216 protein-coding genes, 1 other RNA gene, 1 pseudogene and 2 riboswitches (2 of these 220 cut by a window edge) are annotated in these 223857 nt (G+C 67.3%); of the genes and pseudogenes, 119 read left to right on the top strand and 99 right to left on the bottom strand.

Translation table 11 applies throughout. The features are described 5' to 3' along the window. Positions 1 to 1476, top strand: partial view of an efflux RND transporter permease subunit gene (locus FIV34_RS19155; protein WP_139985090.1) — the 3' end only. The gene continues 1647 nt to the left of window position 1, outside the view; only the last 1476 of its 3123 coding nucleotides appear in the window; the start codon falls outside the window, past its left edge; its stop codon occupies positions 1474 to 1476. Between the two features lie 119 nt (positions 1477 to 1595). Then, positions 1596 to 3827 carry an NADP-dependent isocitrate dehydrogenase gene (locus FIV34_RS19150; RefSeq protein ID WP_139985089.1) on the top strand — a complete coding sequence of 744 codons (2232 nt, stop codon included), beginning with the start codon at positions 1596 to 1598 and terminating at the stop codon, positions 3825 to 3827. 81 nt (positions 3828 to 3908) lie between these two features. Here the strand turns inward: FIV34_RS19150 and FIV34_RS19145 are convergent, their stop codons facing one another. Further along, the gene (locus FIV34_RS19145) at positions 3909 to 5159 is read right to left on the bottom strand and encodes an SGNH/GDSL hydrolase family protein (RefSeq protein WP_139985088.1); all 1251 of its coding nucleotides are present in this window, start codon (positions 5157 to 5159) and stop codon (positions 3909 to 3911) included. 116 nt (positions 5160 to 5275) lie between these two features. Then, positions 5276 to 6223 carry an aldo/keto reductase gene (locus FIV34_RS19140; protein ID WP_139985087.1) on the bottom strand — a complete coding sequence of 316 codons (948 nt, stop codon included), beginning with the start codon at positions 6221 to 6223 and terminating at the stop codon, positions 5276 to 5278. A gap of 286 nt (positions 6224 to 6509) precedes the next feature. Between FIV34_RS19140 and FIV34_RS19135 the strand changes: the two genes are divergently transcribed. The 5 genes from FIV34_RS19135 (at position 6510) to FIV34_RS19120 (ending at position 12073) form a co-directional block, all read left to right on the top strand. Beyond that, a complete protein-coding gene (locus tag FIV34_RS19135; protein ID WP_139985086.1) occupies positions 6510 to 7418 on the top strand; it encodes a LysR substrate-binding domain-containing protein in 909 nt (302 codons plus the stop codon). A 256-nt stretch (positions 7419 to 7674) separates the two neighbouring features. Continuing rightward, a complete protein-coding gene (locus FIV34_RS21060; RefSeq protein ID WP_170207662.1) occupies positions 7675 to 7848 on the top strand; it encodes a hypothetical protein in 174 nt (57 codons plus the stop codon). A 160-nt stretch (positions 7849 to 8008) separates the two neighbouring features. Beyond that, entirely contained in the window at positions 8009 to 10633 is a 2625-nt protein-coding gene (gene mgtA / locus FIV34_RS19130) for a magnesium-translocating P-type ATPase (RefSeq protein WP_139985085.1), read from the top strand. Positions 10634 to 10755: 122 nt separating this feature from the next. Continuing rightward, positions 10756 to 11235 (top strand): hypothetical protein, encoded by a 480-nt coding sequence (locus FIV34_RS19125; RefSeq protein ID WP_139985084.1) that lies wholly within the window; start codon positions 10756 to 10758, stop codon positions 11233 to 11235. Positions 11236 to 11350: 115 nt separating this feature from the next. Then, on the top strand, positions 11351 to 12073 hold the full coding sequence (locus FIV34_RS19120) for a LytR/AlgR family response regulator transcription factor (protein WP_246058685.1): 723 nt from the start codon (positions 11351 to 11353) through the stop codon (positions 12071 to 12073). On the opposite strand, the gene FIV34_RS19115 is transcribed toward FIV34_RS19120, so the two are convergent. After that, on the bottom strand, positions 12070 to 13812 hold the full coding sequence (locus FIV34_RS19115) for a GGDEF domain-containing protein (RefSeq protein ID WP_139985083.1): 1743 nt from the start codon (positions 13810 to 13812) through the stop codon (positions 12070 to 12072). The two genes, FIV34_RS19120 and FIV34_RS19115, sit on opposite strands and share 4 nt — an antisense overlap. A 158-nt stretch (positions 13813 to 13970) precedes the next feature. Here FIV34_RS19115 and FIV34_RS19110 point away from each other — a divergent pair. The 12 genes and pseudogenes from FIV34_RS19110 to FIV34_RS19055 form a co-directional block, all read left to right on the top strand. Further along, positions 13971 to 15065, top strand: a pseudogene (locus tag FIV34_RS19110) (acyltransferase family protein); the annotation flags it as partial. After that, positions 15062 to 15294, top strand: a riboswitch (cobalamin riboswitch). (Overlaps the previous pseudogene by 4 nt.) 120 nt (positions 15295 to 15414) lie before the next feature. Next, complete coding sequence (gene btuB, locus FIV34_RS19105) at positions 15415 to 17295, top strand: TonB-dependent vitamin B12 receptor (RefSeq protein WP_246058684.1); 1881 nt, start codon at positions 15415 to 15417, stop codon at positions 17293 to 17295. A gap of 23 nt (positions 17296 to 17318) precedes the next feature. Beyond that, entirely contained in the window at positions 17319 to 17900 is a 582-nt protein-coding gene (locus tag FIV34_RS19100) for a hypothetical protein (protein ID WP_139985081.1), read from the top strand. A gap of 23 nt (positions 17901 to 17923) precedes the next feature. Further along, a complete protein-coding gene (gene cobO / locus FIV34_RS19095; protein WP_139986101.1) occupies positions 17924 to 18526 on the top strand; it encodes a cob(I)yrinic acid a,c-diamide adenosyltransferase in 603 nt (200 codons plus the stop codon). Then, entirely contained in the window at positions 18523 to 19812 is a 1290-nt protein-coding gene (locus FIV34_RS19090) for a cobyrinic acid a,c-diamide synthase CobB (RefSeq protein WP_246058683.1), read from the top strand. The genes cobO and FIV34_RS19090 overlap by 4 nt, the downstream gene beginning before the upstream one ends. Before the next feature lie 14 nt (positions 19813 to 19826). Next, a complete protein-coding gene (gene cbiB / locus FIV34_RS19085) occupies positions 19827 to 20717 on the top strand; it encodes an adenosylcobinamide-phosphate synthase CbiB (protein WP_246058846.1) in 891 nt (296 codons plus the stop codon). Next, positions 20710 to 21666, top strand: a complete 957-nt coding sequence (cobD, locus tag FIV34_RS19080) for a threonine-phosphate decarboxylase CobD (protein ID WP_139985080.1) — start codon at positions 20710 to 20712, stop codon at positions 21664 to 21666. The genes cbiB and cobD overlap by 8 nt, the downstream gene beginning before the upstream one ends. Then, complete coding sequence (locus FIV34_RS19075; RefSeq protein WP_139985079.1) at positions 21663 to 23129, top strand: cobyric acid synthase; 1467 nt, start codon at positions 21663 to 21665, stop codon at positions 23127 to 23129. Before cobD ends, FIV34_RS19075 begins: the two co-directional genes overlap by 4 nt. Continuing rightward, complete coding sequence (cobU, locus tag FIV34_RS19070; protein WP_139985078.1) at positions 23126 to 23647, top strand: bifunctional adenosylcobinamide kinase/adenosylcobinamide-phosphate guanylyltransferase; 522 nt, start codon at positions 23126 to 23128, stop codon at positions 23645 to 23647. The genes FIV34_RS19075 and cobU overlap by 4 nt, the downstream gene beginning before the upstream one ends. Then, complete coding sequence (cobT, locus tag FIV34_RS19065; protein ID WP_139985077.1) at positions 23644 to 24687, top strand: nicotinate-nucleotide--dimethylbenzimidazole phosphoribosyltransferase; 1044 nt, start codon at positions 23644 to 23646, stop codon at positions 24685 to 24687. The genes cobU and cobT overlap by 4 nt, the downstream gene beginning before the upstream one ends. After that, positions 24684 to 25223: a histidine phosphatase family protein gene (locus FIV34_RS19060; protein WP_139985076.1), complete on the top strand. Its 540-nt coding sequence runs from the start codon at positions 24684 to 24686 to the stop codon at positions 25221 to 25223. The genes cobT and FIV34_RS19060 overlap by 4 nt, the downstream gene beginning before the upstream one ends. Next, complete coding sequence (locus FIV34_RS19055) at positions 25220 to 25939, top strand: adenosylcobinamide-GDP ribazoletransferase (protein ID WP_139985075.1); 720 nt, start codon at positions 25220 to 25222, stop codon at positions 25937 to 25939. The genes FIV34_RS19060 and FIV34_RS19055 overlap by 4 nt, the downstream gene beginning before the upstream one ends. A gap of 50 nt (positions 25940 to 25989) precedes the next feature. Here FIV34_RS19055 and grxD read toward each other — a convergent pair whose 3' ends face one another. From grxD to FIV34_RS19035, 4 genes are all read right to left on the bottom strand, one after another. Next, positions 25990 to 26913, bottom strand: a complete 924-nt coding sequence (gene grxD / locus FIV34_RS19050) for a Grx4 family monothiol glutaredoxin (protein WP_139985074.1) — start codon at positions 26911 to 26913, stop codon at positions 25990 to 25992. A 72-nt stretch (positions 26914 to 26985) separates the two neighbouring features. Further along, a complete protein-coding gene (locus FIV34_RS19045) occupies positions 26986 to 27849 on the bottom strand; it encodes a UDP-2,3-diacylglucosamine diphosphatase (protein WP_139985073.1) in 864 nt (287 codons plus the stop codon). A 73-nt stretch (positions 27850 to 27922) separates the two neighbouring features. Then, positions 27923 to 28540, bottom strand: a complete 618-nt coding sequence (locus FIV34_RS19040) for an SGNH/GDSL hydrolase family protein (protein WP_139985072.1) — start codon at positions 28538 to 28540, stop codon at positions 27923 to 27925. After that, positions 28540 to 29784 (bottom strand): aminotransferase class I/II-fold pyridoxal phosphate-dependent enzyme, encoded by a 1245-nt coding sequence (locus FIV34_RS19035; RefSeq protein ID WP_139985071.1) that lies wholly within the window; start codon positions 29782 to 29784, stop codon positions 28540 to 28542. The genes FIV34_RS19040 and FIV34_RS19035 overlap by 1 nt, the downstream gene beginning before the upstream one ends. A gap of 119 nt (positions 29785 to 29903) precedes the next feature. Here FIV34_RS19035 and rsgA point away from each other — a divergent pair, with 119 nt between their 5' ends. Then, positions 29904 to 30959 carry a ribosome small subunit-dependent GTPase A gene (gene rsgA, locus FIV34_RS19030; RefSeq protein ID WP_139985070.1) on the top strand — a complete coding sequence of 352 codons (1056 nt, stop codon included), beginning with the start codon at positions 29904 to 29906 and terminating at the stop codon, positions 30957 to 30959. Here the strand turns inward: rsgA and FIV34_RS19025 are convergent. From FIV34_RS19025 to FIV34_RS19010, 4 genes are read right to left on the bottom strand one after another with little or no spacing between them, the layout of a single operon-like run. Further along, positions 30956 to 31972, bottom strand: coding sequence for a Csu type fimbrial protein (locus FIV34_RS19025; protein ID WP_170207660.1), 1017 nt, complete (start codon positions 31970 to 31972; stop codon positions 30956 to 30958). The genes rsgA and FIV34_RS19025 overlap by 4 nt on opposite strands. Beyond that, a complete protein-coding gene (locus tag FIV34_RS19020) occupies positions 31969 to 34320 on the bottom strand; it encodes a fimbria/pilus outer membrane usher protein (protein ID WP_170207659.1) in 2352 nt (783 codons plus the stop codon). Before FIV34_RS19020 ends, FIV34_RS19025 begins: the two co-directional genes overlap by 4 nt. Continuing rightward, positions 34274 to 34996 (bottom strand): fimbrial biogenesis chaperone, encoded by a 723-nt coding sequence (locus FIV34_RS19015; protein WP_139985067.1) that lies wholly within the window; start codon positions 34994 to 34996, stop codon positions 34274 to 34276. Before FIV34_RS19015 ends, FIV34_RS19020 begins: the two co-directional genes overlap by 47 nt. A gap of 18 nt (positions 34997 to 35014) precedes the next feature. After that, positions 35015 to 35521 (bottom strand): Csu type fimbrial protein, encoded by a 507-nt coding sequence (locus FIV34_RS19010; protein ID WP_246058682.1) that lies wholly within the window; start codon positions 35519 to 35521, stop codon positions 35015 to 35017. 380 nt (positions 35522 to 35901) lie between these two features. Between FIV34_RS19010 and FIV34_RS19005 the strand changes: the two genes are divergently transcribed. The 6 genes from FIV34_RS19005 to FIV34_RS18980 are packed head-to-tail and all read left to right on the top strand — an operon-like array spanning position 35902 to position 40960. After that, complete coding sequence (locus FIV34_RS19005; protein ID WP_246058681.1) at positions 35902 to 36885, top strand: alpha/beta fold hydrolase; 984 nt, start codon at positions 35902 to 35904, stop codon at positions 36883 to 36885. A 1-nt stretch (position 36886) separates the two neighbouring features. Next, on the top strand, positions 36887 to 37297 hold the full coding sequence (locus FIV34_RS19000; protein WP_246058680.1) for a hypothetical protein: 411 nt from the start codon (positions 36887 to 36889) through the stop codon (positions 37295 to 37297). Then, positions 37290 to 37484 (top strand): helix-turn-helix transcriptional regulator, encoded by a 195-nt coding sequence (locus FIV34_RS18995; protein WP_139985066.1) that lies wholly within the window; start codon positions 37290 to 37292, stop codon positions 37482 to 37484. Before FIV34_RS19000 ends, FIV34_RS18995 begins: the two co-directional genes overlap by 8 nt. Before the next feature lie 4 nt (positions 37485 to 37488). Further along, entirely contained in the window at positions 37489 to 39057 is a 1569-nt protein-coding gene (locus tag FIV34_RS18990) for an alpha/beta hydrolase (protein ID WP_139985065.1), read from the top strand. Continuing rightward, positions 39054 to 39788, top strand: coding sequence for an ABC transporter ATP-binding protein (locus FIV34_RS18985; RefSeq protein WP_139985064.1), 735 nt, complete (start codon positions 39054 to 39056; stop codon positions 39786 to 39788). The genes FIV34_RS18990 and FIV34_RS18985 overlap by 4 nt, the downstream gene beginning before the upstream one ends. After that, positions 39785 to 40960 carry an ABC transporter permease gene (locus tag FIV34_RS18980; protein ID WP_139985063.1) on the top strand — a complete coding sequence of 392 codons (1176 nt, stop codon included), beginning with the start codon at positions 39785 to 39787 and terminating at the stop codon, positions 40958 to 40960. Before FIV34_RS18985 ends, FIV34_RS18980 begins: the two co-directional genes overlap by 4 nt. 3 nt (positions 40961 to 40963) lie before the next feature. On the opposite strand, the gene FIV34_RS18975 is transcribed toward FIV34_RS18980, so the two are convergent. Beyond that, positions 40964 to 43078, bottom strand: a complete 2115-nt coding sequence (locus FIV34_RS18975; protein WP_139985062.1) for a TonB-dependent receptor family protein — start codon at positions 43076 to 43078, stop codon at positions 40964 to 40966. Between the two features lie 124 nt (positions 43079 to 43202). Between FIV34_RS18975 and FIV34_RS18970 the strand changes: the two genes are divergently transcribed. Together FIV34_RS18970 and FIV34_RS18965 are read left to right on the top strand one after the other, a co-directional pair. Further along, positions 43203 to 44045, top strand: coding sequence for a class I SAM-dependent methyltransferase (locus FIV34_RS18970; protein ID WP_139985061.1), 843 nt, complete (start codon positions 43203 to 43205; stop codon positions 44043 to 44045). A 4-nt stretch (positions 44046 to 44049) separates the two neighbouring features. Further along, positions 44050 to 44589 (top strand): pseudouridine synthase, encoded by a 540-nt coding sequence (locus FIV34_RS18965; RefSeq protein WP_139985060.1) that lies wholly within the window; start codon positions 44050 to 44052, stop codon positions 44587 to 44589. 82 nt (positions 44590 to 44671) lie between these two features. On the opposite strand, the gene dgoD is transcribed toward FIV34_RS18965, so the two are convergent. Genes dgoD through FIV34_RS18925 form a run of 8 tightly spaced genes read right to left on the bottom strand, consistent with a single transcriptional unit; the run spans position 44672 to position 52699 of the window. After that, positions 44672 to 45823, bottom strand: coding sequence for a galactonate dehydratase (gene dgoD / locus FIV34_RS18960; RefSeq protein WP_139985059.1), 1152 nt, complete (start codon positions 45821 to 45823; stop codon positions 44672 to 44674). Positions 45824 to 45825: 2 nt separating this feature from the next. Continuing rightward, positions 45826 to 46437, bottom strand: a complete 612-nt coding sequence (locus tag FIV34_RS18955; RefSeq protein ID WP_139985058.1) for a 2-dehydro-3-deoxy-6-phosphogalactonate aldolase — start codon at positions 46435 to 46437, stop codon at positions 45826 to 45828. Between the two features lie 4 nt (positions 46438 to 46441). Then, positions 46442 to 47251, bottom strand: a complete 810-nt coding sequence (locus FIV34_RS18950) for an SDR family oxidoreductase (protein WP_139985057.1) — start codon at positions 47249 to 47251, stop codon at positions 46442 to 46444. Then, positions 47248 to 48141, bottom strand: a complete 894-nt coding sequence (locus FIV34_RS18945; protein WP_139985056.1) for an SMP-30/gluconolactonase/LRE family protein — start codon at positions 48139 to 48141, stop codon at positions 47248 to 47250. Before FIV34_RS18945 ends, FIV34_RS18950 begins: the two co-directional genes overlap by 4 nt. Then, on the bottom strand, positions 48141 to 49142 hold the full coding sequence (gene araH, locus FIV34_RS18940) for an L-arabinose ABC transporter permease AraH (RefSeq protein ID WP_139985055.1): 1002 nt from the start codon (positions 49140 to 49142) through the stop codon (positions 48141 to 48143). Before araH ends, FIV34_RS18945 begins: the two co-directional genes overlap by 1 nt. Positions 49143 to 49146: 4 nt before the next feature. After that, the gene (gene araG, locus FIV34_RS18935; protein WP_139985054.1) at positions 49147 to 50682 is read right to left on the bottom strand and encodes an L-arabinose ABC transporter ATP-binding protein AraG; all 1536 of its coding nucleotides are present in this window, start codon (positions 50680 to 50682) and stop codon (positions 49147 to 49149) included. Next, positions 50682 to 51674 (bottom strand): arabinose ABC transporter substrate-binding protein, encoded by a 993-nt coding sequence (locus FIV34_RS18930; RefSeq protein ID WP_139985053.1) that lies wholly within the window; start codon positions 51672 to 51674, stop codon positions 50682 to 50684. Before FIV34_RS18930 ends, araG begins: the two co-directional genes overlap by 1 nt. 26 nt (positions 51675 to 51700) lie before the next feature. Next, the gene (locus FIV34_RS18925) at positions 51701 to 52699 is read right to left on the bottom strand and encodes a 2-dehydro-3-deoxygalactonokinase (protein ID WP_139985052.1); all 999 of its coding nucleotides are present in this window, start codon (positions 52697 to 52699) and stop codon (positions 51701 to 51703) included. Positions 52700 to 52804: 105 nt separating this feature from the next. Between FIV34_RS18925 and FIV34_RS18920 the strand changes: the two genes are divergently transcribed. Continuing rightward, positions 52805 to 53671 (top strand): LysR substrate-binding domain-containing protein, encoded by an 867-nt coding sequence (locus tag FIV34_RS18920; RefSeq protein ID WP_139985051.1) that lies wholly within the window; start codon positions 52805 to 52807, stop codon positions 53669 to 53671. 1 nt (position 53672) lies between these two features. On the opposite strand, the gene FIV34_RS18915 is transcribed toward FIV34_RS18920, so the two are convergent. The 5 genes from FIV34_RS18915 to rpsU all read right to left on the bottom strand — a co-directional run bounded on the left by FIV34_RS18915 (position 53673) and on the right by rpsU (position 57286). Further along, complete coding sequence (locus FIV34_RS18915) at positions 53673 to 54347, bottom strand: DedA family protein (protein WP_139985050.1); 675 nt, start codon at positions 54345 to 54347, stop codon at positions 53673 to 53675. Between the two features lie 91 nt (positions 54348 to 54438). Beyond that, the gene (dnaG, locus tag FIV34_RS18910; protein WP_139985049.1) at positions 54439 to 56175 is read right to left on the bottom strand and encodes a DNA primase; all 1737 of its coding nucleotides are present in this window, start codon (positions 56173 to 56175) and stop codon (positions 54439 to 54441) included. A gap of 51 nt (positions 56176 to 56226) precedes the next feature. After that, the gene (locus FIV34_RS18905) at positions 56227 to 56400 is read right to left on the bottom strand and encodes a DUF1328 domain-containing protein (protein WP_139985048.1); all 174 of its coding nucleotides are present in this window, start codon (positions 56398 to 56400) and stop codon (positions 56227 to 56229) included. A gap of 87 nt (positions 56401 to 56487) precedes the next feature. Then, the gene (locus FIV34_RS18900; protein WP_139985047.1) at positions 56488 to 56931 is read right to left on the bottom strand and encodes a GatB/YqeY domain-containing protein; all 444 of its coding nucleotides are present in this window, start codon (positions 56929 to 56931) and stop codon (positions 56488 to 56490) included. A gap of 139 nt (positions 56932 to 57070) precedes the next feature. Continuing rightward, the gene (gene rpsU / locus FIV34_RS18895; protein ID WP_029213735.1) at positions 57071 to 57286 is read right to left on the bottom strand and encodes a 30S ribosomal protein S21; all 216 of its coding nucleotides are present in this window, start codon (positions 57284 to 57286) and stop codon (positions 57071 to 57073) included. Between the two features lie 65 nt (positions 57287 to 57351). Here rpsU and tsaD point away from each other — a divergent pair, with 65 nt between their 5' ends. From tsaD to FIV34_RS18870, 5 genes are all read left to right on the top strand, one after another. Then, positions 57352 to 58395: a tRNA (adenosine(37)-N6)-threonylcarbamoyltransferase complex transferase subunit TsaD gene (gene tsaD, locus FIV34_RS18890; RefSeq protein WP_139986093.1), complete on the top strand. Its 1044-nt coding sequence runs from the start codon at positions 57352 to 57354 to the stop codon at positions 58393 to 58395. A gap of 49 nt (positions 58396 to 58444) precedes the next feature. After that, the gene (gene folB, locus FIV34_RS18885) at positions 58445 to 58804 is read left to right on the top strand and encodes a dihydroneopterin aldolase (protein ID WP_139985046.1); all 360 of its coding nucleotides are present in this window, start codon (positions 58445 to 58447) and stop codon (positions 58802 to 58804) included. A gap of 25 nt (positions 58805 to 58829) precedes the next feature. Further along, positions 58830 to 60071: a mechanosensitive ion channel family protein gene (locus FIV34_RS18880; RefSeq protein ID WP_139985045.1), complete on the top strand. Its 1242-nt coding sequence runs from the start codon at positions 58830 to 58832 to the stop codon at positions 60069 to 60071. Then, positions 60072 to 60560 carry a 2-amino-4-hydroxy-6-hydroxymethyldihydropteridine diphosphokinase gene (gene folK, locus FIV34_RS18875; protein WP_139985044.1) on the top strand — a complete coding sequence of 163 codons (489 nt, stop codon included), beginning with the start codon at positions 60072 to 60074 and terminating at the stop codon, positions 60558 to 60560. It abuts the gene before it with no gap. A gap of 110 nt (positions 60561 to 60670) precedes the next feature. Next, on the top strand, positions 60671 to 61525 hold the full coding sequence (locus FIV34_RS18870) for a DUF6159 family protein (protein ID WP_139985043.1): 855 nt from the start codon (positions 60671 to 60673) through the stop codon (positions 61523 to 61525). A 43-nt stretch (positions 61526 to 61568) separates the two neighbouring features. Here the strand turns inward: FIV34_RS18870 and FIV34_RS18865 are convergent, their stop codons facing one another. After that, entirely contained in the window at positions 61569 to 62306 is a 738-nt protein-coding gene (locus FIV34_RS18865; protein ID WP_139985042.1) for a pteridine reductase, read from the bottom strand. A gap of 52 nt (positions 62307 to 62358) precedes the next feature. Next, positions 62359 to 63297, bottom strand: a complete 939-nt coding sequence (locus tag FIV34_RS21310; protein WP_246058679.1) for a hypothetical protein — start codon at positions 63295 to 63297, stop codon at positions 62359 to 62361. 157 nt (positions 63298 to 63454) lie between these two features. Here FIV34_RS21310 and FIV34_RS18855 point away from each other — a divergent pair, with 157 nt between their 5' ends. After that, complete coding sequence (locus FIV34_RS18855) at positions 63455 to 65569, top strand: TonB-dependent receptor (RefSeq protein WP_139985041.1); 2115 nt, start codon at positions 63455 to 63457, stop codon at positions 65567 to 65569. Positions 65570 to 65593: 24 nt separating this feature from the next. Then, positions 65594 to 66787: a class I SAM-dependent methyltransferase gene (locus FIV34_RS18850; RefSeq protein WP_139985040.1), complete on the top strand. Its 1194-nt coding sequence runs from the start codon at positions 65594 to 65596 to the stop codon at positions 66785 to 66787. Here FIV34_RS18850 and FIV34_RS18845 read toward each other — a convergent pair. The 3 genes from FIV34_RS18845 to FIV34_RS18835 are packed head-to-tail and all read right to left on the bottom strand — an operon-like array spanning position 66756 to position 71063. Continuing rightward, positions 66756 to 68006 carry a multifunctional CCA addition/repair protein gene (locus FIV34_RS18845; RefSeq protein WP_139985039.1) on the bottom strand — a complete coding sequence of 417 codons (1251 nt, stop codon included), beginning with the start codon at positions 68004 to 68006 and terminating at the stop codon, positions 66756 to 66758. The two genes, FIV34_RS18850 and FIV34_RS18845, sit on opposite strands and share 32 nt — an antisense overlap. A 20-nt stretch (positions 68007 to 68026) precedes the next feature. After that, complete coding sequence (locus FIV34_RS18840; RefSeq protein ID WP_139985038.1) at positions 68027 to 68968, bottom strand: complex I NDUFA9 subunit family protein; 942 nt, start codon at positions 68966 to 68968, stop codon at positions 68027 to 68029. Between the two features lie 16 nt (positions 68969 to 68984). After that, the gene (locus FIV34_RS18835; RefSeq protein WP_139985037.1) at positions 68985 to 71063 is read right to left on the bottom strand and encodes a transglycosylase SLT domain-containing protein; all 2079 of its coding nucleotides are present in this window, start codon (positions 71061 to 71063) and stop codon (positions 68985 to 68987) included. Positions 71064 to 71208: 145 nt separating this feature from the next. Between FIV34_RS18835 and FIV34_RS18830 the strand changes: the two genes are divergently transcribed. Continuing rightward, entirely contained in the window at positions 71209 to 72846 is a 1638-nt protein-coding gene (locus FIV34_RS18830) for a glycoside hydrolase family 17 protein (RefSeq protein WP_139985036.1), read from the top strand. Here the strand turns inward: FIV34_RS18830 and FIV34_RS18825 are convergent. The 5 genes from FIV34_RS18825 to FIV34_RS18805 all read right to left on the bottom strand — a co-directional run bounded on the left by FIV34_RS18825 (position 72832) and on the right by FIV34_RS18805 (position 76566). Further along, positions 72832 to 73209 (bottom strand): hypothetical protein, encoded by a 378-nt coding sequence (locus FIV34_RS18825; protein WP_139985035.1) that lies wholly within the window; start codon positions 73207 to 73209, stop codon positions 72832 to 72834. The genes FIV34_RS18830 and FIV34_RS18825 overlap by 15 nt on opposite strands. 8 nt (positions 73210 to 73217) lie before the next feature. Further along, positions 73218 to 74027, bottom strand: coding sequence for an endonuclease/exonuclease/phosphatase family protein (locus FIV34_RS18820; RefSeq protein ID WP_139985034.1), 810 nt, complete (start codon positions 74025 to 74027; stop codon positions 73218 to 73220). Positions 74028 to 74109: 82 nt separating this feature from the next. Continuing rightward, positions 74110 to 74778: a thiol:disulfide interchange protein DsbA/DsbL gene (locus FIV34_RS18815; RefSeq protein WP_139985033.1), complete on the bottom strand. Its 669-nt coding sequence runs from the start codon at positions 74776 to 74778 to the stop codon at positions 74110 to 74112. Positions 74779 to 74803: 25 nt separating this feature from the next. Next, positions 74804 to 75679, bottom strand: coding sequence for a thiol:disulfide interchange protein DsbA/DsbL (locus tag FIV34_RS18810; protein ID WP_139985032.1), 876 nt, complete (start codon positions 75677 to 75679; stop codon positions 74804 to 74806). A 77-nt stretch (positions 75680 to 75756) separates the two neighbouring features. Beyond that, positions 75757 to 76566, bottom strand: coding sequence for a c-type cytochrome (locus tag FIV34_RS18805; RefSeq protein ID WP_246058678.1), 810 nt, complete (start codon positions 76564 to 76566; stop codon positions 75757 to 75759). A 178-nt stretch (positions 76567 to 76744) separates the two neighbouring features. Here FIV34_RS18805 and yihA point away from each other — a divergent pair, with 178 nt between their 5' ends. Then, a complete protein-coding gene (yihA, locus tag FIV34_RS18800; protein WP_139985031.1) occupies positions 76745 to 77389 on the top strand; it encodes a ribosome biogenesis GTP-binding protein YihA/YsxC in 645 nt (214 codons plus the stop codon). A 14-nt stretch (positions 77390 to 77403) separates the two neighbouring features. Here yihA and FIV34_RS18795 read toward each other — a convergent pair whose 3' ends face one another. Beyond that, a complete protein-coding gene (locus FIV34_RS18795; RefSeq protein WP_139985030.1) occupies positions 77404 to 77892 on the bottom strand; it encodes a GAF domain-containing protein in 489 nt (162 codons plus the stop codon). Positions 77893 to 77968: 76 nt separating this feature from the next. On the opposite strand from FIV34_RS18795, the gene bioD reads away from it, so the two are divergent. From bioD to dcp, 3 genes are all read left to right on the top strand, one after another. Next, complete coding sequence (gene bioD, locus FIV34_RS18790) at positions 77969 to 78640, top strand: dethiobiotin synthase (protein ID WP_139985029.1); 672 nt, start codon at positions 77969 to 77971, stop codon at positions 78638 to 78640. Positions 78641 to 78677: 37 nt separating this feature from the next. Further along, the gene (locus FIV34_RS18785; protein ID WP_139985028.1) at positions 78678 to 79016 is read left to right on the top strand and encodes a hypothetical protein; all 339 of its coding nucleotides are present in this window, start codon (positions 78678 to 78680) and stop codon (positions 79014 to 79016) included. A gap of 103 nt (positions 79017 to 79119) precedes the next feature. After that, complete coding sequence (gene dcp, locus FIV34_RS18780; RefSeq protein ID WP_139985027.1) at positions 79120 to 81303, top strand: peptidyl-dipeptidase Dcp; 2184 nt, start codon at positions 79120 to 79122, stop codon at positions 81301 to 81303. 46 nt (positions 81304 to 81349) lie between these two features. Here dcp and FIV34_RS18775 read toward each other — a convergent pair whose 3' ends face one another. From FIV34_RS18775 to putA, 3 genes are all read right to left on the bottom strand, one after another. Beyond that, entirely contained in the window at positions 81350 to 81958 is a 609-nt protein-coding gene (locus FIV34_RS18775) for a hypothetical protein (RefSeq protein WP_139985026.1), read from the bottom strand. A gap of 138 nt (positions 81959 to 82096) precedes the next feature. Further along, entirely contained in the window at positions 82097 to 82645 is a 549-nt protein-coding gene (locus FIV34_RS18770) for a hypothetical protein (protein WP_139985025.1), read from the bottom strand. 256 nt (positions 82646 to 82901) lie between these two features. Next, positions 82902 to 86087: a bifunctional proline dehydrogenase/L-glutamate gamma-semialdehyde dehydrogenase PutA gene (gene putA, locus FIV34_RS18765; RefSeq protein WP_425462900.1), complete on the bottom strand. Its 3186-nt coding sequence runs from the start codon at positions 86085 to 86087 to the stop codon at positions 82902 to 82904. A gap of 111 nt (positions 86088 to 86198) precedes the next feature. On the opposite strand from putA, the gene FIV34_RS18760 reads away from it, so the two are divergent. The 7 genes from FIV34_RS18760 to nadS all read left to right on the top strand — a co-directional run bounded on the left by FIV34_RS18760 (position 86199) and on the right by nadS (position 91149). Further along, positions 86199 to 86681: a DUF2244 domain-containing protein gene (locus tag FIV34_RS18760; RefSeq protein ID WP_211352662.1), complete on the top strand. Its 483-nt coding sequence runs from the start codon at positions 86199 to 86201 to the stop codon at positions 86679 to 86681. A 19-nt stretch (positions 86682 to 86700) separates the two neighbouring features. Then, on the top strand, positions 86701 to 87603 hold the full coding sequence (gene coxB, locus FIV34_RS18755) for a cytochrome c oxidase subunit II (protein ID WP_139985023.1): 903 nt from the start codon (positions 86701 to 86703) through the stop codon (positions 87601 to 87603). Positions 87604 to 87654: 51 nt separating this feature from the next. Then, positions 87655 to 89268 (top strand): cytochrome c oxidase subunit I, encoded by a 1614-nt coding sequence (ctaD, locus tag FIV34_RS18750; RefSeq protein ID WP_139985022.1) that lies wholly within the window; start codon positions 87655 to 87657, stop codon positions 89266 to 89268. A gap of 3 nt (positions 89269 to 89271) precedes the next feature. Continuing rightward, positions 89272 to 89397 carry a hypothetical protein gene (locus tag FIV34_RS21385; protein WP_281286820.1) on the top strand — a complete coding sequence of 42 codons (126 nt, stop codon included), beginning with the start codon at positions 89272 to 89274 and terminating at the stop codon, positions 89395 to 89397. 32 nt (positions 89398 to 89429) lie between these two features. Further along, positions 89430 to 90320 (top strand): cytochrome c oxidase subunit 3, encoded by an 891-nt coding sequence (locus FIV34_RS18745; RefSeq protein WP_139985021.1) that lies wholly within the window; start codon positions 89430 to 89432, stop codon positions 90318 to 90320. Between the two features lie 221 nt (positions 90321 to 90541). Further along, a complete protein-coding gene (locus FIV34_RS18740) occupies positions 90542 to 90865 on the top strand; it encodes a type II toxin-antitoxin system RelE/ParE family toxin (protein ID WP_139985020.1) in 324 nt (107 codons plus the stop codon). Then, complete coding sequence (gene nadS, locus FIV34_RS18735) at positions 90862 to 91149, top strand: NadS family protein (RefSeq protein WP_139985019.1); 288 nt, start codon at positions 90862 to 90864, stop codon at positions 91147 to 91149. The genes FIV34_RS18740 and nadS overlap by 4 nt, the downstream gene beginning before the upstream one ends. 67 nt (positions 91150 to 91216) lie before the next feature. Here the strand turns inward: nadS and FIV34_RS18730 are convergent, their stop codons facing one another. Continuing rightward, positions 91217 to 91453 carry a twin transmembrane helix small protein gene (locus FIV34_RS18730; protein ID WP_211352661.1) on the bottom strand — a complete coding sequence of 79 codons (237 nt, stop codon included), beginning with the start codon at positions 91451 to 91453 and terminating at the stop codon, positions 91217 to 91219. Positions 91454 to 91494: 41 nt separating this feature from the next. On the opposite strand from FIV34_RS18730, the gene FIV34_RS18725 reads away from it, so the two are divergent. From FIV34_RS18725 to cyoE, 4 genes are read left to right on the top strand one after another with little or no spacing between them, the layout of a single operon-like run. Next, the gene (locus tag FIV34_RS18725; protein ID WP_139985018.1) at positions 91495 to 92229 is read left to right on the top strand and encodes an SURF1 family protein; all 735 of its coding nucleotides are present in this window, start codon (positions 91495 to 91497) and stop codon (positions 92227 to 92229) included. Further along, complete coding sequence (locus tag FIV34_RS18720; protein ID WP_139985017.1) at positions 92226 to 92786, top strand: hypothetical protein; 561 nt, start codon at positions 92226 to 92228, stop codon at positions 92784 to 92786. Before FIV34_RS18725 ends, FIV34_RS18720 begins: the two co-directional genes overlap by 4 nt. Continuing rightward, positions 92786 to 93931: a COX15/CtaA family protein gene (locus tag FIV34_RS18715; protein WP_139985016.1), complete on the top strand. Its 1146-nt coding sequence runs from the start codon at positions 92786 to 92788 to the stop codon at positions 93929 to 93931. The genes FIV34_RS18720 and FIV34_RS18715 overlap by 1 nt, the downstream gene beginning before the upstream one ends. Then, entirely contained in the window at positions 93928 to 94845 is a 918-nt protein-coding gene (gene cyoE, locus FIV34_RS18710; protein ID WP_139985015.1) for a heme o synthase, read from the top strand. Before FIV34_RS18715 ends, cyoE begins: the two co-directional genes overlap by 4 nt. Here cyoE and FIV34_RS18705 read toward each other — a convergent pair whose 3' ends face one another. Together FIV34_RS18705 and hemH are read right to left on the bottom strand one after the other, a co-directional pair. Next, positions 94846 to 95682, bottom strand: coding sequence for an alpha/beta fold hydrolase (locus FIV34_RS18705; RefSeq protein ID WP_246058676.1), 837 nt, complete (start codon positions 95680 to 95682; stop codon positions 94846 to 94848). Next, complete coding sequence (gene hemH, locus FIV34_RS18700; protein ID WP_139985014.1) at positions 95675 to 96796, bottom strand: ferrochelatase; 1122 nt, start codon at positions 96794 to 96796, stop codon at positions 95675 to 95677. Before hemH ends, FIV34_RS18705 begins: the two co-directional genes overlap by 8 nt. 106 nt (positions 96797 to 96902) lie before the next feature. Between hemH and FIV34_RS18695 the strand changes: the two genes are divergently transcribed. From FIV34_RS18695 to FIV34_RS18675, 5 genes are all read left to right on the top strand, one after another. Further along, on the top strand, positions 96903 to 97592 hold the full coding sequence (locus FIV34_RS18695; protein WP_139985013.1) for a lipid-binding SYLF domain-containing protein: 690 nt from the start codon (positions 96903 to 96905) through the stop codon (positions 97590 to 97592). 77 nt (positions 97593 to 97669) lie between these two features. Beyond that, positions 97670 to 97909, top strand: a complete 240-nt coding sequence (tatA, locus tag FIV34_RS18690) for a Sec-independent protein translocase subunit TatA (RefSeq protein ID WP_139985012.1) — start codon at positions 97670 to 97672, stop codon at positions 97907 to 97909. Between the two features lie 15 nt (positions 97910 to 97924). Further along, complete coding sequence (tatB, locus tag FIV34_RS18685; protein ID WP_139985011.1) at positions 97925 to 98350, top strand: Sec-independent protein translocase protein TatB; 426 nt, start codon at positions 97925 to 97927, stop codon at positions 98348 to 98350. After that, positions 98337 to 99089, top strand: a complete 753-nt coding sequence (gene tatC, locus FIV34_RS18680; RefSeq protein WP_139985010.1) for a twin-arginine translocase subunit TatC — start codon at positions 98337 to 98339, stop codon at positions 99087 to 99089. The genes tatB and tatC overlap by 14 nt, the downstream gene beginning before the upstream one ends. Before the next feature lie 5 nt (positions 99090 to 99094). Beyond that, entirely contained in the window at positions 99095 to 99703 is a 609-nt protein-coding gene (locus tag FIV34_RS18675) for a hypothetical protein (protein WP_139985009.1), read from the top strand. On the opposite strand, the gene FIV34_RS18670 is transcribed toward FIV34_RS18675, so the two are convergent. Both FIV34_RS18670 and FIV34_RS18665 read right to left on the bottom strand, forming a co-directional pair. Next, positions 99704 to 101050, bottom strand: a complete 1347-nt coding sequence (locus tag FIV34_RS18670) for a S41 family peptidase (protein WP_139985008.1) — start codon at positions 101048 to 101050, stop codon at positions 99704 to 99706. A gap of 14 nt (positions 101051 to 101064) precedes the next feature. Next, entirely contained in the window at positions 101065 to 102240 is a 1176-nt protein-coding gene (locus FIV34_RS18665) for a murein hydrolase activator EnvC family protein (RefSeq protein ID WP_246058675.1), read from the bottom strand. A 233-nt stretch (positions 102241 to 102473) separates the two neighbouring features. On the opposite strand from FIV34_RS18665, the gene gltB reads away from it, so the two are divergent. The 3 genes from gltB to FIV34_RS18650 are packed head-to-tail and all read left to right on the top strand — an operon-like array spanning position 102474 to position 109164. Beyond that, positions 102474 to 106922: a glutamate synthase large subunit gene (gene gltB, locus FIV34_RS18660; RefSeq protein WP_139985006.1), complete on the top strand. Its 4449-nt coding sequence runs from the start codon at positions 102474 to 102476 to the stop codon at positions 106920 to 106922. Next, complete coding sequence (locus tag FIV34_RS18655) at positions 106919 to 108358, top strand: FAD-dependent oxidoreductase (RefSeq protein ID WP_139985005.1); 1440 nt, start codon at positions 106919 to 106921, stop codon at positions 108356 to 108358. Before gltB ends, FIV34_RS18655 begins: the two co-directional genes overlap by 4 nt. A gap of 44 nt (positions 108359 to 108402) precedes the next feature. Then, the gene (locus tag FIV34_RS18650; protein ID WP_139985004.1) at positions 108403 to 109164 is read left to right on the top strand and encodes an NRDE family protein; all 762 of its coding nucleotides are present in this window, start codon (positions 108403 to 108405) and stop codon (positions 109162 to 109164) included. A gap of 6 nt (positions 109165 to 109170) precedes the next feature. Here the strand turns inward: FIV34_RS18650 and FIV34_RS18645 are convergent, their stop codons facing one another. Further along, entirely contained in the window at positions 109171 to 109704 is a 534-nt protein-coding gene (locus tag FIV34_RS18645) for a hypothetical protein (protein ID WP_139985003.1), read from the bottom strand. A gap of 241 nt (positions 109705 to 109945) precedes the next feature. Between FIV34_RS18645 and FIV34_RS18640 the strand changes: the two genes are divergently transcribed. Together FIV34_RS18640 and FIV34_RS18635 are read left to right on the top strand one after the other, a co-directional pair. Continuing rightward, entirely contained in the window at positions 109946 to 110740 is a 795-nt protein-coding gene (locus FIV34_RS18640; RefSeq protein WP_139985002.1) for an SDR family NAD(P)-dependent oxidoreductase, read from the top strand. Positions 110741 to 110870: 130 nt separating this feature from the next. After that, positions 110871 to 111449: a hypothetical protein gene (locus tag FIV34_RS18635; RefSeq protein ID WP_139985001.1), complete on the top strand. Its 579-nt coding sequence runs from the start codon at positions 110871 to 110873 to the stop codon at positions 111447 to 111449. Positions 111450 to 111464: 15 nt separating this feature from the next. On the opposite strand, the gene FIV34_RS18630 is transcribed toward FIV34_RS18635, so the two are convergent. The 4 genes from FIV34_RS18630 to FIV34_RS18620 are packed head-to-tail and all read right to left on the bottom strand — an operon-like array spanning position 111465 to position 112995. Then, the gene (locus tag FIV34_RS18630; RefSeq protein ID WP_139985000.1) at positions 111465 to 111860 is read right to left on the bottom strand and encodes a YchJ family protein; all 396 of its coding nucleotides are present in this window, start codon (positions 111858 to 111860) and stop codon (positions 111465 to 111467) included. 35 nt (positions 111861 to 111895) lie between these two features. Then, the gene (locus FIV34_RS21055) at positions 111896 to 112051 is read right to left on the bottom strand and encodes a hypothetical protein (protein WP_170207657.1); all 156 of its coding nucleotides are present in this window, start codon (positions 112049 to 112051) and stop codon (positions 111896 to 111898) included. A 28-nt stretch (positions 112052 to 112079) separates the two neighbouring features. Beyond that, a complete protein-coding gene (locus tag FIV34_RS18625; protein ID WP_139984999.1) occupies positions 112080 to 112439 on the bottom strand; it encodes a hypothetical protein in 360 nt (119 codons plus the stop codon). A gap of 16 nt (positions 112440 to 112455) precedes the next feature. Continuing rightward, on the bottom strand, positions 112456 to 112995 hold the full coding sequence (locus FIV34_RS18620; protein ID WP_139984998.1) for a lipocalin family protein: 540 nt from the start codon (positions 112993 to 112995) through the stop codon (positions 112456 to 112458). A gap of 80 nt (positions 112996 to 113075) precedes the next feature. Between FIV34_RS18620 and FIV34_RS18615 the strand changes: the two genes are divergently transcribed. Further along, positions 113076 to 113510 carry a hypothetical protein gene (locus tag FIV34_RS18615; RefSeq protein WP_139984997.1) on the top strand — a complete coding sequence of 145 codons (435 nt, stop codon included), beginning with the start codon at positions 113076 to 113078 and terminating at the stop codon, positions 113508 to 113510. On the opposite strand, the gene FIV34_RS18610 is transcribed toward FIV34_RS18615, so the two are convergent. The 5 genes from FIV34_RS18610 to FIV34_RS18590 all read right to left on the bottom strand — a co-directional run bounded on the left by FIV34_RS18610 (position 113469) and on the right by FIV34_RS18590 (position 117546). Continuing rightward, positions 113469 to 113999, bottom strand: a complete 531-nt coding sequence (locus FIV34_RS18610) for a HutD/Ves family protein (RefSeq protein WP_139984996.1) — start codon at positions 113997 to 113999, stop codon at positions 113469 to 113471. The two genes, FIV34_RS18615 and FIV34_RS18610, sit on opposite strands and share 42 nt — an antisense overlap. Beyond that, complete coding sequence (gene dinG, locus FIV34_RS18605; protein WP_139984995.1) at positions 113996 to 116092, bottom strand: ATP-dependent DNA helicase DinG; 2097 nt, start codon at positions 116090 to 116092, stop codon at positions 113996 to 113998. The genes FIV34_RS18610 and dinG overlap by 4 nt, the downstream gene beginning before the upstream one ends. A 28-nt stretch (positions 116093 to 116120) precedes the next feature. Beyond that, on the bottom strand, positions 116121 to 116408 hold the full coding sequence (locus FIV34_RS18600; protein ID WP_139984994.1) for a DUF2188 domain-containing protein: 288 nt from the start codon (positions 116406 to 116408) through the stop codon (positions 116121 to 116123). A 65-nt stretch (positions 116409 to 116473) separates the two neighbouring features. Beyond that, positions 116474 to 117058, bottom strand: coding sequence for a DNA-3-methyladenine glycosylase I (locus FIV34_RS18595; RefSeq protein WP_139984993.1), 585 nt, complete (start codon positions 117056 to 117058; stop codon positions 116474 to 116476). After that, on the bottom strand, positions 117055 to 117546 hold the full coding sequence (locus tag FIV34_RS18590; RefSeq protein ID WP_139984992.1) for a DUF1993 domain-containing protein: 492 nt from the start codon (positions 117544 to 117546) through the stop codon (positions 117055 to 117057). The genes FIV34_RS18595 and FIV34_RS18590 overlap by 4 nt, the downstream gene beginning before the upstream one ends. 120 nt (positions 117547 to 117666) lie before the next feature. On the opposite strand from FIV34_RS18590, the gene FIV34_RS18585 reads away from it, so the two are divergent. After that, on the top strand, positions 117667 to 118614 hold the full coding sequence (locus FIV34_RS18585) for an ABC transporter ATP-binding protein (RefSeq protein WP_139984991.1): 948 nt from the start codon (positions 117667 to 117669) through the stop codon (positions 118612 to 118614). Further along, positions 118611 to 119372 (top strand): ABC transporter permease, encoded by a 762-nt coding sequence (locus FIV34_RS18580; RefSeq protein ID WP_139984990.1) that lies wholly within the window; start codon positions 118611 to 118613, stop codon positions 119370 to 119372. Before FIV34_RS18585 ends, FIV34_RS18580 begins: the two co-directional genes overlap by 4 nt. Before the next feature lie 28 nt (positions 119373 to 119400). Here FIV34_RS18580 and FIV34_RS18575 read toward each other — a convergent pair whose 3' ends face one another. Continuing rightward, positions 119401 to 119910 carry a DUF1993 domain-containing protein gene (locus tag FIV34_RS18575; RefSeq protein ID WP_139984989.1) on the bottom strand — a complete coding sequence of 170 codons (510 nt, stop codon included), beginning with the start codon at positions 119908 to 119910 and terminating at the stop codon, positions 119401 to 119403. Between the two features lie 102 nt (positions 119911 to 120012). On the opposite strand from FIV34_RS18575, the gene FIV34_RS18570 reads away from it, so the two are divergent. Continuing rightward, entirely contained in the window at positions 120013 to 120630 is a 618-nt protein-coding gene (locus tag FIV34_RS18570; protein WP_139984988.1) for an FUSC family protein, read from the top strand. Then, positions 120611 to 121306, top strand: a complete 696-nt coding sequence (locus tag FIV34_RS18565) for a VIT1/CCC1 transporter family protein (protein WP_139984987.1) — start codon at positions 120611 to 120613, stop codon at positions 121304 to 121306. The genes FIV34_RS18570 and FIV34_RS18565 overlap by 20 nt, the downstream gene beginning before the upstream one ends. Before the next feature lie 3 nt (positions 121307 to 121309). On the opposite strand, the gene FIV34_RS18560 is transcribed toward FIV34_RS18565, so the two are convergent. From FIV34_RS18560 to FIV34_RS18545, 4 genes are all read right to left on the bottom strand, one after another. Continuing rightward, complete coding sequence (locus FIV34_RS18560) at positions 121310 to 122677, bottom strand: GGDEF domain-containing protein (protein WP_139984986.1); 1368 nt, start codon at positions 122675 to 122677, stop codon at positions 121310 to 121312. A 73-nt stretch (positions 122678 to 122750) separates the two neighbouring features. Next, positions 122751 to 124010: a TCR/Tet family MFS transporter gene (locus FIV34_RS18555; RefSeq protein WP_139984985.1), complete on the bottom strand. Its 1260-nt coding sequence runs from the start codon at positions 124008 to 124010 to the stop codon at positions 122751 to 122753. Next, positions 124003 to 125190, bottom strand: coding sequence for a cation:proton antiporter (locus tag FIV34_RS18550; RefSeq protein ID WP_139984984.1), 1188 nt, complete (start codon positions 125188 to 125190; stop codon positions 124003 to 124005). Before FIV34_RS18550 ends, FIV34_RS18555 begins: the two co-directional genes overlap by 8 nt. A 44-nt stretch (positions 125191 to 125234) precedes the next feature. Next, the gene (locus FIV34_RS18545) at positions 125235 to 125582 is read right to left on the bottom strand and encodes an EF-hand domain-containing protein (RefSeq protein WP_139984983.1); all 348 of its coding nucleotides are present in this window, start codon (positions 125580 to 125582) and stop codon (positions 125235 to 125237) included. Positions 125583 to 125664: 82 nt separating this feature from the next. On the opposite strand from FIV34_RS18545, the gene cysK reads away from it, so the two are divergent. Together cysK and FIV34_RS18535 are read left to right on the top strand one after the other, a co-directional pair. Next, a complete protein-coding gene (gene cysK, locus FIV34_RS18540) occupies positions 125665 to 126621 on the top strand; it encodes a cysteine synthase A (protein WP_139984982.1) in 957 nt (318 codons plus the stop codon). Positions 126622 to 126712: 91 nt separating this feature from the next. Further along, complete coding sequence (locus FIV34_RS18535) at positions 126713 to 127090, top strand: NAD(P)/FAD-dependent oxidoreductase (RefSeq protein WP_139984981.1); 378 nt, start codon at positions 126713 to 126715, stop codon at positions 127088 to 127090. Between the two features lie 7 nt (positions 127091 to 127097). On the opposite strand, the gene FIV34_RS18530 is transcribed toward FIV34_RS18535, so the two are convergent. The 11 genes from FIV34_RS18530 to FIV34_RS18480 all read right to left on the bottom strand — a co-directional run bounded on the left by FIV34_RS18530 (position 127098) and on the right by FIV34_RS18480 (position 136610). Continuing rightward, entirely contained in the window at positions 127098 to 129896 is a 2799-nt protein-coding gene (locus FIV34_RS18530) for an AAA family ATPase (protein ID WP_139984980.1), read from the bottom strand. Further along, positions 129889 to 130623, bottom strand: coding sequence for a hypothetical protein (locus FIV34_RS18525; protein ID WP_139984979.1), 735 nt, complete (start codon positions 130621 to 130623; stop codon positions 129889 to 129891). The genes FIV34_RS18530 and FIV34_RS18525 overlap by 8 nt, the downstream gene beginning before the upstream one ends. Next, a complete protein-coding gene (locus FIV34_RS18520) occupies positions 130616 to 131926 on the bottom strand; it encodes a hypothetical protein (RefSeq protein WP_139984978.1) in 1311 nt (436 codons plus the stop codon). The genes FIV34_RS18525 and FIV34_RS18520 overlap by 8 nt, the downstream gene beginning before the upstream one ends. A 2-nt stretch (positions 131927 to 131928) precedes the next feature. Continuing rightward, positions 131929 to 132525 carry a GTP cyclohydrolase I FolE gene (folE, locus tag FIV34_RS18515; protein WP_139984977.1) on the bottom strand — a complete coding sequence of 199 codons (597 nt, stop codon included), beginning with the start codon at positions 132523 to 132525 and terminating at the stop codon, positions 131929 to 131931. A gap of 46 nt (positions 132526 to 132571) precedes the next feature. After that, positions 132572 to 134029, bottom strand: a complete 1458-nt coding sequence (locus tag FIV34_RS18510) for a DNA recombination protein RmuC (protein ID WP_139984976.1) — start codon at positions 134027 to 134029, stop codon at positions 132572 to 132574. A 24-nt stretch (positions 134030 to 134053) separates the two neighbouring features. Next, on the bottom strand, positions 134054 to 134707 hold the full coding sequence (gene rpiA, locus FIV34_RS18505; protein WP_139984975.1) for a ribose-5-phosphate isomerase RpiA: 654 nt from the start codon (positions 134705 to 134707) through the stop codon (positions 134054 to 134056). Beyond that, positions 134704 to 135162 carry an EVE domain-containing protein gene (locus tag FIV34_RS18500; protein ID WP_139984974.1) on the bottom strand — a complete coding sequence of 153 codons (459 nt, stop codon included), beginning with the start codon at positions 135160 to 135162 and terminating at the stop codon, positions 134704 to 134706. Before FIV34_RS18500 ends, rpiA begins: the two co-directional genes overlap by 4 nt. Continuing rightward, entirely contained in the window at positions 135159 to 135770 is a 612-nt protein-coding gene (locus FIV34_RS18495; protein WP_139984973.1) for a 5-formyltetrahydrofolate cyclo-ligase, read from the bottom strand. Before FIV34_RS18495 ends, FIV34_RS18500 begins: the two co-directional genes overlap by 4 nt. Before the next feature lie 107 nt (positions 135771 to 135877). Next, positions 135878 to 136061, bottom strand: a non-coding RNA gene (gene ssrS, locus FIV34_RS18490) — 6S RNA. An 8-nt stretch (positions 136062 to 136069) separates the two neighbouring features. Beyond that, positions 136070 to 136378, bottom strand: coding sequence for a cell division protein ZapA (locus FIV34_RS18485; protein WP_139984972.1), 309 nt, complete (start codon positions 136376 to 136378; stop codon positions 136070 to 136072). A 7-nt stretch (positions 136379 to 136385) separates the two neighbouring features. Next, positions 136386 to 136610: a TIGR02449 family protein gene (locus tag FIV34_RS18480; protein ID WP_139984971.1), complete on the bottom strand. Its 225-nt coding sequence runs from the start codon at positions 136608 to 136610 to the stop codon at positions 136386 to 136388. Between the two features lie 115 nt (positions 136611 to 136725). Between FIV34_RS18480 and FIV34_RS18475 the strand changes: the two genes are divergently transcribed. Both FIV34_RS18475 and FIV34_RS18470 read left to right on the top strand, forming a co-directional pair. Next, a complete protein-coding gene (locus FIV34_RS18475) occupies positions 136726 to 137292 on the top strand; it encodes a UPF0149 family protein (RefSeq protein WP_139984970.1) in 567 nt (188 codons plus the stop codon). Positions 137293 to 137344: 52 nt separating this feature from the next. Next, entirely contained in the window at positions 137345 to 138583 is a 1239-nt protein-coding gene (locus FIV34_RS18470) for an aminopeptidase P N-terminal domain-containing protein (RefSeq protein WP_425462899.1), read from the top strand. Between the two features lie 22 nt (positions 138584 to 138605). Here the strand turns inward: FIV34_RS18470 and pepQ are convergent, their stop codons facing one another. The 8 genes from pepQ to rph all read right to left on the bottom strand — a co-directional run bounded on the left by pepQ (position 138606) and on the right by rph (position 146327). Then, positions 138606 to 139931: a Xaa-Pro dipeptidase gene (gene pepQ / locus FIV34_RS18465; protein WP_139984968.1), complete on the bottom strand. Its 1326-nt coding sequence runs from the start codon at positions 139929 to 139931 to the stop codon at positions 138606 to 138608. Positions 139932 to 139978: 47 nt separating this feature from the next. Further along, positions 139979 to 140587, bottom strand: a complete 609-nt coding sequence (locus FIV34_RS18460) for a hypothetical protein (protein ID WP_139984967.1) — start codon at positions 140585 to 140587, stop codon at positions 139979 to 139981. A gap of 57 nt (positions 140588 to 140644) precedes the next feature. Beyond that, positions 140645 to 140992: a PilZ domain-containing protein gene (locus tag FIV34_RS18455; RefSeq protein WP_139984966.1), complete on the bottom strand. Its 348-nt coding sequence runs from the start codon at positions 140990 to 140992 to the stop codon at positions 140645 to 140647. Further along, entirely contained in the window at positions 140989 to 143241 is a 2253-nt protein-coding gene (locus tag FIV34_RS18450; protein ID WP_139984965.1) for a DUF1631 family protein, read from the bottom strand. Before FIV34_RS18450 ends, FIV34_RS18455 begins: the two co-directional genes overlap by 4 nt. A 101-nt stretch (positions 143242 to 143342) precedes the next feature. Then, positions 143343 to 144500 carry a radical SAM family heme chaperone HemW gene (gene hemW, locus FIV34_RS18445; protein ID WP_139984964.1) on the bottom strand — a complete coding sequence of 386 codons (1158 nt, stop codon included), beginning with the start codon at positions 144498 to 144500 and terminating at the stop codon, positions 143343 to 143345. Continuing rightward, entirely contained in the window at positions 144497 to 145090 is a 594-nt protein-coding gene (gene rdgB / locus FIV34_RS18440; RefSeq protein ID WP_139984963.1) for an RdgB/HAM1 family non-canonical purine NTP pyrophosphatase, read from the bottom strand. The genes hemW and rdgB overlap by 4 nt, the downstream gene beginning before the upstream one ends. Then, a complete protein-coding gene (locus FIV34_RS18435) occupies positions 145090 to 145599 on the bottom strand; it encodes a GNAT family N-acetyltransferase (protein ID WP_139984962.1) in 510 nt (169 codons plus the stop codon). Before FIV34_RS18435 ends, rdgB begins: the two co-directional genes overlap by 1 nt. Beyond that, the gene (gene rph, locus FIV34_RS18430) at positions 145596 to 146327 is read right to left on the bottom strand and encodes a ribonuclease PH (RefSeq protein WP_139984961.1); all 732 of its coding nucleotides are present in this window, start codon (positions 146325 to 146327) and stop codon (positions 145596 to 145598) included. Before rph ends, FIV34_RS18435 begins: the two co-directional genes overlap by 4 nt. Before the next feature lie 76 nt (positions 146328 to 146403). Here rph and FIV34_RS18425 point away from each other — a divergent pair, with 76 nt between their 5' ends. The 5 genes from FIV34_RS18425 (at position 146404) to FIV34_RS18405 (ending at position 151324) form a co-directional block, all read left to right on the top strand. Further along, positions 146404 to 147267 (top strand): YicC/YloC family endoribonuclease, encoded by an 864-nt coding sequence (locus FIV34_RS18425; protein WP_139984960.1) that lies wholly within the window; start codon positions 146404 to 146406, stop codon positions 147265 to 147267. A gap of 58 nt (positions 147268 to 147325) precedes the next feature. Then, entirely contained in the window at positions 147326 to 148654 is a 1329-nt protein-coding gene (locus FIV34_RS18420) for an ABC transporter permease (RefSeq protein WP_139984959.1), read from the top strand. 9 nt (positions 148655 to 148663) lie between these two features. Beyond that, positions 148664 to 149911, top strand: a complete 1248-nt coding sequence (locus FIV34_RS18415; RefSeq protein ID WP_139984958.1) for an ABC transporter permease — start codon at positions 148664 to 148666, stop codon at positions 149909 to 149911. A 119-nt stretch (positions 149912 to 150030) separates the two neighbouring features. After that, positions 150031 to 150609, top strand: a complete 579-nt coding sequence (locus FIV34_RS18410) for a DUF6932 family protein (protein WP_211352660.1) — start codon at positions 150031 to 150033, stop codon at positions 150607 to 150609. 1 nt (position 150610) lies between these two features. Further along, positions 150611 to 151324 carry a hypothetical protein gene (locus tag FIV34_RS18405; RefSeq protein WP_139984956.1) on the top strand — a complete coding sequence of 238 codons (714 nt, stop codon included), beginning with the start codon at positions 150611 to 150613 and terminating at the stop codon, positions 151322 to 151324. Here FIV34_RS18405 and cysC read toward each other — a convergent pair. Both cysC and cysD read right to left on the bottom strand, forming a co-directional pair. Then, positions 151248 to 153089: an adenylyl-sulfate kinase gene (gene cysC / locus FIV34_RS18400; protein ID WP_139984955.1), complete on the bottom strand. Its 1842-nt coding sequence runs from the start codon at positions 153087 to 153089 to the stop codon at positions 151248 to 151250. The genes FIV34_RS18405 and cysC overlap by 77 nt on opposite strands. Continuing rightward, positions 153089 to 154006, bottom strand: a complete 918-nt coding sequence (gene cysD, locus FIV34_RS18395) for a sulfate adenylyltransferase subunit CysD (protein ID WP_139986083.1) — start codon at positions 154004 to 154006, stop codon at positions 153089 to 153091. Before cysD ends, cysC begins: the two co-directional genes overlap by 1 nt. Before the next feature lie 176 nt (positions 154007 to 154182). Here cysD and FIV34_RS18390 point away from each other — a divergent pair, with 176 nt between their 5' ends. From FIV34_RS18390 to FIV34_RS18340, 6 genes are all read left to right on the top strand, one after another. Further along, entirely contained in the window at positions 154183 to 155463 is a 1281-nt protein-coding gene (locus FIV34_RS18390; RefSeq protein WP_139984954.1) for an MFS transporter, read from the top strand. Continuing rightward, positions 155460 to 156458, top strand: coding sequence for a helix-turn-helix domain-containing protein (locus FIV34_RS18385; protein ID WP_170207656.1), 999 nt, complete (start codon positions 155460 to 155462; stop codon positions 156456 to 156458). Before FIV34_RS18390 ends, FIV34_RS18385 begins: the two co-directional genes overlap by 4 nt. Before the next feature lie 178 nt (positions 156459 to 156636). Continuing rightward, positions 156637 to 157452, top strand: coding sequence for a sulfotransferase family protein (locus FIV34_RS18380; RefSeq protein WP_139984952.1), 816 nt, complete (start codon positions 156637 to 156639; stop codon positions 157450 to 157452). A 103-nt stretch (positions 157453 to 157555) separates the two neighbouring features. Beyond that, a complete protein-coding gene (locus tag FIV34_RS21380) occupies positions 157556 to 162190 on the top strand; it encodes an autotransporter outer membrane beta-barrel domain-containing protein (RefSeq protein ID WP_281286819.1) in 4635 nt (1544 codons plus the stop codon). Between the two features lie 77 nt (positions 162191 to 162267). Next, positions 162268 to 162756 carry a GNAT family N-acetyltransferase gene (locus FIV34_RS18345; protein ID WP_139984951.1) on the top strand — a complete coding sequence of 163 codons (489 nt, stop codon included), beginning with the start codon at positions 162268 to 162270 and terminating at the stop codon, positions 162754 to 162756. Positions 162757 to 162786: 30 nt separating this feature from the next. Continuing rightward, complete coding sequence (locus FIV34_RS18340; protein ID WP_246058674.1) at positions 162787 to 163815, top strand: phospholipase C/P1 nuclease family protein; 1029 nt, start codon at positions 162787 to 162789, stop codon at positions 163813 to 163815. A gap of 1 nt (position 163816) precedes the next feature. Here the strand turns inward: FIV34_RS18340 and FIV34_RS18335 are convergent, their stop codons facing one another. Next, positions 163817 to 166129 (bottom strand): arylsulfatase, encoded by a 2313-nt coding sequence (locus FIV34_RS18335; RefSeq protein ID WP_139984950.1) that lies wholly within the window; start codon positions 166127 to 166129, stop codon positions 163817 to 163819. A 179-nt stretch (positions 166130 to 166308) separates the two neighbouring features. Between FIV34_RS18335 and FIV34_RS18330 the strand changes: the two genes are divergently transcribed. After that, complete coding sequence (locus FIV34_RS18330; RefSeq protein ID WP_139984949.1) at positions 166309 to 167412, top strand: pilin; 1104 nt, start codon at positions 166309 to 166311, stop codon at positions 167410 to 167412. Here FIV34_RS18330 and FIV34_RS18325 read toward each other — a convergent pair. Continuing rightward, a complete protein-coding gene (locus FIV34_RS18325; protein WP_139984948.1) occupies positions 167357 to 168523 on the bottom strand; it encodes an MFS transporter in 1167 nt (388 codons plus the stop codon). The two genes, FIV34_RS18330 and FIV34_RS18325, sit on opposite strands and share 56 nt — an antisense overlap. 148 nt (positions 168524 to 168671) lie before the next feature. Here FIV34_RS18325 and FIV34_RS18320 point away from each other — a divergent pair, with 148 nt between their 5' ends. From FIV34_RS18320 to FIV34_RS18310, 3 genes are read left to right on the top strand one after another with little or no spacing between them, the layout of a single operon-like run. After that, positions 168672 to 169601 (top strand): LysR family transcriptional regulator, encoded by a 930-nt coding sequence (locus FIV34_RS18320; RefSeq protein WP_246058673.1) that lies wholly within the window; start codon positions 168672 to 168674, stop codon positions 169599 to 169601. Between the two features lie 30 nt (positions 169602 to 169631). Further along, a complete protein-coding gene (locus FIV34_RS18315) occupies positions 169632 to 171821 on the top strand; it encodes a penicillin acylase family protein (protein ID WP_139984947.1) in 2190 nt (729 codons plus the stop codon). Beyond that, on the top strand, positions 171818 to 173116 hold the full coding sequence (locus FIV34_RS18310; protein ID WP_139984946.1) for an amidohydrolase family protein: 1299 nt from the start codon (positions 171818 to 171820) through the stop codon (positions 173114 to 173116). The genes FIV34_RS18315 and FIV34_RS18310 overlap by 4 nt, the downstream gene beginning before the upstream one ends. 2 nt (positions 173117 to 173118) lie before the next feature. Here FIV34_RS18310 and FIV34_RS18305 read toward each other — a convergent pair whose 3' ends face one another. After that, complete coding sequence (locus FIV34_RS18305; protein WP_139984945.1) at positions 173119 to 174099, bottom strand: oxidoreductase; 981 nt, start codon at positions 174097 to 174099, stop codon at positions 173119 to 173121. A gap of 94 nt (positions 174100 to 174193) precedes the next feature. On the opposite strand from FIV34_RS18305, the gene FIV34_RS18300 reads away from it, so the two are divergent. The 8 genes from FIV34_RS18300 (at position 174194) to FIV34_RS18265 (ending at position 180213) form a co-directional block, all read left to right on the top strand. Then, positions 174194 to 175123 (top strand): AraC family transcriptional regulator, encoded by a 930-nt coding sequence (locus tag FIV34_RS18300; RefSeq protein ID WP_139984944.1) that lies wholly within the window; start codon positions 174194 to 174196, stop codon positions 175121 to 175123. 59 nt (positions 175124 to 175182) lie between these two features. After that, positions 175183 to 175968 carry a DUF4339 domain-containing protein gene (locus FIV34_RS18295; protein ID WP_139984943.1) on the top strand — a complete coding sequence of 262 codons (786 nt, stop codon included), beginning with the start codon at positions 175183 to 175185 and terminating at the stop codon, positions 175966 to 175968. A gap of 111 nt (positions 175969 to 176079) precedes the next feature. Further along, positions 176080 to 176697: a guanylate kinase gene (gmk, locus tag FIV34_RS18290; RefSeq protein ID WP_139984942.1), complete on the top strand. Its 618-nt coding sequence runs from the start codon at positions 176080 to 176082 to the stop codon at positions 176695 to 176697. Further along, positions 176694 to 177506 (top strand): ABC transporter ATP-binding protein, encoded by an 813-nt coding sequence (locus tag FIV34_RS18285; protein ID WP_139984941.1) that lies wholly within the window; start codon positions 176694 to 176696, stop codon positions 177504 to 177506. Before gmk ends, FIV34_RS18285 begins: the two co-directional genes overlap by 4 nt. Continuing rightward, the gene (gene mlaE / locus FIV34_RS18280; RefSeq protein ID WP_139984940.1) at positions 177503 to 178270 is read left to right on the top strand and encodes a lipid asymmetry maintenance ABC transporter permease subunit MlaE; all 768 of its coding nucleotides are present in this window, start codon (positions 177503 to 177505) and stop codon (positions 178268 to 178270) included. Before FIV34_RS18285 ends, mlaE begins: the two co-directional genes overlap by 4 nt. A 58-nt stretch (positions 178271 to 178328) precedes the next feature. Continuing rightward, positions 178329 to 179204, top strand: coding sequence for an outer membrane lipid asymmetry maintenance protein MlaD (gene mlaD / locus FIV34_RS18275; RefSeq protein WP_139984939.1), 876 nt, complete (start codon positions 178329 to 178331; stop codon positions 179202 to 179204). Positions 179205 to 179227: 23 nt separating this feature from the next. Then, positions 179228 to 179920, top strand: a complete 693-nt coding sequence (locus tag FIV34_RS18270) for an MlaC/ttg2D family ABC transporter substrate-binding protein (protein ID WP_139984938.1) — start codon at positions 179228 to 179230, stop codon at positions 179918 to 179920. Further along, complete coding sequence (locus tag FIV34_RS18265; RefSeq protein ID WP_139984937.1) at positions 179917 to 180213, top strand: STAS domain-containing protein; 297 nt, start codon at positions 179917 to 179919, stop codon at positions 180211 to 180213. The genes FIV34_RS18270 and FIV34_RS18265 overlap by 4 nt, the downstream gene beginning before the upstream one ends. Positions 180214 to 180278: 65 nt before the next feature. Here the strand turns inward: FIV34_RS18265 and FIV34_RS18260 are convergent, their stop codons facing one another. Continuing rightward, on the bottom strand, positions 180279 to 181109 hold the full coding sequence (locus FIV34_RS18260) for an MlaA family lipoprotein (RefSeq protein ID WP_139984936.1): 831 nt from the start codon (positions 181107 to 181109) through the stop codon (positions 180279 to 180281). A 176-nt stretch (positions 181110 to 181285) separates the two neighbouring features. On the opposite strand from FIV34_RS18260, the gene rpoZ reads away from it, so the two are divergent. The 4 genes from rpoZ to recG all read left to right on the top strand — a co-directional run bounded on the left by rpoZ (position 181286) and on the right by recG (position 186444). Further along, the gene (gene rpoZ / locus FIV34_RS18255) at positions 181286 to 181576 is read left to right on the top strand and encodes a DNA-directed RNA polymerase subunit omega (RefSeq protein ID WP_139984935.1); all 291 of its coding nucleotides are present in this window, start codon (positions 181286 to 181288) and stop codon (positions 181574 to 181576) included. A 143-nt stretch (positions 181577 to 181719) separates the two neighbouring features. Then, positions 181720 to 183876, top strand: a complete 2157-nt coding sequence (locus FIV34_RS18250; RefSeq protein ID WP_139984934.1) for a RelA/SpoT family protein — start codon at positions 181720 to 181722, stop codon at positions 183874 to 183876. A 50-nt stretch (positions 183877 to 183926) separates the two neighbouring features. Then, positions 183927 to 184310 carry a RidA family protein gene (locus FIV34_RS18245; RefSeq protein WP_139984933.1) on the top strand — a complete coding sequence of 128 codons (384 nt, stop codon included), beginning with the start codon at positions 183927 to 183929 and terminating at the stop codon, positions 184308 to 184310. A gap of 16 nt (positions 184311 to 184326) precedes the next feature. Then, complete coding sequence (recG, locus tag FIV34_RS18240; RefSeq protein ID WP_139984932.1) at positions 184327 to 186444, top strand: ATP-dependent DNA helicase RecG; 2118 nt, start codon at positions 184327 to 184329, stop codon at positions 186442 to 186444. Between the two features lie 6 nt (positions 186445 to 186450). On the opposite strand, the gene FIV34_RS18235 is transcribed toward recG, so the two are convergent. Next, positions 186451 to 187422, bottom strand: a complete 972-nt coding sequence (locus tag FIV34_RS18235; protein ID WP_246058672.1) for a mitochondrial fission ELM1 family protein — start codon at positions 187420 to 187422, stop codon at positions 186451 to 186453. Between the two features lie 135 nt (positions 187423 to 187557). Between FIV34_RS18235 and FIV34_RS18230 the strand changes: the two genes are divergently transcribed. The 6 genes from FIV34_RS18230 to FIV34_RS18205 all read left to right on the top strand — a co-directional run bounded on the left by FIV34_RS18230 (position 187558) and on the right by FIV34_RS18205 (position 192352). Continuing rightward, positions 187558 to 188151 carry a malonic semialdehyde reductase gene (locus FIV34_RS18230; protein ID WP_139984931.1) on the top strand — a complete coding sequence of 198 codons (594 nt, stop codon included), beginning with the start codon at positions 187558 to 187560 and terminating at the stop codon, positions 188149 to 188151. Positions 188152 to 188196: 45 nt separating this feature from the next. Beyond that, positions 188197 to 188781, top strand: a complete 585-nt coding sequence (locus FIV34_RS18225; protein ID WP_139984930.1) for a YceI family protein — start codon at positions 188197 to 188199, stop codon at positions 188779 to 188781. A 103-nt stretch (positions 188782 to 188884) separates the two neighbouring features. After that, on the top strand, positions 188885 to 189091 hold the full coding sequence (locus tag FIV34_RS18220) for a zinc-finger domain-containing protein (protein WP_139984929.1): 207 nt from the start codon (positions 188885 to 188887) through the stop codon (positions 189089 to 189091). A 60-nt stretch (positions 189092 to 189151) separates the two neighbouring features. Beyond that, positions 189152 to 190291, top strand: coding sequence for a glycosyltransferase (locus FIV34_RS18215; RefSeq protein ID WP_139984928.1), 1140 nt, complete (start codon positions 189152 to 189154; stop codon positions 190289 to 190291). Beyond that, positions 190288 to 191568, top strand: a complete 1281-nt coding sequence (locus tag FIV34_RS18210) for an O-antigen ligase family protein (RefSeq protein ID WP_139984927.1) — start codon at positions 190288 to 190290, stop codon at positions 191566 to 191568. Before FIV34_RS18215 ends, FIV34_RS18210 begins: the two co-directional genes overlap by 4 nt. Beyond that, positions 191558 to 192352, top strand: a complete 795-nt coding sequence (locus tag FIV34_RS18205; RefSeq protein ID WP_139984926.1) for a glycosyltransferase family 2 protein — start codon at positions 191558 to 191560, stop codon at positions 192350 to 192352. The genes FIV34_RS18210 and FIV34_RS18205 overlap by 11 nt, the downstream gene beginning before the upstream one ends. On the opposite strand, the gene FIV34_RS18200 is transcribed toward FIV34_RS18205, so the two are convergent. Continuing rightward, entirely contained in the window at positions 192299 to 193213 is a 915-nt protein-coding gene (locus FIV34_RS18200; protein ID WP_139984925.1) for a DUF535 family protein, read from the bottom strand. The genes FIV34_RS18205 and FIV34_RS18200 overlap by 54 nt on opposite strands. A gap of 140 nt (positions 193214 to 193353) precedes the next feature. Beyond that, the gene (gene lpxL / locus FIV34_RS18195; RefSeq protein WP_139984924.1) at positions 193354 to 194271 is read right to left on the bottom strand and encodes an LpxL/LpxP family Kdo(2)-lipid IV(A) lauroyl/palmitoleoyl acyltransferase; all 918 of its coding nucleotides are present in this window, start codon (positions 194269 to 194271) and stop codon (positions 193354 to 193356) included. A gap of 79 nt (positions 194272 to 194350) precedes the next feature. On the opposite strand from lpxL, the gene waaA reads away from it, so the two are divergent. After that, positions 194351 to 195616, top strand: a complete 1266-nt coding sequence (waaA, locus tag FIV34_RS18190; protein ID WP_139986075.1) for a lipid IV(A) 3-deoxy-D-manno-octulosonic acid transferase — start codon at positions 194351 to 194353, stop codon at positions 195614 to 195616. A gap of 7 nt (positions 195617 to 195623) precedes the next feature. Here the strand turns inward: waaA and FIV34_RS18185 are convergent, their stop codons facing one another. The 3 genes from FIV34_RS18185 to FIV34_RS18175 form a co-directional block, all read right to left on the bottom strand. Beyond that, positions 195624 to 196214, bottom strand: coding sequence for a hypothetical protein (locus FIV34_RS18185; RefSeq protein ID WP_139984923.1), 591 nt, complete (start codon positions 196212 to 196214; stop codon positions 195624 to 195626). Positions 196215 to 196408: 194 nt separating this feature from the next. Then, positions 196409 to 197785, bottom strand: coding sequence for a TolC family outer membrane protein (locus FIV34_RS18180; protein ID WP_139984922.1), 1377 nt, complete (start codon positions 197783 to 197785; stop codon positions 196409 to 196411). Between the two features lie 37 nt (positions 197786 to 197822). Further along, positions 197823 to 198482 carry a protein-L-isoaspartate O-methyltransferase family protein gene (locus tag FIV34_RS18175; RefSeq protein ID WP_139984921.1) on the bottom strand — a complete coding sequence of 220 codons (660 nt, stop codon included), beginning with the start codon at positions 198480 to 198482 and terminating at the stop codon, positions 197823 to 197825. A gap of 361 nt (positions 198483 to 198843) precedes the next feature. Between FIV34_RS18175 and FIV34_RS18170 the strand changes: the two genes are divergently transcribed. The 4 genes from FIV34_RS18170 to FIV34_RS18155 all read left to right on the top strand — a co-directional run bounded on the left by FIV34_RS18170 (position 198844) and on the right by FIV34_RS18155 (position 203214). Further along, entirely contained in the window at positions 198844 to 199500 is a 657-nt protein-coding gene (locus FIV34_RS18170) for a TetR/AcrR family transcriptional regulator (protein ID WP_139984920.1), read from the top strand. 34 nt (positions 199501 to 199534) lie between these two features. Beyond that, positions 199535 to 199632: riboswitch (TPP riboswitch) on the top strand. Positions 199633 to 199703: 71 nt separating this feature from the next. Then, the gene (gene thiC, locus FIV34_RS18165; protein WP_139984919.1) at positions 199704 to 201464 is read left to right on the top strand and encodes a phosphomethylpyrimidine synthase ThiC; all 1761 of its coding nucleotides are present in this window, start codon (positions 199704 to 199706) and stop codon (positions 201462 to 201464) included. A 114-nt stretch (positions 201465 to 201578) separates the two neighbouring features. Beyond that, positions 201579 to 202151: a ferritin-like domain-containing protein gene (locus tag FIV34_RS18160; RefSeq protein ID WP_139984918.1), complete on the top strand. Its 573-nt coding sequence runs from the start codon at positions 201579 to 201581 to the stop codon at positions 202149 to 202151. A 46-nt stretch (positions 202152 to 202197) separates the two neighbouring features. Further along, positions 202198 to 203214 carry a DUF2333 family protein gene (locus FIV34_RS18155; RefSeq protein WP_139984917.1) on the top strand — a complete coding sequence of 339 codons (1017 nt, stop codon included), beginning with the start codon at positions 202198 to 202200 and terminating at the stop codon, positions 203212 to 203214. A 45-nt stretch (positions 203215 to 203259) separates the two neighbouring features. Here the strand turns inward: FIV34_RS18155 and ppa are convergent, their stop codons facing one another. The 6 genes from ppa to FIV34_RS18125 form a co-directional block, all read right to left on the bottom strand. Further along, positions 203260 to 203796: an inorganic diphosphatase gene (ppa, locus tag FIV34_RS18150; protein ID WP_139984916.1), complete on the bottom strand. Its 537-nt coding sequence runs from the start codon at positions 203794 to 203796 to the stop codon at positions 203260 to 203262. A gap of 134 nt (positions 203797 to 203930) precedes the next feature. After that, positions 203931 to 206057, bottom strand: coding sequence for a prolyl oligopeptidase family serine peptidase (locus FIV34_RS18145; RefSeq protein ID WP_139984915.1), 2127 nt, complete (start codon positions 206055 to 206057; stop codon positions 203931 to 203933). A gap of 84 nt (positions 206058 to 206141) precedes the next feature. Continuing rightward, on the bottom strand, positions 206142 to 208190 hold the full coding sequence (locus FIV34_RS18140; RefSeq protein WP_139984914.1) for a sodium-translocating pyrophosphatase: 2049 nt from the start codon (positions 208188 to 208190) through the stop codon (positions 206142 to 206144). A gap of 120 nt (positions 208191 to 208310) precedes the next feature. Further along, positions 208311 to 208706, bottom strand: coding sequence for an RcnB family protein (locus FIV34_RS18135; protein ID WP_139984913.1), 396 nt, complete (start codon positions 208704 to 208706; stop codon positions 208311 to 208313). Positions 208707 to 208721: 15 nt separating this feature from the next. After that, entirely contained in the window at positions 208722 to 209150 is a 429-nt protein-coding gene (locus FIV34_RS18130; protein ID WP_139984912.1) for an RcnB family protein, read from the bottom strand. Between the two features lie 138 nt (positions 209151 to 209288). Next, positions 209289 to 210575 (bottom strand): amidohydrolase family protein, encoded by a 1287-nt coding sequence (locus FIV34_RS18125; RefSeq protein ID WP_139984911.1) that lies wholly within the window; start codon positions 210573 to 210575, stop codon positions 209289 to 209291. Between the two features lie 80 nt (positions 210576 to 210655). Between FIV34_RS18125 and FIV34_RS18120 the strand changes: the two genes are divergently transcribed. Then, entirely contained in the window at positions 210656 to 211870 is a 1215-nt protein-coding gene (locus tag FIV34_RS18120; protein ID WP_139984910.1) for a putative DNA modification/repair radical SAM protein, read from the top strand. Then, the gene (locus FIV34_RS18115) at positions 211870 to 213279 is read left to right on the top strand and encodes a UdgX family uracil-DNA binding protein (protein WP_139984909.1); all 1410 of its coding nucleotides are present in this window, start codon (positions 211870 to 211872) and stop codon (positions 213277 to 213279) included. The genes FIV34_RS18120 and FIV34_RS18115 overlap by 1 nt, the downstream gene beginning before the upstream one ends. Here the strand turns inward: FIV34_RS18115 and FIV34_RS18110 are convergent. Next, positions 213276 to 214532 carry a 6-phosphofructokinase gene (locus FIV34_RS18110; protein WP_139984908.1) on the bottom strand — a complete coding sequence of 419 codons (1257 nt, stop codon included), beginning with the start codon at positions 214530 to 214532 and terminating at the stop codon, positions 213276 to 213278. The genes FIV34_RS18115 and FIV34_RS18110 overlap by 4 nt on opposite strands. Before the next feature lie 201 nt (positions 214533 to 214733). Here FIV34_RS18110 and FIV34_RS18105 point away from each other — a divergent pair, with 201 nt between their 5' ends. The 6 genes from FIV34_RS18105 (at position 214734) to FIV34_RS18080 (ending at position 221342) form a co-directional block, all read left to right on the top strand. Beyond that, a complete protein-coding gene (locus tag FIV34_RS18105) occupies positions 214734 to 215318 on the top strand; it encodes an adenylate kinase (protein WP_139984907.1) in 585 nt (194 codons plus the stop codon). A gap of 8 nt (positions 215319 to 215326) precedes the next feature. Next, on the top strand, positions 215327 to 216685 hold the full coding sequence (gene mpl / locus FIV34_RS18100) for a UDP-N-acetylmuramate:L-alanyl-gamma-D-glutamyl-meso-diaminopimelate ligase (protein WP_139984906.1): 1359 nt from the start codon (positions 215327 to 215329) through the stop codon (positions 216683 to 216685). A gap of 10 nt (positions 216686 to 216695) precedes the next feature. Continuing rightward, positions 216696 to 217301, top strand: coding sequence for an LON peptidase substrate-binding domain-containing protein (locus tag FIV34_RS18095; protein ID WP_139984905.1), 606 nt, complete (start codon positions 216696 to 216698; stop codon positions 217299 to 217301). Between the two features lie 10 nt (positions 217302 to 217311). Beyond that, a complete protein-coding gene (locus tag FIV34_RS18090; RefSeq protein ID WP_139984904.1) occupies positions 217312 to 218127 on the top strand; it encodes an SDR family oxidoreductase in 816 nt (271 codons plus the stop codon). A 215-nt stretch (positions 218128 to 218342) separates the two neighbouring features. Beyond that, entirely contained in the window at positions 218343 to 219680 is a 1338-nt protein-coding gene (locus FIV34_RS18085) for a sigma-54 interaction domain-containing protein (protein ID WP_139984903.1), read from the top strand. 411 nt (positions 219681 to 220091) lie between these two features. Next, entirely contained in the window at positions 220092 to 221342 is a 1251-nt protein-coding gene (locus FIV34_RS18080; protein ID WP_139984902.1) for an acetylornithine/succinylornithine family transaminase, read from the top strand. Positions 221343 to 221419: 77 nt separating this feature from the next. Here FIV34_RS18080 and hemL read toward each other — a convergent pair whose 3' ends face one another. Next, complete coding sequence (gene hemL / locus FIV34_RS18075) at positions 221420 to 222700, bottom strand: glutamate-1-semialdehyde 2,1-aminomutase (protein ID WP_139984901.1); 1281 nt, start codon at positions 222698 to 222700, stop codon at positions 221420 to 221422. After that, positions 222697 to 223347: a thiamine phosphate synthase gene (thiE, locus tag FIV34_RS18070; RefSeq protein WP_139984900.1), complete on the bottom strand. Its 651-nt coding sequence runs from the start codon at positions 223345 to 223347 to the stop codon at positions 222697 to 222699. The genes hemL and thiE overlap by 4 nt, the downstream gene beginning before the upstream one ends. 94 nt (positions 223348 to 223441) lie before the next feature. Between thiE and FIV34_RS18065 the strand changes: the two genes are divergently transcribed. Both FIV34_RS18065 and FIV34_RS21045 read left to right on the top strand, forming a co-directional pair. Continuing rightward, the gene (locus FIV34_RS18065; RefSeq protein WP_139984899.1) at positions 223442 to 223633 is read left to right on the top strand and encodes a rubredoxin; all 192 of its coding nucleotides are present in this window, start codon (positions 223442 to 223444) and stop codon (positions 223631 to 223633) included. Positions 223634 to 223764: 131 nt separating this feature from the next. Further along, positions 223765 to 223857: the 5' portion of a hypothetical protein gene (locus tag FIV34_RS21045; protein WP_170207654.1), read on the top strand. The gene runs 78 nt beyond the window's last position; the window shows 93 of its 171 coding nt (coding positions 1–93); its start codon is at positions 223765 to 223767; its stop codon lies off the right edge, out of view.

Raw genomic sequence — 223857 nt, 5'->3', positions numbered from 1 at the left:
AAGGGCGGCTTCTTCCCACCGCAGGACACCGGCCTGCTGGCTGCCCGCGCCACCTCGAGCTCCACGGTATCGTTCGGCGAAATGAAGGTGCGCCAGGCGCGCCTCACTGAAATGCTGCTGGCCGACCCGGACGTGAAGTCCGTCGGCTCGCGCCTCGGCACCAGTCGTACCGGTTCCACCGGCAGCTTCAACATCGAGCTGAAGACCACGGCCGAAGGTCGCAAGGACACCACGTTCGACGTGGTCGATCGCCTTTCCGCCGCGGCCAACAAGTATCCGGACCTCAACCTGCGCCTGCGCCCCATCCAGGACCTGCCCACCGGCGGCGGTGGCGGCAGCTCGCAGGGCGGCCAGTACTCGGTGTCGCTGAAGGGCAACGACCTGGGTGAGCTGGAGGAGTGGCTGCCCAAGCTGGTCGAGGCGCTGAAGAAGAACCCGATCCTGAAGGACGTGGGCAGCGATATCGACGCCCAGGGCCTGCGCCAGAACATGGTGATCGACCGCGATACCGCCGCGCGGCTGGGTGTGTCCATCGGCAATATCGATGGCGCGCTGTATAACGCCTTCGGCCAGCGCGCGGTGTCCACCATCTATTCGGACATCAATCAGTACCGCGTCATCGTCAATGCGCTGCCGAACCTCGCGGCGACGCCCGAGGCGCTGAACCAGCTCTACGTGCGCGCCAACAGCGGCGCCATGGTACCGATCTCGGCCGTCACGAAGCAGGAGCCGGGCCTCGCACCCTCGCAGATCGTGCACGAAGACCAGTACACGAGCATGGGCGTCAGCTTCAACCTCGCGCCGGGCGCGAGCATGGGCGAGGCGATGGAAGCGATCCAGCGGACGATCAGCGGCATGCGCATGCCGGGTGACATCCGCCTCGACGCGGGCAGCGACTTCCGCCGCTTCCAGCAGTCGCAGAGCGACATGCCGCTGCTGATCCTTGCCGCGATCATCGTGGTGTACCTGCTGATGGGCATGCTGTACGAGAGCCTGATCCATCCGGTGACGATTCTTTCGACGCTGCCGGCCGCGGGCGTGGGTGCGCTGGCGGCGCTGGTCATTACCGACACCGAGCTGTCGGTGGTGGCGATGATCGCGCTGGTGCTGCTCATCGGTATCGTCAAGAAGAACGCGATCATGATGATCGACTTCGCCCTGGTGGCGCAGCGCGACCATGCGTCGACGCCGACGGAGGCCATCCGCGAGGCCTGCCTGATCCGCTTCCGCCCGATCATGATGACCACCATGGTGGCGATCCTCGCGGCCCTGCCGCTGGCCATCGGCCTGGGTGAAGGCTCGGAGCTGCGCCGCCCGCTGGGTATCGCGATGATCGGCGGCCTGATCATCTCGCAGAGCCTGACGCTGCTCTCCACGCCGGCCCTGTACGTCATCTTTGCCTGCCTGTCGGACCGCTGGAAGGCGCGCAAGGCGCGGCGCAAGGAGCGTAAGGCCCTGCGCGCCGCGCGGGCCTGATGTTGCATCCGCAGCAAAGGTGTCATGCGGCGGGGTCGCTTTCCCCCGCCGCCTGATCCGGGCCACAATGGAGAGGTTTCCCGCTCGCGTCGGGTCCCCTCCAGGCCAAAGGCTAGCCCATGACCAACTCGCCCAAGATCATCTACACGCTCACCGACGAAGCGCCGTTCCTGGCCACCGCGTCGTTCCTGCCGATCATCGAAGCGTTCGCCGGCTCGGCGGGCGTCGCGGTTGAAACCCGCGACATCTCCCTCGCGGGCCGCATCCTCGCCCAGTTCCCGGAGCGCCTCACCGACGCACAGCGCGTGGGCGACCATCTCACCGAACTCGGCAACCTGGCGACCACGCCAGAAGCCAACATCATCAAGCTGCCCAACATCAGCGCCTCCGTGCCGCAGATGAAGGCCGCGATCAAGGAACTGCAGGGCCAGGGTTACCCGCTGCCCGACTTCGTCGATGCACCGTCCACCGACGAGGAAAAAGAGATCAACGCCCGCTACGGCAAGGCCATGGGCAGCGCCGTGAACCCGGTGCTGCGCGAAGGCAACTCCGACCGTCGCGCGCCGCTCTCGGTGAAGAACTACGCCCGCAAGCATCCGCACCGCATGGGCAAGTGGTCGGCCGAATCGAAGTCGCACGTCGCGCACATGGACGGTGGCGATTTCTACGGCAGCGAGAAGTCCACGACGATCGCCGCCGCCAGCAGCCTGCGTATCGAGTTCGTCGGCAAGGACGGCGCCACGAAGGTGCTCAAGGACAAGGTGGCCGTGAAGGCGGGCGAGATCGTCGACGCCGCCGTCATGAGCAAGAACAAGCTCGCTGCCTTCATCGGCGCGCAGATCGAAGACGCGAAGGCGAAGGGCGTGCTGTTCTCGCTGCACCTGAAGGCCACGATGATGAAGGTCTCCGACCCCATCATGTTCGGCATCGCCGTGCGCGAGTTCTACAAGGACGTGCTGGCGAAGCACGCCGATGCGTTGAAGCAGGTCGGTTTCGATGCGAACAACGGCATCGGCGACCTCTACGCCCGCCTCGACAAGCTCGACGCCACCACGCGCGCCGCCATCGAAGCCGATCTCAAGGCCGAGTACGCCCAGCGTCCGGCGCTGGCCATGGTGAACTCCGACAAGGGCATCACCAACCTGCACGTGCCCAGCGACGTCATCATCGACGCTTCCATGCCGGCGATGATCCGCGACAGCGGCGGCATGTGGAACGCCGAAGGCAAGCTGCAGGATGCCAAGGCGGTGATCCCGGATCGCAGCTACGCCGGCGTCTACGCCGTCGTGATCGAGGATTGCATCGCGAACGGCGCGTTCGACCCGGCCACCATGGGCAGCGTGCCCAACGTCGGCCTGATGGCACAGAAGGCCGAGGAGTACGGTTCGCACGACAAGACCTTCCAGATCCCGGCTGACGGCAGCGTCCGCGTCGTCGCCGAGGACGGCAGCGTGGTGTTCGAGCACGCGGTGGAGCAGGGTGATATCTGGCGCATGTGCCAGACCAAGGATGCACCGATCCAGGATTGGGTGAAGCTGGCCGTGCAGCGCGCCCGCCTGTCGAACACCCCGGCGGTGTTCTGGCTGGATAAGCACCGCGCGCACGACGCGCAGGTGATCGCCAAGGTCGAGCGTTACCTGAAGGATCACGACACCTCGGGCCTCGACCTGCGCATCCTCGCGCCGGAGGAGGCCACGAAGTTCTCGCTCGAGCGCATCCGCAAGGGCCAGGACACCATCTCGGTCACCGGCAACGTCCTGCGCGATTACCTCACCGACCTGTTCCCGATCATGGAACTGGGCACCTCGGCCAAGATGCTCTCGATCGTGCCGCTCATGGCCGGTGGTGGTCTGTTCGAGACCGGCGCGGGTGGTTCGGCACCGAAGCACGTGCAGCAGTTTGTCGAAGAGGATTACCTGCGCTGGGATTCGCTGGGCGAGTTCCTCGCCCTCGCCGCATCGCTGGAGCACCTTGGCGAGCGCTACGACAACAAGCACGCCCGCGTACTGGCGAAGACCCTGGACCAGGCCAACGGCCGCTTCCTCGACAGCAACAAGTCGCCGGCGCGCAAGGTCGGTGAGATCGACAACCGCGGCAGCCATTTCTACCTGGCCATGTATTGGGCGGAAGCCCTGGCGGCGCAGGACGACGATGCCGAGCTGAAGGCGACCTTCGCGCCGGTGGCCAAGGCCCTCACCGAGAATGAAGGCAAGATCGTGGGTGAGCTCAACGGCGCCCAGGGCAAGCCGGTTGAGATCAAGGGTTACTACCACCCGGACATGGCGCTGGTCAGCGCGGCGATGCGCCCGAGTGCGACGTTTAATGGCGTAATTGACGGGCTGCGTCGCTAAGGCCAGCTGCCCCGTCGCGCGCAAGCGCGCTCCTGCATGGCTGCCTTGCCCCTGTAGGAACACGCTTGCGCGCGATGCCCGTTACTTCAGGCCCCAGGTGGCCGGCGCGCTCTCCGCCGCCCAGCCCGACATCAGCTCATGCATGCGCGTCGTCGGGTGCAACGTATCCCAGAAGACAAAGCGGCCGGCCTCGCAGTGCTTGCGCGGGACCTGTTCCCGCAGGTAGGAGAACGCGCTCTCCGCATCGATCTTCAGGCACGAATCGGTAGCATTGCTGAACTTGTACTGCTCCGGATGCGCGAGCACTTCGTCGAAGCGTGAACGTGCATCGACGATACGAATCACCAGTTCGCTCCCCTTCGTGAGTCCTTCGTCGCCGGCTTGGCGGATCACGCCACTAATGACGCTGGATAGGGCGGAGTTGTACACGTTGACGCGGGAGAGGACATCCGCCGCGTCCTTTCGCCCCATGCGGAATACCGGCGCCCTCGTGACATCCGGCAGGTTCACCACCAGCACCTTGCGCGCGCCATGGCGTACAAGCTGCATTAGCGAATCGCGCTGCTCCTGTACGATCCGTGTGGCGTACCTGCTGTCGTTGACGAAGTCGTTGCCCGCGACCATGAAGGTGAACAGGGTGCGCGAGGGGTCGTAATCCTTCTCGCTATCCATGTGCTCGAAAAAGCTCTTGATCTGCGTGCCGATACCGTGGATCAGGCCGAACTTAGCATCGCGGGTCTGGGCACCACCCACGGCCCAGTTGGTGAGCGTGAGGCCGTTGCGCGACGCGAGGTATTCGACCCAGGTGGGGCCGTTACTGAAGCGGCCGGCGAACCAGGAGGCGGACGGCAGGGTCTTGCCCTTGGGCACGAACTCCAGCACCTGTCGTGATGCCGTGTGCATGTTGCCGGTATCGGTAAGGCTATCGCCGAATGACACGATGCGTTCCACGGGCTGGCCCGGGCGAAGGTCACCTTCATACCAGATCGGGTAAGGGTAGTCGCTTGCGCCTCGCGCACCGGCGGCGCCTATGCCGATCAGGCGGTGGAAGTCAGCCGTGCCCCTGAGGTGCTTCTCACAGAGCGCATGTAGCCTGGCCGGTGCGGCAGGTGTACGGAACAGATTGCTCCAGCTGGCGAGGCGATCGTGCTGCCAGTTGCCTGGCAGCACGTTTCCCGTATCTACCGTGCCGGTGGCGGCGCCGGTGGGGTCACCGAGTTTCTTGTAATGGCACAGCAGGGTCGCATCGCTGCCCGCCTGGGCGGCAGCCGCCACCAGGGCCAGCGTGCCGCCGAGTAGTGCGCGTCGGTAGAACGTGTTGATGGATCGCATGAGCTCTTCCTTGAGGTGAGGGACCGGATGCCTTCCGGCCCACGCATCATGCGGGTACGTCGCGTGCCGTTCTGTAGGCGCCGGCAGCGATCGGCCTCAGCATTCACCTGATCCCATCAGGCGTCGCTTGCCGTTCGGAGTGCATCCAGCTGCTCGCCGGTGAGTTGCAGCGAGGCCGAGCGCGCCAGTTCGTCCAGTTGCTCGACCGTCGTGGCGCTGGCGATCGCCGCGGCGATCGAAGGCTGCGCCATCACCCAGGCCAGCGACACCTGTGCGGGCGTGGCACCGTGCGCTTCAGCCACCTTGTCCAGTGCGGCGAGCACGCGCATGCCGCGGTCATTGAGATAGGCCTTGACCTTGGGCGCACGGGCGGCGCTCTTGGTGAGGTCGGCCTCGCTGCGGTACTTGCCGCTGAGGAAGCCGCTCGCCAGCGAGTAGTAGCTGATGACGCCAACGCCTTCTTCCACGCATACCGGCTGCAGGCCCTCTTCGAAACCGCTGCGGTCCATGAGGTTGTACGCCGGTTGCATGGATTCATAGCGCGCCAGACCCTTGCTGGCACTGGTGTGCAGTGCATCGGCGAAGCGCGTTGCTTCGTAGTTCGATGCCCCGATCACACGCACCTTGCCGGCCTTCACCAGATCGTCGAACGCCCGCAGGGTTTCTTCCAGCGGTACCTTCGGATCGTCTTCGTGCGACTGGTACAGGTCGATGTAGTCCACCTGCAGCCTGCGCAGCGAATCCTCCACGGCCTCGTGGATGTTCGTGGGCGACAGGCCAGGGTAGCGTGCCCACTTGGCCACCTTCGTGGCGATCAGCACCTTGTCGCGCTTGCCGCTCTTCTTCAGCCAGCGACCGATGATGGTCTCGGACTCGCCACCCTCATTGCCGGGTACCCACGCGGAATACACGTCGGCGGTGTCGATGAGGTTGAAGCCGTGGTCGACGAAGGCATCGAGCAGTTCGAACGAGCGCGCTTCGTCAGCGCTCCAGCCGAAGACGTTACCGCCGAACGCAAGCGGTGCCACACGAAGAGGGGAGCGGCCGAGCGGGCGAAGCGTCATGCGTGAGTCTCCAGGAGCCAAAGCGCCATGATGACTTACCGCGGGTGGCTGGGGCGTCAACAGTACCCGCCGGCGGGCGCCGCTCGGGCGCGCCCAGGGCCAGCACGAGTTCCTTGTTGACGATGTGGCCGTGCATGAAGGCAAGGCCGGTGAAGATCGACGCCATGACACCCTCCTGGTCCAGTGAAGCCGCAGGTTGCTGCGACTTGTCGTGGGCTAAAGGTTGGACTTTCCGCGACCCCTGAAAAAGCGATATGTTTGCAACCCGGACTTGAGGGAAATTCACGTGTCCCGTCTTCCGCTCGGCTTGCTCCAGGGGTTCGTGCTCGTCGCCAGGACGGGCAAGCTCGCGCGCGCCGCCGAGCAGCTAAACCTCACCGTCAGTGCCCTCAGCCACCAGATCCGCAACCTCGAGGAACGACTCGGCCGTTCGCTGTTCGACCGGGGCCCGCGTGGCGTCACCCTGACCGCCGACGGCGCGAACCTGCTGGAGGCCATCGGCCATCACTTCGAGGGGATCGAGCATGCGCTCGGTCGCTTCGAGGCGCGCCACCAGGATTCGGTCACGCTCAGCGTGCTGCCCTCGGTGGCCTCGAGCTGGCTGGTGCCGCGGTTGCCACGCCTGGTCGCCGCGCACCCGGAGCTGGAGCTCAGCCTGCACTCATCGGTGGGGGTCGTGGATTTCGATCGCGAGCCGGCCATCGACTGTGCCTTCCGCTACGGGTTGGGCGCCTGGCCGCGGACCCGGGCCGAGCGCCTGTTCGGCGAATTCATCGTGCCCATCGCCAGCCCGTCTCTGGTCCGCAAGATGGGTGGGCTGCCGGATACCTCATTGAAGGGCTGGCCGCTGCTGGGTGATCCGTCGGGGCGCTGGAACGACTGGGCCGAGCAGTTCGGCATGCCGCTGCCTTCGCGCTACGTGGCCCGCTTCGACAATACCGAGCACCTGCAGCGCGCCGTGCTGGAGGGGCTGGGCGTGGCGCTGGGCCGTCTGGTGATGGCGCGTTCCCTGATCGAATGCGGCGCGCTCACCGTGCTGTGCAAGGAGCGCATGCGCGTGGCCGAGGCGTATTACCTCGTCCATCCGAAGCGTTCGGAGCCCCACGCGGGCTTCAGCCGGCTGCGTGAATGGCTGCTGGCCGAAGCCGCCGATTACGAGTCAGGGATTGCCGAAAACCGGGCACTTCCAGCTTGACCGATTTGCGTTGCGGCGCGACAATTGTCCGGCTCCCCGGGCTAGCTCCGCCGGGCGGCACCCCTCTTAGCTTATCCAGGCATATGGACGTTCACCCTAGTACACGCGTCGGCATCCGCTCGCATCGGGTTCCGGCGTTTGAAAACCAAATCGCCCTCGGCGACCGCACCCGGTCGGCCGGCGCTTTCTCCTACTAGGGAAGGTCCGGCTCTCCTCGTCTGGTAGCCGTGCGCTACCGTTATTCGAGGATTGAGCCATGAATCTCCAGCTCGACAAGACCACCCCGCGCATGTTCGGGCGCCGTCTCGCCTTCGCACTTGCCCGCCGCCGCACCGCCCAGCCGGTGAAGCGCAGCATCACCGTGCCGCGTTCGCTCGATAGCGCTGAAAGCTCTTTGAAACCGGCTGACGGCAAACTGCCGCAGTCATGAATAGCGATATAGACACTACGGCGCCGCATTCGCGGTCCGTCGTCACGTCCATCCCATTTGCCACCCGTCGGTCCCACGCCGGCGCGCCTGCTTTCGGCTAACTGCGGCCGCAAGCCGCTCGCGTCCGCCCGGCCCGCCGTGCCGGTACAGGTAGCGAGCCATGAAGATCCACACCTCGCCGGCGTCCGTCGCCGCAAAGACTTTCACCAACGCCACGGCCGACGCCTACCGTCCGGCTGACGAACTGCTGCGCTCGCTGGATTCCCGCATCGACGGCCTCGACGAGGAAGCGATCGCCGAGCGCCTGGACCGTGATGGCGTGAACGAAGTGGGCCACGAGAAGCCGCCGCACTGGGCGATCCAGCTGCTGCATGCCTTCAAGAACCCGTTCATCATCGTGCTGCTGGTGCTGGCTGTCGTCCAGTTGGTGACCGACCCGGACGACCTGACCGGCCCGGTCATCATCGCGGTGATGGTGGGCATCAGCGTCCTGCTGTCGTTCACCCAGGAATACCGTTCCTCGCAGGCCGCCGAGAAGCTCAAGGCGATGGTGCGCAATACCGCGACGGTGACCCGCCGCGCCGAAGACGGCCACGCCGAGCGCATCGAAGTGCCGGTGGAAGAACTGGTGGTGGGCGACATCGTCCACCTCGGCGCCGGTGACATGATCCCGGCCGACCTGCGCCTGATCGCAGCAAAGGACCTGTTCATCAGCCAGGCCATCCTCACCGGTGAATCGCTGCCGGTGGAGAAGGCCGCGCCGCACGGCGCCGCCACGGGCGAGTCCGGTGGCCCGCTCGACCTGCCCACGGTCTGCTACATGGGTACCAACGTGGTTTCCGGCACGGCCACCGCCGTGGTGCTGGCCACGGGCGCGCGTACCTACCTCGGTTCCCTGGCGCGCACGCTCTCCGGCGAGCGCGTGCAGACCAGCTTCGACAAGGGCATTTCGTCCGTCAGCTGGCTGCTGATCCGCTTCATGGCGGTGATGGTGCCGATCGTTTTCTTCATCAACGGCTTCGACAAACACGACTGGCTGGAAGCTTTCATGTTTGGCCTGTCCGTCGCCGTGGGCCTCACCCCGGAGATGCTGCCGCTGATCGTCACCGCCAACCTCGGCAAGGGCGCCATCGCCATGTCGAAGCGCAAGGTGGTGGTGAAGCGCCTGAACGCGATCCAGAACTTCGGCGCGATGGACGTGCTGTGCACGGACAAGACCGGCACGCTCACCCTCGACAAGATCGTGCTCGAGCGCCACGTGGACCTGGACGGCGACGACTCGGACGAAGCGCTGGAGTGGGGCTACCTCAACAGCCGCTTCCAGACGGGCCTGCGCAACCTGATGGACAAGGCGGTGCTCACCCACCGCGACCTGGAGACCATCGCCCACCGTTTCCGCATCGTCGACGAGATTCCGTTCGACTTCCAGCGCCGGCGCATGTCGGTGGTGGTGACGGACGGCGAGTACGAGCAGCTCGTAATCTGCAAGGGCGCGGTGGAAGAGATGCTGGCGATCTGCACGGAAGCGCGGATCGGCGGCGACGTCGAGCCCATGACGGAAGAAAAGCGCGCGGAGATCCGCGCGATGACCCGCCGCCTGAACGAGGACGGCCTGCGTGTCCTCGTCGTGGCCGTGCGCCGCGACCCCATCGGTGACCGCGCGTATGGCGTGGCTGATGAAGCCGGCCTCACGGCGGTGGGCTGCCTGGCCTTCCTGGATCCGCCGAAGGACTCCGCCGCCACGGCGATCCGTGCGCTGAACCACCATGGCGTGGCGGTGAAGGTGATCACCGGTGACAACGAGGCGGTGACCAAGAAGATCTGCGCGGAAGTGGGCCTGGATGTCGCCGGGACGGCACTGGGCCGCGACATCGAGCAGCTCGATGACGATGCGCTGGATGCGATGGTTGAGAGCACCACCATCTTCGCCAAGATGTCGCCGGTGCAGAAGGCGCGCGTGGTGAAGGCCCTGCAGCGCCGTGGCCACACCGTGGGCTTCCTCGGCGACGGCATCAACGACGCGCCGGCCCTGCGCGATGCCGACGTGGGTATCTCGGTGGATACCGCCACGGATATCGCCAAGGAGTCGGCGGACATCATCCTGCTGGAAAAGAACCTGATGGTGCTGGAAGAAGGCGTGCTCGAAGGGCGCGTCACCTTTGGCAACATCATGAAGTACATCAAGATGACCGCCAGCTCGAACTTCGGCAACGTGTTCAGCGTGCTGGTGGCGAGTGCGTTCCTGCCGTTCCTGCCGATGCTGCCGCTGCAGATCCTGGTGCAGAACCTGCTGTACGACCTGTCGCAGTTGTCCATCCCGTTCGACCGCATGGACGACGAGTACCTGCGCACGCCGCGCAAGTGGGATGCCGGTGATATCGGCCGCTTCATGGTCTGGATCGGCCCGGTGAGTTCGGTGTTCGATATCACGACGTTCTGGGTGATGTGGCATGTGTTCGGCGCGCACGACGTGGCCCACCAGTCGCTGTTCCAGTCCGGCTGGTTCATCGAAGGCCTGCTCTCACAGACCCTGGTGGTGCACATGATCCGCACGCGGCGCATTCCGTTCCTGCGCAGCATGGCGTCCGCGCCGGTGCTGGCCCTGACGGGTGCGATCATGCTCATCGGCATGTACATCCCGTTCTCGGCGCTGGGCGCACGGATCGGCATGGTGCCGCTGCCCGGCGCGTACTTCGGCTGGCTGGCGCTCACCCTGGTCTCGTACTGCGTGCTCACGCAGATCGTGAAGACGCTCTACATCCGCCGCTACAACCGCTGGCTTTAAACACGGGGCGTGCCCCTACGTGACGTCGCACCGACGGGCTACGTGCCTGTCGGTGCGGCGCGGACATACGTGGCGCGAGGGAATCGCTGAAATAGCGGCTCCTCAACCACGGAGCCATCACCATGGTCCGCACCACCCTCGCTGTACTGCTCCTCACCGCCTCGGCCTCCGCGTTCGCTGCGGATACCCCGGCCAACCGTTACGTCGACGCCACCGACTGGCCCGCCTCCGAAGCCGGCATGGATCGCTTCTTCGAAGCCGAAGCCCGCCTCAACGTCGGTTTCGACAAGGTCTGTGGCGACACCTTCTGTGAAGGTGACTACAGCAACCTCCGCCCGATGCAGCTGCGCTGCTCTGTCGACTCGACCAAGGGCACGCTGAAGCAGTGCCTGTGGACGTTCGCCGGCAGCCACGCCAGCGTGAACCCGAAGTCTGGCGCCGTGCAGGTCACCGCCAAGACCTTCAAGTGCAAGCTGCTGCTGGCCAAGGACACGCCGATCGAGAAGTTCTATGAACTGACCTCGGGCGAGGATCCGCTGCACGCCAAGCTGCCCATGGCCAACGTCTCCGTCTACGACGGCCTGCCGGGCTGCCTCAACTAACCGTCCTGCCGACGTAACCGCACGACTCGCCGCCAGTCCTCTGGCGGCGATCTCGCGTGGGTGGTCTCCTCAGCGCTCCGGAAGAGGGCCGCTGGACGGTGCGCATCGCCCTGCCATGGGCCGTCGCATGATCCGCGTGGCCGTCGTCGATGACGAGCCGCTGGCCCGCAGTGGCGTGCTGGCGCGCCTTCGCGGGGAGGCCGACATCACCGTGGTGGAGGAGTGCCGCAATGGCCTTGAGCTGGCCTCGCTGCGCCGCGATCGCGTGGATCTCGCCATCGTCGACGTGGAGATGCCGGGGATGAGTGGGCTCGATGGCCTCGCGGTGATTCCGCGGGCGGAACGCCCGCTAGCGGTCCTGCTGACGGCACACGACAGCTTTGCCGTGCGCGCCTTCGAACTGGAAGCGGTGGACTACCTGCTCAAGCCCCTCGATGACGAGCGCTTTGGCGAGGCACTGGAACGGGTGCGCCGAAAGCTCGGCCGCGATCTTCGCCCGCCCGTGGCCGAGCGCTTTACCATTCGCGTTGGTTCGCGGCTGTCGTTCATCGAGGTGGATGCCGTGACCTGGATCGAGGCCGACGGCGACTATGCCGCGCTGCATGCGAACGGGCAGCGGCATCTCCTGCGCGAGTCACTGCACGACCTCTCGCGGAAGCTCGACCCCGCACGCTTCCTGCGCGTGCACCGCTCGGCCATCGTCCGCGTGGACCAGGTGGCCGAGATGCTGCCTCGCCCGAACCGCGATGCCGTGCTCCGCCTGCGCGACGGCACCACGCTCAGGGCCAGCCGCACCTACATGGATGCGCTCATGGCGGCGTTGCATCGCGTGGCTTAGGTGGCGACGGTCACGCGGTCGCGGCCGGCAGCCTTCGCGGCGTACATCGCTTCGTCCGCCTTCATCAGCAGGCGGTCCAGGTCGTAGCCGAAGGCACCCGTGCACGCGATGCCGAAGCTCGCGGTGGCCCGGGCAATCGTCTGGTGTTCGCCCGAGGGCGTGCCGATGGCCACGCGCATGCGCTCGGCGCGTTCGATGGCCTGGGCCTGTGTCGCCGCGCGCAGGAGCACGGCGAACTCCTCGCCGCCCAGCCGCCCGAACACGTCGGCCTCCGTCAGGTGATCCCGGCATTCCGCGACCACGCGCAACAGCACCCAGTCGCCTTCGGCATGGCCATAGGTATCGTTCACCTGCTTGAAGTGATCGAGGTCGAACAGCACCAGGGCGATCGGCTCGGCGGCGCGCGAGCCTTCCACCAATGCCGCCGTGCACTCGTCCACGAAGTGCTGGCGGTTGCTGATGCCGGTGAGGCTGTCGTGGCGTGCCATGCGCATGAAGCGCTGTTGCGAGCGGCGCGTGCGGATCAGCCACAGCACGATGGTGCCGATGAAAGTGAGCAATAGGAGGATATACAGGCGGCTGGTCTGCGCGTCGTGCAGGTCCGCGTCGCGCTGCAGGTGCAGGATCTGGTTCTGCCGGTCCAGCGCGTCCGTTTCCATGCGGCTGGCGACTACCTGCTGCTTGACGATCTGGTAGGCGAGGGCACGCGCGCCCACGTCGTCGACGTAGCCCTTGTCGGCTTCCGCGTGGCGCGCCAGCCACATCGTCGCTGCGCGCCAGTCGCCGCGCTTGCGTGCCACGAAGTAGGCCGTCTCCGTCGCGGACACCAGCGGCTCGGAGTACTCGCCCGGCACCGACGAACGGATGGCGGCCGCGGCGAAGCGGTCGGCCAGGGCAACGTTACCGGCCTGCCACTGCGCGCGTGCCAGCAGGGCATCAAACTGCGAGGTCTGCATCGGCTGTTCGTCGCGCAGGACGGACCCGTAGTAGCGCTCCAGCACTGCGATCGCCTCGTTCGGCCGCCCGTGGCGAATGGCGCTGTCCGCCACATCAGCCCGTAACTCGTTGGCCGAGAGCATTTCCCCGGCCTTCTGGCACTCGGCCACCCACTGGACGAAGCGCGGGTCGTCGCCTTCGACGCGGCCACCGCGATAGAGCGCGTGCAGCGCGACCACGTTGCTCTTGCAGGTGATCGAGGGTGTGTCGGCGATATCCACGGCGCGCGCCGCGTAGTCGGCAGCCAGGTCGTACTGCCCCGCGGTGGTCAGCATCTGCGCCGCCTCGGCCAGGGCCTGGTAGCGCGCGTGGGGGTCACTGACGCCGGGCAGGTCGGCGACCATCAGGTTGAGGCGGTTGAAGGCGTCCTCGTAATGGCGTCCTGCGCCGAGGATGTTCACCAGGGTAGCGGTGGCGCGCAGGCGCATCACCTTGTCCGTGGATTTGTCGGCGATGCGTTCGAGGAGCGGAATGGCCTGCGCGTGGTCGCCACCGTAGGCCAGCTGCCAGGCCTGCAGGTAATCCAGGTGCATGCGCGCAGCCGCGCTCATCTGCTCGCGCGACGGCGCCAGGCGGGCGAGGGTGGCCACGAACGCCGGGTGGTCCGAGGTCTTGCTGGCGTCGGCGACGTCGAGCGTGGCCTCCGCGTTTTCGCCTGCGCGCAGGTGAGCGCCGGCGTCGCCGGCATGCAGGGCCAGCGTGGCAAGGAGTAACGCCGGCAGGCACCGGCGGAAAGCTGGCATGGCATCCCCAACGTTGCGCCGGCAAGCCCCCCGGTTTGCCCGGCGCGTTCGATCTTAACGTGGCGCCATCGCGCCACGCCCCCAAAACGCCATGAAGCCGCCCGCTGGCGGCCGCACGCGCCCCACAACCTGCCTCGACCCCTACGACGGAACCACCGATGACCCGCTTGCCCGGACTGGACACCCTGCGCGCCATCGCCATCGTGTGGGTGATGCTGTTCCACAGCTACCTTATCGGCGGCCTGGGTGAAAACTTTGGGTGGGTCGAGCACGCCGGGTGGATGGGCGTGGACCTGTTTTTCGTCCTTAGCGGGTTCCTGATCGGCTCGCAGGTGTTCGCCTCGCTGCGCGATACCGGCCGGCTCGACCTGAAAACGTTTTACCTGCGCCGGGCGTTCCGCATCCTGCCCGCGTTCTTCGTCGTGCTCGGGCTTTACCTCGCGTGGCCTGCGTGGCGCGAGACGCCGCTGATGCAGCCGGCGTGGCAGTTCCTCACCTTCACCTTCAACCTGTTGTTCGACGCGCCGCAGCGCTATGCCTTCTCCCACGCGTGGTCGCTGTGCGTGGAAGAGCATTTCTACCTGGTGTTCCCGCTGCTGGCGGTGGCCCTTGCGGGGCGGATGACGCCCCGGCGGTTTGGTGTGCTCTGCGTTGCGGTGGTCGCGGGGGGCATCGCCTTGCGCGCCGCCCTGTGGCAGCTGTACATCGGGCCCTGGGCCGGCACCGACGTGCCGGTGGGACCGGCTTATCTGGAATACCTTTACTACCCGACGTACTCGCGCCTGGATGGCCTGCTCGCCGGCGTCGCCCTGGCGGCGTGCTCGGTGTTCCGTCCGGGCTGGATGGCGCGCGTACAGGGGCGCGGCGGCGTCCTGCTCGGCGCCTCCGCGCTGCTGCTGGCCGGCTGCATCCTGTTGTTTGACGGCCATCGGCTGGACTTCTGGCCCAACGTGGCCGGCTATCCGCTGGTGGCGCTGGCGATGGCGGCCTTTGTCGCCGCCGGCGCGGGTGGCACGTGGCTGGCACGCCTGCGGATACCCGGCGCGGGCTGGATCGCCCGCACCTCGTACAGCCTCTACCTCAGCCACAAGGGCGCCTTCATGCTGACCGAGGCCGCGCTGGATGGCCGTCTTGATGGCTACCCGTGGCTGCGCTTCCTCGCCCACGCCGCGGTGGTGCTGGCCGTGGGTGCCGCGCTGCACTACACGGTGGAGCGCCCCGTCCTGCGCTGGTATGCGCGCCGTTCCGCTACACTACGGCCACCCAAGGTGATCCACGGCGTTCGCGCCACGGATTGAAACGGGAATCCGGTGACCCGCAGGCACTTCGCCTGCGCCATTCCGGAGCTGCCCCCGCAACGGTAGGTGAGTTGACGGGGCTGGCCAATGCCACTGTGCCGCGCGCGGCATGGGAAGGCGCCAGCCCTTGCAGGTGAACCCTGCGCTCACAAGCCCGGAGACCGGCCATGAGGTATCACCGGACAGGCGGAGGGCCCTGGTCGCGGGTGGCCCGACTCCGTTCGCCGTCGCTTGCACCTTGCTTTTCGCGTGTCCCTCGCCGTCATAGCCGCGCGGGTAGGCGCGGTCAGCAGGGAGTTCCATCGTGTCTTTTCGTCCGTCTCGCCTTGCGTGCGCCGTCGCGCTCGTTCTGTTCGCCCCCATCGCCGCCCACGCCGACGATGCCGCGTCCACTGACCTGGACAAGGTCGTCGTCACCGCCAGCCGCACCGAGCAGACGCTCAACCAGGTGCTCTCGGCCTCCACCGTGATTGACCGCGCCGACATCGAGCGCCTGCAGCCCTCGTCGCTGGCCGACCTGCTGCGCGCCACGCCGGGCGTGTCCATTGCCAACAACGGCGGCCCGGGCAAGGCCACCTCGGTCTTCATGCGCGGCACAGAGTCGGACCACGTGCTGGTGCTGGTCGACGGCGTGAAGATCGGCTCGGTCACCTCGGGCACCGCGGCGTTCCAGGACATCCCGGTGGACCAGATCGAGCGCATCGAAATCGTGCGCGGCCCGTACTCCAGCCTCTATGGCTCCGACGCGCTGGGCGGTGTCATCCAGATTTTCACCCGCCACCCGCAGGGCGCCTTCGTGCCCAACCTCTCGGTGGGTGTCGGCAGCTGGTCCACCCTGCGTGGTTCGGCCGGTTTCTCCGGCCGTGGCAGCAACGGCTGGTACTCGGTGGAAGCCAGCCATGACCAGACCCATGGCATCAATGCCTGCCGCGGCAAGCCCAGCCCGGGTGGTGGTGGCTGCTACACGTACGAGCCAGACGCCGATGGCTACCGCAACAACGCGCTGTCGCTGAAGGGCGGCTGGCGCTTCGACGAACAGTGGGATGCCGACGCCAGCGCCACGCGCACCGAAGGCCGCAACCACTACGACGGCACCAGCAGCAACTTCGCCGAATCGGCCACCCAGGCCCTCGGCGGCCGCCTGCGCTATCGCCCGTCGCAGGATGCCCTGCTCACGTTGAATGTCGGCCGCAGCGCGGACCTGTCCACCGACTACGAGAGCGGCGTGTACGCCGATACGTTCAACAGCCATCGCGACCTGGCGTCGCTGCAGGCGGACCTGGGCAAGGTCGGCGGCGCGTACGGCCTCACCACCCTGGGCTTCGACTGGCAGCGTGACCACGTGGTGGGCAACACCGATTACTTTGTCGACGCGCGCCGCAACCACGCCCTGTTCGCGCAGTGGCAGCAGGAGTTCGGCGACAGCTCCGTGCAGGGCAGCCTGCGCCGTGACGAGAACAGCCAGTTCGGTGGCAAGACCACGGGCAGCCTGCAATACGGCTACGCGCTGACCAACGACCTGCGCGTGACTGCCAGCTACGGCACCGCGTTCAAGGCACCGACCTTCAACGACCTGTATTACCCCGATTACGGCAACCCGGACCTGCAGCCGGAAACCTCGCGTAACTGGGAGATGGGCCTGCGCGGCACGCCGGGCTGGGGCCACTGGTCGGTGAATGCGTTCCAGAACCGCATCGATCACCTGATCGTGTTCGACTCGAGCCTGACTGGCCCGCTGTTCCCGTTTGGCGGTGCCAACAACATCGATCGCTCGCGCATCCGCGGCGTGGAGCTGGCCGGCGATACCACGCTGGGCGAATGGCGCCTCGGCGGCAACGCCACCTGGCTGTCGCCGGAAGACGACAGTGACGACGCCACCCACGGCAACCTGCTGCCGCGCCGTGCACGCCGCACCGCCAACGTCGATGTGGACCGCAGCTTCGGCGCCTTCAGCGTCGGCGCCAGCGTCTTCGGTTCGGGCTACCGCTATGACGACACCGCCAACCTGCACCGCCTGGGCGGTTACGCGCTGACCGACCTGCGCATGGCCTATGCCATCGACACCGCATGGAACGTCGAGCTCGCCGCCAGGAACATCTTCGACCGTCACTACGAGACCGCGCGTTACTTCAACCAGCCCGGCCGCAACTGGATGCTCACGTTCCGCTACCAGCCGCGTTCCTGATCCGCTTCCTGGAGGACACCCCGATGAAACCGCTCTCCCGTCCCGCCTTCGCGGCCATGGCCGCGTTGTTCGCCATCGTCATGATCGCCACCCGCTTCAATCACTTCGGCGACATGCTGCACCTGCCCGATGCCTCCATGGCGTTGTTCTTCCTGGGCGGCATCTACCTGCGCAAGCACCTGGCCTTCGTCGCCTTCGTGCTGCTGGCCGTGCTGGTGGACTGGTATTCCATCAGCTACGCGGGCGTGAGCGACTTCTGCATCACCGTGGCGTATTCCTTCATGCCGCTGGCGTACGCCGTGCTCTGGTACGGCGGCCGCCTGCTGGCGCCGCGCTTTGACGGATCGCTGCGGTCGCATGGCCTGGTGTTCCTCGGCATCGTAGTGTGCGCCACGCTGAGCTATGCCGTATCCAACGGCGCGTTCTACTGGCTGGGCGGGCGCTACACGGACCCGAACATGACCCAGTACGTGCAGCGCTTCATGCAGTGGGCGCCGCTGTTTGTCCGTGCCGCGGCGCTGTATGTGCTGGCGGCACAGGTGATCCATGCGGTGGTCGCGCGCTTCCTGCCGCGCGAGGGTGGCCGCGGCGCGGCGCACGTATGAGCGACAAGCCCGCGTGGGGCGAGATGGACGACGCCGCGCGCTATCGCGACCGCGCCCAGCGGAAAAAGGAACTGGTGGACCGGCGCATTGCCCGGGCCACCATCGACCGGGGCGTGCTGGTGGTGAACACCGGCAACGGCAAGGGCAAGAGCTCGTCCGGTTTCGGCATGCTGGCGCGCTCGCTGGGCCACGGCTTGCACTGTGGTGTCGTACAGTTCATCAAAGGCAGCTTCTCCACGGGCGAGGAGGCCTTCTTCCGCCAGTTTGAAGGCGATGGACTGGATTACCACGTGATGGGCGAGGGCTTTACCTGGGAAACCCAGGACCGTGAGCGCGATATCGCCGCCGCCACGGCGGCGTGGGCCGTCGCCGAGCGCATGCTCGGCGATGACGCGTACGACTACGTGCTGCTCGACGAACTCAACATCGCGCTGGTGAAGGGCTACATCCCGCTGGATCGTGTGATCAGCGTGCTACTGGCACGACCTGGGCGACAGCACGTGGCGATCACCGGCCGTGGCGCACCCGATGCACTGGTGGCCATCGCCGATACCGTGACCGAGATGCGCGTGGTGAAGCACGCCTTCCAGGCGGGGATCAAGGCGCAGAAAGGTATCGAGCTGTGACCCGCCACTGTCCCGCGCTGCTGGTATCCGCGCCCGCGTCGGGGCAGGGAAAGACCAGCGTCACCGCCGCGCTGGCTCGCGCGCATGCCCGGCTTGGCCGCCGCGTGCGGGTGTTCAAGACGGGGCCCGACTTCCTCGATCCGATGATCCTTGCGACGGCTGCCGGCTCGCCGGTGTACCAGCTTGATGCATGGATGGGGGGCGAGGATGACGTTCGCGCGCGCCTCTACGCGGCGGCGGGCGAGGCCGACCTGATCCTGGTGGAAGGGGTGATGGGCCTGTTCGATGGCGCGCCGTCGAGTGCCGACCTGGCGTCACGTTTTGGCCTCCCCGTGTTGGCGGTGATCGATGGATCGGCCATGGCCCAGACCTTTGGCGCACTCGCGCACGGGTTGGCGACGTACCGTGACGATGTCACGGTACAGGGCGTGCTCGCCAACCGCGTGGGCAGCGAGTACCACGCGACCCTTCTGCGCGAGAGCCTTCCGCCGTCGATCGCCTGGCACGGTGCCTTGCCGCGCGATGCAGCGATGACCTTGCCCGAACGGCACCTGGGCCTCGTTGCCGCAGGCGAGCTCGACGACCTGGAGGCACGGCTGGACGGGCTGGCTGATGCCCTGGCCGCACGGTCACCGCTGGCGCTGCCGCCGCCGGTCGCCTTCGAGCCAGTCGCCCCGGTAGCGCGCCAGGTGGCGTTGAGCGGCGTGCGTATCGCCATCGCGCGGGATGCGGCGTTCGCGTTCGTGTATCCCGCCAACCTCGACGTGTTGCGCGACGCCGGGGCGTCGCTGCTGTTCTTTTCCCCGCTGGCCGGTGATCCGCTGCCGGCCTGCGATGCCGTGTGGCTCCCCGGTGGCTATCCCGAGCTGCACCTGGACTCTCTGGCTGACCGGCATGACCTGCGCGAGGCATTGCACGCGCATGTCGACGCCGGCCGGCCGTTGCTCGCCGAGTGCGGTGGCTTGCTCTATGCGCTGGACCGCCTGGCCGACAAGAGCGGCCACGAGGCGCGCATGGCCGGACTGCTCCATGGCCATGCCGCGATGCAGCCACGCATGGCGGCGCTGGGCATGCAGGGTGTCGCCTTGCCCGAGGGCGAACTGCGCGGGCATTCGTTCCACTACGCACGGGCGACGATCGACGATGCCCCGCTGGCCCACGCGACGAACCCGAATGGCGGCCCGACCGCTGAAGCGGTGTATCGGAGTGGGCGAATGACGGCGAGTTTCGTGCACTTCTATTTCCCGTCCCACCCGGACGCTGCCGCGCGCCTGTTCCTGCCGTGAGCGTCGCGTTGGCCATGCTGCTCGCGACAGGGCTGGATGCGTGGTTGGGTGAACCGAAGCGCTGGCATCCGCTGGTGGGGTACGGGCGCGTCGCCAGCGCCGTGGAGCGCTGGCTTCATCGCGATGCGCGCGTCGCGGGCGTGGCCGCATGGTGCCTGGCGGTCGGGGTGCCGGTGGCGTTGCTCGTGGCGTTACGCGGGGTGCTGCCGGCGTGGGCCGTGTTCGTGCTGGATGTCGTGGTGCTCTACGCGGCGATCGGCCGGCGTAGCCTTGGCGAGCACGCCCGCCCCATCGCCGACGCGCTCGCACGCCATGACCTCGATGCCGCCCGCGTCGCCGTCGGCTGGATGGTCAGCCGCGACACCGCCGCCCTGACGGCCTCGCAGGTGGCGGGCGCCGCCACCGAATCGGTACTGGAAAACGGACACGACGCGGTCTTCGGCGCGATGTTCTGGTTTGCGCTGCTCGGTGGCCCTGGCGCGCTGCTCTTCCGGTTGGCCAACACGCTGGATGCGATGTGGGGCTATCGCACGCCGCGTTACCTGCATTTTGGCTGGGCCGCCGCACGCCTCGACGATGTGCTCGGTTACCTCCCCGCACGACTCACGGCACTCACCTACGCGATGGCCGGTCGCTTTGATGGCGCGCTGCGTTGCTGGCGCGCGCAGGCGCCGCGATGGAAAAGCCCCAACGCCGGCCCGGTGATGGCTGCCGGGGCAGGGGCCCTGCATGTGGCGCTGGGTGGCCCGGCGCCGTACCACGGCCAATGGCAGGAACGCCCGCTGCTCGGCGAGGGCGATGCGCCCGATGCGACGAGCATCCGTGGCGCGCTTGGCCTCGTGGATCGCGGCGTCGCGGTATGGCTCGTTGTCGCCCTGCTCATCGGAGTGGTTGCGCATGCTTGAACACGGCGGACGCCTTGCCCGAGCGGTGGCCAGGTACGGCCTACCGCGCGACCAGTGGCTCGACCTGTCAACGGGCGTGAGCCCCCACGCTTGGCCTGTCCCGGCGATTCCAGCGGACGCGTGGCACCGCCTGCCCGAAGACGAGGACGACCTGCTCGACGCGGCCCGCGCGTACTACCGCTGCGACGCACTGCTCCCGGTCGCCGGAACGCAGGCGGCGATCCAGGCCTTGCCCCGCCTGCGCCCACGCTGTCGCGTCGGCGTGCTGGCGCCCGGCTACGCCGAACACGCCCACGCATGGCGCGAAGCAGGCCACGACGTCACGCTACTGCCCATGGACGACCTGCTCGCGCGCGCCGACACCTTCGACGTCACCGTCTTCATCTCCCCCAACAACCCCACCGGCGAACGCCTCCCCCATGTCGTCTCTCGCGGTGACCATCACCGCTGGACCATCATCGACGAAGCCTTCGCCGACACCCACCCCGAACACTTCCTCCAACCACGCGAAGGCCTGATCCTGCTCCGCTCCATCGGCAAGTTCTTCGGCCTGGCCGGCGCACGCGCTGGCTTCGTCGCCGCCTGGCCCGCGCTGCTCGACGCGCTGCGCGAACACCTTGGCCCCTGGTCGCTCACCGGCCCCACGCGCTTCGCCGTCGCCGCGGCGCTTCGCGACACGGCATGGCAGGCGACGATGCGCGAGCGGCTGCGCGCCGACAGCGCCGCCCTTGCCACAACACTCAGCGAGGCCGGACTGCCACCCACCGGAGGAACCGACTTGTTCCAGTACTGCGCCCATCCCGACGCCGCGCGCCTGCATGACGGCCTCGCTGCAAGGGGCATCCTCGTTCGCCTGTTCAACGAACCGTCTGCACTGCGCTTTGGCCTGCCGCCCGACGGTGCCTCACTGGCACGACTGGCGAACGCGATGCGCGAGGTCATGGCGTGACCGCCCGCGTCCTGATGGTGCAAGGCTGCACGTCCGATGCGGGCAAGAGCATCGTGGTCGCCGCGCTGTGCCGCTGGCTGGCGCGACGCGGCGTGCGCGTCGCGCCGTTCAAGCCGCAGAACATGGCGCTCAACGCGGCCGTGACCGTCGATGGCGGCGAGATCGGCCGCGCCCAGGCCGTGCAGGCCCAGGCCGCCCGCGTGGCACCACATACCGACTTCAATCCCGTCCTGCTCAAACCGAACAGCGACACCGGTGCGCAGGTGATCGTCCACGGCCATCCCGTGGGCAACATGGATGCCGTGGGCTACCACGCGTACAAGCGCGTGGCCATGGACGCGGTACTGGCCTCGCATGCGCGCCTCTCCGAGGCGTATGACGCCATCGTGGTCGAAGGCGCGGGCAGCCCCGCCGAGGTGAACCTGCGCGAGCGCGACATCGCCAACATGGGTTACGCCGAGGCCGTGGACTGCCCGGTGATCCTCGTCGCGGATATCGACCGCGGCGGCGTGTTCGCGCACCTGGTCGGCACGTTGGCGGTGCTCGCGCCGAGCGAGCGTGCGCGGATCGTCGGCTTCGTCATCAACCGCTTCCGCGGCGATCTCTCGCTATTGCAGCCGGGCCTGGACTGGCTGGAGCGCGAGACCGGCAAGCCGGTGATCGGTGTGCTGCCGTACCTGCACGGGCTGGTGCTTGAAGCGGAAGACGCCTTGCCGCGCGTGCATGCCGTACGCACCGGGGCGCGCCTTCGCATCGCGGTGCCGGCCCTGCCGCGGATCAGCAACCACAACGATTTCGACGCGCTGCGCGCGCACCCCGATGTCGACTGCGTCTTCGTCGGCCCGGGCGACGCCATCCCCGCGTGCGACCTCATCGTGATCCCGGGCTCGAAGTCGACCCGCGCCGACCTTGCCTGGCTACGCGAGCGCGGCTGGGACAAGGCGATCCTGCGCCACGTGCGCTATGGCGGGCAGGTGATGGGCATCTGTGGCGGTTTCCAGATGCTCGGCCACGCCGTGCACGATCCCGATGGCATCGAAGGCGAGCCCGGCTCCAGTGATGGGCTTGGCCTGCTCGACATGGAGACGGTGATGACGCCGCATAAAGTGCTTCGTCGCGTGACGGGTACCTTGCACGGCAGCGACGCCCGCGTGAGCGGTTACGAAATCCACTGCGGTGTTTCACGTGGCCCGGCGCTCGATCATCCCTTCGCCGTCCTCGGCGCGCCCACGTATAACGATGGCGCCGTTTCGGCAGATTCCCGGGTGATGGGCACGTATCTCCACGGCGTGTTCGATCACCCTGATACCCTCGCGGCACTGTTACGCCACGCTGGCCTGGCGGATGCCGCACCGCTTGATATCCATGCGCTGCGCGAGGCGTCGATCGACCGGCTCGCCGACACCCTCGATGCCCACCTGGATACCGGCCGCCTGGCGGACTGGTTTGGATTGCACGGATGAAGACGCTGATCCTTGGTGGCGCCCGTTCGGGAAAGAGCGCGCTGGCCGAACGCCTCGCCTGCGAGAGCGAAAAGGACGTGGTCTACATCGCGACGGCCCAGGCGCTCGATGGCGAGATGGCCGAGCGCATCACGCACCATCGCGCACGTCGACCTTCGACATGGCTCTCCGTCGAGGAACCGCTCGCCCTCGCCGCGGCCTTGCGCGAGCACGCCGCACCGCACCGGCTGCTGCTGGTGGACTGCCTGACCCTGTGGCTCTCCAACGCGCTCGGGATCGATGACGGCAGGCATTTCGCCAGCGAACACGCCGCGTTACTTGCCGCCGTAAGCGACCTGCCGCACGACATCGTTATGGTGAGCAATGAGGTTGGCCTCGGCATCACCCCGATGGGCGAACTCACGCGCCGCTTCGTCGACGAAGCCGGTCGCCTGCACCAATCCCTCGCGGTGGCCTGCGAACGCGTTGTGTTCGTGGCCGCCGGGCTCCCCCTCGTGATGAAAGGATCGCTGCCATGAAACGCTGGATGACCGTGCCCTGCCGGGTTCCCGACCACGCCGCCGCGGCGGCAGCGGCGGAACGCCAGGACACCCTGACCAAGCCCCCGGGCTCGCTCGGCCGCCTGGAAGCGCTGGCCATCCAGCTCGCGTCATTGCAGTCGCGCAAGCGTCCGCGCGTGGATCGGGTGCATATTTCCGTCTTCGCGGGCGATCACGGCGTGGCGGCCGAAGGCATCTCCGCCTTCCCGCAAGCGGTGACCGGCGAGATGCTGCGCAACTTCGCCAACGGCGGCGCGGCCATCGCCGTGCTCGCGCGAGAGCTCGGTGCCACGCTGGAGGTGGTGAACCTGGGCACGGTGAACGACCCGGGCGAGATCCCCGGCGTGCGCCGAGAGATCATCGCACCATCGACAGCCAACCTGCGCCACGTGCCCGCCATGACCGACGACGAACTCGACGCCGCGTTCGACGCCGGTATCCGCAGCGTGGCGCGCGCCACCGCGGATGGCGCCGAGCTCTACATCGGCGGTGACATGGGCATCGGCAACACCACGGCGGCCAGCGCGCTGGCGTGCGCGCTGCTGGGCGAGAAGCCTGACGTGCTGGCCGGCCCCGGCACCGGCCTCGACAAACAGGGCGTGGCGCGCAAGGCGCAGGTGATCACCGACGCGCTGTGTGCCCATGCCTCGGCGATAGCGCCGCGCGAGATGCTCCGCCACTACGGGGGCTTCGAAATCGCCGCCCTCACCGGTGCCTTCGTCGCCGCCGCGCAGTGCGGCCTGCCGGTGCTCGTCGATGGTTTCATCGCCAGCACGGCCGCGCTGGCCGCCGTGGCACTACGCCCCGATGCGCGGCCGTGGATGATCTTCGCGCACCGCTCGCACGAGCGCGGCCACGGCCGCGTGCTCGATGCGTTACAGGCCTCGCCGCTGCTGGACCTGCACATGCGCCTGGGCGAAGCCAGCGGCGCCGCCGTGGCCGTGCCCCTGCTGCGCATGGCCTGCACGCTGCACGGTTCGATGGCGACGTTCGCCGAGGCCGGTGTCTCCGAGGCATGAGCATCCACCTCCTTCGCCACGGCGATACGGGGCATCGCAGCTATCGCGGCCAGCTCGATGATCCGTTGACCGAACTCGGCTGGTCGCAGTTACGGGCCGCCGTGGAAGGGCAGGCATGGGACCGGATCGTGTCGTCGCCGCTCGTGCGCTGCGCGCACTTCGCGGAAGAGCTGGCAGCGAAACGCGCCATACCGCTACGGCTCGATGCGCGTCTGGTGGAGTATCACTTCGGCGCCTGGCAAGGCGTGTCGATGGAAACACTGGCGGCCGGGCAGGGCGACGCACTCGGCCGGTTCTGGAAGGATCCGGTGACGTATCCACCGCCAGGCGCGGAAACCTTCGACGCCTTCGGGGCGCGGCTGTCTGCGGCGATGGATGACATCGCGAGCGAAGTCCACGGCGCGCGCACGCTGGTCGTCACCCACGGCGGCGCGATCCGCCTCCTGCGCTGCCTGGCCGAGCAGCGGCCACTCGCCGACATGGCCGGGTTCGACGTACCGCACGCGTCGTTGCACGGCATCCACTGGGGACACTGATGCGCGCCATCGTCATCGCTTTCGCCTTTCTCACTCGCCTGCCGATGCCGAACGTGGCGTGGGATGTGCGTGCGCAAGCGGCATCGCTGAAGTGGTATCCGCTGGTCGGCCTCGTCCTGGGCCTGCTCTTCGTCCTCGTCGCGTGGTGCCTGCGCCATGTGCCGGCGTTGCCCGCCGGCGCGCTGATGCTCGTCCTGTGGGTGGTGATCACCGGCGCCCTGCACCTCGACGGCCTTGCGGACAGCGCCGACGCCTGGGTCGGGGGCCTTGGCGACCGCGCACGCACGCTGGCGATCATGAAAGACCCACGCTGCGGCCCCGCCGGCGTGATGTCCCTGGTGCTCGTTTCCCTCCTCAAATTCGCAGCCCTAAGCGCCGTTCGCGACCCCCTCCCCTGGGCACTCCTCCTCCCCCCACTCCTCGCCCGCGGCGCCCTCGTCGCCCTGTTCCTCACCACGCCCTACGTCCGCGAAAAAGGCCTCGGCGCACCCCTCAGCGGCGCCCCCGCCCTCGGCTGCCACATCGCCGTCGCCCTGACGCTCATCATCACGTTCGTGTTCGGCTACGCGGGCCTCAAAGCCCTCGCGGCCGCCCTCGTCGTCGGCTATCTCTGGCGGCGCACCTGCGTGCACCGCATCGGCGGCTTCACCGGCGACACCGCCGGTGCGATGGTCGAACTCATCGAAGCCGCGATCCTCCTGGCAATGGTGCTCTAAAACAAAAAAGGCGCCCGGGTGGGCGCCTTTCGTGTACTACGACGGGTGGCTCAGTACAGCGCGACCGTCGGGTCGATCTGGCGTGCCCACGCGTCCATGCCGCCGTCGACGCTGTACAGGTTCGTGAAACCATGGGCGGCGAAGCGCTCAGCGGCCGTGCGGCTGGAGATGCCGTGGTGGCAGATGAACGCGATGGCGGTGTCCTTCGGCAGGGTGGCGAGGGCTTCGTAGCCTTCGTCTTCCAGGATGCGCGCGCCGGCGAGCGGAGCGGCGGCAGCGCGGCCGTGGGCCGGGCGGACGTCGACCAGCACGATGTCGTTGGCGGCCAGGCGGTCCTTCAGCTCATGCACGCTCATCGAGGCGATCTCGACGGCGCCCGGGAACTTCAGGCTGAGGCCTTCGCCCTGCACGGTGGTGACCCAGTCGATCACGATGCCCTTCGCGCGCTGCGCGCTGCCCGGATCGAAATGCACTTCGATACCGCTGGCGACGGTGACGATGTCGTGGTCGCCGGCCGGGGCCAGCTGGAAGCCGGCGCTGTGGTCCGGGCCGATTTCCAGGTGCAGGGCCATGCCCTGGGCATTGGCCATGCCGCCACGGATGGCTTCGGCGGCCTTCTCGGTGATGGTGATTTCCGGCGGCGTGCGGTCCGGCGCGGCCGAACCGAACAGGGTGTACAGCTCACCGCTGGTGTACATCTGGCGGATGATGTCCGAGCCGCCGACCAGCTCGCCCTTCACGTACAGCTGGGGAATGGTGGGCCACTGGCCGTATTCCTTGATGCCCTCGCGGATTTCCGGGTCTTCCAGCACGTTCACCGTGTGGTACGTCTCGACCACGTCGTTCAGCGTGTTGGTCGCCGCGGCGGAAAAGCCGCACATCGGCTGCTGGCGCGTCCCCTTCATGAACAGCACGACCTCGTGCTCGGCGAGAAGGGATTCGATGCGCTCGCGGGTGGGGGTATCAAGAGCCATGGAGGGGATCACCGCAAAGGAAAGGGGCCATTTTACCGGCATCCCTCGCAGATGGGCGCTATCAATGTGAAATCAACCCGCCAGGGCGGGCGCCAGCGTCGAAAGATCGTTCCGGCAATCCGCCAGCGGGGCGAAACTGAGCACCGCCGCCGGGGAGGGCAGGATCGTCTCACGGCTGGCGCGACCGAGCGGGGTGTAGCGCTCGGTCCAGTGGACCAGTTCCATGGCGCCGCTGAAGTCCTCGACCAGCGCCGTGCAATGTTCCACCCAGTCGCCGTCGTTGAGGTACAGGATGCCGTTGATCGGGCGCATGTGGCCGAAATGGATGTGCCCGCAGATATGCCCGTCCAGGCCACGCTCCGCCGCGTCGGCGGCCACGCGCTGCTCGTAGCCGCGGATGTAGGCCATGGCCAGGCCGATGTGCGACTTGATGATGATGGAGAGCGGCACGTAGGGCAGTTCCATCCGCCGGCGCACCGCGTGCATGCGCCGGTTGGCCCAGCAGATGAAGCGGTGCATCGTGTCGCCCAGCAGGGTCAGCCAGCGCTTGCCGATATGCTCGGGGTCGAATTCGTCACCGTGGCTCACCCGGTAACGGCGGCCATCCGCGCCTTCGTGCAGGGCATCCAGCTCCACGCGGATACCCGCGAGCGTGGAACCGGCCAGGCCGCGCATCTGGTAATCGTGGTTGCCGGGAATGTAGATGACCTCGACGCCGCGCGCGGCCATCGCGATGAGTTCCGCGATGACGGCGCTATGGTCGGGGTGCCACCAGTGGCGTTTGGCGAGGGCTTCCAGGTCGATGATGTCGCCGACGAGGTAGAGCCGTTCGCATTGCACGCTACGCAGGAAGTCGAGGAGGTAGGCAGCCTTGCAGTCGGGCGTGCCTAGATGCACGTCTGAGATGAAGGCGCTGCGGCAGGTGAGCTTGGCCATGGCGTCGATTTCCGGGGTTGTCCCGGGAGATCAGTGTCGGGCCGAGCTGTAACCATCGGATGGCGTTCGTGTTTCAGGAACGTTTCTGTTCCTTCAGCGCGGCCTCGGCCTGGGGCAGGATGGCCTCGACCCACCGCGCGTACTGCGCGGCGGAGGGGTGCAGGCCGTCGTCGACGAGCATGGCGTCGGCCGCGCCTGCCGTGCGCGAGATGCCGGTGATGTCCACCCAGCGGGCAAAGGCACGCTGGGCCTCGTCGCGGGCGATGGCGTTGAACGCGTCGATGGCATCGGCGATCGCGGCGCGGTCGCGACCTTCGGCGAAACGCGTGACCCCCCAGTCGGGAATCGATACGACGATGACGCGGCGCGCATCGCCGGCCAGGGCGATGGCGCGTTCAAGCAGGGCGAGGAACTGTTCGCGGTATTCCGCCGACGCGCGGCCGCGGTACTGGTTGTTCACGCCGATGAGCAGCGTGACCAGGCCATAACCTGCGTGCAGGCCGGCCTCATCCATGGCGGCCGAGAGCTCGTCCGTCGTCCAGCCGGTGGTCGCGATGATCCGCGGTGCCTGCAGTTCGACGTGCGTCGCATGCAGCCGCGCCACGAGTTGCACGGGCCAGCGGCCGTTCTCCGGCACGCCCTCGCCGATGGTGTACGAATCGCCCAGGGCGAGGAACGTGGGTGCCGGCATCAGGCGACCGCGCTCGTCGCAGGGCGGTCTTCCGCCGCCATGCGGGCCAGCACGCGGTCCATCCGGGTGAACACTTCGGCCAGCTGGGCGGGCTCCGGCAACAGGGTCAGGCGCAGGTGGCGGCTGGCCGGCAGGTTGAAGCTGGTGCCGGGCACCACGAGCACTTCTTCTTCGTCGAGCAGGCGCAGGGCGAACGCGGTGTCGTCGAAGTGCGCGATGGCATCGGCGCGCACCCAGGGGAAGGCGTAGATGGCGCCACCGGGTGCGACGACGTCGAGATACGGGCTGGCCGCGACGTGGTCGAGCACGATGCGGCGTGCCTCGTGGAGGCGGCCACCGGGCGTGGTGAGTTCACCGATGGTCGGCGTGTCGAGCAGCGCGGGACGCACGGCCCACTGCGCGGTGACATTCGCGCACAGGCGCAGCGCGGCGAGCAGCTGCAGCGCGTCGCGGTACTCGGCGATGCGTGCCTTCGTGCCGGTCAGGCTCATCCAGCCCACGCGATAACCGCAGGCGCGATGCACCTTCGACAGGCCGCCGAAACTCACGCAGGGGTGATCACCCGCGACCGCGGCGAGCGGCTGGAACGGCGTGCCGTCGTAAAGGATCTCGTCGTAGATTTCGTCGCACAGCAGCAGCAGGTTATGCCGGCGCGCGACCTCGACGATGCGCTCGAGCAACGCCTTCGGATAGACGGCGCCCGTGGGGTTGTTCGGGTTGATCAGCACCAGCGCACGCGTGCGCGGGCCGACCAGGGCGTCGATCTCGTCCGGGTCGGGCAGGTGCCCGTTCTCGGCCAGGCAGCGGTAATAGCGCGGGCTGCCATCGTTGAGGATGGTGGCGGCGCTCCACAACGGGTAATCCGGGCTGGGCAGGAGCACTTCGTCGCCCGGCTGCAGCAACGCGCGCAGGGAGATGTCGATCAGTTCGCTGACGCCATTGCCGACGAACACATGCTCGGCATCCACGCCCTGGGCGCCGCGCGCGAGCTGCTGCGCGACGATGGCCTCGCGGGCCTCTTCCAGGCCCTGCTCGTGGCCATAGGCTTCGCTCTCGCCCAGGTGGGTGGCGATGGCCTGGCGCAGGTGGGCGGGGGTGGTGAAGCCGTAGCGGCCGGGGTTGCCGATGTTCAGCTTGATGATCGGCCGGCCGGCCGCTTCCATGTCGCGTGCGCGCCGGGTCAGGGCGCCGCGGATTTCGTAGCGCACTTCCGCCAGGTGCGCGCTGGGCTTGATCGAGGACACGTTCTGGCACTTCCGGTGCGGCCCGCCAGGCCCGTCCCGGCGGTCGTCATCGGATCGTAACAGCGTCGGCATGGCCTCGCGAGGGCGTTTTATGGCCCGGAGCGGGCATAATCCACCGCATGACCGACCCTTCGGACCTGGCGCGCCTGCGCCACATCGGCTGGCGTGACGACACGCTGCCCGACGATCCACGCCGCCTCGCGCGCGTCGTGGCGCAGCACCGTGCCGGTTACGAGGTGCACGACGGCAACGAGCCGTTCAACGCGCAGCCCGCCGGGCCGTTCCTGAAACGTGGCCTCGACCCGGCCCTGCGCCCGGCCGTGGGCGACTTCGTCCTGCTCAGCCGCGCCACCCATCCGGTGATCGAAGAGATCCTGCCGCGCCGCTCCACGCTGACCCGCGCGGCGGCCGGCGAGCGCTACGAGCGCCAGGTGATCGCGGCCAACATCGACTACGTGCTGGTGCTCACCGGCCTGGATGGCGACTTCAATCCGTCTCGCATCGAGCGCTACCTCACCCTGGTGGAAGGTTCCGGCGCGAAGGCCGTGGTGCTGCTGAGCAAGGCCGATACCGGCGTGGACGTGGAGGCGGCGGTCAGCTCGCTGCGCGCGCGCCTGCCGGACGACGCGGCGGTGCACGCCATCAACGGCAAGGACGCGACGACGGTGACCATGCTTGCGCCATACCTTGGCCCCGGCATGAGTGCCGTGCTGGTCGGCTCCTCCGGCGCGGGCAAGTCCACGCTCACCAATACGCTGCTGGGCGAGGAGCGCATGGCCACCAGCGCCGTGCGCAGCCACGACAGCCGCGGACGCCACACCACCACGCACCGTGCCTTGCTTCGCCTGCCTACCGGCGGCTGCCTGATCGATACGCCGGGGATGCGTGAGCTCAAGCTGACCGGCGAGGAAAACCTCGACCTGTTCGCCGACATCGAAACCCTGGTCGCGCAGTGCCGCTTCGGCAACTGCGGCCATGGCAACGAACCGGGTTGCGCCATCCAGGCCGCGCTGGCGTCCGGCGAACTCTCGCCGCAGCGCTGGCGCAACTTCCTCAAGCTGCACGAAGAGCGCGAAGAACAGGCGGCCACGCTGGAAGCACGCCTGCGCCGCAAGGTCGGGCCGAAGCCGGGTGGCGGCAAGCCGCGCCGTGGCAGCTGGTCGCCCGACGACTAATAGGTGATCGTCACCGTCACGATGTCGCTGTAGCTACCCGCCACCGCCGCGGCCTGCACGGGCACGCGGCCGTACACCGTCACTGTCTGCTCCGAGCCGCTGCCGCTCCCCGTCGCCGTATCCGTGTTCAGCGCCGTGCCCCAGCGCAGCGTGCGCTGGCTGTCGCGATACAGCTCGTACGTGACGAAGCGTCCCCCTCCGGCCATCCGCCGCACGCTGCCGCTGGCGTTCTGTCCGTTATCCAGCCCCACCTGGTAGGCCGCGCGATTCGTGCACGTGGCACGGATCAGCGAGGTCTGGTCGGTGTTGGTGCGCAGCAGGCCGGGGACCGAGCCGAAGTTGAGGTCGCTGGCGGTGGCGAGCGTGCACTTCGCCGCGACGGACGCACTGACGTTCGTCGTCGGGCCTGCCACCGTCGCCGCGGCAGCGGTACCGCCTGCCGTACACGAAGCGGGGAAGGTGCCCAGCGAGAGCAGCGCCTCGCTGTAGCTGTAGGTCAGCGCGGTGCCCGTGGTGCCACCGGCGAGCGTGCCGGTGTACGCGCCCGGCGAAAGAGTGGATTGGCCCGTGGGCACGCGCCCGTAGGCGGTGACGCTGCCGGTGACGGCAGTGCCATTGTTGAGCAGGGGCACCTGCGCGGTGACCGTCAGCGGCGCATAGGTGACGTTGTTCACCACGCCCCAGATCGCGGTGCGCGTGGCGTCCTTGTACACCTGGTACTGCATGCGATCGCCGAGCGGATCGATCATCGTGCGCGGTGCCAGGTTGCCGAGCGCATCCTGGCCCAGGCTCACGCACATCGTGATGTAACTGCCGTAGAGGATGCCGAGGAAGCCCGAATACGTGCAGCTGTAGTTGATCGTCGCCGTCGTATCCACCGTGCTGCCCGTGGGATCCACCGCACCAAACGAAAGGTTGGTGATGCTGGTGATGCCGCAGGTCGTCGTCGCCTGCGCGCGCGGTGCGGCGAACAGCGCGGCGCAGGCGATGAGGAACAGCGCGATCCACTTCATGGCGTGGCCTTGCATGGCAGGGGGCCCAATTCGGGCAGGTCATGCGCCTGCGCGGGGTAGGCCAGCGTGGCGATGCAGCGCGTGCCGTCGGGCCGCGTCACGTTGAGCGTGGTGGTGCTGCCCTTGAGGTGGTCTAGGTAAGCCTGGCCGTCGTAACCCACGACGGCCGGTTCGCCACTGCCCACGTCCACCGTTGAACCCAGGGCGAGCGGCGTGCCGGCGTCGTCGACGAGGATCGCCAGCGCCGCGCGCACGCGAGTCACCGGGAAACGCACGATGACGCCGGAGCGATCGGCGGGCGCCACCACGCTGTCGACCCGCTGCACGCGCTGGTCTGCAGGCAGGTCGATCGGATCGATGGCGAGACGATTGTCCTGCCAGGCATTGAGGCGCGCCACCAGCAGCAGGCCGTTACTATCGGTGACGCCCGTGCGTCGGTTCTCCAGCAGCACGGGAATGTCCGGCGCGCCTTCCGTGCTGACCAGGGCGAACGCATCGTCGATGCGCCGCGCCGCGAACACGTGGCCACCCATCAACACGACGGCGCCATTCGCATCGGCGTAGGCGTACGACGAGGGGCCGACGCTGCTGGCGCCCACCGTGAGCTGGCCCTGGTTGCCCAGCCAGCCGAATTCGCCGAGTCCGCCGCCGTCGGCACCGCTTCGCCCTTGCACATGCCAGCCAAAGCCGCCGTCGCCATCGATAGGCCGGCTGGCGTCGACCGTCGCAAAGGTCTGGTCACGATCGCGCTGGGCGGAGGCCGTCCACGTCGTGCGTTCGTCGAGCGCCCAGGTGATGCCGACGAAGAAGCTGCGGTCGGCGTGTTCATCGAGGTTCTGGTTGAGGCTCGCGTTCACCGCGACGCCACGCCCCAGCGTGCGCAGCACGAACAGGCCGGCATAGCGCGAGGCAGGCTGGCCCGGGTAACGCAGGCGCACGTAGTTCGCACCGAAACTGGACGAGCGCACGTTGAAGCCCACGAGGGCACGGTCGCTATCGCGTGGCGGTGGTGACCCGTAGCGTGAGGCCACGTCGCGATAACTCGCGTTGCTGCGCAGCGTGTCCAGCGAGAAGTTCATATAGCGGCCGCTCCACGAGAACCCCGCGCCGTACTGCGCGCCACCGCCGCGCGACGCCGCGTACGATGCGTTCACCACGCTGGCGCCGAACGGGTTCCACACCGTGCCGAGGCCGGCGGTGCCGCGGCCGTCACCGGCCTCCGCGTGCGACTCGAGGGTGAAGCTGTCGGTGAGTCCGCGCCGCCACGTCGCGCTGCCGATGGGGGCGTTGCCGTAGGCGAACGAATCGATGCCGTACGCTTCGCGCACGGTACCCACGTCCACCGACCAGTCGTCGAGGCCGGCGCGCAGCAGCTGCCGCGCGGCGTAGAACGGAAACGTTACCGTGCTGCTGCGGCCGAGCGCATCGGTGAGCACCACCTGTGCCTGGCCCGACTGGTCGACGCCCGGTACGGCGGTGAGCTGGAAGGAGCCGGCCGGCACCTTGCCGCTGTACTGGCGGATGCCATCGACGTACAGCTCGACCGACGACGGCGCCGTGGCCTGGCCGAAGAATTGCGGCAGCGGCGTGGTGACACGATAAGGCTGCAAGGCGAAGTCGGTGCCGATGGCGATGCCGCCGATGCGGGTGGCGCGGCTCCACGAGGTGTAGCCGGTGAACGTATCGCCCACCGTCAGTGCGACCGACGAATCCGGGAAGGACAGGCGCCACTGCGTATCCAGGCGCACGTTGCCGCCTTGCCAGCCGTCGCCGGGCACCTGGTAACGGCGCGTCAGGGCGGTAGAGCTGAGCACGCCCTTGTCCTCGCTGAAGGCGCGCAGTTCGGTCAGGGCGCTGACGTTGCCAAGGCCGGCGCCCTGCGAGGCGTAGATGTCGTAGTTGAGCAGCAGGCCGGTGCCGCTGCTCGCCTTCGTCGCGCTGCGTTCGGGCTGGTTGAGGATCTGCCGGGGCAGGTCGAGCCGGCCGGTGGGCACGTCGATCGTGACCCGTTGCTGGCCGGCGTCGTAGCTGTAGCGCAGGCCGCTGATATCGAGCAGGCAGCGCATCTCGTCGCCGGGCGGCAGCACGAAACCCAGGTTGCGCAGGTCCGCCGCGCTGGCGCACAGCGCCTCGCCACGGCGGATGAAATGCATCAGCTTCTCGGTAGCGGTGCCGTTGAGGACGACTTCGAGATAGAGATCCTCGCCCGCCACGCTCACCCGCGGATCCATCGTGGGCGGCGGTATCGCGTCGGAGGCGTGGTCCATGGCATGCACGGTGGCGGCCTTGAGCACGAGGACGCTAGCGGCTGCCCGGGTCCACGACCAGGGTCGACTCGTTCGCCTCACCGTTGATCCTCGCGCGTAAGGCACCGGCGCGCTGCGCTTGCGCCGGCAGGGGCCACGCCATCGTGCTGCCGGGCAGCACATAGCCGACAAGGCCGGTGAGAAGCGGGGTGTCTTTGCCACTGGGGTTGCGCTGGGAGACGTCGGCGACCTGGGCGTGGCCCTTGCCTGTATTGCTGACGCTGAGGCGCGCGCTGCCCGTGCTGGTATCGACGCCCGCCTGTAGCGTGGCGCTCACCGTCGGGTCGCCCGCCGGAGCGATGAATACCGGGATCGAATAGCGCAGGACGAATTTCAGGCCGCCCTTGTCCGTGCCGCCCACCGGCAGTTCATCCACGACGACCCGGTAGGCGGACTCGGTGCCATCCAGCGGCGGCGCGACCTGGCGGATGACGCGTACGAGCTGTTTGTCACCCGGGGCGATGGTCACCATCGGCGGGCTGATCACGAGGTCGCGCGTCGGCGCCAGCGCATCCTTGCCATCGGCCTGGGTCCAGCGGAACACGCGCACCTGTGCGTGCAGGATCTCCGTGCCGGTGTTGGTCAGCCACAGGGCCTGGGCCTGTTCGGCGGCGGCGAGGTGCAGCCCGATGGGCGCCACCTGCAAGCCACTGGCGAACGCCCCCGGCGCACCCATGCCCATCGCGATGAGCGCGACGGCAAGGGCCCTGCGTGGCATTCGGGCAGGCACGTGCCGTCAGTAGGTAATCGTGGCGGTGATCACGTCGGCATAGCTGCCGGCCGGGAAGTTGGTAGACGGTACGCGGCCAAACACCGGCAACGTCTGCACGCTGCCGCTACCGGTACCGGCGAAGACGTTGCCACTGCCACCGGTGGTGCTGCCCCAGACGTCAGCGGCCGTGCGCGTCGCGGCGCGATAGAGCTGGTACGGCACGAGCGACGTGCCGTTGCTCATTTTCCGCGTGTTGGCGTCGGTACCGTTCTGGCCGTTGTCCAGCGCGATGGTGTACGGCGCGCTGGGCGTGCAGTTCACGTTGAGCGCGCCCTGGTTGTCGACATTGGTGGCCGTCGATGGCTGCGTGCCGAAGTTCACGTCGGTGGGCGCCGTGGTGCTGATATCGCACGCCGCGGTGATCGTGATCCGGACGTTGAAGGTGGTGGTGGCCGTAGCGGCATGCGCGCTGCCTGCGGCAACGGCGAACGTGGCGGCGGCGGTGAGGGCAAGGCGGCGAAGCATGGTCATCTCAGGTCTCCTGGGCACCCGCCCCGATGAAGTCGGTGCGACGTACGTCCGTCGGTTGCAAGGATCGGGTCCGGGAAGAGGGCGGGAAATGAATTTGACGCCTTGCTGCCGTATCGACTTACAGGTGCCGAAACCGCGCACGGAAACGGCGCGTTTGCGAGCGTGGCTTGCCGAAGACGCATCGCGCGCCGGGCGCGATCGGCGGGTGGCGAGGCCCCGCCACGGCCGCGCGCGGCGGCCACGGCGGCGCGGCATGACGAGTCGGGTCGTGTTTCGCCCGGGCGCGTCAGAAACCCGGCAACAGGTGACGCGTGTCACAGAATCCGGATGTAAAGGTCGCTTGACACGCGGCCAGGGCCTGGCGCAGGATGATGTCAAGCGTGCTTGACACGCTCCACGCCAACGAAAGGGGTTCGCACATGTCGTACCGCATCGTCTTCCGCGCCGCCGCCCTGCTGATGGCCGCCGCTGCCGCCTCCACCCTCCATGCCGCCGGCGCCACGCCCGGTGCCACCCCCGCGGCCAGTGCCCTCCAGGGCACCCAGGTCGGCACGCTGAAGGTCGAGCGCCACGGCACGGCCGGTAGCCCGGTCATCCTCATCCCCGGCCTGGCCGGCGGGCCGTGGGTCTGGAAGGACACCATCGCCGACCTGGAAAAGCACCATGTGGTCTACGCCGTGACCCTCGCCGGCTTCGACGGCACGCCGGCGCCCTCCGCCGACGGCAACTGGATGGACCGCGCCGACGCCTCGCTGGCCCAGTTCATCAAGGACAACCACCTGGCGAAGCCGATCCTGGTGGGCCATAGCCTAGGCGGCACGCTGGCCCTGCGGTTCGCCGGCCGCCATCCCGACCTCACCGGCGGTTTGGTCGCGGTGGATGGCCTGCCGATCTTCCCCGGCATGGAGCGGGTGAGCCCGGAGCAGCGCGCCGCCATAGCCGCGCAGCTGAAGGCGAAGACCGAAGGCGCCACACCCGATGAGTTCAAGGCCCAGCAGCTGGCCTACATGCAGAAGGTCGGCACGCTCGACGCGGCCACCGCCGAACGCGTCGCGCCGTTGAACGCACGCAGCGACCAGAAGGCCGTCGCACGCTACATGGCCGAAGACGCGGGTGCGGACTACCGTTCCGAACTGAAGGCAGCGACGGCGCCGATCCTCGAGATCACCGCGTTCGCCGAGCAGGACGCGCAGATGGGCCCGATGAAGATCACCCAGGCGCAGAAAGTGGCGTACTACACCGCGCTGCTCAGCGATGCGCCGAACGCCAAGGTGATCGCGCTCGCGCCGTCGCGGCACTATGTCATGCTCGATCAGCCGGCCGCCTTCGGCAAGGCGCTCAACGACTTCATCGAGGCTCACTGACATGGCGATGCGTGCCGTTCACAAGCGCTACCTGCGCGAGTTCTTCCCGGCCATGGCAGGTTACGTGGTGCTGATCTTCGCCTCCGTGTACTGGCTGAGAACGCTGGACGGCACGGTGGCCCGGACGGCGGTCACGCTGTTGCCGGCCATCCCCATCGCCTTCGTGCTGCGCGCCATGATCCGCGTCATCCGCGACCAGGATGAACTGGAGCGGCGCATCGACCTGGAAGCCATCGCGATCGCCGGTGGCCTCGGGGGATTCGGATTCTTTTCCTACGGCCTGCTGCTCAACGCGAAGGTGCTTGAAGCGCCCACCGCCGCGTCCGTCGCCATCTGGGTGTTCCCGATCCTGATGGGCCTGTTCGGCGTCGCCAAGTGCGGCATCCGCCTGTACTACCGCTCCCATGAATAACCAGGTGAGGGAACTCCGCACCGCGGCGGGCTGGTCGCAGGCCGACCTTGGCGAGCGGCTCGACGTGTCGCGACAGACGGTCAACGCCATCGAGACGGGCAAGTACGATCCGAGCCTGCCGCTGGCGTTCAAGATCGCCCGGCTGTTCGCGCTGCCCATCGAATCCATCTTCACGCCGGAGGCATGAAGGCATGAAACGCGCTCCTCGCTTCGCCATCATCGTCGCGATTGTTGTTGCGGCGTTCGCCGGACGACACGTGATCCACCGCGGCGCCGCCGACGCGGCCCCCGCCGCCCGGACCACGGCCGCCGCGAACGAGGCGCCGGCGGTCCCACGCACCTGGACCCTGGGTTCGCTGCAGCTTCATCCGTGCGAACTGCCGCAGCCGCATTCCGGCCTGTCCACCGCCGCGTGGTGCGCACCGTTCCAGGTGCCGGAAGATCGCGCGCACCCGGAGGGCCGCAAGCTCGACATGCGCCTGGCCATCGTCCGCAGCAGCGCACAGGTGCCGGCCAGCGACATGGTGGTGTTCCTTGCGGGTGGCCCCGGCCAGGCGGCGACGGAAACCTGGTCCAGCGTCGCGCCCGCCATGGCCCCGTTGCTGGCGCACCGCCATGTGCTGCTGCTCGACCAGCGCGGCACCGGCGGCTCGCACCCGCTGAGCTGCCGCGATGGCGACGACCACGACGTACCCGGCGGCTCCGAAGAAAGCCGCGGCGTGGATGCCGACGCCGTGCGCAAGGAAACGAAGCGCTGCCTGGACGGACTCTCCGCGCAGGCCGACGTGCGCTTCTACACCACGACCGACGCGGTCGCGGACCTGGAAGACGTGCGCAAGGCGCTCGGCTCGCCGCAGTTCGATATCTTCGGGGTGTCCTACGGCACCCGCGTCGCCCAGCAGTACGCGATGCGCCATGCCGATGCCGTCCGTGCGCTGGTGCTGGACGGCATCGCGCCCAATGCGCTGGTGCTCGGCGAGGATTTCGCGGTGAACCTGGATGCGGCGCTGAAGGCGCAGTTCGCCCGCTGCGCCAACGACGAAGCCTGCCGCGCGCGCTTCGCCGATCCCTACCAGACGCTGTACCAGCTGCGTGACGCATTGCGCGCCAATCCGCATAAGGTCAGCTTCCGCGATCCACAGACCTACGCCAGCACCCAGCGCACGCTGAGTGAGTACGTCCTGGCCACGGTGGTGCGCATGTTCGCGTATTCGCCGGAGACCGCCGCACTGCTGCCGCTCTCCATCGATGCCGCCGCCCGCGGCGACGTCGGCCCGCTCCTCGGCCAGGCCAAGCTGCTCACGGGTGATCTGGGCGACACCATGGACGGTGGCATGCAGTACTCGGTGATCTGCTCCGAAGACGCCGACCTGCTTACCCCGCGCCCGCAGGACAAGGACACCATCCTCGGCGACAACATGATCGAGGCCTTCCGCGCGGCCTGCTCGGTATGGCCGCACGGCACGCGGCCGGCGGACTTCCACCAGCCGCTGCAGAGCACCGTGCCCGCGCTGCTGATGTCGGGCGAGTTCGATCCGGTGACGCCGCCGCGCTACGGCGACGAGGTGCTGAAGGGCCTGCCCAACGGCCGCCATTTCGTCCTCAAGGGCCAGGGCCACAACGTGGTGGCGCGCGGGTGCATGCCGCGCCTGCTCGACCAGTTCATCGACAAGGCCGATGCCAAGGCACTGGACGGCACCTGCCTGGAGCGTCTTTCCCCGCAGCCCGTGTTTGTCGGCTTCAACGGAGCCACGCCATGATCGAAGTCAGGGACCTGCACAAGTCGTTCGGCGACGTCAAAGCCGTCGGCGGCGTGAGCTTCACCGCGCGCGACGGTGAGATCACCGGCCTGCTTGGCCCGAACGGCGCCGGCAAGACCACCACGCTGCGCATGCTCTACACGCTGATGAAGCCGGATGCCGGCCAGGTGCTGGTCGATGGCGTCGATGCCGTCGTCGACCCGGTCGCCGTCCGCCGCCAGCTCGGCGTGCTGCCCGATGCGCGCGGCCTGTACAAGCGGCTGACCGCCGCGGAAAACATCACCTATTTCGGCCGCCTGCAAGGCATGCAGGAGGCCGAGATCACCCGCCGCCGCGAAGCCCTGATCGACGCGCTGGAAATGCGCGACATCGCCAGCCGGCGCACCGAAGGCTTTTCGCAGGGCCAGCGGGTGAAGACCGCCATCGCACGGGCGCTGGTCCATGATCCGCGCAACGTGTTGCTGGATGAGCCGACCAATGGCCTGGACGTGATGGCCACGCGCGCCATGCGCCGATTCATGCACCAGCTGAAGGCCGAAGGCCGTTGCGTGCTGTTCTCCAGCCACATCATGCAGGAGGTGGCCGCGTTGTGTGATCGCATCGTGGTGATCGCGCATGGCACCGTGGTGGCGGATGCCACGCCGGCGGCCTTGCTTGAACAGACCGGGGAGGCGAGCCTCGAGGACGCCTTCGTCAGGATCATCGGTACCGACGAGGGCCTGGCCGCATGAACGCCTTTTCCGCCGTTTACTGGAAGGAAGTGCGCGAGAACCTGCGCGACCGCCGCACGCTCATCAACGCGCTGATCACCGGCCCGCTGCTCGGCCCCGTGCTGTTCATCATGCTGATGAACGTCATGGTCAACCGCGAACTGGCCCGCGCGGACCAGCCGATCCACGTACCGGTCATCGGTGCGGAGCTCGCGCCCCACTTCGTCGCCGCGCTGAAGGCCGCGGGCATCGACGCCGACCCGGGCGTGAAGGATGCCCAGCGCGCGGTGCACGACATGACGGCCGATGTGGTGATCCGCATCGCCCCCGACTACGTGCAGGCATGGAACAAGGGCCAGTCCGTGCAGGTGGAGCTGGTTTACGACTCGTCGCGCCGCGATGCGAACACGGCGGTGGGGCGGGTGCGCGCCGTGGTGGAAAACTACGCCCGTCGCGAAGGCGCCATGCGGCTGATCGCCCGTGGCCTGTCGCCGTCCACCGCATGGCCGGTGACGGTGGCCGATCGTGACCAGGCCACCTCGCAATCGCGTTCGGCGCTGATGTTCTCGTTCCTGCCGTACTTCTTCGTGCTCACCGTGTTCATGGGCGGCATGTACCTGGCCATCGACCTCACCGCGGGCGAGCGCGAGCGCCAGTCGCTGGAGCCGCTGTTCGTGAATCCGGTGGCGCGCTGGAAGATCCTCGCCGGCAAACTGGCCGCGATCTGCACGTTCGCCATCATCAGCCTGCTGCTGAGCGTGGCGGCGTTCTCCACCGCGCCGTGGTTCATTCCCACCGAGAAGCTGGGCATCGCGCTGGACCTCGGCTTCCACTTCGGCGCGCGGGTGGTGGTGCTGATGCTGCCGCTGATCCTGCTGCTGGCGGCGTTGCAGTCCCTGGTGTCCGCGTTTGCGAAGAGCTACCGCGAAGCACAGACCTACCTGTCGATCCTGATGATCATCCCGATCCTGCCGAGTGCGTTGCTCTCGGTGATCCCGGTGAAACCCGAGGCGTGGATGTACGCGGTGCCCCTGCTCGGGCAGAACCTCGGCATCGTGCAGCTGATGCGCGGCGATGGCATCACGGGCCAGGAGCTCGCCTCCTGCCTGGCCGGCGGGTTTGTCGCGGCGGCGCTCGCCGTATGGGCCACCGCGTTGATGTACCGGTCGGAGCGCCTCGCGATTTCTGCATGACGCTCAGCGCCAGCGCACGTCCACGCCGACGAGGAACGTGCGGCCCGGGGCGGGTTCGAAATAGCGGCCATTGCCGTCATTGACGATCACCGAGCCGATGACGTGGCGGTCGGCGAGGTTATCGACACGGGCGAAGGTGTTCACCCGCCAGGGGCCGTTGTCGAACACGTAGCCACCGGAGACGCCGAACAAGGCATACCCGGGTGCCACCGCGGTGCCGAGGTCGTTGGCCGACGTTGCACCCATGGCATTCATGTCGAGGCCGGCCTGCACGCCGGTCTCGGCCCCGTACTTCAGCGCGGCGTAACCCATGGACCGCGGCACGCCCGGGATGCGCGTACCGGCATCGACGGGTGTATCCGGCGCGGCGCAGCCGGTGGCGACGCAGGTGAGGAAGGGCGTGCGGAAGCTGGCCTGCAGGTGCGTGTACGAAGCGAGCAGGTGCAGGTGCTGCGCCACCTCGTCGTCAAACGACGCCTCGATGCCCTGGCGGCGCGAGCGGGCGATGTTCTGGTACGTCGTGCGGCCGCCCACGTTGGTGGCCACGGCCAGCTCGTTGTCACTGTCCGCGCGGAACAGGGCGAGGCCGCCTTTCATCGTGTCCGTGGGCTGCAGCTTGATGCCTGCCTCGGCATTGCGCGAACGCGACGGCTTCAGGTCGAACGCGAGCCCGGCACCGCCATCGGCGCGGTAGCCCAGCTCGGAGAAGGTCGGGGTTTCGAAACCCCGGCCCCAGTTGGCATAGACGTGCGCCCACGGCGCCGCGCGCCAGAGCACGCCGAACACCGGCGTGGTCGCGTCGTAGTGCTGGGTGCCGCTGTCGTCGGGGTTGCCCGGGACGATGTAGCGGTCCGTGGAGCTGAAATGCACATCGCTGTGGCGCACGCCGCCCATGAGCGTCCATGCGTCGGCCACGCGCCAGGTGGCCTGGGCGTACTGGTCGAAGTCGAAGACGCGGTCGATCTCGTCGCGGCGGAGGTCGCCACGCACGCCCAGGACATCGCCCACGAAGTTGTTGTAGCCCGTGCGGTGCTGGTGCTGGTTGTCGTAGGCGACGCCGGCGGCCAGTTCGAAGGGCCGGCCCAGCACCTCGTCGCGCCAGGTCCAGCGCGCATCGCTGCCGCCGTAGGCATTGCCCAGGTCCACCACGCCGCCGGAGTTACCCGCCTGCGACACCTGCGTCGCCGCGGGGATCGAGAGGTACTGGGTGACCGTGCGCTGGCCGTAGTAGGTCATCACGCGCAGGCTGTTCGCCTCGTCGATGCGCTGGTCGTAGATCAGGCCCGCCTGCTGCTGGTCGGCGGATTTGCGCGTGTTGTAGGTGTCGGCCACGCTGGCGACCTGGCGCGGATCGGCGTGGAACTGCGCCTTGGTCAGGCCCAGCGGATCCTGCGCACCGGGGATATCCACGGCGTTGAGCACCAGGGTGAGCTTGCGGTCATCGTCGATTTGCCAGCCCAGCTTCGCGTTGCCGGATTCCCGGCGGGCGGCGCTGTGGTCGCGATAGCCGCTGGTGCGGAAGTGGCTGAGGTCGATGTTGTAATCCACCGGGCCTTCGCTGCCGCGCGCATTCACCGAGCTGCGGAACACGCCGTTGCTGCCACCGGCGATGCCGAAGCGCAGCTCCGGCGTGGCCGTGCCGTCGGCCGTGAATAGCTGGATGACGCCGCCGGATGCATTGCCGTACAGCGCCGAGAACGGCCCGCGCAGTACTTCCACGCGCTCGGCCGAATCCAGGTTGAAGTGGGTGACCTGGCCCTGCCCGTCCGGCATGGTCGCCGGGATGCCGTCCGTGTACAGGCGGATGCCACGAATGCCGAACGTGGAGCGCGCACCGAATCCACGGATCGAGATCTGCGCGTCCTGCGCGTAGTTCTGGCGATCGCGCGCGGTCACGCCAGGAATCGATTGCAGCCGTTCCGACAGGTTCACGTCGAGCGTGCCGTCGGGCGGCGTACGCACCGAGTCCACGGCGGCGGGGATGTCGTAAGGCGACTGCGCGCTGCGCGTGGCCGTGACGACCACCGGGGCGAGCGGCTCGGCCTGCTGTGCCGCGGCCGTACCGGCCAGTGCGAGGAGGATGGCACCCGCAAGGGTGCGGGCCGGGGGGAGCGGCATGGGGGGTGTTCCCTGTGGGGGCTCCCATCATGCTCCGGCATGCGTGAGGGCCATCGCAAGGCACGCGTGGTCGCAGGGGCGCCGTGCTACCTTTCCGGCCCTGTCCCCCACGCTGGTAACCGCCATGAAGAAGGTCATCCTCGCAGCACTCATCGGTCTCACCCTTCCGGTCGCCGCGATGGCGGTGGAAGTGGACCAACCGGCCCAGGCCACCCCGCCCGCCAGCGCAGGCCAGGCCTCGTCCGCCCAGCTCGACCAGGCGATTGCCGGCAAGTGGCGCGACCCGAAGAACACCGCGCGCGATCAGTACCGTCATCCTAAGGAAATGCTCACCTTCTTCGGCATTCGCCCGGACATGACGGTGATCGAGATCTGGCCGTCGGGTGGCTGGTTCACTGAGATCCTCGCGCCGTACCTCAACGCGCATGGCCACTACATCGCCGCCGTGCCCCCGGGCTCGAAGAGCAGGACGGCCCTGCAGAACAAGTTCTCGTTCGCGAAGGACCAGTACTCCAACGCGGCCTTCGTCGAATTCGACAACAAGAAGCCGGTGCTCGGCCCGGCCGGCTCGGCCGACATGGTGCTGACCTTCCGCAACGTGCATAACTGGGCCGCCGACGGCAGCGCCGAGGCCATGTTCAAGGCCTTCTTCGCCGTGCTCAAGCCGGGTGGCGTGCTGGGCGTGGAAGATCACCGCGCGGACAAGGGCAAGACGCTGGACCAGGTGGTCAACAGCGGCTACCTGCCCACGGACTACGTGATCAAGCTCGCCACCGACGCCGGCTTCAAGCTCGACGGCCAGAGCGAAATCAACGCCAACCCGAAGGACGACCACAACCACCCGAAGGGTGTGTGGACCCTGCCGCCCACCTACGACATGGGTGAAACGGACAAGGCCAAGTGGCAGGCGATCGGTGAATCGGACCGCATGACCCTGCGTTTCGTGAAGCCCGCCACCGCGAAGTAAGTCCGTGCTGGTCGCCCTGAACAAACCCTTCGGGGTGCTCTGCCAGTTCACCGACGACGCCGGCCGGCGCACGCTGGCCGACTTCGTACCGCAGAAGGGCGTCTACGCCGCGGGGCGCCTGGACCACGAAAGCGAAGGACTGCTGCTGCTTACCGACGACGGCAAGCTGCAGCACCGCCTCGCCGATCCGAAGCACAAGCAGCCGAAGACGTACGTGGTGATGGTCGAGGGCGTGCCGACCGAGGAAGCCCTGGAGAAGCTCCGCCGCGGCGTCGTCCTGAACGACGGGCCGACGCTGCCGGCAGGGGCGGAACTCATCGACGAGCCAGCATGGTTATGGCCGCGCGACCCGCCCGTGCGCTTCCGCAAGACGGTGCCCGATGCGTGGCTGCGGATCATCTTGCGCGAAGGGCGCAATCGCCAGGTGCGGCGGATGACGGCGGCGGTGGGCCTGCCGACACTTCGCCTGATCCGCGAAGCCGTTGGTGACTATCGGCTGGACGGTCTCGCGCCGGGCGAAACCCGCGTCATCGGTACCCGATAGAATCCAAATCACTGAATACGAACAAGTTATGCACAACTATTCATCGATGCATAATTGTGCATAATTCCGTCGCATCCGTTGGTCACCACTCCGCCACCGACCCATCCGGATGCCGCCACAGCGGGTTGCGCCAGTCCTGCGCTTCGCGGCTGCGTTCGATGATCAGCTCTTCGTTCACGTCGATGCCCAGGCCCGGTCCGGTGAAGGGGTGGGCGTAGCCACCCTCGTCGAGCTTGAGGGCTTCCTTGTTGCGGACGTAGTCGAGGACTTCGCCGCCCTTGTTGTAGTGGATGCCCATGCTCTGTTCCTGCAGCGTGGCGTTCCAGCTGACGAAGTCGACGTGCAGGCAGGCGGCCAGGGCGATCGGGCCCAGCGGGCAATGCGGCGCGAAGGCCACGTCGTAGGCCTCGGCCATGGCCGCGATCTTGACGCATTCGGTAATGCCGCCCGCGTGCGAAAGGTCGGGCTGCACGATGGAAATGCCACCGCGCTCCAGCACGCTCTTGAACTCAAAGCGCGAATACATCCGTTCGCCGGCGGCGATGGGGATGGACGTCTGCGCGGCGATACGCGGGTAGTACTCGGCCTGTTCGGCCAGCACCGGTTCTTCGATGAAGAGCGGACGGAACGGCTCCAGCTCCTTCACCAGCACCTTGGCCATCGGCGCGGAGACGCGGCCGTGGAAGTCCAGTCCAAACTCGATGGTGTTGCCGAAGGCCTCGCGGATCTCGGCGACCTTGGCCACCGCGGCGTCCACCTGCTTGCTGGACGCGATGATCGACATCTCCTCGCAGCCATTCATCTTGAAGGTGTCGAAACCGTGCGCGAGGCGCTCCTTCATCTGCGCGATGATGTCCGCCGGCCGGTCACCGCCCACCCAGCAGTACGTCTTCATGCGGTCGCGGACGCGGCCACCGAGCAGCTCGTACACCGGCGCGTTGAGCACCTTGCCCTTGATGTCCCACAGGGCCTGGTCGATGCCGGCGATGGCGCTCATGAAGACGGCGCCGCCACGATAGAAACCGCCGCGGTACATCGCCTGCCAGAGGTCGTTGATGCGCGAGGGATCCTTGCCGATGATGAACTCGGAGAGCTCGCTCACGGCGGCTTCGACGGTGCGCGCGCGTCCTTCGACGACGGGTTCGCCCCAGCCGACCACGCCCTCGTCGGTCTCCATTTTCAGGAACATCCATCGGGGCGCGACGCGGTAGGTGGTGATCTTGGTGACTTTCATGCTTAGACCGAGCGGTAGGCTTTGACGAAGGCTTCGGCACGCTCGCGTGTCTGCGACACGGGCTGGCCGGGCTTGTACAGATCGCTGCCCAGACCGGCGCCAATGCAGCCCGCGTCGAGGAACTGCCCCAGATTGTCGGGGGTGACGCCGCCGACCGCCAGTAGCGGAATGTCGGGTGGCAGCACCGCGCGGATCGCCTTGACGTAGCCCGGGCCGTAGATATTCGACGGAAACAGCTTCAGCGACTGGGCCCCGGCCTGCAACGCCGCGAAGGCCTCGCTCGGCGTGGTGAAGCCAATCGACGTGTACATGCCCCGCGCGCGGCCCTGGCGGATCACTGCCGGGTCCGTGTTGGGGGTGACCAGCAGGTGGCCGCCCAGGTCGGCCACGCGGTCGACGTTCTCGGGGGTGAGCACCGTGCCGGCGCCCACGAGGGCGCGCGAGCCGGCCGTCTCGACGGCCATCGGGATGCTGCGCTGCCAGTCCGGCGAGTTCAGCGGGACCTCGATGGCATCGAAGCCGGCTTCGATCAGCGCCTCGACGTGCGCGACGATATCGTCCGGGGTGATGCCGCGGAGGATGGCGATAAGCGGAAGGGCAGTGGGCCAGGCCATGGAGTTACTCGTGGTAGAGCTGTGAGCGGCCACCGTCGATACGGATATCGGCAGCGTTGATGTAGCGGGCCTCGTCGGACGCGAGGAACAACGCAGTGTAGGCAATTTCTTCCGGTTCGCCGATCCGCTTGTTCGGCAGGATCTCGGTCTGTTTGCGGCGTTCCGCCTCCGGATCGGCCGCGGCGGCGAAACCGGCGGCGGCGATGGCCGTCAGGACCAGGCCCGGCGAAATCGAGTTCACCCGGATGTTCTTCGCGGCGTACTCGATGCCCAGGGCCTTGGTCAGGCCGATCAGGCCGTGCTTGGCCACCGGGTAGGGGAAGCAGTGCGGGATGATCTTGTGGCCGTGCACCGAGGCGATATTGATGATGCTGCCGCGGCCGATCGAGAGCATGCCCGGCAGGACGGCCTTGGCGCAGTTCCACGCGCCCTTCAGGTCCACCTCGAAGCAGCGCGTCCATTCCTCGTCGCTGAGCGAGAGCGGATCGTTGAACACGTTGATGCCGGCGTTGTTCACCAGCACGTCCGGCGCCCCGAAGCGTTCGGTGGCGGCGTCGACCATGCGCTGGATGGCGGCAGGATCGGTGACGTCGGCCTCGAACAGCATGGCGTGCTCGGTGTTGAGCCCCGCGAGGGTCTGCCGGGCCTGCGCGTTGTCTTCCAGCACGTTCAGGACCACCGAGGCGCCGTGGGCGGCAAACAGCTTCGCCGTGGCGGCACCGATGCCTTGCGTGGCGCCGGTCACGATGGCGACCTTGCCGGCCAGGCGGGGAAGGGGCGTGGTCCGCGGGTCGGCGTGGGTCAGGTCAGTCATGCAGTGGCTCCATAGCCGTAGCGGGCCTCGGGGAGGCCATGGCCGCGCGGAGGCGTGCCGATGAAGATGGCGCCATTGAGCGGTTCCGCCTGCAGCGCGGCGGCATCCAGGCCCAGGTGGGCGGAGGTGATCACCATGCGATCCAGCGCGGGGCCGGCGAAGGTGACGCAACTGGGCTGGCGCGCGGGAAGCTCGATCGTGGCGTCGATGCGTCCATCTGGCGCGTAGCGGACCACCCGCGATGCGCCCCACTCGGCGTTCCACAGGAAGCCGTCGGCGTCGATGGTGGAGCCGTCCGGTTCGAAGCCTTCGCGCAGCTGGGCGAACACACGGATCTGCCCGACATCGCCGCTGGCGGCGTCGTAGTCGCAGGCCATGATTTGCGCCGTCGGCGAATCGGTGAAGTACATCGTTCCACCGTCGGGGCTGAAGCAGATGCTGTTGGTGATCGCGGCCTTCGGCAGGGCCAGGCGGTGCAGCTTGCCTTCGCGCGTATAGCGATAAAACGAGGCGACCTTGTCCGGGCCGCGCTCATTCAGCGTGCCAAACACCAGGTTGCCACCGCGGTCGCAGCGGCCGTCGTTGGCGCGCGTGCCGGGCAGATCCGGTTCGATGTCTTCCAGGACATGCAGGCTGCCGTCACGGCTGTCGTAACGGGCTACCTGCTTCTCGAGGGCGAGCAGCAGCACGCCCTTCTCGTGGGTGAGGGCAAAGCAGCACACGCGGGCGGGGAGCTTGCTATCGGACACGTGGCCGGTGGCCGGGTCGTACGCAAAAAGTTGCGACGTGGCGATGTCGGTCCAGCGCACCACGCCGGCCAGGTCATCCCAGATCACGCCTTCGGCGTGCGCCTGGCGTTGCGGGGAAAGCGGTTTGAACGATTCGGTCATCAGCGGGACTGCCTGCGGTTCTTGAGCTGGTCCACGAGCACGGCGATCAGCAGGATCGCGCCGCGGACGAGGTACTGGTAGAAGGCGTCGATATTCATGAGGCTCATCGCATTCTGCACGGTGCCCATGATGAGAACGCCAACGAGCACCCCGCTGATGCTGGCGCGGCCACCCATCAGGGAGACGCCGCCGAGCACGCAGGCCGAAATCACGTTGAGCTCGAAACCCTCGCCCGCATTGGGCTGGCCGCTGGTCATGCGCGAGGCCAGGATGATGCCGGCCAGCGCCGCGACTACGCCCTGGATCAGGAAAATCGCGATGCGCACGCGGTCCACGGCCACGCCCGCCAGGCGCGCCGCATCCGGGTTGCCGCCGATGGCCAGGGTGTTGCGGCCGTAGATGGTCTTGTTCAGCAGCACGCCGAAGACGACGAAGCAGGCCAGGGTGATCCACACCGGCACCGGCAGGCCGAACAGCTCCAGCGCGCCCAGGGTGAAGAAGGCTTCGCTGGTGACGCCCACCGCCTGGCCCTGCGAGGTGATGAAGGCGAGGCCGCGGACGATCTCCATGGTGGCCAGGGTGGTGATCAGCGCGTTGATCTTGAGCTTGGCGATGACCACGCCGTTGATCGCGCCGATCAGGGCACCCGCGACCAGGCTGGCGGCGATGCCGAGCACGACGCTGCCGGTGGCATTGGAGACGATGGCACACATGACGCCGGCGAAGGCCACGGTGGAGCCGACCGAGAGGTCGAAGTCACGCGAGGCCAGGCAGAACATCATGGTGCAGGCCACCATGCCGATCTGCGACACGGAGAGGGCCAGGCCCACCACGTTGTCCCAGCTGAAGAAGTACTGCACCGTGAAACTGAGCACGGCGAACAGCGCGATGAAGATGAGGATGAGGCTGTAGTCGTCCACGATCTGCCAGAGCAGGGCGCGGCGACGGTCGCCCTGGGTCTCGCGGGCGGCCCCGATGGCGGCGGCGTTGGTCTCGGTCATGGCTTCAAGCATTCCTCATGGGGGTGGCGCTGGCGCCTTCGGAAAGGGCGGCGGCAAGGACGTTTTCCTCGTTCGCTTCGCCGCGGTTGAACTGCGCGGTGATGCGTCCGCGGCACATGGCGATGACGCGATCGGACACGCCGAGCACTTCCGGCAGCTCGCTGGAGATCATCACCACCGCAACGCCGCGGCCGGCCAGTTCGTACAGCACGTTATAGATTTCGTTCTTGGCGCCCACGTCGATGCCGCGCGTGGGTTCGTCCACGATCAGCACGCGCAGGTCTTTCTCGGCCAGCCAGCGCGAAAGCACCGCTTTCTGCTGGTTGCCGCCGGAAAGCAGGCGGATCTCCTGCCGGCGGTGCGGCGTGCGGATACGCAGGCGTTCGATGAAGGTATCCGCCGTGCGCGCTTCGTTGCGGTCGTTGACGAACAGGCCCGCGGTGAGATGGTTGCGACGCGCGCTGATGTTGATGTTCTCGGACACCGAGCGCACGCCGATGATTCCTTCTTCCTTGCGATCCTCCGGGCAGAAGACCAGCCCGTGGCGGATCGCGTCGCGGACGTGCGACGGCTTCACCGGGCGGCCATCCACGCTGACGTCGCCGGAAACGCGGCGGTCCGCGCCGTAGACGACGCGCATCACTTCCGAGCGACCGGCGCCGACGAGGCCGAAGAAGCCGACGATTTCGCCGGCGCGCACGTCGAAGCTCAGCGGCTGCGGCACTGCACGGCCGGTGACGTTCTGTACCGAGAGCCGCACCTCGCCCTGCGTACGTGGCTGGTAACCAAAGATGTCGGAGAGCTCGCGGCCGACCATGCGCTGCACGAGGGTGTCGCGGGTGACGCCTTCGAGCGTGTCGAAGTCGGCCACCCTGCGGCCGTCGCGGAAGATGGTCGCCGCATCGCACAGCTCGAAGATCTCATCGAGGCGGTGCGAGATGTAGATCATCGCCTTGCCCTGCGCGCGCAGGTCGTTCACCAGGCGGAACAGCACCTCGGTTTCGCGGTGCGACAGCGAGCTGGTGGGTTCGTCCAGGGCCAGGATCTTCGCGTCGCGAAGGATTGCCTTGACGATCTCGACCATCTGCCGCTGGCCGATGGAAAGGGTCTTCAGCTTCGCGCGCGGGTCCAGATCCACGCCGAGGCCGTCCAGCTTCTCGCGCGTCCATTTCAGCGCCTGCCGGCGGTCGACGAGGCCAAAGCGGGTGGGCAGGCGGCCGAGCAGGAGGTTCTCCATCACGGAGAGCTCCGGCACGTACTGCAGTTCCTGGTGGATCACGGCGACGCCGGCGGCGATGGCGTCGGCCGCGCGGCGGAAATGCATGACCTCGCCGTCGATCGCCACTTCGCCCTCGTCGGGGATGTACTCCCCGCCGAGGATCTTCATCATCGTGGACTTGCCCGCGCCGTTCTCGCCCAGCAGGCCGTGCACGCTGCCGGCGCGCACGGCAAAGCCCACGTCACCGAGCGCACGCACGCCGGGGAAGGTTTTCCCGATGTTGCGGAATTCCAGGCGCGGTGCGCTCGTGGTCGTGCTCATCAGAGGCCCATTTCCTTGCGTACATCGGCCGCGTTGGCCTTGGTGATCAGGCGGCCCGTGGTGAGCGTGAGCGGCGGCGGGGCCTTGTCGTTCTTGATCCACTCGTACATGTCGATCGAGGTTTCATAGCCGTGGCGCTTCGGGCTGATCAGCACGCTGCCGAAGAAGCCCGTGGGCTCGGCCTTGGCGAATTCGTTCAGCGCCGACTTGCTGCCGCCGATGCCGACGCCAATCATGTTCTCAGCGCGGAAGCCGCGGCCTTCGGCGGCGCGCACGGCGCCGAGCACGGCTTCGTCATTCAGGCCAAACGCGATCCAGTGCTTGTACTTCGGATTCTGGGTGATCGCGATGTTCGCCGCGTTGAAGGCGTTCTCGGTATCGGTCTTCGCTTCCGGCGCGTTGACCACGTTGGCCTTCGGGAAGCCGGCGGCAGTCAGCGCGGCGACGGCGCCGTCCGTGCGGTCCTTGGCGGTGGGCAGCTGGTCGTACGAGATGCGCAGGGCGCCGGTCTCTTCCGGCTTCCAGCCGCGCTTCTTGATTTCGTCGGCGATGGCCTGGCCCACCTGCTCACCGATCTTCGATGCCGAGATGCCCATGTGCGGCACCGACTCGATGGGCTTGCCGGAGCCGTCGACGAGGCGGTCGTCGACCGTCATCAGCTTCAGGTGGTTCATCTTCGCCTTGGCGACGATGGACGGGCCGAGCTTCACATCCGGCGTGCAGATCACGAAGCCCTGGGCGTGCTGGGACTTCAGGTTGTCGATGGCGGTGAGCACCTGGCCACCGTCGGGCGCGCCGATCTTCACCAGGGTGAAGCCCTTTTCCTTCGCGGCCTGCTCGGCGTACTTCCACTCATCCTGGAACCAGGGCTCTTCGGGCTGCTTGACCACGAAGCCGATCTTCACCGGGTCGTCGGCGGCGAACGCCGGGCTGGCCGCAAAGGCCAGGGCGAGCGCAAGGGCTTTGAAACCCAGGGCGATCTTGATGTTCATGCGTTCCCTCCTCGGTGGATCGGTAGTTAGTCCAGCAGGCCGCGCCGGCGGGCGATGCTGATTGCACCGTGCCCGGCCAGGTCGCGTTGCTCGTCGTCGCCCAGCACCGTGACGGTGCCGGAGAAGAAATCGTCGCCCGCCACGAGCTGTGCGATGGCTTCGCGCAGGATCGGCTTGCCGCTGACGACAAAGCGCGTGCCCGGGCTCATCCGGATCGCGCTGGAATTCTTGAGCGTGAGCAGGTCCGAGCCGAGCACGGCGCCGAGCAGGAAATTGGCGCGGGCATTCGCGTCGTACACGGCAAACTGGTCGAGGATGCGCACGCTGAAGCAGGCGCGGCCCAGGCCAATGCGCTTTGACGAGGCCGCGCCGGCGAGCAGCATCTCCGGATCGATGCGCTTGGCGAAGCCGTCCTTCAGCGAGCCGGCAAGGATCGTGTCGTGCGAGATGACGTGCAGCAGTTCGCCCGCCAGCGTGGTGACGCAGCCGTCGATGCGCTGCTTCGCGTCAATGCTCACGAATTTGGAGTGCGAGCCGGGCAGGACGATGACCGTGGGTTCGTTGAGGCCGAGGCGTTCGACCAGCGCGAAGGACTCGGTTTCCTCCCCGCGCATCATGTCCATGGCCTCGCAGTTGTGCAGGCCGATGTGTTCCACGGCGTTACGCACACCGGGCACGAACCAGATGGGCTGGTGCCAGACCGTCTCCACCAGCGACTCGCGCATGGCTTTCGCCAGGTCGTCGATGCCGGCGGCGGCCGGGACGTGGGGGATTTCGCACAGGCCCACGTTGGAGGTGATCATCCCGGAGGCCAGCACACGGCCGATGTCGGCACGCTCAAGCGTCGCGTCAACGAGCGCCGCGTTGATCGTGTCGCGCAGGCCTTCTTCCAGTTTCCGCGTGTTGCCGGTAATCGCCGTATCGCGCACGCCAACCTGCACGGCAGCCTGGCCGACTGGCAAATCGTCCTGCCACACGGTGACCCGCGTGTTGGTAGTGCCAGTGTCGATGGTGAGGATATTCATCGAAGGTCCGCTCGCTAGACGACAGGGATTCTTGGCGGCGGCTGCCCGGGCAGGCAAACTAGAATTTCTTCGGGCTTTCCCCAAATTTTTCTTGATGACTTCGCAATGAAGCGATCGCTCCCCCTCAATGCCGTGCGGGTCTTTGAACTTGCGGCGCAGCATTTGAGCTTCACCAAGGCCGGTGAAGAGCTGTCGTTGACGGCCGCTGCGGTGAGCGCCCAAGTCAAATTGTTGGAGGCTTACCTCGGCACGCCGCTGTTTGTGCGAAGCAACAATAAGCTCTCGCTGACGGCCGCGGGCGAGAACTATTTCCCGCGTATCCGGGACGCGTTTCGTGCGCTGCAGCATGCGACGGACCAGGTATTGGGCCAGCGCAGTGCCTCGTTGCGCGTGGCCGTACCCGCCACGTTCGGTACGAAATGGCTGGTGCCGAGGCTATTCCGGTTCTTTGCCCGGCACCCCGATATCGCCGTCGAGGTGGTCACGGACGGTGGGGATGCAGGCTGGGACCTGGCTATCGATGACCGGATCGGCGAGGGCATGGACCTGCTGGTGACCACCGGTTACACGGCGGTCTGCGCGCCCCGGCTGGCCGAAGCCATTGGCGAGCCCGCCGACCTGCTCCAGCACCTGCTGCTGCACGAGCGCCCCGGCCGGCGCGCCGTCGCTATCGCGGGCTGGGACCAGTGGTTCGAAGAGGTGGGTGTCGAGGCGAGCGCCATTTCCCGTGAGATGGGCTTTGGCGATGGCACGATGATGTTGCAGGCTGCGATCGAGGGGCAGGGTGTGGCGCTGGCCCAGGACTTACTGGTCGCCTACGATCTCGCCGCAGGACGACTCGCCGCGCCGGTCGCTCGCGAGGTCTCGCTCCGTCACAGCTATTACCTCGGCATTTCCCGCGAGGCCGCTTCTCAGGAAGAGACGACGGTGTTCCGTGACTGGCTCAGAAGTGAGCTGGGCAGCCACGGCTGAGTCACCCGCGTTCGTCGTTACGCAGGCGCGGTGGCGTGGGCTTTTGCGGCGGGTGCGCGGCGCATTCGCGTTCGGCGGCTTTCTTGCGGCGCCACCAGAGCACGCCGATGGCGATCACCACGCCGGCGACGGCAAGCCAGATGCCGGTCTGGCCGCGGTGGATCCACATGGCCAGCCATTCGTGGTTGTGCGCGCCGAGGTAACCCAGGTACACCCAGATGGGTACGCTGATGGCGGCAGCCATGCCGTCGAGCAGGAGAAAGCGCAGGAAGCCGACGCGGTGGGTGGCGCCGGCGGTGATGAACACGGCGGTGCGCATGCCGGGCAGGAAGCGGGCGACGAACATCAGGCGGTTGCCGTAACGCTCGAACTTCTCCTGCACCTTGGCGTATCGCTCCGGGGTGAGCAGGCGCGCGACGAAGGGCACGCGCATGATCCGGCCGCCGAAGTGCCGGCCGAGCAGGAACATGGTCGAATCGCCGACCAGGACGCCAGCCATGCCGACGCCCACCATGGTGTGCACGTCGCCATAGCCCAGGCCGGTGATGATGCCGCCCGCGACGAGCGTGATGTCCTCGGGCAGCGGAATACCCGCGCCACAGAGCATCAGGGCAAGGAAGACGGCGATGTAGCCGTTCCGCCCGAAGACGTCGACCAGGCTATTGAGCAGTTCCATCAGGGCTTGGCTTTTCCGGCCACGACCGGGTCCTTCTTGGTACGAAAACCGCATGATCCCATGGATCGCATGACATCGCAGGTGCGGCGCATCATTCGGCGGGTGTCCTGCCGCGCGTGGCGTGGTCGGCGAGCAGCACGCGGAGCTCGGCTTTTTCGGTGTCATCCAGCGTGCTGATGCGCGCGCTGAGGTCTTCACGCCGCTGCGTGATGGCCTGGCGCTGCATGCCCGCCAGGGCATCGAGGAATTCCACCCGCTGCATGTCAGGCTCGCCGATCACCTCGGCCTGCATCAGCTTCTGCAGGGCGTTGTACTCCGGCCGCTCCATGAAATGCTCCACCAGCACCGCCGGGCGGATATCCGGGCGGGAGCGGACCACGTCGATCAGCGAGGCCAGCAGGTCCACGCCGGGGCGGTCCAGGCGCAGGAAGGGGTAGGGCGGCTCCACCTCGAGGGCGAGGGCGGGCTGGGCCAGCAGCAGGGTGATCGCGCTGCGGACCAGGCTGCGCTGCCCGCCGCCCGGCCGGGCCGGGGCCACGGGGCGCGGCGTCGGATCGGCCTCGAACGTTGCCCCGGCACCGGTCCGCCGCTTCAGCTCGTCGGCCATCAGGTCGCGGAAGGCGCCGTCGGGCAGCTTCGCGATGAGCGGGCGGGCCCGCTCGGCCAGCCGTGCGCGGCCGTCCAGGCGCGTCGTGTCCACGTCGCGGCCCATTTCCTCGAAGAAGTATTCCGAGAGTGGCATGGCTTCCTTCATGCGCTTCTCGAAGCCGTCCTTGCCTTCCTTGCGCACCAGGGTGTCCGGGTCTTCCCCGTCGGGGAGGAACAGGAAGTGCGCCTGGCGGCCGTCGCGCATGCGCGGGAGGATCGATTCCACGGCGCGCCACGCGGCCTGGCGGCCGGCGCGGTCGCCGTCAAAGCAGAAGTAGACGTCGGGCGCGGCGCGGAACAGCACTTCGGCGTGATCGGGCGTGGTCGCGGTGCCCAGCGTGGCCACCGCGATGGGCAGGCCGGCCTGGTGCAGGGCGATGACGTCCATGTAGCCCTCGACCACCATGATCCGGGTGACCTGCTGGTGCGCCTGCTTCACCTGCCACAGGGCGAACAGCTCGCGGCCCTTGTGGAAGAGGGGCGTCTCGGGTGAGTTGAGATATTTCGGGCCCTGATCGCCCGAGAGGACGCGTCCACCAAAGGCGATGACCCGTCCGCGGCGGTCCAGGATCGGGAACATGACCCGCTCACGGAACCGGTCGTAGCGGTTGCCGCGCTCGTTGCTGGCCACCATGCCGGCATCGTTGAGCAGCTTGCGGCGCTGGTCGGTGGTGCCCAAGGCCTTGAGCACGCCGTCAAAGCCGGCCGGCGCCCAGCCGATGCGGAAGCGCTTGATGATGTCCTCATCCAGGCCGCGGCGGTCCACGTAGCCCTTCGCCTCCTCGCTGCTGCCCAGCTCGCGCTGGTAGAACGAGGCGGCCTCGTCGAGCAGGCTGTAGAGGTCGCTGCGGTCTTCACGGGGCTTGTCGTCGCGGCCACCCTCGTAGGGCACCTTCATGCCCACCGCCTGGGCCAGTTCCTCGATGGCGTCGGGGAATTCCAGGCGGTCGTAGTCCATCAGGAACTTGATGGCGCTGCCGTGGGCGCCGCAACCGAAGCAGTGGAAGAACTGCTTGGTCGGGCTGACGTAGAACGACGGCGAGCGCTCGTTGTGGAACGGGCAGCACGCCGTCCACTCCCGGCCGGCCTTCTTCAGGGGCACGCGCCTCTCGATCACGTCGACGATGTCAACGCGGGTCAGGAGGTCGTCGATGAAGTTGTCGGGAATACGGCCGCGCATCAGTCGCCTAGGATGCCACGCAACCGTTTCCGGGAGGAGCTTGACGGATCGTCAGAAAGCCATCTTGAACACGCCGATGACGGCGAGGATGGCGATGACGAACAGGATCAGGAAGATCGCGAAGCACACCTTGGCGATGGTGCCGGCGATGCCGGAGACCCGGCTGAAGCCGAGCGCACCGGTAACGAGTGCGATGAGACCGAAGATGATGGCGTACTTAAGCATGGGGATTCCCTCAAGAAATAGCGCCGAGGGGCTCCCCAGCCGCGGCCGCAGGATGCGGCGCGCGGCGTGGGGTGTTCGTGAAGCCGGTCAGGCCAGCTTCGCCTTGACCTTGCCCGCCACGGCCGCCATGTCGGCGCGGCCCGCAGCCTTTTCCTTCACCAGGGCCACCACCTTGCCCATGTCCCGGGCCGAGGTGGCACCGGATTCGGCCACGGCGGCGTCGATGATGGCATCCAGCTCGGCATCGTCGAGCTTGGTCGGCAGGTAGGCGTCGATCACGCCCATCTCGAAGCGCTCGATCTTCGCCAGGTCGTCACGGCCGGCCTTGTCGAATTGCTCGATGGAGTCCCGGCGCTGCTTCTGCATTTTTTCCAGCACGGCCAGCACCTGGGTGTCGTCGAGCTCGATGCGCTCGTCCACTTCGCGCTGCTTGATCTGGGCCTGGACCAGCCGGATCACGGCCAGCCGCTCCTTCTCGCCGCCTTTCATGGCAGCCTTCATATCGTCAGTGATGCGGGTCTTGAGGCTCATTTTGCTTTCTCCGGAACGACGAAAAGCCGGCTCCCCCTTTCGGCGGAGCCGGCTCGGATGTCCGCCTGATTGCGGCGGCAGCGGGCGTACGCGCCAGCCGCGGGTCCAACACCCAGCCCGAAGGGGCCGGGAGCGGCAATCAGTACATGCGGGTCCGGCGCGTCGTGTCGCGAGACAGACGGCGCAGGTGGCGCTTCACAGCAGCAGCGCGCTTACGCTTACGCTCCTGGGTCGGCTTTTCGTAAAATTCGCGCTTGCGCGTTTCGGCCAGCACGCCAGCCTTTTCGCACGTACGCTTGAAGCGGCGGAGGGCAAGCTCAAACGGCTCATTCTCGCGGACTTTAACGCTCGGCATGGAAACTCCACTTGTTTAAACTAACCCGTGAACCCGGGTGAGCCGTGGATTATAACGTGATCGAAATGCAAATTTCAAAGCCCGTGTTAGGTGTCGAAACCTCCTGTGACGAAACAGGGGTGGCCCTGCTGCGTTGGGACCCGGAAAAACCGGGCCGCGGCCTGCTCTCCCATGCCCTTTTCAGCCAGATTGCCCTGCATGCCGAGTACGGCGGCGTGGTGCCCGAGCTGGCCAGCCGCGACCATGTGCGCAAGCTGCTTCCCCTGGTCCGCCAGGCACTTAAGGATGCCGGGATGACCCCGGCGGACCTCGGCGGCGTGGCCTACACGGCCGGCCCCGGCCTGGTGGGCGCCTTGCTGGTGGGGGCGTCGGCCGCCCGCGCCATGGCCTGGGCCCTCGGCGTGCCGGCCATCGGTGTGCACCATATGGAAGGTCACCTGCTGGCGCCCCTGCTGGAAGACGACCCGCCGGAGCCGCCGTTCGTGGCCCTGCTGGTGTCGGGCGGGCACTCCATGCTGGTCGAGGTGAAGGCCATCGGCGAGTACCGGATCCTGGGCGATACCCTGGACGATGCCGCGGGCGAGGCCTTCGACAAGACCGCCAAGATGATGGGCCTGCCGTATCCCGGCGGCCCGGCGCTGGCGAAGCTGGCCGAGCAGGGTGAACCGGGCAAGTTCCGCTTCTCCCGGCCCATGGTCGACCGCCCGGGGCTGGATTTCAGCTTCTCCGGCCTGAAGACCCAGGTACTGCTGGCCTGGCAGGCTTCAGATAAATCGGACCAGACCCGTGCCGACATCGCCCGGGGCTTTGAAGAGGCCATCGTCGACACCCTGGCCATCAAGTGCCGTCGCGCCCTGGCGGCCACGGGCACCAAGCGCCTGGTGATCGCCGGCGGCGTGGGCGCCAACAAGCGCCTGCGCGAGCAGCTGGCCGAGTCCGGCGCGGCGGACGGCTTCCGCGTTTACTTCCCGCGGCTGCAGTTCTGCACGGATAACGGCGCGATGATCGCCCTGGCCGGCGCGATTCGCCTGGCCTCCGGCCAGCACCAGGACGATACGGTGCAGGTGTTTCCGCGCTGGAGCCTGGAGACGTTGCCGCCTGCTGCTTGAGGGGGCGGTAACGGGTACCCTGTAAGGCCCTTCTTCACAGCACGGCCCCATGGATATCGTCTTCATCGAAGACCTGCGCATCGACGCGGTCATCGGCATCTACGACTGGGAGCGGCGGATCCGGCAGACGCTGGCGTTTGACCTGGAAATGGCCTTCGACAACCGACGCCCGGCCGCCACGGATGACATCAACGACACCCTGAACTACAAGTCGATTTCGCGCCGGCTGCAGGCCTACGTCGAATCGTCCAGTTTCGGCCTGGTCGAAACCCTGGCCGAGCGCTGCGCCGAGATCGTGCGCGAGGAGTTTGGCGTGTCGTGGGTGCGCCTGAAGCTTTCCAAGCCGGGGGCCGTGCGTGGCGCCCGCGCCGTGGGCGTGCGCATCGAGCGCGGCACGCGCCCGGCCTGATTCTTCCCCAGGAGCGATCACCCGCATGGATGACATGTTCACCGTGATTGAGTTGAAGCGCGCCGGCGCCATCGCCGGCCTCTTCGTTATCGCCTGGCTCATCGGCCTGCTCGGTCGCGTGTTCCTGCACCGCGTGGTGCGCGTCGCCACCCGGCACACCGCGTGGCGCTGGGACGATGCGCTGTACGAGTTCGGCGCGTTTCGCTGGCTGGCGCGCATGCTGCCGGCCATCGTCGTGTACTACGGCATCGCGCTGTTCCTCGACGTGAAGGACGCCGACAGCGTCGCGGGTTTCATTCGTGACGTAGCGGTTTGCTGGATGATCGTTTGCGTCATCGCGGCGATCGGCCGTTCGCTCATCGCGTTTGAATCGCTGTATAGCGCGACGCCTGCCGGCAAACGCTCGATCAAGGGCGTGGTGCAGCTGTTGCAGCTGGTGTTGTGGATCGTCGCAGTGGTGGTCGTCATCACTCGCCTGACGCATCAGAACGTCGCCCTGCTCCTGTCGGGCATCGGTGCCATGTCCGCCGTGCTGTTGCTCGTGTTCAAGGACACGATTCTCGGCTTCGTCGCAGGCATCCAGCTCAGCACCAACGACATGCTGCGCGTGGGTGACTGGATCACGATGACCTCCGCCGGCGTGGATGGCGATGTCATCGACATCACCCTGCATACGGTGAAGGTGCGCAATTTCGACCGCACCATCGTCACCGTGCCGACGTGGCGGCTGATTTCCGAATCGTTCCAGAACTGGCGCGGCATGTCCGATTCCGGCGGCCGCCGGATCAAGCGCGAACTGTTCGTCGATGCCGCGGGCGTGCGCTTCCTGGAAGATGCCGAGATTGAACGCTTCGGCAAGATCCACTTGCTGGCCGCCTACCTGAAGCAGAAGCGCGAAGACATCCAGCGCTGGAACGATGCGCTGGGCGAGCCGGCGAAGCTGCCCGCCAACCGCCGCCGCCAGACCAACATCGGCGCGTTTCGTGCGTACGCCGAGGCGTACATCAAGGCCCATCCGGACGTGCACGACCGGATGACCCGCATGGTGCGCATGCGCGACCCCGGCGCGCTCGGCATTCCGCTGGAGGTCTACTGCTTCACCAACACCGTGGTGTGGCTGGATTACGAGCGCATCCAGGCCGATATCTTCGACCACCTGATCGCGATCCTTCCCGAGTTTGGCCTGCGCGCGTTCCAGCAGCCATCGGGCGGGGATGTGCGCGAAGGCTTCGGCGCCCTGCGCGCTGTTCCTGCCTTAGAGGACTAAATGGGCCGCGCGTATCTCAGCCTGGGTTCCAACATCGACGCCGGGCGCTGGCTGGCCGCCGGTGTCGCCGAGCTGCGCGAGCGCTTCGGCCGCATCGACGTGTCGCCGGTGTACCGGAGCGCCGCGGTGGGTTTTGACGGGCCGGACTTCCTCAACCTGGCCGTCGGCCTGGAAAGCGACCTCGGTCCCGAGGCCCTGAACGACTGGCTGCATGCCCTGGAAGACCGCCACGGCCGCGTCCGCGGCGGCGACCGCTACGCCAGCCGCACGCTGGACGTGGACATCGTCCTCTACGACGACCTGGTGCTGACCGGGGCGGGGCACCTGGAGCTGCCCCGTGGCGAACTGCGCCATGCATTTGTCCTGAAGCCCATGGCCGACATTGCGCCGGACCTGCGCCACCCGGTCACCGGCCAGACCATGGCGGCCCTGTGGGCGGCCTTCCCGGCCGATAAAGAACCGCTGAGCGACGAAAAACTCGCCCTGTAGGCGACATCCGTCACTTCCGACGCATCGTGCCTATGACTTTCCCCGCTGGCGCCCACCCGCGGCCGGTGCTAAAACACCGCCACAACGCCATCCAGGGGGCTCCAAAGAACATGGGCAAGTTCGCACGCAGCTGGGCACTGATGAAGTCCAGTGCCAACATCCTCCGCCAGGACAAGGAGCTGATGCTGTTTCCGCTCTTTGCGGGCCTCGCATCGCTGATCGTCATCGCCTCGTTCGCGTGGCCGGTGTTCTCGCTCATCCACGGCCATCGCACCGGCCTGGAAGACGGAGGCCGCCATGTCTCGCCGCTGTTCCTGGCCGTGTCGTTTGCCTTCTACTTCGTGCAGTACGGCGTGGTGATCTTCTTCAACACCGCACTGGCCTCGGCGGCCTTCATCCGCCTGGACGGCGGCAACCCGACGCTCAATGACGGCCTCAGCGCCGCGTGGAGCAAGCTGCCCTCGATCATCGGCTATGCGCTGATCTCGGCCACCGTCGGCATGATCCTTCGTGCCATCCAGGAACGCGCCGGCTTCATCGGCCGCATCGTCGCCGGCCTGCTCGGCGTGGGCTGGACCGTCGCCACCTTCCTCGTCGTGCCGGTGCTCGCGGCGCAGAACGTGGGCCCGGTGGAAGCGGTGAAGGACAGCGCCTCGCTGGTGAAGCGCACCTGGGGTGAGAACATCATCGGCAACGCGGGCATCGGCCTGGCCGGTGGCATCCTTACCTTCTGCGTCCTGCTGGTCAGCGTCCTGCTCTTTGCGGGCGCCGTCGCCACGCAATCGGTGGTGCTGATGGTGGCCGTCGGCATCGCCGGCGTCATCGCCCTCGTCGCACTGAGCCTGTTCCAGAACGCGATGCACGGCGTCTACGCTGCCGCGCTGTACCGCTACGCGGAATACGGCGACCCCGGCGACGGCTTCGACCGCGCCTTGCTTGAGAACGCGTTCCGCCAGAAGAAGTAAGAAAAAAGGCCCGGCAGATTGCCGGGCCTTTTTCATTCGTGCATCAGATATTCAGCGCCCTGCCACCATCCACGCGAATGACCTGCCCGGTCGTGTAGTGCGCATCGAGCATCAGCCAGCGCACGGCTTCGGCCACGTCGTCCGGTTCGCCCTTGCGTGCGAGCGGCGTTTTCGCGATCAACGCCTCGGCGGCTTCTTCCGGCTTTCCTGATTCGGGCCAGAGGATGGCGCCGGGGGCGACGGCGTTGACACGCACCTCGGGTGCCAGCTCCTTTGCCAGCGACTGGGTGAGCATCGCCAGGGCGGCCTTCGCCATCACGTACACGGTGTGCCCGGCGAGCGGACGTTCGGCGTAGATGTCGACGATGTTGACGATCGCGCCCTTCGCCTCGCGCAGCGCGGGAGCCGCCGCCTGCGACAGGAAGAACGGCGCACGCGCGTTGGCGGCGAACAGGTCATCCCATTGCGCCTGCGTGGTCTGGCCGATGGGCGTGGGATAGAACGCGGAGGCGTTGTTCACCAGGCCGTCCAGCCGACCGAAGACGGCGAGGACATCGCCGATGAGGTGGTCCGGCGTGGCGGGGTTGTCGAGCGCACCGGAAAACAGCGCGACGCTGTGCGGGCGCAGCGCGTTGAGTTCCTGCGCCAGCGCTTCGGCTTCAGCCGCGGAGCTGCGGTAGTGCAGGGCGATGCAACAGCCCGCGGCGTGCAGGCGCCGGCAGATGACGGCGCCGACGCGACGCGCGCCGCCCGTGACGAGGACGACCGGTGGCTGGCTCATGGCTTACTCCCTTGGCGGTGCGCGGGCAGCTTGCCGGAAAGCGCGGCAGGCGTCACGTCTTCGGGGCGGCCTTGCGCGTGGCTTTTTTTGCGGCGGCGGGGCGGGGCGCCGCTTTCTTCGTGGCCTTTTTCACGGCGGTCTTCGCGGGGGCGGCTTTGCGTGTGGCGGGCTTTTTTGCGGCCGCGCGTTTCCTGGGGGCGGGTTTTTTTGCCGTGGCGCGTTTGCGGGGGGCTGCCTTCTTCACCGCCTTGCGGGCCGACGCCTTGGGCGTCGGGTCGCGCACAGGGTGCGCTCCTACATCATCACGGGTGGCCTTCGTGGAGCGGGCGGGCTTATCGGGGTGGCTGTCGTCGGTACCGTCGTCGATGTGGATGTCACCGCTGAAGAGGTCGATGGCGGTTTTGGCGACCTGGCCGGTGTCGTAGTAGGCGTAGGCGCCCACGCCGAGGGCGCCGACCACCGGCAGCCAGCGGGAGATGCCCTTGCCGACGGCGCGTTTGGTCACGCTCACGCCGATCCGCCCGGCGAGGCGCTGCAGCACGCTGGTGGCCGTGGTGCGGAAGACCAGGCGGTCGCCCACGCGGATGGCGATGTCGCGGAAGGCCTGGGCGGCGGTATGGCGGAACAGGCACCACAGCATCTGCTCACGGCCCAGCTTGGCGGTCTTGCCGTAGGCCGCGGCGATATCACTCACCAGCTGGCCCTGGATGCGCCAGATGGCGACCAGCTCCGGGAGCACGGTGAGCCAGCCCAGAGGGCCCGGGGGCAGGGCGAGCGAGCCGGCGGTGAGGGCCGCCTTGTTGGCGGCACTGCTGGCCAGGCGGCGGGCCTCTTCCTCGGCCGTACCCTTGCTGGCCCTGGGCACCTCGCTATCCGGGATGCGGCTGACGAACTCGAGGATGGCCCGGGCCACCGGGCTCTCGCCGCGGTCGATGCCCGAGGTGGGCACGATCTCTTTAGAGGTCGAGGCGGGGTCGCGTTTCGCCATCATGGTCTCCTTCAAGGTGGCTGAAAGGGTGAAGGCGTTATCGTGAAGCGCACGTGGCCTTGGCCTGTGACTAACGGCACGGTGCGCCGCGATGAAAGATTCCCGAAAGGTTCGCGGTCAAGACTACTGAAACATTATAACATTCTACGGCCCCGTCCCCATGAAGCCTGTGCGTCTTGCTCTTTCCATTGCTTTGGCCCTGTCAGCCCCTGCCGCCTTCGCGGATGACACCGACACCACCCCTCAGAAGGCGACCAACCTGGGCGCCGTGGATGTCACAGCCAAACTCGACGAGGCGCGCAACAGCCTCTCCCCGGATACCGGTAGCAGCCAGTACGTCATGGATCGCCAGACCATCCAGGCCCTGCCGCTGGGTGACTCCACGCCGCTGAACCAGGTGATCCTGCAGGCGCCGGGCGTGGTCCAGGACAGCTACGGCCAGTTGCACGTGCGTGGCGACCACGCCAACCTGCAATACCGCATCGACGGCGTCGTCATCCCGGAAAGCATCGGTGGCTTCGGCCAGACGCTCGACGCCCGCGTCATCGACAACGTGAAGCTGCTGACCGGCGCGCTGCCGGCACAGTACGGCGACCGCACCGCCGCCGTCGTCGACATCACCACGCGCATGCCCAAGCAGGATGGCATCGGTGGCACGGTGGGCATCACCGGCGGCCAGTTCGGCACGCTGAACCCGAATGCCACGCTATTCGGCCACGAGGACAAGTGGAGCTTCTTCCTCACCGCGAATTACCTTGAGAACGACGTCGGCATCGAAAACCCGACGGCGAGCCGCAAGCCGATCCACGACCACACCAACCAGGTGAAGGCGTTCGGCGACCTGTCGTACCTGATCAATGACGACACCCGCATCAGCTTCATGTTCGGCGCGACCAACAACCGCTTCGAGATCCCGAACAACCCGGCGCAGGAGCCGCAGTTCGGCTACCTCGACGTCACGAATTTCGATTCGGCGCAGTTGAACGATCGCCAGTCGGAAAAGACCCGCTTCGGCATCCTCAGCCTGCAAGGCAAGCTGGGCAGCACGGCGTACCAGGTCTCGGCCGGCCAGCGTTACAGCGGGCTCGACTTCACCCCGGACGACATCGGCGACCTGATGTTCAATGGCGTGGCGTCCAACGTGCGGCGCTCCAATCGCGCGGACACGGTGCAGGCGGATTTTTCCACGCCTCTGGGCGACAACCACACGCTTCGCTACGGCCTGTACGGTTCGTTCGAGCGCGCCAACTCGACGAATGACGCGCTGGTGTTCCCGGCCAACGACGATGGCTCGCAGGCGTCGACCACGCCGCTCAACATCGTCGATGCCAGTCGCCTCCTCGCCCGCACCTATGCGCTGTACCTGCAGGACGAGTGGAGCATCGGCTCGCAGTGGACCGTGAACTACGGCGTGCGTTACGACCGCTTCGATGCGTTCAAGCCGGAAAGCCAGCTCAGCCCGCGCGTCGGCCTGGTCTACCAGCCGACCGACAGCACGACGATCCACGCAGGCTACTCGCGCTACTTCACCCCGCCCGCCACCGAGTCGATCAGCCCGACGTCGATCGCCAAGTTCGTCGGCACGACCAACGCGCTTCCGGACAATGGCAGCGACACGCCGCTGTCGGAGCGTTCCAGCTACTACGACATCGGCATCTCGCAGAAGCTCGGTGACCAGTGGACGGTGGGCCTCGACAGCTACCGCCGCAACGTCAACCGCCTGCAGGACGAAGGCCAGTTCGGCACGGCCCTGGTGTACTCCACGTTCAACTACGGCGTTGGCAAGATCAAGGGCGACGAGCTGACCGTGAACTACGATGGTGGCGCGCTCACCGCGTACTTCAACTTCGCGTACAACCGCGCGGTCGGCAAGCGCGTCATCACCGGCCAGTACAACTTCGCCCCGGATGACCTGGCCTACATCTACGACCACTTCATCCATCTCGACCACGACCAGAAGTACACGGCGTCGGGTGGCGTGAGCTACGCCTTCGGCGAAGGCACCCGCGTCGGTGCGGATTACCTGTTCGGTTCGGGCCTGCGCAGCGATGGCATCGTGCCGAACGGCGACCACCTGCCGGCCTATTTCCAGCTCAACTTCAGCGTCTCCCAGGACATGCACCTGACCTCGATCGGCGCGACCCATGCCCAGCTGGCGCTGGTCAATGCGCTGGACCGCACCTACGAGATCCGCGACGGTTCCGGCATCGGCGTCGGCGCCCCGCAGTTCGGCCCCCGCCGTGGCCTGTTCCTGTCGCTCCAGCAGGATTTTTAAGCGCGCTCCTACTATCCTGAGGGCATGAACGACCGACTCCCTGAACCGGGCGCCGATGAGCGCGCCCACTCCGAGCACCTGACCGGTCTCCTGCGCGAAGAGATCGCCGCGCACGGCCCCATGCCCTTCTCGCGCTTCATGGAGCGCTGCCTCTATACCCCCGGCCTCGGCTACTACAGCGCGGGCAAGGCCAAGTTCGGCGCGGAGGGTGATTTCATCACCGCGCCCGAACTGGGCACGCTGTTCGCGCGATGCGTGGTACGGGCCTTCGAGCCGGTGCTGTCATCGCTCGGCGCCGAGGCGGACTTCATGGAGATCGGTGGCGGCAGCGGCGCCTTTGCCGAAGCCGCCCTTCAGGCCCTGGACGCGGCGGGGAAGTTGCCGCGCCGCTACATGATCCTCGAGCCCAGCGCCGACCTGCGCGACCGCCAGCACGCCCGCGTGCACGCCAACCTGCCACCGGACGTCGCCCGCCGGGTGACCTGGCTGGACGCCCCCCTGGAAGATGAGTGGGACGGCGTGCTCTTCGCCAACGAAGTGATCGATGCCTTGCCGACGACGCGTTTCACCACGCGCGACGGCGAAGTGTACGAAGAGTACGTGGTGCTCGACGGCGATGGCCGCTTCATGCGCACGGACCGCCCGGCCGACGTGCTGGTCAACGGCGCCGTGCGTCACGTGGAGCGCGATCTCGGCCGCGAGTTCGAAGCGGGCTATCGCACCGAGATCCTCCCGCAGCTGCCGTACTGGATCCAGGCGGTGGCGGGCACGCTGCGCCGCGGCGCCATGCTGTTCGCGGACTATGGCTACGTGCGTGGCGAGTACTACATGCCCGAGCGCACCGATGGCACGCTGCGTGCGTTCTACCGCCACCGCGCGCACGGCGACGCGTTCTTCCTGCCGGGCCTGCAGGACCTGACGGCGTCGGTGGATTTCACCGCGCTGGCGGAAGCCGGCAATAGCGCGGGTTTTGGCGTGGCGGCCTACATGCCGCAGGCGCAGTTCCTGATTGCCGCGGGCATGCAGGAGTTCTTCGAAGACGATTACCTCGCCCTCACCGACGAGGCGGCGCGCTACCGGCTGTCGCAGGAAGTGAAGAAGCTGACCCTGCCGGACCAGATGGGCGAGCGTTTCCAGGTGATGCTGTTTGCGAAGGACATCGATGCCTCCGCGCTGCCCGCTGCCGTCATGGCTGCGGACCAGGGTGCCCGGCTGTAGGTTTCGTAACGGCGGCGATCGCCTGGGCCTGGGCCTTTTTCATGGCCTCGCCAATGGCGGGGCCTTCCAGGCCGGCCTCGACGAACGGCTTTGAGGTGACGGCCGCCGCGGCGGCACGGCAGGCGCGCAGGAAACCCGCTTGCGGGTAGTCGTCGTTCTCGTGGCCAAGGCGGCCCCGCTTGTCGGCCATGCAGGCCAGCAGGAAGGCCTCCAGCCGTTCGGGGCGGCGTAGCGCGCCCAGGGACTCCAGCAGCCGGAGCACCGTCGCCGGCTTCAGTTCGAAGGCCTGGTGGGCGTTGAGGTGGTGCCTGCACACCATCTCCGCCATGAAGGCGAAGTCGGCGGGCACTTTCAGTCGCGCGGACAGCGCCTGCACGGGCTGGATCCCGCGCTGCTCGTGCATGATGTGGCGCGGTAGCACGTCGGCCGGCGTCAGCGCCTTGCCGAGGTCATGCGTCAGCGCGCAGTAGCCGACCAGCGCATCGCCCGGCGCCAGCGTGGCGGCCGCATGCAGCACCATCTCGACGTGGATGCCCGTGTCGACTTCCGGATGGAACTCCGGCCGCTGCGGCACGCCGTACAGCGCGTCGACCTCCGGGAACAGGACGCGCAGTGCGCCGCACTCGCGCAGCACGCGCACGAACACCTCGGGCATCGGTTCCGCGAGCGCCTTGCGCGTTTCGGCCCACACGCGCTCGGCGACCAGGTGGTCCACCTCGCCGTCATCGACCATGCGCCGCATCAGCGCCATCGTTTCGTCCGCCACGCGGAAACCCAGCGGCGCGTAACGGGCCGCGAAGCGCGCCACGCGCAGCACGCGCACCGGGTCTTCGACGAAGGCAGCGGACACATGCCGGAGCACGCGCGCTTCGACATCGGCCACGCCGCCGTACGGATCCACCAGGTGGCCATCGTCGTGCTGCGCGATCGCATTGATGGTGAGGTCGCGGCGTTCCAGGTCCTGTTCGAGCGTGATGGACGGCTCGGCGTGGAAAGCGAAGCCGTGGTAACCCCGGCCGGTTTTCCGTTCCGTGCGGGCAAGGGCGTATTCCTCCTTGCTGTCGCCATGCAGGAACACGGGGAAATCCTTGCCCACGGCCCGGTAGCCGGCGGCCAGCATCGCCTCGGGCGTGGCACCGACCACCACCCAGTCGCGATCAACGACGGGGCGGCCGAGCAGTTGGTCACGGACGGCGCCGCCGACGAGGTAGATCTGCATGGGTGCCTTGCGTGCGTGGATCAGGGGCGCCGGCGGCTGCGCGCCTCGTCGAGGCGGCGCTGGCGGACCGGCTGGCTCAGCAGGCGCGGAAGCCAGGCCGAGAGCGATTGGGGCACGATACCGAGCCGGGCGAGCCCGTCAACCGTGCCGACGGAATCCGTGCGCAGGCTGAGGAAGTTATCCGGGGTGAAGGGCTTGCCCGGGACGAACTGCGCCACGGCCGCCTGCAAGCGGCCCAGTGCATCGGGCATGGGTAGCACGAGGCGCCGCCGGCCACGCGCGTCGCGGATGCCGCGCACGATATCCACGAGGGTCCACACCTCCGGCCCGTAGAGCTCGAAGGTCTTCAGGACGGACAGCGAAGGATCCGCGACGCAGCGCGCGATCGCCTCGGCGACGTCGCCCACGTAGACCGGCGCCATCTTCGCTTTCGGCCGCGGCAGCGGCATGGCCGGGGCCAGGCGAAGCAGCGCGTCGAAGCGGGTGACCAGGCCATCGCCGGGCCCAAAGATCGTGCTCGGTTCGTAGATCGTCCAGTCCAGCGTCGAGCCCTTCACCAGGCCTTCGGCGGTGCCGCGCGACTTCAGGTACTTCGATTCACCGAGGCCGGCCTTCAGCGAACTCATCTGGTGCAGGCGATGCACGCTGGCGCGCTGGCAGGCGTCGATGACGGTGCGGGTCAGCCCGACATGCACGCGTTCGAAGGTCTGCTTGCCCTGCTCGTTGAGGATGCCGACGAGGTTGATGACCGCGTCGGCGCCCGCGAAGTGCTTGCGCAGGCTCATCACGTCATGGATGTCCGCCGTGGCGACCGTGACGTTGCGGCCGACGGTGGCATGTCGCTGTGCCTGGCGGTTGCGCGACAGCAGCAGTAACGCGTGGCCGTCCGCCGCAAGGCGCGGCACCAGGGTGCGCCCGACGAAGCCGGTGCCACCCAGGATGACGATGCGTTGCGGTTTCATGCCGGCCTCCGGGTGATCAATGCTGCGGTTCCGCGGCGGCCGGCGCAGAGGACGCGGCAGCGGGCGCGGCTTCCATCACGGCCGGTGCCGTCTGCGGCGCGGGTTTGGCTACGGCGGGCGCCGGGCAGGTCACCTGCTTGCGTACCGCGCCGGCCGTCGGCAGCGTGTAGGGCGTGCCGATGCGGGTCATGCGCGAGCTGATCGGCAGGGCATTGCCGTTGAGGCGCCAGTCGTAGATGACGGCGAAGGCCATCACCCGGGCGACGTATTCGCGGGTTTCCTTGAACGGGATGCTGGCGACGAACAGCTCGGGATCGAGCGTGCCGCGCGCGTCCACCCACTGGTCCACCTTGTAGGGGCCCGCGTTGTACGCGGCACTGGCCAGCCACGGCGCGCCATTGAAGCGCTGCGCCATCTCCGAGAGGTAACGCGTGCCGAGCACGATGTTCGTGCCGGGCTCGTACAGGCTCTCGCCGCCGCCCCAACCGAGGCCATTCTTCTTCGCCACCGTCGCGGCCGTGCCGGGCAGCAGCTGCATGAGGCCACGGGCATCCGCGCCGGAACGCGCATCGCTCATCCACGCGCTCTCCGCACGAATGATCGCGTACGCCCACGGTGCCTCGATGCCGGCCTGGCTGGCCTGTTCCACGACGCCATCCTGGCGCGCCAGCGGGAAGCGCTGTTCGTAGATGCGCAGTGCGTCGCCCGAGGAGAGGGTAAACACGGCGCGGTCGTACCAGCCCTTGCGGAACGCGAGGTCGGCGGCGAGGCGCTGGGTCTCGGCGTCGCGGCCATTCAGGCCGGCGGTCCATTCGCGGCGGGCGAGCTTCTGCAGGCCCACGGCATACAGCTCGAACGCGCGGTCCATCGCGGGCTCGGCAAGCAGTGCCGCCTCACGGGTTTCGTCGGTGGCCGGCGTCGACGGGCAGATGGCGTACGCGGCGTTCACCTTGTCCGCGGCGAGGAAGCCAAAGTACGTCGCCTCCTGCGACACCGAGCGGAACGCCGACGCGGCATCCGACTGGCGGCCGAGGTGGGTCAGGACGACGGCCCGGAAGTAACGCCATTCGCCATCGGCTTTCTGCGAGGGCGCCAGCGCGTCCAGCGCGGAAAGCGCGGCGGTCCACTCCTGCCGGGCAAGCGCCACGCGCACCCGCCATTCACGGGTCGCATCCGTCTGCGCGGCCGGCGACAGCGCGGCCAGGCGATCCAGTGCCGTCTCGTCGAAGTCGGTGGCGTGGAACAGGGCGATGGCGTTCTCGACGGCGCCGCGCTGCTGCTCGGTAAAGGCGAAGCGCGAGCCAAGCTGGGCCCATGCGCTGTCCGCCACCGTGGACTGCTTGCGCGCCGTGCGCTGCAGGGCCAGCGTGATGGCCTTGCGCTCGCGCGGCGTATCCGGCCACGTCGCCGCATCACGCAGCGCGCCGGCCGGGTCGTTCAGGGCCTGGGCCAGGTGCTGGGCGGAGGGGACATCGGCGGGTGCCAGCCACGGTGCCAGCGAGGCGATGGTGCCGCCCTTGCCGGCATCGGCGGCGATATCGATGCGCGACCATAGCCGGTCGGGCGTCAGCAGGCCCTGGTCGTGCGCCGCGCTGATCACCGGGTCGCAGCTGTTCGGCAGGCTGGCCTTGCGCCACAGGTCGGCGAGGTCCGTATCGAACACCAGCTTCTCGCCGCGCGACAGCTTCGCCTGCAGGTTGAAGCAGGTGAGCGAATCGCCCAGGCCCGGCTGGTACATCGCGGTGAACGACGGCCAGTCCTTGCGCCGGGCCAGTTCGCCGAGGAAATCACGGCGCAGGTCGGCGGCGGGGATCATGCCCGGGTTACGGCGCAGGTAATCGTCCACGCGGGCGCTATCCAGCGTGCGCAGGTCGTGCTCGAGCGCGGCGGCCTCGATGTACGGGTAGATCGAATAGTTCTCGAGGCCCGTGGCCTGGGCGCGCCACGCGTCGCCACCCTGCTGCGTCGCCGTGGCATAGGCCTGGCGGAAGCGGGTGCGCTGGGCATCGGTGCCTTCGGCCCGGGTATCCAGGCTGGTACCCAGCGCGCAGGTGGCGAGGACAAGGCCGGCCAGGCGGCGAAACACAGGGACCATCGGGATTCCTTCACGAAAACGTCCGCCGCATTGTAGAGCAAGGCCATGCGCAAGCCGGATGAACGGCAGCGCGTCGCGGCAATCGCGTCGGAGCCCCCGGGCCGTTAAGCTGGCGGGGTTTCCCTCGCGTGATCCCTGGAACGGCATGCCGCCACAAACCGCCCTCGTACGCTTCGCGCGCCCGCTCGCATGGATCGTCCTCGTCGCCGCCGCCGTGTTTGGCGCCGCGTACTGGTATCTGCTCGGCCGCCCGGTCACCTTGCCGGATTCGCCCACCGCGAAGATCGCCTGCGTGTCCTACGCGCCGTTCCGCCTGAAGGGGGAGACCCCGTTTGATCCCAGGGCTTTCGTGCCGCCAGAGCGAATCGAAGCCGACCTCAAGGCCCTCTCGCAGCGCTTCGACTGCGTGCGCACCTACTCCATGGGGCAGGGCCTGGGCGCGGTGCCGGATATCGCGGGCCGCTACGGCATGAAGGTGCTGATGGGCATCTGGCTGGGTCGCGATCCCGTGGCCAACGAGCGCGAAGTGCAGCTGGGCATCGCCGCGGCAAAGCGCGACCACGACAGCCTGCGTGGCATCGTCGTCGGCAACGAGGTGATGCTGCGTGGAGAACTTTCTGAGAAAGCGCTCGCCGCGTACATCGCGCGGGTGAATGCGGCCACCGACGTACCGGTGACCTACGCCGATGTCTGGGAATTCTGGGAGCGCCACCAGGCGCTGGCCAAGGTCACCGATTACCTCACCATCCACATCCTCCCGTACTGGGAAGACGAGCCGGTGGCGCCTGAAAAGGCCGTGCAGCACGTGGCCGACGTGTACCAGCACATGAAGGGCGAGTTCGCTGGCAAGCAGATCATGATTGGCGAAACCGGCTGGCCCAGCGAAGGCCGCACGCGGCGCGACGCCAGCGCCAGCCTGGTGAACGAGGCGCGCTACGTGCGCGAGTTCCTCAATTACGCGGCGACGGTGGACATGCCGTACAACGTCATCGAAGCGTTCGACCAGCCGTGGAAGCGCGACCTCGAAGGCACCGTCGGTGGCTACTGGGGCATCTTCGACGTGGATGCCCAGCCGAAATTCCCGATGACCGGCCCGGTGGTCGAAGAGCCGCGCTGGACATGGGCGATCGCCGCGGGCGCGGGTGGCGCGCTGCTGTTCCTGCTGGCGGGTGCCTTTGCGCGTCGCTGGCACGGCGCGGCTGGCTGGGTCGCACTGGCGCTGGCCGGCTTCGCCAGCGGTACGGCGCTTGCCGCGCACGCCCGCCTGCTCCTGTTCGCCTGCCGCACGACACTTGAATGGGCGACCGGTATCGGCGTGGGTGTGATCGCGCTGTTCACCGCGCTGACGCTGGCGCGCGCCGTGGCGTCACGCCTGGCCTCGCCGGTGAACCTTGCGGCCGTCGCGCCGCCCGCTGTCGAGCGTCGCCGTCTTGGCATCACGTACTCCGATGCCTTCACGCCGCAGCGTTTCTTCTGGATGTTCGTGCTGGCGCTTTACGCCATCCTGATGGTGTTCAACGGCCGCTACCGCGATTTCCCGGTGGGCCTGTTCGCGCTGCCCTGCGTGGGCTTCCTGCTGCTGGCGCTGCTGCGCACGCGCGAGGATGTGCTGCTGCCGCTGGTCGAGGAGCGCCTGCTGGCGCTGATCATCGCCGGCCTGGGCGTGGCGGTGGTGGTGCAGGAACTGGGTGCGAACGTGGTGTCGTGGGGCTGGATGCTGCTCAGCTTCGCGCTGGCGCTCCCGGTGCTGAGCGCCTGGCGGGCCGCGTCACGCGCTCGCTAGCCCCGGCTGGCGGTCGGTCTGCACGCGCACCAGGCGCAGCATGCCGACCAGCAAGGCCAGCGCGCCGCCTTCGTAGCAATAGAGCTGCAGCGCCAGCACGCCGATGCACGCGGCCAGCGTAGCGATACCCACGCTTCGCCAGACGAGCGCGAGCAGCGCGACGACGATGGCGGCGTAGCCATAGCCGTACGACAGGAACCCCTGCACGACGAGATCGCGCGCGCCGCACCACCACAGCGCATTGCCTTCACAGGCGTGCTGCATCTCCTGCGGCTCGATGAGGCCGTAACGGAGCAGGGCCGCGGCGGCGGCCGCGATAACGATGACGGCCCAGGGCAGGGCAGCGCGCAGGCTGGGTTTCATGGAGCGGGTTACCTTGGTTGCGTCGCGCCGGCCGCGGCGGCGAGGGCCATGGGCAGGCGGATTTCAGCGGCGAGCGGCAGATGATCGGAGAAGGCACGGGGCAATGTCCACGTGCGATCCAGCCGGATGTCGGCCGAGGTCAGGATATGGTCCAGCGCGCGCCGGGGCTTCCAGCTCGGGAAGGTCGGCGTCAGCACGCCTGGCGGCTGCAGCGACGTCTTGTTGAACAGCATGCGCATTTCCGGGCTATGCGGTTCGGTGTTCAGGTCGCCCATCAGCACCGCATGCGGGTACGGCGCGAGCAGTTCGGCAAGGAAGGCCAGCTGGCCCATGCGGGCGGCCGCGCCCAGCGAAAGATGCGCAATCACCACCACCAGCCCTTCGGTGCCGTGGCCGAAGCGGACGAACAACGCGCCACGGCCCTTGATCCGGCCTGGCAGCGGATAGTCGATGACCTCGGTGGGCTCGATGCGGCTGAGCAGGCCATTGGCCGAATGCGCCACGCGCACCATCGGCCGGTTCGGCTGATGGCTCCAGTACGGCATGCCCGCGGCTTCGGCGATGTAGCGCGTCTGGTTGAGGAAACCCGAGCGCAGGCTGCCCGCATCCGCTTCCTGCAACCCGACCAGGTCGAAGTCGTGCAGCAGTTCGGCGAGCGAATCGAGGTTGGCGAGCTTGGAGGGGCCCGGCAGTACGGCGTTGACGCTGCGGGTGAAGTAATCACTGTACCGCTGCACGCTGGCGCCGGCGAGGATGTTGCAACTCAGCAGGCGCAGGGTGCGCTCGGGAGCGGGCGTGGCGTTGTCGGCGCGGTTCATGGCGGGGATGGGGTACTCATGCGGCCATAGGGGCCAGAGGATGCCCCCCGCCGCGTGAACGGGGGGCATCCGCCAGGGGCGCTTACTTGACGCCCTGGATCTCGCGATTGACCAGGAACTTGGTGACGTCGTTGAGCTGGTCAAAGCTCTCGATCTGCTTGCTGCGGTACTTGCCGTCCACCACGAGGGTGGGCGTGCCGTCGATGCCCCAGCCCTGGAATCGCTTCACGTCAGCGAGGATCTGGTCGCGCACTTCGGGGCTCTTGGCAATCGCCAGGAACTTCGCCGTGTCGACGCCGGCCGTCGTGTGATACCAGTCGGCCAGCTCCTCGATCGTGCGCAGCGGATAGTGGTCCGTGTGGATCGCCTTGAACAGCGCCGCATGGGTCTTCGCCAGCACGTTGAGCTTCTGCGCGGCGTAGAACGCCTGCGCATACGGCAGCCAGGCATCGTTGAAGGCCGCCGGCACGGCGCGGAAGGTCACGCCCTTGGGCAGTTCCTGCTGCAGCTTTTCGGCGTATTCCTCGTAATGGGCGCAATGGATGCAGCCATACGAGAACACTTCAATCACTTCCACCTTGCCGTTCGACGCATAGCGGCCGGGGGTGTCGGTGGCCACGTATTCCTTGCCCTCGGTGAAGCTGGCCGCCGGCGCCGCGGCCGCAGCCGGCGCGCCGTTGCCATTGCCGCCCGCCGAGCAGGCGGTGGCCATGGCCAGGCCGAGGAACAGGAACGAAAGACGCTTGATCATCGATATCTCCGTATAGAAGCCCGGGTTACTTACCCGCGGCTTCCTTGCTGATGAGCCACTGGATGAGTTCCACCGACTGGGCATAGCCACCCGCGCTGTTGGGCGTGAGGCGGTACTTGCCGTTGACCACGATGGTCGGCGTGCTATCGACCTCGTAGGCGCGGATCAGTTCATCGGCGCGCTTCATCTTGGTGTTGATGGTGAAGGAGTTGGCCGTGGCGACGAAATCTTCCGGCTTCACGCCGAACTTCGCGTAGACCTTGGCCACGTCGTCGATGGTCGGCCAGGCCGACTGCGCCTTCGGCTTGTTGGTCTGCATGTCGATGATGCCCAGCTCGCCGGACTTGAAGACGGCATCGAAGATGGCATCGTGGCTCTGCTTGTCCACGCCCAGGGCCTGCGCGGTGAGGTAGGCGCGCTGGAGCAGCGGCCAGTTTTCGTCCGGGCGGAACGAGGCCGGGGTGTAGGTCATCACCGTGCCGCGCGGCAGGGCCTTGGCCATGTCGTCGACCACGCCGTGGTACTGGAAGCAGGCCGGGCAGCCGTACGAGAACACCTCGGTGACCTCGATCTTGCCGGGGCTGCTGGTCGGCTGGGCCGGGTCGATGCGGAAGTAGTGCTTGCCTTCGACCCACTTGCCTTCGTCGACGAAGGGCTTGGGCGCCGGGCGGGTGTCATTGGCGTCGTCCGCCGCGGCCGGGGCGGGCGTGCTGGCGGCAGCCGCGGTGGCTGCGCTGGCCGGCGCCGCGGTGGTGGCCGGGGCGGCCGGGGTGGCGGGCGCCGGAGCCGGCGTCGTCGCGGCCGGGGCCGGGGTGCTGGCCGGGGCGGCGTCGTTGTTACCGCCGCCACAGGCGGCAAGAGCAATCAGGGTGGCGCAAAGCAGGGGCAGGCGCAGGCGCATCGGGGAGTCCTTATCTCGCGTTCTTAAAAAGACGAACGGGCCCGCAGGCCCGTCCGATCACGCCAACTTTAACGCCTTCACGGGCCTGCGGGTGCGGCCGCCGTCGTCGGATCGTTGGTGTGCAGGCCTTCGAGATAACTTGCGACGGCCGCGATGTCCTTGTCGTCGAGCTTCTGCGCGATCGGCATCATGATCTTCGTATGAGGATCATCGGAAGGCTCGGTGCTTTCCTTCCATGCCTTCAGGCGCGACGCGACGTACTTGCTGTGCTGGCTGGTCAGGCGCGGGTACTGCGCGCCCGGGTTGCCGGCGCCGTCCGGGCCGTGGCAGGCCATGCAGGCCGGGATGCCACGGTCAGTATCGCCCTGGCGGTAGAGGGTTTCGCCCTGCTTGACCAGGGCCTGGTCGGCCACGCCGGGCAGCGGCTTCTGCGTGGCGAAGTACGCGCCGATGTCATGCATGTCCTGCTCGGACAGCGCCCCGGCAAAGCCGGCCATGATCGCGTTCACCCGCTTGCCCGACTTGAACTGGGCCAGCTGGCCGGCGATGTACTGCTCGCTCTGGCCCGCCAGGCGCGGGTTGGCCGGGTCGGTGGAGTTGCCGTCCATGCCGTGGCAGGCTCCACAGACGGCGGCCTTGCCCTGGCCCGCCGTGGCGTCACCCGGCTTCACCGGGCCGGCCGGCGAGGCATTGGCGGCGACGGTGGGCGTCTCGGCCTTCGGCATGCCGGGCGTGGCCGGGTCGGCGGCCGCGTTGGCCCCGGGCTTGGCGGTGGTGGTGGCCGGCGCCGGCGATGAGGCCGGTTTGGCGGGACTGGCGCTCTGTGCGGCAGCGACAGTCATGAACAGCGTCGCGGTGATGGCAGCGGCGGCGTGCCGAAACGTCATGGGTTTCTCCACAAAGGAATACATCCGGACTGGGGCGCACTCCCCTTGGCGCCTCATTCAAACGATTATGGAGGTGCCGCCGACAAACGGTCAAACCAATCGCCGCAGGCGGCGTGGCGCCACATCGCATACACTGCCGGGCCTCCGCTTTTGCTGCCCTTCGGGCTGGCCAGGTCCCATGTCGTCGAATGTGCTCAACGGCGCGCGCTTTACGCTCGCCGCCAACGAAATCACCCAGCTGCCCTTTGACTCCGGCGCGGAAGTGGCCTTCGCCGGCCGTTCCAACGCGGGAAAATCCAGCGCGCTCAACGCGCTGACCGGCCACAACGCCCTGGCGCGGACGTCGAAGACGCCCGGCCGCACGCAGCTCATGGTGGTGTTCGACCTGCCGCCGCTGAAGCGCGACGGCGACGAGCCGCTGGTGGCCCGGCTGGTGGACCTGCCCGGTTACGGCTATGCCAAGGTGCCCGAATCCATGCGCGAGCACTGGCGCCGGGAGATCGATGCCTACCTGAAGATGCGCCGCAGCCTGCGCGGCATCGTGCTCATCGTCGATATCCGCCATGAGCTGAAGGACTTCGACCGCACCATGATCGATTTCTGCGCGGCCACCCAGCTGCCGTGCCACGTGCTGATGACCAAGGCCGACAAGCTCTCCCGCGGCCAGGCCTCCAGCGCGCTGGAAGGCCTGCGCAAGCAGTTCCGCGAGAACAAGGTGCCCGGCACGGTGCAGATGTTCTCGTCGCTGACGAAAACCGGCGTGGAAGAGGCGCGCGCCCGCGTGCTCGAACTGCTGCACACGCCGCGCGCCCACGAGCTCTAAGCCACGCGTGGTGCTTAGCCGATGGCCTTCATGAAGGCCGCGGCGAGGGTTTCCATGCCGCGCTTGTCGTCTTCGTCGAAGCGGCCGACCAGGGGGCTGTCCACGTCCCACACGCCGAACAGGCTGCCGTCGGCGTGGAACAGCGGCACGACCACTTCCGAATTCGAGGCCGCGTCGCAGGCGATGTGCCCGGCGAAGGCGTGCACGTCGTGGACCAGCTGGGTCTCACCCGTCTGCGCGGCCGTGCCGCACACCCCGCGGCCCAGCGCGATGCGGATGCAGGCCGGCTTGCCCTGGAAGGGGCCCACGACCAGCTCGTCGCCGTCGAACAGGTAGAAGCCGGCCCAGTTGAGGTCGGGCAGGGCGTCGTAGACCAGGGCGGCGAAATTGGCCGCGTTGGCAATCATGTTCCGCTCGCCATGCATCAGGCCCGCGGCCTGCTCCGCCAGTTCGGCGTAGAGGGTGGCCTTGTCGTCGGTGGCGATTGCCCTGGCTTCGTACATGGGAGGTCCTGCGTTCTTCGGGGGAGGCAAGCCGTGTATGGTGCCACGTCCCCGCTTCCGCAAGGCTGCTGATCCCATGCCGCAACACCTTTTCGTGGCCGGAACCGATACCGGTATCGGCAAGACCCACGGCACCCAGGCCCTGATCCACGCCTTCCGCCAGGCGGGTGAGCGGGTGGCCGGGATGAAGCCGGTCGCCAGCGGGTCGGCACGCACCCGCGAGGGCCTGCGCAACCAGGACGCCCTGGACCTGCAGGCCGCCAGCGACCCGCGCCCGCCCTATGCCCTGGTGAATCCCCTGGCCATGGAGGCTGCCGTATCGCCTCACCTGGCCGCGGCCCAGGAGGGCGTGGCCGTGGGCTGGGAGCCGCTCGACGCGGCCTTCGACGCCCTGCGCCGGGACTACGACCGGGTGGTGGTGGAGGGTGTGGGCGGCTGGATGGTGCCGCTGTCGGACACCCTGTCCGCCGAGGCCATCCCCCAGCGCTGGCAGCTCCCCGTGGTCATGGTGGTGGGCATCCGCCTGGGCTGCATCAGCCACGCGCGCCTCACCGCCAGGGCCATCGAGGCCGATGGCTGCCGGTTCGCCGGCTGGATCGCCAACCTGGTGGAGCCGGACATGCTCCTGCGCGATGAAAACGTCGAAACGCTGCGCCGCCTGCTTCCCGGCCCGTGCCTAGGCGTGCTGCCCTGGCGCGTCGCACCGGCCGACGCGGCGATGCTTCTCGACCTCGCGCCGTTAGGCTGACTTTTCATTCACGGTCGTGGCCTTAAAGATCATTCCCATGACGACGTATTTTCTTTCGGTAAAAGACATGGCGAAGGCAAAGGGTCCCGACCCGGAGCTTTCCTTCCAGGGCATCGGCCCGGACAAGCTGGCAGCGGACATCGCCGATGCCATGCGCAGCGACAGTCTGTTCCAGCGCTGGCGGGCCAAGCAGCCCGAGCCGGACGAGGTCGATCCCAGCCTGGGCGCGACCGACCCGGCTGCCACGGCAACCGGCGAACTCAGCGCTGGTGACCGCCACGACGTGAAGCTCACCACCAGCCTGCCGATGCGTCTGGTGAAGCATCGTTTGAATCTTCTCATCGGCAACAGCTGGGAACTCCGCGACACCCAATAAGCGCCGCAGTGCAGCAACTGGCGTAGTACCTGTGGCGGTTGTCCCCGGCGCCCTGCCACGGCTAGAGTCCCTGCTTTCCAAGACGCCAGGGGACCGCCTGTCCATGAAGGTACGCACGCTCGTGATCGCCACTTCGATCGCCCTCACCACGGCCTGCTCGTCGTCGAACGACGCCGACAAGGCCGCCGCCCCGGCCCCCGCCAGCACGGCCCCCGCGCATCCGGCCACCACGGCGGCCGCGCCGGTCGCCCACACGAACCCGCTGCTCAGCGAGAGCACGCTGCCGTTCCAGGCGCCGCCGTTCGACAAGATCACCGATGCCGACTTCCAGCCGGCCATCGAAGAAGGCATGAAGCAGGAGCTGACCGAGGTCGAGGCCATCGCCAATTCGGCCGATGAGCCCACCTTCGAGAACACCATCGTCGCCCTGGAAAAATCCGGCGTGCTGCTGACGCGCGCGCAGATGGTGTTCGGCGCCCTCACGGGTGCGAATACCAACGACACGCTGCAGAAGGTGGAGGAGGACGAGGCCCCGAAGCTCGCCGAGCACAGCGACGCCATCTACCTCAACGACAAGCTGTTCAAGCGCATCGAAACGCTTTACACCAAGCGCGATTCGCTGAACCTGGATCCGGAATCGAAGCGCCTGCTCGAAGTGAAGTACCAGGACTTCGTGCATGCCGGTGCCAAGCTCTCCGAGGCGGACAAGACCCGCCTGAAGGAGATCAACAAGGAAGAATCCACGCTCAGCACGCAGTTCACCAACAAGCTGCTTGCGGCCACCAAGGCCGCCGCGCTGGTGGTGGACGACAAGAAGGCGCTGGATGGCCTCTCCGACACGGATATCGCGTCGGCCGCCGACGCCGCCAAGGGCCGCAGCATGGAAGGCAAGTACGTCTTCCCGCTGCAGAACACCACGCAGCAGCCCGAGCTGCAGTCGATGAACGACCGCGACACCCGCGAGAAGCTGTTCAAGGCCTCGTGGGAGCGCGCCGAGCATAACGACGCCAACGATACCCGCGACACCGCCGCCCGCATCGCGCAGCTGCGCGCCGAGCGCGCCAAGCTGCTGGGCTTCAAGAACTACGCGGCCTGGAAGCTCGACGACCAGATGGCGAAGACGCCGGAAGCCGCCGAGAAGTTCATGGAGCGCCTGGTGCCGGCCGCCGTCGCCCGCGCCAAGTCCGAGTCGAAGGACATCCAGGACGTGATCGACCAGGAGAAGGGCGGTTTCCAGGTGCAGGCCTGGGACTGGGATCACTACGCCGAGAAGGTGCGCAAGGCGAAGTACGACCTCGATGAATCGCAGGTGCGTCCGTACTTCGAGCTGGATAACGTGCTGCAGAACGGCGTGTTCTACGCGGCCAACCAGCTTTACGGCATCACCTTCAAGGAGCGCAAGGATATCCCGGTGTACCAGCCGGACGTGCGCGTGTTCGAAGTGTTCGACAAGGACGGCACCTCCATGGCGCTGTTCTACTGCGACTACTTCAAGCGCGACAACAAGAACGGCGGCGCCTGGATGGACAACTTCGTCGGCCAGTCGCACCTGATGGGCACCAAGCCCGTCGTGTACAACGTGGCCAACTTCACGAAGCCCTCCGCTGGCCAGCCGGCGCTGCTGTCGTGGGACGACGTGACCACCATGTTCCACGAGTTCGGCCACGCGCTGCACGGCATGTTCTCGAACGCGAAGTACCCGTCGCTGTCGGGCGCCAACACGGCGCGTGACTTCGTCGAATTCCCCTCGCAGTTCAACGAGCAGTGGGCGTCGGATCCGAAGGTGTTTGCGAACTTCGCCAAGCACTACCAGACCCACGAAGCCATGCCGGCCGAGCTGGTCGCCAAGATCAAGAAGGCCTCCACCTTCAACCAGGGCTACGCGATGAGCGAGCTCATCTCCGCGGCCCTGCTCGACATGCAATGGCACATGCTGCCGGCCGATGCGCCGAAGCAGGACGTGGACAAGTTCGAGGCCGATGCGCTGAAGAAGGTGGGCTTCACCCTGGTGCAGGTACCCCCGCGCTACCGCAGCAGCTACTTCCAGCACATCTGGGGTAACGGCTATGCGGCGGGCTACTACGCCTACCTGTGGACGCAGATGCTCGACTCGGATGCCTTCGAGTGGTTCAAGGAGCACGGCGGCCTGACCCGCGAAAACGGTGACATCTTCCGCGACAAGATCCTCTCGCGTGGCAACACCGTCGAGCTGGGCAAGCTCTACCGCGACTTCCGCGGCAAGGAGCCGAGCATCGAGCCGATGCTCAAGGATCGCGGCCTGAAATAAGCTGAAGGGGCCCCGGAAGGGGCCCTTTCCTTTTGTGCGCGTTTCCTCAAGGCTCCAGCGCAATCCGCTCGATACACAACGTGCCACCCCGCCATACGAGGCCCTGTAGCTCATTGAGTTCTGTCTGCGAGCATTGCAGCGAGCTCCAATCCTCCCGCCCAGGCATGCGAGGGGCCGGTTGCTTCGCGAAGTCCGCGTGCCACGCTTCCTTGAAGGTGCCATGCGTGACGAAACCCACGTGCGTATCGGCACCCAGGTTGGTGGTACTCAGGTCGCAGGTAACCTTGCCGTACGCGTGCCGGAAGAGAATCGCGCAGTCATTCCGGTAACCCTTGTTACCCATAAGAAAACACCGTCCGCCCGCGCTATGGACCAGCAAGGCGCTGCTCCCGGTGACGATGACCAGTTCCTCGAACGCTACGAACGACTCAGCGGCGATGCTGGTGAATGGCGCCCGGGAAAATGGCACGTTGACGGACATCGAGCCCAGGTGGTGCCTGTCAAGGAGGGCCAGGATCTCTTTGATTCGCTTGTGTTCTGCAAGCAGGCGTAGCGCCAGCCGCCGCGGCGGGTCAGGCCGCCGGGAGATGGAAGGATGCTCGAACTTCAGGGATGCGTGCGCGGTACCGGGCGACATCATGTCGCTGTCCTCCATCCAGGTGGTGGACGCCGGGTACCGGCCGGCGTGTTTTCCAAACAGACTCTGATGCTTAGTGAGTCTTTGCAATATATCTTTTGTTGTAGTCCTGGAAACCGTGCCTCGTTCCGTATGCCGCGGCGCGGTCGGAAAGCATCAGATGACGGCGACTTCGGAGATCGCGAGTCGACCAGGTTCTTGCAACTCAATGCTGGCCTGGGAGAAGCTGGTGGACCGATTGTCGAGATGGGAGGAGTCGATCTGGATGACGCTCCTGCCTCGCGGGACCACAAAGCGGCCAGTATCAAAGACGGGCACGCCATCGTTTACCGCGATAAGCACCCAGAGGTCCACCGTGAACTCGGCGTTGAACAGGTTCTCGACCGTCCAATAGGCACCGCTGTAATCGCGGTCGAGGGCGAAGGTTACCGACGCGTCGTTGCCGCTCACATAAGCCAGCTCCATGGCGCGAGCGTTGATCCCGAAGCTTGTGTGAGTGAAGTCTCCGACGATACCGGCACCACCGGTGCAGCCGAAGTTCAGAACCTGCGGCACGCCGCTAAACTCGTTATAAAAATATACGCCGGGGGGGTAAACCTTCCCCGCCGTCACGTTGTTGAATGACACGATAAACGCGAGTGGCTTGTTTCCGCCATGTGGCGCCGCCTGATGCTGACCTGCCTTGGGCCAAAATAGTTGTTTCACGGTGGCACTCCTTGTCGTGGTGAAAGGGTCGGTGCGGCGCACCATCTGCGCCGCACCGGACGCTGTCGTCTGCGTCACGGCCAGTCTAATGGCGCGCAGTCGAGCGCGGCAGTCTCGTGAGAACGGGCGGTTTCGCGGTCAAACAAGCGCTTCGGTTGGCGTTGCCGATTCAACCCCCATCTTGTAGCCGGCGGCGAAAAAAAACCGCGCCTCTAAGGGCGCGGTTATGGCGGTCACGGAAGTGACCTGCTAACGACTACTCGCCGATCGTCAGCAGCGAAGCGTTGCCGCCCGCGGCCGTGGTGTTGACGGTGAGCGTGCGCTCGCCAGCGAAACGCAGCAGGTAGTGCGGGCCACCGGCCTTCGGGCCGGTGCCGCTGAGGCCTTCGCCGCCGAACGGCTGCACGCCGACGACCGCGCCGATCTGGTTGCGGTTGACGTAGCAGTTGCCGACCTTTGCATGCGACGAGATGTAATCGATCGTGTCGTCGATGCGGCTGTGGATGCCGAGGGTCAGGCCGAAGCCGGTGTCGTTGATCTGCTGGACCACCTTGGCCAGGTCCGCGCCCTTCCAGCGGATCACGTGCAGCACCGGGCCGAAGATCTCGCGGGTGAGCGTTTCCAGCGACGGGATCTCGTAGGCGCGCGGCGCGAAGAACGTGCCGTTGCCGGTCGATTCCGGGAGCGCGACTTCGCCGATCTTCTTCGCTTCGCGATCCATGCGCGCGGCATGTTCGACGAGGATCTGGCGTGCGTCTTCGTCGATCACCGGGCCGACGTCGGTGGAGAGCAGGCCCGGGTCGCCGACCTTCAGCTCGGCCATGGCGCCGGCGAGCATGTCGATCACCTTGTCGGCGATGTCTTCCTGCACGAACAGGATGCGCGCGGCCGAGCAACGCTGGCCCGCGGACTGGAACGCCGAGTTGATGACGTCCTTGACGATCTGCTCGGGCAGCGCGGAGGAGTCGGCGATCATCGCGTTCTGGCCGCCGGTCTCGGCGATCAGCGCGGCGATGGGCGCGTTGCGGGCGGCGAGGGCGCGGTTGATCGCCCAGGCGGTGTCCGTCGAGCCAGTGAAGGCCACGCCGGCCACGCGCTTGTCACGGGTGAGGGCGGCACCGACGGTGGCACCGTCGCCCGGCAGGAACTGCAGGACGTCAGTCGGCACGCCGGCAGCGTGCAGCAGCTTCACGGCGGCGTAGCCGATCAGCGCGGTCTGCTCGGCCGGCTTGGCGATGACGGCATTGCCGGCGGCCAGGGCGGCGGCCACCTGGCCGAGGAAGATGGCCAGCGGGAAGTTCCACGGGCTGATGCAGACGAACACGCCGCGGCCGTTGAGGAACAGCTGGTTGCTCTCGCCGGTGGGGCCGGGCAGCTGCTCCGGCTGGCCGAACAGGCGGCGGGCCATCGTGGCGTAGTAGCGCAGGAAGTCGGCCGCTTCGCGGATTTCCGCGATGGCGTCCGGCAGGCTCTTGCCGGCTTCGCGCACGCACATGGCGATGAACTCGGCGCGGTTGTGCTCGAGCTGCTCGGCGGCGTGCTCGAGGATGGCGGCGCGGCTGGCGGCCGGCAGGCGGTCCCAGCCCGGCTGCGCGGCGACGCCGGCGGCCAGCGCCTTGTCGACCATCGCCTCGGTGGCGTTCTCGACGCTGCCGATGATGCGGCGGCGGTCGGAGGGATCGGTCACTTCCTGCTTCGTGCCGCCGGTGGTGCCACCGGCGACCAGCGGGGCGGCCGTCCAGGGGCCGGAGTGACGGTTGACGGCATCGGCCAGCTCGTTGAGCTCGTTGTCGTTTGCGAAGTTCATGCCCATGGAGTTCTTCCGGAGTTCGCCGTAGAGATTGACCGGCAGGGGAATACGGGGGTGGGGGATCGAGGCGAAGGCGCGCACGGTTTCGCACGGGTCGGCGACGAGGTCGCGCACCGGCACGCTTTCGTCGACCACGCGGTTGACGAAGCTCGTGTTCGCGCCGTTCTCGAGCAGGCGGCGCACAAGGTAGGGCAGCAGGTCTTCATGCGTGCCCACCGGGGCGTAGACGCGGCAGGGGACGTTGAGCTTGTCCTTGCCGATCACTTCCGCGTAGAGGTCCGCGCCCATGCCGTGCAGGCGCTGGTTCTCGTACGGACGGCCCTTTGCGATATGGTGGATCGCGGCGATGGTGTGCGCGTTGTGCGTGGCGAACTGCGGGTAGACCAGGTCGCTGCCGGCGTTGAACAGCCGATGCGCGCAGGCCAGGTAGCTGACGTCGGTGTTCGGCTTGCGCGTGTACACCGGGTAGCCGGATAGGCCATTTTCCTGGGCGCGCTTGATCTCGGCGTCCCAGTAGGCACCCTTCACGAGGCGCACGAACCAGCGGCGGCCGGTGGCGCGGGCCTTTTCCACGACCCAGTCGATCACGAACGGGGCGCGCTTCTGGTAGCCCTGGATGACGATGCCGAGGCCGTTCCAGCCTTCCAGCGTCGGGTGGGCGAAGACGTCGCCGATGATATCCAGCGACAGCTCCAGGCGATCGGTCTCTTCCGCATCCACGGAGAGCGCGATGCCGTTCTTGAACGCGAGCTGCGACAGTTCGAGCAGCTTGGCGCCCAGCTCGGCGCGCGCACGGGCGCGATTGCCAATCTCGTAGCGCGGATGGAGCGCCGACAGCTTCACCGAGATGGACGGCGCTTCCACGTTGCTCTTGAACGGGCCGCGGCTACCCAGCGCATTGATCGCGTCGCGGTAATCCTGCTGGTAGCGCTCGGCCGTGGCCTGGGTCAGCGCCGACTCGCCGAGCATGTCGTACGAGTAACGGTAGACCGAGTGTTCCTTTTCCTCGGAACGGTCCAGGGCTTCCTTGATGGTGCGGCCCATCACGAACTGGTGGCCCATGATGCGCATGGCCTGGCGCACGGCCAGGCGCACCACCGGCTCGCCCGCGCGGCCGACGAGGCGGCGCAGGGCGGAGGTGAAGTCGTGGCGGGTGTCTTCGGCCAGGTTCACCAGGTGCCCGGTGAGCATCAGGCCCCAGGTGGAGGCGTTGACGAACACGGACTCGCTCTGGCCCAGGTGGCGCTTCCAGTCCGCATCACCCAGCTTGTCGCGGATGAGCTTGTCGGCCGTGGCCTTGTCGGGGATGCGCAGCAGGGCTTCGGCCACGCACATCAGCAGGACGCCTTCCTCGGAGGAAAGGTCGTACTGGCGCATGAAGGACTCGACGGCGCTCTGGTCCTTGGCGCGGGCGCGAACCCGCGTCACCAGGCCGGCGGCCACGTCGATGACGTGCTCACGCTCGGTCGGCGGCAGGGTGGCCTGGGCCAGGAGGTCGTTGACGGCCTCGGTTTCGTCGCGCAGCCAGGCGGCTGTGATGCGCGCGCGCGCCGGCTCGGCACCGGTGGGGAGTTCGGGACTGAGGATGGACGGGTTCACGGATAGGGTTTGGGGGCGGGGGAGACCGCCCATTGTAGGTCAGGGCGCGCCTTCTTGCGTGTTGCCCTGCAAAAGCGCCCCCTAACCTTGCCGCATCCGGTTGGCCGCCCTATCATCCCAACGTTCCAGGCACGCCGGATTCCCATGTTCGTGCTTCGACCGACCGTCGCGGGTCATCCGCGCGTGGTGTGGCTTCGGCCCAATCGCGCGCTGGACAAGCGCGGCCTGCGTCGACTGATCATGGGGCTGGCGGCGATGGCCCTGGCGACCGCGGCGTTTGGCGCATGGCAGGGAAATGTGTTCGCCCCCCTGTTTGCGCTGATCGAAGCGTTCGTCGTGGGGTTCGCGCTTGGCGCGGCCTGGCGGGCCGGCGACAGGGGTGAACGCATTGCCATTGGCCTGGATACGCTGGAGGTTCGGCAGCTGCCCGGTCGACGTGTGCGCCATTTCCAGACATATTGGGTACGCATCAGGCTGGCGCCGGGGGAAGGTCGCCAGCGGCTCTTGATCACATCGCACGGCAACGAGCTCGAAATCGGCGCCTTCCTTGGGGAAGAGGAAAGGGCCGAGGTGTCAAGGAAACTCATGGTGCTTCTGTCCGAGGTGATGGATCAGTCGCGCAGGTAGGTTCATTAAAGGTGCAAACATGACATCTGGCGGCATCGGACGTTTGGTTTCGACGTGGACGGCAGGCGCGGTATCAGCCCTCGCGGGTGGGGCGGCCATGGCCAACCCCGAGCCCGACCAGCTCAACATGACCAAGGGCGCCGCGGAGTGGTCCCCTTATGGCATGCACATGGTGGCGCTGTGGGTCTGCGTCGTCATCGGCATCGTGGTCTTTGGCGCCATGTTCGTGGCGATGTTCCGCTTCCGTAAGTCGCGCGGCGCCGTCGCCGAGAAGTGGACGCACAGCACGAAGCTCGAAATCGTCTGGACGGTCATCCCCGTCATCATCCTGATTTTCCTGGCCAAGCTCGCCACCGGCGGCCTGACCAGCTTCGCCGACACCACCGGTTCGGAAATGACCGTCAAGGTCACCGGATACCAGTGGAAGTGGCGCTACGACTACGTCGAGTACAAGGGCAAGCCGGTCGACCGCGTGGGCTTCATGTCCAAGCTGGAAGAAAGCTCCGACCGCACCCGCCAGCTCAAGTCCAACCTCGACCCGGAGAAGATCCAGGTTGACGGTTACAAGACCTACCTGCTCGATGTCGACAAGCCGCTCGTGGTGCCGGTCGGCGTCAAGATCCGCTTCATCATCGTCGGCGGCGACGTCATCCACTCCTGGTGGGTGCCGGCGCTGGGCTGGAAGATGGACGCGATCCCGGGTATCGCCAACTCGGCATGGACCAATCTCAAGGAGCCTGGCGTGTATCGCGGCCAGTGCGCCGAACTCTGCGGCCAGGACCACGGCTTCATGCCCATCGTGGTGAAGGCCGTGCCGAAGGCTGAGTTCGAACAGTGGCTGGCCACCCAGGAAGACGAGGCGAAGGTGCAGAAGGCCGCACAGACCGCCCAGGCAACTCCCGCCACGGCCCCCCAGGGCTGATTCATCCGACGTCTTAGTCCGTTCAAGTCTTCAGGTAGAGGTGCAAGGCCCATGGCGCACGATGCCACCCACGACCACCACGATCACCACGGAGCGCCCCAGGGGTTCTTCCAGCGCTGGGTGATGTCCACCAACCACAAGGACATCGGCACGCTTTACCTGGTTTTCGCCCTGCTGATGTTCTTCATCGGCGGCGCCTTCGCGATGGTGATCCGCGCGGAACTGTTCAAGCCGGGCATGCAGCTGGTGCAGCCGTATTTCTTCAATGAAATGACGACGATGCACGCGCTGGTGATGATCTTCGGCGCGATCATGCCCTCCTTCGTGGGCCTGGCGAACTGGATGATCCCTCTCATGGTCGGCGCGCCGGACATGGCGCTGCCGCGCATGAACAACCTGTCGTTCTGGATCATGCCGTTCGCCTTCACCCTGCTGCTGAGCACCCTGTTCATGCCGGGTGGTGGCCCCGCGGGTGGCTGGACGATGTATCCGCCGCTGTCGCTGCAGGGCGAATCCATCGCCTACGTGGTGTTCGCGGTGCATCTGATGGGTATCAGCTCGATCATGGGCGCGATCAACATCATCGCCACCATCCTCAACATGCGCGCCCCGGGCATGGACCTGCTGAAAATGCCGGTGTTCGTGTGGAGCTGGCTGATCACCGCCTTCCTGCTGATCGCGGTGATGCCGGTGCTGGCGGGCGCGGTGACGATGCTGCTCACCGACAAGTACTTCCACACCAACTTCTTCAATGCCGCCGGCGGTGGCGACCCGGTGCTGTACCAGCACATCTTCTGGTTCTTCGGGCATCCCGAGGTGTACATCATGATCCTGCCGGCATTCGGGATCATCTCGGAAATCATCCCGACCTTCGCCCGCAAGCCGATCTTCGGCTATCGCGCGATGGTGTTCGCCATCGCCTCCATCGCGTTCCTCTCGTTCATCGTCTGGGCCCACCACATGTTCGCCGTGGGCCTGCCGATGGGCGCCGAGATCTTCTTCATGTACGCCACCATGCTCATCGCGGTGCCGACGGGCGTGAAGGTGTTCAACTGGGTGAGCACGATGTGGGGCGGCTCGATGACCTTCGAGACGCCGATGCTGTTCTCCATCGCGTTCGTCATCCTGTTCACCATCGGCGGCTTCTCCGGCCTGATGCTGGCGCTGGCCCCGGCTGACTTCCAGTACCACGACACGTACTTCGTGGTGGCCCACTTCCACTACGTGCTGGTCACCGGCGCCGCCTTCTCGATCATGGCCGCCGCGTACTACTGGCTGCCGAAGTGGTCGGGCAACATGTACAGCGAGACCTGGGGCAAGATCCATTTCTGGTCCAGCGTCATCTCGGTGAACGTGTTGTTCTTCCCGCAGCACTTCCTTGGCCTGGCCGGCATGCCGCGACGCATCCCGGATTACAACGTGGCCTTCGCCAACTTCAACATGATCAGCTCCATCGGCGGCTTCTGGTTCGGCGCCTCGCAGCTGATCTTCCTCGGCGTCATCGTCCACTGCGTCTACTTCTCGAAGAAGAAGGCGGCGGACCGCTCGTGGGAAGGCGCCAAGGGCCTGGAGTGGACGGTGCCGTCGCCGGCGCCCCACCACACCTTCGATGTGCCGCCGGTCATCCATGATGACGAGCTGGCGCACGGCCATACGGACCACTGATCAATGAACGGCAAGATCGACATCCAGTTGGACGAGCGCCGCCGGCACGCACGTCGCACCGCGTGGATCGCGGGCGGCGTGGCCATCGGCATCTTCGTCCTGTCGATCGTGCAGATGCTGAAGCTGTAACGGCCATAAAGCGACTTCCACGGGAAACCAGCATGGGTCACCAGCAACAAGACGCTTATTACGTACCGAGCAAGAGCCAGTGGCCGATCGTGGCCGCGGTATCCATGTTCGTCACCGTGTTCGGCGCGGCGCACTGGCTCAATGCCGAACCGGGCGATTCCGGTTTTGGCAAGACGGTGTTCTGGGTCGGCCTGGTCATGATCCTGGGCATGTTCTTCGGGTGGTTCCGCTCGGTCATCAACGAATCGATGGCCGGCAGCTACAACACCCAGGTGGATCGTTCGTTCCGCATGGGCATGATGTGGTTCATCTTCTCCGAGGTGATGTTCTTCGGGGCCTTCTTCGGCGCGCTGTTCTACGCCCGCATCTTCTCGGTGCCCTGGCTGGGCGGCGAAGGCCACGGCGTGCTTACCCACCAGTTCGTGTGGGAAAACTACAGCGCGGCCTGGGGTGCCTCGGGCGGCGGCGGCCCGGACAAGATCGGTGGTTCGTTCCACACCATCGCGGCATGGGGCCTGCCCCTGCTCAATACGCTGATCCTGCTGTCGTCGGGCGTCACCATCACCATCGCGCACCATGCGCTGAAGGCGGGCCACCGCAAGGCGCTGCTCATCGGCCTGGGTGCCACCGTGCTGCTGGGCGCGACGTTCCTGTTCTGCCAGGCGCACGAGTACGCTGAAGCGTACGAGCACTTCAACCTGACCCTGGGCAGCGGCGTCTACGGCGCGACGTTCTTCATGCTCACCGGCTTCCACGGCATGCACGTGACGCTGGGCACGATCATGCTGGCGATCATCTGGGTGCGCTGCGCCAAGGGCCACTTTACGAAGGACGACCACTTCGGCTTCGAAGCCGTGGCGTGGTACTGGCACTTCGTCGACGTGGTCTGGCTGGCGCTGTTCCTCTTCGTCTACGTGCTCTGATCACCGGGCCCGCGAAAAAAACCCCGCCTCGGCGGGGTTTTTTTTGCGCGATTCCCTGACATGACGGCGCGGGTTAGGGCGACTGGGCCCCCGATGGCTTGTCGTTGACTCTTCCATGGCCGGCGCGCAATGCGCCATCTCCCAGGAAGAGTCATGAATCACGCCACACGCACAGAGGGTGCGTCATTGACAGATATGCGTCAATGGCGCACCATTCAACCATGACTTTCGTCGAGACCCCGCTGTTCACGCGGCGGGTGCGGGATCTCCTCGATGACGATCAGTACACCCGGCTTCAACACCACCTCACGCTTCACCCCGACGCAGGCGACCTCATCGAAGGCACCGGTGGCCTCCGCAAGGTTCGTGTCGCCATGGCGAGTCGGGGAAAGAGCGGTGGCGCGCGCGTCATCTACTATTACTTTGGACAGCATGCTCGCGTTGGCATGCTTCTGATTTACGCGAAGAACGAGCGGGACGACCTGACGTCCGAACAACGTGCGACTTTGCGAAAAATCGTCGAACAATGGAATCAACCGCCATGACCACTTTTTTCGATGAACTGCTCGAAAGCGTCCAGCAGATGGACGAAATCCACCGTGGAAAGCGCGCGCCATCGCGCGAGTTCCAGGTCGACCCGACCACCATCAAGGCTATCCGCGAATCCACCGGGCTATCCCAGCCAAATTTCGCCAAGGTGCTCGATGTGGACGTGGGAACGCTCCGTAACTGGGAGCAGGGACGGCGCGAGCCCACCGGGCCGGCGAGGGCCCTGCTGCGCGCTATCCGCAACGATCCGCAGAACGTGATGGCCGCCCTGGTGGGCTAAGCGGCAGGGCCATGGGGCCGATTGCCGCAGTTTGCGGCGGCGCGCCTTGGTGGCTGGTGGGGGCGGGTTAGAATTGGCCGACGTCATGGGGGTGCAGCCACCCCATGAAGATGCCCAGGGCCACCATGGCGATGAGCAGCAGCGAAAGGCCGATGCGGCGGGTGAGCGCCCAGACGGTGCGCTTGCTCTGGCCCTTGTCGGTCATCATGAAGAACAGCGCCTGGCCCAGGTTAAAGAGCACCACCAGGAGCAGGACCACCAGCGCGTATTTGTAGATGGTTTCCACGTGACCGTTCCGCTTCATTGCGACAATCCGAGTATAGCCGTGGCCGCGCGGGGCTTTGCATGAGCTTGCTGCGCCGCCCGACGTGGTTCGCTGTCGCACTGACGGTGGCCGGCGTGCTGCTTTTTACGCGCCTGGGCGTGTGGCAGCTGGATCGGGCTGACGAAAAGGACGAGCTCCTGCGGCGCTACGCCGCAGCCAGCGAGGCGCCCGTGGAGGATTTTGCCAGCATCGCCAGCGCGCCGCCGGCGGATCGCTACCCCCGCGTGGCCCTTTCGGGCGTCTACCTCCCGGGCCACCGCTACGTGCTGGACGACCAGACCCGGGCGGGCCAGGCCGGCGTGCACGTTTACGTGCCCTTCCTTCCGAAGGGCGACAACCACGCGGTGCTGGTGGACCAGGGCTTCCTGCCACGGGAAGCGGGAAGCTTGCCGAAGCTGCCACCCGTGCCCGAAGCACCGGCGACCTTGCTTGGCCTCTACGTGCCCCCTCCGGGTGTCGGCATTCGCCTCGGTGGCGATCGCCTCCCGGAGCAGAAGGGGCCCGACAAGACCCTGGTTTATGTCGACCTGGGCGAAGTCGCCGCTGACCTGCATCGCTCGCTGTATCCTCGCGTGTTGCTGCTCGACACCGACCCGGCCTCGATCTACGCCCGCGAATGGACGCCGGCGGTGATGCCGCCGGCGCGCCATCGCGCGTACGCCTTCCAGTGGTTCACCTTCGCGCTCGCCGCGGTCGTGATCTTCGTCCTTCTCCACCGCAACCGGCGGCGCCGCCCGCGCAACGAGAACCCATGAGCGAATCCCAAGCCAACGCCACCCGTAGCGGCCGCCTGAAGCTGGTGCTGATCATGCTGGTGTTCCTTGCGCCCATCGTGGCCGCGGGCATCCTCACGCTCACCGACTGGCAGCCGCAGGGCAAGGGCAACGGGCAGCCGATCCTGCCGCAGCGCAGCTTCGAAAGCGTGCGCGTGGACGTGGCCGGCAAGCCGTGGGCCTGGCGCGACAGCGAGCCGCGCCTCACGCTGGTGGTGCTTCCGGGCCCCGCCTGCGCCGCCGAATGCCTGAAAACCCTGGCGCTGATGCGCAATGCCCGCATCGTGCTCAATCGCAACGCGGATCGCCTGCGCCTGCTGTACGTGGGTACCGTGCCGACCACCGCCGACGCGCAGGCCGTGATGGCCGATTACGCCATCGGCAGCGGCGGCGAGGCGACGTTCGCGCCGTTCCGCCCGACCACGCCGGACACGGTGTCCGCCGTGCTGGTGGAATCCAATGCCACCGCGCTTGCCTGGTATCCCGCCGGGTTTGATCCGAGTGGCCTGCGTAAAGACCTGCAGAAGGTGATCCGCTGATGTCGCCCCGTGCCGTGAAAACCCTGCGCACGCTCGCTCTCCTCGCCGCGCTGTTCGCGTTCGGCGTGGTGATGTTTGGTGCGTTCGTGCGCCTTTCCAACGCAGGGCTGTCGTGCCCGGACTGGCCGACCTGCTACGGCAAGGTCACCTGGCCCGGCCACGCACAGGACATCGCGCAGGCCAACCAGGCCTTCCCGGATCGCCCGTACGAAACGCACAAGGCCTGGCGCGAGCAGGTCCACCGCTTCCTCGCCGGTAGCCTGGGCTTCATGGTGCTGGCCATCGCGCTGATCGCGGCCTGGCGCCGCAAGGCGGCCGTGGCAGCCGTGCTCGTCGCCGCGGTGTTCGCGGCCGTGGGCGTGGTCATGTATATCCGCGGCGAGCACGTCATCTCGTCGGTGCTCTCCGCGCTGGCGATTGCGCTGCCCTTGTTCGCCGCCGCAACGCTTGACCGGCCGGGCGCATGGCGCGTCGGTGTCGCCGCGCTCGCGGTCATCATTTTCCAGGCCATGCTCGGCATGTGGACGGTGACCCTGCTGGTGAAGCCCATCGTCGTCACTGGCCACCTGCTGGGCGGCATGGCCACGTTCGCCCTGCTGGCCTGGGCCGCGTTGCGCTGGTGGGGCGTGGGCGCGACGGACGGGCGCTACGCCGCGCTGCGCGTGCCGGTGGCTATCGGCATCGTGGTGCTGGTGTGCCAGATCACCCTCGGTGGCTGGACGAGTTCCAACTACGCCGCCCTGGCCTGCGGCACGGATTTCCCGAAGTGCATGGGTGCGTGGTGGCCGCAGACGGACTTCCCCGAGGCCTTCGTCCTGTGGCGTGGCATCGGCGTGAACTACGAAGGCGGCGTGCTCGACATGGCCGCACGCAGCGCCATCCAGCTCGCGCACCGCATCGGTGCCGCGGTGACCTTCCTTTACCTGGCGTGGCTTTCGCACAAGCTGGCGCGTGCGGGCCTGCGTAAGGTGGGCATCGCCGTGGCCGTGGTGCTCGTGGCGCAGGTGTTGCTCGGCATCGGCAATGTGCACCTTGGCCTGCCGCTGCCCATGGCGACGGCGCACAATGGCGTGGCCGCGCTGCTGCTGTTTACCCTGCTTGCGGCCCTGGCCAGCACGCAGCGACTTCCGTCGGAGACCCCGTGACCAAGTTCAAGCAATACCTGGAGCTGACCAAGCCGCGCGTCGTCGCGTTGCTGGTGTTCTGTGCGGTCATCGGCATGTTCCTGGCGGTCGATAGCGATGGCAACCGCGTGCTCCCCACCTGGCAGTCGGGCCTCTTCGGCACGCTCGGCATCTGGCTGGCCTCGGCCTCGGCGGCGGCATTCAACCACCTGATCGACCAGCGCATCGACAAGCTGATGGCGCGCACGTCGCACCGTCCGCTGGCCACGGGCGAGCTGACGCCGATGCAGGTGTTCGTGTTTGCGATGAGCCTGGGCATCGTCTCGATGCTGGTGCTCGTGCTGCTGGTCAACATGCTCACCGCGGTGCTGACGTTCTTCTCGCTGATCGGTTACGCGGTGATCTACACCGCTTACCTGAAGCGCGCGACACCGCAGAACATCGTCATCGGCGGACTCGCTGGCGCCGCACCGCCGGTGCTGGGCTGGACGGCGGTTACCGGTTCGCTGCACCCGTACGCGCTGCAGCTGCTGCTGATCATCTTCGTGTGGACGCCGCCGCACTTCTGGGCGCTGGCCATCTTCCGCGTGGATGACTACTCGCGCGCGCAGGTGCCGATGCTGCCGGTGACCCACGGCGTGACGTTCACCCGCTGGCACATCCTCTTCTACACGGTGCTGTTGTTCCTGGTGACCCTGCTGCCGTTCCTTACCGGCATGAACGGCCTCATCTACCTGTTCGGCGCCGTAGTGCTCGGCATCGGCTTCCTCTGGTACGCGGTGCGGTTGTTCTCGTCCACCGACGATTTCTTCCCGATGAAGATGTTCAACTACTCCATCATCTACCTGATGGTGTTGTTCGCCTTCCTGCTGGCCGATCACTGGCTGGTGGAGCCGGTGATCCACCTGCCGGTGCGGTTCGAACCGATCGTCTGATCAGAAGGCGTTGTGCACCCAGTTCGCGACGGCGGCAGGGTGTTCCATGTGCAGGTGATGGCCGCCATCCATGTGGGTGACGCGGATATCGTCGACGCAGTCGATGCGCACCTGCAGCGACTCCGGCTCGAGATACGGCGGATGCGGCCGCGCCAGCAGCAGGGAGGTCGGCGCGGCGAGGCCGAGGAGTAGCGCCATCACCTGGGTTTCCGCCAGGCGCACGGCGGTCGGTCGCGACAGGCGCGGATCGCTGCGCCAGCTGTAGCCGTCGCCCGAGGGTTGCAGGCCGCGTTCGACGATATGCCTGCCTAGCGCAGGGTCGAGCCCACTGGCCATCGCCCGCGCTTCCGCCGCGGCCTCGATGGTGGGGAAGACGCGCAGGGGGCGATTGCCCGTGGCCTTGATCGCCATCGCCTCGCGGAACCGGTCCAGCGTGCGCGACCCATCGTCACCCAGCGGGCCGAGGCCTTCGATGAGGGCGAGTCCGCGCATGCGTTCCGGTGCGGCAATGGCTGCGAGCGTCGCCACGCCCGCACCCAGCGAGTGGCCGAGCAGGTGGAAGCGGGGCAGGGCGAGCGCGTCGGCGGCGGCCAGCAGCGCACGGACGTAATCGACGTGCTGGTAAATCGTGGACTCGGGCAGGTGCCCCGAGTGCCCGTGACCCGGCAGGTCGAGGGCGATGACGTGGAAGCGGTCGGCCAGGAGGGGCGCGAGCAGGGCGAAGCTGGCCGCGTTATCGAGCCAGCCGTGCACCATCAGCAGCGGCTGCGCGTCCGGCTCACCCCACGAAAGGCCGGCCAGTTCGAGGCCGGGGATCGCTATCTTGAGCTCACGCACCGGCGCCTGCCTTGCGCGCGCGTTCGCGGGCGGCGGCGAGTTTCACCGCCTCGGCGGCGGCATCGTAGGCGGGGTCGAACTCGGGCCAGCCCTGGCTATGGGTGAGCACCAGGTCGGCCAGCGCGGCCACGTGGGCCGGCGCGCTGTTCAGGCAGGGGATGTAGCTGAGCGTCTCGCCGCCCGCCTCGCGGAAAAACTCCGCATTCTGCATGGCGATCTCTTCCAGTGTTTCCAGGCAGTCCACGGCAAAGCCGGGGCTGATCACGTCGATCCGCTTGAGGCCGCTGGCACCAAGGGCGCGGATGGTCTCATCGGTATACGGATGCAGCCAGCGCTCGCGGCCCACGCGGGACTGGAAGCTGAAGAGCGCTTCCTCTTCGGACAGCCCCAGCGCCTCGCGCAGCAGGCGCGCGGTGGCATGGCACTGGCAGTAGTACGGATCGCCCGAGCGCACGTAGCGCTCGGGGATGCCATGGAAGCTCATCAGCAGCTTCTCGCCACGGCCGTTGGCCGCCCAGTGGGCGCGGACGCTGTCGGCCAGCGCCGCGATGTAGGCCGGGTGGTCGTGGTAATCGTTGACCTGGCGCAGTTCCGGCGGCCAGCGCAGGCCTTTCACCGTGTCGGCCACGGCGTCGAAGACGCTGCCGGTGCTGGTGGCGGAGTACTGCGGATAGAGCGGCAGCACCAGCAGGCGGCGCACGCCTTCACGCTGCAGTTTCGCCACCGTGGCGGCCACGGAAGGCTTGCCGTAGCGCATCGCCAGGGCGACGGTGACCGGGCCCGGCCGACGGCGCGCCAGTTCCGCGCCCAGTGCGGCGGCCAGCGCCTCGCTGCCGGTACGCAGGGGCGAGCCCTCCGCCGTCCAGATCCGCTGGTAGGCGTGGGCCGAGCGCTTTGGGCGAATCCTCAGGATCACGCCGTGGAGGATCAGCTTCCAGAGCAGCCGCGGGTACTCGATGACCCGTGGGTCGCCAAGGAATTCAGCAAGGTAAGGCCTGACGGCGGCCGCGGTGGGCGCCTCAGGTGTACCAAGATTAACCAGCAGCACGGCTGCCTTGGCCGGAAGGTCATGGGAATGCCCGTTCAGGCCGGTATAGTTCGGGGTACCTGGCATCGGATTCGGTGTTCGCGGGGACCAGCCCAGTCTGCCATACGCAGGCGATGGCCTCTCGCCGCACATTGCCGCGGATCCTGCCTAAAGCGCCCTCAAGGAGCCATCGATGACCTCACGCCTTTCCCTGCTCGCCCTCGGCCTTGCCGCGTTGCTGCCTTCCCTGGCCGCCCAGGCAGCGGACCCGCCGCGCAAGCAGGCGCGCGAAGCCGTGAGGGTCCTCGACGAAATGATGAACGACGCCCCGGACAAATCCCTCCCGGGCGACCTGCTGAAGAATGCCTGCGCCGTCGCCATCATTCCCGGCATGGTCAAGGGCGGTTTCGTGTTCTCCGGCGCCAAGGGCGAGGGCGTCATCGCCGAGCGCAAGGACTGCACGGGCACCTGGTCCAATCCCAATTTCATCTCCACGGCCGCCGCGGGCGTGGGCTTCCAGGCTGGCATCCAGTCCATCGACGTGATCCTGGTGTTCCGCACCCAGCGCGGCGTGGACCAGATCATCGACGGCCAGTTCACCATGGGCGCCAGCGCCTCCGCGGCCGCCGGCCCGGTCGGCCGCTCGGCCATGGCGGCCACCAATGGCAAGATGAACGCCGAGATTTACACCTATTCGCGCGCCAAGGGCCTGTTCGCCGGCATCTCGCTGGATGGCTCCCGGATCAGCATCGATGACGACTCGAATGAGGAAATCTACGGCTCGGGCATCACCGCTCGCCGGATTTTTGAAGGCGGCGTCACGAATGTTCCAAGCGAGGTGAACGCATTCCGCGATAAACTCGAGGAGTACACTCAGAAGTGAGTGTCGCTCCATCCGGCGTCCCACGGGGCGCCGGCCCCGTCCCATCGGTGCCCTGAAGGGGGTGCCCCGAGGTTCTCATGAGCATTACCCATATCGTCCTCCTGCTGCTCGTCGTCGTGCTGATCTTTGGCACGAAGAAGCTGCGCAACATCGGCTCGGATCTGGGTGGCGCCATGCGCGACTTCAAGAAGGGCATGGATGGCGGCGAAGAGGAAGAGCAGCGCCGTCGTGATGCCGAGAAGCTGCGCGCGGAAAGCACGTCCACGCAGGAAAACGTCCGGCGCGATAGCACCGAGACCCACGACCGCAACCCGTAACATGCGCCTCGCCCCATGATCGAGATCAGCTTCGGAAAGCTGCTGCTGCTCGCCCTGGTGGCGCTGATCGTCCTCGGCCCCGAGCGCCTGCCGCACGCCGCCCGCACCGCGGGCGCGCTGTTGCGTCGCGTGCGCAACGGCTGGGACAGCGTCCGCACGGAAGTCGAACGCGAAATCCAGGCCGAGGAAATCAAGCGCACCCTGCGCGAGACCGCCGACAGCGCCCGCGCGGCCCACGAGAACGTCCAGAAGGATTTCCGTGACGCTGGCACCGGCGTGGGTGACGCCTTCCGCGACAGCAGCGCCCAGGTGCGCGATGCCTATACTGACGCCCAGTCCGCACATGCGGGCCGGCGCGAGCCTGACCCGGAGCGCGACATGCTCCCGCTGAACCAGGGCGGCGACGAGCCCGGCCGGAACGAACCGCATGACCGCACGTGATCCGTCGGCCGAAGACGAACTCGAGCAAGGCCTGTTTTCCCACCTGATTGAACTGCGCAGCCGCCTCATGCGGGCGATCGTGGTGCTGCTGGCCGTCTTGCTGGCACTGGTGCCGCTGGCCAACCACCTCTACGCGGAACTGGCCAGGCCGCTGGTGGAGAAGATGCCCAATGGCGCGCATCTCATCGCCACCGAGGTCGCCAGCCCGTTCGTCACGCCGCTGAAGCTCGCCTTCTACGTGGCGCTGTTCATCAGCATGCCGATGATCCTGTACCAGCTGTGGGCTTTCGTCAGCCCGGGCCTGTACCGGCACGAAAAGCGCCTCGCACGGCCGTTGCTGGTGGCTGCGCTGGTGCTGTTCTACGCGGGCTGTGCCTTCGCGTACTTCGTGGTGATGCCGGCGGCGTTCAAGTTCCTCAACGCGGTGACGCCCGAAGGCGTGGCCATGATGACGGACATCACGCACTACCTCGATTTCGTATCGCTGATGTTCTTTGCCTTCGGCCTGTGTTTCGAGGTGCCGGTGGCCGTCGTGATCCTCGCCGCCATGGGCATCGTGGACGCCGAGAAGCTCAGCAAGGGCCGTGGCTACGCCATCGTCGGCGCCTTTGCCATCGCCGCTTTCATCACCCCGCCGGACCTGCTGTCCATGGTGATGCTTGCGGTGCCGATGTGCCTGCTCTATGAAATAGGGCTTCTGTCCGTACGATTCCTGCTGAAACCCGCCGAACGGGAGTAGCTGCGATGACCGGGAGCCGCGGCTGGCTGGCGGTGAAGGGCAAAGACGGCGATGCGGTCTTCGCCGCCCTGGACCTCGTCCCCAGTGGCGAGGTCTCCGCCCACGCGCGGCGCGGCATGTCCGTGGCGCTGCCCAACGGCTGGTTCGTCGTCGTCACCCGTTTCGCCTCCCCGCTGCTCACCGAAGATTCCCTGCTGCCGTTGTCCGAAGGCTGCAAGGTGGTGGCCGTGCGCTGGGATGAGTTCTCCGGGAGCATGGTGACCGCCTACGAAAACGGCAAACCGGCATGGCATGTCGAGCACCATGCCGACAGCGCGGTGCGGGCCTTGTCCACCAGCGGCGAGCTGCCACCCACCTTCGACATCCTGCATGCGCGGTTCGAAGCCGAGCAGGACGCGGCGGACGCGCTGGGTAACGACGTGGACTGCTTCCAGGCGCTGCCAGTGGAGCTGGCCGAGACCGTCACCGGCTTCGAGTACGACATGGGTGCCGGCGCCTACGGCGTGCCGGCGTTCGACGGCTGGAAGATCACCCAGGAAACGACGCCGCGCGCTGCCTCGCGCCGTCTCAAGCGCATGGCCCGCGCCCACCGTCCCTGGTGGAAATTCTGGTGATCAGCGCCGGTTGAGCGACAGGCCCTTCAGCACGTTCAGTGCCTGGGACAGCGCGTAATCCTCGAGCGCGAGCTTGCCGTCGTCATCGCTGGCGGCCTTGTCACCGGCATCCGCCTTCTCGTTGGCAAGGTGGTTCGGCAGGTCGGCTTCCGAGCCGATCAGCGAGGGCGCGGTGTCGCTCTTGTTCACCGCCAGGTCCGCTAGTGCGATATCCGGCTTGATGCCTTCGGCCTGGATCGAGGTGCCATTAGGCGTGTAATAGCGCGCCGTGGTGATCTTCACCGCGCTGTCCTGGTCCAGCGGCAGCACGGTCTGCACCACGCCCTTGCCGAAGGTGCGCCGGCCCATGATCAGGGCGCGGTGGTTGTCCTTCAGCGCACCGGCGACGATCTCGGCGGCGGACGCGGTGCCGTTGTCGGCCAGGATGACGATGGGCGCGCCCTGCAGCAGGTCACCCGGGTGGGCGTCGAAGTGCAGGTTGGCGTCGGGCAGGCGGCCCTTGGTCGTCACGATGGTGCCGGAGTCGAGGAAGGTGTCGGCCACGCCGACGGCGGTGGTCAGCAGGCCGCCCGGGTTCGAGCGAAGGTCGAGCACGGCGCCGCGCGGGGCACCGTTCTTCTTGATGTAGTCGCCCAGCTTCTTGTCCAGGTCCGTCGACGTGTCTTCCTGGAACTGGCTCAGGCGGATGTAGACATAGCCCGGATCCAGCTGGCGGACCTTCACGGAGGTGACGTTGATGCGCTCGCGCACCAGCGGCATGTCGATCGGCTTGTCGGACTTCTCATGGAGGATGGTGAGCACCACCTTGGAACCCGGGTCGCCGCGCAGCTTCTTGAAGGCGTCGTCGATGTTCTGCTGGTCCACGACCATGCCATCCACCTTCAGGATGGTGTCGCCCGGCTTGATGCCCGCGCGCGAGGCGGGGGTGTCGTCGATGGGCGAGATGATTCGCAGCGAGCCATCCACCTGGAGCACCTCGATACCGAGGCCGCCGTACTTGCCGGTGGTGTCCTCGTCCAGCTCGTCGAGGCCCTCCTTGTCCAGGTATTCGCTGTGCGGGTCCAGGTTCTGCAGCATGCCGGAGATGGCCGCTTTCATGATGGTCTTGTTGTCGAGCTTCTCGACGTAGGCCTGCTGGATGATGTGGTACACCCGCGTGAAGTTGCGGATGTCGTCCAGGTCGACGCTGTCGTCGGCCTTGGACGCCACGGCTGCGGCCGTGCTGCTCGACGCCGCGGGGGCATCGGGCTGCTTCACCGGTGCCTTCTTCTGCTGGGCCTGTGCCGGGAGCGCCAGCGCGCCGGCCAGGGCCAGTGCGAGTGCGATGCGAAGGGGGTGCTGGCGCATGCCTTTCTCCGTGGTCAATGCTTTTTCGCTAGCCAGCCGCGCGCATCGATGGGCTTGCCACCCTGGCGCAGCTCGAAATAGGCGCCGTTGTCGCCGGCGGGCGCCGCGGCGGTGCCGACGGCTTCGCCGGCCTCCACCATGTCGCCCACGCCGTGCAGCAGCGTTTCGTTGTTGCCGTACATGCTCATGAAGCCGTTGCCGTGGTTCACGATGATCATCATGCCGTAGCCGCGCAGGAAGTTGGCGAACACCACCCGCCCACGAGCCACCGCTTTTACCTCGGTACCGCGCGGCGCCACGATGATGACGCCGTTGCCAAACGCATGGACCGGCCCGCTGGTAGGCCAGGGCAGGCTGCCGCGCAGGTTGCCCAGCGCCGGGCCTGCCGGGGCGCCCTTGGCCACGGGCGCCGGCTCGGCCGCCTTCGCCGCCTCGTCGATCACCTTCTGCAGCTTCGCCACCATGGCGTTCATGTCTTGCTCGTTCTGCTTCAGGGCCGCCATCCGCTGGCCCTGGTCCTTGTATTTCGCATCGGCCTCGGCGGCCAGCTTCTGCTGGTCCGTCCGCTGGCGTTCCAGCTCACCCGAGCGCTTCTCGCGCTCGGCCCGCGTCGCCTCGAGCTTCTGCTGTTCGGCGCTGATCGCGTTTTCGACATCCTGCAGGCGGGAAAGATCCGCCAGCAGGCCCTTGATCCGTTCCAGGCGGTTTTCCTGGAAGTAGCGGGAGTAGGCCAGGGCGCGGGAGATCCGGTTGAGGTCCTCGTCGCCGAGCAGGAGCTGGAGGTCCGAGCCGCGGCCCAGGGTGTAGGTAGCCCTCAGCAGGTCGCCCAGGGCGCCCTTGTGCTTCTCCAGCTCGGCCTGCATCCCGGCGCGCTGCTGGTTCAGCTCGTCCAGGTCGTGCTGGCGCTGGGCCAGCTCGCTGTCGGTCTCGCGGACGGCCTTCGCCGCCGCGGAGACCTCTTCGGCCTTTTTGGCCAGGGCGGCGTTGGCGCTGTCCCGGGTATTGGCCGTGTCGCGCTGGTCTTTGGTCAGCGTTTCGATCTGCTGGCGCACGCCCTGCAGCTTTTGCCGGGCGTCCTCCTGCTCCGCCCGGGCCTTGGCATCCTGCGCGGCATGGGCCGGCGGGAGGGGGGCGAGGCTGGCGGTGGCGAAAGCGAGGAAAAGGGCGGGCAGGCGATGGTGTGGGCGCATCCGCCGATTATGACCCATCCGGCCCCCGGCCCGGCGTGACCCGGCGCTCTACCCGGGCATGAGACGTAAGGAATTCGTTCGGACGTCCAAACGCTTTGACGCAGCGCGGCAAATATGTGTACCTTCGGGGCATGCCCTTCGCGTGCACGTGATGGTCGGCCGGTTCACGGTCGCGGGGCCACGTGCACGCATCTGAAGTTCCCAGCACAACCGTATGCCACAGGAGGCGTTAGGTGAAGCAAGGCACACCGCGCCTATACGACGAGGCGTTTGAACACGACAGCTGCGGCTTCGGTATCGTCGCGCAGATCGATGGCCATGCGAGCGCGAAGCTCGTAAACACCGCGTTTGAAGCACTCGCGAAGCTTTCCCACCGTGGCGGCGTCAACGCCGACGGCATCAGTGGCGATGGCTGCGGCGTGCTTATCCGCCGTCCCGTCGAGTGGTTGCGCGCGCTTGCCGCCGATGCCGGCATCACCGTGGCGACGCAGTTCGCCGCGGGCGTTGTTTTCTTCGACGACGACACCCACGCCGCCGCAGTAGTTACACTTGAAACCGAACTCGCCGCCGCCGGACTGCGTGTCGCCGGCTGGCGCGACGTCGCCGTGAACAAGGACGCGTGCGGTCCGCTTGCGGCGTCGTCCATGCCGCGCGTGCGCCAGGTGTTCGTGGACGCGCCCGGTGACATGCCGCCCGAGGCCTTCGAGACAGCGTTGTTCCGCGCGCGCCGCCGCACCGAGCAGGCGCTGAAGGGCGACAAGCAGTTTTACGTCGTCTCGCTGTCCGGCGAAGTCATCGGCTACAAGGCCATGGCCGCGCCCGGCCACCTGCGCGATGTGTATCCGGACCTGAAGCATCCCGCGCTCGTCGCCGATGCCGTGGTGTTCCACCAGCGCTTCTCCACGAACACGTCGCCCAAGTGGCGGCTGGCGCAGCCCTTCCGCTTCCTCGCGCACAACGGCGAGATCAACACCATCCGCGCGAACCGTCGCTGGATGCAGGCGCGTGGCACCGTCATGCGCTCGGACAGGGTGGACCTCTCCGACATCGGCCCGCTGGTGACCCAGGACGGTTCGGATTCGGAAAGCCTGGATAACGCGCTCGAAGTGCTGCTGATGGGCGGCATGGACCTGCTGACCGCCATGCGCGTGCTCGTGCCGCCGGCGTACACCGCACGCGAAGACATCGACGAAGACCTCGCGGCGTTCTACGAGTATTACGCGCTGCACAGCGAGCCGTGGGATGGCCCTGCGGGCCTGGTGATGTGCGATGGTCGCTATGCCGCCTGCACGCTGGACCGTAACGGCCTGCGCCCGGCGCGCTGGGCGCTGTCCGACGACAACCATCTGATCGTCGCGTCCGAAGCCGGCCTGTGGGACGTGCCGTCGTCGCGCATCGTCGCCAAGGGCCGCCTCGCGCCGGGCGAGATGATCGCGGTGGATTTCCGCGAACATCGCCTGCTGCGCGACGCCGACATCGACGCGATCAACCGTGCCCGTGCCCCGTTCCGTGAATGGCTGCGCGATGGCGTCACGTACCTCGAGTCCGACCTGATCGACCCGAGCCTCGCCGCCGAACCGCTGCCGGCGGAAGAGTTGCGCCGCTACCAGAAGCTGTACGGCCTTTCCCGCGAGGAAAGCGAATCCGTCCTGAAAGTGCTGGCGGAAACCGAAGCGGAAGCCACCGGCTCGATGGGCGACGACACGCCCATGGCCGTGCTGTCGCGCCAGGTGCGCCCGCTGTTCGACCGGTTCCGCCAGGGTTTTGCCCAGGTGACCAACCCGCCGATCGATCCGCTGCGCGAGCGGCTGGTGATGTCACTGGTCACCCAGATTGGCCAGGAACGGAACATCTTCGACCTGGGCCCGGAAAACGCGAAGCAGATCCTGCTGAACTCGCCGATCCTCTCGCAGCGCAAGCTGCGCCAGATCCTGGCGAACCCCGCGTACGCCAATACCCCGCGCTTCGACCTCATGTACGGCGCGGACGAAACGCTGGAGCAGGCGGTCAAGCGCATCTGCGACGACGTGGAAGCCGCCGTGCGCGGTGGCGTCGAAGTGGTGTTCCTGAGCGACCGTTACCCGCGCCGCGACCTGTTGCCGATCCACTCGCTGCTCGCCACCGGCGCCGTGCATGCGCGCCTGGTGGAGCAGGGCCTGCGATGTCAGTGCAACATCATGGTCGAGACCGCGACGACGCGCGATCCCCATCAGTTTGCCTGCCTGCTCGGTTTTGGCGCCACGGCCATCTATCCGTGGCTCGCCTACCAGAGCCTGTTCGACATGGGCCGCAGTGGCCACCTGCACAAGGGTGAAGGCGCACCGCGTGAAATCGGCCGCAATTACCGTCGCGGTATCCGCAAGGGCCTGCTGAAGATCCTCTCGAAGATGGGTATCTCCACGGTGGCCGGTTACCGCGGTGCGCAGCTGTTCGAGATCGTGGGCCTGTCCAGGGAAGTCGTGGACCTGTGCTTCCCCGGCACGCCGTCGCGCATCAGCGGCAGCACCTTCGCCGACCTTGAGCAGGAGCAGCGCGTGCTCGCGGCCGAAGCCTGGGACGAAGCCCAGGCGCTGCGTGCCGGCGGCCTGTACAAATACGTGCACGGCGGCGAATACCACATGTACAACCCGGACGTTATCGCCAGCCTGCAGGTGGCGGTGCGCACGGGTGAGTGGAAGGATTACGAGAAGTACGCGCACTACGTGGACTCGCGCCCGGCCTCGGCGCTGCGCGACCTGCTGGTGCCACGCGAGGCCACGCCGATCCCGCTGGACGAAGTGGAACCGGTCGAGGCGATCCTGAAGCGCTTCGATTCGGCGGGCATGTCGCTGGGCGCGCTATCGCCCGAGGCGCATGAAGCGCTGGCCATCGCCATGAACCGCCTCGGCGCGCGCAGCAACTCCGGCGAAGGTGGCGAAGATCCCTCGCGTTACGGCACGGATCGGCAGTCGAAGATCAAGCAGGTGGCGTCCGGGCGCTTCGGCGTCACGCCGGCGTACCTGGTGAACGCCGAGGTGCTGCAGATCAAGGTGGCGCAGGGCGCCAAGCCGGGCGAGGGTGGCCAGCTGCCGGGCCACAAGGTGGATGCGACGATTGCGCGGCTGCGCTACGCGAAGCCCGGCATCGGCCTGATCTCGCCGCCGCCGCACCATGACATCTATTCCATCGAAGACCTTGCCCAGCTGATCCACGACCTGAAGGAAGTGAATCCGCAGGCGCTGGTCTCGGTGAAGCTCGTCTCGCACGCGGGTGTCGGCACGGTCGCCGCGGGCGTGGTGAAGGCGGGTGCGGACCTCATCACCGTCTCCGGCCATGATGGCGGTACCGGTGCGAGCCCGCTCACGTCGATCAAGTACGCCGGCACGCCGTGGGAACTGGGCCTGGCGGAAACGCAGCAGACCCTGCGCCTGAACGACCTGCGTGGCCGCGTGCGCCTGCAGACCGACGGCGGTCTGAAAACCGGCCTGGACGTGATCAAGGCCGCCATGCTCGGCGCCGAGAGCTTCGGCTTCGGCACCGGCCCGATGGTGGCGCTGGGCTGCAAGTACCTGCGCATCTGCCATCTCAACAACTGCGCCACCGGCGTGGCGACGCAGCACCCGGTGCTGCGCCAGAAGCACTTCATCGGCCTGCCCGACATGGTGATGAACTACTTCCGCTTCGTCGCGGAAGACGTTCGCCTGCATCTCGCGCGACTGGGCGTGCGCTCGCTGGCCGAGCTGATCGGCCAGTCGGACCGGCTGGAGCAGCGTGGTGGCATCACCGCCGTGCAGGAACGCCTGGACCTGAGCCCGCTGATCTCCGACGACGGCATGGGCGAGAAGGTGGACTTTGCCTGCACGCTTGCCCGTAACCCGATGCGTGACCCGGCGGCGCTCGCGTCGCGGATGTCCGCCGATGCGCGCGTGGCCGTGCAGGATGGCCTTGGTGGCACCTTCCGTTACCCCATCGCCAACACGGACCGCGCCATCGGCGCGCGCCTGTCCGGCGATGTCGCGCGGCGCTGGGGCGACGCGGGCATGGCCGATCGCCCGGTGAACCTGCACCTCACCGGCTCGGCGGGACAGAGCCTCGGTGCGTGGAATGCATCCGGCGTGCACATCGACCTGATCGGCGAGGCCAACGACGGCGTGGGCAAGGGCATGGCCGGTGGCCGCCTCGTCATTCGCCCGCCGGCGGATTCGCCGTTCGCCAGCCAGGATGCGTCGATCATCGGCAACACCTGCCTTTACGGCGCCACCGGTGGCGAGCTGTTCGCCGCCGGCCAGGCCGGCGAGCGCTTCGCCGTGCGTAACTCGGGTGCGCTCGCCGTTGTCGAGGGCGCTGGCGACCACTGCTGCGAATACATGACCGGCGGCGTCGTCGCCGTGCTTGGCCGCACCGGCCTGAACTTCGGCGCGGGCATGACCGGCGGCTTCGCGTACGTGCTCGATATCGAGCGCAACTTCGTCGATTGCTACAACCACGAACTCGTCGACATCGTGCGCATCTCGCACGAAGGCATGGAACATTACATGCAGCACCTGCGCCAGCTTATCGCCCGCCATGCGGAACTCACCGGCAGTGCCTGGGGCCGCCGCATGCTGGGCGATTTCCGCGGCATGCTGCAGCGCTTCTGGCTGGTCAAACCCAAGGCTGCCAGCCTCGATGCCCTGGCCGAAGAACTGCGGAGCGCCGCATGAGCGCCAAAGACTTCCGATTCCTCGACCTGCCGCGGCAGACCCCGCGCACCGTGCCCGTGGCGGTACGTGTGCTGGGCTACGGCGAAATCTCCGGCGACTTCGCTTCCACCGAAGCCTCGTCGCAGTCCGGCCGCTGCATCGACTGCGGCAACCCGTATTGCGAGCACGCGTGCCCGGTGCATAACTACATCCCCAACTGGCTGAAGCTGGTGCAGGATGGCCGCCTGTTCGAAGCCGCGGCGCTGATGCACGAGACCAACCCGCTGCCGGAAATCTGCGGCCGTGTCTGCCCGCAGGATCGTCTCTGCGAGGGCGCCTGCACGCTGGAGCAGGGCGACTTCGGTGCCGTCACCATTGGCAGCGTGGAGCGTTGGGTCACCGACGAGGCCTTCCGCCAGGGCTGGCGCCCGGATCTGTCGCGGGTGAAGGAAACCGGCGCACGCGTCGCCATCGTGGGTGCGGGCCCGGCAGGCCTGGCCTGCGCGGATCGCCTGCGCCGCGCGGGCATCGCCGCCGACGTCTTCGATGCGCAACACGAAATCGGTGGCCTGCTCACCTTCGGCATCCCGCCGTTCAAGCTCGACAAGAACGTGGTGCGGATGCGTCGCGCCGTGCTCGAAGGCATGGGCGTGCGTTTCCATCTCGGCGTCACGATCGGTCGCGATATCGAGTTCGACGAACTGCTCAACGACTATGACGCCGTGTTCATCGGCACCGGCGCCTACACGTACGTGGATGGCCAGCTCGAAGGCCGTGAGCTCGGCGGCGTGCATGACGCGCTGCCGTTCCTCATCGCCAACACCGAGCGCCTGCTGCGCGAGCAGCCGCCGTCGCCCGAGTACGACCTCGCCGGCAAGCACGTCGTGGTGCTCGGTGGTGGCGATACCGGCATGGACTGCAACCGCACGGCCATCCGTCTCGGCGCGGCGTCCGTCACCTGCGTGTACCGCCGCGATGAACCGAGCATGCCCGGCTCGCGTCGTGAGGTCGGTTACAGCCGTGAGGAGGGCGTGCGCTTCCTGTTCCAGCGGCAGCCCATGGCGCTGGTGGGCGAGGATGGCAAGGTGAAGGCCGTGCGCGTTCTCGAAACGCAGCTGGTGGACGACGGTGATGGCCGCCCGCGGCCGCGCAACGTGGAAGGCAGCGAAACCGACCTGCGCGCGGACGTCGTGATCCAGGCCTTCGGTTTCCAGCCGAGCCCGCCGCACTGGTGCGATGCCTTCGGTATCGCGCGTGACCGCAGCGGCCGCATCGTGACAGGCGCGGAAGGCCATCTGCCGCACCAAACCTCGCATGCGCGCATCTTCGCCGGCGGCGATAACGTGCGTGGCGCGGACCTCGTGGTGCGCGCGGTCTACGACGGCCGCGAAGCCGCCGCGTCCATCGTCCGCATGCTTGCCACGGCGAAGGCCGCGAAGGTGACGGTCACCGCCTGACCGGCGCACAATGGGGGCATGCCCTCAACGGCCCCCATTGCCCTATGTGCCTGATCGCCTTTGCCTGGCGCGTTCACCCGCGCTGGCGACTCGTGTTGCTCGGCAACCGTGATGAATTCCACGCCCGCCCCTCAGCACCGCTCGCCCATTGGGACGAGGCGCCGCAGATTGCCGCGGGTCGCGACCTGGAAGCCGGTGGCACCTGGGTGGGCGTCGCGCCCCACGGCCGCGCCAGCGTCATCACCAACGTGCGCGACCTGAAGGCCGACCACAGCGGTTTGTCGCGTGGCCTGCTGGTCGCCGACTACCTCGGCTCCAACCTCCCCGCTGCCGTGCATGCGCAAGAACTTGCTGCGACCGCGAGCGACTACCGCCCGTTCAACCTGCTGACCTTCGACCACGACAGCGCGTTCTACCTGGGCAACCAGCCGGAGCCGCGCTGGGAGGCGGTGAGCGACGGCGTGCATGGCCTGTCCAATGCCGACTTCAACGCGCCATGGCCAAAGACACGCGCACTGGTGCATCGTCTCGAAGCGTGGCTTGCCGATGATGGCGAGAGCACCGACGCCCTGTTCCGCATGCTCTCCGACCAGGGCCGCTGGCCCGACGACCTGCTGCCCGATACCGGCATCGGCATCGAACGCGAGCGCTTTCTTTCCAGCGCGTTCATCGCCGGGGAAAACTACGGCACGCGCGCGAGCACGGTCATCCTTGTCGGCCATGACGACCGCACGACCATCATCGAGCGACGTTTCGGCCCCAACGGGGTGTACGAAGGCGACACATTGCTTAAACTTGAGACGTGATCGCGCCTAGGGCTTCTGAGGCTCATCAATGCGCAGCACGTCCCGAAATGGCTTGTCAGGCGTACACGTCATGCTGATGCCATGCGAAGTGCACGCGTGGAACCCATCCAGCAAGGCCTTCGCTGCAGCACGGTTCGCCGCACTCAATCCGTCGATATGAATGTGTGTCAGGTTCGACATGCCGCCGGTGTCGTAGATAAGGTCGAATACCTTTCCGTCGTCAGCGAACTCGCAGCGCTCCGCTTTCATTCCTGTTGCACACTTCCGGGTCGCCTTGCCCTCAAGCGCGCGTTCCGGGTTGTAGCCGCTGTAAATCGTCACGTTGCCGCCACCGGGTAGCGGCATCTTGTAGAGCATGAAGTCCATCGGCAGCGAAACATCGAGAGGCTGCCCGGCGGGAAGGGAAAAGCAGACGGTGTCGAGGTAGATGTTGCAGAACTGCGGCTCTTTCGACGGGGCCGATTTTGCAGACGCTGCCGCTGGAAGGCCCGTCGCGGAGGCTGCCATGATGACAGCGGCCATGGCAGCCAGACTTTTCATGCGATGCACTTTCCGCTCCCTGGACCCCTGAATGGCCGCAAGGTTAGCCGTGCGGCCAGGGGCACACAAGCCGCCGTACGCCCGCCATCTCTCGCGCCGGGCCGGCTCCCCGTCCTGGCGGGAGCCTCCGAACAGGCCGATCCTTCGCCCCAGGGCGAAAGTCTTTTGCCCTGGCGGTGATTGATCCAAGCCTCCTTCACCCCGACGATGATGGAATCAACCTTTCCGTCGGAGTCATCCCATGAAGATCGACCTTTCCAAGCGCAGCGCCATCGTCACCGGTTCCACCGCGGGCATCGGCCTCGCCATTGCCCAGGGCCTGGCGGATGCCGGCGCCAGCGTGGTCGTCACCGGCCGCACCCAGGCCCGCGTCGATGCCGCCATCGCCGAGATCAGGAAGGCCGTGCCGGCCGCGAAGCTGTCGGGCGTCGCCGCCGACCTGGGCACCGCCGAGGGCGCCGCGGCGCTGATCAAGGCCGTGCCGAACACGGACATCCTGGTGAACAACCTCGGCATCTTCGAGCCGAAGCCTTTCTTCGACATCACGGATGAGGAGTGGAGCCGCTTCTTCGAAGTGAACGTGAACTCCGGCGTGCGCCTGTCGCGCCACTACGCCAAGGGCATGGCTGACCGTGGCTGGGGCCGCGTGCAGTTCATCTCCAGCGAATCGGCCCTGCAGATCCCGGCCGAGATGGTCCATTACGGCATGACCAAGACGGCCCAGCTCGCCGTCTCGCGCGGCCTCGCCGAGTCGCTGTCCGGCACCGGCGTCACCGTGAACGCCGTGCTCCCAGGCCCGACCCTCTCCGAAGGCGTGGGTGAGTTCTTCAACAAGATCGCGAAGGACCAGGGCAAGACGCTGGAAGAAGTCGAAGCCGACTTCATCAAGACCCACCGCCCGACCTCGCTGATCGAACGCCTGCTCAGCGTCGAGGAAGTCGCCAACATGTCTGTCTACCTTGCTTCCGAGCAGGCCAGCGGCACCACCGGTGCGGCCGTCCGCGTCGACGGCGGCGTAGCGCGCCAGGTGGTCTGACGGGCTAGGCACCTGTGTGCAGGGTCGCGGCGGCCGTCATGGTTGCCGCGACCCGACCGGTTCGCTATAAGTCGCACCCGATTGAAGCGGTGCCGACGCCTGTATGGTTATCTTCACGTACTTCCTGTCCATGGCGGCCCTGGTCGTCGTCCTTAGCCTCGTATCGGTCGCTTTCGCCTCGGGCCTGGTGCGCGCATTGCGCGTTTCTCCCGAAAACGGTGATAACGACGCGGCATACCAGCGTTACGCGACGCGAGCCTTGCTCGGCGTGTACCCGGTGCCTCCCGGCTACCTGCGGGTGCTTTGCTGGATCCTGCGGCTGTCGACGCCCGTTACCTTTGTCGGTTTCTGCGGCGCGCTGTACATCGCGTTCACACACGCCGACGATGCGTCAGCCTGCGTGACATGCCAGCTCGATCCCGCCAGCAAGTCCGTTGCGTTCTGGTTCGGCTATGCGGCTGCCGTGTTCCTGCTGTCCGGTATCCATGCCGGCGGTGCCATGGTGCTTCGATGGGATCCGCGGATGCGCGAGACCGGGGTGTCCTTCGACGTCAGGCGAATGCGATTCGCCCTGCGGATGGTTTTTACGGACAACCTCGTTCCCGATGACCGAGTGGCGATCTATCTTCGCAACACCTGCCGGCTGGCCTTGCTGGCAGCCGTAATCAGCTTCATCGGATGGGTAGCGATGACCCACGTCGGCTTGTAGCCGCGGCCATACCGTTCAATCGACATCCCCGTCGATGTAATACCAGCGGCCGTCTTCGCGCACGAAGCGGCTGACCTCATGCATCTTCCGCGCACTGCCGCCGCCATAGCGAAGCCGCGCGACGAACTCGACCACGGCGGTATCCGCTGTCGGATTCTCATGGCGCTTTACCGTTAGCCCAAGCCACGTGGGTTTGGGCGACGGCTGTTGGCTCAGATCCAGGGAAACCGGCCGCGACGACGGGTGCCAGGTGGCTATCAGGTAAGCCTCCAGCCCCATCACGTAGGCGCTGTAGCGCGAGCGCATGAGTGCCTCGGCGGTGGGTGCAGGGGTGCCGGCATGCCAGGGGCCGCAGCAGGCGCTGTAAGGCTTTCCGGTACCACAAGGGCAGGTCGTATCGGTGGTGGCCATGGGCCTTGGTCTCGCCGGGTCAGGAACCTCACATGCTAGCCGTTCGCCATGGCGCCATACGAGGCGACGATGCGATCTGCCACCCAGGGATGGAAGCCGAGCGTTGAGCCCTTCACAAGCTCGATGACCCTCTCGACATCGAAGACGATATCCGGATCCGGTTGCTTAGGGGTCAGGGAGCGTTGGGTCACGAGCACGCCGAATGGCTCAGCTGGATTCTCATGGAGGATCCAGCTCAATGAATCCGCAGCGGCAACGGTTAGCCCGGGCCAGGTTGGATCCGACGCGAGATACGCCCGCACCCGTGTTTCGGAAAAAAGGGCGCCTTGTTGCGATCGCCGCAGCGCGCTCGTTATCGAACGTTCCGTCACCGGCATGTTCAACCGAGACGATGGCGTCACTCGCATCGTCGTCCAGAAGCAGTCGGTCAAGTTCCGCGCCGACATCAAAGCGGCCTGTCCACGGCGTTTCAAAGAAGTAGGCGAACCGGAAGTCGACAGCCCGGAATACGAAGCCTGGAAACGCCAGGCGCCAGTCGACCAAGGCGGCCAGCTCTTTCTTCACGTCGGCGTGGGTCACGTCGTTGTCCCTGTGATCAGGGCGCAGTATCCCTCTTTCCCGATACGATAAGTGCCGAGAGGTCGTACCCCATCGTGACGGCGCTGGTCTTGAGCCGGCTGAATGTCGCCGGATCCAGGTCAGGCGTGCGCGAAAGGATCCAGAGGAACTTCCGTCCCGGCTGGCCGACCATGGCCCACTGGTAGTCATCGTCCAGGGCCAGTACCCAGTAGTCCGCCCACACCAGGGGCAGCCAGCGTAGCCAGGGCGGCACGAAGGTGACTTCGAGCTTGCCGCGGGCGAAGGCGTCGGGGCGGCGGGCGATGCCGATGCTGGCCGTCGGGCCTTCGGCGGTGTCGCAGCGGTTGTCCACCGTCACCGTGCCGTCGAGGTTGGGGGTGTAGGTGGCGGTGACGTTCCCCGTGCACTTGCGCTGGAAATACATCGGCAGGCGGGCGATTTCGTGCCACGTGCCGGCGTAGCGTTCCAGGTCCAGGTCGGCCACGGCGGTCACCGGCGCGGAAGCGATGCCGGGGCTGGCCATGGCCCCGTTCAGGGCGGCAAGGAGGTTGCGCATGGCTGGATTCCGTTAAAGCGACTGCCTACGATGCCGATGACGGGTGAATCCTCATTAAATTGCGCCACCGGAACCGATCCATGAGCCACGACGCCAACCCAGGCAAACGCCCGCTCCTTACGCGCCTGCGCGAGCGCCTGGTGTCCCGGGGGGCGGTGCATGTGGACGTCGACGCCGGGGTCATCGTCTCCACCCCCGGCCTGTTCCGCATGCGGGACGTGCCGCTGGCCCGGGTGAGCCGGGTGGAGGCGGGGAACCGCGATACGCCTGCGTGGGACACCGTGTTCCTGTTTTTCCACGTGGACGGGGAGGACACCCTGGTGCTCTCCGAGCACGACGTGGGCTTCCCCGCCATGGTCCGGGCCCTGCGGGAGACCTTCCCCGGCATCGAAGGCTGGGAATCGGCCGTGCCGCCGGTGAAGTTCCAGCTGACCTCGGTGAACCTGTGGCAGCGTGAGCCGGTGGCCGAGGTGCTAGGCGACGTAGACGGCGATGGCGCGGGCACCGGCGCCTAGCGTCAACGCACGGGCGTCGAACACCGTGTCACCGGGAGTGACGGGCTGGTCATCCGCCGTGCCCGTGCCGGTGACGAGGTAGGCGATCTTCACGCCGTCGAATTCGCCCGCCCCTTGCAGCACGGCCAGCCGTGCCGTGCCCACGCCACGCCGCACCATCAGGTTGAAGTCGCGCGTCGCGCCGCCAGCAAGGCGAACGTCCACCGTTGCCTCGCCGGGAAAGGCGAAGGGCTCGCACGGCGTCGTCAGCGCGTGCTCGTGGTCGCCATCCATCACCATCGTGAAACCGGCCCCTTCGAGCAGCACGATGGTGCGATCGATGCCCGGGAACGTCGAGAACGGCGAGGCCGTATCCACGTCGGCAATGCTCACCCGCCACGCAAACGCGTCCATGGATGCGCCCGGCGGCTCGACGGCCAGCTCGCGGGTGATACCGAGCCCGTTCTTCCAGGGCACGGCACGCAGTTCGTCAAAGCGAAGGATGGTCATGCGACACGCTCGATCTCGCGGGCGAAAGGCGGAAGCGCGCGCAGCATGCCCGTGCCGTAGCGCTTGGTGATGACGCGGCGGTCGAGCAGCACGATGCGCCCGGTATCGGTTTCGGTGCGGATGAGGCGGCCGCAATACTGCGTGAGGATCCGCGTGGCATCGGGCACGCTCACTTCGATGAAAGGGTTGCGTCCGCGCGATTCCAGCCACTCCGCATACGTCGCACCCACCGGGTCCGTCGGCACCGCGAAGGGTAGCTGGGTGACGACGACGGTTTCGCACAGCTTGCCGGGGAGGTCGAGGCCTTCGCCGAAGGACGCGAGACCAAAGATCGTGCTGCCCTTGCCGGCTTCGATATCGGCACAGTGTTCAGCGATGAGCTGCGCCTTCGCCAGCGAACCCTGCGCGCGTACCTTGCGCACGTGGTCGATGGGCAGCACCTGCAAGACGCGGTCGAGCTTGGCGCGCGAGGTGAACAGCACGAGGTTGCCCGCCTCCCAGTCGAGGTGCTTCGCCAGCCAGCTCGCGACTTCGCGCGCGTGGCCTTCGCGGTCGTCGGGCAACGTGGTGAACGCAGGCACTTCCAGGCGCGCCTGGCGTTCCAGGTCGAAGGGGGAGGGCAGGCTGAGCGTCACCGCATCGTTCGGCAGGCCGACCGAATCGGCGAAGCCGCGGAAGTTGCCGCCGGCGCTCAGCGTGGCCGAGGTCATCACCACCGCGGAGGCGTTATCCCACAGCACGCTGCGCAACAGGCCGCCTGCCGACACCGATGAGGCGTGGCAGACCAGCTGCTGCTCGGGCGTCATGCTCACCCAGCGGGCGAGCGGCGGGCCATGCTCGCGATCATCCGCCGACCACGCGTACCACGTGCGCACCTGGCGCTCGAGCCGTTCCAGCGCCATGCCGAGTTCGCGCGAGAGCGCTTCCTGGGTCGGGCCGCCAGCTTCCATTTCCACCACGGTGCGGCGCACGGTGCGCAGCCAGCGCTGCACGTCGCGCGTCACCGTGTGCAGGTGCGAGGCGTGGATTTTCCAGTTCTCGGGGAGCTGGCCCAGCGACGCGCGGAACACGGGTTCCAGTTCGCTCGACGACGGCGTCCACGAAAGGCGGATCTCGCGCTCGATCTCTTCCAGCGCGTTCGACATTTCCAGGATCTTCTCGTCGCCGGTTTCCAGCGTGAGGTTGCCGATGCTCTCCTTGTCGGTGAGCGAGTAGGCGGCATGCACCTGGTTCTGCAGGCGGCCGATGCGGCGCACGGTACTGGCCAGGTGCACATCGGCCGCGCCGCGGTCGATCGCCTTGGCCGGCACGTGATGCGCCTCGTCGAAGATGTACAGCGTCTCTTCGGGCTTGGGCAGGATCACGCCACCGAAGGTGTCTTCGTCGCGCGGCATCGTCAGGTCGGCGAGCACGAGGTCCTGGTTGGCCACCACGATCTCGGCTTCGCCGATGGCGCGCCGGGCGAGGAAGAACGGGCACACGGCGAACGCGCCGCACTTGCGTCCCGTGCAGCCGCCCGCGCTGGTGGTGATCATGCCGCGCACCAGGTCGGACAGCGGTTCCGGGCTGGTGTCGATGTCGCCGTTCCACTCGCGCGATTCGAACGCCTTGCCGAGCTTCTCGATGGCCTTGGTATCGCGCTCGGCCGGCGGTCGCGACCACAACGCCACGTCGGCGTCGAACTCGAAGCCCCCCTGGGCCGACGGTTCGGTCCCGGCCATGCGCAGGTTGCGCGGGCACAGGTAGCGCGCGCGGCCCTTGGCCAGCGCCACCTTCGCCTCGATGCCGCAGAGCTTCATGAACTGGGGGATGTCGCGCTGGACCAGCTGCTCCTGCAGGGCCACCGTCGCCGTGGCGATCACCAGCTTCTTCTTCTGGGCGCGGGCGACTTCCAGGCCACCGATCAGGTAGGCCATGGACTTACCGGTACCGGTAGGCGCTTCGATCACCGCCGCACCCGCCGGTTCGGCCAGGGCCTTGGCGACCTCGGCGATCATCTTCAGCTGGGAGGGGCGCCCACGGAATCCCGTCAGGCCGTCTTTCAGGCGCGCGTACGCGGCGCGGATGGCGGCTTTTGTGTCTTCGGTGAGCATAGCCCACCAAGGTTACCTTATCGGGGTCTCACCCCGTGGACTCAGCGCGCGTGGATCGCCGGCTGGGTGGGGCGCTGGCGACCAGGCCGGCGACGACCCAGGTGTGTTCTTCCCAGCTGCCGTCCGCGTGCTGCACGTGGATGGCGACGGGGCGGCCAAGGCTGTCGGAGAGGCCCGGGGCGAGGCCTTCCGCGGCGTGGATGGCGTCGGCCTGTGACGGATAGCGCCCCAGCGCCATCGAGGCGCGGCGAACGATCCACGGCCCGTGGGCCGATTCGCTGTACGGGATGAACAGTTGAGCGGAACTCGATGCCATGGGACCCCCGCCTGTGAGAGTAGTACCGCATGCCCCACGCTACGCGTGTACGGCTAAAAAAATCATTAACCCTTGTTATGTAAGGATTTACGAAGGAGTTCGGCGCGCCGGAAGCAGCCAGGGGCGTGGGTATTGAGCAGCCCCGTGGCCTCCATCCAGGCGAAAACGATGGTCGGCCCGACGAAGGTGAAGCCGCGCTTCTTCAGGGCTTTGGAGACCTGCTCCGAGAGCGGGCTGTTGGGTGGCACCGGCCCGTCCCAGGCCAGCGGCTCGCCGCCGACGAAGTCCCAGCAGAAGGTCGCGAAATCCTCGCCCGCCGCCTGCATGGCCAGGTAGGCCCTGGCGTTGTTGATCGCCGCGCCGATCTTGCTCCGCGAGCGGATGATCCCGGCATCGCCCAGTAGGCGTTCAACCTCGGCCGGGCCGTAGGCCGCGACCACCGCGGGATCGAAGCCGTCGAAGGCACGCCGGAAGCCGTCACGGCGGGCAAGGATCGTCCGCCATGACAGCCCGGCCTGGAAGCCATCGAGGACCAGCTTCTCCCACAGCTTGCGGCCATCGCGCTCGGGCACGCCCCACTCGCGGTCGTGGTAACCGCGCATGAGGTCGTCAGCGTCACCCCAGGCGCAGCGCGACAGGCCGTCGGTCACCCGGTGAAGCCGAGGTAGTCCAGCTTGCCCACGCCCACGCCGTTGTGGCGGAGGATGTCGTATGCGGTGGTCACGTGGAAATAGAAGTTGGGCAGGGCGAAGACCATCAGGTACTCGCTGGCGCTGAAGGTGCGCTCGGACGGGCCGAACTTGCGCGTGATGGTGCGCGAGGCGCCCGCATCCACCTTCTCGGCGGGCACGGACTTGATCCACGCCACCGTGTCTTCGATGCGCTTGACCAGCTGTTCGATGGTGGTCTCGTCATCCTTGAACGAGGGGCCTTCCACCTCCGCGACGCGGGCGATGGCGAACTTCGCGGTGTCGCTGGCACGCTGGATCTGTCCGGCGAGGTTGAACATGTCCGGCGCCAGGCGCGCTTCCACCAGCGTGTCGCCGCCGTGGTCTTTGGCCTTGCCCAGCAGTTCAACCAGGACGCGGAAGCCGCGGATGTAGGCGGCGGCAGAGGCTTCGTGCAGCGAGATGCTCATGGGCGTGGCTCCGTGGGGTATCCGTCGATGGTGGGGCGGCCGGGGCACGCCTTCAAGGCCGTGCACCCACCGGGACAACGGACTACCATCACCCGCTGACTCCGACACCCACGGATCCCCATGTCCCCCACCGATACGGCCCACGACGCGATCGTCGCGGTACGCGGCCTGTCCAAGGTCTACAAAAGCGGTTTCCAGGCCCTGAAGGGTGTCGACCTCGACATCCGCCGCGGTGAAATCTTCGCCCTGCTTGGCCCCAACGGCGCCGGCAAGACCACCCTGATCAGCATCATCTGCGGCATCGTCAACGGCACCGGCGGCAGCGTGCTGGTCGATGGCCATGACATCGTCCGCGACTACCGACCCGCGCGTGGCCTCATCGGCCTGGTGCCGCAGGAGCTCTCCACCGATGCGTTCGAAACGGTGTGGGCGACGGTGAACTTCAGCCGCGGCCTCTTCGGCAAGGCGCCGGATCCGGCGTACCTGGAGAAGATCTTGCGCGAGCTGTCGCTGTGGGACAAAAAGGATTCGAAGATCATGGCGCTGTCCGGCGGCATGAAGCGGCGCGTGCTCATCGCCAAGGCGCTGTCGCACGAACCCCGCGTGCTGTTCCTCGATGAACCGACGGCGGGCGTGGACGTGGAGCTGCGCCACGACATGTGGGAAATGGTCCGCCGCCTGCGCGAGTCGGGCGTCACGATCATCCTCACCACGCACTACATCGAAGAAGCCGAAGAGATGGCCGACCGCATCGGCGTCATCAACCGCGGCGAGCTGGTGCTGGTGGAAGAGAAGCACACGCTGATGCGCAAGCTGGGCAAGAAGCAGCTGACGCTCTCGTTGCAGGCGCCGCTGGCCTCGATCCCTTCCGAGCTGGAAAGCTGGCCGCTGGAGCTGTCGCAGGATGGCCTGTGCCTCACCTACACCTTCGATACGCAGGCGGAGGCCACGGGCATCGCGGACCTGCTGAAGAAGCTCGGCGCCCTCGGCATCGACTTCAAGGACCTGCATTCCAGCGAGAGTTCGCTGGAAGATATCTTCGTCAGCCTGGTGAGGAGCCGCGCATGAATTTCCACGGTGTCCGCGCCATCTATCGCTTCGAAATGGCCCGCACGTTCCGCACGCTGATGCAGAGCATTGCCTCGCCGGTGCTTTCCACCTCGCTGTACTTCGTGGTGTTCGGCGCGGCGATCGGCTCGCGCATGGGCGCGATCAACGGCGTGAGCTACGGGGCCTTCATCATCCCCGGCCTGATCATGCTCTCGCTGTTGAACGAGAGCATTTCCAACGCGTCGTTCGGCATCTACATGCCCAAGTGGGCCGGCACCATCTACGAGCTGCTCTCGGCACCGGTGAACTACGTCGAGGTGGTGCTCGGTTACGTCGGCGCGGCGGCGACCAAGTCGATGATCCTTGGACTGCTGATCCTGGCCACGGCGCGCCTGTTCGTCGCCTACGAGATCCAGCATCCGTTCTGGATGCTGGGGTTCCTGTTGCTTACCGCGGTGACCTTCAGCCTGTTCGGTTTCATCATCGGCCTGTGGGCCGATGACTTCCAGAAACTGCAGGTGGTGCCGCTGATGGTGATCACGCCGCTTACCTTCCTGGGCGGCAGCTTCTATTCCATCTCGATGCTGCCGCCGTTCTGGCAGAAACTCACCCTGTTCAACCCGGTGGTGTACCTGGTGAACGGATTCCGCTGGAGCTTCTACGGGCAGGCGGATGTGAACGTCGTGGTCAGCGCATCGATGACCGTGGGCTTCATGCTGCTTTGCCTGGGCGTGGTCTGGTGGATCTTCCGCACCGGCTGGAAGCTGAAGAACTGACGTTCACCCGTTTCGGGATGGCGCCGGGTTACTCCGGCTTGCCGACGAAATCGGTCTTGCCCAGCACCACGCCGACGCCACGCAGGATCGCGTAGGCGGTGGTGCAGTGGAAGTACACGTTGGGCAGCACGAAGTTCAGCAGGTACGACTGGCCGTGGAAGTGCAGTTCGGCCGCGCGGGTCTTCAGCAGGATCTCGCGGGTTTCGCTGCCATCGATCTGTTCCGGCTTGAAGCCCTTGAGCATCTCGACCACCTTGGCGATACGCGCCTGGAGCTGCTCGAAGGTGGTTTCGTCGTCGGCCATCGCCGGCACCTCTTCGCCGGCCAGGCGGAACGCCGCGCCCTTGGCCATGTCGGTGGCGATCTGCACCTGGCGGATCAGCGGGAACATGTCCGGGGTAATGCGCGTGTGCAGCAGCACCTCTTCGGAGATGTTGCGGTCCTTCGCGTGGGCGGCGCCCTTGGCCAGTACGCCGGAGAGGTTCGTCAGCGCGCGGACGAGGACGGGAACGGTGGTCTGGTACATCGTGATGGACATTAACGAGACTCGTGAGGGTGAGGGCGGCCGTGGGCCGTGGCGGCGCGTATTGTGCGCGCGTGTTGGCGGCGCGTCGACGGTGCGAGCGGCTACGATGGGCGCATGACCGAGTCCAGCGCCCCGCGGCCCCACGAGCACGCCACCCAGGACCTCTCGCGCGTCCGTCGTGCGCAGCAGGTGCTGGACAGGATGTTCCGTGGCCTGCCGCTCGGGCCGCGCATGCGCCTTGGCGCATTCATGGCATTCAAGACAGTCCTGGCCTCCGGTTCGGCGTATGGGCTGGGCCTGCTGTTGCATCCGGACGAAGCGTTCTGGGCCGCGATCAGCGCCGTGGCGGTCACCCAGCCGCACTATGGTGACACCCGCGGTGTCAGCCGGGACCGCATCCTCGGCACCACCTTCGGTGGCATCGCCGGGCTGCTTGGGCTGCTCGTTGGTGGCAGCGGCGACTTTGTGTCGTTCGCCGTGGCGTTGTCCCTGGTCACCCTCGCCTGCTGGTCGGCGGGCGCGGGTAGCGCCGCGCGGATCGGCGGCATCACGGCAGCCATCGTGCTGCTGGTGCCGGCCACCGGGCCGCGCTGGGAAGTCGCCGCATGGCGCCTGGGCGAAGTCATCATTGGTACGACGTGCGCGCTGCTGACCGGCTGGCTGGTCACGCGCCTGGAAGACCGGGTCGAACAGAAAGAACAGGAGCACGCGCGTGATCCGCAAGCACCATGAACACCACCGGCTGGACCGGCTGGGCTGGCTCCGCGCCTCCGTGCTCGGCGCCAACGACGGCATCCTGTCCACGGCCAGCCTGCTCGTCGGCGTCGCCTCGGCGGAGGCGGGCACCGGCAACGTCATGCTCGCCGGCATCGCCGGGCTGGTGGCGGGCGCGATGTCGATGGGCGCGGGCGAATACGTCTCCGTGCGCTCGCAGGCCGACAGCGAGCGCGCCGAGCTGGAAGTCGAGCAGCGCGAAATCCACGAGGATCCGCACGGCGAGCATCGCGAACTGACCGAGATCTACGTGCGCCGCGGGCTCGATCGCGCGCTGGCCCATGAAGTGGCCGGGCAGCTGATGGCGCACGACGCCCTCGGTGCGCATGCGCGCGATGAACTGGGTCTTTCAGCGACGACGGCGGCACGTCCGCTGCAAGCCGCGGCGGCATCGGCGGCAAGCTTCGCCGTGGGTGCGATCCTGCCGATCCTGGCGGTGGCCGCGAGCCCGCGTGCCTCCATGGCACCGGTGACGGTCGGCGTCTCGCTGCTGGCGCTGGCCGCCCTGGGCGCGGCGTCGGCACGCATGGCCGGCGCCCCGGTGTGGCGCGGCGTGGTGCGTATCCTCTGCTGGGGTGCCGCGGCGATGGCGCTCACGGCCGCGGTAGGCCACGTCTTCGGCGTGGCCGCGTGAGGCTTAGCCGATGACGCAGCGGTTGCGGCCGCCGTTTTTCGCCGTATACAGCGCCAGGTCGGCACGTTCGAACACGGCCTGCGGGCTGTCGCCGGGGCGGAACTGCGCCACGCCGATGGAGGCCGTCACGCGAACCGGCTGGCGGCTGGCGTGGAAGGCCAGGTGCTGGATCTTGCCGCGCAGGCGTTCACTCACCTGCAGGGATTCGGCTTCGTCGGCGCCATCGAAGATGACGATGAATTCCTCACCGCCATAGCGCGCCACGAAATCCACCGGCCGCACATGCTTCAGCAAGGCCTGGCCGATGACACGCAGCACGGCATCACCCGCGGTGTGGCCGTAGGTATCGTTGATGCTCTTGAAGTGGTCGATGTCGATGGCGGCAATGGAAAGCGGGCGCGACGTCGTCAGCCAGCTTTCGTAGGCCGCCTCGATGCGTTTCTCGTAGGCTAGCCGGTTCGGCATGCCGATCATCGTGTCGGTCTGCGCCAGCTCGTGCTCGCGCTCCAGCGAACGCTGCAGGGCGTTGCGCTCGGTCTCGAGCTGTTCCACGCGCTGGCGCATCTTCTCGGCACGGTCGCGGTACGCGGTGAGGCGCGTGCCCTCGCGTTCGCGGAAGTCGCGGAAGCAGGCGGCGATGGTTTCCAGGCCGACGTTCACCCGCTCGCGCAGTTCGTGTGCGTCCTCGGCTTCGAGCACGGCTTCGCCAAGCAGGCGCATCTCGTGCGCCACGGACGCATCCAGGGCCTGCCCGTTGGCTTCGCCCGTGGACTGGTCCGCCAGCTCGCGGGCCATGTACTGGGTCAGTTCGTCCAGGCGGCTGGCCACGTGGCGCAGCACCGCCTGCAGCGCATCGATTTCGCGCTGCATGCCGATACGCTGTTCGTTGACCAGATCGGCCAGGCGGTCGCCGCAGGTAGCCAGGCCGACGAGATCGCCGGCATCGGCGACGTCACGGCGCAGGTCGTTGGCCCGGTCGGCCAGCTTGGGCTGGACGACGATGCGATCCACCAGGCGGTGCATGGCGGACTGCACGGACGAGCCGTATTCGCCGCGCTGCGGGCGCGTGATCGGGATGGCGCGGTCTTCCGGGCTGCGCAGCGGCCGGGTGGCCAGGCCTTCCAGCGCATCGCGCAGGCTGTTGGAAAGGGTCTCCAGCACCATGGCATCGGCCGGGCCGCCGGTGAGGGCCGCGCTGAGACGCTCGATATGCGGGTCGACCTGGTCATGCGCGCCGTGGGCGGCACGGGTCAGGCTGGCCACCAGCTGGCGCAGCACGGACTCCACGGCCCGCCACTGGGCTTCTTCGCGGGTGAGCCGGTCGACGGCCTCGCGGTATTTGCTTTCCCAGAGCTGGTTGTCCAAACGCACGCCCCAAACGTCGCGTGAAGTTTCTTAAGTACTTCGCGCATCATACGATGAAATCAAGGAATTTCGATCTGCCTTATGGCGGATCCAGCAGGGGTGCCACGTCGCGGGTGGCCCGCGCCGCAACCACCACGCCGGCCGCCACCAGCGCCGCCGCCAGGAGGAAGGCGATCCCCGGCAGGTGCACCGTCCGCGCCGGCGCGATGGAGAAGGCGAAAATCTGCGCGAACAGATACGGGCCGAAGATGCCCGCGAAGCTGCCCAGGCTGGTGATCGCCCCCTGCAGGCGGCCTTGCTGGTCCGGTGCCACGCAGCGGGTCATGATCGATTGCATGGGCGGCCCGGACAGGCTCCACAGCGCCATCAGCGGAATGCCGATCAGGAACACCCAGCCGGTGTCGGCCAGGCCCATCACCGCAAAGGCGGCCGTGCCGAACAGCAGGCCGGTGATCAGCACCCGCCGCTCACCAAAGCGTCTCGCCAGGCGGCCGGTCAGGAACACCTGCACCGTGCCGTCGCACGCGCCGACCAGGGCCAGCACGAAGCCCACCGCCTGCGCGCCCCAGTGGTAGCGGTAGTCCGCATACAGCACGAAGGTGGTCTGCAGCACGTAGTGCGCCAGGTAGAACAGGAAGGTGACGATGGCCAGGCCGAACACGGTGGGGCTGCAGCGCAGCAGACGCAGCGCGCCAAGCGGATGGGCGCTATGCGGCTCGAACTTCGGCGCGCGGCGTTCCGGCGGCAGCGACTCAGGCAGGATGAAGAAGCCATACAGGAAGTTCGTCAGCGCCAGGCCGGCCGCTACCCAGAACGGCAGGCGCAGGTCGAGCCCTCCGAGGAAGCCGCCCAGCGCGGGGCCGATGATGAAGCCGATGCCGAACGCGCCGCCCAGCAGGCCAAAGGCGCCGGCGCGTTTCTCCGGCGGGGTGACGTCCGCGATATAGGCATTGGCGGTGGTGAAGCTGGCCGCGGTAAACCCGGAAATGATGCGCCCGAGCAGCAGCACCCACAGCGACGGGGCCAGCGCCATGATCACGAAGTCCAGGCCCAGGCCCAGGTTCGACAGCAGGATCACCGGGCGCCGGCCGAAGCGATCGGACAGCGCGCCCTGGATCGGCGAAGAAATGAACTGCACCGCGGCGAACACCGTGCCGAACACGCCCACCCACCACGCGGCACCGCTCACGCCGCCGCCGGTCATCGATTCGATCAGGTGCGGCAGCACCGGGATGATGATGCCGAACGCCAGGATGTCGATCAGCACGGTGATGAAGACGAACACCACCGCCGCGCGGCGCACGGGCGTGGGCAACGGTGTGTGGACGCCGTCAGACATAGCCCAGGGCTTTCAGGCGCGGCGCCACGATGGGTACCGTCAGCATCGTGCTGGCCACGGCCATCAGCAGCAGGGCGGTGAAGGTTTCGCTGGTGATCATGTGCTTGTCGAGCAGGACGTTGACGAAGATGATCATGATCAGCGCCTTGGTTTGCAGCAGCCAGCCGATGAGCCACGCATCGCCGCGCTTCCAGCCGAGCACCTTGCCGGCAATGCCGACGCCTGCGAGTTTGCCGATCACCGAGGCCACCAACAGTACGCCCGCCGCGACGAAGACCGCGGTGCCGCCGATGTTCCAGTTGGTGCGCAGGCCGGTGGATAGAAAGTAAATCGGCATCACCACCAGCAGCACGTTATGGCGCAGGCCATCGAGGCGCTCGAGGTTGAACCAGTCGCGCTCCATGATCGCGCCGGCCAGGAACGCACCGACCATGAAGTGCAGGCCGCACCAGTCCGCGCCGTAGCCCACGGCGGCCAGCCAGATCAGGCTGACGTAGTAGCGGTCGGATTCCTTCAGGCGATCCATGAGGGCGCGGAAGGCCCACGCCGCCACGGCGAAGATCGCGAGGAAGGCGGCCTGGTGGCCGACGCGCTTCCAGTCCAGCAGGAGGATGGCGAGCACGGCCCAGATGGCGATGTCATCGAGGCTGGCATAGCGCAGCACGCGCTGGCCCAGGGGCGCACGCAGGATGTCGAGCTTTTCCATCAGCAGGATAAGGATGGGCAGGGCGGTGACCGCGCAGGCCATCCCGATACCCAGCACGAACTGCCAGGGCTGGGTGTCCGTGCCCATCCAGCCATCGCGCCAGGCCATCAGGCCCAGTGCGGCGAGGCAGCCTGCCGCCAGCGGGACGCCCAGCGCCAGCGCGGCGGTGGTGCCGCACTCGCGGCGCTGCCGCCACACTTCGCGCAGGTCCAGCTCGATGCCTGCGATCATGACGAACAACATGGCAGCCCACCACGCGATGCCGTTGAGCGCGCCGATGACCGGCGGCGCAAACACGGTGGCGTAGTAGTCGGGAAAGATCTTGCCCAGCACACCCGGGCCAAGCAGGATGCCGGTGAGGATCTGGACCACCACCAGGGGCGCCCAGTAATCGGTACGGAACACACGCCAGATCAGGTACGGCACGCCAAGGATGATCACCATGGCAATCAGGAACAGTTCGGTGGTACTCATCGGGCCCCTCCCCAGGGTTCGCGCAAGGGTAGCCGAAGCGCGGGTTATTGCGGAGGCTGGGCGAGCTCTTTTGCGTTGAGGAAACCGTCGTGGTTCGTGTCCAGCTTGTGGAACTGCTGGATCAGGCTGCGCTGGAAGGTGTCCAGGTGGATGGGCTTCGCCCCCGGGCGCATCGGGCCGTCGTTCGCATCGATGACACCGTCGCCATTGATGTCCATGCGCAGGAAGCCCTGGCTCATGTAGCGCACGTACTCCGCCTCGTCCACCTTGCCGTCGCCGTTGGCGTCCATGCGCTGCAGGTACTCCTTCGGCGTGCGCGGGAAATCCTGTGCCAGGGCAGGCGTGGCCACCATGAGCAAGGTGCCTAGCAGGGCGTATCGGAGGCGGTTCATCAGTGGCCTTGGCAGGGTTTGTCGGGGTGGTCGGCGGGGGAGTACGCTCGGGTGCCTTGTCCTTCGCCCCAAGGAACCGACCATGATCCACGAGAGCATCCTCGACACGATCGGCCGCACCCCCATCGTGCGCCTGCATCGCGTTGCCCCCGCGCACGTCAGTCTGTACGCCAAGGTCGAATCCTTCAATCCCGGCGGATCGGTGAAAGACCGCCTGGCCATCGCCGTGATCCTCGATGCGGAACAGAAGGGCCTGCTCAAGCCCGGCGATACCGTGATCGAGGCCACCTCGGGCAATACCGGCGTCGCGCTGGCCATGGTCTGCGCGGCGAAGGGCTACAAGTTCGTGGCGACCATGGCGGATTCCTTCTCGATGGAGCGCCGCAAGCTGATGCGCGCCTATGGCGCCAAGGTCATCCTGACGCCCGCCGCCGAGCGTGGCAGCGGCATGGTCCGCAAGGCGGAAGAGCTGGCCGCGAAATACGGCTGGTTCCTGCCGCGCCAGTTCGAGAACCCGGCCAACCCGGCCTACCACCGCAGCACCACCGCCGCCGAGATCCTCCAGGATTTCGCCGGCCGTCGCCTGGATGCCTTCGTCACCGGCTGGGGCACCGGCGGCACGCTCACCGGCGTGGGCGAGGTGCTGAAGGTGGCTCGCCCCGACGTCAAAATCGTCACCTGCGAGCCGGCCGCCGCGCCGCTGCTGCAGGACAAGCCGTGGTCCCCGCACAAGATCCAGGGCTGGACGCCGGACTTCGTGCCCGGCGTGCTGAACCGCAAGGTGTTCGACCAGGACATCACGGTGGATGAGACCCTGGCCCGCGATACCGCGCGCCGCCTTGCGGCGGAAGAGGGCCTCTTCGTGGGCATCTCCGCCGGCGCCACGGTGGCCGCGGCACTGGAGTTCGCCAGGGGCGCCGGCGAAGGCAGCGTCATCCTCGCCATGCTGCCCGACACCGGCGAGCGCTACCTCTCCACCTTCCTCACCGAAGGCATGAACGAAGGCACTGACGAAGACTGGCTGGCCACCCTCGGCTGAACCACTGACGCGGCGGGAACATCTCCCACGCGCGATCATCACGCCCGCGACGGCACGGTGGTCTCCTCGAACGATCCCGGAGACCACCTCGATGACCTTCTTCCGCAAAAGCCTCACCACGGAACTCGGCGGCCGCGCCCAGCGCCTTGCGGGCGCCGTCACCCACGATCGTGCCCGTGAACTGCGTGGCGTGGCCCGCCAGTACGCCGGCCATGCCGGCCTCATCGCGACGCGCGCCGGGACCCAGGTGCGCAAGCATCCTCGCACATCCATCGCCGTTGGCGCCGGCATCGGCGTCGCCGCACTGGCGGCCGCCTGGCTGATCCACCGCCACCAGCAGCACCAGCTGGCGCTGATGGAACACGACGAACACGACCCCACCCGCTACCGCCCGACCAACGCCTCCGGCGATGCGCTGGATGGGTCGGGTGAGGACAACCCGGTGCCGGGCGAGACTGGGTTGTACTGACAGAGCGTTACGCGGCGGCGGTATCCGTCCGGCGACGCAACACCGCCAATGGCTGCGCCCAGACAGCACCCGGGCGTCGCTTGCTGGTGACGAGGGTCAGGTCGGAGGGTTGGAAGACGTTGACGTTGTGGGTGGCGGGCGTGGTCAGGATGTACTGCGCGCGGGTGCTCTTGAGGAACGCGCCGACCTTGTCGATGTTGAAGATGTCGAGATGGGCGAACGGTTCGTCGATGAACACGAAGCCGCCGGGACGGTCTTCGTCGCGCATCAGGGCGACGAGCAGCAACAACGACTTCATCACCTGCTGGCCGCCGGACGCTTCGCCATCGTCCATGCCGATCCAGCCCTTCTTGTCGAACTCGAAGCGCACCTGCAAGGCGGCCGAGGCGAGGGCGAGATCGTCATTGACGAGTTCAGGCAGGTCCACGTCGACGCCGATGCCGGCAAGGTCGGCGAGCACCTTCAGGTTCTTGGCGTAACGACGCACCGTATTGCGCAGCACGTTGATGTACGCGCCACGCGCCTCGTGCGTGATGCGGCCGGCGCGCTCCAGGTGCAGGCGGCGTTTTTCAAGATCGCGCTTGAGGCCCTCGTGGTCGGCGCCCAGCTTCTCGCGCAGCGCCAGGACGCTCGGGTCCTGTTCCCAGTGGCCCTCTTCAAGGCGACGCTCGACACGGTCGATCTCGCGGCGCACCGCCGCGGGTGATTCGAAGCGTTCGCGCAGGGTGGCCATGGCGGTGCGCGTACGGTGCGCGAGGGCCACGTGCTTGCGCTTCGTGCGGAACGCCTTCAGCCGATCGACCTGCTCACTGCGCTGTGTATGGTGCTGGCGCACCGCATCGGCCAGCTGGTTCTGCGTGCTGCGCTGTTCGCGCGCGGCGTTGTCGCGGCCGTTCGAGGTGGCCATGCGCTTCTCGCGCACGCCTTCGTAGTACTGCTCGGCGGCGGCATGGCTGTCCGCCGTGCGCTGTACGTCTTCCTGCAGGCGCGGCTGCTGTTCGCGTGCCTCGTTGAATTCTTCGGCGCGGTCGGCGAGCTGGCTGCTGGCGTTGGCGCCACGCAGGATGCTCTCGGCATCGCTGGCCTGCGCCGAGCTCGCCTTGCGCTCGTCGGCGATGGCGCGCAGGCGGCCTTCGATCTCGCGAAGCTTCGCTTCGCCGTCGCGCAGCTGGCGCTCGCGGGCGGAGGCGCCGAAGTACATGTCATCCACGCCGAGGTGGCGGCCGCCGCGGCGTTCGCGGAAGTAGCCCTGCGGGGTGATCCAGTCCTGGTCGCGGCCGAGCTTCGAGCCTTCGGGCACGTCTTCCACGCGCTGGATGCGGTCGAGGTTGCGCAGCAGCCAGTCCGGCGCCGCGGCCGAGAACTCGACCACTTCGTGCAGCGAGCCCGCCGTCGGCTTGCCGGCAGGCGCGCGGTCGGCGACGACGAAGTGTTTATAGCGCAGCGATTCGCCGATCTTCCATGCCTTCTCGCGATCGCGCGGATCGTCCAGCAGCACCACGTGGCGGTAGCCGGCCAGCACCGCTTCCACCGCCGGCTGCCAGCGTGCCTGCGTGATTTCGACAATCTCGCTGAGCATGCTGTGGCGGATGCCGGCGTCGTCCAGCGCGCGGCGGAAGCCGGCTTCGAATTCCGGGGTGTAGCGACGGCCGCTGCGCCAGGCCGTGAGTTTCGTGGTCAGCGTGCCGAGTTCCTGGCGAAGGGTGGCTTCTTCGCCCTGCAGGGCATGCAGCCGCGAACGCGCGTCGCGGGCGATATCGGCGAGGCGCTCGTGGTCGGCGCCGTTCTGGGCGGCGACCATCTCGCGCAGGCGACTTTCCTGGCGGATGACCAGGTCGTTCTGGGCCAGTGCGGCGCGTGCGGCGTCGAGGCTCTTCTGCGTCGCCTGGCGTGCGATGTCCGCCTCGTGCTGTTCGCTGCGCAGCTGCTCGCCCGCCGCGTCGAGTTCGCCCAGCTGCCGGGTCAGTTCAGCATCGCGCTGCTCCAGCTCGATCACGCGGCGCTTGATGCCGTTGAGCGGTGCGCGTGCACCGCGCACGCTCGCGGCGAGGTCGGCGTATTCCGTACGCGGCTGCACCTCGGAGACCAGCGACACGCGCTCGTCCTTCAGTGCATTCCATTCCTGGTGCGAACGCGCGCGTGCCTCGGCCTCCTGCAGGCTCACGCCGATCAGGGAGAGCTGGTGTTCCAGGCCGTGCTGTTCGCGGTCGGCTTCGGCTTGCTCGTTGCGGGCGCGCTGGTAGTCGTCGAGCACCGCCTTGTCGCCGAACACGTCGAAGACCAGGTCAAGCAAGGCCTTCGGCGGCAGCTGGCACAACTTGTCCGTGGCGCCCTGTTCCAGGGTGAGCACGCGGCGGATCGCCTGCGACAGGCCGGCGCCTTCCAGGCGCACGCGATACTCGCGCAGGCCGAGGAAATCGTTGCGCGCCTCGATCTCTTCGATGCTGACGTCGCCACCGAGCACGGCGTACTGGCGCGTCCATTCACCGCCCTTCTTCTGGATGCGGCACGCGAGCGTCACCTCGCGATCCATCAGCGGGAAGAACGGCCGTTCGCCATTCGGCCCGGGGATGTTGCCGACGCGCGCCCGCAGCCAGGCGAACGGCTTGCCGTTGTGGCGAAGGTAGCTCTTGTAGTCGCGGTTGCCAGCGCAATCGATGGTGAGCAGCGTGCGCAGGGCATCGAGCAGGGTGGTCTTGCCCGAGCCATTCGGGCCGACGACGGTGACGATGTTGGTGTCCAGCGGCAGGCTGAAGCGCTGCCAGTAATCCCAGTGGACGACTTCGAGGCTGCGGAAATCAAACATCGTCAGTCACCTCGGTGTCCGTATCGTCCAGCAGTTCGTCGTCATCGGTGTCGGCCGAGGGAGCCTGCGCTGCGCGCGTGGCGGCGTCGGCGAGCAGGTCGCCCAGGGCGCCATCCAGGATGCGTCGCGCGGTGCGCTCGTAGTCGAAGGCGAGATCGAGCAGCGGGCCTTCGGCGATCAGGCGACCGTCGGGGCCATCGCCGCGCTTGCGGATGATGAAGCCCAAACGGCTCAACGTGCCGAGCAGGATGTTGATGCGCATCTTGCCGCCGAGCTTCTCGCCGAAGTCGGCGAGCAGGGTGCGCTCGGCAATCACCGGCGATACCGTCGGGTCGCGCGGGATGGGCTTCTGCTCGGCGAACATCTGGCTCTGCGACGCGGCGGCCTCGATTTCCTGGCGTTCCACCTGGCGCTGGCGCTTGGGCAGCACGATCAGCGCCCAGATCACCACCAGCAGGGCGACGCCGTCGCGGTCCAGCTGCATGGTGTTGGAGATCCAGCTGTCGCTGCCGCCGAAGACCGCGCGCTCGCTTTTGCGCGCCACGGCGAGGCCGATGTAGGCGGCGTAGGGGTGTTCGCGCAGTTCCAGGCCCACCGCTTCGAGGCGGCGGTCCAGGTCTTCGCGAAAGGCTTCATCCAGCAGCGCCTTGCGCGCCTGTACGTCATCGCGCGGCAGCCAGCGCTGCGCGAGCAGGCGGGTCACCAGGCTGGCGGTTTCATCATGCATCGGGGGTGTCCTTCGCGGTGGTGCGCGGGCGCAGGCGGCCGGCGCTCACAAGCGCGATCTGGGGCAGGTCGGGGTCGATCAGCACGGTGTCGATTTCCAGCGCGAGCGGCAGGCGGGCGAGGTCGGCGGTGCCGCCTTCCAGTGCCGCGGATTCCGGATCGCCCAGCAGGCCAAGCAGCGACAGGCGGTAGGCGGACAGCGCGTAGTCGTCGCCGCGCAGTGTCTCGGCGAGTTCGCGCGGTGCGGCGATGGCGGCGAGTTCGGCGTGCCAGTCATCAAGGTGGCGCAGGTCTTCCTCGCCCATGGGCAGGTCGGCGCTGTCCGGCGGCGTCTCGGCCGAGGGCAGCGTGGTGACCTCGGCGGCCAGGCGCTCGCGGTCCAGCAGCTCGTACTCAGCCACGTCCAGCGCGATCTGGTCATGCAGGAACGCGGTGGGCAGGGGCAGTGCCAGCTGGCCGTCCTCGAAGGCGGCCAGCGCGTCGATGTCCTGCGCGCGCAGCCAGCCGACGAGATCCGAGGAGGACAGGCCGGTGCGGCCCAGGTGCACGCGGTGCTGGTCGATCTTGTTGAGTTCGCGCTGGAACACGCCGGCCTGGCGCAGCAGCGCGCTCTGCGCGCGGCCCACGGCCTGGGCGAGGCGATGCGCGGCAGGCTCCAGTTCGTCCTGCTCGGTGATCGCGGCGACCACCTCGGTGCCTTTCTCCACCCAGGTCCACACCGATTCCAGGCGCTCGGCGGCGCGGCGGATGCGGTGTTCGGAGCCGGAAAGCACGGCGCGGTCGAAGTCTTCCTTCAGTTCCGCGAGGCGAGCGAGCAGGTGGCCGAGTTCGTCGACCGACACGCGGCCCACGGCCTGCCCCGCGGCGAGCTGCGCGGTGAGGTAGCCGAGGCCGTCGTCATCGTCGTGCTCGAATTCGAGCATCGTGGCGATGGCGCCCAGCGCCTTGCGCCCCACGGGCCCCACGCGATAGCGCTGGGTTTCCGTGTCGTACACCAGCAGGTCGTGGTCTTTCAGGCGCTGGACGACGGTCTCGAGCTTGACCGGATCGACGAAGGCGAGGTGGTCGCGGATTTCCTGCGGCGTCCACTCCGTGGCGTGCGTGCGCGCGCCCAGGGTGCGCAGCACCAGCAGGCGCAGGAGTACCTGCGCCTCGCTGCCATGGAACAGCGCGGAGAACGCGCGCAACAGGCCACGCCCGCGCAGCAGCGGGAAAACGGCAGGGAGGTCCTCGACGACGGTGCCGTCGCGGAAAAGATCCTGCAGGCGTTCGTCGTGGACGGTGGTGTCAGCTGGCCCGCTCAAGGTCAGCGACGGTCGACGCCGACGAAGCGGAGGAACTCGCCGCGGGTGCGCGGATCCTCGCGGAAGCTGCCGAGCATCTGGCTCGTCACCATCGACACGCCGCGCTTGTGCACGCCACGGGTGGTCATGCATTCGTGGCTGGCATCGATCACCACGCCCACGCCACGCGGGCGCAGGGTGTCTTCGATGCAATGGGCGATCTGCGCGGTGAGCTTTTCCTGCACCTGGAAGCGGCGGGCGAAGCCATCGACCACGCGGGCCAGCTTGCTGATGCCGACGACGCGGTCGGTCGGCACGTAGCCCACGTGCGCGCGGCCGATGATCGGCGCCATGTGGTGTTCGCAGTGGCTTTCGAACTCGATGTCGCGCAGCACGATCATCTCGTCGTAGCCTTCCACTTCCTTGAAGGTGCGACGCAGGTACTCGGCCGGGTCTTCGTCGTAACCCTTGAACCAGTCGGAGTAGGCCTTGACCACGCGCTTGGGCGTGTCGAGCAGGCCCTCCCGCTTCGGATCCTCACCCGCCCACAGCAGCAGGGTGCGAACGGCCTCTTCGGCCTGTTCGCGGGTGACCGGACGGGAGCTGGAGTCGTCGCTCATCGGCGGGGTTCCTTAAAGACGGTGCAAACGCGCATTGTAGCGCGGCTCAGGCCTCGTCGGGCTCGGCCTCGGACTCGCTGTCCGGCTCGTCCGGGCCCGCCGCCAGGTCCAGCAGGCGCTGGGATTCATCGCCGCTGAGCGATTCCACCCCGCGCAGCTTGCGCTCGATGGCGCGGGTGCGGACTCCGGCGTTGTCGATGCTGTTGCGCACCGTGTCCAGCTGCTTGCGGGTCTTTTCCAGCACCACGCCGAACTTGCCGAACTCACCCTTGACCGCGGCCAGCACCTGCCAGACCTCGGACGAGCGCTTTTCGATGGCCAGCGTGCGGAAGCCCATCTGCAGGCTGTTCAGCAGGGCGGTCAGCGTGGTCGGGCCGGCCACGGTCACCCGGTGGTCGCGCTGCAGCTGGTCGGACAGCCCCGGGCGGCGGATCACCTCGGCGTAGAGGCCTTCGGTGGGCAGGAACAGGATGGCGAAATCGGTGGTGTGCGGCGGCGAGACGTACTTGCTGCGGATCCGCTTGGCCTCGTCGCGCACGCGCGCTTCCAGGGCCTTGCCGGCGCTGAGCACGCCCTCGGCGTCGGCATTGTCCTGGGCATCCAGCAGGCGCTGGTAGTCCTCGATGGGGTACTTCGCGTCGATCGGCAGCCACACCGGGGAGCCGTCTTCGGCGCCGGGCAGGCGGATGGCGTATTCCACGCGCTCGCTGGAGCCCGGCACGGTGGCGACGTTGGCGTCGTACTGCTCGGCGATGAGGATCTGCTCGAGCAGGGCGCCAAGCTGCACCTCGCCGAAGGTGCCGCGGGTTTTCACGTTGGTCAGGACGCGCTTGAGGTCGCCCACGCCGGCGGCCAGGGCCTGCATCTCGCCGAGGCCGCGCTGCACGGCTTCCAGCCGCTCGGACACGAGCTGGAACGACTGGCCCAGACGCGTTTCCAGCGTGGACTGCAGCTTCTCGTCGACCGTCGCGCGCATCTGTTCCAGCTTGGCGGCGTTGTCCTGCTGGATGGCGGCCAGGCGCGTTTCCAGCGTGCCGCGCATGTCGGCCATGCGCTTTTCGTTGTCGGCGGTGAGCGCGGTGAAGCGCTGGTCGATCAGCTCGCCGAAGTGCTTCAGGGTCAGGGCAGATTCTTCGCGGGTCTTGCGCGAATCGTCGGCCAGGCCCTGGCGCAGGGACTGCAGGCCGTTATCGGTGCGCTCGGTGAGCTGGTCCAGCCGGCGGCCGAAGCCCTCGATGCGCTCGTGCTGCTGGGCGGCGGCGGCCTGGAACTGCTCCTGCACGTGGCTTCGGAACTGGCCGAAGCTTTCGCCCAGCTCGCCGCGGCCGGCGCGCTGCTCATCGCGCAGCACGCTTTCAAGGCGGCGGCTATCGTCACGCAGCGCGTCGAAGCGGGCGGCACTGCCGTCGTCGTGCTTGCCGCGCGAGAGCAGGACGAAGAGCAGCCCCAGGCAGCCGAGGCCGACCAGGAGCAGGGCGATAAGGAGAAGGGTTTCGAGAGTCATGGCGGAAGCTTACCCGCCTTCGTCTCAGATCTCGCGATTGCCCATGATCACGACGTCGGCGCGGCGCTTCGCAAACAGGCCGACGCAGACGATGCCGGTGATCTGGTTGAGCTGGGCCTCAAGCGCGACGGGGTCCGTGATGCGCCAGCCGTGCACGTCGATGATCCAGTTGCCGTTATCGGTGGTGACGCCATCGCGCCACACCGGCGTGCCGCCCATTGCGGTGAGTTCACGGGCCACGAGGCTGCGCGCCATCGGGATCACTTCGATCGGCAGCGGAAACGTGCCGAGCACGTCGACGCGCTTGGTCGCGTCGATGATGCAGACGAACTTATCGGACGCCGAGGCGACGATCTTCTCGCGGGTGAGTGCCGCGCCGCCGCCCTTGATCAGGCACTTGTTCGCATCGCACTCGTCCGCGCCATCGACATACAGGTCGAGGCGGCCGGCGGCGTTGAGGTCCATCACATCGAAGCCCAGCTTGCGCAGGCGGTCGCTGGAGGCTTCGGAGCTGGAAACGCAGGCCTTGATACGGTCACGGTACTGCGGCAGCTCGTCGATGAAGAAATTCACCGTGGAGCCGGTGCCGACACCGATGATGCTGTCCTTGTGGCTCTTGCCCACGTAGTTGAACGCGGCGGTTTCGGCGGCAAGGCGCTTCTCGTTGTCCTGGCTCATGCTTTTTCCAGCTTCAGGATGATGTCCCAGTCGTGCTTGGCGACGGGCATGACGGAAAGCCGGTTGCCCTTGCGCACCAGCGGCATGTCGGCCAGTTCCTCACGCGCCTTCATCTCGTCCAGCGAGACGGTGCGCTTGAACTTCCGTTCGAACTTCACGTCGACAAGCATCCAGCGCGGTTCTTCGCGCTTGCTCTTCTCGTCGTAATACTTCGACTTCGGGTTGAACTGGCTTTCGTCCGGATATGCCGGCGACGCCACGGTGGCGATGCCCACGATGCCCGGGACATCCGTGTTGGAGTGGTAGAAGAAGATCTTGTCGCCCGGCTTCATGCCATCGCGCATGAAGTTCCGCGCCTGGTAGTTGCGCACGCCATCCCAGGGCTCGACGCCCTTGCGTTCCAGGTCGTCGATCGAAAACGCGTCCGGCTCGGACTTCATGAGCCAGTACTTCATGCCGCGCCACCCGTGCAGTCGATCAGTTCCTTGTCCGTGGCCACGTAATCCAGCTTGATGTCCCACTCGGCGGTTTCAATGCCGGGCAGTTCCTGGAAGTGGTAGCCGACGCCCACCAGCAACGGTTTGGCCGGGCGTGCCTGGTCGCGGAGGAATTCGAAGCTGCGGTCGTAGTAGCCGCCGCCGAAACCCAGGCGGTTGCCCTTCCGGTCGAAGCCGAGCAGGGGCACGAGCACCAGGTCGAGCTTGTCGGCCTCGATGATGTGCGTCGCCGCCTTCGGTTCGGGAATGCCCAGTTCGTTTGACTCCACGTCCTGGCCCGTGGTCCACGGGGCGAAGGTCAGGCGCCGCTTGCCGCCGGATTTGGTGACGATGGGCAGGTAGAAGGTCTGGCCGCGATCGCTCAGCGGGCCAATCGCCACGTTCAGCGGCAGCTCGCCGCCCGTGGCCCAGTAGCCGGCCACGTGGGTATCGGTAAGGAATTCAGGGAGCTGCTCCAGCGACCGGCGCAGGCCGGACGCCGCGGCGACACGCTCGGCGGGCTTGAGCTCGCGGCGGCGCTGGACCAGGTCGGCCCGCAGTTCACGTCTCTCGGGGAGCTTTGACATGGTCGTTCAGCCGAACGGCACAGTCTGGGTGCCCGCGAGCCGCCTCACCCGGTGCCGCGGGCAAGGCGCTGACCAGCCCGAGGGGCCAGCCGGCAAAAATAAAGGAGGCGTTCTCCGCGATGCCGCTGCGCACCAAACGACCTTGATCCAAAGGATCAGGTGGGAGAGCCACGCGGTCTCAAGGCTTTCCGTACGAAGGCGGACATGCACAACAACCACGTAAGGCCGACCCGGGGTCGTATGTAGGAACAAGGCAAATGTAAAGTGCGCTGGCGAACATCGCAGGGAACGCCCGGCGCTTATTTTACCGATGCGTCGAGCAAGCCATCAAGCTTTTGTCGCAAAGTGGCCAGTCCGTCGGTCAGGGCCTGTTCCTGCGTGTTGTGCTGCCGGCGCAACGTGAGCAGCTCGTGGGCGATGCTCACCGCCGCCAGGACGGCGATGCGGTCGAAACCGGGCACCTTCGCGCTGGATTTCAGCTCGCGCATCTTGTCATCCAGGAATCGCGCGGCTGCCACGAGGCCTTCACGCTCTTCGGGCGCGCAGGCAATGTGGAACTCGCGATCGAGGAGGCGCAGGGAAACGGGTTCCTGGGTCGTGGCGTTCATGCTTGGATCAACCCGTGTTCTCGAGCGCTTTCAGGCGCTGGATCATGGCTTCGACACGGCTGCGCGCCTGTTCGTTGCGGGCCATGAGGCTGGAGCGCTCGTTGGCCAGCTGTTCCTGGCTGTGGCGCAGGCTACGGTTTTCTTCCGTCAAACGACGGACAGTATCGACGAGCCGGTCGAGCGTGGCGCTCAGGGCTTCCAGTTCGGTCTTGAAGGCGTCCGGGTTCGTCATGCGCGGACTATAACAGGGCTTTCCGGCTTGTCAGCAGGCCGTGAAGGGTAAATCGTCCACGACCCGGCTGGCCGGGTGCATTAGACTATTTGGCGAACCTCCAGGAGTACCCGCCATGTCGGCCAACCAGACCGTAGACCCCGAAGACATCGCCGACCTGATCGCGCGTTGCAACCTTGGCACGTCGGTCAGCGAGTTCCACGGTTCGCTGGTGGGTTTCATCAGCGCGGGCGGCGCCTTCACGGGCGGTAACGTGCTGGCCGCGCTGAGCTTCGAGGCGGATCCCGCGCCGAATGCGGAAGAGTCCGCCATGCTGGAACGCCTGCGCCACCAGACCGAAGAAGGCCTGGCGGACTTCGAACTGGGCTTCATGCCGTGGGTGCCGGACGACGAATCGCCGCTGCACGCGCGCGTCGAAGGCCTGGCCGACTGGACGCGCGGTTTCCTCGGTGGCTTTGGCCTGGGCGGTACGCCGGAATCGGCAAAAACCCTTAGCGAAGACGCCCGCGAGATCATCCGTGACATGGCCGCGCTCGCTTCCACCGAGGTGACGCTGGACGAAGACGTGGATGGCGACGAGGCGTCGCTGGTGGAACTGGAAGAATACGTGCGCATTGGCGCGCTCACCCTTCACGCGGAGCTGGCCGCGCGCCGCGAGCCGGCCAACCCCACCCGGCATTGATGCGTTGATCTCGGCCGCGGAATACGCCCGGCGCCGCCGGGAGCTGATGCGCATGGCCGGGGAGGATGCGGTGCTGATCCTGGCCGCCGCCCCCGAGCGCATGCGCAACGCCGATGCACCCTGGCCCTACCGCCAGGACTCTGATTTCCACTATCTCACCGGGTTTGGCGAGCCGCAGGCCGTGCTGGCCCTGTTGCCGGGCCGTGCCCATGGCGAGACGGTGCTGTTCTGCCGCGAGCGCGATGCCGAACGTGAACGCTGGGATGGCGAGCGCATGGGCACCGACCGCGCGGCCCGCGAGCTGAAGCTCGACGACGCGTTTCCGATCGATGACATCGACGACATCCTGCCCGGGATGATCGAGGGTCGCACCCGCGTCTATTGTCATTTTGGCCAGGAGCCGGACTTTGATGCCCGCCTGCTCGCGTGGATGCGCCGCCTGCGCTCCGCACGCGGTGGCGGCGTGGTGCCGAAGGACCTGGTGGCGCTGAGCCATCTCCTGCATGACATGCGCCTGTTCAAGTCGCGCGACGAGCTGGCGCTGATGCGCCGCTCCGCCGAGGTGGCTGGCGCGGCCCATGTCGCGGCGATGGCCATGGCCGCGCCCGGCGTGGCGGAGTACGAGATTGAAGGCGAGATCCTGCGCACCATCCGCGGCCGCGGCGCGGTACCGGCCTTTCCGCCGACCATCGCCGGTGGGGCGAACGCCTGCATCATGCATTACCAGGCCAACCGCGCCACGCTGAAAGCGGGCGACCTGCTGCTGGTCGATGCGGGTGCGGAAGTGGACTGCTACGCCTCGGACATCACCCGCACCTATCCGGTGGACGGGCGCTTCAGTACCGAGCAGCGCGCGCTGTACGACATCGTCCACGAGGCGCAGCTCGCCGCCATCGACGCGGTGCGCCCCGGCCGTGCCTTTGCGGATTCCCACGACGCCGCCGTGCGTGTCATCGCCACGGGCCTGGGCGCGCTGGGCCTGGTGAAGGGCAGCGTGGAGCGGATCATCGCCGAGGGCGCCTACAAGCCGTACTTCCCCAGCAAGACCGGCCACTGGCTGGGCCTGGATGTGCACGACGTGGGCGACTACCGGATCGACGGCGAGCCGCGCGTGCTGGAAGAGGGCATGGTGCTGACGGTGGAGCCGGGCATCTATATCCCGCCGAACGACAGGACCGTGGCCGAGCGCTGGCGCGGTATCGGCATTCGCATCGAGGATGACATCGTGGTGACCCGGGGCGCGCCCGAGGTCATGACCGCGATGGTGCCCAAGGCACCCGCCGACCTGTGAGCCGGCGGGTGCGTGGCGCGTCTTAGCCCAGCAGGGCGAAGGCGTCGCGGGTGAGGTTTTCCGGCTCACGCGTGGTGCATACCACGTCGTCTTCGATGCGGATGCCGCCGTACTTGCGGAACGCATCCACCTTGGTCCAGTTGATGTCGCCGGCCACCGGCTTGTTCTTCAGTTCGGCCAGCAGCATGTCGATGAAGTAGATGCCCGGCTCGATGGTGACGACCATGCCCGCCTCGAGGCTGCGCGTGAGGCGCAGGTACGGGTGGCCTTCCGGCCTGGCGATGGTGCCGCCGGCATCGGAGGACTGGAAGCCCGCGACGTCATGCACCTGCATGCCGATGCCATGGCCCAGCCCATGCGGGAAGAACGCGGACGACACGCCCGATTCCACGGCGCTTTCGGCGCTCATGCGGATGAAGTCGTGCTCGCGCAGCACGCCGGCCAGCACGTGGTGGGCGTGTACGTGAAGCTCCGGATAGCTCTGGCCCGCGCGTACTTTCGCGACGAACGAGCGCTCGGCCGCGTCCACCGAATCGATCAGGGCCTGGAATTCGCCGGCGTCCTTGCCCGCATAGGTGCGGGTGATGTCGCTGGCGTAGCCGGCCGCGCTGGCGCCGGCGTCGATCAGGAACGAGCGGCTCTGCGCCGGCGGCGTGCGGTCGAAGTTCGTGTAGTGCAGTACCGCGCCGTGGTCGTTGAGGCACACGATGCTGGCGTACGGCAGTTCGGCGTCGGTCTGGCCCACGGCGGCCAGGTAGGCCTGGTGGATGCCCAGTTCGCTGGCACCGTCGCGGAAGGCCTTCTCGGCCGCGCGATGGCCGCGCGTGCCGCGGCGGCTGGCCTCGCGCATCAGCTCGAGTTCGTACGGCGTCTTGTAGGCGCGGTGGTAATGCAGGTAATCGAGCACGGGCGAGGGGTTGTTCGCCTGCACTTCGCTGGTGCCGCAGTACTGGTCGCCGATGATGGCGCAGCGCGAGAGCATGGCCGGCAGTTCGGCGATGGCATCGGCCGGCTTGCGCACCGTGACGATGTCGAAGTGCTCCACCCAGTAGGCGGTGGGCGCTTCGGGCACCACGTGCCAGTAATCGTGCGGCTGCAGGAACACCAGCTTGGGCTTGTGGCCGGGGGTGTAGACCAGCCAGCTGCCCGGGGCGTCCACCAGCGGCAGCCAGTGCTTGAAATGCGGGTTGACGATGAAGGGGTAGTCCTGATCGTCCAGGAACTTGGTGATCGGGCGGCCGGCCGGGACCACCAGGTGGTCGAAACCGCCGCGCTCCAGCGCGGTGTCGGTGCGCTCACGCAGGGTGGCAAGGTGTTGCGGATAAAGCGCGGCCAGCGCGTCGTTCATCGTCGATCTCCGGGGAATGAGGGGTGGGGCAACCACGTATGGTGCGCTCAGGCGGCCGAGAACACCACGGTGTAATCGGTGGCCAGGTCGCCCAGGCGCTGGCGCAGGGCCATCGCGGCGTGGTCGTTGCCGTCGATGAAGGAGCGCAGGTGGGCGCCATGCAGGCTGATCGCGAAATGGCCCACGGCGAAATCATGGGCCGGTGAGCGCCAGGTGGTGAGCGGCGTCCAGGTCGAGCAGTGGGGACAGGCGACGAAGGCCGAATCCGGCGAGTCGCACCACACGGCGAGCGCCTCTTCGAGGGCATCGCTGCCCTCGTCCCCGGGGGCCAGCAGGGCGCGGCACTGCGGGCAGCGGATGGTGAAGCTGCCGTCGTAGCGGCAGAAGATCCCGTTTTCGCGGCCGCCGTCGATCATGTGCGCGCCTTGCCCGTCGCGCAGCCAGCGATGGCCGCTGGCATGCAGGCCAATGGCGTGGATGCCGGTCTCGGCGGTCAGCCGGTGGTCCAGCACGTGGAACGGCGCGTCCTCGCCCGGGTCCAGCACCGCGGAAATCGTGCCGTCGCCGACGAGTTTCAGGTACAGGCCGGTCGCGGCCGCGGCGGCGTCGTCGCGTTCGAGGTCGGTGTCAACAAGGAGGGTGGTGGCGTGGCTCATCGTGGGCATGGTCGCCCTTAGCGACGGGCGGGGTAAAGCACGGCCAATGGCCGCCGTTCAGTCGGCGGGCGGCCCGATCCACTCGTCAATGGCGCGAACGTCATCTTCGCTGCCCGAGATGATCCGGTAGCCCGACCAGAACTGCCCCGGGGAAGCGGCCGGTTCGTGCCACTGTTCCTGGATGCCGATGACCACGGCATGCTCGCGGTGCTGGGCATCGGGCAGCTGGAAGCTCACCTGGTGCACGGCGCCGGTGCGCGGCTCGCGGGTGCCCAGCAACATCATGCCGGTGGCGGAGAGGTTGCCCAGCTGGCCCAGCACATGGTCGGTCATCACGTCGACCACCGGCATGGGTGAGCTGGCGCGCTTGCGCGGGGCGCGGCGCTGTTCGAATTCTTCTTTCATGCGTGGCCTGCCATGCGTTCGCTACCCACCCGCTCCCGACGCAGGGCGCGCGCCACGGCGCGCCACGCGCGGTCGATCAGTGGCACGCGTTCGTCGCGCCACTCGCGCACTTCGCCCGTGGACATCAGGCGGGCGAGGCGGGTGAGGTCCATGTCGTCGCTGCGTGCGCCGCGCTGGTTCACGAACAGGCAGCGGCCGGTGGCGGTGGAGAACCACGCCAGCTTGCGCCGCGAGATCGAGCCATCGGGCAGGGTGAATTCGAACCAGGTGCCAAAGCGCAGGCTGGCGAAGCCTTCGTAGACCGCGCGTGCGGGCGGATCCAGCGGCGTCGGCTCCACCGGCGCCACGGGGTCGCCATGGGCGGTGCCTTCGCCCAGGCGCGGGCGCTGTTTCAGGCGCATCGCCACGTCGGTGGTGGTCGGCGTGTCGTCGCCCTGGCGTTCCTGTGCCGGCTCGAACAGGCCCGCGGCCACCTGCGCGGCTTCCGCCGAGTGCATGCCCAGGTGTTCGAGGCCGCGCTCCACTTCCTGGCGCAGCTTCAGCTTGTCGGTGACCGGGCGGCTGCCCAGCAACTGGTCGGTCACGCCGAGGCAGTGCAGGTAGGCTTCGCCGGTTTCACCGCCGCGGAGGATGTGCAGGGCCAGCACGTCGGCCCAGGTGCGCTCGAGCAGGATGCGCAGCACGCCACGCGGTGCCTGGCCGGCGCCCATCCGCTCGCTCATCACTTCCGTAGCGCGCTGGCGGGCACGCTCCAGGCGGTCGCGGCCTTCCATCGCCTCGATCTGCCGGCGCTCGGCCACGTGGGCCTTGCGCGCCAGCTGGTTGATCTGGGTTTCGATATCCGCGCGCCACGCCGGGTCGATCACCTGGGCGACGCTGGCGTCGATCACCAGGTGCTCAAGGCGATCGAGCAGGGCCTGGTCGGGCTCGCCCTCGGTCGGGTCGAGCCAGTGGTGGGCCGCTTCGCTGACGGTATTGAGCAGCTGGCGTGCCGGGTGTTCGGGCTGGTCGAAGAAGCCGCGGTCGTTCACCGCCGCGCGCAGCATCGGCCACTGCAGGCCGCCGAGCACCTGGCGCCCGGCGCTGGCCGCGCCCAGCTGCTGGCCGAGGTTCTGGAAGAGCAGGGCGGTGAGTTCCACCGTGTCGCCCTGTTCCTCGGTGAGCTCGGCCTGCGGCGAACCCAGCGGGCGGCCGCGGTTGAGCTGGGTAAGCAGCTCGTCGCGCAGCGCGCTCGCGCTACGGATCTCACGCTGCGCCGCGTCGGTCACGTCGCTGACATGGCCCTGCAAGGCCAGCAGCGCCGTCTGCAACTCATCGTCGGAGGCCAGGCGGCCCGGGGCGAAGCCGGCGCCACGGCCGGTCTGGGCACGCTGGGACAACAGCTGGCGCAGGCTTTCGAGGACACCGATATTGCCTTCTACGCCGCCGCCCATGCCGCCGGTACCCGTACCGGTACCGCCCATGCCACCACCGCCACCACCACCGAGGCCACCGTCGCCCACGCCACCCTCAACCGAGCGGGCGCGGCGGTCAGCCGCCGGGGCCGTCGTGACGCGCACGTTCGGATAGACGCGAAAGCCCGGCAGGATGCCGCGCGTGCGGTAGTGCTCGTTCAGCGCGCCGTAGAACGCTTCGCTGTGGCCCAGCACGCGGGTGTCCACGGCCTGGAACAGCACAAGGCGATGCGCCGGGGTCAGCGGCATGGTTTCCATCGCCGCCTGCAGCGCCGCCGTCAGCGCGCGCGGGCCGGCGGGCAGCGCCTCGCCCTCGAGCGGCGGCGTGCCGGCCAGCACGGCCAGCCGATAGCCAAGTTCGAACAGGCTGCTGGCGCTGCGTGCCTCGGCGCGTGCGGCCATGCTCGACAGGGCGTCGCTCTGTTCCTGCTCCTCGGGATCCACGAGGCTCAGGTTCAGGCCGGCGTAGTCATTAAGGGAAGGGCGGCTGTCGCCGGGGTCACCCAGCCGGCGGAAGCGCTCGGACAGGTGGGTGGCAAAGCGATTGCGGAACGCGGGGCCCTCGCGCTGGACGATGCCACGACTTTCGAAGCAGTCCTGCTGCTCGAGGTGGTTCCGGCTGCTTTCGGCAATGGCGAACATGCGCTGGTCGAAATCGCGCAGGGATTCACGCAATGGCATGTCCAGCCACGTAAGACACAGCGACAGGCCCTGCTGCGCCTCGCGTTCGGCACGCGGCGAAAGGGCGACGGGATGCGGACCCGTCCGACCGAACGACGGCGTACCAGGATTCATGTGATGGGCCCCTCCCCGGCCTTGGCCGCAAGTTTAGACGGCCATTGCACCAGGGCGCCAGCACGGCGTGGGCGACATCCGACCTAGGCTATGCGTCTAGGTCAGGCGAGGAAGGCTTCGATCACGTTATTGAGGAAGCGCTGGCCCAGGGCGGTGGTCCGCAGGGTGGTCGCATCCTCGTCGATCCAGCCACGCCGGCGGCAGTCCGCCAGGGCGGCCGCGATCGCCTCGGGCGCCAGGCCGGTCCGTTCGCTGAAGTCGGCCATGGGCACGCCGTCGATCAGGCGCAGCGCATTGAGCATGTATTCGAAGGGCAGGTCGCCGGCCGCGACGATGCTGTCGCCGCCAATCCGCTTCGGGCCACCGGCAGCGGCAAGGTAGGCCGCGGGCAGGCGGCTCTTCCACCGGCGCTGGACACCCAGCGGGCCGCTGACCTTGCCATGCGCGCCGGCGCCGATCCCCAGGTAGTCGCCGAAGCGCCAGTAATTCAGGTTATGCGCGCAGCGCCGGCCGGGCTGGGCATAGGCCGACACCTCGTACTGGCCGTACCCGCCCGCGGCGAGCCGGTCCTGGCAGGCTTCCTGGATGGCCCAGGCGGCATCGTCGTCCGGCAAGGGCGGCGGGTTGGCCGCGAACGCCGTGTTCGGCTCCAGCGTGAGCTGGTAGTGCGAGATGTGCGTCGGCCTCAGGGCCATGGCCTTCTCGACATCGTCCAGCGCGCCGGCCAGGTCCTGTTCGGGCAGGGCGTACATCAGGTCGACATTGATGTTGTCGATGCCGGCGTCCTGCGCCTGGCGCACGGCGTCCGCCGCTTCGTGTGCGGAATGGATCCGGCCCAGGCGGTGCAGCTTGTCGTTGTCGAAGCTCTGTACGCCGAACGAGATGCGGTTCACGCCGGCGGCGAGATAGCCGTCGAAGCGGCCGTGTTCCACCGTGCCGGGGTTGGTTTCCAGGGTGACCTCGGCGTGCGGCGCAAACGGCAGGCGCTCGCGCGCGCCGTCGAGGAAACGCCCGATCAGCTCCGGGGTAAACAGGCTGGGCGTGCCACCGCCGAAGAACACGCTGTGTACCGGGCGTCCGGCGATCGCCTCGGCGAAGTCGTGCAGGTCCGCGTCCATGTCGGCCAGCAGCGTTTCCACGTACGTGGCGTACTCAGGCGTGCCGCGCACCCCGTGCGAATTGAAGTCGCAGTACGGGCATTTGCGCACGCACCACGGCATGTGGACGTACAGGGACAGCGGCGGCGACAGCGTGGTCATGCGAGTTCGGCGAAGCGCGCCTTCAGCACGTCCAGGGCCTGGCCGCGGTGGCTCAGGCGGTTCTTGAGGGCCGGCTCGATCTCGGCGGCGCCAAGGTCCGAACCATCGGGCAGGAACAGCGGGTCGTAGCCGAAGCCACCGGCGCCGCGCGGTGCCTCGAGGATCCGGCCATGCCAGCGCCCTTCGGCGATGAGCGGCGCGGGATCCTCCGCGTGGCGCAGCAGCACCAGCACGGCGATGAAGTAGGCGGTGCGCTTTTCCGTCGGTACGCCGTCCAGCTCACGCAGCAGCTTGGCGTTGTTCGCCGCGCTGTCGCCGTGGGTGCCGGCGTAGCGGGCGGCGTAGAGGCCGGGCGCGCCGTCGAGCGCGTCCACGCAGATGCCCGAATCATCGGCCAGCGCCGGCAGGCCGGTGGCGCGCGCGGCATGGCGTGCCTTGATCAGCGCGTTCTCGACGAAGGTCAGCCCGGTTTCATCCGCGTCGGAGACGCCCAGCGTGGTCTGCGGCACCAGCTGCACGCCGCTACCGGCCAGCAGCTGTTCCAGTTCCACCACCTTGCCGGCGTTGCCCGAGGCCAGGACGATGCGCATCAGAGCCCCTCCGAGAAGGCGGGCACGTAGTTCACCCGGCCGGCGTAGCCCGCCAGGCCGTCGATCGTCAGGGGCAGCACCTGGAAGGCGTTGCCGCCTTCGAAGGCGTCGTGCAGGCCGTGCGCGGAGGCCTTGGTGAAGCCAAACGTGGCGTAGTAGGCGGGCGAGCCCAGCACGAAGACGGCGCGCGCATCGGCGACGAAGCAGGCGCCGATGCCTTCCTCGATCAGGGCATGGCCCACGCCCTGCCGCTGGTAATCCGGATGCACGGCCACGGGGGCCAGGCCAAGGGCCCGGCCGTCGTCGCCGTTTTCGATGGTCAGCGGCGAGAACAGGACGTGGCCGATCACGGCGTCGTCCTCATCCACGGCCACCAGCGAGATCGTCGCGTGGCCGCCTTCCACCAGGCGCCGCACCAGGCCGCCCTCGTTGGTGCGGCCGAAGGCGGCATCGTGCACGCCGACGATGGCGTCGAGGTCGGCGGCCGTGGCAGCGCGCACGTCGGTCATGCGCCTTGCTCCAGCGCGGCGCGCTGCGCCTGCACCAGCTCATCGATGCCCTTGCTGGCCAGCTCGAGCATGGCGTTCATCTCCTCGCGGCGGAACGCATGGCCTTCGGCCGTGCCCTGCACCTCGATGAAACCGCCGCCGTCGTTCATCACCACGTTCATGTCGGTGTCGCAGTTGGAATCTTCGGCGTAGTCCAGGTCGAGCACCGGCACGCCCTGGTACACGCCCACCGACACCGCCGCGATGGCGCCGAGGATCGGGTTGCGCTTGATCGCATTGCGCTTGAGCAGGGTGCCCACGGCATCGACCAGGGCCACGTAGGCGCCGGTGATCGCGGCCGTGCGGGTGCCGCCATCGGCCTGGATCACGTCGCAGTCCAGGGTGATGACGCGCTCGCCCAGGGCGGCGCGGTCCACGCAGGCGCGCAGGGAGCGGCCGATCAGGCGCTGGATCTCCATGGTGCGGCCGCCCTGGCCGCCGCGCGCGGCTTCGCGCTGGTTACGGTCGGTGGTGGCGCGGGGCAGCATGCCGTACTCGGCCGTGACCCAGCCCTCGCCCTTGCCGCGCAGCCACGGCGGCACGCGCTCCTCGATGGAGGCGGTGCACAGCACCTTGGTATCGCCAAAGCTCACCAGGACGGAGCCCTCGGCGTGGCGGGTGTAATGGCGTTCGATGGTAACGGTGCGCAGCTGGTCAGCAGCGCGGCCGCTCGGTCGGGAAAAGGTCATGGGGGGCCTGGGTTGGGCGCGGGCGGTGGGTCAGTTTACCATTGCCGCCTTTCCTTCATGCGCGAGCGATGCCCCCATGATCCGTAGCATGACCGCCTACGCCTCCGCCGAGAGCACGGGCCCGGCCGGCTCGCTCACCTGCGAACTGCGCACCGTGAACCACCGTTACCTCGAAATCAGCCCCCGGCTGCCCGAGGACCTGCGCAGCTTCGAGAGCGCCCTGCGCGAGCGCATCGCCGGCCGGCTGTCCCGCGGCAAGGTGGATGTGACGGTGCGCCTGCGCACCGAGCAGGGCAGCGCCGAGGGCCTGCGGGTCAACGGGCAGGTGCTCACCCATCTCTCCGAACTGGCGCTGGACCTGCGCAACCGCTTCCCCGGCATGAATATCGAGTTCACCGAGCTGCTCCGCTTCCCCGGCGTGCTCCAGCAGCCCGAAGCCGACGCGGACGCCCTCCAGGCCGCCCTGCTCGACGTGGTCGACCGGGCCCTGGATGCCCTCTCCGACACCCGTGGCCGTGAAGGCAGCAAGCTCGGCGAGATCCTGGTCGAGCGCCTGGACGCCATCGAGAAGATCGTCGGCGACGTCCGCGGCTGGCTGCCCGAGATCCGCACCGCCCTGCGCGCCCGCCTGGAAACCCGCCTGGCTGATGTCCGCCAGCCGACCGAGCCGGGCCGCCTGGAGCAGGAGCTGGTGCTGCAGATCACCCGCATCGACGTGGACGAGGAGCTCGACCGCCTCGCCACCCACATCAGCGAAGCCCGTCGCGTGCTGGCGCTGAAGGAGCCGGTGGGCCGCCGCCTCGATTTCCTCATGCAGGAATTCAACCGCGAGGCGAACACGCTGGGTTCCAAGTCCGTGGACTCGCGTACGACCAATGCGGCCGTGGAGCTGAAGGTGCTCATCGAGCAGATGCGCGAGCAGGTGCAGAATATCGAGTAACGTAGTGACACCCATGTGGATTCATGTGCCATAGGGACGACCTCGGGGGGAGGGGCTTATGTGGGGTTACTACGTCGCGCTGGCGCTGCGCAGCAGTGGGCGCAGCAAGGCGCTGACTGCGCTCGTCATCACGCTGCTTGCCTTTGGCGTCGCCGCCTGCATGGTGTCGTACGCGGTGTTCCGCGCCACCACGAGCGATCCGATTCCTTCGCGTTCGTCCCGCCTGTACGTGCCCTTCGTCGATAACTTCGGCCCTGACTTCACCTACCAGGGCGAACCGGGGGACATGCTGAGCTGCGCCGATGCGATGGCTTTGCTCCACGCGAAGAAGGCCGCGCGGCAGACGGTGCTGTACCCGACGACGTGGTGGATGGCCTCGGACAACGGCGACGTGCCGCCGCGCAAGGTCACCGGTGACGCGGTTACCGCGGACTTCTTCCCGATGTTCGACGTGCCCTTCCTTTATGGGAGCGCCTGGACGCAGGACGACGACGGGCAGCACGGCACGGTCGTGGTCATCAGTCGGGCCCTGAACGAGCGGCTGTTCGGCGGCCGCAACAGCGTGGGTAAGGAACTGCGGCTTGATGGAAAGCTTTTCCGTGTCGCCGGCGTGCTGGACCACTGGAACCCCAAGCCGCGTTTCTACGATGCCATCCTGATCGGGCTGCCCGACGCCTACGCCGACGCGGGGGATGTCTATATGCCGTTCGCCCGCGCGGTCGACATGAAGAAGGACAGCAAGTACACCAATTGCCCGACCGCGTCGGGTTGGGAAGACACCACGGCATCCACATCCAGCCCCCACGGCGAGTGCACGTGGCTCGGCATGTGGGTGGAACTGCCGACGGCGGCCGACGCGGCGCGCTACAGCGCCTTCCTGACCCAGTACGCAGCCGAGCAGCAGCGCCTGGGACGTTTCGCCTGGGCTCCCAACGTCCGCCTGCGCAACCTTGCGGACTTCCTTGTCTACGAGCACATCGCGCCAAAAGTCTCCGGTCTGTCGATGCTCGTGTCGGCCAGCTTCCTGATGATCGTGCTGGTCAATGTCGTGGGGCTGATGCTTGCCCGCTTCATGCGCCGTGCACCGGAAATTGGTGTGCGTCGCGCGCTGGGCGCGTCGCGCGCGGCGATCTACCGGCAGTTTCTTATCGAGGGCGCCACCATGGGTTTTGTCGGCGGCGTGCTCGGCGTGATGCTCACCGGCCTCGGCGTCTGGGGCATTGGCGGCCTCTTCGAACCGAAGATCGCGCGGCTCGTCCATGCGGATGCGTCACTGATGGCCCTTACCGTCGTGCTGGCGGTGGTCGCCACGGTGGTCTCGGCGTTGTATCCCACGTGGCGGGCCGCACAGACCCAGCCCGCGTGGCAAATCAAGATCAACGGCTGAGGCGCGCTCATGGCACTGACCAGGGTACTCATGCAGCTACGCCCGATTGCCGCCTCGCTGCGCCGGCACAAGGTGGCGACGCTGCTTATCGTGCTGCAGGTGGCGCTCACGCTGGCCGTGGCGTCCAATGCGCTGTTCATCGTCGTCACCCGGGTGGTGCACGTGTCGAGAGCGACCGGTACGGACGAGGCGCATCTTTTCGCGATCCGCAATGCGTGGACGGAAGGCCAGAACGCGGCGCAGATCGATGCGAACATCCGCGCCGACCTCGCGTCGTTGCGCCAGGTGCCGGGCGTTCGCGATGCGTTCTCCAGCCATGCGTATCCGCTGGAAGGCGAGGGCGCGCTGGCCGCCGGCGTGAAGCTCACGCCGGAACAGACGACGCGACCGACGCTGGCATCCATCTACCATGCTGACGAGCATGCGATCGGCACGTTCGGTACCTCCCTTATCGCCGGGCGCAACTTCAGCGCCGACGAGATCGGCACCATCGGCCCGAACGATACGGCTCGGCCCGCCACCGTCATCATCACCCGTAGCCTGGCCGACCGGCTTTTCCCCGAAGGTGCGGCGCTGGGCAAGACGGTGTATCCGTCGGACAAGCCGGCAACCATCATCGGCATCCTTGATAACCTGCAGTCCACGTACAGCTTCACCAGGACGCTGGACAACGACACCGTGTTGTTTCCCGCGCGCTGGGTGGATCCAGACGGCGTGGTCTACCTCGTGCGCACCCAGGGCACCGACCTGAAGCCCGTCATCGCGGCCAGCCTGAAAGCCCTGCAGGAGCGCGGCGGCATTCGCCTGATCGACCCGGACACCGGCGTGGAGACCATCGCGCAGGCACGCGAACGTGCCTACGCCACCGATCGCAGTGTCGCCACGCTGCTTGCCATCGTCTGCAGCCTGCTGCTGCTCGCTACCGCCGGTGGCATCGTCGGGCTCAGCAGCTTCTGGGTCAGCCAGCGCCGCAAGCAGATCGGCATCCGACGTTCACTCGGCGCCACCAGCGGCGACATCCTCCGCTACTTCCACGCCGAAAACTTCCTGATCGTCACCGCCGGCGTGGTGCTCGGCATCGGCCTGGCCTTCCTCGCCAACATTGGCCTGATGAGCGTCTTTCCGTTGCCCGCCATGCCGCTGTTCGTCCCTGTGCTGGGCGCGCTGCTGCTGTGGTTGCTAGGCCAGCTGGCGGTATGGGGCCCCGCGCGTTACGCCGCGAAGGTGTCGCCGGTGGTGGCGATTCGTACGGCGTGACGTAGGGGATGATGGGCGACGACGACTGGCGATCGCCGACGCGCGGTCGCGGTCGTGCCCCACTGCGCAATGACGTTGGTGACATTCAGACTTCACGAATCAACCAGGAAGGATGATTCGTGATTCCCGCATCAACGCATGATGGCTTGCTCCCACCCTTTGTCGGACTAGCCACCGCAACGAATAACCGGTCTCCGTACGCCACCAGCGTTCCCGAACTCATCACTCGATTCGGGACAACTCACCGACGGCGTGAACTTCTTGCGGGCTTTCTCGCGTACCGAAAGCGCCTTCGGGCGTTCGGATTGGCCGACGGAATCCAGTGGATAAACGGTAGCTTTGTGGAAGATTCTGAATCCTCCCGGGGGCGGCCTCCGTCTGACATCGACGTCGTGACCTTCGCATCACTGGGGAAAGCGCGAAGTACTCACGAGCAAGTCGTCCAGGCGTTCCGGGCTAACGCTGATCTTTTCAATAACCTATCGGTCAAGGCGGCCCATGGCTGTGACGCCTATGTCGTCGACACCGCTCTATCTACGGAAAGGCTCATTGCCTCGACTGGTTATTGGGCTAACCTTTTTGGTCACCAGCGCGACACGTGCCGCTGGAAGGGAATCGTCATGGTCAAGCTCGTCGATGACCATGGCGCCATGGATATGCTGGAGGTTCGGGATGATTCGTTGCTTGGTTCTTCGTGATATGCGTTCGCAGCTGTCGGCAGCCAGGGTGATGCTGGGGGACGCCATCGTCGATGAGGACGATTTGATTGGCCACCTTCAGTACCCGGGCTTGGTTCGCAGGCTGGAAGATGAGGTGAGGGCTGTCGAGGCATCCTCGAACGGTCGTGGCGAGCTCATCCTGGACTTCGCGGCTGGCGCTCTCCATGGCACCTTTGGGGTCGATCTGTCGATGGCAAATCGCGCCCTTGATTCGTTCAAACGACTCATCGCGAAGCAGGTTTCGGCCTTGGCTCAGGATCGCGCAAGCCGCCGTACGAAGACATACTTCAATGCGCCGGCATCCCTCGTCGTCACCTCGTCACCCCGGGGCTTTATCTTGCGCGAGGCTCCTCTTAATGAGGCACATCCGCCGTCGGGCGTGCCAACGGCCATCCGCCGTTTGATTGAAATCATCGGCACGCTCGTCGACAGCTCGATGGTCGGGCCGGACCTCGCACGGACGGTGGACAAACGGGTGCTGAAGGAATTGACGGTCTTCTTCGGCATCCTTGACGACGCGAAGGCGAGCTTTTGGTTAATGGACGACGGCGGGGAGGTTTCGGCGCATGCCGAGGCCGTTCGCCAAGGGCGGAATCGACTGGTCGAGTACGGCGAATTCAGTCTGGGTGGATCCGCGTCACAACAACATCATAGAGTGCATCGGCAAGGGCAGCGGGCCCAACATCATCCGTGACGAGGCGCACTTCAGCGTGCTCGGGCCGCTCATAAGGCGAATCGATGCCCGTGAAGTTGGCGATGTCACCCGCGCGGGCCTTCTTGTAGAGACCCTTCGGGTCGCGGGCTTCGCACGCGGCGAGCGAGGCATCGACGAAGACTTCGAGAAATTCGCCGTCGGCGAAGCGTTCGCGGGCGAAACGGCGTTCGTTGCTGAAGGGTGAGATGGCGCAGACGAGCACGATGAGGCCGGCGTCGGTCATGAGGTGGGAAACTTCGGCGAGGCGGCGGATATTTTCGACGCGCGCTTCCGACGTGAAGCCCAGGTCGCTGTTGAGGCCATGGCGGACGTTGTCGCCGTCGAGCAAATAGGTGTGGAAGCCTGCGTTCGCCAGGCGGCGCTCCACGAGGTTCGCGATGGTGGACTTGCCTGAGCCGGAGAGGCCGGTGAGCCAGATGCACAGGGGGCGCTGGCCCTTGGCGGTCGATCGCAGCTGCTTGTCGACGTCGACCTGCTGCCAGTGCACGTTGTCCGAGCGGCGCAGGCCGAACTGGATCATGCCGCAGCCGACGGTCGCGTAGGTGGCACGGTCGATCAGGATGAAGCCGCCCAGCGCGCGGTTCGTCTCGAACGGCTCGAACGCGAGTGGCTCATCGGCTTCCACATTGCAGTAGGCCACTTCGTTGAGCTCAAGCCGCGTCGCGGCCAGCGGCGCCTGCGAGTTCACGTCGACCTTGTGCTTGATCGTGGAGACGCGCGCGTTCACGGTCTTCGTGCCGAGCTTGAGCAGGTACGTGCGGTGCGGCAGCAGGGGCTCGTCGCCCATCCAGACGATATGGCAGGCGAAGTGCGATGACACCTCGCAAGGCGTTGCCGCCGCCGTGAGTACATCACCGCGGGTGATGTCGACGTCCTGGTCGATCGTCAGTGCGACGGCCTCGCCCGCCTGTGCGATTGCCGCGGCCTTACCCGCCACCAGGATGCTCGTGACCCGGGCCGTGGTGGCCCCGGGTTGCACGGCCACGGTATCGCCCACGGACAGCGCGCCGCTGGCCACGGTGCCGGCATACCCACGCACGTGGCCATGGGAACGGTTCACCCATTGCACGGGCATGCGGAAGGCATCCCCGGCGGGCGTCGAAACCTGTGCCGTCTCCAGGTGCTGGAGCAGGGTGGGGCCCGGGTACCAGGGCATCCGAGATGAGGGCGAGCCGACGTTGTCACCGTCGGTGGCCACCACGGGCAGGCAATGCACCGACGTGATGCCGAGCGTTGCCGCCAGCGCGCGGTACTCGTCGACGATGGCGTCGTAGCGCTCCGCCGAGAAGGCCACGAGATCCATCTTGTTCACCGCCAGGATCACCTGGCGGACACCAAGCAGTGCACAGATATAGGAGTGCCGCCGCGTCTGCGGCAGGATGCCCTTGCGCGCGTCGACCAGGACCACGGCGAGGTCCGCCGTCGAGGCGCCGGTGGCCATGTTGCGCGTGTACTGCTCGTGCCCGGGGCAATCGGCCACCATGAAGTGGCGCGCCGCCGTGTGGAAGTAACGGTAGGCGACATCGATGGTGATGCCCTGCTGGCGCTCGGCGTCCAGGCCATCGGTGAGCAGGGAGAAATCGAGCTTGCCGTGCCCGACGGCGCTGCTCGCTTCGCTGTCGCGCGAGAGTGCCGCCATCTGGTCGTCGGGGATCATGCCCGCGTCGTGCAGCATGCGCCCGAGGAGCGAACTCTTGCCGTCGTCCACGCTGCCGCAGGTGATGAAGCGCAGGAGGCCCGTCATCAGAAATAGCCCTCCTGCTTCTTGCGCTCCATCGACGCGGCGGGATCGTGGTCGATCACGCGCCCTTGCCGTTCCGAACGGCGCGAGGCTTCCATCTCCGCGATGATGGCGTCCAGTGTCGAGGCCGTCGATTCCATGGCGCCCGTCAAGGGATAGTCGCCCAGCGTGCGAAAGCGCACCATGCGCTCGACCACCACTTCGCCGTCGCGGAGCGCGAGGCGCTCGTCGTCGACCATGATCAAGGCGCCGTCGCGCTCGACGACGGGCCGCTTCTTCGCAAAATACAGGGGCACCACCTCAATGGATTCGCGGCGGATGTAGCGCCACACGTCCAGCTCCGTCCAGTTGGAGAGGGGAAAGACGCGCACGCTTTCACCTTTGTGAATATGCGTGTTGTAGAGGTTCCACAGCTCGGGGCGCTGCTGGCGTGGATCCCAGCGATGGCGCGCGGTCCGGAATGAGAACACGCGTTCCTTGGCTCGAGACTTTTCCTCGTCACGCCGCGCGCCGCCCAATGCCGCGTCAAAGCCGAAATGATCCAGCGCCTGCTTCAGCGCCTCGGTCTTCATGACGTGGGTGTGCACCGTGGCGCCGTGGGTGAGTGGCGAGACGCCCTGGCGCATCCCTTCTTCATTGATATGAACGTGCAGGCGGATGTCGGCCTGCGCCGCCACGCGATCGCGGAAGGCGATCATCTCGGCGAACTTCCAGGTGGTGTCGACATGCAAAAGGGGAATCGTCGGTGCCGCCGGCGCGAAGGCCTTTCGCATCAGGTGCAGCAGCACGGTCGAATCCTTGCCGATCGAATACAGCATCACCGGGCGACGGAATGAGGCCGCCACTTCCCTGATGATGTGGATGCTTTCGGCCTCGAGCGCGTCGAGTCGAGCGGATTCGGCAGAAAAATGCTGAGCCATGCGAAAAATAGGTCCCCTTTGCATCGATGGTAGCACCGGCTCTTCACGCATCGACATGCCCGTCATGTGGGCGTAGACAATCTCGCTCGCGTGTATTGCTATGATCGAAACGCAGACATAGACAGTGACATCGTCATCGGCGCCCGGGGAGGGCGGGGCGGGTCCAGGGGATCCGTTTGTCCAACACCATTTCGACGCCGGCCCACTTGCCGGGCTCGCTGCTTGCCGTACTCGCACTCGGCCATGGCATGGCCTTCGCCGATCGCAGCCTTCCGGCCGTGGTCGCAGCCCTGCTCAAAACCAGCATGGGATTTTCGGATACCCAGCTTGGCCTGCTCGACGGCCCCGCATTCGTTGCTCTTTATGTCGTGGGCTTGCTCGTGAGCTGGCGCCTGGCCCACTCCCGTCATCGCCTGCGCCTCGCCGCCGGCTGCATTGCGCTGTGGGTGGTCGGGATGCTCGTCTTTGCCGTTGGCACGCACATCGGTGCGCTCCTGGCAGGTCGGGCGTTGATGGGGCTGGGGCAAGCGGCGTACGTGCCGCTGGCACTCGGCCTGGTCGTGGAGTGCGCGGTGCCGGCGCAGCGTGGCCGGGCCATCGCGGTGTTCACGGCCGCCGCGGTGATCGGGCGTGGCCTGGCGCTCCTGGCCGGTGGTGCGTTCCTCGCGCTGCTGGAGCGGTGGTCGCCGTCGACGACGCCCACGCACTGGCGACTCCTCTTCCTGGTCATGGCCGGCCCGAACCTCGCGCTGATGCTCCTGCTGCTCCTGACCCGGACGGCCGTACCCGTCGTGCCGGCATTGCCCGCGCAGGGGCCGGGTCGCCTCGCCGGGGCGTTTCGCCAGCAGCCCACGTTGATGGCCGCCTATCTGTGTGCTGCCGCCGCCAGTGTGCTGATCGTGCAGGGCCTTGGCGCATGGGCGCCCTCCGTGTTGCACCGGGAGCAGGGACTCTCGCCGGGCGCGGCGGCGCTGACGTTCGGCCTGGCGTTGCTGGTGGCGTCGCCTCTGGGTCACCTGCTTGCCGGCGCGCTGGTGGACCGGCGCGGCCATCGCCTCACGCCGATGGCCATCACCGCGAGCGCGCTGCTGCTCATCCTTCCCGTACTGTGGATGCTGCCGCGTGCGCCGTCGGCGGCCACGGCCTGTGCGCTGCTGGCGCTCGCCTCGCTGGCTGGCGGTACCGGGGCGGTCGCCGCGCTGGCCGGCTTCCCGCTGATGCTGGCGAAGCCCGCCCGCGACGTGGGGCTGCGCGTCTTCCTTGCGTTCGTCACCGTCGCCGGCGCGGGCCTGGGTCCCCTGATGGGCGGCATCGTGAGCGACGGCCTTGGCATGGGCGGCAACGGGCTGTCACTGGCGCTCTTTAAGGTATGTGCTACCGCGGCGCTGGTAGGCATGCTGACCGCCATGGTGGCGTCGCGGGGATGGCGTCGCGCCGCCACCGGGGTGGCCGCATGAGCGAGCTCTTCGCCTTCGATAGCAGCGCGCTGGTGCCGGGCGACGCGTTCGAGCAGTACCGCCAGTTGTATGCGCAGGGTGCCGACGTGGAACCGTTGGCCTCGCCGTTCTTCGCCCGCGTGCGTAGCTGGCGTCTTGATCGCTACCTGCTGTTCGCCCGGGAGTTCGGCGGCGTGCGGCATTACCGCAGCGAGCGCATCGCCCGCGACGGCTTCGACCATTTCGTGCTCCACCACGTGGTGAGCGGTGAGCTTCACGGTGGCCGCTTTGGCGCGCCGAAGACCATCAAGGCGGGCCAGACGCTCGTGCTCGACACGCGTGAGCCGATGGAAAGCGGCGCCGACGCGGTGCAGCTGATTACCGTCAGCCTGGCGCGCGAGGCCATGCGCGCGGCGGTGGGCGACGTGGATGGGCTGCACGGGCACTGCATCAGCGCACGCCACGGCGCGCTGCTCACCTCGGTCCTTCGCGCGCTGGTGCAGCAGGTGGCCGACCTGGCGCCGGCCGCGCATGCCGCCATCACGCGCACCCTGGTCGACCTGCTTTCCGTCGCCATCAACCCCGTGGGCTCCACGGCGCGGTCGGACTTCTACCGGCAGGAACACGTGCGCCGGCACACCGTGCGACGCCTGGTGGATGCCCACATCGCCGACGCCAGCTTCTCGGTGCAGCACATCCTCGCCGCCACGGGCATGTCGCGAGCGGCGCTGTACCGCCTGTTCGAGCCCCAGGGAGGTGTCGCCCGCTTTATCCAGATGTGCCGTCTGGATCAGCTGCGCAAACGCCTGGATGACCGCGGCTGCGACCGGCAATCGCTGGCCGAACTGGCGCCCACGCTGGGCTTCTCCAGCGAAAGCCACGCAGGCCGGCTGTTCAAGCAGGCCTTCGGCATTTCGCCCGGCGCATACCGCACGGCCAGCGGCCGCGGCACGCAGGTGTCATCGGTGGCGATGATGGTGCGGCTGTGGGACAGCGCCCTTGCCGAAATCATGTGACGGTAAATCGCGTTCTGGCACGTGCGTCGCGCAAATGGGACGCCCAGACATGTCCCCGGATGCCTGCCACCCCTAGCATTCCTTAGCCCAATAAAAATGCTAACTGCATCACAAAAACGGGCACTCAGTCTCATTCGGGTCTGAGCCAAGGGGGTCCAAGCCCCCGTCAGGGGGAACGATGACGCGCCGGTTTCACTTTATCTCGGGCCTGCCAAGGTCCGGGTCCACGTTGCTCTCGGCCATTTTGCGGCAGAACCCGCGGTTCCATGCGGATATGAGCGGGCCACTATGCGGTGCCTTCAACACCTTGCAGGGTGAGCTGAGTGGAAGCAACGAGTACGCGGTGTTCGTCAGCGACGCACAGCGCCAGCGCATGCTGGCGAGCCTGTTCGAATCCTATTACGGTCCCGAATACGAGGCCGACGTCGTCTTTGATACGAACCGCGGCTGGTGCGCCAAGATGCGCCACCTGCGCCTGCTGTTCCCGCACGGGAAGGTCATCGCATGCGTGCGCCACATGTCGTGGATCATCGACAGCGTGGAGCAGCTCGTGCGCAAGAACACCCTGCTGCCATCCTCGCTGTTCAACTACCAGCCCGGCGGCACGGTGTATTCCCGCGCCGATGCGCTGGCCAACGGCGAAGGCCTGGTCGGTGGCCCGTATAACGCGCTGAAGGAAGCCTTTTACGGCGACGAAGCCGGCAGCCTGATGCTGCTGCAGTACGAAACGCTGGTCAGCGATCCGGCACGTGCCATCGCCGCCGTTTACGACTTCATCGGCGAGACGCCGTACGCGCACGACCTCGACAACATCAGCTACCAGGCCGACGAGTTCGACCAGCGGGTCGGCACGCCGGGCCTGCACGAAGTACGCCGGAAGATCGCCGTGCGCGAGCGCATGAGCGTGCTTCCGCCGGACGTTTTCCGTCGTTTCGAAAACGACGCCTTCTGGCTCGATCCGTCACTGAATCCTCGCGGTGTCCGCGTCGTCTGACGCGCACCGCACCGAAAGCACGTCCATCTCGTTCGACGGGCCACAGGGGGCCCTATCCATGAATCGTATGTATCGTTTGGTATGGAATAAGGCCGTTGGCGTCATGCAGGTGGCGTCTGAGCTGGCAAACAGCGCGCGCGGCGGTGCCGTGGCCCACGCGTCGGATCGCACCCCGCCGCTCGCCATGCGTCCGCTCGCGGGTGCGTTGAGCGTGCTGCTGGCAGGCGTGGCGCTGACGCTGGCGCCGACGACGGCACAGGCCGCCCCGGGTGGTCCCGTCGCCGATGTGTTCGTGGGCACGCCGGGGCAGGACGGCGGCCCCAATGGCGGCAGTGGCGCGGCGGGCGGCAATGCGTTGCCTGGCCCGACGTTCCCGTCGACCACGACCGGGCAGGTGCTCGGCGGCGCGGGCGGCATGGGTGGCAGCGGCACCGTGGGCATCTACACCGGCAACAACTCGCCGGGTGGCAACGGTGGCGCGGCGGGCGCCGGCGGTGCCGGTGGCATGGGCCTGAATGGCGCTGGCTTCTCGCTGGTGAACAGCGGATCGGTCAGCGGTGGCAAGGGTGGCGCGGGTGGCGTGGGTGGCTTGGGTGGCGCTGGCGGCCGGAATGGCTACAAGTACAGCAACGCGGCGAACGGTGGCAAAGCGGGCGCGGGCGGCGCGGGCGGCCAGGGTGCCGTCGCGGTCGGCGGCTCGTCGTTCGCCCTGACCAACACCGGCACGCTGACCGGAGGCAATGGCGGCAACGGTGGCAACGGCGGCAACGGTGGCAGGGGCGGCGATCAAGGGTGGTATGGGATGGGCGCCGCGGGTCGCGGCGGTAGTGGCGGTAGCGGTGGCGCGGGTGGCAACGGTGGTGCCGCTGTCAGCGGCGCAGGCTTCGTCCTGACCAATAGCGGCACGATCACGGGTGGAAACGGTGGCCTTGGTGGCGCAGGTGGCGTGGGTGGCCTGCCGGGCGCGCCGGGTGGCGGCGTCGTCGGCGTGTCCGGCACGGCTGGCGTCGGTGGCGCCGGTGGCGTCGGCGTCATTTCCACCGGCGGTTCGACGATCACCAACAGCGGCCTCATCGGCGGCGGCCTGAATGGCGATGGCACGCAGGCCAATGCCATGGAACTCATCGGCGGCAACAACAACCTCATCCTCGAGGCGGGTTACCAATTCGTCGGTAACGTCGTCAGCGGCGGCGGTGACACCCTGACCCTGGGCGGCAGCGCCAATGCCAGCCTCGACGTCGGCACCGTGAACTACTACGGCAGCGGCGCGACCTTCCAGGGCTTCGAGAGCTTCGTCAAGGCGGGCACGAGTACGTGGACGCTCACGGGTGACAACAACTACCGCGCGAGCAACTGGCTTGTGACGGCTGGCACGCTCGAACTGGCTGGTACGAATAACGAATTCGAGGGCGCCGTGACGATGCAGGCGGGCAGCTCGCTCGTGCTGGATGGCGGCCCGGGCGCGCCGGTGCTCTACGGCATCCAGGGCGACAGCGGGCAACCGCCTGTCGCTACCGTGTCGGGCGACCAGTTCACCCTCGTCAACGGCGGAGTTCTGGTCGGTGGCAACGGCGCTTACGGCCTCAACGGCACGCCAGGCACGGACGGCGCTGACGCGGACGGCGTCGGTAACGGCGGCAATGGCCAGGACGGCGCCATGGGCGGGACCGGTGGCCAGGCTGGCGACGCGGTGACCGGCACGGCGTTCACCGTCACGAATACCGGCGCGATCCAGGGCGGCTCGGGCGGCCAGGGCGGGCAGGGTGGCCAGGGCGGTTTCGGCGGCCAGTCCGGTAACGGCGAGACCGATGTCGGCGGCAACGGCGGCATGGGGGGTGCGGGCGGCACCGGTGGCATGGGCGGCGCGGGCGTGAGCGGCAGCGGCTTCACCGTGGCCAACAGCGGAAACGTCATGGGCGGCGCGGGCGGCACCGGTGATTATCGCGGCAATGGCGGCGGCTACGGTTATGGGTATGCGCAGGATGGCACCGGCGGTACGCGCGGCCTGAGCGGCACCGGTGGCAGCGGCGGCGCGGCCGTCACCGGCACCGGCTTCACCGTCACCAATAGCGGCACGCTGACCGGTGGCATGGGTGGTACCGGTGGCAAGTACCAGAACGGCGCCCCTGTTCTCGCCGTCGTGCGCGTGGCGCCGGTGGTCGCCGGTATCGGCGGCACGGGTGGCGCTGGCGGTGCGGGCATCAGCGGCACCGGCTTCACCCTGCAGAACAGCGGCCAGGTCATCGGCGGCCAGGGTGGCAGCGGCGGCGCCAACGGCTTCTCGAAGTACAGCAGCACGCCCAACGCGACCACGGGCGCCGGCGGCGCGGGTGGCGCGGGCGTGACGGGCTCGGCCTTCATGCTGGTCAACGCGGCCAGCGGCGTCATCACCGGCGGTAACGGCGGTGCCAGCGGTACCGATCTCGGCGCGCAGGCCGTGGGCGGCGTGGGCGTCGTCTCCACCGGCGGGTCCACGGTCGATAACGCTGGCACCATCGCTGGCGGTGTCGCGGCGGATGGCACGCAGGCCGACGCCATCCGTTTCAGTGGCGGTGGCAACACCCTCGTCGTCGAAGGCGGCGCGGTCTTCACCGGCAATGTCGTCAGCACCAGCGGCAGCACCAATGGTGGCGACATGCTCACCCTCGGCGGCAGCACCGACGCGAGCTTCGACCTCGGCACCACGGGCGCCGTGGGCAGCAGTGCGGCCATCCAGGGCTTCAACGTGTTCGGAAAGGCCGGCACCAGCACCTGGACGCTGACGGGCACGGGCAACGCCAGCCAGTCGTGGACGATCAGCGGCGGCTCGCTGGTGGGTAACTCGGACAGCATCGTCGGCAATGTCACCTTTGCCCCGGCGACCGGCGCTACCGCAAACCTCACCTTCAACCAGGCGGCGACCGGCACGTACAACGGCGTGCTCAGCGGCAATGGTTCGCTGACCAAGGACGGTGCGGGCACCCTGGTGCTCACAGGCAACAACACTTACACCGGCACCACCACGATCAACGGCGGCTCGCTGCAGGTCAGCAGCAACGGTGTCACCGGCATGGTGGCGGGCGACGTGGTGAACAACGGTGCGCTGTCGTTCAACCGCGCCGACACGGTGACCTACGGCGCGGTCATCAGCGGCACGGGTACGCTCGCGCAGACGGGCGCCGGCACGCTGCTGCTCAATGGCGTGAACACGTACAGCGGCGCGACCACGGTGCAGGCCGGTACGCTCGCTGTCGGTGATGACACCCATGCCACGGCGTCGATCAGCAGCAACGTCACCGTTGACAGCGGCGCCACCCTGCGCGGCCATGGCACCATCAACGGTGATGTCACCAGCGATGGCATGGTCTGGCCGGGCGGCTCGGTCGGCGTGCTGACCATCAACGGCAACTACACGCAAAACGCGGATGCCACGCTGCAGATCGACGTGACCCCGACCGAGGCCTCGCAGCTACTCGTGAACGGTTCGGCCACCCTTGGCGGTACGCTGAGCCTCGTCTACGCGCCCGGCACCTACGCAAGCAGCACCTACACGCTGGTCCAGGCCAATGCGCTGACCGGCACGTTTGCGAACACCACGTCCAGCGGTTCGGTGCCGACGGCCTTGTCGCCGACGGTGAGCTACACGGGCACGCAGGCCAACCTGACGCTGACGACGCCGGCTACGCCGACGGATCCGACGACGCCGGTAACGCCTGTGACGCCCGTGACGCCCGTGACGCCTGTGACTCCGGTGACCCCGGCGGCCCCGGTCGTCGTGGCACCGCATGACGGTGCGCTCTATGCGAACTTCATGCGTGCGGCGAGCCTGGCCGGCCAGCAGTCAATGACCACCGTGCTCAATGCCACGCTGCGTCCGGACGACGCCTCGTGCGGCCATGGCGGGGCGACCCGCTCCAACACCGTGGCGACGTCGTGCGGCACCGGCGTCTGGGCGCAGTACAGCGGCAGCAGCAACGAGATCACCGGCAGCAACGGCCTCAACAGCACGGCCTTTGGCCTGCAGGCGGGCAGTGACTTCGCCGCCGGTGACATCGTGCACGTGGGCCTCGAGGCCGGCGTCGATCGCATCAACGGCAACGACCGCAACGGCGGCTTCGGCCATGCGGACAACGTCCATGGCGGCGTCTACGCCTTCGTCAACGCCGGTTCGCTGGTGGTCTCGGCGCTGGTCGACCAGGCCCAGGCCACCTATCGCCTCTCCCGCCAGACCGGTATCGGCCAGGCGACGAGCAGCCCCGATGGCAGCATCACCTCGGCGGCGTTGCAGGCGGCCTGGCCGATCTCGGCGGCGCAGTGGCAGGTGACGCCGGCGGTGGGTGCGCTGTACCAGCACCAGCGCCTGGACGGCTTCCGCGAAACCGTGGGCAGCACCAGCCCGCTCGCATCGTCGTTTGGCGTAGATGGCTCGCGCAGCACGTACAACACGCTGCAGCCGTATGCCGTCGTATCGTTCACGCGTCCGTTCGAGGCCGGTGGCATCAGCTACGTCCCACAGTTCAACGTGGGCTATCGCTACGACACCCGCAACGGCAACAGCCCGGTGGTGAACACCACCAGCCAGGACGGCACGTTGTTCGCACTGGGTGGTGAACCGACCGGCCGCGGCATGGCGACCGTCGGCGCACGCATCACGGCGCAGGCCGGCCCGTCGTGGAACCTGTACCTGGATTACCAGGGCCAGTTCGCCAGCCACGTGCAGGCCAGCGCCCTGAGCGTTGGCTTCACCAAGCACTTCTAAGCCCGCACGGTAACGAAGGCCGGAGGCATGACACACTCACCGTGTGCCGTGCTTCCGGCCTTTTTTTATGGAGACGCATGAACGCGATCGGTAAGTTCAACGTGCGCTGGGTGTTCGGCGGCATCACGCCCACCCTGCGCCGCGACATCGTGGCCTTCTGGATGGCGGAAGCCGCGCTGGATAGCGCCGACGAGGCCTGGCGTCGCTCATGGGAAGTCGCCTGCGTGCTTGAAGACGACGGCGGCACGTTGGCGGGCATCTGCACCGTGGCGCTCGGCCTGGATGACCATCGCTCCGGCTTCGGCTACCTGCGCATCTACATCGGCCGCGCGCACCGCCACCCCGGCCTGGCGCGGCGCATGGTCCGTCGCATGGTGGAAGGCTTCGAAGCGCTTGCCAGCGAGCCGGGTGCGCCGAAGCGCATCGTGGCGAACCTCGAGAATGAAAAGATCGCACGACGAAGCGGCCTGCGCCTTCTCGCGTCGGTGGGATTCGCGCCCGTGGGCATGACGGCGCAAGGTGAAGTCCTCATCGAACGTCGCCTTCATCAGGCCAGCACGACGTAGAGTACGACCTCAACTGACCAGGCCCTGCCCATGCCCCCTGCTTCCCTTCGTTTTCGTGGTGTCGCCGCCGCCGTGGCGGTGGCCGTCATCCTCGCCGCGGGCCCGGCGCTCGGCTGGGGCCACCGCGGCCACGCGGTGATCGACCGTACGGCCGTGGAAAGCCTGCCGGCCGATGGGCCGGTCTTCCTGCGCAGCTACCTTGGCCTCATCGAGGATTCCTCCACGCTTCCCGACGACTGGCGCGACGAGGCCACGCCGTTCTCGAAGATGGAAGAAGACCCGAACCACGGCTGGTTCCAGGAGCAGTTCGCCTTCATGCACCCGATCCCGCGCTCCCGGTTCGAGTTCATCCTGGCGCTGGACAAGGAGCAGAAGCGCCTCGCGGCGGCGCATTCGCCCGAGGCGGAACGCACCAACGTCCGCTGGACCGGCACGCTGCCGTACGCGCTGGTCGAGGTCTACGGCCATCTCGTCAACGGCTTCCGTACCTACCGCGACCGCCAGGCCCACCACCAGGACACCGCGCACATCGAAACGGCGTGCGCGATGTACGTGGCCTGGATGGGTCACTACGTAGGCGATGGCGCGCAGCCGCTACACGTCACCATCCACCACGATGGATGGCAGGGCCCCAATCCGAAGGACTACACCCGCGATCACACGATCCACGGGCGCATGGAAAGCGCGTTCGTGGATGCCATCGGCCTCAGCGACCAGGACCTCCTGTCGAAGGTGCCGGCACTGAATCCGATCGACGGCGACGTCTTCGATGCGGTGCTCGCGTACCTGTCGACGTCGGGCGCCAGCGTGGAAAAGGTCTACCAGATCGACAAGCGCGGCGCGTGGAACGAACCCAACGATCCGGAAGCCCGTGCACTCATCTACCAGCGCACCGCCGCAGGCGCCGGCATGCTGCGCGATCTCGTCTATCGCGCGTGGCGCGAAAGCGCCTTGGCGCGTGTACCGCACGTCCCGGCGGCGACCGACCCGAAAAACCCGGCCTACAACCCGGAAACAGGCTCGGCGCCGGCGGATCGTTCGCCCGCGCTCGCGCGCTAGGTCAGACCGGCACTTTGCCTATATCCAACGCCCCCAGCGAGATCGTCACGGTGTGGATGGTGCCGGTGAAGGTGAAGGGCAGGGTATAGGTGAAGTCGATCGGCGAGCCGATGTCCGTGCCGATGTCGAGGCCTTCGCCCAGGGAGAACTGGATCGGGATGGAGCGGGTGATGCGTCCGCTGGCCATCGTTTTGTCGTTGGCCTTCAGCGTGAACTCGCCACCCTTGCCCATGCCGCCCCCGTCGTAGGTGAACACGACCGAGAGGGTGACGCGGCCGGCGGGAAGCGCCGTGTCGCTACCGATGGTTGTCCGCTCCACGCTCAGGAAGTTGTAGACGAAGACGGGCTTGCCGTCGCGCAGGTAGAGGCCGTAACCGCCTTCCAGGCCGCCATGGGTCACGACCATACCGTTGGCATTCTTGTCGGGCACCTCGATGTCCGCGGTGATCGTCCACGAGCGGTTGCACATGCGTGGCGAGGCCGCGTCGGGCAGTCCAAACGTGCCGGGGTAATACACCATCTCGGTGCGATGGCCGGTCAGGCTGGGGCGGCCCATCAGCTCCGCGTTCATGCGGATGACGGCGCGCCAGTCCAGCGGCAGCACGTTGTACTTCGCAGCCTCAACCCACCACAGGTCTTCCAGCTCGCGGAGCTTCTCCGGATGCTTTGCTGCGAGGTCGTTGGCCTGCGAGAAGTCCTCGTTGATGTTGTAGAGCTCCCACACCGCCTTGTCCGGATCCCACTCCTGCCGGTTTGGATCCCACGGCACGAACGAGGGCGCCGAGGCCATCCAGCCATCGTGGTAGAGGCCGCGGTTGCAGCCCAGCTCGAAGTATTGGGTCTTGCGAGGGGCAGGCGCCGCGGCGTCATGCAGGGCAGCCGAGAAGCTCTTGCCCTCGATCGGTTTCTGCGCGATGCCATTCAGGATGCTGGGCGCGGATATGCCGCACAGGTCGTAAAGCGTCGGTACCAGGTCGATGGTGTGCAGGAACTGGTCACGCAGCGCGCCCTTGTCACGGATCTGCGCCGGCCACGAGATGATCATCGGATTGCGCGTGCCACCGAAGTGGCTGGCCACTTGCTTGGTCCACTGGAACGGCGTGTTCATCGCATGCGCCCACGACGACGGGAAGTGATTGAAATGCCGCGGTCCGCCGAGCTCGTCGATCGCCTTGATGTTGTCTTCCCACTTTTCCGAGAAGCCGTTGAAGAACATGTTCTCGCACAGCGAGCCTTCCAGGCCGCCTTCGGCGCTGGAGCCGTTGTCGCCGGCGATGTAGATGATGATGGTGTTCTCGGCGCCCGGCAGTGCCTTGCAGGCGTCGACCACGCGGCCCATCTCATGGTCGCAATGCGCGCCGTAGCCAGCGAACACTTCCATCATCCGGGCATACAGGCGCTTCTGGTCGGCGTTCAGTGAATCCCACGCAGGAAGCCCTTTCGAGCGCGTGGTGAGTTTCGTATCGGCCGGCACCACGCCGAGCTTCTTCTGCCGTTCCAGCGTCTTTTCGCGGTAGCTGTCCCAGCCATCGTCGAACTGGCCCTTGAACTTGTCGATCCACGCCTTGGGGGTGTGATGCGGCGCGTGCGTCGCACCCGTGGCGACATACAGGAAATACGGCTGCTCTGGCGCAATGCTCTTCGCCTGGCGCACCCAGGAAATCGCCTTGTCGGCGAGGTCGGTGGTCAGGTGGTAGTCCGGGTCCGTGGACGCGGGGACAAGATCGCGGTTCTGGTAAAGGATGGGGTTCCAGTGGTTCATGTCCCCACCGTTGAACCCGTAGAAGTAATCGAATCCCAGGCCATTGGCCCAGCGATCAAAGGGGCCGGCGGCACTCGTTTCCCAGGTGGGCGTGTTGTGGTTCTTGCCGATCCACGAGGTCATGTAGCCGTTCTGGCGCAGCACCTCGCCGATGGTCCCGCAGCTGCGCGGCAGGATGCAGGTGTAGCCGTCGTAACCGGTCGCCAGCTCGGTGATCCCGGCGAACGCCGTGGAGTGATGGTTGCGGCCGGTGATCAGCGCTGCGCGCGTCGGGCTACATAGCGCCGTGGTGTGGAAGCGATTGAACCGCAGGCCTTCCGCGGCCAGCCGGTCCATGGTGGGCGAGGGCACCGCGCCGCCGAAAGTGCTGAACTGGCCGAAGCCGGCGTCGTCCAGCAGGATCAGCAGGATGTTGGGCGCGCCTTCCGGGGCGGTCACCGGCTTGGGGAACTGGGCGGGGTCCGAGTCGAGGAAGGTGCGTCCCACCTCACCCGGGAAATGGAAGTCGGGCCGCGGCAGGATGTCGGGTGTGGAGGCGGTCTTGGTGGCCATGGCGGTCTCGTTCCCAGGGTAGGCAACGAGGGTGGTCCGGCCTCCGGCAGGCTGCCACCGTAGGAGTGCTCCTGGTGGCCTCAGTAGAACTTCGGCAAGTGCGCGCGAGTGCCAATTGACGCCGCCCGCCGCGCCCGTGAAAGTACCCCTCGCGGCAAGGGAGCCGCCAGGGGAAAAACATGGCAGGGGACGAGAAGATCTGGATTGGCCGGAACGGGCAGAAGTTCGGCCCGTACGATGAGGCCGTGCTGCGCCGGTGGGTGGCGGAAGGCAAGGTCGAGGCCGACGCACTGGCCTGGCGCACCGGCATGCCCGAATGGGTGCCGCTGGCCACCTTGCTGCCGGGCATGCAGGCGCCTCCGCCGATGCCGCCGCCGCGCGCGGACGACTGGGGTATGCGTGGCTTCAGCGCCCGCGACGATGGCCGCAGCGCACCGGATGCGCGTGCGACCATGCCGCCGCCGCCGTCCCTGCACTGGTTCGTCGTGCTGCTGCTGACCATGGTCACCGGCGGCATCTTCGGTTGGATCTGGCTGTTCGTGCAGGCCAGCTGGGTCGGCAAGGTGGATAAGTCGAGCAAGGCGCTCGTGCTGTTCATCCTCGCGCTGGTGAGCTACCTCGTCGCCGTCGTGGTCTCGACGAATCACACGCCTGCCGCGTCGATGGCGGCGGGCCTGATCTTCATCGGCGCGATGATCGTCATCTACGTCGGCATCTTCTCGATGGCCGATGCGATCCGTCGCGACACCGCCCGGCGTGGCCTGGTGGTGCACATCGGCGGGGTCAGCGTCTTCTTCCTCGGCGTGTTCTACCTGCAGGCCGTGATGACCTGGCTGGCCCGCTGGAAGGACACCGGCAAGACCGAGCCCGGCCCGTCGCAGGGTGCCGTGTGGCTGGCGTTGATCCTGCCGGCCGTGCCCATCCTCGCTGCGATTGCCATTCCCGCGTACCAGAGCTACCTGATCCGTGTGCAGGTGGTGCAGGGCGTCGCCCTGGCGGACCCGGCCAAGACGGCCGTGACGGCGTACTACAACAGCCACGGCCAGCTGCCCCACGACAATGTCCAGGCCGGCCTCACCGCCACGAGCCTGGTGCAGGGACCTTACGTCTCCAGCGTCGATATCGCCGATGGCCGCATCACCGTGACCTTCGGTGGCACCGCCAACCGGCGTCTCACCGGTGCATCGCTGGTGCTCACGCCGGAGATGGCCCGGGACGGCATGCGCTTCAGCTGCGCGACGGACACGATTCCGGTGCAGTACCTGCCGCCGGCGTGCCGCTGAGCCGGTGGTAGGCCGCAGCGAGAACACCCAGGGCGATACCCAGGGCCACCACGCCCGTCCAGCCGAAGCGGCTCATCAGCCAGCCGCTGACGATGGTGCCGACCGCGCCGCCAAGGAAGGTGGCGGTCATGTACAGGCTGTTGATGCGGCCCTGCGCTTTCGGGTCCACCGCGAAGGCGCGGGTCTGGTTGGAGACCAGGCCGGCCTGCACGCCGACATCGAGCACGATCACGCCGATGACGAGCAGGGTGAGTGAGCTGTTCGCTCCGGCAAGCAGCAGGTAGGCCAGCGTCACGATGCCGATGCTCGCGGCGACGACAAAGCGCGTGCCCTTGCGATCCGCCAGCCGGCCGCCGAACGACGCGGCAAACGCACCGGCCGCGCCGATGATGCCGAAGCCACCCGCCCACGCGCTGCCCAGGTGCCACGGGCCCGTCGCCAGCAGCGCGGCCAGGTTCACCCAGAAGGCGTTGAAGGCCGCCCAGAGCAGGGCCTGCACCACCATCGACTCACGGATGGCGCGGTGGTCGCGCATCAGCGGCCACAGCGAGGCGAGCAGGCGGCCGTACGAGAGGTTCGTCGACGGCACGCCCTTCGGCAGCAGGGACATCGCGAGGATGCCCGCCGGCACCAGCAGCGCGGCTTCGACACCGTACACCGCACGCCAGCCATAGGCCTGGCCGACCGCACCGGCGATCGTGCGGCCGACGAGGATGCCGACCATGATGCCGCTGACCACGGTGCCGACGTTACGGCCGCGCTCGCCCGGTGGCGACATCGCGCCGGCAAACGGCACCAGCTGCTGGGGAACGCAGCTGACCATGCCGATGCCGAACGACACCGCCGCCAGCGTTCCGATGTTCGGCACGGCCATGGCAAGCAGGTCGAGCACGAAGGCGACGACGATCTGGGCCAGTACCAGCGCGCGGCGGTCAAAACGGTCGCCGAGCGGAAGCAGGAGCGCCAGGCCCGTGGAGAAGCCGAGCAGCGCGGCGCCGGCGACGAGGTCCACCGTGGTCAGGCCGGCGTGGAAGCCGCCGGCGATCAGCGGCAGGATCGGCTGGACGCAGTAGAGGTTGGTGATCACCGCGCCCGCGATGATCGCCATCATGAGGATCTTCCCGCGGGGGACAGCAACAGGGGATGGGCCGCTCACGGCAGGCTCCTTGGAAGGGTAGGCGTGGAAGGTTACGCTTGCGCATCCAGCAAGAGAATCTGGCAAGATCGGGAATGATCCTTCCAGTTATTGGTAGAGTCCCGTGAATCACCTGGAATCCATGGCCATCCTGGTGGCCGTTGTCGATGCGGGCAGCCTCTCCGCGGCGGCGCGCGAGCTGGACATGCCGCTGGCGACGCTCAGCCGCAAGGTGAACGCCCTCGAGGCGCACCTGAAAACCCGCCTGCTCCTGCGCACCACCCGCCAGCTTTCGCTGACCGAAGCCGGTGTCTCCTATGTCGCGGCGTGCCGGCGGATCCTGGAAGAGGTGGGCGAGGCCGAGCGTGCGGCCATGGGCGAGTATGTGCAGCCACGAGGCGAACTCACCATCACCGCGCCCGTGGTGTTCGGTCGCCTGCACGTGGTGCCGGTGGTCGCCGAGTTCCTGGCCCAGTACCCGGAGATCGACATCGACCTGATGCTGACCGACCGCGTCGTGCACCTGATGGACGAGCACGTCGACGCCGCCCTGCGCATCGGCGAACTGCCTGACAGCAACCTCATGGCGCTCGGTGTCGGCACGGTGCGCCGGGTGATCTGCGCCAGCCCGGCGTACCTGGAAACACACGGCGTGCCGACGAAGCCCCGCGACCTCGCGGCGCACCAGTGCATCAGCTTCGAGGTGCTGGAGTCGAAGCGGGCGTGGGTCTTCGGTACGGGGAAAGCGGAAGTGTCGGTCGCCGTGCATTCGCGCCTGTCGGTGAACACGGCGGAGGGCGCCATCGACGCCGCGATCCTCGGCGTCGGCCTGATCCGCATCCTTTCGTACCAGGCGGCGGCCGCGCTGCGTGACGGGTCGCTGCGCGTGGTGCTGGAAGATTTTGAATCGGCGCCGCTGCCGATCCACCTCGTGCACAAGGGCCAGGCGCCGCTGCCGCTGAAGCTGCGCGCCTTCCTCGATTTCGCGGCGCCGCGCCTGCGTGCACGCGCGGAGCGCCACCGGCCGTTGCCGCCCCCGGCGCGGGCGGGCTAGCATCGGTGATCCGTCAGGGGTTACCAAACGATGCCTGGATTCCACCGCACCGCGCTTGCCGCGCTCGGCCTGTCGCTCACGGCATCCGCCAGCCATGCCGCCGACACCGACGCGGCGCGATGGCAGCGCGAGGCTGCCGCCACGACGATCACGCGTGACGACTGGGGCATCGCCCACGTGCACGGCAAGACCGACGCCGATGCCGTGTTCGGCATGGCCTACGCCCAGGCCGAGGACGACTTCAACCGCGTCGAGACGAATTACCTGGTGTCGCTCGGCCGGTTGTCCGAGGCGGAAGGGGAGTCGGCACTGTGGAAGGACCTGCGCCAGAAGCTGTTCGTCGACGAGACCCAGCTGAAGGCAATGTACGGCCGCAGCCCGTCGTGGCTGAGGGCCTTGATGGACGCCTGGGCCGATGGGCTCAACGACTACCTCGCCACACACCCTGGCGTGCACCCACGCGTCATCACGCATTTCGAGCCGTGGATGGCGCTGAGCTTCTCCGAAGGCAGCATCGGTGGCGACATCGAGCGCGTGTCGACGAAGGACCTGCAGGTGTTCTACGGCAAGGACCCGGTGGGCGCGCTGGCCCAGGTGACGCCGCCGTCCAGCTGGTGGGAGCCGACCGGTTCCAATGGCATCGCCATCGCGCCGAAGCTCAGCGCGGACGGGCACGCGCTGCTGCTGATCAATCCGCACACCTCGTTCTTCTTCCGCTCGGAACTGCAGATGTCGAGCGATGAAGGCCTTGATGCCTACGGCGCGGTGACGTGGGGCCAGTTCTTCATCTACCAGGGCTTCAACAAGCACATCGGCTGGATGCATACCTCGTCCGGCATCGACGTGGTGGATGAGTTCGCGGAAACCATCGTGAAGAAGGATGGCAAGCTCGCCTACCGCTACGGCGAGGCCACGCGCCCGGTGGCGACGCGCGAGATCACCGTGCGGGTGAAGGATGGCGCCGAACGCCACTTCACCACCTACGCGACGCACCATGGCCCGGTGGTGCGCGAGAAGGACGGCAAGTGGATCGCGGTCGCCTTGATGAACAAGCCGCTGGAGGCCTTGCAGCAAAGCTGGCTGCGCACCAGGGCGAACGACTATGCGGCGTACATGAAGGTGGCCGACCTCAAGGCCAATTCCTCCAACAACACGATCTACGCGGACGACAAGGGCAACATCGCCTACCTGCATCCGCAGTTCATCCCCAAACGCGACGATCGCTTCGATTACACGAAGCCCGTGGACGGCAGTGACCCGGCGACGGACTGGCAGGGCCTGTTGCCGCTGGACAAGGCGCCGCACCTGTTCAACCCGAACGTCGGCTGGATCTTCAACACCAATGACTGGCCGTATACCGCCGCCGGCCCGGACAGCCCGAAGCAGTCGGACTTCCCTAAGTACATGGACGCCGTGGGCGAGAACCCGCGTGGCATCCATGCGACGCGCGTGCTCACCGGGCAGCGCGGCGTCACCCCGGCCTCGCTGCTCAGCATGGCGTTCGATGCGTACCTGCCCGCGTTCGAGCGCCAGTTGCCGGTGCTGCTGCGCGACTACGATGCCTTGCCCGCCGGCGATCCGCTGAAGGCGAAGCTGCGCGGGCCGATCGGCCTGTTGCGCGGCTGGGATTACCGCTGGGGCATCACCTCGATGCCGACCACGCTTGCGGTGTTCTGGGGCGACATCCTTTGGGACAAGGTGAGCAAGGAAGACACCCAGGAAGGCCTCACCATCTACGACGTCATGGCCGAGAAGGCCGGGCCGAAGGCACGTCTGCAGGCACTGTCCGATGCGGTCGACACGTTGGAGAAGGACTTCGGCAGCTGGGGCGTGCCCTGGGGCGAAGTGAACCGCTACCAGCGCAACGACGATGCCATCGCGCAGGTGTTCGATGACGCGAAGCCGAGCATCCCCGTGCCGTTCACTTCATCGCGCTGGGGCTCACTGGCCTCGTTCGGTGCGCACCGCTGGCCGGGGACGAAACGTTACTACGGCACCAGCGGCAACAGCTTCGTCGCGGTCGTCGAGTTCGGGCCGAAGGTGAGTGCGCGTGCGATCACGGCCGGCGGCGAAAGCGGCCATCCCGCCTCGAAACACTTCAACGACGAAGCCGAGCGCTACACCACCGGCAACCTGCGCAAGGTCTATTTCTGGCCGGACGACCTGCAGGGCCATATCGAGCGCCAGTACCACCCGGGTGACAAGGACCCCACGCCATGACGAACCGCCTTCTTGCCCTCGCCGCAGGCCTCGCGTTTGCGTTCGCCGCCCATGCGGACGACCTGCCGAAGCCGGCCGGTCACCCTCTGTTGCTGAAGGCCGACCGCGTCTTCGATGCGCGCGACGAGCAAACGCATGCCGGTTGGGTCGTGCTGGTGCAGGGCGACAAAATCGCCGCCGTGGGTCCCGAGGGCCAGGTCACGGCGCCCGCCGGCACGGAAACCCTCAGCTTCCCCGGCATGACGTTATTACCGGGCCTGATCGATGCGCACTCGCACATCTTCCTGCACCCGTACAACGAGACGTTGTGGAACGACCAGGTGCTGAAGGAGACGCTGGCCTTCCGCACGGTGGAGGCGGTGAAGCACGCGCGCGACACGTTGATGGCCGGCTACACGGCGCTGCGTGATCTCGGCACCGAAGGCGCGGGCTATGCCGACGTGGACGTGCAGCGCGCCATCGACAAGGGGCTGATTCCCGGTCCGCACCTGTTCGTCGCCACCCGCGCCACCGTCGCCGCGCATTGCTACGGGCCCGGGCCGCTCGGCTTCCGCGACGACATGGACCTGCCGCAGGGCGCGATTCCCGTCAGCGGCGTGGCCCAGATGGTCGATGCGGTGCGCGACCAGGCGGCGCACGGCGCGGACTGGATCAAGCTCTACGCGGATTACCACTGCGGCAAGGCGAAGGGCTCCTCGCCCACGCTCACCCAGGACGAACTCAACGCTGCCGTGGAGGTTGCGCATTCGCTGAACCTGCCGGTGGCGGTGCACTCCAGCACGGCCGAAGGCATGCGCCGCTCGGTCATGGCCGGCGTCGACACCATCGAGCACGGCTACGACGGTACGCCGGAGGTGTTCGCGCTGATGAAGAAACACAACGTGGCCTACATGCCCACGCTCGAAGCGAGCGCGGCGTATGCCGAATACTTCGGTGGCTGGAAACCCGGCGCACCACCCACCGAGGCGATGAGCACCGCCGCGCAGGCGTTCAAGCGCGCGATGGACGCCGGCGTCACCATCGGCGCCGGCAGCGACGTGGGCGTCTTCACCCACGGCACCAACTACAAGGAACTCGAATGGATGGTCCGCGACGGCATGACGCCGGCGAAGGCCCTCCTCGCCGCCACGGCCGTCGACGCGAAGGTGCTCCGCCAGCAGGACCACATCGGCCAGCTCCGCCCCGGCCTCGACGCCGACATCATCGCCGTCCCTGGCGATCCGACGAAGGACATTTCGGTACTTGCCAGCGTCCCCTTCGTCATGAAAGGCGGTGCGATCTACAAGAAGCCGTAGCGTCAGCCGAGGCGGACACCCGTCTGCTCTTCGCTTACCTTCCAGAGCTGCTCTGCCGCGGCCGGGTCGATCGCATAGTCGCGGACGCCATGCAGGTTGATCAGGTCGTTGGCGGCGACGGTGGCGTCGTCGAGCATCGGGGCGATATCGGCGTCTTCGAGGTACTCGCCGCCGCGGCCGTCGAGCAGCGGGCTGGTCGCGCCCCATACGCTGGTCGCGGCGCCCTGGGCGACGCTCTTGAAGCCCATCGCCAGGTTAACCACCGGCTTGCCTTCGTCGTCGATGGCACCGAAGCGGCGCAGGTCCTCGTCGGTCATGTAGCGGGCGAGGTCGGTGTGGATGGCGCCGGGGTGCAGCGAGAACGCGCGGATGTGGTCGGCCTTGCCGCGTGCATCGGCGGCCACGGCGAACAGGATGTTCGCGGTTTTCGACTGGCCGTAGCTCAGCCACGGATCGTAATCGCGACGCTCGAACTGGATGTCGTCGAACACCACCGGTGAATAGCGGTGCCCGCGCGAGGACACGGAAATGATCCGCGCGCCACGCGCCCGTTGCAGTGCCGGCCACAGGCGAACCGCCAGCTGGAAGTGGCCGAGGTGGTTGGTGGCGAACTGGCGCTCGTACCCACGTGCGTTGCGTTCCAGCGGGCAGGCCATGACGCCGGCGTTGTTGATCAGCAGGTGCAGCGGCTCGCCGCGGTCGAGTACGGCCTGGGCGAAGGCATCGATCGAGGCCGGATCGGTCAGGTCCATGGGGAGGACCTCGATACCGGCTTCGCCATCGAGCGCCTTGCGGGCCTTGGCCATGTCGCGGGCGGGAACGATCACCCGGGCGCCGGCGTCGCGCAGGGTGCGGGCGGTTTCCAGGCCGAGGCCGGCATAGCCGCCGGTGACGACGGCATTCCTGCCGGTGAGGTCGATACCGGCGATCACGTCGGCGGCGGTGCTGGTGGCGGTGAAGCCGGAGGGGAGGGGCGTTTGCATGGGAGGGTCCTTCGTGGGTTCCCTCTCAAGATAGGGACGCCAGGCCGGACGATGAATGCTTGAAAGTATGCATTACGTGCGCCATCGTACGGGAATGAACGACGATCCCATTACCGCGATCCTCCGCCTGGCCGAGATCGAGTCGGTCATGTCCGGTGGCTTCACCGCCGGCGGCGACTGGGCCGTGCGCTTTCCGCCGCCCGACAAGCTGAAGTTCTTCGCCGTGGCCCGGGGCAGCTGCGTGCTGCGCCTGGAAGGCGAGGCCGAGGACGTGCCCATGGCCGAGGGCGACGTGGTGCTGCTGGCCGCCCCCCGCAGCTTCATCCTGGCGAGCAACCCGGACCTGCCGGCCCGCGATGCGCATGAGTTCGAGTGGCTGGGGCCGCAGCGGCTGGTGGCCATCAACGACCGCACGGACACCCTGCAGATTGGCGGCCACGTGCGCGTCCACCCGGCTTACGAGGCCATGCTGACAGCTGCGCTGCCGGCATGGATGCGCATCGACGCCGCCGCGCCGGAGGCTGCGACCATGCGCTGGCTGATCGACCGGATGGTGCAGGAGAGCCGCGATGGACTGCCGGGGGCCGGGCTTGCCCAGGCGCAGCTGGCCCACCTGCTGTTCGTCCAGATCCTGCGCGCCCAGATGGCGTCCGGCGACCTCCTGCCCCCGGGCTGGTTGCGCGCGGCGGCGGATCCCCGCCTGGGCGCCGTATTGCGCCAAATCCATGCCGACCCCGGCCGCAACTGGCGGCTCGACGAACTGGCCCGCGCCGCCGCCATGTCGCGGACGGTCTTCGCCGCGCATTTCCGCCGCGTCGCCGGCACCGCGCCCCTGGCCTACCTCACCGAGTGGCGCATGCGGCTGGCCTGCCAGGCGCTGCAGCGGGGCTCGATTCCCGTGGCCACGCTCGCGCGCGACCTGGGCTATGCCTCGGAAAGTGCTTTCAGCCACGCGTTCAAGCGTGTCGTCGGCGTGTCGCCCGCACGCTACGCCCCGGCGGAGGCGCTTCGCCTTTCCGCGTGACGCGCGGGTGGGCGGTGGGCATACTCGCCGCCTACAGCACACCGCGAAGGATCAGGGGCATGGTGGACGAACGGACGATCTGGGTAGGCCGCGACGGCCAGCGTTTTGGGCCGTACGACGAAGCCACGCTGCGCGCGTGGATCGCCGAGGGCAAGGTGGCGGCGCATTCGCTGGGCTGGCGCGAGGGCATGGCCGAGTGGCGGCCGCTCAGCGAGATCCTCGGCATCGTCGTGCCGCCGCCGATGGCCGGTGCCATGGCGCCCACGCTGCACGGTGAACTGCCGCCGCCGCCCGACATCCACTGGGTGGTCATCTTCCTCGTCGATCTTTTCGTCGGCGGCCTCATGGGCCTGGTCTGGCAGTTCATGCAGGCCTCGTGGATCAAGAAAATCGACCCGGCGAGCAAGGCCACCACGTGGCTGGTGGTGTCGCTGTGCATGCTCCCGGTCATGTGGTTCGCCATGATGGGCATGGTCTTCAACTCGTCCGGCGGTGCGGCCGTGCAAATCGGCAAGACGATGTCGCTGTTCGGGCTGATGTTCCTGATCGTCATCGCGTCGCTGGTGTTCCGTTACATGGCCTATTTCTCCATGGCCCGGTCCATGCGCGAGAAGCTGCCGGCCTACGGCCTCGTGCCGTCCATTGGCGGGGTCACGCTGTTCTTCTTCACCACGTATTACCTGCAGGGCCAGATGACGTGGTTGGCCCGCTGGCGCCAGACCGGCCAGGTCACGCCGCCTGCGCCGAAGGGCGTGTTCTGGATCATCGTGGCCATCTGGTTTGGCCTCGCCTTCCTGTTCGCGTTGCTGGTGGGCCTGGCCGCGCTGGGCAGCTACCAGCACTGACGCGGGGGCTGAGAAAGGCCGGTGCAAGGCGGCCATACCCCGATTCCGGCTACAATCCCGCTTTGCGTCGGTCCGGGAAAGAGCCATGTACCCCCAACGAGATCCCCGCGGATGAGTGACGGCACCCTGTTCGTGGTGGCCGCGCCTTCGGGTGCGGGAAAGTCCACGCTGGTCAATGCGTTGCTCAACCGTGAGCCGGACATCTCCCTGTCCATTTCGCACACCACCCGTCCGCCGCGCGTGGGTGAGGAATACGGCCGCCACTACTTCTTCGTGGAGCGGCCAGATTTCGAGCGCGAAATCGAGGACGGCATTTTCCTGGAACATGCCGAGGTGCACGGCAACCTCTACGGCACCTCACGCACGGTGGTGGCGGAAAAACTCAGCTCCGGTGCCGATGTCCTGCTGGAAATCGACTGGCAGGGCGCCCGCCAGGTGCGCAAGGGCAAGCCGGACTGCGTCAGCGTGTTCATCCTGCCGCCGTCGCGCACGGAACTTGAGCGCCGCCTCCGCGGTCGAGGATCGGACGCGCCGGATGTCATCGAGCGCCGCCTGTTCAACTCCCGCGAAGAGATCGCCCATGCGCACGAGTTCGATTACATCATCGTGAATGATCATTTCGACGACGCGCTGGCGGATCTCCAGGCCATCGTCCGCGCCGTGCGCCTGCGCACCGAGTGGGCGGCCAGGCGCCACGAAGCCCTGATCGAGGAACTGCTCGCACCATGACCGACGACGCCATCGTCCGCGTACGCGGCCTGACCACGGTCCTCAATGGCAAGACGATCTTCGACTCGCTGGATCTCGACATCCCGCGCGGCAAGGTCACGGCCATCATGGGCCCCAGCGGCACGGGCAAGACCACGCTGCTCAAGCACATCACCGGCCAGATGCGCGGCGACGCCGGCACGGTGGAAGTCGATGGCGAGAACGTGCGCACGCTCTCGCGCGAAAAGCTCTTCGAGCTGCGCGAGCGCATCGGCTACCTGTTCCAGAATTCCGCGCTGCTGACTGACTTCGACGTGTTCGAGAACGTGGCCTTCCCGCTGCGCCAGCACACGAAGCTGCCGGAAGAACTCATCCGCAACATCGTGCTCAACAAGCTGCAGGCCGTCGGCCTGCGTGGTGCCGCGCGGCTGTCACCGACGGAGCTCTCCGGCGGCATGGCCCGCCGCGTGGCCCTGGCCCGCGCCATCGTGTTCGATCCCGCGCTCATCCTGTACGACGAACCCTTCGTCGGCCTCGACCCGATCGCGCTCAACCAGGTGCTGCTGCTTATCCGCACGCTCAACGAAACGCTCGGCATCACCAGCGTGCTGGTGGCCCACGAGCTGGCCGCGGTGCAGAAGGTGGCCGACCACGTGTACCTCATCGCCAACGGCAAGGTCGTCGCGCAGGGCGCGCCCGCCACGCTCGCCAGCGACGGTTCGCCGTGGACGGCGCAGTTCTTCGGCGGCGAGCCTGACGGCCCGGTGCCGTTCCAGTACCCGGCCGGCGACTACGGCACGGCGCTCGGTTTTCCCGGAGGCAAGGCATGACGAGCAAGGAAGACAACGTCGTCGTCCGCAGCCTCGCGCAGATCGGCGCGTGCGGGCTGTTCCTGCTGACGATCCTCGCGGCCATCCCGCGCAGCCTGCGCCATGGCCGCGAAACCATCCGGCAGATCTGGTTCGTCGGCGCCATGAGCCTGACCATCGTCATGACCTGCGGCCTGTTCGTCGGCATGGTGCTGGGCCTGCAGCTGTATGACGTGCTCTCCATCTTCGGCGGCACCTCGGCGACCGGCACGGTGGTCGCCATCGCGATCTACCGCGAGCTGGGCCCGGTGGTCACCGCGCTGCTGTTCGCCGGCCGCGCCGGCACCTCGGTCACCGCCGAGATCGGCCTGATGCGCGCCACCGACCAGCTCGACGCCATGGAAATGATGGCGGTCGATCCCATCGCCTACGTGGTGGCGCCGCGCTTCCTCGCCGGCGTGGTCGCCCTGCCGCTGCTGGGCATCGTGTTCTGCGCCATGGGCGTGTTCGGCGGCCACCTGGTCGGCGTCACCTGGCTCGGCATCGACAACGGCACCTTCTGGTCGAACATGACCGCGGCGGTGGATGTCCACAAGGACATCATCGACGGCGTGCTGCTCAAATCCTTCGCCTTCGGCATCGTGGTCTCCCTGATCGCGGTGTTCCAGGGCTACACCACCCCGCCCACCAGCGAAGGCGTGGCTTACGCCACCACGCGCACGGTGGTCGCATCGTCCATTGCCATCCTGGCGCTGGACTTCGTCCTCACCTCCTTCCTGATCTGAGGCCACGGAGACCCACCATGACCGCCACCCTTTCCGTATTCCATTCGAGGACCGTGCCGTGACCCAGAGACGTTCCTATGCCGTCGGCACCGGCCTGTTCATCGTGCTTGGCTTTGCCGCGCTGGCCTACCTGGCCACCCAGACCACCTCCGTCGCCAACCAGCACGGCGGTTCCACGTACAACGTGGAAACCCGCTTCGCCAACGTCGGCCAGCTGAAGGTGCGTGCCCCGGTGAAAGTGGCCGGCGTCCGCGTCGGCTCGGTCACCGCGATCGACCTGGTGCCGGGCAAGGAAGAAGCGAAGGTGACCCTGGCCATCGACGATGCCCGCAAGGACATCCCCGATGACTCCGTGGCCACCATCTACACCAGCGGCCTGCTGGGTGACCAGTACATCGGCCTGCAGTACGGCCAGTCGAAGAACCCGGTGAAGGAGGGTGGGGCGCTCGCCTTTACCCGCCCGGCGCAGCAGCTGGAAGAGATGATCGGCAAGTTCTTCGGTGGCGGCAGCGCCCCGGATCGCCTGGGCGGAACCTTCCATGTCACGGGTGAATTCACCAACATCGGCGGCCTGCAGCCTGGCGCCGCGGTGAAAATGGCCGGCGTGCCCATCGGCAGCGTCGAGTCGGTGGTGGTCAAGCCGGGTGCTGTCGAAGCCACCGTGACCCTTGCGATCGACAAGCGCTACTCCCAGATACCTGATGACTCGGCCGCGGCGGTGTTCACAAGCGGTTTGATCGGTAGCCAGTATGTTGCGATCCAGCCCGGCGGCTCCCCGTCGTTCCTGGCCGACGGCGATCAGCTCGTGCTGACGCAGTCTGCGCTGCAGCTGGAAGACCTGATCGGCAAGTTCCTCGTGAACGGCTCGCCGAGCGACAACAAATCCGGTGGCGCCCAGGGCGGCACCCAACCCGATACCTCCGGCAAGAAGTAAGGCCGGAACCCAGGAGACATCGCATGCTGCGTCAGCTTTCCCTCGCTATTGCCCTTGCCGTCGGCACCGTTGCCGCGGCCCCCGTGTTTGCCCAGGCGGCAGCGCCGGCGGCGGCTGCACAGGGCCAGGGCCCGGAACAGATCGTCCAGACCATTTCGGACGACCTCGCCAAGGCCATCGAAGGCCACCAGGCCGAGCTGAAGAACGACAAGGAAAAGCTGATCGCCGTCATCGACGACACCTTCCTGCCGCACTTCGACATCGATTACGCGTCCATCCTCGTGCTGGGCCAGAACGCCACCAAGGCCACGCCGCAGCAGCGTGAGCGCTTCGCCAAGGCGTTCTACAACTCGATCACCCATCGTTACGCCGAGGGCCTGCTCAACTACACCCGCGGCCGCGTGAAGGTGCTGCCGTTCTCCGGCGACCTCAACAACAAGCGCACCGTGGTCCGCACCCAGGTGATGCTGGACGACGGCAAGTCGGTGTCGGTCGACTACGCGTTCCGCAAGAGCGCCAGCGGCGACTGGAAGGCGTATGACGTGATCATCGAGGGCATCTCGTACATCACCAACTACCGCAACCAGGTGGATGCCGAGATCAAGAAGGAAGGCCTGGACAAGCTGACGGCCGACCTGGAATCGAAGGGCTCCGCGGCCATCGACGAAATGAAGCAGGACACCGGCGGCGGTGCCCAGGCCGGCGGCAACAAGTGAGCCAGCCGGCCACGTTCCAGCTGGCCGATGCGCCGGGGGCCCTCAGGGTCTCCGGCGCGTTGACGTTCGGTACGGCGGCGGCTGCCCTCGAGGCAGGCCGCACCGCACTGGACCGCGCCACGCCGGCCAAGCTGGACCTGGCCGGTGTCACCCAGGCCGATAGCGCTGGCCTCGCCACCGTGCTGGCGCTGCTGGCGCACGCACGGCAGAAAGGCAACGACCTGAGGGTGGCCAATGCCCCCGCCGGCCTCGAAGCCCTGGCCCGCGTCTCCGGCGTCGCCACCCTCCTGTAAACCGGAGGTACGGCCCACAAAAAAAGCCCCTTGCGGGGCTTTTTTTGTGGGTGCCTGGTGGGAGGTCAGTCCGGGTTCTGCCCGTTCTGCTTCTCCCAGGAGTGCTGCTCCTTGAGCAGCTGGTCCGGGTCGAAATCCTTGCTGTCGCCCACGCCCTGCATCTTCTCGATCACGTCCTCCGGCGGGTTGCCGTCGTAGATCTGGTAGAGGCGCTGCTGGCGGTAGGCGTCGCGCATGAACACGTAAGGGTCGTACGCGGAAGCCAGGAAGCTCTCCGCATCGATCGCCCGGGCGCGCAGGGTCACGAGGTAAAGCACCGACGGGACGTAGTACTCGCCGTGGTGGAAGTCGTGGTTACGCGACAGGTAGCTCAGCGGATCGAAGAAGTAGCTGTCCACCGGGAGCTTCCAGACATCGCGCACCGTGGTCGGGCCGACGAAGGGGAGCACCAGGTACTCGCCCTCGGGCACGCCCCAGCGGGCCAGGGTCACGCCGAAGTCGCTGTCGTACAGCGGCATGCCCAGCATGCTGGCCGGGTCCTTGAAGCCCAGGAAGCCGATGCCAAGGTTCACCACGAAGCGGCCGGTGGTCACAGCGGCCTGGCCCGGGCGGCCCTGGAGCAGCTGGTTGCCGATGGTGATGGGCAGGCGGATATTCGTATAGAAGTCGCTCACCGCCGTCCGTACGGCCGGGGTGGTGACGTTACGGTAGCCCACGGCCACAGGGCGGATAACCGCCTTGTCCAGCTTGTCGTTGAACGCGTAAACCTTTCGGTTGACGTTTTCGTTCGGGTCGTCGGTGCGTGGCGGGGCAATGTGGCATGCCGCAAGCAGGGCCAGGGCGACCGCGCCAAAGGCAAGGCGGGCCAACTGCTTGACGTTGATCTTCGGGTGCATCGGGGTGACTCTGGGGGTGGGGCGATACTTTAGTGTACCGCTTGGTTTGATTATTTGCACTAACACCCGTCCTTCCTGGCCAGAACCCGGCATCATACCCCCCACCCAATGGACAGCCAACGGCCCGCACCGCTAAACTGCACGGTCATAAGTGTCTTTGTTGTCAAGGATTTGAAATGGCCCGTATTACTGTCGAAGACTGCCTCGAGGTAGTCGACAATCGCTTTGAGCTCGTGCTCATGGCGACCAAGCGTGCTCGCCAGCTCTCCAAGGGCGCCGAGCCGACCCTCGATCCGAACAACGACAAGCCGACCGTGCTCGCCCTGCGCGAGATCGCCGAAGGCCGCGTCAACGAAACCATGATCGACGAGATCGATCGCGCCGCTCGCGAGCGTGCCGAGCGCGAAGCCCTCGAGTGGGCCGCCACGGAAGTGGACGACGACCTCTCGAAGGGCGGAGATGACTGATGACGCCGGGTCCCTGTCGACCCAGCGACCATCCGTTCACTGCGCACGTTGTTGAAGCGCGGCTCCTGAAGCCGCGCGCGGGAGGCCGGGTCGCCTGAACCAGGGCGCGAGGCATTCCGATGGAAGTCATCCCCGCGAAAAAAATGACTGACGTCTCCGACGACACCCCGGTGCCCGCCTATGTGCAGGCGCTGGAAGATCGCGTGGGCGCGTACCTGCCCAAAGAACAGGTGATGCGCATCCGCCGCGCGTTCCTTGTCGGCGCGGTGGCGCACGAAGGGCAGACGCGTAAATCCGGCGAGCCGTACATCACGCATCCGGTCGCTGTCGCCCAGGTGCTCGCCGAGCTCGGCCTCGATGCCGAGACGATCATCGCGGCGATCCTGCACGACACCCTTGAAGACACCCAGCTCAGCCGCGAGGAACTCGCCGGCGCGTTTGGCGAAACCGTGGCCGAACTGGTCGACGGCGTCACCAAGCTCGACAAGATGCGTTTCTCCAGCCGTGCGGAAGCGGATGCGGAAAGTTTCCGGAAGATGCTGCTGGCCATGGCGCGCGACCTGCGCGTCATCCTCATCAAGCTCTCCGACCGCCTGCACAACATGCGCACGCTGGGCGCGAAAGATGGCGAATCGCGCCGCCGCATCGCGCGCGAAACGCTGGAGATCTACGCGCCCATCGCGCAGCGCCTGGGCATGAACAAGTTCAAGGCGGAACTCCAGGACCTCGGCTTCAAGGCCCTGTACCCGGACCGCCACCGGATCATCGGCGAGCGCATCCGCGCCGCGCTGGGCAACCGCCGCGAGGCCATGGCGAAGATCGAGATGGCGCTGGAAGGCCGCCTCGCCGCCGACAAGATCCCTGGCCGCGCCGTCAGCCGCATCAAGAGCGCGTGGAGCATCTATTCGAAGATGCGCAACGAGCACAAATCGTTCGCGCAGCTGATGGATGTGTACGGCTTCCGCGTGGTCACCGACTCGGCCATGCACTGCTACATGGCGCTGGGTTCGGTGCACGGCCTCTACAAGCCGGTGGACGCGCGCTTCAAGGATTTCATCGCCATTCCCAAGGGCAACGGCTACCAGTCGCTGCATACCGTGCTGCTCGGGCCGTTCGGCGCGCCGATCGAAATCCAGATCCGCACCTCGGAGATGGAATCCGTCGCCGAGCGTGGCGTCGCCGCGCACTGGGCGTACAAGACCGATTCGGGCCCGGCCAACAGCGCGCAGCTGCGTGCGCGCGAATGGCTCTCCAACCTGGCCGACAGCCAGGCGGGCACGCCGTCGGCCGCCGAGTTCCTGGAAAACGTCAAGATCGACCTGTTCCCGGATGAGGTCTATCTGTTCACGCCGCGCGGCGACATCTTTTCGCTGCCTCGCAACGCCACCGCGCTGGACTTCGCCTACGCCGTGCATACCGACGTGGGCGACCACGCCGTGGCCGCGCGCGTCGACAAGAAACTGGTGCCGTTGCGCACGCGCCTCATCTCCGGCCAGGTGGTGGAAATCATCACGGCACCGTCGGCCGTACCGAATCCGGCATGGCTGGAAGCGGTCGTCACCGGCAAGGCGCGTACGGCCATTCGCCAGTACCTGAAACACCTGCAGCACGAAGACGCCGTGGACTTCGGCCATCGCATGCTCGACCGCGCGCTCGATGCCCGCGGCCTCAGCCTCGATGCCATCCCGCCGCCGGTGCTCGATCGTTTCCTTGACGAAGCCAAGTTCAAGCGCCTCGAAGAGCTGCTCTCGGAAATCGCCCTCGGCAATCGCTTTGCCGACCAGGTGGCTGGCCAGCTGGTCGCGGTGATGGGCCCGCGCGATACGCATCCGCAGGCGCCCACCGAGCACCCGGTGGAGAAGATCCACATCACCGGTGCCGAGCGCGGCGTGCTCAGCTTCGGCAACTGCTGCCACCCCTTGCCGGGTGACGAGATCATCGGCTTCCTGTCGTCGGGCAAGGGCATCGTGGTGCATCGGGTGGAATGCCCGAACGTCGCCGAGTTCCGCAAGACGCCTGAGCGCATCGTCGCCATCGAGTGGGATCGCGATGTCACGGGCGATTACCGCGCCGAACTGCGCATCGAAGTGCTCAACCGCCCGGGCGTCCTCGCCACCGTGGCCGCGGCGATCGCCGATGCGGGCTCGAACATCGAAAACGTGGAATACATCGAGCGTGACAGCACCGCCGCCACGCTGCTGTTCGCCATCGAAGTGAAGGGCCGCAAGCACCTGGCTGACGTGATGCGCCGCGTGCGCCGCACCGGCGTGGTCAGCGGCGTTTACCGCCACCCGCTTTAACCCGGCGCGGCACCTCCGTAAACTCGGGGCTTCTCTTTCGAGGATTGCCCATGACCCGCAGCATCGTTGCCACCGACAAGGCCCCGGCGGCCATTGGCCCGTATTCGCAGGCCGTGCGCGCCGGCAATACCGTGTACTTCTCGGGCCAGATTCCGCTGGACCCGGCCACCGGCAACCTCGTCGATGGCGATATCACCGCGCAGACCCGCCGCGTGTTCGACAACCTCGTCGCCGTGGCCGAAGCCGCGGGTGGCAAGCTGGCCGATATCGTCCGCGTGGGCATCTATGTCACCGACCTGGGTAACTTCGCCGCGGTGAACGCCGTGATGGCCGAGTACTTCCAGCAGCCGTACCCGGCGCGTTCCACCATCGAAGTGTCGGGCCTGCCGAAGGGCGCCCACGTCGAAGTGGACGCCATCCTCGTCCTGCCGTAAGGCGCCTGCCGTCCCCGTGGCACGCAGCGCCGGCACCCCATCCGCCGCACCGCCGGCGGACCCTGGCCGCGCGCCGCTGACCACCCTCGGCGGCGTGGGGCCCGCGCTTGCCGAAACGCTCGGCAAGCTCGGCCTGCGCGAAGTGCAGGACCTCTGGTTCCACCTGCCGCTGCGTTACGAAGACCGCACCACGGTGATCCCCATCGGCGAACTGCGCCCCGGCGACCGCGCGCAGGTGGAAGGCACCGTGGATGTCGTCGAGCGCGGCTTCCGCTTTCGCCCGCAGCTGAAAGTGATCATCAGCGATGAGTCGGGCCGCGCCCTGTTGCTGCGCTTCTTCCACTTCCGCAAGGCGCAGGTGGAGCAGATGCAGAAAGGCACGCGCCTGCTCTGCTTCGGCGAAGTGCGCCAGGGACCGCAGGGCCTGGAGATCGTCCACCCGCAATACCAGCGCCTGGAAGACAGCGATGCGGTGGTGGTCGATGAGCGCCTCACCCCGGTGTACCCAACCACCGAAGGCCTGGGGCCGCGGCGCCTGGCCACGGTGATCGCCAAGGCCTTGCAGCACCTGCCGACGGACGATCGGCTTGAACTCATTCCGGAAGACGTCGGCCGCCCGCTCGGCCTCACCTCGCTGCGCGACGCGCTGCTCTACGTGCATCGCCCACCGCCGGACGTGGACCTGCGCCAGCTGGGCGAGGGTGCCCATCCCGCGCACAAGCGCCTCGCCTTCGAAGAACTGCTCACCCAGCACCTCACGCTGCGGCGCATGCGTGCGGCGGTGAAGGAGCGCAAGGCGCCCGCGCTGAAGAACGCCGGCCTGCTGCGCGAACGCCTGCTCGCCTCCTTGCCGTTCCAGCTCACCAAGGCGCAGGCGCGCGTCGCCGCTGAAGTGGGCAAGGATCTCGCCCGCGCCCATCCCATGCTGCGCCTCGTCCAGGGTGATGTCGGCAGCGGCAAGACCGTGGTCGCCGCGCTCGCCGCGCTGGCCGCTGTCGAAGGCGGCTACCAGGTGGCGCTCGTCGCCCCCACCGAACTGCTGGCCGAGCAGCACCTGCGCAACTTCCGCGCCTGGCTGGAGCCGCTGGGCCTGGATATCGAATGGCTCGCCGGCAAGGTGCAGGGCAAGGCTCGGCAGAGCGCGCTCGCACGCACGGCCAGTGGCGCCGCGCACGTCGTGGTGGGCACGCATGCGCTGATGCAGGAAGGCGTGGCCTTCGCCAAACTCGGCCTGGTCATCGTCGACGAACAGCACCGCTTTGGCGTGCACCAGCGCCTCGCCCTGCGCGACAAGGGTGCGGAAGGCGACATGATCCCGCACCAGCTCGTGCTCACCGCCACGCCGATCCCGCGCACGCTGGCGATGAGCGCGTACGCCGACCTCGACGTCTCCTCCATCGACGAACTGCCCCCCGGCCGCACGCCGGTGCAGACCGTGGCCATCTCCAGCGAACGCCGTTACGACGTGATGGAACGCATCCATGGCGCCTGCATGGAAGGCCGCCAGGTGTACTGGGTATGCACCCTGATCGAAGAGAACGAGCAGATGAACGCGCAGGCCGCCGAGGTGGCGCACGCCGAGCTCGTCGCCGGCCTGCCGGACCTCGCCGTGGGCCTGATCCACGGGCGCATGAAGCCCAAGGAAAAGCAGTCGGTGATGGATGCGTTCAAGCGCGGCGAGATCGCCGTGCTGGTTGCCACCACCGTCATCGAGGTGGGCGTGGACGTGCCCAACGCCAGCCTCATGGTCATCGAAAACAGTGAGCGCCTCGGGCTGGCGCAGTTGCACCAGCTGCGAGGCCGCGTCGGCCGTGGCGCCATCGCGTCCACCTGCGTGCTGCTTTACCAGACGCCGCTGTCCCGTCTGGCCCGCGAGCGCCTGCAGGTGATGCGCGAAACCAACGATGGTTTCCGCATCGCCGAGAAAGACCTTGAATTGCGCGGGCCGGGTGAAGTGCTTGGCACGCGGCAGACCGGCCAGCTGCAGTTCCGTATTGCCGACCTCGCCCGCGATGCGCACCTCATGCCGGATGTGCAGCGCGTGGCCGAGGCCATGATGCGTGACTACCCCGCGCGCTGCGAACAGCTGATCGCCCGCTGGGTTGGCGATGCCGCGCGCTACGTCGACGCCTGACGACGCTTAGCCCAGCCCCAGGTGTTCGCGCACCCGCTGGGCAACCCATTCGGTTTCACGAAGCACCGGCTGCACCGGCGGCGTGCTCGCGTCGATGTCGTGCAGGCGCCGGGTGGCGCGCAGTTCGGCGTGGAAGCGCTCGAGCTTGGCCGCCAGCGGCGCGCTGACCAGCGTATGCACCGGTCGCCCGGTGGCGCATGCCTCGGACAGCATGTTCACCGAATCGGCGGTGACCACCAGGCGGTCGGCCCAGCCGAGCACGCCGGGGTAGGGGTTCGGGTCTTCATCGCCGGGCGCCCAGACAAAGCCCGGCACGTCGTGGAACGCCTCGCGCACCATCGGTAGCAGGGCGGACGGCGTCCGTCGCGAGGCGACCACCAGCACCGAGCCGCCTTCATGGGCCTGGCGCCGCTTCACGGCCTCCAGCAGGGCGGCCAGTTCCGCCACATCCATGGGTGCACCGTGCCGGCCACCGCCGAGCAGCACGCCAAAGCGCGGCCCAGGCAGCTCGCCGAAGGTGGCGAACGCGTCGCGGGCGTCGGCCAGCCACGCATCGTCCACCGGGTTCAGCGAGCCGAGCGGGGTGAGCACGTTGTCGCCGTGCAGGTGGTCGTGCTTCGGCGCAACCACGAGGTCCCAATGGCGGGGCGCGATCCGCGGATCCAGGATCTGCACGGACAGGGCGCGGCCGTTCGACCACTGATGCACCTGCCGGGTCGCCCAGGCCGCCGAGCGGCCACAGCCAATCACCAGGGTGGGCCACGGCGGCTGCAGGCGATCGCGGTGCCGCGACAGCGCCAGGCGCGCGCCGGGCAGCAGCCGCGGGGCGAACCAGGACCACGGTGCCCTCAGGTCGACGACGAATTCGCGGATGGAGGGGGTGAGCGCTTCGGCCAGGGCCAGTGCCTGGCGCCGGTTGCCGGCGGCGCCGTCCGTCACCACCCAGCATGAACCCGCCGGCAGCCCGGGGGCACTCACGGCGACCCCATGCGTTGGATTGTTGTCGATTTCGACACAGTTCGTTCCTGCCAGACCGGTCCACGCGGCGGGCTACCCCGCTTACACTGTCGCCATGCCGGGTGGCCGGCGTCCGTTCACTGTACAAGGAATCCCATGAGTGCTCCGCTGTCCGACGCTTCGCTTGACCAGCTGTTCCGCCACGCCCGCACGTTCAACGCCTGGCAGGACAAGGAAGTAACCGATGAGCAGCTCGGCGAGCTCTACGACCTGGTGAAGATGGGCCCGACGTCCGCGAACTCCTCGCCGATGCGCCTCGTCTTCATCAAGTCGAAGGACGCCAAGGCGCGTCTCAAGCCGTTCCTTTCCGAGAACAATGCCGAAAAGACCATGGCCGCCCCGGTGACCGCCATCGTCGCCACGGATTTCGCCTTCTACGACCACCTGCCCAGGCTGTTCCCGCATGCCGATGCACGCAGCTGGTTCCTCGGCAACGAGCCGCTCATCCAGGCCACGGCCATGCGCAACAGCTCGCTGCAGGGCGCCTACCTGATCATGGCCGCCCGCGCGCTGGGCCTGGATTGCGGCCCGATGTCCGGCTACGACCAGGCCGGGCTGGACGCCGAGTTCTTCGCCGGTAGCCAGGTCAAGTCGAACTTCCTGGTCAACATCGGCTACGGCGATCCGGACAAGAACCTGTTCGGCCGCCTGCCGCGCCTCGCCTTCGACGAAGCGGCACAGATCCTCTAACCCGCTTTTTTTCAGCTGTACCCCAACCCACCGCAGGAGCTTCACATGCGCGCTCTCCGTTACGTCGCCCTCGCGGGCCTGATCGCCGCCGCTGGCACCGCCACCGCCGCCCCGGTCACCTACAACCTGGATCCGGGCCACACCATGGTCCTGTTCAGCTGGAACCACTTCGGCTTCTCCAACCCGACCGCCAACCTGGGCAGCGTCGACGGCAAGCTCGTCTACGACGAAAAAGACCCGACCAAGGCCACCGTCGAAGCCACCCTGCCGCTGTCCGGCCTGGACACCTTCGTGCCGAAGCTCGACGAGCACCTGAAGTCGGCTGACTTCCTGGATGCCGCCAAGTACCCGACCGTCACCTTCAAGAGCACCAAGGTCGCCACGGCGGGTAAGGGCAAGCTCAAGGTCACCGGTGACCTGACCGTCCACGGCGTGACCAAGCCGGTCACCCTCGACGTCACCCTGAACAAGATCGGCCCGCACCCGATGATGCATTCGCAGACCGTCGGCTTCGACGCCACGGCGACGATCAAGCGCTCGGACTTCGGCGTCGGCGCCTACGTGCCCAACGTCTCGGACGAGATCAAGATCCGCATCACCACCGAAGGCCACGACGCTTCGGCGAAATAAAAGCACGTCCCGTAACACCCCAAAGGGCGCCCGGCACAGCCGGGCGCCCTTTTTGCTACCATCGCCTCATCCCCGTATATCTGCATTACCCGGAGTTGTACCCATGCACGCCAATCCTGCGGCCGCGGCGCTTATCCCGGCGAATGCCGAAAACCTTTACCACGTGACCCGCAACGACCTTCCGCTGTCCTGTCCGATGCCGGGCATGTACCTGTGGAACTCGCACCCGCGCGTCTACCTGGCGATCGAAGACGAAGGCGGCCGGTCGAAGTGCTCGTACTGCGGTGCCACCTACGTACTAAAAGACTGACCGGCCCGGGCGGGCATCGAGTTCGCATCGCCCGCACATCCCTTACCACCGGACCGCGCCATGGCCACCGTCTTCCCACCCCGGACGATGACCGTTGTACAACTCGTACCCGCCCTTCATTCGGGCGGTGCCGAGCGCTCGACGCTGGAAATTGCCAAGGCGCTGGTCGATGCCGGGCACCGTTCCATCGTGGTCTCGGCCGGCGGGCGCCTCGTGGCGCAGCTGGAAGCGGAAGGCAGTGAGCACGTCACCCTGCCGATCGGCCGTAAATCCCTCGGTACCCTGTTCACGGTAGGCAAGCTGCGTCGCGTCCTGCGCGAGCTCAAGCCCGACATCGTGCATGCGCGCTCGCGCCTGCCGGCGTGGATCGGCTGGTGGGCCATGCGCGGGGTGAAGCCCCGGCCGCACTTCGTCACCACGGTGCACGGGCTGAACAGTCCCGGGCACTACAGCAGCATCCTGCTGCGTGGCGAGCGGGTCATCGTCGTTTCGCAGACGCTGCGCGACTACGTGCTGCGGCATTACCCGAACGACATTTCCACGGCGCGGATCGCCGTGGTGCCGCGCGGTATCGATACCGAGGCGTTCCCCTACGGCTATCGCCCGGACGATTCCTGGCAGCGCGCGTTCTTTGAAGAATTCCCTCAACTGGAAGGCGCGCCCCTGCTGACGCTGCCCGGCCGTGGCACGCGATTGAAGGGCCACGCCGACGGCATCGAGCTGATCGCCGACCTGCAAAGCCGCGCCATCGATGCGCGGCTGATCCTGCTCGGCGCCGATGAGCCGGGCAGGGAGGCTTACGTGGCCGAGCTGCGTGCGCTGATCAAGGAACGCGGGCTGGAAACCAAGGTGGCCATCTCGCCGGCGCGCGCCGATGTGCGCGACGTGTATGCCATCTCGAGCCTGGTGCTGCAGCTGTCCAAGCGCCCGGAGTCGTTCGGCCGTACCGTGGTCGAGGCCCTGGCCATGTGCCGCCCGGTGATGGGCTACGCCCACGGCGGTGTCGGCGAACTGCTTTCCGAACTCTATCCGGCCGGCCGCGTGCCGTTGAACGATCGTGAGCGGCTGGTGGAGCGCGCGGCCGAGCTGCTGCGCTTTGCGCCGCCGATCCCGCCGCCGCGCAGCTACCGCCTGATCGACATGCAATCGGCCACGCTGGCGCTTTACGCCGAAGTGGTCGAAGGCGTCGCCGCCGCGTGAGTGGCACCGGCCTGAAAGCCGCCCTGCGCGCCGGGCTGGCGTCGCCCCTGCTACCCGTCTGGCTCGTGCCGGCCCTGCTGCCGTTTGGCCGCAGCGCCGAGCTGGGCGTGTTCCTCTCGCTGGTTGGCGCGATCCTGTTGCTGGTGCGCGAGCCCCAGGCCATCCGCCACCACCCGGGGGCGAAGCTGTTCCTGTGGCTGTTCGCCGCGTATGCCGGCGCGGCCCTCGTCTCCGCCGTGGACGCCGTGGCGCCGGGCAAGACCTGGGGCACCGTTGCCGGCATCCTGCGTTTCGCCCCGCTGGGGATCTACACCTGTTTCGCCGTGCGCCGCCCGGCCAAGGTGCGCGCGCTCTACATGGCCACGGCCGTGGTGGTGGCCATCTGGGTGCTGGATGCCTGGGTGCAGGCGCTCACCGGCATCGGCCTGGCGGGGCACTCCAACGGCGAGCGCCTGTCTGGGATCTTCGGCTGCGATAACCTGAAGCTTGGCCCCGCCCTGTCTGCCTGTGCCCCGTTCCTGCTGTGGGCCGTGCGCGAGCGCTGGAATCGCTGGGCCCTGGTCGGCGCCTACCTGGTCACGCTGGGCCCGGTGTTGCTCGCCGGTTCGCGTGCGTCGTGGCTCTGCTACGGCATCGTCGGCGTGGCCTTCCTCTGGCGCGAAGCCGGCAGCGTGAAGCGCTTCCTTGCCGCCTGCGCCGCGGGCGGCGTGGTGCTGGCGCTGGTCGGCCTGCTGGCGTGGCAGGTATCGCCGCGCTTCCGCGAGCGCATCGCGCATACGGTGCCGGCGCTCAGCGGTACCTCGCAGGGCGTCGATGCCGCGCTGACCGGGCGCCTCGATATCTGGCATACCTCGTTGCGCCTCTATGCGGCACATCCCATCAACGGCGTGGGCGTACGCGGCTTCCGCGTGGCGTATCCCGCCTATGCCGCGCCGGGCGATCACTTCCTCACCCTGGAAAAGTGCGGTGACGGCGAAGGCGCCTGCCACGCCCACCAGGTGCTGCTCGAGGTGGCGACGGAAACCGGCACGCTGGGCCTGCTGGCCTGGCTGGCCGCCACGGTGTTCGCCGTGCGCATGTGGTGGCGCGCCGGCCCGGTGGCGCGCAAACGCGCCTTCCCGCCCACGGTGGCCCTGCTGGCCATCCTGTTCCCGCTGAACACGCACATGGCGTTCTACTCGGCGTGGTGGGGCCTGCTGGCCGCGTGGCTGCTGGCAGTGTGGTGCGCGGCCTTGTTTGCCGACCTGCCTGACGCGAGTCCGCGGCATGGCACGTGAGCCGCTCTCGGTCGTCATCACCACCTTCAACAACGCCGACACCATCGGTGCGTGCCTGGCCTCGGTCGCGTTCGCGGACGACATCGTGGTGCTGGATTCCGGCTCAGCCGACGCCACGCGCGATATCGCCGAGCAGGCGGGCGCCCGCGTCTACGTGCAGGCCTTCGCCGGCTACAGCGCGCAGAAGCAGATGGCGATCAACCTGGCGGTGAACCGCTGGGTGCTCCTGCTGGATTCGGATGAAACCCTGCCGCCCGACGCCGCGGCGCTCGTGCGTGGCGCGCTGGACGCCCCCTCCGCGGCAGGCTATGAAATGCTCCGGCGTGAATGGGTGTTCTGGCGCTGGCAGCCGGGCCGCGCGCGGCTCAATCATTACGTGCGCCTGTTCGATCGCGAGCGCGCGCGCATGAGTGGCCACGAAGTGCACGAGAGCGTGGTGGTGGATGGCCCGGTGCGCCGGCTCGACGCGATCATCGATCACCACGGCGAGCGCGACATCGAAGGCCGTGTCGACAAGGCCAATCGCTACTCGTCACTCCAGGTGCGCGACCGGCACACGCGCGAACCGCGCGCGCTGCGCCTGCGCATGGTCGCCTACCCGACGATCGCCTTTGTCCGCTTCTATGTCCTGCGCGGCCACTGGCGTGGCGGCTGGGCGGGCTTCATCGCCGCCCGCGTGCATGCCTTCTACGCGTTCCTCAAATACGCCAAGCTCTACGAGCGTCGCGTATCACGCCGCCACGGCGAGGGCCGGGCGGTGGAAGCCGAACGGCACCAGGATTAATTCGCACGCTTCGTGGCGCAGCGCCTCGCGGCGGCGAAATTCACTGCGGCGCTTGCTCTCCACCGAGGTTTCCAGGCGCACCGGCTCACGCGGCGGCAGGCGATAGAAGCCATGCTCCGCCGGGGTGCCACCGGCCTCGATCCAGAACGCGTCGTAGTCGGCCTTCACCTTGTCGGCGATGCCCGCGAACACGTGGCGGCCGTTGCCGACGCCAAGCACCTCGTCGATATCGAAGGCATCCGCCAGCGCACGCACCATCGACAGCAGCAGGTTCTTCGGGCGCAGGCCGTGGCATTGCTTCGTGAGCTCGCGCACGGCCTCGCGGCCGGCGTTGTTGGCCGCGCCCTGCAGGCAGCCAATCACGATGGTCCGGCCGCCGTTGATGATGGACAGCTGCGCGTAGGAAAGCTGCAGGCCCTCCTCGTTCGTCAGCGACAGGCTCAGTTCGCCCTCGCGGCCACGGCGGATCGGCGCCTTCACCAGCAACGAGAGCTTGCTGCCGTCGCGCAGGGTGAGCTTGCCGGCCAGTACCTGGCGCTCGCGATACAGCATGTGGAACAGCTCGCGCGGGAAGCGGGCCAGCGCGAATTCGTAGTGGTCGCGTACCGCGGCCAGGCGCTGCTCGGTGGTCCATGCCTTGCTGATGTAACGATGCTGGTAACGTTCCAGCAACACGCGGTCCACCTCGGTGAGACCGGCCATGGCGGGGGACTCGAGGAAGGCCAGCCATTCGTCGTGCGCGCGCCAGCGCTTCAGCGAGCGCCCGCAATAGGTCAGCACCGCGCCAAGCGCGTGCGAGCGGGTGCTGTGCCAGCCGGCGCGGCCATGTAACGAGCGCGCGAAACGAAGAAGCGACTGCATCGGGAAGGTCCGTTTCGTAGGGGAACGACGGACGTTCTACGCTGCGAATTTTTCATCGAACTTTCGCGACTTACCGCGATTCATCCGCCGTTGCCAGACAGAAAGCTACGGGAAAGTCCTGCGAAAGCTACGTTGCGCGATCAGTAGATTTTTGGCTCGCCGGGCGGTCGCGTCTTGAACCGCTTGTGCACCCAAAGGTATTGCTCGGGCGCTTCGCGCACCATCTGCTCGATCTGCGCGTTGACGCGCTCGGTGTCGAGCGTGGCGTCGTCGGAGGGGAAATCCTCCATGGGCGCGCCCAGGCGCAGGGCGTAGCCGGAGTCGTCGGGAAGGCGACGATGATGGAACGGGATGACCACGGCTTTCGACAGGCGCGCAAGGTGATGCGTCGCCGTGATGGTGGCCGCGCGCACGCCGAAGAACGAGGCGAACACGTTGTCCTTGCTGCGCATGTCCTGGTCCGGCGCGTACCACAGCGTGCCGCCGGACTTCAGGTACTTCACCGTGCCGCGGATGTCGTCCTTCTCGAACATGGCCGCCGCGTAGTGCAGGCGGGCGCGAAGCACGGCGAACTCGAACACATCCGAATCCATCCGCCGGTACATGCCGGCGATGCGGATGCGCTGCGATACCAGCCGTGCGCACAGTTCCAGGTTCGAGAAATGGCCGCCGACCAGCAGCACGCCGCGGCCGGCCGCGCGCGCCGCCTCCAGGTGCTCCAGGCCTTCGATGGTCACCGGGACGTTGGCGATGGCCTTGTCCGAGCCCATCCAGCCCAGCGCGAACTCGGCCAGCATCATGCCGACGTCGCACAGGTTGGCGCGCACGAGGGCTTTCTGCTCATCGGCGGACAGCGCGGGGAAACACAACGCGATGTTGGTGGCCGCGATGCGCCGGCGCTCCTTGTTCAGGTGCAGGGCCAGCCGGCCGGCCAGGCGGCCCAGCCCCATCAGCCAGCGGAACGGCAGGTGGGCCATCCCCCAGATCACGCCCACGCCGATCCACGCCGGCCACTGGCGTGGCGCGAGAAGGTGGCGGGTGAGGGTGGGGCGGGGCATTCCGGGCATGGCCGGGCATTGTAGCGGACCGGGGCGGCTATACTCCCCGGTCCACGTCAGCTCCGGGAAAAGCGTGTTCCTGCGCCTGCTCTACAACCTGGCCATGTACCTGTTCACGCCGCTGGTGATGCTGCGCCTGATGGCTCGTGGCATGCGCTATGGCGACTATCACGTGCGCTGGCGCGAGCGCTTTGGCACGTTCAGGGAGCCACGCCTGGCCGGTTGCCTGTGGGTGCATGCCGTCTCCGTGGGCGAGGTGAATGCCGCCGAGCCGCTGGTGAAGGCGCTGATGGAGGCCTATCCGGAGGCGCCGATGCTGGTCACCACGGTGACCCCGACCGGCTCCGAGCGCGTACGCCAGCTGTTCGGCACCTCGGTGCACAGCGTGTACCTGCCGTACGACCTGCCGTTCGCGGTGCGCCGGTTCCTGCGCAGCACGCGGCCGCGCCTGGCCGTGATCGTGGAAACCGAGATCTGGCCGAACCTGTATTTCGCCTGCCGCCGGCATGGCATCCCGCTGCTGATCGCCAATGCCCGCCTCTCGGAGCGTTCGCTGAAGGGCTACGCGCGGATGAGCTCGCTGGTGCGCCGCGCCCTGCGTTGCGTGAGCCATATCGCCGCGCAGTCACGCACGGATGCAGCCCGTTATCGCCTGCTGGGCGCGGAGCCGTCGCAGCTCACCGTCTGCGGCAACCTGAAATTCGATATGCCCGTGCCCGACGCGGCCCGTGAGGGCGGCCTGGCCATGCGTGAGGCCTGGGGAGCCGGCCGGCCGGTGTGGATCGCGGCGAGCACGCACGAAGGCGAAGAGATGTGTGTGTTCGAAGCACACACCGAGGTGATGCGGCGCCTGCCGGATGCCCTGTTGCTCATTGCCCCGCGCCACCCGGAACGCTTCAAGGCGGTCGAGTCGTCGGTGCGCAGCCTTGGCTTCAACGTCGCCACGCGCAGCGCGGACCGCTTGCCCGGGCACGCCACGCAGTGTTTCGTCATCGATTCGATGGGCGAGCTGCTGCGCTTCTTCGCCGCCGCGGACGTCGCCTTCGTCGGCGGTAGCCTGGTCTCGATCGGCGGCCACAACGTGCTCGAGCCCGCCGCGCTGGGCAAGCCGGTGCTGGTCGGCCCGTACACCTACAACTTCGAAGAGATCACCCAGGCCCTGCTCGACGAGCACGGCGGCCACCGGGTGAAGGACGGCACGGAGCTGGGTGCCGAAGTGCTCGCGCTACTGCGCGATGAAACGCGTCGCGAGGCCATGGGCCACGCGGCGCGCCAGGTCTTCGAAAGCGAACGCGGTTCCGTCGGCAAGGTGATGAAGCTGGTCGACACCCTGCTCCAGGAATAAGCGCCGCTTAGTCGGCCTTGCAGGCGAAGCGCGCATGGACCCCGGCCCGGCCCGCCGCATCGGGCTGGCCGACATCGAAGCTCGCGAACAGGATGCGGCGGCGGGCATCGGCGCAGGTGCGATGCATCTTCGCGGCGACGGCCTCGTAGGTGGCGCGCGCGGGGCCGCGCGTCCAGATCAGTGCCCCATCGGGGGACTGCGCATCGCCCATCGGGTTGAGCATGGCCGGGTCCGCCTGGCCGCCCGCTGCGGCAGCGCCGGCCGCGGCGGCCGCGTCGTCGAGCCGGCAGGTGGCGTAGGCATGCATGCTCCGGGCGTTCTCCATGGAATCGAACTGCGGGCGCTTGTAGCCGTCGCGGTATTCGACGAGGTACCCGCTGCGCTGGCCGCACGTGGCGAGGGCCTGCTTCCACAGCGATTCGGCGAGGCGCGCATCGTCCCCGTGCGGCGGGCCCTTTTGCAGGATGTCGAACTCGAAGGCGGTGACCGGCGGCATGTCCGTCACCCGCGGCGGCCGGGCCTGCGGGCTGTTGCCAGCGGCGTACGACGCGGTGGCGACGCCGAACAGGGTGAAGGCGAAGGCAGTAACTCGAAGCATGGTTCGTCCTTGAAGAGGCCGGCGGGTTGCCGGCTGACGAAGCATGAGGATGTCGGGGCGACGCGGGTATCGGCGTGGAGCGCGGATGGATGAGAGGGTTTGCCTACACGCCTCGGGTGACGCCTGACGTGCAGGCAAAAGAAAAGCGGGCCATCGGGCCCGCTTTCCTGTCGTGCTGTGTATCCGACGTGCGCTTACTGGAGCAGCGAGTTGACGGCTTCCAGGTCCTTCACGTCCACCGTGCCAGCGGTCTGCTTCAGCAGCAGCTTGTCCAGCACGAACTGGTGGCGGGCCTGCGAGTAGTCGCTGAGCGCCGAGGTGAGGTTCTGCTGCGCGATCAGCACGTCGACGATGGTGCGCGTACCGACTTCGAAGCCGGCCTGCGTGGCGTCGCGCGCGCTCTCGGCGGACTCGACGGCGGCCTTGGTGGCTTCCACCTTGCTGATGCCGGCGACGACCGAACGGTAGTAGTTCAGCGTGTCACGCACCACCTGGCGGCGGGTGGATTCCAGCGAATCCTGCGCCGCATCGCGCTGGTAGATCGACTGGCGGACGCGCGACTGCGTGGCACCGCCCGAGAAGATGGGCACGTCCAGCGTCAGGCCCACCGAGGTGGAGCCGCGGCCGTTCGAGCCCAGCGTGCCGGAGCTCTGGGAGACGCCAGCGTTCTGGTTCCACTGCGTCGCCTTGCTGTAGCCCAGCGTCGCATTGATGGTCGGCAGGTGGCCGGCGCGTGCGGACGAGATGCTGTGTTCGGCGGAATCGACGTTGTACTGCGCGGCGATGATCGTCGGGCTGGTCTTGACGGCTTCCGCCACCCAGGCCTGGGCATCGTTCGGGGTCGGGGGATCCATCGGCAGCTGCTCGCGCAGCTTCTTCAGGTTATCCGCCGGCTGGCCGGTGATCTGGGTGAGGGCCTCGCGCGAATCCGAGAGCGTGTTTTCCGCGGTGATCACCTGGGCCACGGCCGTGTCGTGCTGGGCCTTGGCGTCCTGCACGTCGGTGATGGCCGACAGGCCAACGTCGAAACGCTGCTGCGCCTGCTCCAGCTGACGGGCCAGGGCCTGCTCGTTCGCCTTCTGGAACGTGAGGGCGTCGTCGTTGGTCAGCACCTGGAAGTAGGCGGTGGCCACGCGCGTCGACAGCTGCTGCAGCGCGGCGTCGTACGTGGCGTTCTGCGAATCCGCCGAGGAGCGGGCCGCCTTCAGGTCGGCGTACTTGCTGAAGTCGACGACGCTTTGGCTGACCGTGGCGCTGGTCGAGCGCGTGCGGCTGTGGCCGATGTCGCCGGTGAAACCGGTGATGGTGGTGCCGTCGGCGCCGTAGATCGGCTCGCGGGTCGGGCCGTTCGGGTCGGTCTGCACCAGGCTGAGCTGGGCGCTCACCTGCGGCAGCAACAGCGCGCGGGCCTGCGTGACGCCCTCACCGGTGGCGAGGCGGGTGGAATCGGCCTGCGACAGCACCGGGTCGTTGGCACGGGCCTGGCGGTACGCATCGAGCAGGTCTTCCGCATGGCTGGCGAACGGTGTCGCTGCCAGTGCCAGCGCGACGGTGAGGAGCTTCAAGCGCATGGTTTCGCCTCGTGGGTGATGGGGGGATCTTTAAAAGTCAGAGCACGAAGCGCTTCACCGGCGCGGCATGCGCCAGGTAGGGAAGGTCCGTTTCAAACAACGATTCCTCGCGGTAGCGGCCCTCGCCCTCATGGGTAAGGAGCACCGCGGTCTGGGCCGGCGAATCGCCGCGCACCACGAACATGCGGCCGCCCGGCTTCAGCCAGCGGACGAAGGTCTCGGGAATCGCGTGCACCGCACCGGTGACCACGACGACGTCGAAAACGCCCGCGGGCGTGTAACCGTTGACGGCTTCGGCCACGGCCAGGGTGGCGTTGGTGACGCCGGCGGCCGCGAGGCGCTGGCGGGCGGCCTCCACGAAATCGGCGTGCATGTCGATGCTGGTGACCTTGCCGGCCAGGTTGGCCAGGCAGGCGGTGAGGTAGCCCGAACCGGTACCGATCTCGAGGACCTCGTCGGTCTTGTTCAGGGCCACGGCCTGCAGCACACGGCCTTCGATCACCGGCTTCATCATGACCTCGTCATGCCCCAGGGGCAGGTTCAGGTCCGCGAAAGCGACGTTGCGGTGGGCCGGAGCCACGAAATCCTCGCGGCGCACTGCCTTCAGGGTGTCGAGTACCGAGTACTCAAGCACTTCCCAGGGGCGAACCTGGTTCTCGACCATGTTCTGGCGGGCCTGCTCGAAATTCATCGCCATGGTGTTCAATCCCGTACGAAAAGCTGAAAAAAGGTTCGAAAGGATAAGCGGTTAGAGGCCGATTTCCCAATGTGCAAAGGCTGCGGTGCCGGGGGATTCCGGCGAAGTGCCGGAAGTCACCAGCCGGGGCTGACGCTCGTCATGCCCCCCGGGGCTTGCCTCCCGCCGCCTGAATGGCCGGTGGGGACAGGGCCGGGCAACCATGGAGACCGCACGAGGCGCCCCCACTTTATTCTAAGGTAGGACAGCGGTTACCTCTTGATCCGGCTTGATCTCGCGCCAAAAAGATGCGCACGACGCTGGAAATAACTAAACCGCTGCGTATAATAAAGTCATAACTTTTGTTTGTGAAGGTGCACCCATGAACGCGAGCCCGAAAATCAAGACGCAAGGCCCCGGGCGACCGAAGGACATGGAGAAGCGTGCGGCCATCCTGGACGCCGCCAAGGCGCTGTTCACCCAGGGCGGCTTCGGTGGCACCAGCATGGACGCGGTCGCGGCCTCCGCCGGTGTCTCCAAGCTCACCGTTTACAGCCATTTCGGCGACAAGGACAACCTCTTCCGCGAGGTCATCCGCGCCCACGTACAGGAACGCCTGCCGGACGACCTGTTCGACGCCAGCGCCGGCGCCGATATCCGCGCCACGCTGACGGCTATCGCCGGCCGCCACGCGGCGATGGAAACCAATACGGAATCCGTCGGCACCTTCCGCGCCATCCTTTCCGACTGCCAGTCCAGCGGTAACCCCCGCTTTGGCCGCCTGGTCTGGGAAGAGGGCCCGGTGCGCATGCACAAGCTGATGAGCCGCCTGCTCGGCGACGCCGTGGAACGCGGCCAGCTCGATATCCCGGACGTCAGCCGCGCCACCACGCAGTTCCTGGCCCTGCTCAAGGGCGACCTCCTGTTGCGCCGCCTGTTTGGCTGCGAAGACTGCGCCGTGCAGTTCGGCGAGGAAGTGAAGGCCAACGCCCTGGCCGCGGTCGAGATGTTCATGCGCGCCTACGAGCCGCGCGGGTAACGCTCGCCTTCCCATCCGCTTCGTGCTTGAATCGGCCCCGAAGCGGGGGTGCCAGCGCAATGCGCGGGCTGAGAGAGTCCCTTTGAACCTGATCCGGTCAGTACCGGCGTAGGAAGCTTTGTCCACGGAAGCCGTGCGCCTTGTGCGCGCCCGGCCGCCGTGGCGGCGCGTCCGCTTCTCCCTCCTCCAGAGCCGAGAAGCCGATGAATGCCATGTCCCCCGAGCTCGTACGCGCCGCCCGCGAGCTGTCCTCCTCCGTCACCGTACCCATCCCCGGCTCACGCAAGATCCACGTGACCGGCAGCCGTGCCGACCTGCGCGTGCCCATGCGGGCGATCGCCCAGGCGCCGACGCCCACCCTGTTCGGTGGCGAGACCAACCCGCCGGTGGTCGTCTATGACACCTCCGGGCCCTACACGGACCCCGACCACCCCGTGGACCTCGCTGCCGGGCTGCCCCCGCTGCGGGCCGCCTGGGTGGCGGAGCGCGGCGATGTCGTCCGGCTGGACGGCCTGACGTCCACCTTTGGCCGGGCCCGGGCGGTGGACGAGCGCCTCGATGCCATCCGCTTCCCGGCCCCCCGCGTGCCCCTGCGCGCCATGCGCGGCGCCACGGTCACCCAGATGCACTACGCCCGCCGGGGCATCGTCACCCCCGAGATGGAGTTCATCGCGCTGCGCGAGAACCTCCCCGCCGAATTCATTCGCGACGAGGTGGCCCGCGGCCGCGCCATCATCCCGGCCAACATCAACCACCCCGAAGCCGAGCCGATGATCATTGGCCGGCGTTTCCTGACCAAGGTGAACGCCAACATCGGCAACAGCGCGGTGAGCTCGGGCATCGCCGAAGAGGTGGAGAAGCTGGTCTGGGCGATCCGCTGGGGCGCCGATACGGTGATGGACCTTTCCACCGGCAAGCACATCCACGAAACCCGCGAATGGATCCTCCGCAATGCGCCGGTGCCGGTCGGCACGGTGCCGATCTACCAGGCCCTCGAGAAGGTCGGCGGCGTGGCCGAGGAGCTCACCTGGGAGATCTTCCGCGACACCCTGGTGGAGCAGGCGGAGCAGGGCGTGGACTACTTCACCATCCATGCCGGCGTGCTGCTGCGCTACGTGCCGCTGACGGCGGGCCGCGTCACCGGCATCGTCTCGCGCGGCGGTTCCATCATGGCCAAATGGTGCCTGGCCCATCACCGCGAGAACTTCCTCTACACGCACTTCGAGGAGATCTGCGAGCTGATGCAGGCCTACGACGTATCGTTCAGCCTCGGCGACGGCCTGCGCCCCGGCTGCATCGCGGATGCCAACGACGCGGCGCAGTTCGGCGAGCTCGACACGCTGGGCGAGCTGACGAAACTGGCCTGGAAACACGACGTGCAATGCATGGTGGAAGGCCCCGGCCACGTGCCCATGCATCTCATCAAGGAGAACATGGACCGCCAGCTGGCCGTCTGCCACGAGGCGCCGTTCTACACGCTGGGGCCGCTCACCACGGATATCGCGCCGGGTTACGACCACATCACCAGCGCGATCGGCGCGGCCATGATCGGCTGGTTCGGCACGGCGATGCTCTGCTACGTCACCCCGAAAGAACACCTTGGGCTGCCCGACCGCCAGGACGTCCGCGACGGCATGATCGCCTACAAGATCGCCGCGCATGCCGCCGACCTCGCCAAGGGCCACCCCGGTGCGCAGCGGCGCGATAACGCGCTGTCGAAGGCGCGCTTCGAGTTCCGCTGGGACGACCAGTTCAACCTGGGCCTCGATCCGGAAAAGGCCCGCGAGATGCACGACGCCACGCTGCCGAAGGACGCCCACAAAAGCGCGCACTTCTGCTCCATGTGCGGGCCGAAATTCTGCTCGATGAAGATCACCCAGGACGTGCGCGAATACGCCGCGGGAATGGACGCCAAGGCGCTCGAATTCCGCGCCCAGGGCAGCGAGGTGTACCCGAAGGCGTAAGCGGGGACGGGGTGGTTCGCAATGAGTCGCATTCGGCGCGTCCTTCACCCCGTTTTTTCGGGATCGGCCCTACCGTCAGGCCCCTACCCAACTCCCGCATCCGGAGCACAGGCAATGGCCAGCAAGAAACCGTTCGTCAGCGATATTGAGAACATCCGCAAGCGCGCCCGCGAGCACATCGACAAGGGCGCCATCACCGCGGGGTATCGCGCCGACCGCGAAACGGTGATCAAACTGCTCAACGAAGCGCTCGCCACCGAGATCGTCTGCGTGCTGCGCTACAAGTACCACTACTACATGGCGCCGGGCATCCACTCGCAGAGCGTGAAGGCCGAATTCCTGGAACACGCCAACCAGGAACAGGCGCACGCGGACCGCATTGCCGAGCGCATCACCCAGCTCGACGGCACGCCCAATTTCAACCCGGAAGGCCTGCTTTCACGCAGTCACGCGGATTACGTCGAAGGCGTGGACCTGGTCGACATGATCAAGGAAGACCTGGTCGCCGAGCGCATCGCCATCGACAGCTATCGCGAGATCGTCAGCTACATCGGCGATGACGATCCGACCACCCGGCGCATCATGGAAGACATCCTGGCGCAGGAAGAAGAACACGCCGAGGACATGGCCACCCTGCTCGAAAACCTCGGCAAGAAGGGCGAGCCGGCGGCACCCTCGAAGCACTGATTAGGTAAGCTGGGGGCACCGCTCGCACTCGTCGGAAAGGATCATCATGAACGCGACCGCTGCCCCCGCCGCTCCCCGCAGGCGCCGCTCCCTCAGCCTGCTCATCGCCGTGCCCCTGGCGCTGCTCATCCTCCTGGTCCTCATCCTCATGTGGTGGTGGGACAAGGAGCCGGAGCAGTTCGACCCGGTGCAGGTGACCACCGCGCACATGAAGGACATCGGCCGGCCCATGAGCACGGGCGCCGTCACCACCTACACGCTGATGCGCTCGGTGGATACGCTGATGGACAAGCGCGGCGGCTACCTCACCAACGACAAGCTGCCGCCCGGGGTGTTCATGGACAACATCCCCAACTGGGAATTCGGTTCGCTCACCGCGTCGCGTGACCTGGCCCGCGCCCTGCGCAACGACTTCAGCCGCTCGCAGACCCAGTCCACCGAGGACAAGTCGCTCGGCGAGGCCGATCCGCTGCTCAATAGCCCGAACGACCGCTGGCTGTTTCCCAGTTCCGAATCGCAGTACGGCAAGGCGGTGGACGACCTCGGCGATTACCTTGGCCGCCTAAGCGATGCCGAGGACGGCAACGCGCACTTCTACGCCCGCGCTGACAACCTCGCGGACTACCTGCAGACCGTATCGGCCCGTCTTGGCTCGCTGTCGCAGCGGCTGTCGGCCAGCGTCGGCCAGCTGAAGGTGGACGCGGCGCCGAACGCCGACGTGGCGGGTACCGCCAAGCCGGCCAAGGCCGTCTACGTGAAGACGCCCTGGAACAAGATCGACGACAACTTCTACGAGGCGCGCGGCTACACCTGGGCGCTGCTGGAGCAGCTGAAGGCCATCCGGCACGACTTCGCGCCGATCCTGCGCAGCAAGAACGCGGATGCCAGCCTCGAGCAGGTGATCCGTGAGCTGGAGGAATCGCAGAAGTCGCTGGGCAGCCCGGTGGTGCTCAATGGCTCGCCGTTCGGCTTCTTTGCCAACCACTCGCTGGTGATGGCGAACTACATCTCGCGGGCGAATGCCGCGATCATCGACCTGCGCACCCTGCTGGGCCGCGGTTAAAAAAAAAGGGCCCGCTTCGCAGCGGGCCCTTTTCGTCTCACACGATTATTTGTTGTCGGACTTGTAGCGGCCCATGCCGGCGACGATCTCGGCCTTGGCTTCGGCAGCGCCGACCCAGCCGTCGATCTTGACCCACTTGCCCTTCTCCAGATCCTTGTAGTGCTCGAAGAAGTGGCCGATGCGCTCCAGCCAGTGGCCCGAGACCTGGGCGATGTCGCGGATGTGGCCGTAGCCGGCGAACACCTTCTCCACCGGGACGACGACGAGCTTCTCGTCAGCGCCGGCTTCGTCGGTCATCTTAAGCATGCCGACCGGGTGGCAGCGGATCACCGAACCGGGGACCAGCGACAGCGGCAGGATCACCAGGGCGTCCAGCGGGTCGCCGTCGCCACCCAGGGTGCCCGGCACGTAGCCGTAGTTGCACGGGTAGCGCATCGGGGTGGAGAGGATGCGGTCGACGAAGATCGCGCCGCTTTCCTTGTCCACTTCGTACTTGACCGGCTCGGCGTCCTTGGGGATTTCGATGATGACGTTGATTTCATCCGGCACGTTCTTGCCGGCGGGGACGAGGTGCAGGCCCATGGGCGTTCCTTGATGCAGTGGGGTTACGAAAAAAGCAGCCCCATAGGATACAAGAAGCCGGACCGGGGGCGCGAAAGGCGCCCCAGAGCCATTCAGCCGGTGGCCGGCGCCGTGGCGGCGCCGGCCGGGAGGGCTTATTTCAGGTGGTCCCAGAGGTAGACGTAGGACAGGGCGTTCATGAAGGCGGCCTGCTTGTTGTCGGCCGCCGCGCCGTGGCCGCCTTCCAGGTTCTCGTAGAAGCTGGCGTTGAAGCCCATGGCCTGCATCCGCGCCGCCATCTTGCGGGCGTGCACCGGGCCCACGCGGTCATCCCGGGTGGACGTGGTGAACAGCACCGCCGGGTAGGCCGTGCCCTTGTGCAGGTTGTGGTACGGCGAGAACGTCTGGATGTACTTCCACTGGTCCGGCTTGTCCGGGTCGCCGTACTCGGCCATCCACGAGGCGCCGGCCGACATGTGCGGGTAGCGCTTCATGTCCAGCAGGGCCACCTGGCTCACCACCGCGCCGTACAGCTGCGGGTACTTGGTCAGCATGTTGCCGGCCAGCAGGCCGCCGTTGCTGCCGCCCATCATGCCCATGTGCTTCGGGGTGGTGATCTTGCGGTCGATCAGGTCCTGCGACACCGCCGCGAAGTCCTCATAGGCACGCGGGCGGTTGGCCTTCAGCGCCGCCTGGTGCCAGCGCGGGCCGTACTCGCCGCCGCCACGGATATTGGCGATGACGTACACGCCACCCTTTTCCAGCCAGGCGCGGCCGGGGCCGGCGAGGTAGGCGGGCTGCAGCGAGATCTCGAAACCGCCGTAGCCGTAGACCAGGGTCGGGTTGTTGCCGTCCGCCTTCATCGTCTTCGGGGCGATCTCGAAGTAGGGCACCTTGGTGCCGTCCTTCGAGGTGGCGAAGTGCTGGCTCACCGCGTACTTCGAGGCATCGAAGAAGGCCGGGGTGTGCTTCAGCGCCTCGCGGTCACCCTGGCCGACCACGCCGTAATACAGCGTGGTCGGCTGCAGGAAGCCGGACACGGTGAGGAAGTACTCGTCGCTCTCGTCGGCATCGATGCCGGTGGCCGACATGGTCGACAGCGCCGGGGCGCCGCCCAGGGCTTCACTCTTCCACGGGCCCGTCGCCGCCGGGGTCAGCACCTGGATCTGGCTGACCACGTCGCGCATGGTGTTGAGGATGAGGTGGCTCTTCGTCCACGAGTGGCTGGCCAGCGAGGTGTGCTCGTCCGGGGTGAACAGCACGGTGATCTCGCGCTTGCCGGCCATGTAGTCGTCGAACTTCGCCGCCAGCAGGGAGCCGGAGGGGTAGGTGGTGCCGCCGACCTTCCAGTCGGTGCGCGGTTCGATCAGCAGCCACTCGCGTTCGACGTCGGTCTCGGCGTCGTTGGGCACGTCGATCTTGGTCAGCTTGCCTTCCTTGCCGCGGACGAACGATTCGCTGTTGTAGAACTCCAGCGCACGCATCACGAACTCGCGCTCGAAGCCCGGGGTGAGGTCGCGGTAGGCCGAGATCGACATGTCGGTCTTCTTGCCTTCGTACACCGTGGTGGCGGATGCCAGCGGCGTGCCGCGCTTCCACTCCTTCACGATGCGCGGGTAGCTCGAATCGGTGGTGCTGCCCGGGCCGAAGTCCGTGGCGACGAACAGGTGGTCGTGGTCGATCCAGGCCACCTGGCTCTTCGCCTCGGGCAGGCTGAAGCCGTCCTTCACGAAGCTGCGCGTGCTGAGGTCGAACTCGCGGATCACGTCCGCGTCCGCACCGCCGCGCGAGAGCGAGACCAGGCAGTAACGGTTTTCCGGCTTCAGGCACTGCACGCCGTGCCACACCCAGTTTTCCTTCTCGGTGGCCGAGAGGGCGTCCAGGTCGATCACGGTTTCCCACGCCGGGCTGTCCTTGCGGTACTCGGCCAGGGTAGTGCGGCGCCAGAGCCCCTTCGGGTTCTTCTTGTCGCGCCACAGGTTGTAGTAGTGGTCCCCGATCTTGCTGACCATGGGGATCTTGGCGTCCGAGTCCAGCATCTCGAGGATGCGGGCGTCGAGCGTCCTGAACTCATCGCTCTCGGCGTACTGGGCGACGGTCCTGGCGTTTTCCTGCTTCACCCATGCGAGCGGCCTGGCGCCGTCGATGTCGTCCAGCCAGAGGTTTTCGTCATCACCCGCGGCCTGGGCGGCCGGGGCAGCGGGGGTCTTGTTCGGTTCGTGTGCCTGGGTCATGCCACTGAAGGTAAGGGCGATGACCAGCGCAATCCAGCGTCGCTGCATGGGCGGGTGATCCTTGGGGTGAAAAAAAAGCCGTGCGGGGGACGATACCCCACGCACGGCCTTTACCTACCCATGACTTCCTACCTAAAGCAGGGGAATCAGCAGCAGGGCGACGATGTTGATGATCTTGATCAGCGGGTTCACGGCGGGGCCGGCGGTGTCCTTGTACGGATCGCCCACGGTATCGCCGGTGACGGCCGCCTTGTGGGCGTCGGAGCCCTTGCCGCCGAAGTTGCCGTCCTCGATGTATTTCTTGGCGTTATCCCACGCGCCGCCGCCGGTGGTCATCGAAATGGCCACGAACAGGCCGGTGACGATGGTGCCGATCAGCACACCGCCCAGCGCCTGCGCCCCGGCCTCGGGGCCGCCCAGCCACTTGAAGCCGAAGATCACCACCACCGGTACCAGCACCGGCAGCAGCGAGGGCAGCAACATTTCGCGGATGGCCGAGCGGGTGAGCATATCCACCGCGCGGGAGTAATCCGGCTTGGTCGTGCCCTGCATGATCCCGGCGATCTCGCGGAACTGTCTGCGAACTTCCTCAACCACCGCGCCCGCGGCCCGGCCTACCGCTTCCATCGCCATGGCGGCAAACAGGTACGGGATGAGGCCGCCGATCAGCAGGCCGATGATCACGTAATGGTTGGAGAGGTCGAAGCGCACCTCCGTGCCACCGAAGTGCAGGTTGAGGTTATGCGTGTAGTCGGCGAACAGCACCAGCGCGGCCAGGCCGGCCGAGCCGATGGCGTAGCCCTTGGTCACCGCCTTGGTCGTGTTGCCCACGGCGTCGAGCGGGTCGGTGACACCGCGGACCTCGGCGGGCAGCTCGGCCATCTCGGCGATGCCGCCGGCGTTGTCGGTGATGGGGCCGTAGGCATCCAGCGCGACGATCATGCCGGTCATGCTCAGCATCGCCGTGGCGGCAATGGCGATGCCGTACAGGCCCGCCAGCGAGAACGCGCCCCAGATGGCCGCGCATACCGCCAGCACCGGCAACGCCGTGGATTTCATCGACACGCCGAGGCCCGCGATGATGTTGGTCGCATGGCCGGTGGTGGACGACTGCGCCACGTGGCGTACCGGCCGATACTCGGTGGCCGTGTAGTACTCGGTGATCACCACCATGGCGCCGGTGAGCACCAGGCCGATGACGGTGCAACCGAACAGGCGGTTGGCGCCAAACGACGAATCGGCCATCAGCGAGTGCGTGATCGGCCAGAAGGCGATGGCCGCGAGCAGCGCGGAGACGAACACGCCGGCGTACAGCGCATTCATGATCTTGCCGCCGCGCGTCTTGACGAAGAATGTACCGATGACCGAGGCCACGATGGACGCGCCGCCGAGGACCAGCGGGTAAAGCACGCCCGAGGGGCCCACTTCGGTGGCCATCACGCCGCCGAGTAGCATGGTGGCGATGAGGGTCACCGCGTAGGTCTCGAACAGGTCGGCGGCCATGCCGGCGCAGTCGCCGACGTTGTCGCCCACGTTGTCCGCGATCACCGCCGGGTTGCGCGGGTCATCCTCGGGGATGCCGGCTTCCACCTTGCCCACCAGGTCCGCGCCGACGTCGGCGCCCTTGGTGAAGATGCCGCCGCCCAGGCGGGCGAAGATCGAGATCAGCGACGAGCCGAAGGCGAAGCCGATCAGGGCATGCAGGGCGTGGGTGCGTTCGTAGCCCATGTGCAGCAGTACGCCGTAATAGCCTGCGACGCCGAGCAGGGCGAGCCCCACTACCAGCATGCCGGTGACGGCACCACCGCGGAAAGCCACGGCCAGGGCAGAAGAAAGGCCGCTCCGGGCGGCCTCTGCGGTACGGACGTTGGCACGAACGGACACGTTCATGCCGATGTAGCCGGTGGCTCCCGAGAGGAGCGCCCCCAGCGCAAAACCGATGGCGGTTCCCCAGTCGAGGAAGATGCCGATCACGAGGAAAAGGACGATGCCGACGACGCCGATGGTGGCGTACTGGCGGTTGAGGTAGGCCCGGGCGCCTTCCTGGATGGCGGCGGCGATTTCCTGCATCCGTTCGTTACCCGGCGAGCGCGCCAGGACCCAACTGACCGAAAATGCACCATACAGAATCGCTACGACCGCACATCCCAGCGCGATCCATAAACCGTACTGCTGCAGCATCGAAGCCTCCCCAAATTGTGGGGACCCAGGTAGGGCCCGGCCTGAGTATAGGCATCGGAGGCGGTGAAACGTGTTGTGCGGTGCAGGAAGCGCGCCCCCTGGCGGGGGCGCGCGGGGTGCTTAGTGCTGAAGCACGATGTCGGTGATGATGCCCGTGGCGACGGCGACCAGCAGGAACTGGCCATCGTCGTCATCGCGCACCCAGTGGTAGCCGCGCGGCGGCTCACGCAGGCGGCGCGTGCGCCAGTCGTCCACGATGACGACGCGGCCGTCATAGCGGTGCCCGCGCTGCCAGTCATGGTGCGCATAGCGCGGGGGCGGCGGGCCGCGGTGGTCGCCGCGGTCGTCGTGCCAGTCGCGGTCGTGGTCATCGTGATGGTCGCGATCATCGTGATGGTCGCGATCATCGTGATGGTCGCGATCGTCATGGTGCTGAGGCGGCGGATCCCAGGCGAACGCCGGGGCGATCGAGCCGGCGGCCACGAGGCAGAACGCGAGTTTGCCAATCATCTTCATTAGTGTCTCTCCGGCTTAGCGGGTGGCAATGTCGAGGATCACGCCAGTCGCCACGGCGACCAGCAGGAAATCATTGTTCTCACGAACCCAGTGGTAACCGCGCGGCGGCTGCCGCAGGCGATAGCTGCCGTAGTCGTACACGACCACGTTGCGGCCGTAGTACCGGTGCCCGCGCTCCCAGTGGCCGTAGTAGCGCGGCGGGGGCGGCGGCGGGCGGTGATAGTAGCCAGGGGCGCCGTGGTAGTAGCCGTGGCCGTAGTAACGCGGCGGCGGGGGCGGGCGATGGCCGTGCCAGCCGTTGTCGTGGTGCCAGTCGCCACGGCCGCGATCGTCGTGGCCGCGGCGGTCGCGGTCATGATCGTGGTCCGGCGCCGGGGCGGCAGCCGCGGCCGTAGTAGCAGCAAGTGCCAGGGCGGCGAGGGCGGTGCGCAGCATCATTTTCATCACGGCTCTCTCAATGACGATCCGCAGGAAGGGGACCGACGATTCGCATCCTAGGAATGGAAACCTGAACGGAGGAGCCGTGTTTTTGAAAGTCTCGCGAAAGCATTAAGTAACGCGACAGCTATTGAACCGGTGCGTTCAGTAAAGCGAGCCCGGCCGAAACTCAAGTGTCAGATTCGACGGGCTTTCCGGGAGGAAGAGCTCGCTGCGCCGTTCAGGTGAGCGCGCCAGGATTTTCCCCTCACGCAGCACGAGCAGTCGGTTGGCCTTCAGCCGGATCGCCTCGTAGGCGTCGCCCGCCTGCAGCAGCACGCAGTCCGCCCGGTTGCCGGGTGCCAGGCCATAGCCCTCCAGGCCGAGCACGCGGGCCGCATTCGTCGTCACCGCATCGAAGCAATGCGCGACGCCGGCGGCCGAGGTCATCTGCGCCACGTGCAGGCCCATGTGCGCCACGTCCAGCATGTCCGCCGAACCCATGCCGTACCAGGGGTCCATCACGCAGTCGTGGCCGAAGGCGACATTGACGCCGGCGGCCAGCAGCTCCGGCACGCGGGTCATGCCGCGGCGCTTCGGGTACGTATCGTGGCGGCCCTGCAAGGTGATGTTGATCAGCGGGTTGGCGATGGCGTGCACGCCCGCTTCGGCGATCAGCGGCAGCAGCTTGGACACGTAGTAGTTGTCCATCGAATGCATGGAGGTGAGGTGCGAACCGGTAACGCGACCCTGCAGCCCGGTGCGCAGCGTCTCCGCCGCCAGCGTTTCGATATGCCGTGACCACGGGTCGTCGGATTCATCGCAGTGCATGTCCACGCGCAGGCCGCGTTCGGCGGCCAGCTCGCACAGCCAGCGGATCGATTCCGCGCCGTCGGCCATCGTGCGTTCGAAATGAGGGATGCCGCCGACCACCTCCACGCCCATGTCGAGCGCGCGCAGCAGGTTGGCCTTCGCGGTCTTCGAACGCAGCAGGCCATCCTGCGGGAAGGCCACCAGCTCCAGGTGCAGGTACGGTGCCACGCGGCGCTTCACTTCCAGCAGCGCCTGCGTCGCCAGCAGGCGGTCGTCGCAGATATCCACGTGGCTGCGGATGGCGAGCAGGCCCTGGGCCACCGCCATGTCGCAGTACGCCATGGCGCGCTTCACCAGTGCGTCGATGGTGAGGTCCGGCTTCAGCTCGCCCCACAGGGCGATGCCTTCGAGCAAGGTGCCCGACGCATTCAGTCGTGGCAGGCCGAGCGACAGCGTCGCATCCATATGGAAGTGCGCATCCACGAACGGCGGCGCCACCAGCCGGCCATGTGCATCGATCTCCTCAACGCCCGTTGCTGGCAACCCCGGCTGGATCGCCGCGAAGCGCCCACCCTCGATGCCGATATCGACATCCCGGCGGCCGTCGGGAAGGGTGGCGTGGCGGATGATCAGGTCCATGGGCGGGCTCCAGGTATCGACCTCCGATGATACCGGCCTTCACGCGGCAAGGAGGCGAAAAAGGCACCATAACCGCACCCATGAAACTGTCCGACAAACTCGCCATCCTCGCCGATGCCGCCAAGTACGATGCCTCGTGCTCGTCCAGTGGCGGCAAGGGGCGCAACTCGCTCGGCACCGGGGGCATCGGCTCCACGGAAGGCATGGGGATCTGCCACGCGTATGCGCCGGACGGGCGCTGTATTTCGCTGTTGAAGATCCTGCTGACCAACTTCTGCGTGTACGACTGCGTGTACTGCGTCAATCGCCGCAGCAGCAACGTGCAGCGCGCCCGCTTCACGGCGGAAGAAGTGGTGAACCTTACCCTGGAGTTCTACCGCCGCAACTACATCGAAGGGTTGTTCCTCTCGTCGGGGATCATCCAGTCGCCGGATTACACGATGGAGCAGCTGGTCCGCGTCGCGCGTTCCCTGCGCGTGGATCACAAGTTCGGTGGGTACATCCATCTGAAGACGATTCCCGATGCGTCGCCGGAACTGATCGACGCGGCCGGCCGCTGGGCGGATCGCCTGAGCATCAACGTGGAGATGCCGACCGAAGGCGGGCTCAAGGCGCTGGCGCCGGAGAAAGACCTCGGCGATATCCGCAGCGCCATGGGTCGCCTGCGCCTGTCCATCGACGAGGCCAGGGCCGAGAAGAAGGCGCCGCGCTTCGCACCGGCGGGGCAGAGCACGCAGATGATCGTCGGCGCGGACAGCGCGAGCGATCGCGACGTGCTCACTGCCAGCACCAACCTCTATACCAACTACCGGCTGCGCCGCGTTTACTACTCGGCCTTCAGCCCGATCCCGGACGCGTCGAAGATCCTCCCGCTGAAGCCGCCACCGCTGGTGCGCGAACATCGCCTCTACCAGGCCGACTGGCTGATGCGTTTCTACGGCTTCCGCGCCGACGAGATCGCGCCGCCGGGTGACGACGGCATGCTTTCGCTGGATGTCGATCCGAAGCTCGCCTGGGCGCTGCGCCACCGCGAGCAGTTTCCCGTGGACGTCAATCGCGCATCGCGCGACATGCTCTTGCGCGTGCCCGGCCTCGGCGTGAAAACCGTGGACAAGATGATCGCCATGCGCGGGCTCAAGCGCATCCGCTACGCGGACCTCATCCGCCTGCGCGTGCCGGTGAAGAAGGTGGCGCCGTTCGTGGAGACGGTGGACCACCGTCCGCGCGGCGACCGCGAAAGCTTCATGCTCCGCCAGGACCTGCGCGAGCCGGCACAGCCCGATCTGTTCGGCTGATGCTGCGGGTTACCCTGGCCGACTCCAGTGACCTGGGCGAATGGCGCGGCAAGGCACGCGCGCTGCTGCTTGCCGGCGTGGAGCCCGTGGATGTGGACTGGGAAGGCATGAGCCTGTTCGGCGGTGACGATGCCGTGCCGCCACCGCTCGATGCGCCCGTCCCCGCGGTACCGCGCGACTTCCTCAACCTGGCGAACACCGTGTTGGCGCATTCGGACCCGCGGCGGCACGCCGTGCTCTATCGCATGCTGTGGCGGCTTACCCACGGCGAGAAGGGCCTGCTGGCGATCGCCACGGATGACGACGTGGCCTGGGCACACACCTGCGTGAAGCAGGTGAACCGCGACATGCACAAGATGAAGGCCTTCGTCCGCTTCCGCGAAGTGGCCGTGGACGAAGGCACCGTCTACGTCGCCTGGTTCGAGCCGGACCACGACATCGTCACCCGCGTCGCACCGTTCTTCGTTCGCCGCTTCACGGGCATGCGCTGGTCGCTGCTGACACCGTCGCGCACCGCGCACTGGGATGGCGAGACGCTGGCGTTCGGGCCGGGGGCGAGCCGCGCGGATGCCCCGTCGGGCGACGCGCTGGAGGATCTCTGGCGCACGTACTACTCAAGCATCTTCAATCCCGCGCGGTTGAAGGTGGACGCGATGCGCCGCGAGATGCCGGTGAAGTACTGGAAGAACCTGCCCGAGGCGTCGCTGATCCCCGGCCTGGTGCGCGATGCGTTGCCGCGGATGCAGGCCATGGTCGAGAAAGAAGCCACGGTGCCGAAGAAGAAGGTGGCGCCACTGCAGAAGGCCGTGGAAGACGCTCCGGAAGGCAGCCTCACCGCGCTGCGCCGCCAGGCGAAAGACTGCCGCGCCTGCGAGCTATGGCGGCCGGCGACGCAGACCGTGTTCGGCGAAGGGCCGGCGGATGCGCGCATCGTCGTCATCGGCGAACAGCCGGGCGACCAGGAAGACCTCGCGGGGAAACCCTTCGTCGGCCCGGCGGGCAAGGTGTTCGACAAGGCCCTCGAGGACGCGGGCGTGCCACGCGAGGCCATGTACGTCACCAACACCGTCAAGCATTTCAAGTTCGAGCCGCGCGGCAAGCGGCGCATCCACAAGCGCGCGAACGCTGACGAACAGGCCGCCTGCCGGCCGTGGCTGGCGGCGGAGATCGACCGGATCCAGCCGGTGGCGCTGGTATGCCTCGGCGCGATGGCAGCGCAGGCCGTGTTCGGGGCGTCGTTCCGGCTGATGGCGCAGCGCGGCCAGTGGATCACGCTGCCCGACGGACGCCGGGCCATGGCAACGGTGCATCCGTCGTACCTGTTGCGGCTGCCGGGCGAGGCGGAGCGGGAGCAGGCGTATGCGGCGTTCGTCGAAGACCTTGGCCGCATACGCGAAGTGCTGGATTAGGCTGGCACGAACTTCTTCAGCTTCTTCGGCACCGACGTGTTCTTCAACGTCACATACACCGGCAAACCATCCTCCCCATACGGCGGCGGTGCCTCGCCCATGATCAGCGGCGCCAGGTAACGCCGTGCCGCCGCCGTGATGCCAAAGCCATCCTTCGAGATGAAGGCCTTCGGCATCTTCTTTTCCTGGTTGGCGATCTTGTCCAGCGGCGCCGCTTCAATCTTCCACTTGTACGGCTCTTCCGAGGTCCGCACGATCACCGGCATCACGGCGTTCAGTCCTTCGGCCGCGTATTCCACCGCCTTCTTGCCCACCGCATAGGCCTGTTCCACGTCCACCTTCGAGGCGATGTGGCGCGCCGAGCGCTGCAGGTAGTCGGGCAGGGCCCAGTGGTATTTGTAGCCGAGCTTCTCGCGCACCAGCGCGGCCAGCACCGGCGACGCGCCGCCGAGCTGCGCGTGGCCAAACGCGTCGCGGGCGCCGGATTCGGCGAGGAACTTGCCGTCGGCACCCTTCACGCCCTCGGACACCACCACCGAGCACCAGCCCACTTTCTCCACCGTGGCCTTCACCCGGGCGAGGAACGTTTCCGGGTCGAACACGTTTTCCGGGAACAGGATGATGTGCGGCGCATCGCCCGGCTTGCTGCCGGCCAGGCCCGCGGCGGCGGCGATCCAGCCCGCGTGGCGACCCATCACCTCCATGATGAACACCTTGGTCGAGGTGTCCGCCATGGAGGCCACGTCCAGGCCGGTCTCGCGCACGGCGATAGCGGTGTACTTGGCCACCGAGCCGAAGCCCGGGCAGTTGTCGGTCACCACGAGGTCGTTATCAATGGTTTTCGGCACGCCGATGCAGTTCACCTCGTAGCCCAGCGTGTGGCCGATCTTCGCCACCTTGTTCGCGGTGTCCGCCGAGTCGTTGCCGCCGTTGTAGAGGAAGGTACGGATGTCGTGCGCCTTGAACACCTCGATCAGGCGCTCGTACTCGGCCCGGTTCTCCTCCAGCGACTTCAGCTTGTAGCGGCAGGAACCGAAGGCGCCGCCGGGCGTGTGCTTCAGCGCGGCGATATTGGCCTTGGCTTCCTTGGTGGTATCGATCAGGTCCTCGCGCAGGGCGCCAAGGATGCCGTTGCGGGCGGCATAGACCGGGATACCCTTGTCGCGGGCGGTCTCGATGACCCCCGCGGCGGTGGCGTTGATGACGGCGGAGACACCGCCCGACTGGGCGTAAAGGATCTTACCGGCGGCCATGCTGCGCTTCCTTCTGGGGCTGTCGAGGGCCCGAGGTTAACCCGTCAGGCGTGGCCGTGGCTTGAAAGCGGCCCCTGCGGCGCACTGCCACGCCCATGTGGCATCCGTTTGACGCGGCGGCGCCCCTCCCGTTACCTTGGGACCCATTTTCTTGTGCCCGGTGGCGGGTTTATCCCGCCCACCCGGTTATTTGGAGCATCAATGCGACTCGTGCTTTTCGGCGCCCCCGGTTCGGGCAAGGGCACCCAGGCCACCCGCCTGAAGGAGCGCCTCGGCGTTCCGCACATCTCCACCGGCGATCTTCTGCGCGGTGAGATCAAGGCAGGCACCGAACTCGGCCTGAAGGCCAAGGGCCTGATGGACGCCGGCCAGCTGCTGCCGGACGACATCATGCTGGGCATCATCGAGCACCGCCTGGGTGAGCCGGACGCCAAGCCGGGCTTCATCCTCGACGGCTACCCTCGCAACCTGGCCCAGGCCGACGCGCTGGACACCGTGCTGGCCCGCATCGGCCAGCCGCTGGACGTGGTGGTGAAGCTCGAGGTGCCGGATTCGGCCATCATCGATCGCTGCGAAGTCCGTTTCGAGAAGGAAGGCCGCCCGGACGACAATCCGGACACGGTCAAGCGTCGCCTCGGCATCTATGCCGACCAGACCGCCCCGGTGGCCGATTTCTACAAGCAGCGCGGCAAGCTGCAGGTGGTCGATGGCGTCGGTGAACTCGACGACGTGACCCAGCGCGTGCTCGATGTCCTGCCGGGTGGCGTCCAGGCCGCCAGCGCCTGATCTAACCCATGCGCGTCCACATCCTTGGTATCTGCGGCACCTTCATGGGCGGCGTCGCCGCCCTCGCGCGCGAACTCGGCCTCCAGGTCGAGGGCTCCGACGCCAACGTGTACCCGCCCATGAGCACCCAGCTCGAAGCCCTCGGCATCGGGCTGATGCAGGGCTACACGGCGGACCACCTGCATCCGGCACCGGACCTGGTGGTGGTCGGCAACGCGATGATCCGCGGCAACCCGGCGGTGGAAGCCATGCTCAACGAGGGCATGCGCTACATCTCCGGCCCGCAGTGGCTGGGCGAAACCCTGCTCGGTGGCCGCGAGGTACTCGCGGTGGCCGGCACGCACGGCAAGACCACCACCACGGCCCTGCTGGCGCACCTGCTCGAGCAGGCCGGCATGGATCCGGGGTTCCTGATCGGCGGCGTGCCCGGCAACTTCGATGTCTCGGCACGGCGCGGTGGGGGCAAGCCCTTCGTCATCGAGGCGGACGAGTACGACTCGGCCTTCTTCGACAAGCGCTCGAAGTTCGTCCACTACCGGCCGCGCATCGCCATCCTCAACAACCTGGAATACGACCACGCGGATATCTTCCCCGACGTGGCCGCCATCCAGCGCCAGTTCCACCACCTCGTGCGCACGGTGCCCGGCAACGGCCGGCTCATCGTCAATGGCGAAGACCCGTACCTGGCCGAGGTGCTGGCCATGGGTGCGTGGACGCCGGTGGAAACCTTCGGCATCGATACCGGCGACTGGCGCGCGGAGCTCATCGCCGCCGACGGCTCGCATTTCCGGGTGATCCGCCAGGGCACGCCGCTGGGCGAGGTCCGCTGGGGCTCGCTGGGCCGGCATAACGTGATGAACGCGCTGGCCGCGCTCGCCGCGGCCACGGCGCACGGTGCGGATCCGGTGGCCCTGCTGCCGGCCTTCACGAGCTTTGCCAGCGCCCGCCGGCGCATGGAAGTCATCGGGGACGCCCGCGGCGTTACCGTGTACGACGACTTCGCCCATCACCCGACCGCCATCGCCACCACGCTGGCCGGGTTGCGCGCGAAGGTTGGCAAGGCACGCATCCTTGTCGCGCTGGAGCCGCGCTCGAACAGCATGCGCCTGGGTGCGCACGCCGACGCGCTCGCGCCTTCGCTGGCCGATGCGGACCGCGTGGTGTTCCTGCAGCGCCCCGAACTGCCGTGGGACGCCGGCAAGGTCACCGGTGCCCTCGACGGACGCGGAACCACGGTGCCGACGGTGGAGGCCCTGGTCGACGCGCTGGCCACCCAGGCCGGTGAGGGGGACCACGTGGTGTTCATGTCCAACGGCGGCTTCGAAGGCGCACCGCGCCGCTTCTTCACGGCGCTCCGCGCAGGTTAGACTGGTGGGCATGGCCGCGAGCACGCCCACCCTCGACCTCCCGCTGTTCCCCCTGGCGAATGTCCTGTTCCCGGGCGGGCATCTGCAGCTGCGGATTTTCGAACCGCGCTACATCGACCTCGTCCGCGAATGCGCACGCACAGGCCGTAGCTTCGGCGTCTGCCTGATCCTTGAGGGCCGCGAAGCCGGCCAGCCGGCCGTGCCCGCCGCGGTGGGCACCCTGGCGACCATCACCGATTTCCACACCCGCGAAGATGGCCTGCTCGGCATCGTCGCCGAAGGCGGCCAGCGCTTCCGCGTCACGCGCACGCGCGTGCGTTCGGATGGCCAGGTGCGTGGTGACATCAAAACGTGGCTGCCGGAAGAATCGATCCCGGTACCCACCGAGCTCAACCTGCTCACCACCATCCTCGAGCGCCTCGCCGAACAGATGGGCCCGCCGTGGCGGCACGACATCGCCGGCCGTGCCGACAGCGATGCAAGCTGGGTGGGTTTCCGCCTGTGCGAACTGCTGCCGCTGGATCCGGACGAATGCCAGCACATGCTCGAGCTGGACGATCCGCTGCAACGCCTCGCCGAACTTCGAGACATCCTCCCGCGCTTCCAGCGCGCCTGAGTACGCCGCCATGACATCGCTTGCCGGGAAGACCCTGTTTATCACTGGTGCCTCCCGCGGCATCGGCCTGGCGATCGGCCTGCGCGCCGCGCGCGATGGCGCCAACGTGGTGATCGCCGCGAAGAGCAGCGTCGCCAATCCGAAGCTGCCCGGCACCATCCACACCGCCGCCGCGGAGATCGAAGCGGCGGGCGGCAAGGCGCTCGCGCTGAAAGTGGATATCCGCGAGGAAGACGAAGTGCGCATGGCCGCGGCCACTGCGGCCGAGCGTTTCGGTGGCATCGACATCGTGGTGAACAACGCCAGCGCCATCTGGCTGGCGGGCACCGAGAACACGCCGATGAAGCGTTTCGACCTGATGCACCAGGTGAACACGCGCGGCACGTTCCTCGTCACGCAGGCCTGCCTGCCGTTCCTGAAAGACGCCGAAAACCCGCACGTGTTGATGCTCTCGCCACCGCCGAGCATCGACCCGCACTGGTACGCACCGCACGTGGCGTACACCATCGCCAAGTTCGGGATGAGCCAGTGCGTGCTCGGCATGGCGCCCGAGTTCGCGCCGATGGGCGTGGCCGTCAATGCGCTGTGGCCGAAAACCGTGATCGCCACGGCAGCCATCGCGATGATCGACGGGGTGAAGGCCGACAACTGCCGCCGCCCCGAGATCGTGGCCGATGCCGCGCATGCGGTGCTGACCCGCCCGGCGCGCAGCTTCACCGGCCACTTCTGCATCGACGAAGACGTTTTGCGTGAAGAAGGCGTGACGGATTTCGATCACTACGCCGTCACCCCGGGGCAGCCACTACTACCGGACTTGTTTCTCTAGCAAGCGCAAAACGCCACTCCAACCGCTGTGTGAGCTAGCCCGTTTGGTGTATGGCCGGTTTTTGCATGCCGGGGTAACGTCAGTTCGTCGTCGCGTGGCATGACATGACACGCAACGGTGTGGGGCTTGCCGGCCTGCAGGGGGTGCCGGCGGCGGGTCCAAGGGTGAACCCGCTACAGCCGGCAGCAGGCCACTGAACGTGTTGAGGAGCAGGCATGTCGCGCGGGGAATCGACGGGGCGGTGCGTCGTCTGGGTAGGTAGGCCGAGCGTTGAAGAACATTTCGGACTGATACGGGCCGGCTGGCGCACGCTGGTGGCCGACCCGGCCCGGCTGGACAGCGCGTTGCCGGAATGCGGGGAGACGGCCATTGCCGTCGTGGACCTCCGGGCAGGTGCCCAGGCGGCCGTGCGCGTGCTCCAGGAACTGCGTGGGAACCATCCGGGCCTGGCCTGGATCGGGCTTACCGGCCATCGCACGCCGGCCAACGAACCTTCCATCCAGCATGTACTGCCGCAGGCTTTCGAGCTGATCGACGGTGCGTCCTCGCTCCAGGCGCTGCGCCTGGCGCTGCAACGCGTGCCCGCCGACGGACTTCCCGTGCCTGATGACGACCAGCCCAGCGTGATGACCGGCAATAGCCCGGCGATCCGCGCGCTTTCGCAGAACATCCGCAAATTTGCCCCGGTGGAGCTCCCGCTGCTGATCACCGGCGAAACCGGTACCGGCAAGGAGATGGCCGCCCGGGCCCTTCACCAGCTTTCCGGCCGCCGCGAGCAGCCGTTCGCCGCCATCAACTGCGGCGCCTTGCCGGCCAACCTCGTGCAGTCCGAACTGTTCGGCCATGAGCGGGGCTCGTTCACCGGCGCCACGGCCCGGCGCATCGGTCATTTCGAAAGCGCCGACGGCGGCACCGTGTTCCTCGACGAAATCGGCGACCTGCCGCTGGATGCCCAGACCAACCTGCTGCGCGTGCTGCAGGAAGGCACCATCGAGCGCATCGGCAGCTGCCATTCCATCAAGGTGAACGTGCGCGTCCTGGCCGCCACCCACGTGGACCTGGAAAAGGCGGTGGCCCAGGGCCGCTTCCGTGAAGACCTGTTCTACCGCCTCAACGTCCTGCGCCTGCGCATGCCGCCGCTGCGCGAACGCAACGGCGATATCGAACTGCTGGCCCAGCACTTCCTGGATGCCTTCCGCGAAAGCTACGGCACCCGCGCCCGCGCCTTCAGCACGGCCGCGCGCAAGGCCATGAATGCCTTCGCCTGGCCGGGCAACGTCCGGGAGCTGATGAACCGGGTGCAGCGGGCGGCGGTCATCGCCGACGATGCGCTGATCACCCCGGACGACCTCGAGCTCAATGCCGATCTCCCGGGCATCGACCGCGACAGCCTGGGCAGTGCACGCACTTCGGCCGAGCGCGAGGCCATCGTGGATTGCCTGCGGGCGAGCGCCTTCAACATCAGCGAGTGCGCTCGCCGGCTCCGGGTCTCCCGCGTCACGGTGTATCGGCTGTGCAAGAAGCACCAGCTGGCCCTCGATCAATTGCGGTAGCGCCGCGGCTCCCCTACGGAAAAGAAAACTCCCGGTCCTCTGGGGGACCGGGAGTTCCCGTTCGATCGTCCGGCTTGGCAGGGTCGTCGGTCGAGCGAACACCGTGGCTTTCCAGGGCCTCACAAGGGATGGAGCAAGCCGCATGCCACCCGGGCCGCCTGTTGATTCGCAAGGAATTTCTACCTTCTGCCGATTTTCGCTTCGTTCATCGGCTGTAGCGTTCTGTAACAGGCCGTTACAACAACGGAACAGGCGTTGTCCGCGCGGCCCGCGCCTTATACGATGGGGATCCGGCGCGGTGCACCATCGGCGCGCGGGCATCGGATCGATGTCGGACCGCAGAACGTACCGTGCGATTCCATCCGTTACTGTTTGGGGCCAGGCGCTGCGGCCGGGTCCGGGAGTCGTTACATGTCGTCGCATCCTGTCGAACCCTCCGATCTCATCGGCCTGGGCAAGCGCTATTGGTTGTCCGTTTACCGTCCCCGTGATGTCGTCCTCGACCACGGCAAGGGCGCGCGCGTGTGGGACACCGAAGGCCGCGACTACCTTGATTTTGGTGCCGGCATCGCCGTGAACGCCCTGGGCCACCAGGAGCCCGACATGGTCGAGGCCCTCGTCGCCCAGGCGCACAAGCTGTGGCACGCCAGCAACGTGTTCTGGACCGAGCCGCCGCTGCGCCTCGCGGAAGAACTGGTCGAGCACGCGCCGTTCGCCGAGCGCGTGTTCCTGTGCAACTCCGGTACCGAAGCGAACGAAGCCGCGATCAAGCTGGTGCGCAAATGGGCCGCCGGCGAAGGCCGCGCCCCGGAAAACCGCGTCATCATCACCTTCCTCGGTTCGTTCCACGGCCGCACGCTGGCCTCGGTGACGGCCACCGCGCAGCCGAAGTACCAGGAGGGCTACGAGCCGCTCCCGGGTGGCTTCCGCTACGTGGCGTTCAACGACGAAGCCGCTTTGGAAGAGGCCTTCGCCAAGGGCGGCGTCGCCGCGGTGATGGTCGAGCCGGTGCAGGGCGAAGGCGGTGTCACGCCGGCCGCGCCGGGCTTCCTGAAGAAGATCCGTGAACTGTGCGATGCCCACAACGCGCTGATGGTGCTGGATGAAATCCAGTGCGGCATGGGCCGTACCGGCACCTTGTTCGCGCACACGCACGACCACGTCACGCCGGACATCGTCACGCTGGCCAAGGCGCTCGGCGCCGGTTTCCCGATCGGCGCGATGCTGGTGGGTGCGAAAGTCTCCGAGGTGATGCAGTTCGGTGCGCATGGCACCACGTTCGGCGGCAACCCGATGGCCGCCGCCGTCGCACGCGTCGCCCTGCGCAAGCTTGCCTCGCCGGCCATCCTGCTCAACGTCGAGCGCCAGGCCAACGACATCCGTGCCGGGCTCAACAAGCTCAACCACGAATTCCATCTGTTCTCGGAAATCCGTGGCCGCGGCCTGATGATCGGCGCGGTGCTCAGCGATACGTTCAAGGGTCGCGCTGGCGAAATCCTCGACATCGCCGCGGCGCATGGCCTGCTCATCCTGCAGGCGGGCCCGGACGTGCTGCGCATCGTGCCGCCGTTGAACATCACGGACGAAGAAACCGCCGCCGGCCTGGAACGCCTGCACGCGGCACTGGCGGAGTTCGCCAGCCGCGAGGCCAAGGTGGCGTGATCAACGTCGCCTGATAAAACAAAGGCCCCGGTGCGCAACACCGGGGCCTTTTTTTACCTGCGGGTTTTACCGGCGCGTCAGGCGAGCGTTGCGAAGACGGCATCCGCCGCCGCGATGGTCTCGTCGATCACCGCATCCGTGTGCGCGCTCGACACGAAGCCCGCTTCAAACGCCGACGGCGCGAGATACACGCCACGCTCCAGCATGCCGTGGAAGAAGCGGTTGAACGCCGCGACATCCGCCGTGGTCGCCTGCGCATACGTCTCCACCGTTTCCGCGGTGAAGAACAGGCCGAACATCGCACCCACGCGATTCACGCTGAAGGGGATGCCATGCTTCGTCGCCGCGGCAGCAATGCCGTCGGTGAGCTTCACGGTGCGTGCGGCGAGGTCGTCATAGAAGCCCGGCGCCTGGATCAGCTGGAGCATCGCCAGGCCCGCGGCCATGGCCACCGGGTTACCCGAGAGCGTGCCGGCCTGGTACACCGGGCCCGCCGGTGCCACCTGTTCCATCAGGTCGCGGCGGCCGCCGTACGCACCCACCGGCATGCCGCCGCCGATGATCTTGCCGAAGCAGGTGAGGTCCGGCGTGATGCCGTAATGCGCCTGCGCACCGCCCAGGGCGACGCGGAAGCCAGTCATCACTTCGTCGAAAATCAGCAGCACGCCGTGCGCCGTGCACAGCTCGCGCAGTGCCTGCAGGTAACCGGCCTTCGGCGGGATGCAGTTCATGTTGCCGGCTACCGGCTCGATGATCAGGCCGGCGATATCCGCACCGTGCTCCGCGAACATAGCTTTCGCGGCGTCGATGTCGTTGTACGGCAGCGTCAGCGTGAGGTCGGCCGCGGCCTTCGGCACGCCGGGCGAGGTCGGCACGCCAAACGTCAGCGCGCCGGAGCCGGCCTTCACCAGGAAGCTGTCGCCGTGGCCGTGGTAACAGCCCTCGAACTTCACGATCTTGTTGCGGCCGGTGGCGCCACGGGCCAGGCGGATCGCCGACATCGTCGCCTCGGTGCCCGAATTCACCATGCGCACCATGTCCACCGAGGGAATCAGGCCGACGATCGTCTCGGCCATGGTCACTTCAGCGGGGCAGGGGGTGCCGAAGGAGAGGCCGTCCTGTGCCGCCTTCACCACCGCCTCGCGCACCGCCGGGTGGTTGTGCCCGGCGATCATCGGGCCCCACGAGCCCACGTAGTCGATATAGCGCTTGCCTTCCACGTCCCACAGGTACGCACCGTCGGCGCGCGCGGTGAAGAACGGCTCGCCACCCACCGACTTGAAGGCGCGGACGGGCGAATTCACGCCACCGGGCAGCAGCTGGCGGGCGCGGGCAAAGAGTTCGTGGTTCGTGGTCATTGAATGATTCCGGGACGGGCGTCGAAAAGATCGGTGAAGCGGCGCGTGGCGGCCTGGATGTCCGGCGCCGCGAAAATGGCCGATACCACCGCCACGTAATCCGCGCCGGCATCGATCACCGTCTTTGTATTGTCGGGGGTGAGGCCGCCAATCGCCACGACGGGAAGGCCCAGCTGGGCCGCCTGCGTCAATACGTCGTGGGTGGTCACCGGGGCGTGCGGCTTGGTCGTGGAAGGGTACATGGCGCCAAAACCCAGGTAATCCGCGCCCTCATCGCGCATCTGCCGGGCGCGCTCCAGCGAGCCGTAGCAGGAGACGCCGATGATGGCGTCGGGGCCCAGGGCGGCCCGGGCCTCCGCGATCGACACATCCTGGAAGCCCACGTGCACGCCGGCGGCACCCGTGGCCTTCGCCAGGGCGACGTCGTCATTGATAATCAGGGGCACCCCGTAACGGGCGCAGATCGAGGCCAGCTCGGTGGCCTCCTGCAGGCGGCGCTCCGCATCCGTCGTCTTGTCGCGGTACTGGAGCAGCCGCGCACCGCCGGCCAGGGCCGCCTCCACGGCCGCAAACAGGTCATCGCGGGGGCCGTCGGTGATGGCGTAGACGCCCTTGCCACGGAGCTGGGTAGGGAGGAGGGTGCTCATGGGGATCCTTCGCTAGTGAGACGGCACCGCGCTATCGCGGCAACGCCGGGGGTGACAGAATGAGAGACTTTCCAGTGAAACAGTACGCCAGGCCATGAGCAACGAGACCAATACCGCAACCCGCAAATGGATGTGCGTCGTCTGCGGCTTCATTTATGACGAAGCGCTGGGCCTTCCGGACGAGGACATCGCCCCCGGTACCCGCTGGGAAGATATCCCGGATACCTGGACATGCCCGGACTGCGGCGTGACCAAGGACGACTTCGAGATGGTCGAGATCGACTGAGTCACCCGGCCCGCACGCGGCGTTGGATGAGGCTGACACCATTTCGCCTCATTCCGCCACGCCGGCGGCCCAAAAGCCTGCTTTCATGATCCCAAGGCCACGCAACGTGGCCGAATGCGGAGAAAGCGGCCATGCAGCAATTCATCCCCTTCAACGACCAGTGGGACGACCTGGCGGCCCTGGTGCCATACCAGGCCGATCCGGCCGCCTCGCGCGCGCCCGTC

This window comes from Luteibacter pinisoli (genome assembly GCF_006385595.1).
In the GTDB taxonomy this organism is placed as follows: domain Bacteria; phylum Pseudomonadota; class Gammaproteobacteria; order Xanthomonadales; family Rhodanobacteraceae; genus Luteibacter; species Luteibacter pinisoli.
This window is presented reverse-complemented; position numbering and strand designations above follow the sequence as displayed.

Excerpts from the sequence above, each read along its gene's own strand:
- FIV34_RS19150 (WP_139985089.1), top strand. The coding sequence starts at position 1,596 with ATGACCAACTCGCCCAAGATCATCTACACGCTCACCGACGAAGCGCCG.
- FIV34_RS19145 (WP_139985088.1), bottom strand. The coding sequence starts at position 5,159 with ATGCGATCCATCAACACGTTCTACCGACGCGCACTACTCGGCGGCACG.
- FIV34_RS19140 (WP_139985087.1), bottom strand. The coding sequence starts at position 6,223 with ATGACGCTTCGCCCGCTCGGCCGCTCCCCTCTTCGTGTGGCACCGCTT.
- FIV34_RS21060 (WP_170207662.1), top strand. The coding sequence starts at position 7,675 with ATGAATCTCCAGCTCGACAAGACCACCCCGCGCATGTTCGGGCGCCGT.
- mgtA (WP_139985085.1), top strand. The coding sequence starts at position 8,009 with ATGAAGATCCACACCTCGCCGGCGTCCGTCGCCGCAAAGACTTTCACC.
- FIV34_RS19125 (WP_139985084.1), top strand. The coding sequence starts at position 10,756 with ATGGTCCGCACCACCCTCGCTGTACTGCTCCTCACCGCCTCGGCCTCC.
- FIV34_RS19120 (WP_246058685.1), top strand. The coding sequence starts at position 11,351 with ATGGGCCGTCGCATGATCCGCGTGGCCGTCGTCGATGACGAGCCGCTG.
- FIV34_RS19115 (WP_139985083.1), bottom strand. The coding sequence starts at position 13,812 with ATGCCAGCTTTCCGCCGGTGCCTGCCGGCGTTACTCCTTGCCACGCTG.
- FIV34_RS19100 (WP_139985081.1), top strand. The coding sequence starts at position 17,319 with ATGAAACCGCTCTCCCGTCCCGCCTTCGCGGCCATGGCCGCGTTGTTC.
- cobO (WP_139986101.1), top strand. The coding sequence starts at position 17,924 with ATGGACGACGCCGCGCGCTATCGCGACCGCGCCCAGCGGAAAAAGGAA.
- cbiB (WP_246058846.1), top strand. The coding sequence starts at position 19,827 with ATGCTGCTCGCGACAGGGCTGGATGCGTGGTTGGGTGAACCGAAGCGC.
- cobD (WP_139985080.1), top strand. The coding sequence starts at position 20,710 with ATGCTTGAACACGGCGGACGCCTTGCCCGAGCGGTGGCCAGGTACGGC.
- cobU (WP_139985078.1), top strand. The coding sequence starts at position 23,126 with ATGAAGACGCTGATCCTTGGTGGCGCCCGTTCGGGAAAGAGCGCGCTG.
- cobT (WP_139985077.1), top strand. The coding sequence starts at position 23,644 with ATGAAACGCTGGATGACCGTGCCCTGCCGGGTTCCCGACCACGCCGCC.
- FIV34_RS19060 (WP_139985076.1), top strand. The coding sequence starts at position 24,684 with ATGAGCATCCACCTCCTTCGCCACGGCGATACGGGGCATCGCAGCTAT.
- grxD (WP_139985074.1), bottom strand. The coding sequence starts at position 26,913 with ATGGCTCTTGATACCCCCACCCGCGAGCGCATCGAATCCCTTCTCGCC.
- FIV34_RS19045 (WP_139985073.1), bottom strand. The coding sequence starts at position 27,849 with ATGGCCAAGCTCACCTGCCGCAGCGCCTTCATCTCAGACGTGCATCTA.
- FIV34_RS19040 (WP_139985072.1), bottom strand. The coding sequence starts at position 28,540 with ATGCCGGCACCCACGTTCCTCGCCCTGGGCGATTCGTACACCATCGGC.
- rsgA (WP_139985070.1), top strand. The coding sequence starts at position 29,904 with ATGACCGACCCTTCGGACCTGGCGCGCCTGCGCCACATCGGCTGGCGT.
- FIV34_RS19025 (WP_170207660.1), bottom strand. The coding sequence starts at position 31,972 with ATGAAGTGGATCGCGCTGTTCCTCATCGCCTGCGCCGCGCTGTTCGCC.
- FIV34_RS19015 (WP_139985067.1), bottom strand. The coding sequence starts at position 34,996 with ATGCCACGCAGGGCCCTTGCCGTCGCGCTCATCGCGATGGGCATGGGT.
- FIV34_RS19010 (WP_246058682.1), bottom strand. The coding sequence starts at position 35,521 with ATGACCATGCTTCGCCGCCTTGCCCTCACCGCCGCCGCCACGTTCGCC.
- FIV34_RS19000 (WP_246058680.1), top strand. The coding sequence starts at position 36,887 with ATGGCGATGCGTGCCGTTCACAAGCGCTACCTGCGCGAGTTCTTCCCG.
- FIV34_RS18995 (WP_139985066.1), top strand. The coding sequence starts at position 37,290 with ATGAATAACCAGGTGAGGGAACTCCGCACCGCGGCGGGCTGGTCGCAG.
- FIV34_RS18990 (WP_139985065.1), top strand. The coding sequence starts at position 37,489 with ATGAAACGCGCTCCTCGCTTCGCCATCATCGTCGCGATTGTTGTTGCG.
- FIV34_RS18985 (WP_139985064.1), top strand. The coding sequence starts at position 39,054 with ATGATCGAAGTCAGGGACCTGCACAAGTCGTTCGGCGACGTCAAAGCC.
- FIV34_RS18980 (WP_139985063.1), top strand. The coding sequence starts at position 39,785 with ATGAACGCCTTTTCCGCCGTTTACTGGAAGGAAGTGCGCGAGAACCTG.
- FIV34_RS18975 (WP_139985062.1), bottom strand. The coding sequence starts at position 43,078 with ATGCCGCTCCCCCCGGCCCGCACCCTTGCGGGTGCCATCCTCCTCGCA.
- FIV34_RS18970 (WP_139985061.1), top strand. The coding sequence starts at position 43,203 with ATGAAGAAGGTCATCCTCGCAGCACTCATCGGTCTCACCCTTCCGGTC.
- dgoD (WP_139985059.1), bottom strand. The coding sequence starts at position 45,823 with ATGAAAGTCACCAAGATCACCACCTACCGCGTCGCGCCCCGATGGATG.
- FIV34_RS18955 (WP_139985058.1), bottom strand. The coding sequence starts at position 46,437 with ATGGCCTGGCCCACTGCCCTTCCGCTTATCGCCATCCTCCGCGGCATC.
- FIV34_RS18950 (WP_139985057.1), bottom strand. The coding sequence starts at position 47,251 with ATGACTGACCTGACCCACGCCGACCCGCGGACCACGCCCCTTCCCCGC.
- FIV34_RS18945 (WP_139985056.1), bottom strand. The coding sequence starts at position 48,141 with ATGACCGAATCGTTCAAACCGCTTTCCCCGCAACGCCAGGCGCACGCC.
- araH (WP_139985055.1), bottom strand. The coding sequence starts at position 49,142 with ATGACCGAGACCAACGCCGCCGCCATCGGGGCCGCCCGCGAGACCCAG.
- araG (WP_139985054.1), bottom strand. The coding sequence starts at position 50,682 with ATGAGCACGACCACGAGCGCACCGCGCCTGGAATTCCGCAACATCGGG.
- FIV34_RS18930 (WP_139985053.1), bottom strand. The coding sequence starts at position 51,674 with ATGAACATCAAGATCGCCCTGGGTTTCAAAGCCCTTGCGCTCGCCCTG.
- FIV34_RS18925 (WP_139985052.1), bottom strand. The coding sequence starts at position 52,699 with ATGAATATCCTCACCATCGACACTGGCACTACCAACACGCGGGTCACC.
- FIV34_RS18920 (WP_139985051.1), top strand. The coding sequence starts at position 52,805 with ATGAAGCGATCGCTCCCCCTCAATGCCGTGCGGGTCTTTGAACTTGCG.
- FIV34_RS18915 (WP_139985050.1), bottom strand. The coding sequence starts at position 54,347 with ATGGAACTGCTCAATAGCCTGGTCGACGTCTTCGGGCGGAACGGCTAC.
- dnaG (WP_139985049.1), bottom strand. The coding sequence starts at position 56,175 with ATGCGCGGCCGTATTCCCGACAACTTCATCGACGACCTCCTGACCCGC.
- FIV34_RS18905 (WP_139985048.1), bottom strand. The coding sequence starts at position 56,400 with ATGCTTAAGTACGCCATCATCTTCGGTCTCATCGCACTCGTTACCGGT.
- FIV34_RS18900 (WP_139985047.1), bottom strand. The coding sequence starts at position 56,931 with ATGAGCCTCAAGACCCGCATCACTGACGATATGAAGGCTGCCATGAAA.
- rpsU (WP_029213735.1), bottom strand. The coding sequence starts at position 57,286 with ATGCCGAGCGTTAAAGTCCGCGAGAATGAGCCGTTTGAGCTTGCCCTC.
- tsaD (WP_139986093.1), top strand. The coding sequence starts at position 57,352 with ATGCAAATTTCAAAGCCCGTGTTAGGTGTCGAAACCTCCTGTGACGAA.
- folB (WP_139985046.1), top strand. The coding sequence starts at position 58,445 with ATGGATATCGTCTTCATCGAAGACCTGCGCATCGACGCGGTCATCGGC.
- FIV34_RS18880 (WP_139985045.1), top strand. The coding sequence starts at position 58,830 with ATGGATGACATGTTCACCGTGATTGAGTTGAAGCGCGCCGGCGCCATC.
- folK (WP_139985044.1), top strand. The coding sequence starts at position 60,072 with ATGGGCCGCGCGTATCTCAGCCTGGGTTCCAACATCGACGCCGGGCGC.
- FIV34_RS18870 (WP_139985043.1), top strand. The coding sequence starts at position 60,671 with ATGGGCAAGTTCGCACGCAGCTGGGCACTGATGAAGTCCAGTGCCAAC.
- FIV34_RS18865 (WP_139985042.1), bottom strand. The coding sequence starts at position 62,306 with ATGAGCCAGCCACCGGTCGTCCTCGTCACGGGCGGCGCGCGTCGCGTC.
- FIV34_RS21310 (WP_246058679.1), bottom strand. The coding sequence starts at position 63,297 with ATGATGGCGAAACGCGACCCCGCCTCGACCTCTAAAGAGATCGTGCCC.
- FIV34_RS18855 (WP_139985041.1), top strand. The coding sequence starts at position 63,455 with ATGAAGCCTGTGCGTCTTGCTCTTTCCATTGCTTTGGCCCTGTCAGCC.
- FIV34_RS18850 (WP_139985040.1), top strand. The coding sequence starts at position 65,594 with ATGAACGACCGACTCCCTGAACCGGGCGCCGATGAGCGCGCCCACTCC.
- FIV34_RS18845 (WP_139985039.1), bottom strand. The coding sequence starts at position 68,006 with ATGCAGATCTACCTCGTCGGCGGCGCCGTCCGTGACCAACTGCTCGGC.
- FIV34_RS18840 (WP_139985038.1), bottom strand. The coding sequence starts at position 68,968 with ATGAAACCGCAACGCATCGTCATCCTGGGTGGCACCGGCTTCGTCGGG.
- FIV34_RS18835 (WP_139985037.1), bottom strand. The coding sequence starts at position 71,063 with ATGGTCCCTGTGTTTCGCCGCCTGGCCGGCCTTGTCCTCGCCACCTGC.
- FIV34_RS18830 (WP_139985036.1), top strand. The coding sequence starts at position 71,209 with ATGCCGCCACAAACCGCCCTCGTACGCTTCGCGCGCCCGCTCGCATGG.
- FIV34_RS18825 (WP_139985035.1), bottom strand. The coding sequence starts at position 73,209 with ATGAAACCCAGCCTGCGCGCTGCCCTGCCCTGGGCCGTCATCGTTATC.
- FIV34_RS18820 (WP_139985034.1), bottom strand. The coding sequence starts at position 74,027 with ATGAACCGCGCCGACAACGCCACGCCCGCTCCCGAGCGCACCCTGCGC.
- FIV34_RS18815 (WP_139985033.1), bottom strand. The coding sequence starts at position 74,778 with ATGATCAAGCGTCTTTCGTTCCTGTTCCTCGGCCTGGCCATGGCCACC.
- FIV34_RS18810 (WP_139985032.1), bottom strand. The coding sequence starts at position 75,679 with ATGCGCCTGCGCCTGCCCCTGCTTTGCGCCACCCTGATTGCTCTTGCC.
- FIV34_RS18805 (WP_246058678.1), bottom strand. The coding sequence starts at position 76,566 with ATGACGTTTCGGCACGCCGCCGCTGCCATCACCGCGACGCTGTTCATG.
- yihA (WP_139985031.1), top strand. The coding sequence starts at position 76,745 with ATGTCGTCGAATGTGCTCAACGGCGCGCGCTTTACGCTCGCCGCCAAC.
- FIV34_RS18795 (WP_139985030.1), bottom strand. The coding sequence starts at position 77,892 with ATGTACGAAGCCAGGGCAATCGCCACCGACGACAAGGCCACCCTCTAC.
- bioD (WP_139985029.1), top strand. The coding sequence starts at position 77,969 with ATGCCGCAACACCTTTTCGTGGCCGGAACCGATACCGGTATCGGCAAG.
- FIV34_RS18785 (WP_139985028.1), top strand. The coding sequence starts at position 78,678 with ATGACGACGTATTTTCTTTCGGTAAAAGACATGGCGAAGGCAAAGGGT.
- dcp (WP_139985027.1), top strand. The coding sequence starts at position 79,120 with ATGAAGGTACGCACGCTCGTGATCGCCACTTCGATCGCCCTCACCACG.
- FIV34_RS18775 (WP_139985026.1), bottom strand. The coding sequence starts at position 81,958 with ATGGAGGACAGCGACATGATGTCGCCCGGTACCGCGCACGCATCCCTG.
- putA (WP_425462900.1), bottom strand. The coding sequence starts at position 86,087 with ATGGGCGGTCTCCCCCGCCCCCAAACCCTATCCGTGAACCCGTCCATC.
- FIV34_RS18760 (WP_211352662.1), top strand. The coding sequence starts at position 86,199 with ATGTTCGTGCTTCGACCGACCGTCGCGGGTCATCCGCGCGTGGTGTGG.
- coxB (WP_139985023.1), top strand. The coding sequence starts at position 86,701 with ATGACATCTGGCGGCATCGGACGTTTGGTTTCGACGTGGACGGCAGGC.
- ctaD (WP_139985022.1), top strand. The coding sequence starts at position 87,655 with ATGGCGCACGATGCCACCCACGACCACCACGATCACCACGGAGCGCCC.
- FIV34_RS21385 (WP_281286820.1), top strand. The coding sequence starts at position 89,272 with ATGAACGGCAAGATCGACATCCAGTTGGACGAGCGCCGCCGGCACGCA.
- FIV34_RS18745 (WP_139985021.1), top strand. The coding sequence starts at position 89,430 with ATGGGTCACCAGCAACAAGACGCTTATTACGTACCGAGCAAGAGCCAG.
- FIV34_RS18740 (WP_139985020.1), top strand. The coding sequence starts at position 90,542 with ATGACTTTCGTCGAGACCCCGCTGTTCACGCGGCGGGTGCGGGATCTC.
- nadS (WP_139985019.1), top strand. The coding sequence starts at position 90,862 with ATGACCACTTTTTTCGATGAACTGCTCGAAAGCGTCCAGCAGATGGAC.
- FIV34_RS18730 (WP_211352661.1), bottom strand. The coding sequence starts at position 91,453 with ATGAAGCGGAACGGTCACGTGGAAACCATCTACAAATACGCGCTGGTG.
- FIV34_RS18725 (WP_139985018.1), top strand. The coding sequence starts at position 91,495 with ATGAGCTTGCTGCGCCGCCCGACGTGGTTCGCTGTCGCACTGACGGTG.
- FIV34_RS18720 (WP_139985017.1), top strand. The coding sequence starts at position 92,226 with ATGAGCGAATCCCAAGCCAACGCCACCCGTAGCGGCCGCCTGAAGCTG.
- FIV34_RS18715 (WP_139985016.1), top strand. The coding sequence starts at position 92,786 with ATGTCGCCCCGTGCCGTGAAAACCCTGCGCACGCTCGCTCTCCTCGCC.
- hemH (WP_139985014.1), bottom strand. The coding sequence starts at position 96,796 with ATGCCAGGTACCCCGAACTATACCGGCCTGAACGGGCATTCCCATGAC.
- FIV34_RS18695 (WP_139985013.1), top strand. The coding sequence starts at position 96,903 with ATGACCTCACGCCTTTCCCTGCTCGCCCTCGGCCTTGCCGCGTTGCTG.
- tatA (WP_139985012.1), top strand. The coding sequence starts at position 97,670 with ATGAGCATTACCCATATCGTCCTCCTGCTGCTCGTCGTCGTGCTGATC.
- tatB (WP_139985011.1), top strand. The coding sequence starts at position 97,925 with ATGATCGAGATCAGCTTCGGAAAGCTGCTGCTGCTCGCCCTGGTGGCG.
- tatC (WP_139985010.1), top strand. The coding sequence starts at position 98,337 with ATGACCGCACGTGATCCGTCGGCCGAAGACGAACTCGAGCAAGGCCTG.
- FIV34_RS18675 (WP_139985009.1), top strand. The coding sequence starts at position 99,095 with ATGACCGGGAGCCGCGGCTGGCTGGCGGTGAAGGGCAAAGACGGCGAT.
- FIV34_RS18670 (WP_139985008.1), bottom strand. The coding sequence starts at position 101,050 with ATGCGCCAGCACCCCCTTCGCATCGCACTCGCACTGGCCCTGGCCGGC.
- FIV34_RS18665 (WP_246058675.1), bottom strand. The coding sequence starts at position 102,240 with ATGCGCCCACACCATCGCCTGCCCGCCCTTTTCCTCGCTTTCGCCACC.
- FIV34_RS18655 (WP_139985005.1), top strand. The coding sequence starts at position 106,919 with ATGAGCGCCAAAGACTTCCGATTCCTCGACCTGCCGCGGCAGACCCCG.
- FIV34_RS18650 (WP_139985004.1), top strand. The coding sequence starts at position 108,403 with ATGTGCCTGATCGCCTTTGCCTGGCGCGTTCACCCGCGCTGGCGACTC.
- FIV34_RS18645 (WP_139985003.1), bottom strand. The coding sequence starts at position 109,704 with ATGAAAAGTCTGGCTGCCATGGCCGCTGTCATCATGGCAGCCTCCGCG.
- FIV34_RS18640 (WP_139985002.1), top strand. The coding sequence starts at position 109,946 with ATGAAGATCGACCTTTCCAAGCGCAGCGCCATCGTCACCGGTTCCACC.
- FIV34_RS18635 (WP_139985001.1), top strand. The coding sequence starts at position 110,871 with ATGGCGGCCCTGGTCGTCGTCCTTAGCCTCGTATCGGTCGCTTTCGCC.
- FIV34_RS18630 (WP_139985000.1), bottom strand. The coding sequence starts at position 111,860 with ATGGCCACCACCGATACGACCTGCCCTTGTGGTACCGGAAAGCCTTAC.
- FIV34_RS18620 (WP_139984998.1), bottom strand. The coding sequence starts at position 112,995 with ATGCGCAACCTCCTTGCCGCCCTGAACGGGGCCATGGCCAGCCCCGGC.
- FIV34_RS18615 (WP_139984997.1), top strand. The coding sequence starts at position 113,076 with ATGAGCCACGACGCCAACCCAGGCAAACGCCCGCTCCTTACGCGCCTG.
- FIV34_RS18610 (WP_139984996.1), bottom strand. The coding sequence starts at position 113,999 with ATGACCATCCTTCGCTTTGACGAACTGCGTGCCGTGCCCTGGAAGAAC.
- dinG (WP_139984995.1), bottom strand. The coding sequence starts at position 116,092 with ATGCTCACCGAAGACACAAAAGCCGCCATCCGCGCCGCGTACGCGCGC.
- FIV34_RS18600 (WP_139984994.1), bottom strand. The coding sequence starts at position 116,408 with ATGGCATCGAGTTCCGCTCAACTGTTCATCCCGTACAGCGAATCGGCC.
- FIV34_RS18590 (WP_139984992.1), bottom strand. The coding sequence starts at position 117,546 with ATGAGCATCTCGCTGCACGAAGCCTCTGCCGCCGCCTACATCCGCGGC.
- FIV34_RS18585 (WP_139984991.1), top strand. The coding sequence starts at position 117,667 with ATGTCCCCCACCGATACGGCCCACGACGCGATCGTCGCGGTACGCGGC.
- FIV34_RS18580 (WP_139984990.1), top strand. The coding sequence starts at position 118,611 with ATGAATTTCCACGGTGTCCGCGCCATCTATCGCTTCGAAATGGCCCGC.
- FIV34_RS18575 (WP_139984989.1), bottom strand. The coding sequence starts at position 119,910 with ATGTCCATCACGATGTACCAGACCACCGTTCCCGTCCTCGTCCGCGCG.
- FIV34_RS18570 (WP_139984988.1), top strand. The coding sequence starts at position 120,013 with ATGACCGAGTCCAGCGCCCCGCGGCCCCACGAGCACGCCACCCAGGAC.
- FIV34_RS18555 (WP_139984985.1), bottom strand. The coding sequence starts at position 124,010 with ATGTCTGACGGCGTCCACACACCGTTGCCCACGCCCGTGCGCCGCGCG.
- FIV34_RS18550 (WP_139984984.1), bottom strand. The coding sequence starts at position 125,190 with ATGAGTACCACCGAACTGTTCCTGATTGCCATGGTGATCATCCTTGGC.
- FIV34_RS18545 (WP_139984983.1), bottom strand. The coding sequence starts at position 125,582 with ATGAACCGCCTCCGATACGCCCTGCTAGGCACCTTGCTCATGGTGGCC.
- cysK (WP_139984982.1), top strand. The coding sequence starts at position 125,665 with ATGATCCACGAGAGCATCCTCGACACGATCGGCCGCACCCCCATCGTG.
- FIV34_RS18535 (WP_139984981.1), top strand. The coding sequence starts at position 126,713 with ATGACCTTCTTCCGCAAAAGCCTCACCACGGAACTCGGCGGCCGCGCC.
- FIV34_RS18530 (WP_139984980.1), bottom strand. The coding sequence starts at position 129,896 with ATGTTTGATTTCCGCAGCCTCGAAGTCGTCCACTGGGATTACTGGCAG.
- FIV34_RS18525 (WP_139984979.1), bottom strand. The coding sequence starts at position 130,623 with ATGCATGATGAAACCGCCAGCCTGGTGACCCGCCTGCTCGCGCAGCGC.
- folE (WP_139984977.1), bottom strand. The coding sequence starts at position 132,525 with ATGAGCGACGACTCCAGCTCCCGTCCGGTCACCCGCGAACAGGCCGAA.
- FIV34_RS18510 (WP_139984976.1), bottom strand. The coding sequence starts at position 134,029 with ATGACTCTCGAAACCCTTCTCCTTATCGCCCTGCTCCTGGTCGGCCTC.
- rpiA (WP_139984975.1), bottom strand. The coding sequence starts at position 134,707 with ATGAGCCAGGACAACGAGAAGCGCCTTGCCGCCGAAACCGCCGCGTTC.
- FIV34_RS18500 (WP_139984974.1), bottom strand. The coding sequence starts at position 135,162 with ATGAAGTACTGGCTCATGAAGTCCGAGCCGGACGCGTTTTCGATCGAC.
- FIV34_RS18495 (WP_139984973.1), bottom strand. The coding sequence starts at position 135,770 with ATGTCAAAGCTCCCCGAGAGACGTGAACTGCGGGCCGACCTGGTCCAG.
- FIV34_RS18485 (WP_139984972.1), bottom strand. The coding sequence starts at position 136,378 with ATGAACGCCACGACCCAGGAACCCGTTTCCCTGCGCCTCCTCGATCGC.
- FIV34_RS18480 (WP_139984971.1), bottom strand. The coding sequence starts at position 136,610 with ATGACGAACCCGGACGCCTTCAAGACCGAACTGGAAGCCCTGAGCGCC.
- FIV34_RS18475 (WP_139984970.1), top strand. The coding sequence starts at position 136,726 with ATGTCGGCCAACCAGACCGTAGACCCCGAAGACATCGCCGACCTGATC.
- FIV34_RS18470 (WP_425462899.1), top strand. The coding sequence starts at position 137,345 with ATGGCCGGGGAGGATGCGGTGCTGATCCTGGCCGCCGCCCCCGAGCGC.
- pepQ (WP_139984968.1), bottom strand. The coding sequence starts at position 139,931 with ATGAACGACGCGCTGGCCGCGCTTTATCCGCAACACCTTGCCACCCTG.
- FIV34_RS18460 (WP_139984967.1), bottom strand. The coding sequence starts at position 140,587 with ATGAGCCACGCCACCACCCTCCTTGTTGACACCGACCTCGAACGCGAC.
- FIV34_RS18455 (WP_139984966.1), bottom strand. The coding sequence starts at position 140,992 with ATGAAAGAAGAATTCGAACAGCGCCGCGCCCCGCGCAAGCGCGCCAGC.
- FIV34_RS18450 (WP_139984965.1), bottom strand. The coding sequence starts at position 143,241 with ATGAATCCTGGTACGCCGTCGTTCGGTCGGACGGGTCCGCATCCCGTC.
- hemW (WP_139984964.1), bottom strand. The coding sequence starts at position 144,500 with ATGACCACGCTGTCGCCGCCGCTGTCCCTGTACGTCCACATGCCGTGG.
- rdgB (WP_139984963.1), bottom strand. The coding sequence starts at position 145,090 with ATGCGCATCGTCCTGGCCTCGGGCAACGCCGGCAAGGTGGTGGAACTG.
- FIV34_RS18435 (WP_139984962.1), bottom strand. The coding sequence starts at position 145,599 with ATGACCGACGTGCGCGCTGCCACGGCCGCCGACCTCGACGCCATCGTC.
- rph (WP_139984961.1), bottom strand. The coding sequence starts at position 146,327 with ATGACCTTTTCCCGACCGAGCGGCCGCGCTGCTGACCAGCTGCGCACC.
- FIV34_RS18425 (WP_139984960.1), top strand. The coding sequence starts at position 146,404 with ATGATCCGTAGCATGACCGCCTACGCCTCCGCCGAGAGCACGGGCCCG.
- FIV34_RS18420 (WP_139984959.1), top strand. The coding sequence starts at position 147,326 with ATGTGGGGTTACTACGTCGCGCTGGCGCTGCGCAGCAGTGGGCGCAGC.
- FIV34_RS18415 (WP_139984958.1), top strand. The coding sequence starts at position 148,664 with ATGGCACTGACCAGGGTACTCATGCAGCTACGCCCGATTGCCGCCTCG.
- FIV34_RS18405 (WP_139984956.1), top strand. The coding sequence starts at position 150,611 with ATGCGTTCGCAGCTGTCGGCAGCCAGGGTGATGCTGGGGGACGCCATC.
- cysC (WP_139984955.1), bottom strand. The coding sequence starts at position 153,089 with ATGACGGGCCTCCTGCGCTTCATCACCTGCGGCAGCGTGGACGACGGC.
- cysD (WP_139986083.1), bottom strand. The coding sequence starts at position 154,006 with ATGGCTCAGCATTTTTCTGCCGAATCCGCTCGACTCGACGCGCTCGAG.
- FIV34_RS18385 (WP_170207656.1), top strand. The coding sequence starts at position 155,460 with ATGAGCGAGCTCTTCGCCTTCGATAGCAGCGCGCTGGTGCCGGGCGAC.
- FIV34_RS18380 (WP_139984952.1), top strand. The coding sequence starts at position 156,637 with ATGACGCGCCGGTTTCACTTTATCTCGGGCCTGCCAAGGTCCGGGTCC.
- FIV34_RS21380 (WP_281286819.1), top strand. The coding sequence starts at position 157,556 with ATGCAGGTGGCGTCTGAGCTGGCAAACAGCGCGCGCGGCGGTGCCGTG.
- FIV34_RS18345 (WP_139984951.1), top strand. The coding sequence starts at position 162,268 with ATGAACGCGATCGGTAAGTTCAACGTGCGCTGGGTGTTCGGCGGCATC.
- FIV34_RS18340 (WP_246058674.1), top strand. The coding sequence starts at position 162,787 with ATGCCCCCTGCTTCCCTTCGTTTTCGTGGTGTCGCCGCCGCCGTGGCG.
- FIV34_RS18335 (WP_139984950.1), bottom strand. The coding sequence starts at position 166,129 with ATGGCCACCAAGACCGCCTCCACACCCGACATCCTGCCGCGGCCCGAC.
- FIV34_RS18330 (WP_139984949.1), top strand. The coding sequence starts at position 166,309 with ATGGCAGGGGACGAGAAGATCTGGATTGGCCGGAACGGGCAGAAGTTC.
- FIV34_RS18325 (WP_139984948.1), bottom strand. The coding sequence starts at position 168,523 with ATGATGGCGATCATCGCGGGCGCGGTGATCACCAACCTCTACTGCGTC.
- FIV34_RS18315 (WP_139984947.1), top strand. The coding sequence starts at position 169,632 with ATGCCTGGATTCCACCGCACCGCGCTTGCCGCGCTCGGCCTGTCGCTC.
- FIV34_RS18310 (WP_139984946.1), top strand. The coding sequence starts at position 171,818 with ATGACGAACCGCCTTCTTGCCCTCGCCGCAGGCCTCGCGTTTGCGTTC.
- FIV34_RS18305 (WP_139984945.1), bottom strand. The coding sequence starts at position 174,099 with ATGCAAACGCCCCTCCCCTCCGGCTTCACCGCCACCAGCACCGCCGCC.
- FIV34_RS18300 (WP_139984944.1), top strand. The coding sequence starts at position 174,194 with ATGAACGACGATCCCATTACCGCGATCCTCCGCCTGGCCGAGATCGAG.
- FIV34_RS18295 (WP_139984943.1), top strand. The coding sequence starts at position 175,183 with ATGGTGGACGAACGGACGATCTGGGTAGGCCGCGACGGCCAGCGTTTT.
- gmk (WP_139984942.1), top strand. The coding sequence starts at position 176,080 with ATGAGTGACGGCACCCTGTTCGTGGTGGCCGCGCCTTCGGGTGCGGGA.
- FIV34_RS18285 (WP_139984941.1), top strand. The coding sequence starts at position 176,694 with ATGACCGACGACGCCATCGTCCGCGTACGCGGCCTGACCACGGTCCTC.
- mlaE (WP_139984940.1), top strand. The coding sequence starts at position 177,503 with ATGACGAGCAAGGAAGACAACGTCGTCGTCCGCAGCCTCGCGCAGATC.
- FIV34_RS18270 (WP_139984938.1), top strand. The coding sequence starts at position 179,228 with ATGCTGCGTCAGCTTTCCCTCGCTATTGCCCTTGCCGTCGGCACCGTT.
- FIV34_RS18260 (WP_139984936.1), bottom strand. The coding sequence starts at position 181,109 with ATGCACCCGAAGATCAACGTCAAGCAGTTGGCCCGCCTTGCCTTTGGC.
- rpoZ (WP_139984935.1), top strand. The coding sequence starts at position 181,286 with ATGGCCCGTATTACTGTCGAAGACTGCCTCGAGGTAGTCGACAATCGC.
- FIV34_RS18250 (WP_139984934.1), top strand. The coding sequence starts at position 181,720 with ATGACTGACGTCTCCGACGACACCCCGGTGCCCGCCTATGTGCAGGCG.
- FIV34_RS18245 (WP_139984933.1), top strand. The coding sequence starts at position 183,927 with ATGACCCGCAGCATCGTTGCCACCGACAAGGCCCCGGCGGCCATTGGC.
- FIV34_RS18230 (WP_139984931.1), top strand. The coding sequence starts at position 187,558 with ATGAGTGCTCCGCTGTCCGACGCTTCGCTTGACCAGCTGTTCCGCCAC.
- FIV34_RS18225 (WP_139984930.1), top strand. The coding sequence starts at position 188,197 with ATGCGCGCTCTCCGTTACGTCGCCCTCGCGGGCCTGATCGCCGCCGCT.
- FIV34_RS18220 (WP_139984929.1), top strand. The coding sequence starts at position 188,885 with ATGCACGCCAATCCTGCGGCCGCGGCGCTTATCCCGGCGAATGCCGAA.
- FIV34_RS18215 (WP_139984928.1), top strand. The coding sequence starts at position 189,152 with ATGGCCACCGTCTTCCCACCCCGGACGATGACCGTTGTACAACTCGTA.
- FIV34_RS18205 (WP_139984926.1), top strand. The coding sequence starts at position 191,558 with ATGGCACGTGAGCCGCTCTCGGTCGTCATCACCACCTTCAACAACGCC.
- FIV34_RS18200 (WP_139984925.1), bottom strand. The coding sequence starts at position 193,213 with ATGCAGTCGCTTCTTCGTTTCGCGCGCTCGTTACATGGCCGCGCCGGC.
- lpxL (WP_139984924.1), bottom strand. The coding sequence starts at position 194,271 with ATGCCCCGCCCCACCCTCACCCGCCACCTTCTCGCGCCACGCCAGTGG.
- FIV34_RS18185 (WP_139984923.1), bottom strand. The coding sequence starts at position 196,214 with ATGCTTCGAGTTACTGCCTTCGCCTTCACCCTGTTCGGCGTCGCCACC.
- FIV34_RS18180 (WP_139984922.1), bottom strand. The coding sequence starts at position 197,785 with ATGCGCTTGAAGCTCCTCACCGTCGCGCTGGCACTGGCAGCGACACCG.
- FIV34_RS18175 (WP_139984921.1), bottom strand. The coding sequence starts at position 198,482 with ATGGCGATGAATTTCGAGCAGGCCCGCCAGAACATGGTCGAGAACCAG.
- FIV34_RS18170 (WP_139984920.1), top strand. The coding sequence starts at position 198,844 with ATGAACGCGAGCCCGAAAATCAAGACGCAAGGCCCCGGGCGACCGAAG.
- thiC (WP_139984919.1), top strand. The coding sequence starts at position 199,704 with ATGAATGCCATGTCCCCCGAGCTCGTACGCGCCGCCCGCGAGCTGTCC.
- FIV34_RS18160 (WP_139984918.1), top strand. The coding sequence starts at position 201,579 with ATGGCCAGCAAGAAACCGTTCGTCAGCGATATTGAGAACATCCGCAAG.
- FIV34_RS18155 (WP_139984917.1), top strand. The coding sequence starts at position 202,198 with ATGAACGCGACCGCTGCCCCCGCCGCTCCCCGCAGGCGCCGCTCCCTC.
- ppa (WP_139984916.1), bottom strand. The coding sequence starts at position 203,796 with ATGGGCCTGCACCTCGTCCCCGCCGGCAAGAACGTGCCGGATGAAATC.
- FIV34_RS18145 (WP_139984915.1), bottom strand. The coding sequence starts at position 206,057 with ATGCAGCGACGCTGGATTGCGCTGGTCATCGCCCTTACCTTCAGTGGC.
- FIV34_RS18140 (WP_139984914.1), bottom strand. The coding sequence starts at position 208,190 with ATGCTGCAGCAGTACGGTTTATGGATCGCGCTGGGATGTGCGGTCGTA.
- FIV34_RS18135 (WP_139984913.1), bottom strand. The coding sequence starts at position 208,706 with ATGAAGATGATTGGCAAACTCGCGTTCTGCCTCGTGGCCGCCGGCTCG.
- FIV34_RS18130 (WP_139984912.1), bottom strand. The coding sequence starts at position 209,150 with ATGAAAATGATGCTGCGCACCGCCCTCGCCGCCCTGGCACTTGCTGCT.
- FIV34_RS18125 (WP_139984911.1), bottom strand. The coding sequence starts at position 210,575 with ATGGACCTGATCATCCGCCACGCCACCCTTCCCGACGGCCGCCGGGAT.
- FIV34_RS18120 (WP_139984910.1), top strand. The coding sequence starts at position 210,656 with ATGAAACTGTCCGACAAACTCGCCATCCTCGCCGATGCCGCCAAGTAC.
- FIV34_RS18115 (WP_139984909.1), top strand. The coding sequence starts at position 211,870 with ATGCTGCGGGTTACCCTGGCCGACTCCAGTGACCTGGGCGAATGGCGC.
- FIV34_RS18110 (WP_139984908.1), bottom strand. The coding sequence starts at position 214,532 with ATGGCCGCCGGTAAGATCCTTTACGCCCAGTCGGGCGGTGTCTCCGCC.
- FIV34_RS18105 (WP_139984907.1), top strand. The coding sequence starts at position 214,734 with ATGCGACTCGTGCTTTTCGGCGCCCCCGGTTCGGGCAAGGGCACCCAG.
- mpl (WP_139984906.1), top strand. The coding sequence starts at position 215,327 with ATGCGCGTCCACATCCTTGGTATCTGCGGCACCTTCATGGGCGGCGTC.
- FIV34_RS18095 (WP_139984905.1), top strand. The coding sequence starts at position 216,696 with ATGGCCGCGAGCACGCCCACCCTCGACCTCCCGCTGTTCCCCCTGGCG.
- FIV34_RS18090 (WP_139984904.1), top strand. The coding sequence starts at position 217,312 with ATGACATCGCTTGCCGGGAAGACCCTGTTTATCACTGGTGCCTCCCGC.
- FIV34_RS18085 (WP_139984903.1), top strand. The coding sequence starts at position 218,343 with ATGTCGCGCGGGGAATCGACGGGGCGGTGCGTCGTCTGGGTAGGTAGG.
- FIV34_RS18080 (WP_139984902.1), top strand. The coding sequence starts at position 220,092 with ATGTCGTCGCATCCTGTCGAACCCTCCGATCTCATCGGCCTGGGCAAG.
- hemL (WP_139984901.1), bottom strand. The coding sequence starts at position 222,700 with ATGACCACGAACCACGAACTCTTTGCCCGCGCCCGCCAGCTGCTGCCC.
- thiE (WP_139984900.1), bottom strand. The coding sequence starts at position 223,347 with ATGAGCACCCTCCTCCCTACCCAGCTCCGTGGCAAGGGCGTCTACGCC.
- FIV34_RS18065 (WP_139984899.1), top strand. The coding sequence starts at position 223,442 with ATGAGCAACGAGACCAATACCGCAACCCGCAAATGGATGTGCGTCGTC.